Source organism: Photobacterium profundum (genome assembly GCF_003026285.1).
Lineage (GTDB): Bacteria > Pseudomonadota > Gammaproteobacteria > Enterobacterales > Vibrionaceae > Photobacterium > Photobacterium profundum.
This window is the reverse complement of record NZ_PYOD01000004.1, coordinates 115344-346029: the sequence shown is the minus strand read 5'-3', so window position 1 is coordinate 346029 and position 230686 is coordinate 115344. Positions and strand designations below refer to the sequence as shown.

The 230686-nt window shown below is 40.6% G+C and carries 200 protein-coding genes and 1 tRNA gene (2 of these 201 only partly in view); 113 read left to right on the top strand and 88 right to left on the bottom strand.

The features are described 5' to 3' along the window. Both C9J48_RS13620 and C9J48_RS13615 read right to left on the bottom strand, forming a co-directional pair. Positions 1-398, bottom strand: the 5' portion of a protein-coding gene (locus tag C9J48_RS13620; RefSeq protein WP_006230285.1) for a glycoside hydrolase family 38 N-terminal domain-containing protein. 2227 nt of this gene lie to the left of the window's left edge; the window shows 398 of its 2625 coding nt (coding positions 1-398); its start codon is at positions 396-398; its stop codon lies beyond the left edge, outside the window. Positions 399-463: 65 nt separating this feature from the next. Beyond that, positions 464-1870 (bottom strand): PTS fructose transporter subunit IIC, encoded by a 1407-nt coding sequence (locus C9J48_RS13615; protein WP_006230286.1) that lies wholly within the window; start codon positions 1868-1870, stop codon positions 464-466. Between the two features lie 172 nt (positions 1871-2042). Between C9J48_RS13615 and C9J48_RS13610 the strand changes: the two genes are divergently transcribed. Beyond that, positions 2043-2690, top strand: coding sequence for a MurR/RpiR family transcriptional regulator (locus C9J48_RS13610; protein WP_006230287.1), 648 nt, complete (start codon positions 2043-2045; stop codon positions 2688-2690). A 68-nt stretch (positions 2691-2758) separates the two neighbouring features. On the opposite strand, the gene C9J48_RS13605 is transcribed toward C9J48_RS13610, so the two are convergent. The 3 genes from C9J48_RS13605 to C9J48_RS13595 all read right to left on the bottom strand — a co-directional run bounded on the left by C9J48_RS13605 (position 2759) and on the right by C9J48_RS13595 (position 5422). Further along, the gene (locus tag C9J48_RS13605; RefSeq protein ID WP_006230288.1) at positions 2759-3502 is read right to left on the bottom strand and encodes an oligogalacturonate-specific porin KdgM family protein; all 744 of its coding nucleotides are present in this window, start codon (positions 3500-3502) and stop codon (positions 2759-2761) included. Between the two features lie 213 nt (positions 3503-3715). Further along, positions 3716-4474 carry a sulfite exporter TauE/SafE family protein gene (locus tag C9J48_RS13600; RefSeq protein WP_006230289.1) on the bottom strand — a complete coding sequence of 253 codons (759 nt, stop codon included), beginning with the start codon at positions 4472-4474 and terminating at the stop codon, positions 3716-3718. 57 nt (positions 4475-4531) lie between these two features. Continuing rightward, positions 4532-5422 (bottom strand): TIM barrel protein, encoded by an 891-nt coding sequence (locus C9J48_RS13595; protein WP_006230290.1) that lies wholly within the window; start codon positions 5420-5422, stop codon positions 4532-4534. Positions 5423-5596: 174 nt separating this feature from the next. On the opposite strand from C9J48_RS13595, the gene C9J48_RS13590 reads away from it, so the two are divergent. The 3 genes from C9J48_RS13590 to C9J48_RS13580 are packed head-to-tail and all read left to right on the top strand — an operon-like array spanning position 5597 to position 8165. Next, positions 5597-6808: an acetyl-CoA C-acetyltransferase gene (locus tag C9J48_RS13590; RefSeq protein WP_006230291.1), complete on the top strand. Its 1212-nt coding sequence runs from the start codon at positions 5597-5599 to the stop codon at positions 6806-6808. A gap of 27 nt (positions 6809-6835) precedes the next feature. Continuing rightward, positions 6836-7489 carry a CoA transferase subunit A gene (locus tag C9J48_RS13585; protein WP_006230292.1) on the top strand — a complete coding sequence of 218 codons (654 nt, stop codon included), beginning with the start codon at positions 6836-6838 and terminating at the stop codon, positions 7487-7489. Between the two features lies 1 nt (position 7490). After that, the gene (locus tag C9J48_RS13580; RefSeq protein WP_006230293.1) at positions 7491-8165 is read left to right on the top strand and encodes a 3-oxoacid CoA-transferase subunit B; all 675 of its coding nucleotides are present in this window, start codon (positions 7491-7493) and stop codon (positions 8163-8165) included. A 105-nt stretch (positions 8166-8270) separates the two neighbouring features. On the opposite strand, the gene C9J48_RS13575 is transcribed toward C9J48_RS13580, so the two are convergent. The 4 genes from C9J48_RS13575 to C9J48_RS13560 all read right to left on the bottom strand — a co-directional run bounded on the left by C9J48_RS13575 (position 8271) and on the right by C9J48_RS13560 (position 11794). Continuing rightward, positions 8271-8501: a hypothetical protein gene (locus C9J48_RS13575; protein WP_006230294.1), complete on the bottom strand. Its 231-nt coding sequence runs from the start codon at positions 8499-8501 to the stop codon at positions 8271-8273. A gap of 88 nt (positions 8502-8589) precedes the next feature. Continuing rightward, positions 8590-8832, bottom strand: coding sequence for a hypothetical protein (locus C9J48_RS13570; protein WP_006230295.1), 243 nt, complete (start codon positions 8830-8832; stop codon positions 8590-8592). A 192-nt stretch (positions 8833-9024) separates the two neighbouring features. Continuing rightward, positions 9025-9423: a hypothetical protein gene (locus C9J48_RS13565; RefSeq protein WP_006230296.1), complete on the bottom strand. Its 399-nt coding sequence runs from the start codon at positions 9421-9423 to the stop codon at positions 9025-9027. Between the two features lie 55 nt (positions 9424-9478). Then, positions 9479-11794, bottom strand: a complete 2316-nt coding sequence (locus C9J48_RS13560) for a hypothetical protein (RefSeq protein WP_006230297.1) — start codon at positions 11792-11794, stop codon at positions 9479-9481. Positions 11795-11923: 129 nt separating this feature from the next. On the opposite strand from C9J48_RS13560, the gene C9J48_RS13555 reads away from it, so the two are divergent. Then, positions 11924-12595: a NapC/NirT family cytochrome c gene (locus C9J48_RS13555; protein ID WP_006230298.1), complete on the top strand. Its 672-nt coding sequence runs from the start codon at positions 11924-11926 to the stop codon at positions 12593-12595. A gap of 70 nt (positions 12596-12665) precedes the next feature. Here C9J48_RS13555 and C9J48_RS13550 read toward each other — a convergent pair whose 3' ends face one another. The 7 genes from C9J48_RS13550 to C9J48_RS13520 all read right to left on the bottom strand — a co-directional run bounded on the left by C9J48_RS13550 (position 12666) and on the right by C9J48_RS13520 (position 19109). Then, complete coding sequence (locus C9J48_RS13550) at positions 12666-14573, bottom strand: bifunctional lysophospholipid acyltransferase family protein/GNAT family N-acetyltransferase (RefSeq protein WP_006230299.1); 1908 nt, start codon at positions 14571-14573, stop codon at positions 12666-12668. Then, positions 14570-15109, bottom strand: coding sequence for a hypothetical protein (locus C9J48_RS13545; RefSeq protein WP_242610813.1), 540 nt, complete (start codon positions 15107-15109; stop codon positions 14570-14572). The genes C9J48_RS13550 and C9J48_RS13545 overlap by 4 nt, the downstream gene beginning before the upstream one ends. Positions 15110-15244: 135 nt before the next feature. Then, positions 15245-15700 (bottom strand): YHS domain-containing (seleno)protein, encoded by a 456-nt coding sequence (locus C9J48_RS13540; RefSeq protein ID WP_006230301.1) that lies wholly within the window; start codon positions 15698-15700, stop codon positions 15245-15247. Positions 15701-15758: 58 nt separating this feature from the next. Continuing rightward, positions 15759-16580: an NRDE family protein gene (locus C9J48_RS13535; protein ID WP_006230302.1), complete on the bottom strand. Its 822-nt coding sequence runs from the start codon at positions 16578-16580 to the stop codon at positions 15759-15761. After that, on the bottom strand, positions 16580-17164 hold the full coding sequence (locus C9J48_RS13530; RefSeq protein WP_006230303.1) for a DinB family protein: 585 nt from the start codon (positions 17162-17164) through the stop codon (positions 16580-16582). Before C9J48_RS13530 ends, C9J48_RS13535 begins: the two co-directional genes overlap by 1 nt. 39 nt (positions 17165-17203) lie before the next feature. After that, complete coding sequence (locus tag C9J48_RS13525; RefSeq protein WP_036803141.1) at positions 17204-18337, bottom strand: ATP-grasp domain-containing protein; 1134 nt, start codon at positions 18335-18337, stop codon at positions 17204-17206. A gap of 166 nt (positions 18338-18503) precedes the next feature. Beyond that, the gene (locus C9J48_RS13520) at positions 18504-19109 is read right to left on the bottom strand and encodes a DedA family protein (RefSeq protein WP_006230305.1); all 606 of its coding nucleotides are present in this window, start codon (positions 19107-19109) and stop codon (positions 18504-18506) included. Positions 19110-19571: 462 nt separating this feature from the next. Here C9J48_RS13520 and C9J48_RS13515 point away from each other — a divergent pair, with 462 nt between their 5' ends. The 8 genes from C9J48_RS13515 to C9J48_RS13485 all read left to right on the top strand — a co-directional run bounded on the left by C9J48_RS13515 (position 19572) and on the right by C9J48_RS13485 (position 26883). Continuing rightward, a complete protein-coding gene (locus tag C9J48_RS13515; RefSeq protein WP_006230306.1) occupies positions 19572-21086 on the top strand; it encodes a lytic polysaccharide monooxygenase in 1515 nt (504 codons plus the stop codon). A gap of 357 nt (positions 21087-21443) precedes the next feature. Continuing rightward, a complete protein-coding gene (locus C9J48_RS13510; protein ID WP_006230307.1) occupies positions 21444-21914 on the top strand; it encodes an RDD family protein in 471 nt (156 codons plus the stop codon). A gap of 132 nt (positions 21915-22046) precedes the next feature. Continuing rightward, the gene (locus C9J48_RS13505) at positions 22047-22286 is read left to right on the top strand and encodes a hypothetical protein (protein ID WP_006230308.1); all 240 of its coding nucleotides are present in this window, start codon (positions 22047-22049) and stop codon (positions 22284-22286) included. Positions 22287-23801: 1515 nt separating this feature from the next. Beyond that, a complete protein-coding gene (locus C9J48_RS28100; RefSeq protein WP_308811173.1) occupies positions 23802-24155 on the top strand; it encodes a DUF6404 family protein in 354 nt (117 codons plus the stop codon). A gap of 44 nt (positions 24156-24199) precedes the next feature. Next, a complete protein-coding gene (locus tag C9J48_RS13500; protein ID WP_006230310.1) occupies positions 24200-24997 on the top strand; it encodes a class I SAM-dependent methyltransferase in 798 nt (265 codons plus the stop codon). 50 nt (positions 24998-25047) lie between these two features. Then, positions 25048-25584, top strand: a complete 537-nt coding sequence (locus C9J48_RS13495; RefSeq protein ID WP_242610814.1) for a GNAT family N-acetyltransferase — start codon at positions 25048-25050, stop codon at positions 25582-25584. A 228-nt stretch (positions 25585-25812) separates the two neighbouring features. Further along, entirely contained in the window at positions 25813-26253 is a 441-nt protein-coding gene (locus C9J48_RS13490) for a DUF2846 domain-containing protein (RefSeq protein ID WP_006230312.1), read from the top strand. Positions 26254-26433: 180 nt separating this feature from the next. Beyond that, positions 26434-26883 carry an SMI1/KNR4 family protein gene (locus C9J48_RS13485; protein WP_006230313.1) on the top strand — a complete coding sequence of 150 codons (450 nt, stop codon included), beginning with the start codon at positions 26434-26436 and terminating at the stop codon, positions 26881-26883. A 133-nt stretch (positions 26884-27016) separates the two neighbouring features. On the opposite strand, the gene C9J48_RS13480 is transcribed toward C9J48_RS13485, so the two are convergent. Next, positions 27017-27388 carry a c-type cytochrome gene (locus C9J48_RS13480; protein WP_036803149.1) on the bottom strand — a complete coding sequence of 124 codons (372 nt, stop codon included), beginning with the start codon at positions 27386-27388 and terminating at the stop codon, positions 27017-27019. 234 nt (positions 27389-27622) lie between these two features. On the opposite strand from C9J48_RS13480, the gene C9J48_RS13475 reads away from it, so the two are divergent. The 3 genes from C9J48_RS13475 to C9J48_RS13465 all read left to right on the top strand — a co-directional run bounded on the left by C9J48_RS13475 (position 27623) and on the right by C9J48_RS13465 (position 29292). After that, entirely contained in the window at positions 27623-28186 is a 564-nt protein-coding gene (locus tag C9J48_RS13475) for a hypothetical protein (RefSeq protein ID WP_006230315.1), read from the top strand. Positions 28187-28329: 143 nt separating this feature from the next. Then, a complete protein-coding gene (locus tag C9J48_RS13470) occupies positions 28330-28653 on the top strand; it encodes a GFA family protein (RefSeq protein WP_242610815.1) in 324 nt (107 codons plus the stop codon). 39 nt (positions 28654-28692) lie between these two features. Next, the gene (locus tag C9J48_RS13465) at positions 28693-29292 is read left to right on the top strand and encodes a DJ-1/PfpI family protein (protein WP_006230316.1); all 600 of its coding nucleotides are present in this window, start codon (positions 28693-28695) and stop codon (positions 29290-29292) included. A 98-nt stretch (positions 29293-29390) separates the two neighbouring features. Here the strand turns inward: C9J48_RS13465 and C9J48_RS13460 are convergent, their stop codons facing one another. Then, complete coding sequence (locus tag C9J48_RS13460; protein ID WP_006230317.1) at positions 29391-31259, bottom strand: sensor domain-containing diguanylate cyclase; 1869 nt, start codon at positions 31257-31259, stop codon at positions 29391-29393. 642 nt (positions 31260-31901) lie between these two features. Here C9J48_RS13460 and C9J48_RS13455 point away from each other — a divergent pair. From C9J48_RS13455 to C9J48_RS13435, 5 genes are all read left to right on the top strand, one after another. After that, positions 31902-32837, top strand: a complete 936-nt coding sequence (locus tag C9J48_RS13455; protein ID WP_006230318.1) for a S1 family peptidase — start codon at positions 31902-31904, stop codon at positions 32835-32837. Between the two features lie 104 nt (positions 32838-32941). After that, complete coding sequence (locus C9J48_RS13450; RefSeq protein ID WP_006230319.1) at positions 32942-33412, top strand: Sbal_3080 family lipoprotein; 471 nt, start codon at positions 32942-32944, stop codon at positions 33410-33412. Positions 33413-33518: 106 nt separating this feature from the next. Continuing rightward, entirely contained in the window at positions 33519-33884 is a 366-nt protein-coding gene (locus C9J48_RS13445) for an MmcQ/YjbR family DNA-binding protein (RefSeq protein ID WP_006230320.1), read from the top strand. A gap of 180 nt (positions 33885-34064) precedes the next feature. Then, on the top strand, positions 34065-34283 hold the full coding sequence (locus C9J48_RS13440) for a DUF3955 domain-containing protein (RefSeq protein ID WP_081450087.1): 219 nt from the start codon (positions 34065-34067) through the stop codon (positions 34281-34283). Between the two features lie 76 nt (positions 34284-34359). After that, the gene (locus tag C9J48_RS13435; protein ID WP_006230321.1) at positions 34360-34755 is read left to right on the top strand and encodes a DUF2391 family protein; all 396 of its coding nucleotides are present in this window, start codon (positions 34360-34362) and stop codon (positions 34753-34755) included. A gap of 222 nt (positions 34756-34977) precedes the next feature. Here the strand turns inward: C9J48_RS13435 and C9J48_RS13430 are convergent, their stop codons facing one another. Both C9J48_RS13430 and C9J48_RS13425 read right to left on the bottom strand, forming a co-directional pair. Continuing rightward, on the bottom strand, positions 34978-35721 hold the full coding sequence (locus tag C9J48_RS13430; protein WP_006230322.1) for a class I SAM-dependent DNA methyltransferase: 744 nt from the start codon (positions 35719-35721) through the stop codon (positions 34978-34980). A 346-nt stretch (positions 35722-36067) separates the two neighbouring features. After that, complete coding sequence (locus C9J48_RS13425; RefSeq protein WP_006230323.1) at positions 36068-36916, bottom strand: oligogalacturonate-specific porin KdgM family protein; 849 nt, start codon at positions 36914-36916, stop codon at positions 36068-36070. Positions 36917-37617: 701 nt separating this feature from the next. Here C9J48_RS13425 and C9J48_RS13420 point away from each other — a divergent pair. The 4 genes from C9J48_RS13420 to C9J48_RS13405 are packed head-to-tail and all read left to right on the top strand — an operon-like array spanning position 37618 to position 38978. After that, on the top strand, positions 37618-38028 hold the full coding sequence (locus C9J48_RS13420; protein WP_036802754.1) for a hypothetical protein: 411 nt from the start codon (positions 37618-37620) through the stop codon (positions 38026-38028). Positions 38029-38033: 5 nt separating this feature from the next. Beyond that, positions 38034-38279 carry a hypothetical protein gene (locus C9J48_RS13415; RefSeq protein WP_006230325.1) on the top strand — a complete coding sequence of 82 codons (246 nt, stop codon included), beginning with the start codon at positions 38034-38036 and terminating at the stop codon, positions 38277-38279. Further along, complete coding sequence (locus C9J48_RS13410; protein WP_006230326.1) at positions 38279-38722, top strand: DUF2511 domain-containing protein; 444 nt, start codon at positions 38279-38281, stop codon at positions 38720-38722. The genes C9J48_RS13415 and C9J48_RS13410 overlap by 1 nt, the downstream gene beginning before the upstream one ends. A gap of 43 nt (positions 38723-38765) precedes the next feature. Further along, positions 38766-38978, top strand: coding sequence for a hypothetical protein (locus C9J48_RS13405; RefSeq protein WP_006230327.1), 213 nt, complete (start codon positions 38766-38768; stop codon positions 38976-38978). Between the two features lie 138 nt (positions 38979-39116). Here the strand turns inward: C9J48_RS13405 and C9J48_RS13400 are convergent, their stop codons facing one another. Continuing rightward, positions 39117-43277, bottom strand: a complete 4161-nt coding sequence (locus tag C9J48_RS13400) for a DUF3859 domain-containing protein (RefSeq protein ID WP_006230328.1) — start codon at positions 43275-43277, stop codon at positions 39117-39119. 452 nt (positions 43278-43729) lie between these two features. Between C9J48_RS13400 and C9J48_RS13395 the strand changes: the two genes are divergently transcribed. Both C9J48_RS13395 and C9J48_RS13390 read left to right on the top strand, forming a co-directional pair. Next, positions 43730-44467 (top strand): hypothetical protein, encoded by a 738-nt coding sequence (locus C9J48_RS13395; protein ID WP_006230329.1) that lies wholly within the window; start codon positions 43730-43732, stop codon positions 44465-44467. Positions 44468-44568: 101 nt separating this feature from the next. After that, on the top strand, positions 44569-45225 hold the full coding sequence (locus C9J48_RS13390) for a serine hydrolase (RefSeq protein WP_006230330.1): 657 nt from the start codon (positions 44569-44571) through the stop codon (positions 45223-45225). A 63-nt stretch (positions 45226-45288) separates the two neighbouring features. Here C9J48_RS13390 and C9J48_RS13385 read toward each other — a convergent pair whose 3' ends face one another. After that, a complete protein-coding gene (locus C9J48_RS13385; protein WP_006230331.1) occupies positions 45289-45753 on the bottom strand; it encodes a MarR family winged helix-turn-helix transcriptional regulator in 465 nt (154 codons plus the stop codon). A 192-nt stretch (positions 45754-45945) separates the two neighbouring features. On the opposite strand from C9J48_RS13385, the gene C9J48_RS13380 reads away from it, so the two are divergent. The 3 genes from C9J48_RS13380 (at position 45946) to C9J48_RS13370 (ending at position 48060) form a co-directional block, all read left to right on the top strand. After that, a complete protein-coding gene (locus tag C9J48_RS13380; protein WP_006230332.1) occupies positions 45946-46488 on the top strand; it encodes a sugar O-acetyltransferase in 543 nt (180 codons plus the stop codon). Between the two features lie 191 nt (positions 46489-46679). Then, a complete protein-coding gene (locus C9J48_RS13375; protein WP_006230333.1) occupies positions 46680-47432 on the top strand; it encodes a hypothetical protein in 753 nt (250 codons plus the stop codon). A 184-nt stretch (positions 47433-47616) separates the two neighbouring features. Continuing rightward, complete coding sequence (locus C9J48_RS13370; RefSeq protein WP_006230334.1) at positions 47617-48060, top strand: PACE efflux transporter; 444 nt, start codon at positions 47617-47619, stop codon at positions 48058-48060. 97 nt (positions 48061-48157) lie between these two features. Here C9J48_RS13370 and C9J48_RS13365 read toward each other — a convergent pair whose 3' ends face one another. Genes C9J48_RS13365 through C9J48_RS13350 form a run of 4 tightly spaced genes read right to left on the bottom strand, consistent with a single transcriptional unit; the run spans position 48158 to position 54375 of the window. Next, on the bottom strand, positions 48158-49666 hold the full coding sequence (locus C9J48_RS13365; RefSeq protein ID WP_006230335.1) for a CoA-acylating methylmalonate-semialdehyde dehydrogenase: 1509 nt from the start codon (positions 49664-49666) through the stop codon (positions 48158-48160). A gap of 11 nt (positions 49667-49677) precedes the next feature. Beyond that, the gene (iolE, locus tag C9J48_RS13360; RefSeq protein ID WP_006230336.1) at positions 49678-50571 is read right to left on the bottom strand and encodes a myo-inosose-2 dehydratase; all 894 of its coding nucleotides are present in this window, start codon (positions 50569-50571) and stop codon (positions 49678-49680) included. 31 nt (positions 50572-50602) lie between these two features. Further along, positions 50603-52456 (bottom strand): 3D-(3,5/4)-trihydroxycyclohexane-1,2-dione acylhydrolase (decyclizing), encoded by a 1854-nt coding sequence (gene iolD, locus C9J48_RS13355; protein ID WP_006230337.1) that lies wholly within the window; start codon positions 52454-52456, stop codon positions 50603-50605. A gap of 11 nt (positions 52457-52467) precedes the next feature. After that, complete coding sequence (locus C9J48_RS13350) at positions 52468-54375, bottom strand: bifunctional 5-dehydro-2-deoxygluconokinase/5-dehydro-2-deoxyphosphogluconate aldolase (RefSeq protein ID WP_006230338.1); 1908 nt, start codon at positions 54373-54375, stop codon at positions 52468-52470. 901 nt (positions 54376-55276) lie between these two features. Between C9J48_RS13350 and C9J48_RS13345 the strand changes: the two genes are divergently transcribed. The 4 genes from C9J48_RS13345 (at position 55277) to C9J48_RS13330 (ending at position 59978) form a co-directional block, all read left to right on the top strand. Beyond that, complete coding sequence (locus C9J48_RS13345) at positions 55277-56290, top strand: sugar ABC transporter substrate-binding protein (protein ID WP_050764866.1); 1014 nt, start codon at positions 55277-55279, stop codon at positions 56288-56290. A 71-nt stretch (positions 56291-56361) separates the two neighbouring features. Next, positions 56362-57855: a sugar ABC transporter ATP-binding protein gene (locus C9J48_RS13340; protein WP_006230340.1), complete on the top strand. Its 1494-nt coding sequence runs from the start codon at positions 56362-56364 to the stop codon at positions 57853-57855. A gap of 44 nt (positions 57856-57899) precedes the next feature. Then, the gene (locus C9J48_RS13335; protein ID WP_006230341.1) at positions 57900-58916 is read left to right on the top strand and encodes an ABC transporter permease; all 1017 of its coding nucleotides are present in this window, start codon (positions 57900-57902) and stop codon (positions 58914-58916) included. Positions 58917-59144: 228 nt separating this feature from the next. Then, a complete protein-coding gene (locus C9J48_RS13330) occupies positions 59145-59978 on the top strand; it encodes a MurR/RpiR family transcriptional regulator (RefSeq protein ID WP_006230342.1) in 834 nt (277 codons plus the stop codon). A 95-nt stretch (positions 59979-60073) separates the two neighbouring features. Here C9J48_RS13330 and C9J48_RS13325 read toward each other — a convergent pair whose 3' ends face one another. After that, positions 60074-60433, bottom strand: coding sequence for a DoxX family protein (locus C9J48_RS13325; RefSeq protein WP_006230343.1), 360 nt, complete (start codon positions 60431-60433; stop codon positions 60074-60076). Positions 60434-60514: 81 nt separating this feature from the next. On the opposite strand from C9J48_RS13325, the gene C9J48_RS13320 reads away from it, so the two are divergent. Further along, positions 60515-61426: a LysR family transcriptional regulator gene (locus C9J48_RS13320; protein ID WP_006230344.1), complete on the top strand. Its 912-nt coding sequence runs from the start codon at positions 60515-60517 to the stop codon at positions 61424-61426. A gap of 123 nt (positions 61427-61549) precedes the next feature. Here C9J48_RS13320 and iolG read toward each other — a convergent pair whose 3' ends face one another. After that, positions 61550-62536: an inositol 2-dehydrogenase gene (iolG, locus tag C9J48_RS13315; protein ID WP_006230345.1), complete on the bottom strand. Its 987-nt coding sequence runs from the start codon at positions 62534-62536 to the stop codon at positions 61550-61552. A 124-nt stretch (positions 62537-62660) separates the two neighbouring features. Beyond that, entirely contained in the window at positions 62661-63491 is an 831-nt protein-coding gene (iolB, locus tag C9J48_RS13310; RefSeq protein WP_006230346.1) for a 5-deoxy-glucuronate isomerase, read from the bottom strand. 487 nt (positions 63492-63978) lie between these two features. Here iolB and C9J48_RS13305 point away from each other — a divergent pair, with 487 nt between their 5' ends. After that, the gene (locus C9J48_RS13305) at positions 63979-64824 is read left to right on the top strand and encodes a sugar phosphate isomerase/epimerase family protein (RefSeq protein ID WP_006230347.1); all 846 of its coding nucleotides are present in this window, start codon (positions 63979-63981) and stop codon (positions 64822-64824) included. Positions 64825-64877: 53 nt separating this feature from the next. On the opposite strand, the gene C9J48_RS13300 is transcribed toward C9J48_RS13305, so the two are convergent. The 7 genes from C9J48_RS13300 to iolE (C9J48_RS13270) all read right to left on the bottom strand — a co-directional run bounded on the left by C9J48_RS13300 (position 64878) and on the right by iolE (C9J48_RS13270) (position 72922). Further along, positions 64878-65720: a MurR/RpiR family transcriptional regulator gene (locus tag C9J48_RS13300; protein ID WP_006230348.1), complete on the bottom strand. Its 843-nt coding sequence runs from the start codon at positions 65718-65720 to the stop codon at positions 64878-64880. A gap of 79 nt (positions 65721-65799) precedes the next feature. Next, positions 65800-66627, bottom strand: a complete 828-nt coding sequence (locus C9J48_RS13295; protein ID WP_006230349.1) for a class II fructose-bisphosphate aldolase — start codon at positions 66625-66627, stop codon at positions 65800-65802. Positions 66628-66639: 12 nt separating this feature from the next. Continuing rightward, complete coding sequence (locus C9J48_RS13290) at positions 66640-67512, bottom strand: 5-deoxy-glucuronate isomerase (RefSeq protein ID WP_006230350.1); 873 nt, start codon at positions 67510-67512, stop codon at positions 66640-66642. Between the two features lie 208 nt (positions 67513-67720). After that, on the bottom strand, positions 67721-68716 hold the full coding sequence (iolC, locus tag C9J48_RS13285; RefSeq protein ID WP_006230351.1) for a 5-dehydro-2-deoxygluconokinase: 996 nt from the start codon (positions 68714-68716) through the stop codon (positions 67721-67723). A 12-nt stretch (positions 68717-68728) separates the two neighbouring features. Further along, positions 68729-69907 carry a Gfo/Idh/MocA family protein gene (locus tag C9J48_RS13280; protein ID WP_181320815.1) on the bottom strand — a complete coding sequence of 393 codons (1179 nt, stop codon included), beginning with the start codon at positions 69905-69907 and terminating at the stop codon, positions 68729-68731. A gap of 100 nt (positions 69908-70007) precedes the next feature. Beyond that, positions 70008-71879 carry a 3D-(3,5/4)-trihydroxycyclohexane-1,2-dione acylhydrolase (decyclizing) gene (gene iolD / locus C9J48_RS13275; protein WP_006230353.1) on the bottom strand — a complete coding sequence of 624 codons (1872 nt, stop codon included), beginning with the start codon at positions 71877-71879 and terminating at the stop codon, positions 70008-70010. A gap of 149 nt (positions 71880-72028) precedes the next feature. Beyond that, positions 72029-72922, bottom strand: a complete 894-nt coding sequence (iolE, locus tag C9J48_RS13270; RefSeq protein ID WP_006230354.1) for a myo-inosose-2 dehydratase — start codon at positions 72920-72922, stop codon at positions 72029-72031. A gap of 537 nt (positions 72923-73459) precedes the next feature. Here iolE (C9J48_RS13270) and C9J48_RS13265 point away from each other — a divergent pair. The 6 genes from C9J48_RS13265 to C9J48_RS13240 all read left to right on the top strand — a co-directional run bounded on the left by C9J48_RS13265 (position 73460) and on the right by C9J48_RS13240 (position 82561). Continuing rightward, positions 73460-74902, top strand: a complete 1443-nt coding sequence (locus tag C9J48_RS13265) for a sugar porter family MFS transporter (protein ID WP_006230355.1) — start codon at positions 73460-73462, stop codon at positions 74900-74902. 110 nt (positions 74903-75012) lie between these two features. Continuing rightward, positions 75013-75897, top strand: a complete 885-nt coding sequence (locus C9J48_RS13260) for a LysR family transcriptional regulator (RefSeq protein WP_006230356.1) — start codon at positions 75013-75015, stop codon at positions 75895-75897. A 467-nt stretch (positions 75898-76364) separates the two neighbouring features. After that, complete coding sequence (gene pgaA, locus C9J48_RS13255) at positions 76365-78776, top strand: poly-beta-1,6 N-acetyl-D-glucosamine export porin PgaA (protein WP_006230357.1); 2412 nt, start codon at positions 76365-76367, stop codon at positions 78774-78776. Continuing rightward, on the top strand, positions 78773-80740 hold the full coding sequence (gene pgaB, locus C9J48_RS13250) for a poly-beta-1,6-N-acetyl-D-glucosamine N-deacetylase PgaB (RefSeq protein WP_006230358.1): 1968 nt from the start codon (positions 78773-78775) through the stop codon (positions 80738-80740). The genes pgaA and pgaB overlap by 4 nt, the downstream gene beginning before the upstream one ends. Then, positions 80737-81999, top strand: a complete 1263-nt coding sequence (gene pgaC, locus C9J48_RS13245; RefSeq protein WP_006230359.1) for a poly-beta-1,6-N-acetyl-D-glucosamine synthase — start codon at positions 80737-80739, stop codon at positions 81997-81999. Before pgaB ends, pgaC begins: the two co-directional genes overlap by 4 nt. After that, on the top strand, positions 81989-82561 hold the full coding sequence (locus tag C9J48_RS13240) for a hypothetical protein (protein WP_006230360.1): 573 nt from the start codon (positions 81989-81991) through the stop codon (positions 82559-82561). Before pgaC ends, C9J48_RS13240 begins: the two co-directional genes overlap by 11 nt. A gap of 128 nt (positions 82562-82689) precedes the next feature. On the opposite strand, the gene C9J48_RS13235 is transcribed toward C9J48_RS13240, so the two are convergent. Then, positions 82690-83877, bottom strand: a complete 1188-nt coding sequence (locus C9J48_RS13235) for a cystathionine beta-lyase (protein ID WP_006230361.1) — start codon at positions 83875-83877, stop codon at positions 82690-82692. A 201-nt stretch (positions 83878-84078) separates the two neighbouring features. Here C9J48_RS13235 and C9J48_RS13230 point away from each other — a divergent pair, with 201 nt between their 5' ends. Next, on the top strand, positions 84079-84459 hold the full coding sequence (locus C9J48_RS13230) for a VOC family protein (RefSeq protein WP_006230362.1): 381 nt from the start codon (positions 84079-84081) through the stop codon (positions 84457-84459). A 243-nt stretch (positions 84460-84702) separates the two neighbouring features. Continuing rightward, on the top strand, positions 84703-84945 hold the full coding sequence (locus C9J48_RS13225) for an HP1242/YdcH family protein (RefSeq protein ID WP_006230363.1): 243 nt from the start codon (positions 84703-84705) through the stop codon (positions 84943-84945). Between the two features lie 406 nt (positions 84946-85351). Here the strand turns inward: C9J48_RS13225 and C9J48_RS13220 are convergent, their stop codons facing one another. Then, positions 85352-86512 carry a hypothetical protein gene (locus tag C9J48_RS13220; protein WP_006230365.1) on the bottom strand — a complete coding sequence of 387 codons (1161 nt, stop codon included), beginning with the start codon at positions 86510-86512 and terminating at the stop codon, positions 85352-85354. Positions 86513-87248: 736 nt separating this feature from the next. Further along, complete coding sequence (gene modF, locus C9J48_RS13215) at positions 87249-88700, bottom strand: molybdate ABC transporter ATP-binding protein ModF (protein ID WP_107281146.1); 1452 nt, start codon at positions 88698-88700, stop codon at positions 87249-87251. A gap of 257 nt (positions 88701-88957) precedes the next feature. On the opposite strand from modF, the gene C9J48_RS13210 reads away from it, so the two are divergent. Beyond that, positions 88958-89740, top strand: coding sequence for a glycine betaine ABC transporter substrate-binding protein (locus tag C9J48_RS13210; RefSeq protein ID WP_006230368.1), 783 nt, complete (start codon positions 88958-88960; stop codon positions 89738-89740). A gap of 83 nt (positions 89741-89823) precedes the next feature. On the opposite strand, the gene C9J48_RS13205 is transcribed toward C9J48_RS13210, so the two are convergent. Both C9J48_RS13205 and C9J48_RS13200 read right to left on the bottom strand, forming a co-directional pair. Continuing rightward, on the bottom strand, positions 89824-90441 hold the full coding sequence (locus C9J48_RS13205) for a DsbA family protein (RefSeq protein ID WP_006230369.1): 618 nt from the start codon (positions 90439-90441) through the stop codon (positions 89824-89826). Positions 90442-90527: 86 nt separating this feature from the next. Next, positions 90528-91094, bottom strand: coding sequence for a TetR/AcrR family transcriptional regulator (locus tag C9J48_RS13200; protein ID WP_006230370.1), 567 nt, complete (start codon positions 91092-91094; stop codon positions 90528-90530). 130 nt (positions 91095-91224) lie between these two features. On the opposite strand from C9J48_RS13200, the gene C9J48_RS13195 reads away from it, so the two are divergent. After that, complete coding sequence (locus tag C9J48_RS13195; RefSeq protein WP_006230371.1) at positions 91225-91758, top strand: dihydrofolate reductase family protein; 534 nt, start codon at positions 91225-91227, stop codon at positions 91756-91758. Between the two features lie 141 nt (positions 91759-91899). Here C9J48_RS13195 and C9J48_RS13190 read toward each other — a convergent pair whose 3' ends face one another. Next, entirely contained in the window at positions 91900-93192 is a 1293-nt protein-coding gene (locus C9J48_RS13190) for a serine/threonine transporter (RefSeq protein ID WP_006230372.1), read from the bottom strand. Positions 93193-94094: 902 nt separating this feature from the next. Here C9J48_RS13190 and C9J48_RS13185 point away from each other — a divergent pair. The 3 genes from C9J48_RS13185 to C9J48_RS13175 are packed head-to-tail and all read left to right on the top strand — an operon-like array spanning position 94095 to position 97799. After that, positions 94095-95447 carry a TackOD1 domain-containing metal-binding protein gene (locus C9J48_RS13185; protein ID WP_006230373.1) on the top strand — a complete coding sequence of 451 codons (1353 nt, stop codon included), beginning with the start codon at positions 94095-94097 and terminating at the stop codon, positions 95445-95447. Next, the gene (locus C9J48_RS13180; RefSeq protein ID WP_006230374.1) at positions 95434-96750 is read left to right on the top strand and encodes a glycosyltransferase family 2 protein; all 1317 of its coding nucleotides are present in this window, start codon (positions 95434-95436) and stop codon (positions 96748-96750) included. The genes C9J48_RS13185 and C9J48_RS13180 overlap by 14 nt, the downstream gene beginning before the upstream one ends. Positions 96751-96806: 56 nt before the next feature. Then, entirely contained in the window at positions 96807-97799 is a 993-nt protein-coding gene (locus C9J48_RS13175; RefSeq protein WP_181320814.1) for an HlyD family secretion protein, read from the top strand. Between the two features lie 35 nt (positions 97800-97834). On the opposite strand, the gene C9J48_RS13170 is transcribed toward C9J48_RS13175, so the two are convergent. Further along, positions 97835-99124 (bottom strand): 2-hydroxycarboxylate transporter family protein, encoded by a 1290-nt coding sequence (locus tag C9J48_RS13170; RefSeq protein WP_006230376.1) that lies wholly within the window; start codon positions 99122-99124, stop codon positions 97835-97837. Between the two features lie 247 nt (positions 99125-99371). Here C9J48_RS13170 and C9J48_RS13160 point away from each other — a divergent pair, with 247 nt between their 5' ends. Together C9J48_RS13160 and C9J48_RS13155 are read left to right on the top strand one after the other, a co-directional pair. Further along, entirely contained in the window at positions 99372-100976 is a 1605-nt protein-coding gene (locus tag C9J48_RS13160) for an ATP-binding protein (protein ID WP_006230377.1), read from the top strand. After that, complete coding sequence (locus C9J48_RS13155) at positions 100969-101649, top strand: response regulator (RefSeq protein WP_006230378.1); 681 nt, start codon at positions 100969-100971, stop codon at positions 101647-101649. Before C9J48_RS13160 ends, C9J48_RS13155 begins: the two co-directional genes overlap by 8 nt. Positions 101650-101703: 54 nt before the next feature. Here the strand turns inward: C9J48_RS13155 and C9J48_RS13150 are convergent. Then, positions 101704-101794, bottom strand: a tRNA-Ser gene (locus tag C9J48_RS13150). 289 nt (positions 101795-102083) lie between these two features. Here C9J48_RS13150 and C9J48_RS13145 point away from each other — a divergent pair. Together C9J48_RS13145 and C9J48_RS13140 are read left to right on the top strand one after the other, a co-directional pair. Further along, complete coding sequence (locus C9J48_RS13145; RefSeq protein WP_006230379.1) at positions 102084-102485, top strand: globin domain-containing protein; 402 nt, start codon at positions 102084-102086, stop codon at positions 102483-102485. Positions 102486-102493: 8 nt separating this feature from the next. Further along, a complete protein-coding gene (locus C9J48_RS13140) occupies positions 102494-103315 on the top strand; it encodes a ceramidase domain-containing protein (protein ID WP_006230380.1) in 822 nt (273 codons plus the stop codon). A 38-nt stretch (positions 103316-103353) separates the two neighbouring features. On the opposite strand, the gene C9J48_RS13135 is transcribed toward C9J48_RS13140, so the two are convergent. The 3 genes from C9J48_RS13135 to nrdD all read right to left on the bottom strand — a co-directional run bounded on the left by C9J48_RS13135 (position 103354) and on the right by nrdD (position 106653). Then, positions 103354-103617 (bottom strand): DUF2960 domain-containing protein, encoded by a 264-nt coding sequence (locus C9J48_RS13135; RefSeq protein ID WP_006230381.1) that lies wholly within the window; start codon positions 103615-103617, stop codon positions 103354-103356. Between the two features lie 325 nt (positions 103618-103942). Continuing rightward, on the bottom strand, positions 103943-104416 hold the full coding sequence (gene nrdG, locus C9J48_RS13130; protein WP_006230382.1) for an anaerobic ribonucleoside-triphosphate reductase-activating protein: 474 nt from the start codon (positions 104414-104416) through the stop codon (positions 103943-103945). A gap of 101 nt (positions 104417-104517) precedes the next feature. Further along, entirely contained in the window at positions 104518-106653 is a 2136-nt protein-coding gene (gene nrdD / locus C9J48_RS13125; protein ID WP_006230383.1) for an anaerobic ribonucleoside-triphosphate reductase, read from the bottom strand. 316 nt (positions 106654-106969) lie between these two features. Between nrdD and C9J48_RS13120 the strand changes: the two genes are divergently transcribed. The 3 genes from C9J48_RS13120 (at position 106970) to C9J48_RS28265 (ending at position 110010) form a co-directional block, all read left to right on the top strand. Next, the gene (locus tag C9J48_RS13120) at positions 106970-108076 is read left to right on the top strand and encodes a GGDEF domain-containing protein (protein WP_006230384.1); all 1107 of its coding nucleotides are present in this window, start codon (positions 106970-106972) and stop codon (positions 108074-108076) included. A 66-nt stretch (positions 108077-108142) separates the two neighbouring features. Then, positions 108143-109585, top strand: coding sequence for an MltF family protein (locus tag C9J48_RS13115; protein WP_006230385.1), 1443 nt, complete (start codon positions 108143-108145; stop codon positions 109583-109585). Positions 109586-109878: 293 nt separating this feature from the next. After that, positions 109879-110010, top strand: a complete 132-nt coding sequence (locus C9J48_RS28265; protein WP_006230386.1) for a hypothetical protein — start codon at positions 109879-109881, stop codon at positions 110008-110010. A 56-nt stretch (positions 110011-110066) separates the two neighbouring features. Here the strand turns inward: C9J48_RS28265 and C9J48_RS13110 are convergent, their stop codons facing one another. The 6 genes from C9J48_RS13110 to C9J48_RS13085 form a co-directional block, all read right to left on the bottom strand. Next, positions 110067-111416 carry a sigma-54-dependent transcriptional regulator gene (locus C9J48_RS13110; protein WP_036802763.1) on the bottom strand — a complete coding sequence of 450 codons (1350 nt, stop codon included), beginning with the start codon at positions 111414-111416 and terminating at the stop codon, positions 110067-110069. A 306-nt stretch (positions 111417-111722) separates the two neighbouring features. After that, the gene (locus C9J48_RS13105) at positions 111723-112223 is read right to left on the bottom strand and encodes a hypothetical protein (protein ID WP_006230388.1); all 501 of its coding nucleotides are present in this window, start codon (positions 112221-112223) and stop codon (positions 111723-111725) included. An 8-nt stretch (positions 112224-112231) separates the two neighbouring features. Next, the gene (locus C9J48_RS13100) at positions 112232-112906 is read right to left on the bottom strand and encodes a C39 family peptidase (RefSeq protein ID WP_006230389.1); all 675 of its coding nucleotides are present in this window, start codon (positions 112904-112906) and stop codon (positions 112232-112234) included. 167 nt (positions 112907-113073) lie between these two features. Beyond that, positions 113074-113712: a hypothetical protein gene (locus C9J48_RS13095; protein WP_006230390.1), complete on the bottom strand. Its 639-nt coding sequence runs from the start codon at positions 113710-113712 to the stop codon at positions 113074-113076. 200 nt (positions 113713-113912) lie between these two features. Then, positions 113913-114245 (bottom strand): hypothetical protein, encoded by a 333-nt coding sequence (locus C9J48_RS13090; RefSeq protein ID WP_006230391.1) that lies wholly within the window; start codon positions 114243-114245, stop codon positions 113913-113915. A 44-nt stretch (positions 114246-114289) separates the two neighbouring features. Next, positions 114290-115000: a hypothetical protein gene (locus C9J48_RS13085; protein WP_006230392.1), complete on the bottom strand. Its 711-nt coding sequence runs from the start codon at positions 114998-115000 to the stop codon at positions 114290-114292. Positions 115001-115375: 375 nt separating this feature from the next. On the opposite strand from C9J48_RS13085, the gene C9J48_RS13080 reads away from it, so the two are divergent. The 3 genes from C9J48_RS13080 to C9J48_RS13070 all read left to right on the top strand — a co-directional run bounded on the left by C9J48_RS13080 (position 115376) and on the right by C9J48_RS13070 (position 117482). Beyond that, the gene (locus C9J48_RS13080) at positions 115376-116377 is read left to right on the top strand and encodes a transporter (RefSeq protein ID WP_006230393.1); all 1002 of its coding nucleotides are present in this window, start codon (positions 115376-115378) and stop codon (positions 116375-116377) included. A 226-nt stretch (positions 116378-116603) separates the two neighbouring features. Then, entirely contained in the window at positions 116604-116996 is a 393-nt protein-coding gene (locus C9J48_RS13075) for a DUF2750 domain-containing protein (protein ID WP_006230394.1), read from the top strand. A 129-nt stretch (positions 116997-117125) separates the two neighbouring features. Then, the gene (locus tag C9J48_RS13070) at positions 117126-117482 is read left to right on the top strand and encodes a HopJ type III effector protein (RefSeq protein ID WP_006230395.1); all 357 of its coding nucleotides are present in this window, start codon (positions 117126-117128) and stop codon (positions 117480-117482) included. A 98-nt stretch (positions 117483-117580) separates the two neighbouring features. On the opposite strand, the gene C9J48_RS13065 is transcribed toward C9J48_RS13070, so the two are convergent. Beyond that, positions 117581-117910: a hypothetical protein gene (locus C9J48_RS13065; protein ID WP_006230396.1), complete on the bottom strand. Its 330-nt coding sequence runs from the start codon at positions 117908-117910 to the stop codon at positions 117581-117583. Between the two features lie 313 nt (positions 117911-118223). Between C9J48_RS13065 and C9J48_RS13060 the strand changes: the two genes are divergently transcribed. Continuing rightward, positions 118224-119006, top strand: coding sequence for a nucleotidyltransferase family protein (locus tag C9J48_RS13060; protein ID WP_006230397.1), 783 nt, complete (start codon positions 118224-118226; stop codon positions 119004-119006). Between the two features lie 252 nt (positions 119007-119258). Then, positions 119259-120041 (top strand): nucleotidyltransferase family protein, encoded by a 783-nt coding sequence (locus tag C9J48_RS13055; RefSeq protein WP_006230398.1) that lies wholly within the window; start codon positions 119259-119261, stop codon positions 120039-120041. A gap of 512 nt (positions 120042-120553) precedes the next feature. On the opposite strand, the gene C9J48_RS13050 is transcribed toward C9J48_RS13055, so the two are convergent. Then, positions 120554-122434, bottom strand: coding sequence for a DEAD/DEAH box helicase (locus C9J48_RS13050; RefSeq protein WP_006230399.1), 1881 nt, complete (start codon positions 122432-122434; stop codon positions 120554-120556). Positions 122435-123051: 617 nt separating this feature from the next. Between C9J48_RS13050 and C9J48_RS13045 the strand changes: the two genes are divergently transcribed. From C9J48_RS13045 to C9J48_RS13035, 3 genes are all read left to right on the top strand, one after another. Next, entirely contained in the window at positions 123052-125058 is a 2007-nt protein-coding gene (locus tag C9J48_RS13045) for an exoribonuclease II (RefSeq protein ID WP_006230400.1), read from the top strand. A 146-nt stretch (positions 125059-125204) separates the two neighbouring features. Beyond that, positions 125205-125747, top strand: coding sequence for a DUF1415 domain-containing protein (locus C9J48_RS13040; RefSeq protein ID WP_006230401.1), 543 nt, complete (start codon positions 125205-125207; stop codon positions 125745-125747). A 449-nt stretch (positions 125748-126196) separates the two neighbouring features. Then, positions 126197-127438: a GGDEF domain-containing protein gene (locus C9J48_RS13035; RefSeq protein WP_006230402.1), complete on the top strand. Its 1242-nt coding sequence runs from the start codon at positions 126197-126199 to the stop codon at positions 127436-127438. Between the two features lie 714 nt (positions 127439-128152). Here C9J48_RS13035 and malG read toward each other — a convergent pair. From malG to malE (C9J48_RS13020), 3 genes are all read right to left on the bottom strand, one after another. Continuing rightward, a complete protein-coding gene (gene malG / locus C9J48_RS13030; RefSeq protein ID WP_006230403.1) occupies positions 128153-129043 on the bottom strand; it encodes a maltose ABC transporter permease MalG in 891 nt (296 codons plus the stop codon). Positions 129044-129054: 11 nt separating this feature from the next. Continuing rightward, positions 129055-130629, bottom strand: coding sequence for a maltose ABC transporter permease MalF (gene malF, locus C9J48_RS13025; protein WP_006230404.1), 1575 nt, complete (start codon positions 130627-130629; stop codon positions 129055-129057). Between the two features lie 65 nt (positions 130630-130694). Beyond that, the gene (malE, locus tag C9J48_RS13020) at positions 130695-131876 is read right to left on the bottom strand and encodes a maltose/maltodextrin ABC transporter substrate-binding protein MalE (RefSeq protein ID WP_006230405.1); all 1182 of its coding nucleotides are present in this window, start codon (positions 131874-131876) and stop codon (positions 130695-130697) included. Between the two features lie 624 nt (positions 131877-132500). On the opposite strand from malE (C9J48_RS13020), the gene malK reads away from it, so the two are divergent. The 3 genes from malK to C9J48_RS13005 all read left to right on the top strand — a co-directional run bounded on the left by malK (position 132501) and on the right by C9J48_RS13005 (position 134852). Continuing rightward, positions 132501-133610 (top strand): maltose/maltodextrin ABC transporter ATP-binding protein MalK, encoded by a 1110-nt coding sequence (malK, locus tag C9J48_RS13015; RefSeq protein WP_006230407.1) that lies wholly within the window; start codon positions 132501-132503, stop codon positions 133608-133610. A 95-nt stretch (positions 133611-133705) separates the two neighbouring features. Beyond that, positions 133706-134566 carry an alpha/beta hydrolase gene (locus tag C9J48_RS13010; RefSeq protein ID WP_006230408.1) on the top strand — a complete coding sequence of 287 codons (861 nt, stop codon included), beginning with the start codon at positions 133706-133708 and terminating at the stop codon, positions 134564-134566. A 106-nt stretch (positions 134567-134672) separates the two neighbouring features. Beyond that, positions 134673-134852, top strand: coding sequence for a hypothetical protein (locus C9J48_RS13005; RefSeq protein WP_006230409.1), 180 nt, complete (start codon positions 134673-134675; stop codon positions 134850-134852). Positions 134853-134972: 120 nt separating this feature from the next. On the opposite strand, the gene C9J48_RS13000 is transcribed toward C9J48_RS13005, so the two are convergent. Then, positions 134973-137768, bottom strand: coding sequence for an amylo-alpha-1,6-glucosidase (locus tag C9J48_RS13000; RefSeq protein WP_006230410.1), 2796 nt, complete (start codon positions 137766-137768; stop codon positions 134973-134975). A gap of 138 nt (positions 137769-137906) precedes the next feature. Continuing rightward, positions 137907-139091: a maltose/maltodextrin ABC transporter substrate-binding protein MalE gene (gene malE, locus C9J48_RS12995; RefSeq protein WP_006230411.1), complete on the bottom strand. Its 1185-nt coding sequence runs from the start codon at positions 139089-139091 to the stop codon at positions 137907-137909. A 330-nt stretch (positions 139092-139421) separates the two neighbouring features. Between malE (C9J48_RS12995) and C9J48_RS27915 the strand changes: the two genes are divergently transcribed. Next, a complete protein-coding gene (locus C9J48_RS27915) occupies positions 139422-139568 on the top strand; it encodes a hypothetical protein (RefSeq protein ID WP_006230412.1) in 147 nt (48 codons plus the stop codon). Between the two features lie 76 nt (positions 139569-139644). Here the strand turns inward: C9J48_RS27915 and C9J48_RS12990 are convergent, their stop codons facing one another. The 3 genes from C9J48_RS12990 to C9J48_RS12980 form a co-directional block, all read right to left on the bottom strand. Next, a complete protein-coding gene (locus C9J48_RS12990) occupies positions 139645-141444 on the bottom strand; it encodes an alpha-amylase family protein (RefSeq protein ID WP_006230413.1) in 1800 nt (599 codons plus the stop codon). Positions 141445-141580: 136 nt separating this feature from the next. After that, a complete protein-coding gene (locus tag C9J48_RS12985; protein ID WP_006230414.1) occupies positions 141581-142456 on the bottom strand; it encodes a MalM family protein in 876 nt (291 codons plus the stop codon). 131 nt (positions 142457-142587) lie between these two features. After that, a complete protein-coding gene (locus C9J48_RS12980) occupies positions 142588-143913 on the bottom strand; it encodes a carbohydrate porin (RefSeq protein WP_006230415.1) in 1326 nt (441 codons plus the stop codon). Between the two features lie 526 nt (positions 143914-144439). Between C9J48_RS12980 and glgX the strand changes: the two genes are divergently transcribed. Then, entirely contained in the window at positions 144440-146389 is a 1950-nt protein-coding gene (glgX, locus tag C9J48_RS12975; RefSeq protein WP_006230416.1) for a glycogen debranching protein GlgX, read from the top strand. Between the two features lie 112 nt (positions 146390-146501). On the opposite strand, the gene C9J48_RS12970 is transcribed toward glgX, so the two are convergent. Together C9J48_RS12970 and C9J48_RS12965 are read right to left on the bottom strand one after the other, a co-directional pair. Beyond that, positions 146502-147590, bottom strand: coding sequence for a tyrosine-protein phosphatase (locus tag C9J48_RS12970; RefSeq protein WP_006230417.1), 1089 nt, complete (start codon positions 147588-147590; stop codon positions 146502-146504). 113 nt (positions 147591-147703) lie between these two features. Next, positions 147704-149335 carry an alpha-glucosidase gene (locus C9J48_RS12965; RefSeq protein WP_036803164.1) on the bottom strand — a complete coding sequence of 544 codons (1632 nt, stop codon included), beginning with the start codon at positions 149333-149335 and terminating at the stop codon, positions 147704-147706. 212 nt (positions 149336-149547) lie between these two features. On the opposite strand from C9J48_RS12965, the gene C9J48_RS12955 reads away from it, so the two are divergent. Continuing rightward, positions 149548-150504 (top strand): LysR family transcriptional regulator, encoded by a 957-nt coding sequence (locus C9J48_RS12955; RefSeq protein ID WP_006230419.1) that lies wholly within the window; start codon positions 149548-149550, stop codon positions 150502-150504. A 137-nt stretch (positions 150505-150641) separates the two neighbouring features. After that, positions 150642-151322: a hypothetical protein gene (locus tag C9J48_RS12950; RefSeq protein ID WP_006230420.1), complete on the top strand. Its 681-nt coding sequence runs from the start codon at positions 150642-150644 to the stop codon at positions 151320-151322. Positions 151323-151420: 98 nt separating this feature from the next. Here the strand turns inward: C9J48_RS12950 and C9J48_RS12945 are convergent, their stop codons facing one another. From C9J48_RS12945 to glgC, 3 genes are all read right to left on the bottom strand, one after another. Then, positions 151421-153307, bottom strand: coding sequence for a methyl-accepting chemotaxis protein (locus C9J48_RS12945; RefSeq protein WP_006230421.1), 1887 nt, complete (start codon positions 153305-153307; stop codon positions 151421-151423). Positions 153308-153601: 294 nt separating this feature from the next. After that, positions 153602-155128 carry a glycogen synthase GlgA gene (gene glgA / locus C9J48_RS12940; RefSeq protein WP_006230422.1) on the bottom strand — a complete coding sequence of 509 codons (1527 nt, stop codon included), beginning with the start codon at positions 155126-155128 and terminating at the stop codon, positions 153602-153604. Then, a complete protein-coding gene (gene glgC, locus C9J48_RS12935; protein ID WP_006230423.1) occupies positions 155118-156335 on the bottom strand; it encodes a glucose-1-phosphate adenylyltransferase in 1218 nt (405 codons plus the stop codon). The genes glgA and glgC overlap by 11 nt, the downstream gene beginning before the upstream one ends. 381 nt (positions 156336-156716) lie before the next feature. Between glgC and C9J48_RS12930 the strand changes: the two genes are divergently transcribed. Further along, complete coding sequence (locus tag C9J48_RS12930; RefSeq protein WP_006230424.1) at positions 156717-158141, top strand: alpha-amylase family protein; 1425 nt, start codon at positions 156717-156719, stop codon at positions 158139-158141. Between the two features lie 26 nt (positions 158142-158167). Here the strand turns inward: C9J48_RS12930 and C9J48_RS12925 are convergent, their stop codons facing one another. Further along, a complete protein-coding gene (locus C9J48_RS12925) occupies positions 158168-158449 on the bottom strand; it encodes a PepSY domain-containing protein (protein ID WP_006230425.1) in 282 nt (93 codons plus the stop codon). A gap of 153 nt (positions 158450-158602) precedes the next feature. Here C9J48_RS12925 and C9J48_RS12920 point away from each other — a divergent pair, with 153 nt between their 5' ends. The 7 genes from C9J48_RS12920 (at position 158603) to C9J48_RS12890 (ending at position 165032) form a co-directional block, all read left to right on the top strand. Beyond that, positions 158603-159742: an amidohydrolase gene (locus C9J48_RS12920; RefSeq protein WP_006230426.1), complete on the top strand. Its 1140-nt coding sequence runs from the start codon at positions 158603-158605 to the stop codon at positions 159740-159742. Between the two features lie 210 nt (positions 159743-159952). Beyond that, entirely contained in the window at positions 159953-160336 is a 384-nt protein-coding gene (locus C9J48_RS12915; RefSeq protein WP_006230427.1) for a hypothetical protein, read from the top strand. 11 nt (positions 160337-160347) lie between these two features. Next, positions 160348-161733, top strand: coding sequence for a class II fumarate hydratase (locus C9J48_RS12910; RefSeq protein ID WP_006230428.1), 1386 nt, complete (start codon positions 160348-160350; stop codon positions 161731-161733). Between the two features lie 148 nt (positions 161734-161881). Further along, positions 161882-162586: an HAD family hydrolase gene (locus C9J48_RS12905; RefSeq protein ID WP_006230429.1), complete on the top strand. Its 705-nt coding sequence runs from the start codon at positions 161882-161884 to the stop codon at positions 162584-162586. Positions 162587-162933: 347 nt separating this feature from the next. Further along, positions 162934-163476, top strand: coding sequence for a cytochrome b (locus C9J48_RS12900; RefSeq protein WP_006230430.1), 543 nt, complete (start codon positions 162934-162936; stop codon positions 163474-163476). Continuing rightward, positions 163473-164042: a YceI family protein gene (locus C9J48_RS12895; protein WP_006230431.1), complete on the top strand. Its 570-nt coding sequence runs from the start codon at positions 163473-163475 to the stop codon at positions 164040-164042. Before C9J48_RS12900 ends, C9J48_RS12895 begins: the two co-directional genes overlap by 4 nt. Positions 164043-164312: 270 nt before the next feature. Beyond that, a complete protein-coding gene (locus C9J48_RS12890; RefSeq protein ID WP_006230432.1) occupies positions 164313-165032 on the top strand; it encodes a DUF2076 domain-containing protein in 720 nt (239 codons plus the stop codon). Positions 165033-165128: 96 nt separating this feature from the next. Here C9J48_RS12890 and trpS read toward each other — a convergent pair whose 3' ends face one another. The 3 genes from trpS to C9J48_RS12875 form a co-directional block, all read right to left on the bottom strand. After that, a complete protein-coding gene (gene trpS / locus C9J48_RS12885; protein ID WP_006230433.1) occupies positions 165129-166148 on the bottom strand; it encodes a tryptophan--tRNA ligase in 1020 nt (339 codons plus the stop codon). Between the two features lie 350 nt (positions 166149-166498). After that, positions 166499-168214, bottom strand: a complete 1716-nt coding sequence (locus tag C9J48_RS12880) for an NAD-dependent malic enzyme (RefSeq protein ID WP_006230434.1) — start codon at positions 168212-168214, stop codon at positions 166499-166501. Between the two features lie 252 nt (positions 168215-168466). Further along, positions 168467-168892: a hypothetical protein gene (locus C9J48_RS12875; RefSeq protein WP_006230435.1), complete on the bottom strand. Its 426-nt coding sequence runs from the start codon at positions 168890-168892 to the stop codon at positions 168467-168469. 261 nt (positions 168893-169153) lie between these two features. Here C9J48_RS12875 and C9J48_RS12870 point away from each other — a divergent pair, with 261 nt between their 5' ends. After that, positions 169154-169921, top strand: coding sequence for a leucine-rich repeat domain-containing protein (locus C9J48_RS12870; RefSeq protein ID WP_006230436.1), 768 nt, complete (start codon positions 169154-169156; stop codon positions 169919-169921). A gap of 20 nt (positions 169922-169941) precedes the next feature. On the opposite strand, the gene C9J48_RS12865 is transcribed toward C9J48_RS12870, so the two are convergent. Next, on the bottom strand, positions 169942-170448 hold the full coding sequence (locus C9J48_RS12865) for a GNAT family N-acetyltransferase (protein ID WP_006230437.1): 507 nt from the start codon (positions 170446-170448) through the stop codon (positions 169942-169944). A gap of 129 nt (positions 170449-170577) precedes the next feature. On the opposite strand from C9J48_RS12865, the gene C9J48_RS28260 reads away from it, so the two are divergent. Further along, a complete protein-coding gene (locus C9J48_RS28260; protein WP_036802769.1) occupies positions 170578-171681 on the top strand; it encodes a DNA alkylation repair protein in 1104 nt (367 codons plus the stop codon). Between the two features lie 11 nt (positions 171682-171692). Here C9J48_RS28260 and C9J48_RS12855 read toward each other — a convergent pair whose 3' ends face one another. Then, positions 171693-172223, bottom strand: coding sequence for an HD-GYP domain-containing protein (locus tag C9J48_RS12855; protein ID WP_428433443.1), 531 nt, complete (start codon positions 172221-172223; stop codon positions 171693-171695). A gap of 642 nt (positions 172224-172865) precedes the next feature. On the opposite strand from C9J48_RS12855, the gene C9J48_RS12850 reads away from it, so the two are divergent. Beyond that, on the top strand, positions 172866-173420 hold the full coding sequence (locus tag C9J48_RS12850) for a hypothetical protein (RefSeq protein WP_006230441.1): 555 nt from the start codon (positions 172866-172868) through the stop codon (positions 173418-173420). Between the two features lie 69 nt (positions 173421-173489). On the opposite strand, the gene C9J48_RS12845 is transcribed toward C9J48_RS12850, so the two are convergent. The 5 genes from C9J48_RS12845 to C9J48_RS12825 are packed head-to-tail and all read right to left on the bottom strand — an operon-like array spanning position 173490 to position 178144. Continuing rightward, positions 173490-173813 (bottom strand): cytochrome C oxidase subunit IV family protein, encoded by a 324-nt coding sequence (locus C9J48_RS12845; RefSeq protein ID WP_006230442.1) that lies wholly within the window; start codon positions 173811-173813, stop codon positions 173490-173492. A gap of 10 nt (positions 173814-173823) precedes the next feature. Next, the gene (locus tag C9J48_RS12840; RefSeq protein ID WP_006230443.1) at positions 173824-174573 is read right to left on the bottom strand and encodes a heme-copper oxidase subunit III family protein; all 750 of its coding nucleotides are present in this window, start codon (positions 174571-174573) and stop codon (positions 173824-173826) included. A gap of 14 nt (positions 174574-174587) precedes the next feature. Further along, positions 174588-175214, bottom strand: coding sequence for a cytochrome c oxidase subunit 3 (locus C9J48_RS12835; RefSeq protein ID WP_006230444.1), 627 nt, complete (start codon positions 175212-175214; stop codon positions 174588-174590). Beyond that, positions 175207-177009: a cytochrome c oxidase subunit I gene (gene ctaD, locus C9J48_RS12830; RefSeq protein WP_006230445.1), complete on the bottom strand. Its 1803-nt coding sequence runs from the start codon at positions 177007-177009 to the stop codon at positions 175207-175209. Before ctaD ends, C9J48_RS12835 begins: the two co-directional genes overlap by 8 nt. 37 nt (positions 177010-177046) lie before the next feature. Further along, the gene (locus C9J48_RS12825; RefSeq protein WP_006230446.1) at positions 177047-178144 is read right to left on the bottom strand and encodes a cytochrome c oxidase subunit II; all 1098 of its coding nucleotides are present in this window, start codon (positions 178142-178144) and stop codon (positions 177047-177049) included. 272 nt (positions 178145-178416) lie between these two features. Between C9J48_RS12825 and rsgA the strand changes: the two genes are divergently transcribed. Together rsgA and C9J48_RS12815 are read left to right on the top strand one after the other, a co-directional pair. After that, entirely contained in the window at positions 178417-179457 is a 1041-nt protein-coding gene (gene rsgA / locus C9J48_RS12820) for a ribosome small subunit-dependent GTPase A (protein WP_006230447.1), read from the top strand. 115 nt (positions 179458-179572) lie between these two features. Then, positions 179573-181450 (top strand): hypothetical protein, encoded by a 1878-nt coding sequence (locus C9J48_RS12815; protein WP_006230448.1) that lies wholly within the window; start codon positions 179573-179575, stop codon positions 181448-181450. A 203-nt stretch (positions 181451-181653) separates the two neighbouring features. On the opposite strand, the gene C9J48_RS12810 is transcribed toward C9J48_RS12815, so the two are convergent. Continuing rightward, positions 181654-181851: a S1 domain-containing protein gene (locus tag C9J48_RS12810; protein ID WP_006230449.1), complete on the bottom strand. Its 198-nt coding sequence runs from the start codon at positions 181849-181851 to the stop codon at positions 181654-181656. A gap of 677 nt (positions 181852-182528) precedes the next feature. On the opposite strand from C9J48_RS12810, the gene C9J48_RS12805 reads away from it, so the two are divergent. Beyond that, on the top strand, positions 182529-182852 hold the full coding sequence (locus C9J48_RS12805) for a hypothetical protein (RefSeq protein ID WP_006230450.1): 324 nt from the start codon (positions 182529-182531) through the stop codon (positions 182850-182852). Between the two features lie 509 nt (positions 182853-183361). Further along, a complete protein-coding gene (locus tag C9J48_RS12800) occupies positions 183362-184762 on the top strand; it encodes a tryptophanase (RefSeq protein WP_006230451.1) in 1401 nt (466 codons plus the stop codon). Positions 184763-184871: 109 nt separating this feature from the next. Here C9J48_RS12800 and C9J48_RS12795 read toward each other — a convergent pair whose 3' ends face one another. Next, positions 184872-185636: an AraC family transcriptional regulator gene (locus C9J48_RS12795; RefSeq protein WP_006230452.1), complete on the bottom strand. Its 765-nt coding sequence runs from the start codon at positions 185634-185636 to the stop codon at positions 184872-184874. 96 nt (positions 185637-185732) lie between these two features. Here C9J48_RS12795 and C9J48_RS12790 point away from each other — a divergent pair, with 96 nt between their 5' ends. After that, on the top strand, positions 185733-186914 hold the full coding sequence (locus C9J48_RS12790) for an MFS transporter (RefSeq protein WP_006230453.1): 1182 nt from the start codon (positions 185733-185735) through the stop codon (positions 186912-186914). Positions 186915-187012: 98 nt separating this feature from the next. Here the strand turns inward: C9J48_RS12790 and C9J48_RS12785 are convergent, their stop codons facing one another. From C9J48_RS12785 to C9J48_RS12765, 5 genes are all read right to left on the bottom strand, one after another. Further along, complete coding sequence (locus tag C9J48_RS12785) at positions 187013-188926, bottom strand: methyl-accepting chemotaxis protein (protein WP_006230454.1); 1914 nt, start codon at positions 188924-188926, stop codon at positions 187013-187015. Between the two features lie 518 nt (positions 188927-189444). Then, positions 189445-190446, bottom strand: a complete 1002-nt coding sequence (locus C9J48_RS12780; RefSeq protein ID WP_006230455.1) for an XdhC family protein — start codon at positions 190444-190446, stop codon at positions 189445-189447. Further along, positions 190433-191710 carry a cytochrome c gene (locus tag C9J48_RS12775; RefSeq protein ID WP_036803169.1) on the bottom strand — a complete coding sequence of 426 codons (1278 nt, stop codon included), beginning with the start codon at positions 191708-191710 and terminating at the stop codon, positions 190433-190435. Before C9J48_RS12775 ends, C9J48_RS12780 begins: the two co-directional genes overlap by 14 nt. A 53-nt stretch (positions 191711-191763) precedes the next feature. Continuing rightward, positions 191764-192297: a (2Fe-2S)-binding protein gene (locus C9J48_RS12770; RefSeq protein ID WP_006230457.1), complete on the bottom strand. Its 534-nt coding sequence runs from the start codon at positions 192295-192297 to the stop codon at positions 191764-191766. Continuing rightward, the gene (locus tag C9J48_RS12765; RefSeq protein WP_006230458.1) at positions 192294-195146 is read right to left on the bottom strand and encodes a xanthine dehydrogenase family protein molybdopterin-binding subunit; all 2853 of its coding nucleotides are present in this window, start codon (positions 195144-195146) and stop codon (positions 192294-192296) included. Before C9J48_RS12765 ends, C9J48_RS12770 begins: the two co-directional genes overlap by 4 nt. A 450-nt stretch (positions 195147-195596) precedes the next feature. On the opposite strand from C9J48_RS12765, the gene C9J48_RS12760 reads away from it, so the two are divergent. The 17 genes from C9J48_RS12760 (at position 195597) to yddG (ending at position 217764) form a co-directional block, all read left to right on the top strand. Further along, positions 195597-195935 (top strand): c-type cytochrome, encoded by a 339-nt coding sequence (locus C9J48_RS12760; protein WP_006230459.1) that lies wholly within the window; start codon positions 195597-195599, stop codon positions 195933-195935. A 5-nt stretch (positions 195936-195940) separates the two neighbouring features. After that, the gene (gene ccoN, locus C9J48_RS12755; RefSeq protein WP_006230460.1) at positions 195941-197353 is read left to right on the top strand and encodes a cytochrome-c oxidase, cbb3-type subunit I; all 1413 of its coding nucleotides are present in this window, start codon (positions 195941-195943) and stop codon (positions 197351-197353) included. Between the two features lie 2 nt (positions 197354-197355). Beyond that, complete coding sequence (locus C9J48_RS12750; RefSeq protein ID WP_181320817.1) at positions 197356-197970, top strand: cbb3-type cytochrome c oxidase subunit II; 615 nt, start codon at positions 197356-197358, stop codon at positions 197968-197970. 2 nt (positions 197971-197972) lie between these two features. Beyond that, complete coding sequence (locus tag C9J48_RS12745; protein WP_006230462.1) at positions 197973-200120, top strand: c-type cytochrome; 2148 nt, start codon at positions 197973-197975, stop codon at positions 200118-200120. Between the two features lie 401 nt (positions 200121-200521). Next, complete coding sequence (locus C9J48_RS12740) at positions 200522-201754, top strand: ammonium transporter (protein WP_181320813.1); 1233 nt, start codon at positions 200522-200524, stop codon at positions 201752-201754. 203 nt (positions 201755-201957) lie between these two features. Continuing rightward, complete coding sequence (locus C9J48_RS12735) at positions 201958-202584, top strand: response regulator (RefSeq protein WP_006230465.1); 627 nt, start codon at positions 201958-201960, stop codon at positions 202582-202584. Then, on the top strand, positions 202581-204194 hold the full coding sequence (locus C9J48_RS12730) for an MASE1 domain-containing sensor histidine kinase (RefSeq protein ID WP_006230466.1): 1614 nt from the start codon (positions 202581-202583) through the stop codon (positions 204192-204194). The genes C9J48_RS12735 and C9J48_RS12730 overlap by 4 nt, the downstream gene beginning before the upstream one ends. A gap of 100 nt (positions 204195-204294) precedes the next feature. After that, a complete protein-coding gene (locus C9J48_RS12725) occupies positions 204295-205620 on the top strand; it encodes an MFS transporter (RefSeq protein WP_006230467.1) in 1326 nt (441 codons plus the stop codon). A 444-nt stretch (positions 205621-206064) separates the two neighbouring features. After that, entirely contained in the window at positions 206065-207099 is a 1035-nt protein-coding gene (locus C9J48_RS12720; protein ID WP_006230468.1) for an ABC transporter substrate-binding protein, read from the top strand. 137 nt (positions 207100-207236) lie between these two features. Beyond that, positions 207237-209333 (top strand): ABC transporter permease, encoded by a 2097-nt coding sequence (locus C9J48_RS12715; protein ID WP_006230469.1) that lies wholly within the window; start codon positions 207237-207239, stop codon positions 209331-209333. Between the two features lie 18 nt (positions 209334-209351). Further along, positions 209352-210407 carry a ferric ABC transporter ATP-binding protein gene (fbpC, locus tag C9J48_RS12710; RefSeq protein ID WP_006230470.1) on the top strand — a complete coding sequence of 352 codons (1056 nt, stop codon included), beginning with the start codon at positions 209352-209354 and terminating at the stop codon, positions 210405-210407. Between the two features lie 310 nt (positions 210408-210717). After that, a complete protein-coding gene (locus C9J48_RS12705) occupies positions 210718-211860 on the top strand; it encodes an efflux RND transporter periplasmic adaptor subunit (RefSeq protein ID WP_006230471.1) in 1143 nt (380 codons plus the stop codon). Positions 211861-211990: 130 nt separating this feature from the next. Next, positions 211991-213211: a TolC family protein gene (locus C9J48_RS12700; RefSeq protein ID WP_050764868.1), complete on the top strand. Its 1221-nt coding sequence runs from the start codon at positions 211991-211993 to the stop codon at positions 213209-213211. Then, positions 213208-214425 carry an ABC transporter permease gene (locus C9J48_RS12695; RefSeq protein WP_006230473.1) on the top strand — a complete coding sequence of 406 codons (1218 nt, stop codon included), beginning with the start codon at positions 213208-213210 and terminating at the stop codon, positions 214423-214425. The genes C9J48_RS12700 and C9J48_RS12695 overlap by 4 nt, the downstream gene beginning before the upstream one ends. Before the next feature lies 1 nt (position 214426). After that, on the top strand, positions 214427-215707 hold the full coding sequence (locus C9J48_RS12690; RefSeq protein WP_006230474.1) for an ABC transporter permease: 1281 nt from the start codon (positions 214427-214429) through the stop codon (positions 215705-215707). Between the two features lie 6 nt (positions 215708-215713). Beyond that, positions 215714-216421: an ABC transporter ATP-binding protein gene (locus C9J48_RS12685; protein WP_006230475.1), complete on the top strand. Its 708-nt coding sequence runs from the start codon at positions 215714-215716 to the stop codon at positions 216419-216421. A 449-nt stretch (positions 216422-216870) separates the two neighbouring features. After that, on the top strand, positions 216871-217764 hold the full coding sequence (gene yddG / locus C9J48_RS12680) for an aromatic amino acid DMT transporter YddG (RefSeq protein WP_036802772.1): 894 nt from the start codon (positions 216871-216873) through the stop codon (positions 217762-217764). A gap of 114 nt (positions 217765-217878) precedes the next feature. Here the strand turns inward: yddG and C9J48_RS12675 are convergent, their stop codons facing one another. Continuing rightward, positions 217879-220251, bottom strand: coding sequence for a Lon protease family protein (locus C9J48_RS12675; protein WP_006230477.1), 2373 nt, complete (start codon positions 220249-220251; stop codon positions 217879-217881). Between the two features lie 669 nt (positions 220252-220920). Between C9J48_RS12675 and C9J48_RS12670 the strand changes: the two genes are divergently transcribed. The 4 genes from C9J48_RS12670 (at position 220921) to nagB (ending at position 225834) form a co-directional block, all read left to right on the top strand. Beyond that, positions 220921-222873 carry a PTS mannitol transporter subunit IICBA gene (locus C9J48_RS12670; RefSeq protein ID WP_006230478.1) on the top strand — a complete coding sequence of 651 codons (1953 nt, stop codon included), beginning with the start codon at positions 220921-220923 and terminating at the stop codon, positions 222871-222873. 91 nt (positions 222874-222964) lie between these two features. Then, positions 222965-224110, top strand: coding sequence for a mannitol-1-phosphate 5-dehydrogenase (locus C9J48_RS12665; RefSeq protein WP_006230479.1), 1146 nt, complete (start codon positions 222965-222967; stop codon positions 224108-224110). Between the two features lie 104 nt (positions 224111-224214). Then, positions 224215-224745 (top strand): MltR family transcriptional regulator, encoded by a 531-nt coding sequence (locus C9J48_RS12660; protein WP_006230480.1) that lies wholly within the window; start codon positions 224215-224217, stop codon positions 224743-224745. A 288-nt stretch (positions 224746-225033) separates the two neighbouring features. Further along, entirely contained in the window at positions 225034-225834 is an 801-nt protein-coding gene (gene nagB / locus C9J48_RS12655) for a glucosamine-6-phosphate deaminase (protein WP_006230481.1), read from the top strand. Positions 225835-225876: 42 nt separating this feature from the next. Here the strand turns inward: nagB and C9J48_RS12650 are convergent, their stop codons facing one another. After that, on the bottom strand, positions 225877-226635 hold the full coding sequence (locus C9J48_RS12650; protein WP_006230482.1) for a DeoR/GlpR family DNA-binding transcription regulator: 759 nt from the start codon (positions 226633-226635) through the stop codon (positions 225877-225879). Positions 226636-226919: 284 nt separating this feature from the next. Here C9J48_RS12650 and ltnD point away from each other — a divergent pair, with 284 nt between their 5' ends. From ltnD to C9J48_RS12625, 5 genes are all read left to right on the top strand, one after another. Further along, positions 226920-227825: an L-threonate dehydrogenase gene (gene ltnD / locus C9J48_RS12645; RefSeq protein WP_006230483.1), complete on the top strand. Its 906-nt coding sequence runs from the start codon at positions 226920-226922 to the stop codon at positions 227823-227825. A 2-nt stretch (positions 227826-227827) separates the two neighbouring features. Then, positions 227828-229087, top strand: a complete 1260-nt coding sequence (otnK, locus tag C9J48_RS12640; protein WP_006230484.1) for a 3-oxo-tetronate kinase — start codon at positions 227828-227830, stop codon at positions 229085-229087. Further along, on the top strand, positions 229080-229712 hold the full coding sequence (otnC, locus tag C9J48_RS12635) for a 3-oxo-tetronate 4-phosphate decarboxylase (RefSeq protein WP_006230485.1): 633 nt from the start codon (positions 229080-229082) through the stop codon (positions 229710-229712). Before otnK ends, otnC begins: the two co-directional genes overlap by 8 nt. Beyond that, positions 229712-230488 carry a 2-oxo-tetronate isomerase gene (gene otnI / locus C9J48_RS12630; protein ID WP_006230486.1) on the top strand — a complete coding sequence of 259 codons (777 nt, stop codon included), beginning with the start codon at positions 229712-229714 and terminating at the stop codon, positions 230486-230488. Before otnC ends, otnI begins: the two co-directional genes overlap by 1 nt. A 156-nt stretch (positions 230489-230644) precedes the next feature. Continuing rightward, a protein-coding gene (locus C9J48_RS12625) for a GntP family permease (protein ID WP_006230487.1) crosses the window boundary here: on the top strand, positions 230645-230686 show its start. 1413 nt of this gene lie beyond the right edge of the window; only the first 42 of its 1455 coding nucleotides appear in the window; the start codon lies at positions 230645-230647; the stop codon falls past the right edge of the window.

Here is a 230686-nt window from a genome sequence, read left to right as displayed (position 1 = left end):
GTAGGCATTTGGGCGTTATGGCCGAAGGTATCGGGTAAATACCCCACTTTCATACTATGGCCAAGTTGTTCCGCGATATGCATACCGTATTTCAAATTACGGATAATGGATTCACCAGCCACATTGTAAGTATCGGTTTGCGTATACCAAGGACCGACAAACAACTTTTTATCAGCAATCAACTTAGCCATACGATCACGCATATGAGGAAGCACTTTAAGGTAGTCTTCAACGATTGCTGATTGACCGTCTAAATGGTAACAGGCATAACTTGGTTGGCACTCTAAGGTTTCAATAACTTTAGTAAAATTATAAGTCGCTAAAACGTCACTGTCTTGCTGCGTAAAATACCACTCTCGATCCCAGTGGGTGTGGGGAATAACATGAACTTTAGCCATGATGTCGTTCTCAAAATGATTTTATTGGGGAGAGAGGGCTAGAATACTTAACCCTCTCTTTCTCGTTATGCGTTGGCTGTTTGCGGCTTAGTACACAGTAATAAAGCTGCTGCAATAAAGCTTGACCCAGCGATAACTGAAATGGTGTAGCTCACAGGATCTGATGAGAGGAACCAACCCCATACAGCAGGTAGCGGCAAGCTTTGATAAACATCCATAACTACCGCTAATTGCGTACCGATGATTGCGCCTAAAATCATAATAGGTATCATTTTTGGATTCTTAAGAATGAACGGAATCGCACCTTCAGAGATACCAATTAAACCCAGCATTAATGATGTTTTACCAACTGCTTGTTCTTCATTAGAAAATACACGAGGGCGGAACCTACCATCAAAGAATGCCGCTAAACCAACACCAATCGGGGGAATAACAATACCCAGTTCACGCGCAATAAGATCGAAACCATCGCCCATGCCATTAAGGCCCAACGCTACAGAACCTGCCGCTTTATTAATCGGACCACCAAGGTCGAAAGCAGTACCAGCCGCAATGACCATCGAGTAAATTCCACGACCAGCATCACCTGCCTCTGTAAACAGATTGATCATGGAAACATTGACCGCACCGAAAAACGGATTTATCGCATACTCCATCGTCAGAACCATTACCACACCGGTAACCGCAGGTACTAACAGCATGGTTTTTAAGGTTGTCAGTTCCGTCTTTACTTTGATCGTATCGTTCAGATAGCGGACTAAGTAGCCAACAAGAAAACCAATTGCGATGGCACCAAAGAATCCCGATGGTGCCCAACCTTCCAGATCGAAGAAGCGCTTATACACCTCATCAGTCATAATACCGCCAATAAAAGCTGGCACCAACGCGGGTTTTCCCGCAATTGAATATGCAAGATAGGCCGCAAATATTGGATACATAAACTTCATTGTCATGAAGCCTAATTTATCTAAAGTTTCAATTGGCGTGCCTGAAATATCAACAAACTCACCCGTAATTTTAGCAACAGCCATCAATAGACCGCCCAAAACCACCACAGGTAGCATATAGCTAATACCTGTCATGATATGCCCTATAGCCACTTGATAAGCAGAACGTTTTTGTTCAAAAGGCAAATCACTCGCAGCATCAGACTTCTCTTTACCACGCGTAAATACTGTTGGTAACAAAGCATCTACATGCTTAATCAATTCTTGAGTGCGTACATTTAATGGATTGGCGTTATCAAAACGTTCCATATCCATAATTGGCACATCTATAGCAAGCACAACCCCATCAGCTGTTGCAATATCATGAGCCGTGAGCCTATTTTTCACACCATCACTACCTTGCGTTTCAACTTTTACTTCATAGCCCTGCTTTTCAGCCCAGCTTTGAATTTTTTTTGCAGCCATAAAGGTATGTGCAATCCCCGTAGGACAAGCAGTGACTGCAACCAGTTTTTTCTTAGTCATCATTTTTCTTCTTGTTCTTAACAATTGCCACCAGTATAAGAAGTATAAATATGCTCAGATATAGTTTCGTGGTACTACTCATGTATCACGATACTTCTGTGATACATGTCAAAGACTTTACGGCGTTTTTCAAGCGTAATATCAACAATTTCCTCAATAACAATAGAGTTCAATGAACACTTTCAGAGGCATAGAACGTAGCATTTACGAATACTTGATCAGTCATGCAAGTGAACTTCATGAAATATCAGCCAAAACTATCGCGAATAAGGCACTAACAACAACCACATCGGTTAACCGTGTCTGCAAAAAAATGGGGTATGCAAGCTATACTGAAATGCGTTATAAGCTTGCCAATGAGTTAAAAGAGCAAATATTAACACCTGTTGAAAGCGTTCAAGAACAACAGCAAATCAGTATTATTGCAGATGCACTAAAACACTCTCCAGTTGTTTACCTCTACTCTCGGGGCGCCTCAATTGTGAGTGTAAACTACTTATCTCGCTTTTTGTCTCTAGCAAACGTACCCCACCTTGTTATCACTGATATTCATCAGCTCACCCGGGCAGAACTGGGCACAGTGCTATTAATCAGTAAATCAGGCGAAACAAAAGCGGTTATTGAAATGGCATACAATGCCAAGAGGAAAGGTTTAAAAATATTGGGAATAAGCCACAAAGGCTCAAGTCTTGATCAGGCAAGTCATTCAAATGTACCATTGAAAGACCAAGTAGATGGTATATCACTTTATCGCAGAGAGTCACAAATTCATATATTGGAAATAGTCGATAAAATTGGAAAAGAGTTATTAGAATTTTAATCTTTTACTAAAGAGCTGCACATTAGCAGCTCTTAATCATTCGTTGTCTTAGTTTTAAATATTAAACACTATAAAGTCATAACAAACCCCAAACGAATAGCATAATCATTTTCTCGCTTACCATTTTCATCAACATAAGTTTCGTCGACAGAGACTAATTCCATGTAAGGCGTCCAAGTCTCATTTAACTTGTAATTAACCATTACCGTATGCTCCCAATAATCATCTCGCCCTGTGCCTTGATCGACACCATCTTGGAATCGGTAGCGAGGGTTATACATCAGCCCAACATCACCAAAGCTCTTCGATAACCAAAGATCGAACTGGTTTGATGCACCACGCGTCGTTCCACTACCATCAAGTTTGTTTTTACCGTTCGCATCATTCGACCAATTGTAGCGGTAACGACTGGTTACCGATAATCCATTATCAAATACTGTCCCAAGCTTTAAATAAGGGCGATATTCTGTCCAATTCGGGGCTGTGACCATAACTAAGCCTGGAGACCAAAACCAATCATCATTAATCTGGAATTTATACGTAGCTTCAAATTCTTGTGCGGCTGCTTTTAACCCATTAGTATCCGGATCATTTGAATCATTACCTGCAAAATAACCATCATTATGAATCTGTGCAGCCTCTGCACTGAAATAAAACCCTGAGTCAAAAGTGTGCATAAACTTTACACGGCTATCTTTAATATCAGAATTAGTATTGTTACCAAACCGAACATCAAGTTTCGTTTCACTCGCAACAGTAGAAGCAGAAGTAACAGCCAAGATAGCTGTAAATAGTAGGCTTTTCGCTTTCATATTTAACCTTTATAAAGTGTTTTATAAAAATAGAATTATTTAAGCGCTCATATAAAACCTAATTCTTCTGACTGTAAAAAGTATTATCGTACATTCGCTGTATGAAGATTCGAGTTGAATTTAAATCACACTTTTGAGGAGCAAAAATGGGATTCTGAGGAGAAATACTTTCGTACCACCCAACAACGTTGCGTCTGATTATGAAACTGTGCGTTACAACGCAAGTCCATCCCAAAATAATTTACTGCCAGATAAAAATAAAAAGAAGTAACACAATTTATATATCAAATCTTGGCTAACGCGGTGCAATATTTTAATACCTAATTTTACCCCAACAGGGGCTAGCGGCATTAATACGAGCGCGGTTAATAGATTGGTTTGATCAAACTCGCCGAGTAATGTGTAAGGTACTAATTTAAATAAATTGATAATGCCAAACAGCACAGCCATAGTCGCAACAAGCACGACTTTATCAAGCTTTAACGGTAACAAATAAATACTCGCGGGGCCGCCACCAGCATGAATGGCTGTACTCGAAAAACCGCTAAGCACACTCCAAAACCAAGCAGTTATTACACCCGATACCACTCCCAGTTTTTTCTTTACTTTGTTTCTAGAGGCAATGTACTGTAAACAAAACAAAAGTGATAAGCCACCTATTAACAATTTCAATCCCGCTTCCGGCGTAACACTCAAAAATAAACCAGCAAGTACAACCCCTACCACCGCGCCGGGTAGCATTAACTTGATCTGAGTATAATCTGCATGTCGGTAATGCTCTTTTATCGCAAAGACATCCATTAAACATAAGATGGGTAAAAGAATCGCGGCAGCTTGAGTGGGAGCAATTGTTAATGCCATTAATGGAACGGCAATAATACCTAATGCGCCGCCCAAACCACCTTTACCGATCCCATAGATCAATACTGCTGGAACTGCAGTAACATAAAACCAAGGATCGGAAACGATCATATAATTTATCCATCTACGATCATAAAGACAAAAGAGCTGTTTCTTAACAGTTCAATCCTAGCCAAAACCTCTTTTAGCTAAGTACTTACGACTGCGCTTTATATCAGGCAGCGTTGTGGATGAATTACGAGGATCGCGCTCTTGCTCTATGGTGATCCACCCGGTGTAACCAATTTCAGTCAACACTTGTTGAACAGCATCATAATCAACAGCACCTTCACCAATCGGACACATCACTCCATCAGCACATGCTTGCCAAAAACCAACCCGAGATTCAATAACACTGCGCAATACAGCATCATTTACATCTTTAAAGTGCACGTAATCTAACCGATTCGCATACTGCTTCAAACTCTTCGCGGGATCCATTCCTGCATAATATAAGTGACCCGTATCAAGGCATAGCCCTACTTCATCATGCGTCAATTCTGCCAACATACGGTCGACTTCATCTTCATATTCGATATAGCCACCAGCATGGGGGTGAACAACCGCACGAATATCAAATGCTTTAGCAATCGCACTGATCTGGCGAATAGTATTCATCATCACCGACCATTTACCATTTTCTAACCGTGGCGCTAAATCGCTTAGCCCTGCAAACTGACTACGAACATCATTCACACAATCGATAACAACCAACTTATCGGCACCGATTTTTTGTAATAAAGCACACAGCGTTTTTGTTTTATTGAGTATGTTAATTTGGCTATCAATATCAGATAACGGTTCGAAAATCGTTCCTGCACAAATCTCCAGTTGTTTCAAAAATAAAGCCGTACTCACTGAATCAGCATCTAGCGGCATAAAGCCATATGGGCCAAGTTCTAATCCCGCAAAGCCAGCCTCATTGGTTTCATGTAATACATGCATCCAATCTGGATTATGAGGGTTATCAGCCGACTCTACACCCCAGCAGCAAGGTGCACACGCAATCAAATAACTCATGTTCTACTCCTTTTATATACAGGAATTTTTGACCATTTCTACTATACGGACTTTTTCTCGCATAGCGGTTTGCATTTTTGCAAACCGGGTTTGAGCTTATGGCTATAACACCCAAATCAAACATCCTTTTACACTGAATCTGTATTCGATAATCCATGAAAACAGGATGAAGTTATGGAACCCATTTACATCGTAGCTGCAAAGCGTACTCCTATTGGCAGTTTTAACGGCTCTCTAGCCCCTGTACCTGCGCCAGAACTGGGTGCCATTGCCATTCGCGGGGCATTGAATCAGTGCCAACTTGACCCAACGCTTATCGACGAAGTGATTGTGGGTAATGTATTAAGTGCAGGTATCGGCATGGGGCCAGGCAGACAAGCTGCAATCGCCGCAGGTATTCCCGACACGGTGCCCGCTTATACCCTTAACATGATTTGCGGTAGCGGCATGAAAACAGTCATGGATGCTGCTAGCCATATTCGTTCAGGTGATGCTGAAATTATTGTGGCTTGTGGAATGGAAAATATGTCTCAAGCCCCTTTTTTACAGCCTTATCAAATGCGTGCTGGTGTTCGAATGGGTAACCAAACCATTGAAGACAGTATTATTAAAGACGGGCTAACCGATGTATTTAATCAATATCACATGGGTATTACTGCTGAAAATATCGCTGAAAAACTCAATATATCGCGAGAAGAACAAGATGCTTTTGCCCTCTCTAGCCAAAAAAACGCAGCAATAGCACTAGAAAGTCATGGCTTTAAAACTGAAATAGAGCCTGTAAATGTAACTCACCGTCGCCAACAAAATTGCATTGAAACCGATGAATACCCAAAAACGGATACCACAACAGAATCGCTCGCTAACTTACGTCCAGCCTTCAAGAAAGATGGAACAGTAACAGCAGGTAATGCATCAGGTATTAATGATGGTGCTGCGGCGATTATTCTGGCATCTAAATCAGCGGTTGAACGTTACCAATTAGAACCTATTGCTGAAATTGTGGGTTACGGCCAAGCTGGGGTTTCACCTGATGTTATGGGACTAGGGCCTGTACCTGCAATTGCGAATGTACTCGATAAAACCCAATTATCGCTAAGTAATATTGAATACTTTGAATTAAATGAAGCGTTTGCAGCGCAAGCACTCGGCGTGGTTAAACAATTAGCCGAACAACACGACATCGATCAACAGTGGATATTAGATCGCACTAATCATAACGGTGGTGCCATCGCACTTGGGCATCCGTTAGGTTCCTCAGGCAACCGTATTCTCGTTAGCCTTATCTATGAATTAGAACGTCAAAACAAAGAGTATGGATTGGCATCGCTATGTATAGGCGGTGGTATGGGCACAGCCGTTATCGTTCGTCGTTGCTCGAAATAAGCCTAAGAATGTAGAAAGGAACACAACATGAAAAAAATGATTTCAGCAGAAGCTATCGCCAACAAACTCCATGACGGCATGACAATCATGATCGGGGGGTTCATGGCAAATGGCGCCCCTGAAGGCTTAATTGATATTTTACTTGCACATAACATCAAAGATATCACCTTGATCACCACCGATACTGGCACCCCAATTACAGGTTCAGGTCGACTTATTTCAGAACGCCGAATCAAGAAGCTGTTCGCATCGCATGTTGGAACCAACCCAGAAACCGGCAACCAAATGAATGCCAGTGAACTCGATGTTGAGTTAGTACCACAAGGTACATTAGCCGAAAGAATTCGGGCGGGAGGCGCAGGTCTCGGTGGCATTCTAACACCAACAGGCTTAGGCACACTCGTTGCGGAAAACAAACAAGTTATCACAGTAGATGGTGAAGATTTCTTATTAGAGAAGCCCCTTCGTGCTGATTTAGCCTTTATTCGGGGTTCTATTGTCGATACCAAAGGCAATGTATTTTACAAAAAGACCACTCAAAATTTCAACCCGTTAATGGCAACCGCGGCTGACTTAGTCATAGTCGAAGCTGAAGCGCTCGTCGATGTAGGTCAGATAGAACCAGAATGCGTTCATACTCCAGGTTTGTTCGTTGATTATGTTTATCAGGGAGGAAAATAATATGGCACTAGATAAGCATCAAATTCGTCGCAATATCGCATGGCGTGTGGCACAAGAGCTGAACGATGGTGATGTGGTGAATTTAGGCATCGGAATGCCGTCTCTTGTTGCCAATGAAATTGATTGTGATATCGAACTGATTTTACAATCTGAAAACGGGCTACTCGGCATTGCAGGCTTAGCTGATATTACCAATACCGACCCTGATTTGGTTAACGCAGGCGGACAACCTATTACCGCAGCAGCAGGCGCGAGCTACTTCAATAGTGCCGACTCATTTGCGATTATTCGTGGTGGTCATGTTGATGTCACCGTTTTGGGTGCATTGCAGGTTGATGAACAAGGTAATCTAGCTAACTGGATTATACCGGGCAAGATGGTTCCCGGCATGGGTGGCGCGATGGATCTTGTGGTGGGTGCTAAGAAAGTGATTGTATCAATGGAGCACACAGCGAGAGGCAAACATAAGCTATTAAACCACTGCACATTGCCGCTAACAGCCACCCATCAAGTTAATATGATCATCACTGAAATGGGTGTTATTGAAATAACACCAGAAGGGATGCTATTAACAGAAATTGCCCCAGAATATACGGTCGAAGAGGTTCAACAGGCGACTGAAGCAACGTTAATCATTGCAGATAATTTAAAAATCATCGCCTTCCCCAAGCAATAGCTAAAATAACGGATGTCTAAAACACACCTAACTCTACTGATACTGATACTGATAAGAAAGTTAGTCTTCGCTGATAACTTTCTTTATTAACTTATTGTTCTATTCTCACTCAGTATCTTTAATCAGGTCGCCATCGTCTTGTGCTTTGTCTTTCTTATCGTTACAGCCCATCATTTTCATCATCATAAACATCATTGCACCGCAGAAAATCAACTGGATGGCTATTCCGCTGAGAGCGGCAAGCGTAAAGTTACCAAGAAAAAGAAAGTACGCTACCGGTATTCCTAAACACAGTGCACAGATTATTTTACATAGCTTTTTAGTGTTCATTTTCATGGTGATATTAACCTTCATCTTTTTGGTTTTTTAACTTACTTGTACTTTTATGTTCAATTTTTCTGCTATACGTTGTTAGTTGCCCACGCTAGCAGTCCATCATTTTCACGCCTGAGCTTTTAATGGTTGTCATTACCTTAGAGTGCATACCTTTACCAGCCAATTCCTGTGTAACGACAACATCCATAGCCGCTTGTGGTATATCATTTACCTCTACAACACCCCATACACCGCCTTTCTGCGGCATAACGTCGATGATGAGAAAATTTGCAAAAGCTAAACCTACTAATACCGAGACTCCTAAAAAGAACATTGTAATTGTCTGGTTCATAGCGTTACCTTCTTAGGCGTTTTAATCTAATGTCTCGATGGTATGGAAAGAGCTTAATCCTTACAGTTACGGGAAGGTCAAGGGTAAAAGATAAAATAAAAATCACGCTCTTATAACGTAAAAAAAAGCCACCTACTGGCAGCCTTTCTATGATTTACACATCAGTTCTTATGGTGAACAAATCAACGCTGTCTATTCAGACTGGTTGGTTCCACATCCATATTTTTCTTGGAAAAATGCCAACATACCACTCGCTAAAGAGTTCTGGTGCTTCGCTTTATTCTGATAATACCAATAGACGAAATCCCATCTAAGTTTGTCTAACCAATTGAGCTCTTGTGATATACAAATATTATCCGTTTTACTTTCAACAAGAGCCTGAGCATATCCTGCGAGATACAACTCACACCAGACCTCATATTCTGCACCATCTCTGGCATCAGCCTCGCCTTCAAGACAAATTTCAGCAAACTCTTGAAAGTTCAAATGACCATTTTTATGAATAGACTCTGCATTTAGCCCAGAACTCAGCGACAACAAAATAGTCAGACTCAATGCTTGAAACCACGAAAAAAATACTTTAACTTTCATAATTCCTACTCAGTTAGCAAACAATCACCCTTTGCTATACGTTATTGCACCCGTATTACTTAGCCTTCGCCTCAATTGCTTCTTGTACAGCCTTCTGGTGTTGCTCATTATTCAAGAACCCGGGCTGAGAAACTTTGTTCCAAAACTCTTCATCTTGCTGTTTGCTATGGCAGCCTAGGCAAGTACCGGAACGTTCCATTTTGTCACGCATCTCTTTGGGCAGCGGACCAGCCAATGGCCAGTGAGAACCGATACTAACGATCTGACCTTCTTCACGATCGACGATCTTCGAAAGATCATGCTCAAGTTCAGGGATGGGTTGAATCTGAACTTTGGCTTCTTTAGGAATAACCTTACCTTGAGCATCTTTGAGATCAGCATAGTATGGCTTATTAATATTACTCATATACTCGCCATCACTAATACCGTAACCCAATGTTTTAGGATCGCTATGGCAAGATTCACAATCTCTTGATTTCCGCCCAATGGTATGGGGCTGCACAGGAGAGTGATCTAACCCGTTGCCTTCAGGTGTACCCCAAAGTTTGTTGTGAACAACGGTATTTCCATCCTTATCGATAACGGTCGTTATCACCTGACACCCTGGCATTAATGGGGTTACCCTACCCTCGCCATTAATACCCAAAATTGGTGTTTCCCAACGTAAGTACGAACGCGTTTCAGAAACCTTACCAGCCGATTTTAATCCTTTCGAACCTAATACTGCATCTGGTGTTAGGCCATCTTTGCCCACCGAATTCACATTCGCAATCCAGTCTGCATCTTGTTTTCCTTCAGAGTAATCAACGGTTATATGGCAGCCATAACATTGAGGTGCCCAATTGGCATGACAGGCGTAACACTCCATTCCTTCCATATGCTTATCAATGGCCATTTTGGCTACTTTGGCTGAAGGGTCTTTCCAAGTATCGGTATCTGCAATTTGTTTTAATACCGGCACATTGAAGTCTAAACCAGTAGCAGAGTGCACGACCACCTTATCGCCATCTTTAACGACATTACCGAGTGGGTTCCCCCTTGCTGACAGCAAGTAACCATCACGTTTTTCATAAACTGTCGCCACCTTCATGAACTTCGGTAGTTTATGGGCTAAACCTCGTGCTTTATCATCGAGTTTACCGCCGAACTCTTCGCCATAACCTAACGGTAATTCCCAAGGAAATTTACTTGGCGTGCCGTGACAATCTGAGCACTCAATTTCAACCTGTGCCAGAGTTGTACCTGGAATATTGCCATCACCGTGCATATCAATAGAGGTATGACAATCCTGACATAGAAGCCCACCTGAAGGGTTACCTTCTCGGCTTGGGATCTGGTGATGCACATCAGCTTCAATTTCAGTGTAATATTTTCCATGCAGGCTTTCTTGCTTACCACCCGTTGGGGTATACGGACTTCCATAAGGAAACTCCATTATCCCATTAAAGCTTGGGCCAACCCGCTTTCCGCGATTATGACAACTACGGCATGTTTCAGACGGTATTCCCGACCATGTGAGCCCATTATGAGTGATCTTTGATTTACGCGTTGCCTGCATTTTGTGAACAAGTAATTTCCCTGGCACCGTTTTATCTATTGTGGGATCTTCCCCCTCATATAGACCTTCAACACCATAAGGAACATGACATGATGAACAGCCTGTACCACGGAAATCACCGCGTCGTTGTGAACCACTAACGCCAACATGGCAACGCTGACATTGCTGTCTAGAATATGTTATACCAGCAAGGTTGGGGTGGTCGGGAATATCATCAACATTTACATCTTGAACTTGTGATAATTCAATGGGAAATTGATCAGGGTGCTGTTCAGCAAGACGAGTCATATATTTTTTATATGCTGGAGTACCTATATTGGGGACAGGACCATCTTCATCTTTAATATCATAATTCCCCAAATTAGAATTATGATCATTAACTATTCCCCAGCTCCAAAGGTTACCTTGTAATTTACCGGCTTCAGTACCCATGAGCGATTTTTTCACTCGTTCTACATATCCAGCATGGCATAGACCACACGTTTTATCGGCTATCCAAATACTGCCGGGATCAGGGTAAAAATGCTGAGCACCCCCTAATTCAACCAGTAACTCTGGGGAGCCAGCGTGCGCCTTTTCTTTATCTTTAGCTGTTGGGTCTCCCCCATGACAGACTGTACACCCTTGCTTATCAAAGGTTTTTGACATTGCAGTAATAGCCAGAGTCATCGGTCCTTCAGAAAAATCAGCTATCCCTTCATGGCAGCTTAAACAGCCAGTGAATTGACCAGTATTACTTGCATTAACATAAGGTAAAGAGAGAATTAGAATAAATAAAAAGCAACGCATAGCCCTATCGATAAGCTGAAACATAGTCGCTCCCGAATACTTTCGATGACAAATAACAACTTCATTTAATACTATACTAGAATCAAAATATCGCCTGAATATTACTTATTTTCGATTATCCATTGAAAATTAATTTATGTTGTCGGGGCTCAAATGAAATTCAACTTATTACCCGCAAAGCTTTGGTCACTACCAAAAAAATGGTGGTTATTTGGAATTCCCATTGGTGGAATAATTACCTTTTTCGTCGGTATTATTTTCTGGGGTGGTTTTAATACCGCAATGGAAATGACCAATACAACAGCCTTTTGCGCCACTAGTTGCCATGAAATGCGACAAGCTGTTGTTCCTGAATGGCAAAGAAGTGTGCATTATACAAATCGAAGTGGTGTACAGGCTGGTTGTCCTGATTGCCACGTGCCAGAACCATGGGTGGATAAAATGATACGCAAGATGCAAGCCTCTATGGAGCTTTATCACAAGATGGTAGGCACAATCGATAATATGGAGAAATTTGAAGAACACCGTCTTACTATGGCACGTCGTGTATGGAAGGCGATGCAGAAAACCGATTCTCGCGAATGCCGAAATTGCCACCAATTACAGCATATGAACCCTGACGTACAACAAAAAATGAAGCACGAGTTCTTGTACGGTACGGCACGTACTTGTATAGATTGCCATCGAGGCATCGCACACCAGCTACCTCAAGGCTTGTTTCCCGATGAAGTGCCCATGGTCACCCCACCCGATCTCAACCTAGATCTACCACCGCTTGATAGTGATGACTTGCTAAAACACATCAAAGACATAAGTAATAATTAATCAATACCAAACGCCAAGGAAGGCTGACACCAACCAGCCATATTGTGGATTCTTCTGGGTGATGTAGCCCTTACGAAGGAGGTTGGTTGGCAATATTATGCGTAGCCAAATACGCTTTAGCTTGCTCACGCCCCATGTATTTACCCAAGGTTTTTTCGGGTACTTGCGCCAAGTTCACCACAATCAAACCATCTAAAGCATCATTAAATGCAGGATCGACATTGAAGCACACCAACTTACCTTTCAAACCAAGATACTGACGCAGTAATACTGGCAAACCCCGACCTTGTTCTAACCGGCTTAACACTTTTGATAACAGCTGCACATCACCTAACGCAGACAGCATATCGGTATGCCAGAAGGCCTGTCCATCGCCTTTCAATGGTGTAGTGGCATTCACTAACGCCGCTTTGTCGTTGTCATAATGATGAACGGTTAAGGTCGATGCCATAAGATGACGCGCCACCAAACTGTAGTCATTACTAATGCTGACAGGGCCAAACAAATGGGTGTACTGCGGGTGACGAGAAACAAACGTCGCGATGCCTTTCCATAACAGTAGTAAAGCACTTAAACTACGCTGATACGGCGCGGCGACCACAGAACGCCCCAACTCTATCGATGTACCTAACTGATTGATAAACGCTTCATCATAATTAAACAAGCTACGCGAATATAAACCGTCGATACCTTGTTTCTCGACCAACTCATCCACCAGCCCCATACGATAAGCACCCACCAACTCGTGACGGGTGTTATGCCATACAATAAGTTGGTGATAATGCGGATCATAGTCATCCACATCGCACGCAAACCCAGTGCCCTCACCCACCGCACGAAAGCTAATTTCACGTACACGTCCTATTTCTTGCATCATCATTGGAATCACAGCAGATCGCACGCAGTACACATCGAAAGCCCCTTGTGTTAACAGGTGACAACTCGGCTCAAGCAAATCCATTTCAGCTTGCAACACAGCAGGGGGAATTGCCGCAATCACGGGTTCACCAGCGATTTCAGTCTCTGACTCACAAGCGACGGATCCATGAGCCTTAGATTCGTAGGCTGTAGATTCATGGGTCGTGGATTCATGAGGCGTTGGGTTATTGATTAATGGCTGAGTATTGTCACTGCTTTGTAACGAATTATTCGCACTCAATAAATAGGTGTTGAGTCGCAGGTAGTTCACGACTTTCTGGTCGCGATCTAACACTTTCAATTCAGAAAAAGGAATTGCATCACCAATGGCGATCGACATAGTTTGATTGTGCTTATTCAGCAACTCACGCCCCAGCAACAAGGTACGCAGCATAGGATGAATAGTTCCAGCCCTGTAAAAGGTTTTACTATTGTGACCGTCAATAAAAATCGGCACTGTGGTCGCTTGGCTACGTTTAACCAATTTAGCCACCGAGCGACTCCATGCTTTGTCGATCAAGCGGTGTGGCATAGCCTGCACGTCTTCGGCAGAATCTGACGCAGCTTGATAGGTCGACACTTCGCCTGCTGGAAAAATCAGTAGTAATCCCCCTTCGGCCAAATGCTGATGAGCTTCTCGCATTGCTTTTATATTGGCTTTAATGGCCTCTTTGCCTTCAAACACATCTACTGCAATAAACAACTCACTGATTTCAGGTAAACGCTTTAAATAATGATTTGCCAGCACTTTAATGTCATTACGTACATGCCCCAGTAGTTCTGCCAGCATCACGCCTTCTATCGCGCCCAGAGGATGATTCGCCACCACAACCGTTGCGCCATTTTGCGGAACATTCTCTAAACTGCCTTTAGTAACTTGATACTCAATACCCAGCACATCGAGGGTATAACGCATGAAAGCATGAGCACTTAACCCTGCTGGTCGCTGCTGATATAGCGCATCAAGTTGGCTTAAACCTGTCGCCCATTCTGCAACAGATTCCCCTAAACCAAAGGGGGTTACGCGCGGTAAACGAAACGGACTGCTTTGCGGATTCATACGGCACCTCCATTTTCGGTATCAGTGCCACCAGAATGCCCCTGCGATAAACGTAGAAAGTGATGTATAACGTGATGCAACAAACCTTGAGGCTGACGGCTATCACGCACAACAAGCACAACTGCTGATAGCCAAATCAAACACGCCATACCAAACAGCAAACCACCGTCTGTGCCTATCATCTGCCCTGCTGCGTTAAATTCTGGCATCACAATACCCAGCGGCGTAAACAGGTGGAAAAATATCGCGCCAGCCATAATTCCTACCGCCATCACAGCGCCAACACCATGAAAACGAGTAAACAGCAGTACAGCCGCAATCAACTCTGCTGTACCAATCAAATAACCGCCATACGTACCAAACCATGAAAAACCAGACCACCCAGCTAAGGTGCCAAAAATAAATTGGGTTTCGTACGAGTTAGTGAATTTAAAAAACAGCGATTGCACAAAGATAAAAGCAATAAAAAGCGAGAGGGCACCCGCTAACGATAATAATGCTGGACGTGAGTTGGCTGTCGGTGTAGTTATATTCATAAAGTAGTCCTTCTCTTTTTTAGGCATATACGTATCCCTCGCCCGTGTCAGCACGGCGATTAATAAATGAGGGGTGTCACGTTTATTTCAGAGCATTTATTTCAATGCTTGTTTATAAGACGTTACTCATAGCCGTTAATTAGCTAATAGTGTCGGCCAGTTTTTATCACTCTTCACAATAAAGCCTGAAATATCTTGCTCCCAACGTTGTTTGATCTCTTTGTCATAGTTAAGGTAGAGTTTAGCCGTATTGTTAGCATCTTTTACGATAGTCCACTGCAGTGGATCACCCGGAGCACGGTCGTTCTTCGCCGCTACAGCCCAAGCGCAGAACCCACCGTATTGCGGGGTATATTTATCTGGGTTCTTCACAAACAGCTCACGATTTTGTTTAGATGAAAAATACCAATCTGCGCCTTTATATTCAGTAATGTAGACGCTGTTCCCTTTTACAGGTTTACCCTCGGTGAAATAGGCCACCGTGTCGTAACCATCTAAGGCTTTATTACTAAAGAATCCTGTATAAATAGCATCACCAGCAAATACAGTTCCACTCACGAATAATAAAAGTAATCCCATTAATGCTTTCATATATTCCCTTTTCTCACAAAGGCATAAACTTAACGTTTAATGCTTATTACGTAATATATTAAATAATGAGTTCTGCTGGTGCAGTAATCATCTTCCTGACTAATAAGAACGAGGAAGTCGGGTTTTTATTTCCATTTATTTTTCTTTTTTCACAACTTTCATCTGCACAAAGTGATCCGGCATGATAATTCATGGTTAATAACTGCGGGGTCACTTCAATGTGAGTGAAACTGACGGTATGCGCATCGTCGCGGTGCATACAGGCAGAAAGGTGGCTATGGCATGCATTGCGCTTAAATGCTAACGATTCGTCCCTCATTAAAACGTGGCTGGCATGAAACGCACGTAACGATTCAGCCGTCACTCCTTGTTCAATATAGCGCAGGTATTCCCCTTGGCGGTATGCCGTCACATTATGTAAATCGACCCCCGATGACACCATCGGTGCTTGCGGTGTGATAGTCGATAGTGAAATACCATTCCAGCACACACCCAGCACTTCACCATGAGATTGCGTTAACGCCGGGTCAAATAACATTAAACTGAAAGGTGCATAATGCAGTAATGGCACTGTATCTAACGTGGCTAATGCTTCATGTGCTGTCTGACAATTGGCAAGCTGCTTAATCAGTAAGCCACGACTGATTAGCGGTTTCTGCGGCATTTTCCCTTGATAGAAATTCAACAAACACAAGGATAAACCATGCTCGTTCATTGCTATCCAACTGCCGCCTCCCACCGGATCCACTGGCATCACAAACTCAGTGCCCGTGTTATCGAAGCGGGTTGGCGGCAAGGCTTCTGGTCGTCCTTTTTGCTCATCACGGTTAAAGTAAATTTGATAGCCCGAAGACGTTAGCATCCAAGTTGCCGTACACATTAGACTTGCCCTCGTAAGTAACTCGCGGTTGCAGGTGCGATACCAAAATCAGCACTAACCTCGGCATTACAATATAATGCCGACACGCGAATTAGCGCATAATGATGGATCGCATGTGCTGCCACAAAAATCAATTCACGCGCCATACTCGACGTTAACTGCTCTGAATACTGTTGATGTAGCGATACCTCGGTTTTCACTTCCACATGGCGGTAAATATCATTACTGCGCAAAGCCAGCAACCATTGCTTAATGTGTTCAAATTCGCGTAATGCTGTTTTACGACATGCTTCAACAGGCGCACCACGTCGACGAAAATCATAATCAATAATCCCTGTTTTTTGTTCATTCATCAGTGAGCAATACAAATCAAGACTATGGCGAAAATGCTCACCAATACTACTGTTTACATACGGGGTAGCCACATGTTGATAATCGTCGTCACTCAAGGTGTCTAATAACGCAATGCCTTGTTCAATCACATCTACATTGCCTGTTACACAAGAATCTAATACATGTACATCCGAGACCAAAGGCGAAATGCTGGGGTTACCGTGCGTTGCTGAGCTAACAGGTGTTGTCATAATTACCTCTTCTTCTTATTCATTAAATTACAACGAGATTTAATCTGTCGCGGGGTAATGCTCGACTAAAGCTTTCTCGGCACGCCATGCTTTATACAATGCCCATAGCGAGGGTGTTTTATGGCCCGCTTTTCGTTGTAAATCACCTATTTCATACAAGGTGCGATACTGAACCAGCAAGGTGCTAAAGATGTCTTTCAGGGGCGTATTCCGATCCCAAATATGGGCGGCTTCACTGCTGGCTCCGTTTATCTCAAGAATAGTCAGTTTTTCACCTTTCATCAGACTTTTAATGTCATGAAACTTCACATCTAACCGACCAAAATGAAATCCCGATAAGTCATTAAAAATATGATCCAGACGTTCTGCTAACTGTTCAGTAATGTATTCATTACCATTGCGGAAAATACAGCCTCGGCTGTGGCTGCCCGCAAATGCTAAACGGAACTGACTTCCTTCAGTTAGCACCCAGTCCAACTTGTCTTGATGGCGCGGTAAATACAAGTGACTAAGTTGCCCAGCTCGGGGATCATTTTCAATTAATTGCGCTAACGTGCTCATACCGTCGCCAACCACTAATGGAGAGTATTTCAACGTAATAGACGTTACACGACCTTTCTTTTCACCGGGATAACGAATGTAAAACACCCCTGCTTCGGCATCATACGGCGCTTTTTCTTGCAATAAGTAACGAGCACCAAGGGGGAAAGTACGAATGTATTCCAGTACCCCTTTTTCGCTATCAAGCAATTGCACGCCCACACCGCGGCACCCCATATCCGGCTTCGCTACAATAGGAAAATCGATACCTTCATCGCGCATTGCCAACAATGCATCGTTCAACTGTACCGTTTCTGGCATATCAGTACGCGTTAACGTGACAAATGGCGATATCCACTTTTTTGCCTCTGAACCCGCCAAAGACAAAATATCATGCTTTGATTCACCTACCATGCCACTAAGTGCAATACTCGGATTTGCAATTAACGGTAGCGCAAAATTACGGTATTTCACCCCATACCACAGACTTTGCATCACCACTGGCGTATAGAAAAACCATGCGGGCCAGAACTCATAACGCGACACACTCACTCCCGTGTCGGGTTCCATTTCTGGCATTCCAACATTCACAGGGCTAACCGATTCAATGACCAACAACTGTGGAGGATGCAAAACTTCTCGTTCTAAAATATGCTCAGACGTAAGAGGCGCAGATGAAATAGGTGGATGCTGTAATACTGACTTAACTGTCATGGCTTTTTGCCTCTTCCCTAAAATTGAATATGCTTATCGTTATAAACGTAATTACACTAACGTTTCTTGTGTAGCCAATTAACAACTATGAAAATGAAGGGCGCTTTAATGGCCGCTGTAGTCGGCGTTTAACCGTGCGGTTCGAGATTAGCAATATCAACCCTGCAATCGGAATCAACCACCATTTATATGCACTGGCTTGTACCCACGCTTGGCTACCCAGCTGATAAACAAGCGTAAATACCACACTTGTCCATACTGCGGTTGCAGCAAGTACCGCGGTTAAAAATCGCACCGGGTGCACTCTAAAAATACCGCACAAGGCATAGCCCAGCGTGCGTAGCCCAGGAATAAAGCGAATAATAAAAATATTGGTTGCAGTATTGCGCTGTAATCTACGGCGCACGCTGCGCATGCTCTGGTTGGTTAATATGGCGTAACGAAAACCTCGCCAATGTGACGACCACGCCCCAAGGTAATACAAGGCTAAATCGCCCGTCGCAATCCCAGCAAAAACAGCCAATACCGCAAGTGGTAACGATAGTGAACCATTCGCAGCGAGAACGGCAGCCGCGACAATCGCAACATCTTCCAGTAAGTACGACGTCAGAATAATGGCGAAAAATAAGGTAAACGGTGCATCCCCTGCCCCAATTTGATAAACCAAATTCACGATCGCCTGTTCTGCCATCTTACTGCTCCTGCTTATTCACTTTTCATCCGCAATTCCAACGGCCTTATCTACAAGACCTACGTGCCAAGTAAAAAATTTCGTTAAAATTAAAAAATTAATCAAAATAAAGGCGTTAAGGTGGTCATATTAAATATAGCGTTATTGATATAACAAGTATTACCTGAACACTTCAATCAGACAGTACTTAGCTCAAAACCTTTTAGTTTAACGTTCAGAAATGTTATTTTTCGCGGTTTTTCTCTACGATTTTTTTGGAAGGAATGTTCGAAAAAGCATTTCATAAGTCATTGTTTATATGAGCTTACTTCCACTTCACAAAACCGTTCAGGTTATTAAAATTATAGTTACTATTATTTACGTGCTCAAAGCCGTTTTACTCCTTATTCGCATTTTTTATGCGTAGGTTTAGTACGGCCATAAAAATAATTATCAGTAGGCTAAATAATAAGGAACAATCATATGTTATGGAGAACAACGTTAACCGTTGCTATTACATCGGTGTATTTGATGCTATTCAGCATACAAGTACAGGCACATGGGTGGTCAGAATACCCAGAGGCAAGACAACAAATTTGTTATAACCAAGGTGGAATTTGGAGTGGAACACCACCGAATGCTGCATGCGCACAAGCAAAATCAATTTCAGGTACCTACCAATTTGTGCAACGCAACGAATACTCAATTAACATCCCAGATTACAACAATATACAAACAGTAAAGAATGCCATTCCAGACGGAACATTGTGTTACGCCAATGACCCACAGAAAAAAGGGATGGGCGCTGCGCATGAAGGCTGGACACGTGTCGAAGTCAATGCCGGTACATTTGAATACGTGTTCAATGCAACTGCACCACACAACCCTTCTTTTTGGCAATTTTACTTAACCAAGCCAAATGCAGATCTCTCAAAATCATTGGCATGGGGCGATCTAGAGCTTATCCAGGAAGTGGGCAATGTGCCCGTTGTTGGCGGTAAGTATCGCATAGATGTAACGATTCCAACCGATCGTGTAGGTAATGCAATTTTGTTCGTGCGCTGGCAGCGTGCCGATCCAGTTGGTGAAGGTTTCTACAACTGTAGTGACATTGTAATTGTGAATGATGAAGTAACCCTGCCACCGGTTGATCCTGATCCAGAACCAACTGAACCGTACCTTGTGCAAGGTGATGCCTTTATTCCGCAAGACATCAATTTAAGCTCAGTATCTGTGGGCGATTCGGTTAACTACAAAGTATTCAATAAGTACGGTGAAGAGCATTCTTCATTCTCGCTAACAATCACTGCCGATAACAAAAACGACTGGGATCGACTACTCGCCTCACAAGTGAATGGTTGGTATGAATCAAATCACGAAGGTAACGTCTTTGTTGGTCGATGGCACGATGAAATGAGCCACTACATGTATTTCCAAAATGATTTACATGGCAACTATTTCAACTCGAAAGATTCACGTGCATCAAGTGAGTTTTCTATCACAACTAATGACAATAGCCTAGACGCGGTAATCTCGCCAAAGGTACTGAAAACACTGAACAACGCCAGTGTTGTACACGGTGATTATGTGGTACTTACCCAGTCTGAAAGCAAAGGGGATGCAACAAATATTCAGTGGCTACAAACAAGTGGTACGCTTGTGCAAACGTCTATTGGATCGAACAATGAGCTAATCATCAAAACTGCTGACTTGCCGAATGTACGTCATGAGTTAACGTTCAAGTTAGTGCTCAGCAGCGGTAACTCAAGCGATGAAGAAGTGTATTCATTCGTGGTTGAACCATCAGACACGACAGAGCCAGTAGACCCTGTCGATCCTCCGGTCAATCCCGATGAGCCTGATGGTATAGCATGGAGTGCAAGCAATACTTACGTAGCCAATGATATTGTTACCCACGGTGACAAAACATGGACGGCACAATGGTGGACTCGCGGTGAAGAGCCAGGCACTACAGGCCAATGGGGTGTTTGGCGTTAAGTTAGTACCTTTTTTACTCGTTAAGTCGTCAACGCAGCCGCTTACGATATTGTAAGCGGTTTTCTATAGTTTATGCGAATAGCTTGAACTGACAGCGAAGTGATTTTTATTGTGATTAACTTTCAACCAATAATGAGTAACAATCAATACCGAGATTTTCATCATAAAAATAAATGTTATCCGTGAGGTTTTGACCATGCTTTGTATAATTTATCATACATTACGGGCTAGAATGGCTTTCAGTGAACGTTAAGCTGCTAAATCATGGTTTAAGATGATGACTATTTTTTAAATCAACTTTAATGGTTATGACTGTCTTTAGCTTTATTTAGTGGGATTAAACGGAATTATATTGGTATGAACGTACAAAAAGAAAGCAAATTTGAATATGTCGGATTTTGGTCACGAGTCGGTGCAACACTAATCGATACCATCATTATCGTTATGATAAGTGCCCCTCTTATGTACATGTTTTATGGTGATTCATATCTGTATTCAGATGATTTTGTACTAGGGTTTGTAGATGTAATCATGAATTATATATTCCCTCTAGTAGCCGTTATTATTTTCTGGACTTATAAATCAGCAACACCAGGAAAAATGGCAATTAAAGCAATTATTGTCGACGCAGATACAGGGAAACGGCCAACAACGAAACAATATATTATTAGATATTTTGGCTATTTTATTTCAACTATTCCACTTTGCTTAGGGCTGATGTGGGTCGGTTGGGATAATAAGAAACAAGGCTGGCACGACAAGATCGCAAAAACAGTCGTTATTCGTCCGCAAAATCGCGGAGTAGAATGCGTTAAATTCAATGTATAGTTATAACTGACTATCACTTTTTCTGTCAATGCAACTCTTAGACAGTTCGCGTCAGTAAGCGAAAATCATTTTAAAGGTCATTTATTTTTTACTGATGAGCATTAATTTCAACCATTAAAATGAGATGAAGAAATGAAAGAACTGCAATTTTTTACAAATGATAAAACGTTCACTTATATTGATGTAAGTTCACCAACATTTGAAGAAGAGAAAAACCAACTCTTAATGCAAGATTTCGTGGTAAGTGGTGACAGAATTAGAGCCAATACAATTGATAGTGCGATTGATAAACATAAGAATAGTTCGGGTGACCGAATGAAAGAGTATGCCATATTCAGTTTAGTTGCAGGCTTATTTGGCGGAATTCAGTAAAATATTACAAGTAAACAGAGCGATGACTACACTCATCGATACATACACCAACAACCAACACCTGCTTACTGTTAAAGTGAGAACTACTGATTAACTGCCTCTCCGCACAAAGTAGAATGGTAATTAAGCCTCTCATTGACAGACTTTGTAAAGGGAATCGAATTTTGGAATAAAAAACCGCCCGTAGGCGGTTTATTTAAATCTTCTCAATCATCTAAGCTTTATTATCTTTTTACAACCAGTACATTTAAACACTGACTTATAACCTAATAGCTTTAATGCAATACTTCTTCTTACCTTGACATACTTAGTCGTTTCTTTACAACATTGACAAATCATTAACCTATCCTTTAGGAATTATAATTAATGATGCTGTGTTTGCTTTGCTGGCCTTACGTGACTTATAAGCACTTTGTTGAATCCATTCTTGTGTTTTCTAGTATTTAATCACTGGCAGGCGTTTTATAATCTCTTAATAAGATTAAGGCAATATAAATAAGCAAATAAATGCTCATATGCACAATCGCTGTTCTAGAAGATTAATAGACACTCAAATCTGGGAGCAACATCACAGTTAATGAGATGTGAACATATGCTTCTGAATTTCAATTCATCACTAAAAAACCATCCAAATCAATAGATTACCCAAATACCTCAGCAAGAAAGCATGCGCATAATGAAAGTAACATATATTTAATTTTTAAACGTAGAATAAAAACAGATTTTTACATCACCAGTCCAAAAAGCTCTATGTACGTCGCATGTATGGGTAAGAGCATTACTCATTCATTTAACAACAGCCAACGTATAGTGCTGACTGTTAGAAAAATAATAGCTGTTATTAACCGACTTGGCACTTCTTTGGTAGCTCTTTCAGCTACCTTGCTACTCTAATTATTTTCCATATGCCTTTCGCCTACTGCTAGCTGTTATCAACTGCTCTTTAGACATTTTTCATTGCCTCTAAAGCTATGATTTTTTATTGGTTAACCTTCAAATCATAATCCGTACGAATTAATAACATGATCAATATCATATGTATTGATATTAACGTTAACTTTCAGACACTGTTTGTATTATTTTCCGTACATAACGAGCTAAAATGGCAATCAGTAAGCGTTGAGAGACTTAGTTTGGTGTTTTACCCTACTAAACCGGCTGCTTAACGTAATAAGTATTTTGCGAAAAAATAACAAGACAAGACAGACAGGGTTATTGAGATTGTTGTTACTAGTTTTCTATTTTCAATAGACCCAGGGAGAATTTATGTATTGGATTACTCGATATTGGAATACTAATCAATAATGAACGATTAAGTTATATCTACTCATTATAAACCACTGCCAATATTAATCACGTGCATGAAAATATCAAGTGGATGGCACTCAGTTTCGATAACACTACTCCGCCTAGTAATTAGGGGAAAGGTTTGGCATACACTAGCAGCTAGCTACGTCGATTAAAGCGGTTATGTTTATGCTGTTATGAGATATACGATTTTAAAAGGAATTATTAATTATATCTTATGAAAGTAGACTTAGATCAGCGCATGACGAGTTGCGTAATGCAGGAATCTGGAAGTCTAATTATAATCCACCGTTACATCGCATATTTAGGTGGTTAGGTGCAAATTTTCGTCCTCCTTTTTATAGCAGTTTTATTGTTAATTTTCTTACTTCATCTACTTATTTTTGTTTGTCTTGGGGAGTAATCATGTGGTTTTCTGTATGGGAAACTGATGGTATGGAGCGATCTAGAGCTGTAATAACGGCATTAGCTGCTGGTGTTCTATTTGGATTAACGATGGCATTTTATTATGGGTTCACCTTCAGGAAGCATAATTTAACCAAATGGAATGATTTACGTTGAAAATCTAATAAAATATTAACTGGTCTCGAAAAAAGGAGGCATCATTGCAAGAATTAATAGATCAATATACAGGTGTAGACGAAGATGGACGTCTTACTAGGCAGTTCATTACTCAGATGGAATTTGATACGACAATGCATGTATTGAAGGAGTATCTTACACCAGAAATAAAGGTAATAGAGCAAGGTGCTGCAACGGGACGGTACTCTCTCAATTTTGCAAAAATGGGTTGTGAAACAACTGCGATCGAGCTCGTACCTGATCAAGTTAATATCTTAAAACGCAAAGCAACAGAACAAGGTTTAACACTTTCAATTTACGAAGGTAATGCTTGTTCAGTTCCGTTTGTTGAAAGCGATTCACATGACCTTTGCGTTATTCTTGGCCCATTGTACCACCTGCAAACACAAAAAGAGCGAGACCAAGCTATTTCAGAGGCACATCGAATTCTAAAACCAGGTGGTGTTTTAGCTGTTGCCTATATCTCGCGTTACTTTGTGGCAGGTATGTTTGCTCAGCGATTCCCAGAACTTGTTACTCCTGAGGTTCTATCCACACTCTTTGAATCTGGTTTGGTTCCAAATAAGCTAGCCGATAGCTTTTTTAACGTGGGTTACTTTGCATCTCCGTCTGAAATAGAACGCCTTGTAAGTGAACATGGTTTTACTAAATTGCGCCATGTAGCCACTGATGGCTTTGGACGTTACATCTCGTCAGGCGTAAATAAATTCACTCCAGAACAATATAAAACGTGGTTGAGCTACCATCTAAAAACGTGTGATGAACCATCTCTTTTAGGTTCAAGTAATCATGGTTTGGTGATCTCAAGAAAAGCCATTTAAAAACATTAAGTAACACGTTTTACTCCGCAGTTTTGGAATTATGGTATTTTGTGGTAACTCGTAAGTTGCAGGCGTTAACTGGCAGAGGAAATATGGACGTATCATTGGTTACAATCGATAAAGATGATCGCAATGTATTAGAAAATTTATTTCATTATTATATTTATGAGATGTCAGATTTTTTAGCTTTATCGCCCAATCAAGATGGTCACTTTGGCTATAATAAATCGCAGTTCGATATTTATTGGAAAAGTGAATGTCACCTCCCCTATTTTATTTATGTTGATCAGGAATTAGCTGGTTTTGTTTTGATCCGAAAGTATCCTTCAGATCCATCGATTAATGATATCGAACAATTTTTTGTGCTACGGAAATTCAATGGAAAAGGTGTTGGTAAAAGAGCGTTTAAGTTGGTAACACAACTAATATCGGGTAATTGGCAAATTCGGGTGCTAATAGAAAATTCTCGCGCATTACATTTTTGGGAATCTTCCGTCTCGAATATAGTAGGACAAAATTACACACAGTCTAAAAGTATTGATATTGACCTCTTAATGTTCTTCATACAATTTGAAGTAGCCAGTTAAAGGCCATCAACAGGACGCGTAACTCACACTGGCGTTCATTGTAATTTGTGAATTCATCGTGACGTAACTTATGTTAAGTACTAGCGGATCCCCACATAATTTTAAGCAGTTATTGTTGTTATCAACTATGACTCGCAAAACTTTAAGTCAATGAAAAACACTGGTATATCGATGATGTACAGTGTTGGTTAGATTTAATAATATAATTTTTGATGATAAGGATTTCATATGTTTAAACAATTACTAATGGCGGGGGGGCTGGCCCTTTTTATGACTGGCTGTGCAAGTGTACCAATGGCTGATTCATCTAAAGACGCTGAATTAAAAGGGTTTGAGGCTCCATCGGATGTCGCTGGAGTTTACATTTATCGAAATGAAACACTTGGTGCTGCTATTACAATGGATGTTGACGTTAACGATAAGCCATTAGGGAGCACCGCAGCGAATACATACCTTTATACAGAATTACCTGAAGGCAAGCATGTAATTAAATCAGAAGCTGAAAACACTTCAACACTAGAGGTTGATGTTGCTAATGGCCGTATATATTACATATGGCAAGAAGTAAAAATGGGGATTATGTCTGCTCGCAGTAAATTACAACAAGTTGATGAGGTCGCGGGGCAAAATGGCGTAAATGAATCAAAGCTTGCAGTTTCAAATTATTAACTGCCATTCAATAGCAAGTAGCGTGTACAAGTTGAGCGCTACTTGCCTTAACAAACAATAAAGTAGACACTATTACTTAGCAATTTAGGTAATTATTACGGTTATCAGGTTAAGTGTGGCGTATTGGGTATATAATAGTGCTACTTATTATAAGCGTTAAAAGTCATTGAGTATTCATAAATGAATAGTATTGATCTATTTGTAAAAAACTGGGGTAGTAAAAACTCCATGGTTCCAATAAATAATCATGACATTGAAGAGTTGGAATCAAAATTAAATGTTTTGTTACCTGACTCATACAGATATTTAATATCTACGTATGGCTTGGTTCACACTCCAAATGTGTTAACTAAAATTTGTGATTTAGGCTCCGATATTTCTGAAGTACAAGATTTTTTAAGCCTAGAAGATGTATTTTCACTATCTAAGTTATATGAAATGGGCGGTATGCCAAAGGGGCATATTTTGTTTGCATCTGATTGTAAGGGAAACATGTTTTGTTTTAAACTTGCCGATTGTGCAAGTAAGCAAATAGATGTGCCCGTATGGTTTTTTAACCATGGCCTTTGCACCGTTAAAAAAGTCTCTGATTCTTTCATCGACTGGCTAGATGAGTTCAATGAACTTTAAAACATAATGCGAACAGAGTATGTGATCAGTGCTTCGCCTGGAATTGGTATTATTAGATTGCTAGGCAATTATATGCCTAGCTAGTGCCCATACGTACCATCGACTACTTTTAGTTACAGATGTAAACTTTTGCTTAGTTAATAACTTTTATATACATAAAGATATCATTAACATCACTTTCAGATAGGGTATTTTTAAAAGCTGGCATTACACCACCTTGCCCATTATCACCATTCAGGACAGAGCTGATTAACTCACTTTTGAAGCCCAAAGGATTAGTTAATTCATCGTAGATGTCATCTGGGCTAATAGTCAGTGTATTGGCAGCAATACCATCCCCTCGCCCTTTTAAGCCGTGGCAAACAGCGCAATTAGTAATAAATTTTGATTTTCCATTCGTTAAATCTGGCGTACCAAACTGATTATCAGTAAAGTGTTTTACTCCAAAAAAACCAGTTATTCCAACGATGATCAAGACAACTGTACACCACATAATTTTTTTCATATTTGACACCATATAAGCCATTTTTTAAACACCTTATACAGTATGTCATGTCGAAAAAATGTCAGAGCATGATCCTGCAGATAGTTGCCACCTACGTCAGTTACCACACAAACCCATAAGCCTTGGCAATCAATACCACCCGCAACATTAAAATATGTTATTTGTCTCACTAAACGCGTGAATTAACATGTGTAGAGTAAATACTCTTTTTAGTTTTTAATCAGTGGCTTAATAATGAATCTATTAAAAATATCAACAATCATTCTTGCCGGATCACTTCTGTTTGGTTGTGCATCTCCGGCTAAAGTAGAAAACATGAAAGTTGACGAGTCTGTCAATATGTCTTTTGATGAAGGCTTAACCAGTTCAATTGAAGTTAATAAAGTTGGGGGCGGAGAAGACACGAATCCAATGTGGACATCAGAAATAGGCAATAAAGAATTCGAAGCTGCTTTAAAAAGTTCACTAAAATCACTCTACTTACTGTCGGATAATAGCCTGCCAACTTACGAACTATCAGCATCACTAATGGAAGTTGAACAACCTACATTTGGGTTAGATATGGAAGTTACTTCATCAATTAGATACGTTTTGGTTGAGAAGAGCAGTAATAAAATTATATTAGATGAAGTAATAAAAGCTCCTTACACTGCGACATTTGGTGATGCATTTAGTGGTGTCGAGCGTTTAAGAATGGCGAATGAAGGTTCTGCAAAAACCAATATAACTAATTTTCTTGATAAACTTTCAATGTTAAAAATAGACAAATCGAACATTGAACTCATCACTAAATTATAGAAAGTAAGTTATAGCAATTAAATCAAGGTGATACGCCACAGTAGGCAGCTTTAGTATGTAGTTCATCGCTATTTGCTAGCTTCGTCGGCGTACACCTTGGTTTGGGAATAATAGAGCAAGGAAAATGAAAGTTACTTGTCATTGTGGAAACATTCAAATTACCGCTTCTATACACGCCAAGTGAAGTGGCAAGTTGTAACGGTTCTATTTGTCGTCGATACTCTGCATCGTGGGCTTATTATGTTCCTAAAGACATAGAAGTTCTATTTACAAAAGAAAAGTCAGTTTTCTATATCTGGGGTGATAAGGAAGTTGAGTTTCATCGATGTAACCTATGTGGCTGCATAACCCATTACATCACAACACCTAAATGTGATAAAGAAATCACAGCAATAAACATGCACATGGCGGAGTACGATATTCTAGACAATATTCCAGTAAGAAAAATAGATGGTGCAATATACTAATTTGCCAATAAAGTGATAAGTACATTTAAGGAAGCTTCAGTGAAAAAGGTCATTCTCTTTCTATGTCAGGGTGTAGAAGAATACGAAGCAAGTGTATTTACTGATGCGCTTGGCTGGACAACAACATATGGTTTAGAACCTATTAAATTGGTGACTGTTGGTTTACGTTCAAAAGTAAAATGCGCATGGAATTTTACGATTGAACCTGAATGCCAGTTAAGTGAAATAGACATCAATCATTTCGATGCTCTGGTAATTCCTGGAGGTATGAGTCGTGCGGGATTTTATGAAGATGCATACGATGAAAGATTACTGTCGTTAATCCGTGATTTTGATTCGCAAGGCAAGCTAATCGCTTCTGTTTGTGTTGGTGCAATACCCATTGCTAAAAGTGGTGTGCTTAATGGCCGTAACGGCACAACTTACCATTTAAGTGAAAAGCGTCAAACTCAAATGAAAGAGATGGGGGTAAATATCATCCAACAGCCTGTCGTTATCGACAACAATATAATCACTTCTAGAAGCCCTTCAGCCGCAATGAATGTTGCTTTCGCTGTTGTAGAAAAGCTCACATCAACGGCTAACTTAAATCGCATTAAAGAAGGCATGGGATTCATCGAAAAATCATGTAATAAATAAAGCTCGACGCCAATAACCTGTATTAAACTTGGTTACTGACGTAATGCTTAGATATCAGGGCTGATTATTCAGAAGTGAAGTGAGAGCAGTTCTTGGTCTTATTTCGCTTTGATAACTTTATTTTTTCCCATTTTTTTTGCCTGATATAAAGCTAAGTCGGCTCTTGAAACTAATTCTGAGATTGTTTCTTTATTTATATACTGTGCAACACCACAACTGATCGTCATTTTACCAATAGAAGGGAAGTTATAGTTCTCTATTACTATTCTTAATTTTTCAGCAAAAATGAACGCCTCATGAAGATTGGTATTACAAGCAACAATGAGGAATTCTTCCCCTCCCCAGCGGCTAGCCACATCGGTTATTCTGGTGTTTTCTTTTAACAATTGTGCCAAGTGAATGAGTACATCATCACCCACTAAGTGACCGTAGGTATCATTAATTTTTTTGAAAAAATCAATATCAAAAATGATGACTGAAAAGTCACTTTGATATCGTTCACAGCGAGAAGATTCTGACGATAATACAGATTCTAATTTATAGCGATTATATAACCCGGTTAAACTATCAGTAATCGATAGTAGCTCTATATTTTTCTTATCTGTAATATTCTGAACTATCGTAGTGAAGCCATCAATCATACCATTTGCATTAATATCTGGTGTGATGAACTTATGCACCCATAAGTCATTCCCCTCTTTGTCTGTTTCTTTGAGCTCACCTTCCCATACTTTACCGGTAAGAATAAGTTCATGTATCTCATCATAAGCTTCTAAAGAGGTATCACGGTGTCGCAAATCACGTTGTTTCTTGCCAATCACTTCATCTGTAGCATACCCAGTTGTTTCGGAAAAACACATGTTTACTTGCTTGATAACCCCGTCTCTGTCTGTGCTTAGTATCATTACGTGTTTATCAATAACCGCAGCGTTCTTTTTAATTTTATCGTAAGCTTCAGACAGTTTTGACTGTAAACGTGAAGGTATAATACTTGCGAACCAAGAAAGAGGAAAAGATACTGCAAGTACGGTTAGTGCAATAAGTGACGCCGAGAGAACATTTTTATTTTGCATTTTCTTCATTACACCTGACTTAGGTGTAAATATAATTTTTAGATTATCTTTATTTCCAAACAAATCACCCAAGGAGTATGAATAAACTCCCGGGCCATAAAAAGTTTTAGATGTGAGTATGTTTGATGCTGAATTAGGGAAAATACCATTCAAGTCTTTCAAGGATGGGAAATATTCACTCCACGACTGACTATTATCTGGATGATGAACAATATCGCCATCACTATTAGCTAAGTAAATATTGAAATTTTCAGAGAAAGACAAAAAATTTATTGTTTCGCCAAACAATAAATTAACGACAACAACACCATGGAATTGATCATTAATAATCAACGGTGTTGCAACTCTAAACGTCGGCTTTAATGGTCGTTCTATTCTTCCATGTTCAACATTTAGATCAACATTCGAATACCAATATTGATTTTCTTTTAAGGTCGCAGCCTCTTTAAAGTAATATCTTTCTTTTTTATCTTGTAGGTTATCATCTGAAATAATATCCAACTCATCAGTGGAACTATCCCTTTCTATTCTTATCACTTCCTTTCCTGTACTATCGATATAACGCAGCTGCATTACATCTTTATCAGAAAGAGCCAAAGCATAGAAAAGGTTCGTTGCATTTATTTTATCATTAACATCATTCGATAGAACAAATTCTTTTGTCAGATCACTTTTAACTATCGACGACAGTAGTATTTCACTATTTTTAATGTAACCAGATAAGTAATCTCGTTTAAAAGAAACTTCAGATTTAGAAATTTCATGAAGCGCTTCATCAAGATCAACAAAGCTAATTTTATAATTTATAAATGATGTTACCAATGCGACAATCACACCAAAACCTAAAAAATACAAGGTTAACGTTAAACGATAAGGGTGTTTTAGATTAAACATTTTTCTCACTCATGGAGTAGCACTTATGCTTCCAGGCTACAAATCATCACAATGAACCGTTAAAAAGATGTGACTTTTCTGGATGTTATTGTAAATAATCAGAGCTAGCCAGTAATCAACTTAAAATTACGAGAAAATCTCTTCAACATTGAAGAGACGGATCTCTCCTACACCAGGGTTTTAGATTCATCATGACGAAATCAAGAACAAGTGCGTATACTAATGGCCAGCATTATACGCAACCATTCACAAGTGGTATATCAATCTGTATGGTTTAATTAATAACGACATGCTTTAAATCAATAGATTACTCAATAGTTAAATACATCATTTCAAATATAGGTTATCGCAAGCATCAATGAATCAACTCTTGTATACAGTAAGTGTACTCAGTCGCTAACCTTCAATTATAAAGGCTTTGAATTAATAACATGATCAGCATCATATGCAGTGATAAAGCAGGTAAAGTTTCACACACACCCTGTATCATTTTATAGGCATAAAGCGCTAAGATAACCTATTCCGCATGATATCTGGCTATAAACATCATTTTTATAATTTGAAGTTAGCCATTTAACATGACGAACATGCTAGAACCGTTAAGACACCCTTCGTAGGGGTAATTTATTTGGAAATAATAAGATGAAAGTGAACTTCACTAAAATTGGCATTTTTGTGTCAATCGTAATGGTTTCAGGCTGTCAAACAACAGGAAATAGTGCTGATAAGCTTTATAATCAATATCGAGGTAAAACCAATAATAAAGCATTTTCTATTGGTACTAATGGTGTTGCTGGCGCTGCTTGGGGCGCTGCTAGTAAATCAGAGGCGATGAAGTTAGCACAGAAAACCTGTGTAGATTCTGGCGGTTTTAATTGTAGTGTTACGGAAATAAATGGTCGGGCCATATCAAATCAATCAAATAATTCGACTGTTAATAATTATAATATTACTTCACAAGGTGTGAGTTATAAACCAAATCTTCTTGTACAGTCGTCAGGTTTCTTTGTAAACAGTGAGTATATATTAACCACTAGTAAGGTGGTTGATGCTTGTTCTAAAATCAATTATGAACGCTCTGGTCGTTTATTAGAAACAACTGTCGTTCGTGTCGATAGAGCAAATAATATTGCCGTTCTTAAAGCTCTGACTCCCAATAAATCTTATGCACATATAAGCTCACAGAAACAAACAACTCAAGGTGAAAGAACTTATACCTATGGATACGACCAATCAGATATGGTAAATGCAAAAACACCAACGTATCAGGGTAAAATTACAGATGGCATCATCAGCTCTGCATCTGGTCAGTACAATGATGTTAGATTTATGAGAACGACAAATGAAGTAAATGAAGGTAATGTTGGTGGTCCTGTAATTGCTGAAAATGGCGACGTGATTGGTATTGTCTCTAACGTTAATAAAGATTCGATTAAATCTTCAATGTTTACTATTTTCTTAAATGAGCTAAATATTGACTATAAAGTAACTAAAAAATCCAAGCCAATTTCACCAGCTAAAATTGCTGAAGCTAGCAAAAAATTCTCGGTGCCATTAGTTTGCTTGAACGAAGCGTAAGTTACCTCTAACTACCTAAACATCATATGAAGTGCATAAATACGATTTTGTGCACTTCTTACGCTATATAGATCAAATTGAAAATAACTAGCATTGGAAATTTAATGAAAATTTTTATACTTGCATCCATTTCTATCGCTGTTTTATCTGGTTGTGGATCACCTCGTTATACTGCGACGCCAATTGAAACAAATATAAATAACGTTGAGATCGTAATTGTTGACGACAAGGAAACTCGTGACGGTTTCCAAGAAACAATGGAAACATGGCTACAATCAAACAACTATCAATATACGGTTTCACCTGATGGTTCCAAACATGATTTAAATAAATTAACTCTTGAATATGAGGGACATTGGGGATGGGATCTTGCGCTCTATTTAAAAAATGCTGAGATTAATGCATTTCAACATGGTCAAAGAGTTGGAAAGGTTCAATTTAAAGTTCCATACACAGCAAACCCTAATAAATTTGGTGATGGTGCAACACGTATTCATTACATGATGGATACTCTTTTTGGCCAAATAACCGCTGACGAAGCGACAAAAAAAGTAAACTCGTCTAATCATCAATAAAGACCGTATGCCATCGACAGGCTCTGCTCAAGGTGATGCATTACATTTGGCGGTTATAGTGTAAAATTCGGTATGCTAGCCGTTAGAAGGAAAGAGGAACATTTGCATGACTTATGATGAATATAACGCGTTCTGTCGCTCATTACCGGCAACGACATACGTGGTTCAGTGGAACAACTCTCATGTATGGAAAGTGGGCGGAAAAGTGTTCGCTATTGGTGGTTTAGGAAAAAGCGACGATCCCGCTTTCACCTTTAAAACGTCAGATCTTAACTTCGTATTTTTAAGTGATCATACCGGTTATAGGCCCGCCCCCTACTTCGCTACTCGAGGAATGAAGTGGATACAACAATACGAGAGTTCAAAAGAAACAGATGAAGCATTGATGTATTACCTTAAAGAGTCTCACCGAATTGTGTCGTTAGGGCTAACAAAAACAAAGCTAAGAGAGCTTGGTTTAAACCCAAAATAGCAGTTATGGACACCGTCGAATAAGAAATAATTGAAGGTACATTACACCCAGCGGCTTTAGTGTAGATTAAAGTGCAACACTAGCTCGCGAGTAACACGGAGAAAACTTTGGTATGAACTTCTTCACTATTCTGACTGTCAGAAACAGGAAATAATTCGATTTAATGATTGAGAGCAATTAATGAAAGTACTAAAAAGATTTTGGTTATCCGCTCTATTTCTGGCTTTGAGCATGGTATGTTTACTCTGTTTTAACCTAATTGGCTCGTATGTCGATAAAGATGGGCTACTTGTTGAGCCTTTCGGGTTTATTCCATTATTCTGGCTGTTTATATTTCTCGCTCTGGTTTCTTTCTTAGTATCCTTGTTCAGAAATAGGATAAACAGAACTAACAGCTAATGTACGTTATGCCAAAACAAATAATACCTAGGTCTAATCATTTAACAACGCGTCACCAAGATGAAGAGGGAACTTCATGAAATTTAGCTTCAATATGGAAGATGCTAGCCAGGTGTTTGTTGGCGCTTTTGCGCTTGCAGTTCCCATCTCTTTTTCAGAAGAAGCGTGGCGGCTAGGTGACACATTACCCTACTCTAATTTGCTGATGCTTTTTACATTGTCAGTGCTTTTTCTTGGAATATTCACCTATCAAAGTGTATTTCAGAAAAACATTAAGAACCGCCTTTTTGTCTTCATTTTTCGTATTGTTATTGCTTACATTATGACGGCATTCGTCGTTTGCTTAGTGCTTTTGTGTTTAGATAAATTTCCATTACTTACCGATCCGGTAACGGCTATTAAACGAATGATTGTAATCACGATGCCAGCTTCTATGGGGGCAATAGTGGTAGATAGCTTTGATAAAGAATGAAAAGAGCCGTTTAACAAATGTTCGCTATTTTTATCAAACTCAAAGGGTAACTATCCTGACACAAGGGAACCTAGATACAGCTAACAAACCATGGCGTTGATGTTTAACATTGGCAGTTTTTGTAGGTATTTAGCGAGGGAGAATGTATAGCTGGTGTTTAAGTGCAATTCAGTGGCTGTATCATTCAAGGCGTACGACTGATTGAATGATACAACCCAGAATTTAGATTTTCACACAGACAAAAATGGCGTTTCCAGAGTTCTGATCCCAAGGGATGATCTTTTCGTAGTCATGCTCAAAAATATGGACTTCAAAGTAAGGTTTCAAGATCTCTTTCAATTCATTAAAGCTGAAAGCAACCATAGGGTGTTCGTCGTCCCAAATTTGAGTTTCTTCTGCGGTTGTTTTTTCAATTCGAAGTTTTAGTGCCTGTTTTTCCCCTTCACCACTGTAATTCCAACCTGACTGGAAAGAGAACAAGCTGTCTTCTTGTTTCGCAGTGTGTTTTACAAATAAAGCGTTGTTGATTTTGTTTTTATCGACCACGTTAAAACAAAAAACACCATCGCTTTTAAGCGCACTATGTACGCTTTTAAGGCATTCTTTCAATTTCTCGATGCCATCGTTGTAATGAATCGAGTACAAGAAACAAGTGATTAAATCTAATGGCTCTGCCATTTTAAATTCACTCATGTTTTGCAAATAAAATTGTGCTTCTGGGCAACGGGTAGTTGCTATATCTAGCATTGGTTGATTAATATCAAGTCCACTACTTTGATAGCCAAAATCAATGAAATGACGTACGTGCGGGCCTGTTCCGCAAGCTAAATCAAGATGTGTATTTCCGTCGTTACCGAAAATCTGGTGTAGTCTGCGAATGCTGTGGCTTTGGGCTTGGTAATCGATATCGACACACATTAAATCGTAATAACCAGAAAGGTCGGTATATAGGGCGTTGGCGGACATATTAGCCTAATCGTTTTAGCAGAAATATTTTCGGTGGCGCATAGTAAACGAATCTGTAGATTTTGCGAGATATATATAACGTCCAAAAATCAGACAAGTAAAACAAGCCGCTAAATTGACTACCAAATATAGAGAGTATTCAATGGTTAGCCCCGCTTTAAAGGCTGAAAATTTCGTTATTAGAGAGTAGCTACATCCATCAGCATTACGTTTCCCATTATTTATAACTGTCAACTTTATGATGATGCCTTTTAAAAACAACGTTTTATGTCGTGACTAATGATAACCGATTAATTAACAAGCAAAAAAGCCCAACCAAAAGGCTGGGCTAAATCTGGTGACTACATTAGAAAGAGTAATTAACACCTAGTTTAAATACGTTGTCTTTAGCGAAGTTCTTACCGCCTTTAACGTTAATGTCATTCTTCACTGTGTACTGAACGTAAGGCTTCAGGTTGTCTGCAGTTAGAAGAGTCGCTTTAAATTCGAATTCATCTGCTGATGCTTCAACTTTGTCTAAACGAGTAGACTTAGCTCGGCTCTTGTGCTTAGTGGCATTTTTTAAGTCAATCTTATCTTCGCCGTCTTTGTGAATCCAGTTCATAGACAGATCAACAACTTCCATTTTATAACCGAACGTTAAATCTGTGCGGTGAACATTTGCTGATCCTTCAATATCAACATTGTCAGTCTTAGCGCCTGATTCAGCGGAAATTTTTAGATTGTCTTCGCGCATGTCGTAACGATAACGACCCGCAACGTACATGCCATTGTCAAAGTCGTATCCACCTTTAAGACCAATCTTAAGTGTGTTGCCTTTATCACCAGAAGCACGGTATTCAGTAGATTCGAATGGGCTTGGCTCTGCACCGCTAGTTGCTGTCGCAGAAAAGTTGCCGCTTGGCATTGTATAACCAATCTGAGGCTGTACCCATACGTTATCAGTTAGTTCTACTTTCCATGCAGCACCAAGTGTTGTTTCTTTATAACCATTCGATTTTTTGTTGCCTAGAACATCGCTGAAGCCGTTGTTGCTGTATACGCCTTCGATGTCAAAAGAGATTCCATTCTCAAGACTATGACCTACCTTAACCGCAGTTTCGTTGTCAGTTGCCTGAGATACTTCAGCGAATGTGCCAGCGAAAGCTGTTGAAGATAGTAATGCTGCTACAGCAATTGATAATGTCTTTTTCATTGTCTTAAGCCTAATTGTTTATGAATGACCACATATGGTTCGACGTCGAATATATATAACCTCCAGTCATTACTCAAGAGTAACAAACCAATAGGTTCGAAGTGATACCATCCCATTCAGTATTCATTCAGCGAAAAATAACAAACAAAAAAAAGCCTGTATAAATACAGGCAATTTAAAGAAAAATATAAATAAAGGCAGAAATGACACCTTAAATGTTGTTTAAATAGGGAAGTTGGCAGTCCCTACGCAAGCAAAGTGAATAATGAAATTTACAAGAATTGTAACAGCCAACCAGTTCAAGGATTGACTAAGAACAGTCTATAATAACAATGGTTCGATATCCAACCATTTAACCCATTCCCTATAAACCTTTTAACGTGCAGCCCTCCATCCTAAATCAACGGGTTTAACCTAGAGCCTACTACCTCATTCAACCCAGCCTCTATCTTTCTCGCTTCTAAACTCCTCCCTACAACCCTTCCACCATTAGCAAATGATTTCATGGCGAACAATTACCAACAGCAAGAAAATTCTAATATAAACACCTGTATAATAGATGAAATAACTAATAATTCTTTACACCACCCACCTTATACTTGAAATGGTTCGACTACGAACGTATTATTCATAAAATGCAGACCAACAGGGAATGACTAGCGCTGCTACCCATAAATGTTCGATTTGGAACAATGTTAATTATGAATAATTCAAATGTTAAAAAAATAGTTGTAGCGACAGTGGCCTTGGTTGTGTCGGGTCTCGCTAATGCGTCTCCTATTAAAGATAACGATAGGAAAAAATATATAGAAAACCTACCTACTTACACTTGCGCGGCATTCAATGCTGCTTATGAAGCTGCCGAGGCTAGCGGTAATAGAAAACCTGTTTTTATGATGATGCTGAAATCTAGCACAAAGGCTGTAGGCGAGATTTACCTCAACGATGGCGAATCTGCCGTCGGAAAGGCAATTATCCTGATGGAAGATGAAGCGCAGATAAAGATGATGTACAACAGCGTATTTTTAAAGTGCAAAGCTATTCCAGAAAGAGTGTTCCATGAAGAAATGAAGCGAACGATTAAAGCTATGTCCAACATGTACAAGGGGTAACCACCATGAGCGACCTCTTACATCAAAAATTGGTGACGGTTAAAACCTCTACAGTCGCGAACAAGCTGCGAGTTGAAATCGTGAAAGATGATGTCTCTTTGTTTGGTTCTACCTCTAAGCCAGATAGTGAAACAAGGTTTGGGTACGATGTTGGTTTGAAGTATGCAGAAAGAGAACAACATTGGTATGGCGGCATAGGTTATAACTCTTCTGCTGAAGCGATGACCATGCTGGTAGGCTTTACACTCTAATGAAAAAAACACTTATCGCCTTATTACTGGTTGCCTCGTTACCAACGCAAGCGGCAAAGCAAGTATCTGCAGTTAATTCTAGGTCATCACCTTATCCCCTCCCCGTAACGAAGAAGGTTTGTAAAGCCGACTTTGGCGATAGATGGATGTTAACCGTAGATAGCGGGTATATGACCTGTGACTACCCAGCAGTCATGTTTACGACTGAAGACGGTGAATGCTACAGCCTAAACCTTGCAGCCGATAATCGTGGGCACAAAGAAATAGAATTAATATTGCAAGATGACCCCAAACGGGCAGATCTAATAGAGTACGCAATGTGGGGATTCCCAATGAAAACAAGAGAAGAAGCGGCTCAAGACGTCGGACCGTTTTATAAACGCATCGCACCACTAAGAGCTGCTGCACAGAAGCTTTGTAAGCCTATAAATCATGCAGATTAGATAGATTAATGAACCGGAATGAGGCCTTCAATAATGGCGCAGCATGTATAAAGGGTTTCAGTTGTTCGTTAGCATTACGGCTATGTGTGGATTTATCATTATTATGATGTGCCTTGGTGGTAACTCTGATGGTATTGCACAGAAGCAATATATTCAGAACTGCCGTATTGAACACACTGAAAAGGTCAAACCAAGCCAAGAAGAAGTAAGAGAGAGAATGGGTAAGGTTGATAACTACTTTAACGTGATTGAATAACCTTATCTCACCACGAATTGACCACATACCGTTAACTAAATGAAAAGAGGCCAAAAACGTGGCCTCTTTTTTTCAATTCAAACTACACCTTACCTTCTGAACGACTCAAATCACTCATAGACTCCGTGAAAGCAGTGCTTAAAGTGTCTTAGGTGCACCTTTATCTTCAATAGTCTTGCGTGCAACTTTGGCCATCATGCGTAGTAGCAGACGGCGTAATAATCCGACTTTTTGCGGGGCCACTAAGATACGGCAAAGTTCACCCTCATTGCTGTAACCAAATAATAGGCGAAAGCCTAATCGCTGTAAGTGTATGGCTGATACACTATCCGCTTGAGCTTGGTCTGGCTGGAATAATTTGATTGGCGACTTAGCCCCCAATTCACTTTGCCACTGGCTTAGGTTTGCTAACGCACAACTGATAGCGCTTGATGAACCGAGTAACAGCTGTTTACCCTTAACGCGCTTTTCAATAAACGGTCTTAACTGGTTTGGCGCAACGTACCAATATTTAGATGTTTTTTCGCTCAACCGTAACTCGCAGAATGCCAATTGATTGTTTTCGCTGTAGCTATAAATATTGACCAAATTGTTCGATAGTCGATGGCCTAGGTTTAACGTGTCGCAAGGGTCTTTAACATCAATAATGTTTAATGCATTATCGTGAATGTTAATGCTACCCATATGTTGCTGAGTGAGTGAATCATTTTGGTAACGCTCAACCAAATCATCGGTCAGAATAGGCCGCTTCTCAACCACGTGGAAAGTCTTACTTTCAATGATATTGTTTTCACCATCGACGATATCAATGCGGTAGATGCCAGGTACACACAAGCTCTTGTGCGAGAACGTCCAACCTACATAGCTTCTACAATCTAGACTTAGCTCAATATCCCACTCTGATAGATAACCGTCATGGGAATGAATGTATGGGTGATGAACGCGAACTTTTAGAACCATAGTCTCTGGGAATTCTTCCTCTGGACGGTCATCGCTGAAGTAACCGATCCTCATCCCAAACGTACGACCCACTTCCGCTTCGATCAGTAACGTTTCTTTGCGATGTTCTAGCGAGTGAATAGATACGAAATCCTCTTCCTCTTCGGTTTGCTCTTGCTTGGCTGCTTCTATCTGCTCTGGAGTACCACCTTCAGCAAAAATACCAAACTCAACAACCTCGATTGAATCCGAGTCTTTTTTGCTGTAACGCCCTGCATTAATCTCTACAATAAGGTCGCGAATACGGCGAGAACTATGGCTGGTGAAGGTTGCAATGAATGGTTCATAATTGCCTAATTTCGCCAGCTCAATCAGTAAGGCATGGAGGTCTTCAGTGCTTAATTCTTTAGTAAGAGGCGCAAGCTCAAGTTGGTCTGAAAATATATCTAAGCAGTCTGTCCAATTTTCTTCAACGATAAACTCAAACAGTTTAATCTTGCTCATTCCTAGGGCATAAGCGCGTTCACAGAGCCAACGTTGTTGCGTGGTGTCACGATCATCATGAAGATCCGAAATATCCATCTCTGAGTGATGAATATAGATTTGCAACAGGTTGTCTTTTAGAACATCTGCTGCGTACCAGAATAAGAAGCCGACTTCTGCTTCACCCCATGGTGTGCAGAAATCTTCGATGTATCGGCTTCCCATGATTTTGATTAATTGGTCAACTTGCTCTTTGGTGGCCGTTGTTTTGAGCAGCACATACTGACGAGCAACCTCAATATCGTGCTTCTCTTCATCACTCAACTCACGATCATCATGAATGGTATCTTCGATACGCTGTCTCACGCGAAGAGGAATAATGTTGATCAGTGTGTTTTCAAAGTACTCTGGCGCAAGTTCTGGGTTGAACTTATGCAGCTGCGCCATGAAGATCTGGGTGTAACGTTGCAAGATCACTTTCAATGCTTGATGCAACACACGCTGTTTTTCTGGCAAGGCCATTTCGTCTTGGTACTGCTTAAACAAGAGGGCAAATACCACTTGATAGTCAGCACCGCTTGGAACTTCGCTAATTAGGTTTTCAACCACATAGGCAGTGGCACCAACATCGGTAATGCCAACCATCTGATTGACTAGCTTTTGGTTTTGTTGGTGACATTCGTCTGCGTCTGCATTGCCAAAGCGAGAGATGTTGTAGAAATAAGCCAGCATTCGACAGGTTTTGGTCGGTGCAAGACGTAGCCAAAGCTCGACAAATCGTTCAGAAAATTTCTGAATTGGCGACTCAGCATGTTTTGATAATACCTGTGCCGCAAGTAGCAGCTTTTGCGCTTTGTTATCGTAATCGCGTAAGTAGCAGTAGCGCGGTTGAACGCGAAATAGCTCTGTGTCTTTATCACTACGTCGATGATGCTTCTCAAAATTCACCAGTGCAGCTTCAGTATCGTCATGTTCACCATTGAAGTATTGCTCGACCACCTGCCAATCTTGTTTGATTTGGTTAAGAACTGTTGCCTCTGGTTCTTCATATTGCCATTCTGGTACTTTTGGCGCACAGACAAATTCACTGGTTTGGGCGATTGCGTCATAAATCGCGGCTACTAGGTGTTCATTTAGAACACTCAATACGTATTGATTGAGTGTGTCTTTAGTGCCGTTTAGCTGGTCAAAGTGCGCAATGGAGGCACACAGGCCGAGAATGGTTTCTCGCGGTTGCTCTTGCGGGAATTCTGGGTACTTTTGAGGGAAGTCACCATTTTCAATGATTGTTTTTACTTCATCACGATGTTCAAGTGATATTTGGTATAACGTTGTCGCTTCGCTTTGCTCGACATTGCTGCTGTAACCCGAGAATGATTCTACGCAGTGGAAAAACAGCGCTTTCCAGTCGCCGTTATAGCGCGTCATGAACTCTTTATCGCTAAAGAATTCGTATTCGTTAACCATTTTGTCTATGAAGTTTGGATCAAAACCTTGTTTGTCGTTCCAGCAGTAGATGACATCCAACATGCGGAAAAGCTTAACGCGCTCTTCCGCTTCATTTGGCTCTTCATCATCGTCGCCATTAAATGTCCAGTCTGCGATTAAGTCATAAATAATACGTTCAAGTTCACTGTGGAAGGATTCATAGTGACCAACGAAATAGTCGATTTTTTCCGCCAGTTTGTAATTGCCAGCTTTCATCAGAGCGGAAGTATCACATGGATCAATTTGGTCGAGAATATCAGGGTTCTCACCGGTGATGACGTAATCCCAAACTTGTCGGCCGTTGTCGAACTCTTCCCATACGAATGCTTTCCACTGTTCAATGCCAGTGCCATAGATGTAATAAATATCGCTGTATTCGTCCTCTTCTTCCTCTTTATTTTCAACAATCGGACGACCTAAATAGCCTTCAATTTCGATTTTCAGATCAGCGGCTGCGTCATCGGCTAGGCCATCAATGAACATCGCTTTGCTCATTGCCTCACCCTTGTCATCTAAATCGTAGCACTCTGTACCGCTATCGGTTTCGACAAGAGATAAAACGATGCTGCGTATAGGATCTTCGTTGTAGTGACGCGGGTCATCGGTATATTGCAGATAACCTACCGCAGCAAAGCGCTCCTTGAGCACTTGCTTGAACGTGGCAAATTCTTCTGGTTGGTTACGGAAAATTTCAAGTAAAGACTGTGATTGCTTCTGCCCCATCGCACCGTTTTGTTCACCGTATGAGGTGGCTGCTAACGTGAACATCTTGGCGCGCGCCATATGGTTGTCGCAGTAGCAGAATGCTTTAAGCATGTCGTGGCTGTAGCCGTGATGGCTGACCACGATAGCAAGAACCTCTTCACCGAATGGTGCATGTTCCGTATCCCAGTAAGGCACAATGTAGCTGGCTAAAAGATACGTGTATTGAGGGTACTTTAACGCCAACATAAACATTAGGTTTAAGCCCAATACTTCGGTATCAGAAATCCACATCTCTGATGAATTATTGACGCGGCGAGAAACGGTATTCAGCGTAATTGCTGTCTGTTCGAGTTCAGCTTCTAACTCTGGATGCAATAAAGCACGCATGAAGAATGCCGTTTCTGGATCCACACAGCGATCATTGAGCTTTTGTTCAGAAGAGAGCTTTTCAACATCTCTACCACAGAAGGTAAAAATGGTTTTAGCGACAGAGCCTTCAAGCAAGTCAGCAATGCTGTCATCACTATTCTCTTCTAGGGCAAAAGTGATGCGGCAATGAAAGTCGCAGAACGCATCTTCTTGCTGAATAAGCTTCCGATAATACTGCAAACCTTGGCGTAGTGATTCAACATTTTTAGGATTGTAAGAGATAGTTAGAGCTGAGGGGTTTTCTAATACAGACATAATTTAGACACAGTAATATAAACTTCGGCTAGAATAGGGTCACACAGTGTCTATGTCATTGTAAATATGTGTTAAATTTTAAAAATGTGATCGCTAGCTTAGGGTGAGAACGTGAACGTTTTTACGTCAAATTTACAATTGATTTGACGATCTCATTTAACGCTGATCATCAACTCCCTTTTTAGGGAGACCACCATTCCCCCTCTTAAACAGAACCATATAAACCAAGAGTTAAACGCAGATACAGGTGCTGTCGCAATAAGTGATTTCTGCATTGTGAGAGTCTTGACCTCGTAAGTTCGTTTAATCTTAAAAAACATCAAATATAATAAAGGTGTGATGACGAACCTTAATTATAAAACCAACACCCCCTTCATTATGGCTACATTCAGGTTAAAATGCTAACTTCACACCTAAAGGTTCGATTGCGAACCTTTATCTTGGAGTGACAAATGAAAGCTTTATTAGTACCTGTTCTAGCACTGACTTGCGGTAATGTTTTTGCTGAAGAAGATCTTACACCAGATCCATCTGACTTAACTCAAGTGAACAGCTTCGCAAACGTTGTTGCTGATAGTGAAGACACAATGAAGGTTATCGTTGGTGTGGCTGGTCAGTACAACGAAGGAAACTCGTTTATGGGTCTTATCGACCACGGTGTTAATACCAAGACGGGTGCACAGAACTCACGTGTTCGCTACTTCCAAGTGTTCGATGTAGAAACGTCTATCATGCCTCAAATCGGTGGCAGCATTGATTACATGAAAGGTTGGAAGCATAAGGGGATGGAAACAAATATCGTTGCTCTAGGTGGTATAGCAAAGATTACTACACCTTGGAGTAACGTTTCTATCTACCCTAACGCGGCTTTAGTTACTGGTGATATAACTCACAAGACTAGCGGCACTGGCATGAAGCAGAGCATTGATGGTTATCAGGCAAACATCTTTGGTTCTATCGCATTAAGCGAAGATGGTAACTACATCATGCTTCAACCTCAGTGGATGGATACAAACGTTGGCTCAAAGCTCGAAGTTAGAACATCTTATGGACATCCCCTAACTAGTGATGGCAAGACGTGGGTTGATTTCAATCACATCTACACGAAAGTAGAAGGTAGCGGACCTTTAAAAAATTTCGGTGCTGAAACTGACAACAAATTCGAAATCGGTCTTTCTTACTACTTCTAAGGCATCATTATGAAAAAGTTAATCATTGCGAGTCTAGTTACAATGTCACTTGGCGCTACAGCTACTGAGTTCCATGATCGTGACCGTATAAAAATCACAGCATGGTTGTACTGAAAAACGGTGTAATGGTCCATGAGCACTACTGGAACGGTACAAAAGAAGGTGATACTCACTTAATGATGTCTGTCACCAAATCATTCACTTCCATTCTTGCTGCTATCGCAGTTGATAATGGCTTGTTAGATATGAATAAACTGACTACTGAATACTTACCTGAATTGTTAGAGACTCAGATTTGGCAGAAAATCGGCGTAGAGAATGATGCTGAAATGATGGCTTCGGCTAACGGTGGCGTAATGGCGTCTGGTGGTCTGAATGCCTCAACGAAAGACCTAGCGCGTGTAGGTAAGGTTATCCTGAATGAAGGTAAGAACTACAAAGGCGAACAGGTTATACCAAAAGCTTTCATTGATAATATCTACGAAGGTAACGATAAGGTAAGAGCGGCATGGTCGCTAGGTAAAGAAGCCGCACTTGCTGATGGTTGGTACATGAACCAATTCCGAATTCTATATGTTGGTGATTATAAAGTTATGGCTATGGTTGGTATTCATGGACAGATAATGGTCGCTGATTTGGAATCAAACACTGTTATTGCGATGAACGGTGGCTACCCAATGACTGAAACGCCAAGAGTGGTTCAGGGTATTTTCCATAAGACTATCCCCGCGATCTTGGATGCAGTTAGAGCACAGTAACAAATAATTAAATCCACCAGCAGTCAGCCCTCAATGCTGGTGGGTTTCTTTCAATTTCTACGATTACCACTCGTCGTGAAGCCACTCAGGATTAATCTTCTCGATGATATGTTCCATTGCCTTTGCGACAATCGCTTGGTCTGCTTCGCTAATGCCATCTGTCGAATCAAGCAACTCCTTATCAACGATAGGCGCGATGTCTGCGTATACCCTATGACCTTTCATTGTTAGGTAAACCTTCTTCGCATTTTTGTGCTTTGGATCTGGTGATGAGGCAATAAGTTCACTGCGCTCTGCATGTCTAAGTAAGCTAGATATCGTGCTTTTGGTACGCTGCATACGATAGGCAAGCTCTGAAGGGCGAACACCATCATCGTGTTTAAGTTCAAGCAATAACTGAAACTGCTCAATATTCATGAACGGGTGCTTCTTCTGTATCACAGCTTGCATCTGGTTTTGCAATAACTTCATTGCCATCCAGCTTTTACCTATGATTGAGTCAAAGTGTTTTGGATCGTCTGCGTTCATGTTGCATATCCCTTTGTATTTTTGTTGTATTGTATGCGGTATGTGTTCGATATCAAACCTTTTATTATCCCACTTCCTACTGACACCCTGAGAATCTGTTATGTGGTCCTGGTAACAAATCAGACAAACAAATGTGCGCATCGATAAATAGAACGTAGAATATGATTTTTCGTTATTAAAGTTATTATGTATATGTCTGAATTAGAAAAAATGCTTAATGGTAGTGTCTATAATTGCCAGTGTAAGGCGTTAGAAAAGTTACGGGAAGAAGCTTCTATCTTGCTTCGCCATTTCAATAACGAGCCGAATTCAGATCTTAGGCATGAAATATTAGTTAACCTTGGTATTAAGGTTCCTCTTGATAGCTGCATTATTCCCCCTCTCGATATGAGTTATGGCAATCATTTATCTATTGGTAATCAAAGCTATATAAACAGCGGTGCGCTTATATTGGACAATGGCCTTGTGAACATTGGCTCTCACGTAATGATAGGGCCTAGAGTGCAAATATATACGGCTTCTCATGCTCTTGATGCCGATAGACGTATTGCGGGTGATGAAGTAGCAAAACCAGTGACAATTAATGATAAAGCTTGGATTGGCGGTGGCGCGATAATATTACCCGGTGTAACCATTGGTGAAGGTGCTGTTATTGGTGCTGGCTCTGTCGTGACAAAAGATGTTGCAAGCTATGACCGTGTTGCAGGAAACCCAGCTCGCTCCATCATCAAATAAAAGGTTGGTGATCCAACCTCATCAAGACAACCCTCAATCAAAATAAATTTTCATTCAGCATCTATACAGGTGTAAGTGAATGTGAAGCTACGTAAGAAAAGCAACAAAGTGTAACGCCATGACGCACACGCTACTTATAACCATTTATATGTTGCTAGTATGAATAAACAGTCACAGTAAATGGAATGAAAATGCAATTATCAAAAAAACTCATTAAAAATATTATTGGATTAAGCTTTATCAGTAGTTTAGCTATTTCAGCCCCATCAATTGCTAATACTCTGACAGATGCTGAATTACAAAAAGCAATTGAAGCCAAGCTAACAGTACAGCTTGAAAGTGCTGATGTAGCCGCATACACCGCAGAATTCCTAATGAATGAAATTCTTACCTGGAAAGGTGAAGAATTACCTCTGAATGAAGCTGATAGTATTTTGGCTTACGCATTTGGTAATCGTGTTATGTCGAACGGCAACCAAATACCGGGGCCGATGAATGAAGCATTAGCTGATACGGTTGTAGAAATTTATAAGCAAACAGGTAAGCCAGTTTATGCACAATGGGAAATTGCACAGTCTATTGGTGAGCGTATTCCTGCAGAGCACCTGTTCTCAATCGACCCAAAGATTGCGCCTGATGGTACGCTAACTTACCTAAGTACTAATGGCGTAGCTGAAGAAGCTGTGAAGCAATCTGGTGGAGATCTGGGGAAAACCGTTGTTGTCGGTTTCTACGAGCATAGCCTTCGTACAATTAATACATCTAAAAGTTTTGGTATCGACGCTTACGCGCCGGAAGGCATTCAGCTACCTCATGATTATGATGAACAATCTGGTCAAGGATGGACTCGTGACGCTAAAACATTCGTTATGCATGAAGTGAGAAATCGTGGGACTAATGAACGCGATCGCCTAATCAAGATTGCAACCTCTGAAGAAAAATAAAGGTATGACACTGATAAGCCTTTGTTGCCTTTAGTTCAAGGCTACATCAGAGATTACTATCAAATAATCTGCAACCCACAACATCAGGCCATCACACATCGTGATGGCTGCTAACTTTCCCTCTTCATATTAAACCGTAATAATCCCACTCCCATACAAAGCACAATGTAGAACAAGGTTTATTATGTCGACGTTTGAACGCATATTCCATGCGGTTTTATTTGAAGTATTAGCGGTAAGTTTATCCATTCTTGGCTTAATTATTTTTACCGAGCACAACCCTCAAACCCTTTCAGGAACTATGATAGTTGTTGCAAGTATTGCTATGGTATGGAATTTCATTTTTAACTATATCTTTGACCGATTTTTCCCTGGTAATCGTGAAGAACGCTCCATGAAGCTTAGGATATTCTTCGTGATTTTATTTGAAGCGGGTTTGCTCTTTTTTACCATTCCAGTAATGGCGTATATCTTAAATGTTTCTCTTATCGACGCATTCTGGCTAGACATTGGCGTGACCATTTTCATTACGATTTACGCGTTAGTCTTTAATTATGCCTACGATAATATTCGCGCATTTATCATTAAAAAGCGTCGTACCGAATTACATGTCGGTATTGAATACTAAATAAGAAACCCCTCATCAACGAACAGTCAGTCTTTGGTGAGGGGCTATCGTTTAACGGTTCTTCTAACCACTTTGCAAGATTACATTTTTTGTAACATTACATCGTCGGCATCGTGAACGCACTTGCGTGTTGCTCTAAACGAACACTGGCAGGCCAACGGCTAGTCACTGTTTTCATTCGAGTGTAGAAACGTACACCATCATTACCATGCACATTTAATGGGCCAAACACAGAACGCTTCCAGCCCCCAAAGCTATGGAACGCCATAGGAACAGGAATGGGTACATTAATGCCAACCATTCCCGCTAATACATCTTCACTAAACTGACGTGCTGTTTCACCATCACGCGTAAAGATAGCCGTACCGTTGCCGTATTCATGACGATTAATAAGATCAAGACCGGTTTGATAATCAGGTACACGTACTATCGCCAGTACTGGGCCAAAGATCTCTTCTTTATAAATTGTCATTTCTGGTAATACGTTATCGAACAACGTAGGACCAACAAAATACCCTTCTTCATGACCTTCAACGACTAAATCACGGCCATCAATTAACAAAGAAGCGCCCTGTTCAACCCCTGTTGTTATGTAGTCACAAACTTTCGCTTTATGTACCGCTGAAATAACCGGCCCCATGTCATTTTCTGTACCATCAACAATACCTGGGCCTATGTGCATTTTTGCAATTTGATCGCTTAAGTTAGCAATTAATTTATCGCCTGTTTCATCACCAACAACAACGGCAACAGATAGCGCCATGCATCGCTCGCCAGCGGCACCAAATGCCGCCCCCATAATGGCATTTGCTGCCATATCTAAATCAGCATCTGGCATCAAGATGCAATGGTTTTTCGCACCGCCCAAAGCCTGACAACGCTTGCCATGTGCCGATGCAGTCGAATAAATATATTCTGCAATCGGTGTCGAACCAACAAAACTCACCGCTTGCACGCGTGGTTCGGTTAATAGCACATCAACGGCTTCTTTATCACCGTTGACTACATTGAAAACACCATCAGGTAAACCGGCTTCTTTCAACAACTTCGCCAATTCTAACGCTAGAGAAGGATCTTTCTCTGATGGTTTCAATATAAAGGTATTACCCGTTGCCAGTGAAATTGGAAACATCCACATTGGCACCATGGCAGGAAAGTTAAACGGAGTAACACCCACACACACACCCAATGGCTGCATCAAAGAGTGGCTATCAACACCTGTACCTACATTGGCAGAATGCTCACCTTTTTGTAGGTGGGGAATGCCACAAGCAAATTCGACAACTTCTAGCCCGCGTGTTACTTCACCAACGGCATCTGAATAGACTTTGCCATGTTCGTTAGAAATAATACGCGCTAGCTTATCCATATTCTGTTCAAGCAAGGCTTTAAATTTGAACATCACACGGGCACGTTTTAGGGGTGATGTTTTCGCCCATGCGGGAAAAGCAGCATCTGCCACGGCAACAACTTGCTCGACTTCTGCGGCTGAACTTAGCACTACCTGACGCGTTTGTTCACCAGTTGCTGGATTATAAATAGGGGCAAAACGCTCGCTACGACTTTCAGTAATTTGTCCGTTAATAAAATTTTGAACCGTTTCCATGTAAATTACTCCTAATTAAATAAGCCAGCATCTTTCGCTAATTGAGATAAATTGTTGTAACCCAAGGTGGCATAAGTAAGCGGGTTGGCAACGGCAGGATCTTGCTCCGCTTCCACCACTAACCAACCTTGATATTCATTATTCTTTAACAAGGTAAACAGTGTCGAGTAATCAATACAGCCATCGCCAGGTACAGTAAATACACCGTTTAATACCGCATCCAGAAAGCTTGTTTTTCGATTTTTAACATCGGCTAATACATCACGGCGAATATCTTTACAGTGAACATGATTAATGCGATGCGCCCAACGTTCAGCAACAGCTATTGGGTCGGCACCTGCAAAGGTTAAGTGCCCAGTATCTAATAACAAACCAACATCTGGCCCTGTGTGCTTCATTAAGTTATCAATATCGGCTTCTGTCTCGATTACCGTGCCCATGTGATGGTGATAAGCAATTTGTACCCCTTGGCTTTGGGTATAACGCGCAAATTTTGTTAGCTTCTCGCCATATTCACGCCATTGTTCAGCCGGAAATTTAGGACGAAGGTAAACAGACTTATCTTGATCACCATGAATACAGTTGGTAACTTCAGCGAAAACCATTACTTTTGCACCTAACTCTCTTAATAAAGTTAAATGTGGTTGTACGGCTTCGATTTCTTCTTCTACAGAACGCGTTAATAATTCACCTGAATACCAGCCAGATACTAATTTAACGTCATGCTTGGCTAAAATTGGCCCTAATAGACTTGCATCACGCGGGAACTTATTGCCGAGTTCAAAACCCGTAAATCCTGCTTGTCGCCCTTCTGTTAAACAGGTTTCAAGTGATGTTTCTGCACCAAGTGAAGGAAGGTCGTCGTTGGTCCATGTGAGTGGATTAATTCCTAATTGTACTGTCATTGTTATACTCCATTAATATTTGGACTGCAGATCAGATAACTTGTTGTTGTTTGGCAAGTTCATATTGCTTTCTTGCAAGTCTGACTTGCTCACGTTCCGACACTTCAGGTACTGCGACTTCCCACCAAGAGCCACCAGATTCGGTAGTACTGAGCGGATCGGTATCAAGTGTGATGACATAGGTTTTGTCTGATTGTTTTGCGCGTATTAGGGCTTGTTCTAATTCAGGAATACAGCCTACTTTTTCAGAATTTGCGCCTAACGCTTTAGCATGAGCGGCAAAGTCTGTTTTCGGTGCGCCACCATCAATGGTCTTGCAGTCTTTAAGTAGGTTATTGAAGCCAGCACCGCCGCAAGCATGTTGTAAACGGCTAATACATCCGTAGCCTCGGTTATCTAACACCACTAATATCAGCTTTTGATCTAACATGACGGATGTAGCGATTTCAGAATTAAGCATGAGGTATGAACCATCGCCAATCATCACGATGACATCAGAATCAGGCTTCGCCATTTTCACGCCTAGCCCACCAGCTATCTCGTACCCCATGCATGAAAAGCCATATTCGAGGTGGTAACCTTTATCGTATTTGGTTCGCCACAGCTTATGTAATTCACCCGGTAAGCCACCAGCGGCACAAACCACAATGTCTTTCTCATCTGCGGCACGATTGACTGCACCAATAACTTCTGCATCTGTGGGCAAATCAGTTCCACGATCTGTCATGGCAATAGAGACGGTTTCATTCCACTGCTGGCGTAAAGATTCTGCTCTATCACACCAAGCGGCACTCGGTTGCCAATCTTCAAGTAAATCTGTAATTTGCGGAAGTGTGCGTTTCGCATCACCAACAACGGGTACACCATTATGTTTAATCGCATCAAAACCGTTGATGTTGATCGACACAATACGGGCATCACGGCTAAATAAAGATCGCGATCCAGACGTGAAATCTTGCAAGCGTGTACCTACAGCGAATACCACGTCGGCTTCACGGGCGAGTTCATTGATCGCCGCCGATCCTGTGACGCCTACAGATCCTAAATTTAAGGCGTGATCCCAAGGCAAAGCCCCTTTCCCTGCTTGTGTTTCACCAACAGGTAACTGGTACTTTTCAACCAATTGATGAAACTCGGGCAATGCTTCAGAGTAATGCAGGCCACCACCCGCGATAACCACCGGATTTTTAGCCGTTTTCAGTAACTCGATCGCTTGCTCAATTTCAACCACATCGGCACCTAAACGACGCATACGGTGAATACGCTCGGCGAAAAAGCTTTCTGGGTAATCGTATGCCATTGTTTGAACGTCTTGCGGTAACGACAAGGTCACTGGTCCACATTCAATCGCATCCGTTAAGATACGCATCGCTTGCGGCAAACTGTTTAGCAGTTGTTCAGGGCGCGTAATGCGATCAAAGAAACGGCTTACCGGTTTAAAGCAATCATTCGGGGTGATCGTTGGATCATTCCAATTTTCAATTTGTTGCAAGACAGGATCCGGTTCACGGGTAGCAAACGTATCGCCCGGTAATAATAAGACAGGCAAGCGATTCACATGCGCTAAAGCCGCTGCCGTAACCATATTCAGTGCACCTGGGCCGACAGAGGTCGTTGCTGCCATCATGCGGCGGCGATTATTCGCCTTGGCAAATGCAATAGCCGCATGTGCCATGCCTTGTTCATTATGGGCTCGAAATGTCGGTAGTTGGTCTTGAACTTGGTATAAGGCTTCCCCGACCCCCGCAACATTACCGTGCCCAAATATCGCAAATACACCTTCAAAGAGTGGTAATGTTTCACCATCTATCTCCACTTTTTGTGCAATAAGGTATTTCACTAATGCTTGTGCCATGGTGAGTCGAATCGTATTTTTAGCTGGCATAATAAAGGCTCCTATCCGCGCTGACGCCACAAAATAATTAAGTTGTGGTAGTTCACTTTAATCTTCTCTATTAAAGCGCGATCACCGATATTACCCGCTAACCATTCACGAGACGGTTGACCAAATATGGTGCGCCCAACAGCAAAGCCTTTCACTAACGGTTGATTGGCAGCCGCGGCAAAACCAGCTCTCAATTCTGCTTCGGGGGCATCTAACCCTAGAATCACCACACCTCGGCAGTATGTATCTCGTTCTGTAATCACGGCGCTAATATTGTTCCAACCTTCTACTGACTGTGGCGGCAACTTCCACCAATCAGGTTTTACCCCTAAGTTATAGAAACGCTGCACAGCACGAAGGTACAAATCATCTGACGATGGCATATCTGCAGGTAAAATCACTTCAAGCAATAGTTCATGACCTGATTGGCAGCAAGCGGCATACACTTCTTTAATCATGCTTTCTTGTTCTAAGCGCAGTGGGTGCTGATCATCGGGATGGAAAAAGGCTAAACATTTAACCACATGTTCAAGCGGCCAATTAACCAACTGAGAACCGATATTGCCATGCTCTAAACACAGCGGACGAGAACCCGGCAGTTCGATTGGTCGACCTATCCACCAGCCAGAGCCTGTGACTTCATTTAATACATCTTGCCCGAACGTACCATCACACAAGATACCCGCTTTACTTTGTAATCCCGCTTCTTCGGCAACTTCTTGGCTCGCTTGTAAAATGAGTTTTTTTAGCGGCTTTATGCTGTCGAAATCGGCTCCGGCCTCTCGCACCATATCAACAAATTGAATACGGTGGTCAAACGCGAGAACGCATAATTCTTCCCAATTAGGTTTACGGGTGGTAACACGGTGTAGGTGATTTAAGCGTGCATCTATATCAGGGCGTGGTACGTCGTTAGCACGGCTTAAGTAATCATCGAGCTCTACTTTCGTAGGCATAGATGGTGCACAACCATGACGAGAAACCACTAATGCCCCACAGGCATTGGCGTAAGCACACGCTTTTTCCCAGCCTTCGCCACTTAAATAACCACGTAATAGACCCGACATAAAAGCATCGCCTGCGCCTAGCACATTTAATACATCGACTCTGACACCTTGAATGGTAATACCATCATCCAGATCATTAGGAATGTCGTTACTGAATACAGAACAGCCTAACGCCCCTCTTTTACACACGAGTTCAGCTTGGCTTACCTGACGCACTGCACGGAGGGCATCGATACTGTTAGTTGAGCCGCCCGCAATGTGAAACTCTTCTTCTGTACCGACGATCAAATCAAACAGCCCTAATACTTCTTGTAGCTGGTCTGTTACTTTTCCTGATTCAATAAAACGATTTTCGCCATCACCCAACGACGTTAATCCCCATAGAACGGGGCGGTAATCAATGTCTAGCGCTGTTTTTACACCATGACGGCGGGCATATTTTAAAGCGGTAAGTACTGCATCACGCGTTTGAGGATTAGATAGATGCGTACCTGTAATGGCTAAACAACGTGCTGAAGCAATGTATTCTTCTGACACATCATCGGCTGTAATCGCCATATCAGCGCAATTATCACGGTAAAAAATGAGTGGGAAAGTTTCTTCATCTTTAATACCAAGAATAACAAGTGCCGTTAAACGCTCTTCATCGGTAATCAAATGACTCGTATCAACACCGACACTATTGAGCTCTTCGCGAAGAAATCGTCCCATGTGTTCATCGCCTACTCGTGCCAACATCGATGATTTCAAACCTTGTCGGGCAGTACCGTAAGCAACATTGCCCGACGACCCACCAAGGTATTTAGAAAAGGAGCCCATATCTTCCAAACGCGCACCAATTTGTTGACCATACAAGTCAACAGCCACCCGTCCCATACAAATAAGATCTAATGTTTTGCTGTCATGTTTCATTTTCGATTCCTTTCTCAAAGCACGTTATAAAACGACAATCAACGCGTCATCGTGGTTGGATTATTTCAATGACTCAGTTATACGAAATGAACGTTTCATTATCAACAAGAAACGAAATGAATATTTTTTTTTGTGATCTTAAGTCTGTTTGTTCTGTACTGATTCTTTGGGTAAGTCAATTTACTCTTCGGGATCAATATAAAAAGCGTTTTGATCTAATTCAAAAAAAGTAGCCTCAAATAATCACACAATTAATTAACGTTTTATTGTTTTATTAAAATAAGTAAATCCAAATGTCGGCTAATATTTTCAGGAAATAAAACCATTGAAGTTAATCCTACGGTAAGCATCTAAGGCCTTTAAAAATCACTATTACAGCGTAAGTTGTCTTGCCAGCAGCCTTATCAGATTGATACATCATGACTAATAGCCTTGTGTGTTCCGTACACTACATCCATCATAACTTCGGTCAATTTATAATCGAAGCATAATTTTTGAAAATATTTTTTCATTAACATATTTGCTAACAAATATGCCGTGAGCGCATTACAACTCAATCTCACCTTTCGTGATCAAGTTCAAAAAAATAACACATAGCAATTAAAATCAATAACTTATAATAAAAAATAAATTTGCATTTAAATTTTATATGAGATCGACGTAGCATTTTATACATTTAATTAACATCAGTGGTGGTTATAAAAGAAACGACAACCTATAGTAATCCTCACTGGGTTTAGAAAATATTTTTCATACTAATATGAATAAAAAACTCACGATTAAAATATGAGATGTGATTCTAGTCGGTAATTAAGTAGAAGCTCTAAATGGAGATTTAACTTAATGCATGAAATCGCATTTTAAATTTGCTGAAGAAGCATCTAATAACAAGGAGGCAGACATGCCAATTACGACAAGTGGATTGACTACGCTATTTCAACAAAGCACTAAATATATAAAGCAATTAATGAATAAGCCTAAAAAAGCAGTTCAAGGGGTGCTTTTTATTACGGGGTTAATGGCACTTGTAGCCTGTGGCGGAGAGAAAGCTGACAGTAATGTGACTCGAATTGGTGTCGCTATACCGAACTTTGATGACACATTCTTGGTAAATATGAAAGATTCGATGAGTGCTTATGCAGCAAAGCAAGACAACCTCGAACTCATTTTTGTTGATGCTAAAGAAGATACTGTAAAGCAGCTTGGTCAAATTCAAAATTTCATTATTCAACAAGTTGACGGCATTATTCTTGTACCAGTAAACACCGATGCAACACAACCTATGACCGATGACATTTTAAAAGCTGGCATTGAACTTGTTTACTTAAATCGTCGCCCTACCTACCTTCCTGATGGTGTCGCGTACGTGGGTTCTGAAGAACTTCGATTTGGTGAAGAACAAGCGAAATACGCAGCATCACACTCAGATGGCGGTAACATCGGTATTATCATGGGTATGATGACGGTTGAAGCAGCCATTTTACGTACTCAAGGTGTGGAAGATTTCTTCAAAGAAAAACCTGAATACAACATTATTCGTAAGCAAACCGCTTTATGGCAGCGTTCTCAAGGAATGGTTGTTATGGAGAATTGGATCAACTCTGGTGACAAGCTAGATATTATTATTTCGAACAATGATGATATGGCATTAGGTGCAATTCAGGCATTACGTGCTGCAGGTAAACTTGACGATACTATTGTCATTGGTGTTGATGCAACCCCTGATGGCTTAATGGCGATCAAAAATGGCGCACTAGACGCGACGGTATTCCAAGATGGTCGTAGCCAAGCTCGTGGCGCCATTGATGCAGCACTTAGTGGCATAAACAAAACCCCTCGCGACAAAATAACGTGGATTCCTGCTGAGCTCGTTACTAAGGATAACCTAGCTGAATTTGAAGCTAAACAGGGTTAATTATCCCTCGTACTGACTGTTCTGTGTGCCTGAACATTGGCACATAGAACAACCTAATTGGAGCAGAAAGCATGAACCAAGTTTTATTAGAAATGCGTGGTATTACCAAAACATTTCCCGGCGTAAAAGCACTCGATAATGTGCAATTAACGTTAAAAAAAGGTCGCGTAATGGCTTTAATGGGAGAAAACGGTGCAGGTAAATCTACCCTAATGAAGGTGCTGTTTGGTATTTATCAACGCGACTGCGGCACGATTCGTTATCAAGGAGAACAGGTTAATTATAATGGTGCGAAAGAAGCACTAGAAGCTGGGATTTCAATGATCCACCAAGAGCTATCTCCTATTCTTCACCGTAGTATTGCTGAAAATATTTGGCTAGGTCGTGAACCACTTAAAGGTCCATTACGCCTTATCGACCACGCAAAAATGTACCATGATACGACTGAACTCTTAAAAAAATTAGATTTGCACCTCGACCCACGTACGCCAATGAGCGAACTCACCGTTGCGACAATGCAAATGATCGAGATATCTAAAGCAATTTCCTACAATTCAAAAATTATTATTATGGATGAACCCACCTCTGCTTTAACTGGCAAAGAAGTTGATCATCTATTTGAAATTATCGAAAAGTTAAAGAAGCAAGGCGTATCCATTGTTTACATCAGCCATAAAATGGATGAAATCTTCCGTATTTGTGACGATATAACAGTATTCCGTGATGGGTGTTACATCGGCGAACGTGAAGCACAAAACACCAATCACGAAGAACTTGTTCAGATGATGGTTGGTCGTGATTTAGGCGATGTATTCCCACCTCCTACAGCGAAACCTGGAAAAGTACGTCTAGAAGTAAAAAATCTGAGCGTTGACGGTGTATTTGACAACATTAGCTTCAAACTGCATGAAGGTGAAATTTTAGGTATTGCAGGGCTTGTTGGCGCTGGACGCACCGAGCTTATCGAAACCTTGTTTGGGGTAAGAAAGCACGATGTAGGCGAAATTTGGATTAACGGCGAAAACGTCGAAATCAAAACCCCTCAAGATGCAATCAGTCATAAAATGGCATTTTTAACCGAAGATCGACGCCATTCGGGTCTTTATTTGATGCTTGATATCTTCGCAAATACCTCTATTGCTCATCTTGATGCTTACCGTAATAAAGTCGTAAACGTGCTTGATGTACGTTCGATGCAAAAAGATTGCGCTAGCCAGTGCACCAAATTAAAAGTCAAAACACCGGGTATGGAAGAAAAAATTGATAACCTCAGTGGTGGTAATCAACAGAAAGTACTACTTGCACGTTGGATGCTAACCAAACCAGACATCCTCTTTTTAGACGAACCAACACGCGGTATTGATATCGGCGCGAAGTCTGAAATTTATAAACTAATGCGATTACTTACAGGTATGGGCAAAAGCTTAGTCATGATCTCGTCTGAACTACCTGAAGTCATAGGAATGAGCGACCGAATACTAGTCATGCATGGAGGCAAGCTGAAGGGTGAACTTGACGGCAAAGAAGCCTCTCAGCAACAAGTAATGTCAATGGCTTTCAACTAACGCCACCACATTAGCTAAACCAAAACGAATCAAGGAATGTAGTTATGCTAGCTAAACTTCTTCAAGCGACCTCAGATCAACCGAAGGGCGCAAATACAAAACGCTTCATATCCAAATACGCTATCTATTTTGTCTTTATCGCAATGTGTATTGTGATGAGTATTTTGTCTCCTGTTTTCTTAACAGTGGCCAACCTACTTAACGTAATGACACAAATGGCAAGTATTGGTCTGCTGGCGCTTGGCGTTACCATTATTATTATTACACGAGGTATCGACCTTTCATCTGGTTCTGTTCTCGCTGTTGCGGCCGTTGTATCTGCAAGTACCGCCCAGTCACTTGATTGGGGCATGAGAATGTACCCTAACCTGCCAGAACTACCTATTATTGTGCCAATTTTAGTGGCACTCGCCGTCGGTGCATTATGTGGCTTGATAAACGGTGCTCTTATTGCTTATACGGGTATCCCTCCTTTCATTGCCACACTGGGTATGATGATTATCGCTCGTGGTGCAGCACTACTGTATTCAGATGGTCGCCCAGTCAGTAGCTTAATCGAGTCATACCAGTGGATTGGTCAAGGAACCATTGCCAATGTGCCCGTGCCTGTGGTGATATTTTTAGTAATGGCTTTCATTACCTATGTGCTTCTTAATTACACTCGATTTGGTAAATACGCCTACGCCATTGGTGGTAATGAAACTGCCGCATATGTATCTGGCATTAACGTGACCAAATACAAGATTCTTGTCTATGTATATGCCGGTTTACTTGCAGGTATTGCTGCACTGATTCTGACTGCACGTATTAACTCTGGTCAGCCAGGCCTTGGTGTGATGTATGAGCTTGATGCCATCGCATCTGCAACCGTTGGTGGTGTGAGTCATGCCGGTGGTATCGGTACAATTCAGGGCACTATTGTCGGCGTCATGATCATGGGTGTACTGCAAAATGGGCTTGATTTATTGAATGTCTCGGCCTATTGGCAGCAAGTCGTAAAAGGCTTAGTCATTGTTGTTGCTGTTATTTTCGATATGAAACGACAGAAAAAGAGTAAATAACCCCCGTAAACATTTACTCTTAAACAAAGTTGTAACTGTAGGAAACTTTGCCACGGATTCTTTAATCCGTGGCCTTTTTGAGTTTGAAGCACCTCGGTCCCCCTCCTACTGCAGATAAACTGAAACATATATTCCAACAAGACATAATTTAATCGTACATTTTGAAATTTTCATTTCATTATCATATAATTGCCAGACTTATAAAGCGTTAACGACAGGAAGTTTAAAATGTCTGCAGCTACCACGCTATCTGAATTAGAAGAGCAAATTCGTAATCGATATAACGAATTAAGCAAACGGCTGCAACAAGTCGCCGCGTATGTATTAGAGAGCCATAACAGTATCGCTTTTGACACGGTTGCAGTTATTGCTGAGCAAGCGCAAGTACCCCCTTCAACGCTGATCCGCTTCGCAAATGCTTTTGACTTCAAAGGCTTTAATGAAATGAAACAACTGTTTCGTCAAAACCTCGTTGAAGAAACAACCAGCTACACTGATCGCGCACGCTTATTTAAAGAGTTAGATGATGCGTCACCACCGCCTGAAAACCCTATTGATATATTGCAAGATTTTGCCCGAGCAAATAGCCAAGCCATGGAGCAATTAGCCACTCAAACATCGGCCGATAAACTGAATCAAGCGGTCGAGTTAATTGCTAACGCCAACAATATCTATCTAATTGGCCTACGTCGTTCATTTAGCATCGCATCGTATTTAACCTATGCATTACGCCATTTAGAGCGCCGCGCTTTTTTAATTGATGGATTAGGTGGGATGTTTCAAGAACAGCTCAGTATGGTGGGGCCCAAAGATATTGTTATCTCTATCAGCTTCTCACCTTACGCTGAGGAAACCGTTAAATTAAGCGAGATAGTCAGCAAAGCAGGGGCAAAGCAAGTGGTGATTACAGACAGCCAATTAAGCCCGCTAGCAGCCTTTAGCGACGTCTGTTTCGTGGTGAAAGAGGCTAAAGTAGATGCATTCCGATCGCAATCAGCATCGTTCTGTCTTGCACAAACATTAGCAGTATCGCTGGCGTTTAAAACCGGAAACGATCAATAAAAAACGCCCCACAACATATGAGGTAAAATACGGTATCAAGGTCTGAATTAGTCAGATCCTTGATAACCTCAATAATCATGTAATTAAGTTTCTGCCTAAAAAATGACATAGCCAAGGAAAACAACCACTCCCGAAAGGATCAGCGTCATCACCGCCGGAATACCATCTTTCCAAGTATCAAAACGTAAATGAAAATAGATAGCCCCTAAAGAAGTGCCAAGCAGAGCCATGGCTCCTAGCAATCCTAGTATGCTGCTCTGGAACCAAATGGTAATTGCCCCAAACAACTCAACGACACCTACCAGCGCCATTACCTGACGATTAAGCCCGTAAGAATGAAAGAACTCTATTTGTTTTTCAAAAATCATTTTTTGCCAACCCAGCAATTTTATTGAGCCAGCAAATAAGAAGAAAGCTGAAAGCAAAACAATAATGCCAGTAATTAAAATATTCATATTATTCTTTCCATTTTTCGGGTTGATTAGAGTTTAGTTCTGCATCATTATTAATTGAACTGATTACAATTAATAAACATTATGAATGAAAGTCATATAGCTAAAGTCGATCTAAATCTGCTTAAATCTTTACGTGCGTTGCTTGAAGAGCAGCATGTGGGACGTGCAGCGCAGAAAATGAATGTCACCCAATCAGCAATGAGCCACACTCTCTCTAGGCTGAGAACAGTTTTCGATGATCCTCTTTTTATACGAAATGCCAAAGGATTAGAACCTACAGCACGGGCATTGGAATTATCCGATAAACTTAGTTTTATCCTCGGTGAAATCGGCACCTTACTGACACCAAAAACTTTAGAACTCTCGCAAGTTCATGCCCACTTTCGTCTTCAGACTCATGACTTTATTGTTGCTTCTTACCTATCAAAGGCATTTCACACTATCAATAGTGAAGCACCTAACATCATCTTTGATGTGCAGATACTGGACAATAACGCTTATGAAAAACTCGATAGCGGAAAGCTAGATATGATCATTGGAGCGGGACTGAAGGCTAATCCGCGTTTTATGCAGAAACGCCTTATCAATGAAGCCTTAGTGTGCTTGCTAGATAAGCATAACCCCGCTCTGAATAACTGGAATACAGAAGCCATTTTTAGCTACCCTCATATCAAATCCAGCTTGCTCGATGATCACGACGATCCAGTAAGCCAATACGGAAAAAGCATGGGGCTGTCAGAACGAAAAATTGGACTCTATGCTGAATCCCTCAATTTACAGTTAGCACTATTACCCAATTCTAAATTGATTGCCTTCTTGCCGGAATCTATCGCGGAGCAAGGAAGTAAGTTATACGGATTAAAATTAAAAGCGTGCCCATTTAGTTTACCGACTCTTACTATTCGTGGAATGTGGCATGAAAGACACCAAAACGATCAGGTGCATAAGTGGGTTCGCGATAAAATTAGCGATGCTTTTCTTAGTATAATCTAGCGGGAGTAGAGGTGGATATGTGTCATGACTGAATGCATTAATTTTATTGACTACAAAAAAGGACCTCATGAAAAGAGATCCTTAATAATTTATCAGTCTTGCTAAAAAAAAGGGGTTAGATCGTTAAAGGATCACCGTTTTCCCTGATTTCATTGACTCTAAAGCCGCTTCAGCTAGCACCAAAGCAAACTCCCCATCAACACCACTACATTCAGGCTTGCAACGATTAGCTAAAACATCTGCAAAATGTTGCCATTCAGCGATATATGCATCTTGATAGCGCTCTAAAAAGAAAGGTTGCGGTTTAGCGCTGGTACAACCAACGTCCCCCCAATGCTGTACCAAGTTTTCTTTCATGTTGCCTGCTTGTAGTAAGCCTTTTTCACCGTGAAGCTCTAAACGTTGATCATAACCATAGCCTGATCGACGGCTGTTTACGATGGTCGCCATCACTCCTGATGGAAACTGTAATACTAATACTGCAGTATCAATATCGCCTGCTTCGCCAATCGCAGGATCAACCATGCAGCTGCCGTGCGCCGTGATCGACACAGGATCTTCACCAATAATGAAACGTGCCATATCCAGATCATGCACCGTCATATCACGAAACATTCCACCCGAAACTTGGCTGTACTCTGCTGGCGGTGGCGAAGGATCACGAGAGGTAATTAAAAGCGATTCTGCTTTGCCAATCGTGCCTGCACCTAACTGTTCTTTTAGCTGACGAAATTGTGGATCATAACGGCGGTTAAACCCAACTAACATTGGTACATTGTGTTTTTCAACAACAGCTAAGCAATCTCTTACTCGGCTCAACTCAAGATCAATCGGCTTTTCACAAAAAATCGCCTTACCGTTGATGGCAGCAAGTTCGATTAAATTAGCATGCGTATCTGTTGCTGAACCAATGCAAACACCGTGTACGTCTGGATCGGTCATTGCTTCTTCAACAGACTGAATTTTTGCCTGATAGCTATCAACTAACTTTTGTGCCCCTTCCAAATAAGGGTCAATCACTGAGTACAAGTTTGTTTCTGGGTGATTGTTAATATTGACAGCATGAACCTGTCCAATTCTACCGGCACCAAACAAAGCGATATTAAACATGCCTAACTCCTTAGCAACATTAAGTATTTATACCAATCTAAATAGGTATTTGTTCATATTGGTATTACGTTATAGAAAATCGTTATTTGTTCTCTGTTATTAATCATTCAAGCCAAAAGCGACATTAACGAGTAACGTGTTTTTTTGCGTAATCGTCTGAATTGATCCAATCGTGATCGGGTTCCCAGGTAAACAGCCATTTACGTGTTGGCCCTGCCATTACGTTGAGGTAATAACTATCATAACCTGCGATTGTCGCAACGGGGTGATAGCCTTTAGGTACTTGAACAACATCTTTGTTATATACCGCCATGCACTCATCTAATTCACGATCGTCGGTATAAACACGCTGCATACAAAACCCCTGTTCAGGATTAAGACGATGATAATACGTTTCTTCAAGGTAGGTTTCTGAGGGTGCTGCATCTTGATCGTGCTTATGGCTTGGGTATGAACTCGTGCACCCTTCATCGGTGTAAACTTCTACCACCAGTAAGCTGTCTGCCTCTTTATAATCAGGCAAAATATTGTGTACATAACGCTGATTATGGCCGTTACCACGGTGCTCGGCATCAATATCGTTCGGGGCAATCAGCCTTGTTGGTAAGCGGCCACTTCCTGGTGCTTGGCACACTGCCAACTCAAGTGCAGTATTGGCGACAACCTTAATCAATTCACCTGCCGTAACATAGACAGCGTAAGGCTTTTTACGCTCAAAAGGACTCATTCTATCGCCGATATTCTCAAAACATGCGCTTGGTGTTGTTACAGAGGCATGCCCAGCAATAAGTACTAAACACACTTCATTAGCGCTTGCTGGTAATTCCAAATGCTGACCTTTTTCTAGCTCATATGCTTCAAAACCAACATACCCCCACCCTGCACTTTCAGGTGTTATCGACTGCGTTCGACCTTGTCGATCCGCCTTTGCATATTTAGATAACAATCTAGACATAACGAAAATTCATCCCTTAAAGCAATTATTCATACAAGATCAAAAATGAAATTAATCATTCAATTAAGATATTTCAATGAAACAAACATTTCAATTAATTTTTAATTTGAAGTGAACGTTTTGTGGACAAGGTAACGTGCCGATAATTTAACGATATTTTTTATTAAAATTGGCATATTTATATATTTCTAAAAATACTTTTACCTAATGAATAATTAGTCCTGTTAAATGAGTAAAAATAAAACCATCCAAGTAAAATAAACATAACAACGAATAAAACGATAAATTTTTATCAAAAAAAATAGAGCAACAAACCAGAGAAAGCAAAGATACCAAGAGAAAAACAAAGAATAAACATGAAAATCCTCATTTAAAGACCAAGTTAACAGTAAATTTTTTTCATTGGTGTAATTATGCAAAAAGTTCAAATAATAGAACGTTAATAAATAACCTTCCGCCAATTTAAATATCTTTTCAAGGAGCTAATATGCGTTATGCATTGCATGGTATGTGTTCACTTCACAACAATATTGTAAGTGACATTCGTTTAGCAAAAGAAACGGGCTATCAGGGATTAGAGATACATACCGATAAATTATGGCGATATATTCACGCAGGGTTTACCAGCCAAGATCTTAAGGCTCGACTAGAAAAAGCAGATATTACCCCTACAGCCATTGATATTATTGGCTCAGTTGAGGCATCAGATAAAGCAACTCAGCAGAAAGTATTTAAAGAAGTCGAAATACTTTGTGCATTCGCACAAGACATTGGTGCCCCAACTATTCAGCTAAACGCTTTTGAAGCACTAAACGGCTTATCGGTTGAAGACAACATCAAAATCACCGCTCAAAATATTCAGCACATTGCCGATATCGGAAAAGAATATGGGATCCGCTTTCAGTATGAAGGTGCCGCATGGACACCGATTGCGAAACTCAGCGATTATTTCCGACTTTATGATGCAATAGGTCGTGATAATTTTGGCTTTGTTCTCGACACATGGCACTTTTGGGCAAGCCGTGGTGCTTCGCCTGAAGATATGGCAAAAATTGATAAGAGTTTCATTTATAACGTTCACCTTTCTGATGGCAAACGTCCTGCTCGTGGTCAACCTTGGGTCGATGAGAAAGAACTACGTGGATACATTCTTGGTGAAGGGGATATCCCACTGCAAGAATGGGTAGAGGCAATAAAAAGTACAGGTTACGACGGATTCTATTCGGGTGAATTTCTAAACGATCAACTATGGGAATCTGACCATTACGATATTGCAGAAGCGATGCTAAACGGTATGAAAAAGTTAGTTGAACCTCAATCTTCTTCTCGATAAGCCCTTATTATTTAGATACAAAAAAAGCTGACTCCTGTCAGCTTTCTCATTAACTATTTAGTTTCTCGGCACATTAAGCTCACCGCTAATGTTTGCGCTAGATACATTGAACTACTTAAAGAACGGAAGCCCATTACTTCCCCTTCTTGTACTTCAAAGCAAACATCCATTTTACTGCCCTGAGAATTCATTTGATCATCGGTTATTGCAACAATAGGGACGTTTTTTTCAAATGCTTGGGTAATCAACTCACTGGTTTCTGGCGCATAAGGTGTAAAAGTCACCGTCACTAATACATCATTTTCGCTCATACGACGTGTCATAGGGGTCAACATGCCACCATGGTCATCAAGCAACACCACATTGTTGTCTGACTTCATTAATGCATACCAAAGATAGAATGCAACAGGGTAAGCCCTTCTCATACCTTGGATATAAATCGTATCAGCTTTATCCATTAACGATACTGCTCGCTCAAGCTTCTGAGGCGAAACAGATACTTGAAGCTGTTCCATTGCTTCAATGTTAGCGACACCATAATCTTGAAAAATAGTTGTTGGTGATTCAGGTTCAAAGCAATCTTGATCACGCGCTTGACGTACTCGTTCTTTGTAGTCACGAGGGCGATTTAGGTACTGATCGCGAAATAACGCCTGCATCTGACTAAAGCCAGAGAACCCCATCGTATTGGCAAAACGACTCAGAGTAGATAACGGAACATTGGCCTGTTCTGCTATCGTCGCCATCGTTTCAACCGCAACAAGCATAGGTTGAGCCATTACATAATCAGCAACTTGTTGTAGTCGCTGGCTCAACTTATCATAACGCTTAACAATTAAATCGCGTAGTGTGTCGAGGTCGTTTGGCACTTCTAATAAAGTATTTTCAGCTTCCATACCTAACGCTTCTCCTCGGTCGAAAGTATCTAATTAATAACAATAATACCCTAAGATGGTATATCTTAGGGTATGTATTTTAAGACAATAATTTAAAGTTGCGAATTGCCTCTTCTTTTACAAAAGGCATCGCCTTTTTCATGAAGTAAATACGATCAAACTTGTCAGGTTCCTCATTCATGAAATCGCGTAAATTATGACCTAAAGCCTGGCGTAAACACGTACCGATATTGAATTTAGACACACGGCTTTTTTTCAGTTTTGCCATGTCTTCATTACGAATACCACTCGCACCGTGCACAACAAGAGGTTTGTCTACCCTGCTTGCAATCTGATCGAGTAGACCAAAATCAATCGTGCTTGTTGGTGTCGTTAAACGGTGAACGTTACCCACTGAAATAGCGACACAATCTACGTTACTTTCTTCTGCAAAGCGCGCTGCATCATCAGGAGATGTATCAATTGTTTTTATGTGATCACGGCCTTCTTCATAAGGCACAGAGCCAATTTCACCTTCAATCGATGCACCGCATGCATGAGCAACTTCAGCCACTTTTTTGGTGCGGGCGATATTTTCTTCCAGTGATAATTGAGATCCGTCAAACATGACAGAACTAAACCCAGCTTTTAAAGCACGATAAATAATCTCTTCATCGTAAGTATGATCTAAATGCAAGCAAACAGGTACTGAACTATCGTGCGCTAGCTGTAAAAATATCGCTGCAGCAATTTCAACACCATAGAAGTCGACGACGTCTTTGTTACAAGCCAAAATAACCGCTTTATTCACTTCTTCAGCAGCATCAACGACAGCGCGTGCATCTTCATAACCAAAAACATTGAAACAAGGCACAGAATAATCGGATGCTGCAGCCTGAGGTAATAAGTCATTTAAGTTAACTAACATAACGTTTCCTTGTTATTTGAATTTGGCGATCATGTCCTTGATGCCTGGAATCGTATTCACTTGATACTCATGGTGAGGGTCAAAGTGCTGAACAAGCGATTTAGACGTTTTACCTACAATAATTGTGAAGTAGTACATCTCGTAACCAGGCGCCGCGACACTTGGGTGGTATCCCTTATCAATCGCGATAACACTGCCAGTACGAACGTGATAAACCGGACCAAAATCATCTTCATGCTCATATAAAAATTGAGCACCAAAGCCAAAATCAGGGTTAAAACGGAACTGGTACACTTCTTCGTACAGAGTTTCTTCTGTACCGTTTTCGGTAACACGATCTTCATCATGCTTATGAGGAGGAAAGCCAGACCAGCCACCAGCGCCAACAGTAAACAGCTCACTCACTAATAAACGACCACGCTTGTCTGCATTGCTCTGACCCAGTACGTGCTTAATTTTTCGGTGTGTTTTGGTGTCATCAGAGCCGTACTGCACCATATCAACGCTATCTTGTAAGACAGCAAAAGGTTCTAGTGTTTCTTCATAACGGCCACCAGCGATCATAATGTCAGCGTTATCGCTCACACATTCGATAACAGCGGTATAACCTACAGGCACATACACAGATTCTGGGTTCCCTTCCCATACCGATGCACGTTGACCAATGTTGTCAAACACCATTTCTTCAGCGCTACCATTGGTAACTGTAATACAGCAAGTACCGCCCGCAAGCACGATGACAGATTCATAGCCATCAACAATATGAGTATGTGTTTCACCTTGCTTTAAACGTACTGGGTTGAAATAACACAATGGCGAAACATCATCATTAATATCAATTATTGGCTGGTTTTTATTGTCGAACGGTGGGATATGCTTACCCATATTACTTTCTCCTCAAATACCCATTTTTAGTTTTATCGTTTCGTTTGGGTAAGTTTTATGTAAAAGAGCCGAATCATGATGGTATGCATTCTTCATTAACACTATCTATTTAAATACGTCTTATAAATATGAATTAACTACCTTTATTCAAGATACAGTCTGCTGATCCGGCTGACCTAATTAACCTTTATTTACCATTATCAAATAATTAAAGGTCTTGTTCTCGGGTCTCAATAAAGTCGAATAGTACTTCTTTCGTTGGCATAGCTTCGGTACAGCTATTACCACTCACATTAATTGCTGCAGCCGCTGAACCGTGTTTAACACCGTCTTCCAACTCGCCGCCGTTCACTAATGTCCAAATCAAGCCGCCTGCGAATGAATCACCTGAGCCAAAGGGCTTCTTAACTTCAACACGGAAGATACCTTGTTGGAATTTGTGACCATCTTTGCAGTACACTTTTGAACCTAGCTCACCGGCTTTTACAATCACAACCTGCGTATTTGCACGTAAAAATCGGTCTGCCGTTGCATCATCATCTGTATTGCCAGGTGCTAATACGGTTTCCATCATGTCGAATTCTTCGCGATTACCAATCACGATGTCAGACAAGCCAGCTGCGATACCGTAGTAAATCGATGCGTCAACATCGGTGCGCCACGAGTATGGACGGTAATCAACATCAAGCACCACAACAGTATTACTGCGACGGGCATGTTCCATGGCGATTAACGTTGCTTCGCGGCTTGGGCTTTCAGATAACGCCGTACCTGTTACAACCAACATTTTGCTTTGTGCAATGTATGCCGGATCAACTTGTTCTGGCTTTAGTGTTAAATCTGATGCCTTGTTACGGTAAATAAGTACCGTACAATCGTTTGGCTTCATTTCAGTAAACGCAACAGAGGTACGTGAACCTGAATTGTCGGTCATCATGCCGTCAAGATTAATACCTTGATCTGTCATGTAACCACGTACATAACCACCAAACGCATCATCTGCCACACAACCAATGAAACCTGTTTTGCCGCCTAACTTGCTGATCGCGACGGCGATATTGGCAGCAGAGCCGCCTACAAATTTATTAAACCCTGAAATGTCTGCCATATCGGTGTTGGCTTCGCGGGCGTATAAATCTACTCCCGCGCGACCTAGTACGATGGCATCCAGCGGGCGATCTTGCTGAAGTGCAATCTTTGTCATAATTATCTTTTCCTAGTCGTTATAAGCGACCCAAGCGGCACCTTGGTCAGCAGATTCAACACATTTCTCACAAAGGCGAACGCCTTCAATACCAGCGTCAACACCTGGGAACCAAATGCTCTCTAATGTTGCTTGATCATCACGATCTGCAGCATCAAATGCTAGTGCAAAGCGGTGATACAAGTTTGCCCATGATTCAAAGAAGCCTTCTGCGTGACCGCCACCGATACGGTTAGCCGCTACACCTTCAACATCTTGGTATAGGTACCCCATACCACGGTCAAGAACGCGTGGGGCTTCACCTTGTACTTCGTAACGAAGCTGGTTTGGATGCTCATCCCACCATTCGATGGATGCTTTTGAACCCACAATACGAATGCGTTGTTCATGCATTGAACCCGCGTTAACAGCAGAAGCCCATAACGTGCCCACTGCACCGCCTTTGAATTCCATCATGACGTGTGCGTTATCTTCTAGTGGCTGACGTGACGCAATAAAGCTTTGACGCATACACGCTAGGCGATCAATTTCTAGCCCTGTCATGACTTCACATAAGTAATAAGCGTGCGTGCCGATATCACCCAATACATAAGTAGGACCTGATGCCGCAGGGCTTACACGCCACTTTAGGCCAGGATCATTTAATTCATATTCTTCGTTGTGAAAACCGTGGGCAAATTGCATGTTCACGACACGAATGTCACCCAAATCACCACGCTCAACCATTTCACGTGCTTGATGCACCATTGGGAAACCGCTGTAACCGTACATTACGCCGATCACACAGTTCTTTTCTGCTGCAATCGCTTTTAATTCTTCTGCTTCTTCACTGGTGAATGTGATAGGTTTTTCACATACAACATGTAAGCCCGCATTTAACGCTGCTTTACAAATTTCGTAGTGTGTAGAGTTCGGCGTAGCAACCGATACGGCTTGAATGCCATCAGCACGCTTAGATTCAGCCGCAAAGAAATCTTTATAATTGCTGTAACAACGATCGGCGTCTAGACCAAGATTGACACCAAATTCACGACAGCGATCTGCATCTAAATCAAATGCACCTGCAACTAATTTGAATAGACCATCGCGGTGTGCTGCACTGCGGTGTGCGTAGCCAATCTGGCTGCCACGTCCACCACCGACCATACCCCAGCGAATTGGTTGTTCAAAACGGCGTTCTTCATTAAACATAATCATAATCTCCATGGCGGTACTGCCGACAGTTTGTGTAAAGGCAGTACCAAAAATGTCATAAAATTGCGTTGAAAAATTCAGTTAAACGGCTAGTAAACTAAACGCCGCGACGCTGTAGGTTTTTACCTTCTTGCCAATCAGCCACTTTTTGCTCTGTGCTTTCATTGCGAGTAACTTCTGGTAAACCAACTTCCCACCAACAATCACACTTAGACCAAGCCGCTGGTGATACAGGGTCGATATCAACAACGATAACGTAAGTACGGTCTGCTTCTTTAGCGCGTACAAATGCGGCATCAAACTGGTCAATCGATGTTAGTTTTTCACTGATTGCACCCTGTGATTCAGCGTGCTTTGCAAAATCAACCCGTGCCAGCTCACCGTCAGGACGACGACAATCTTCTAGAAGGTTATTAAACGACTCATTACCAGTATTGTTTTGAAGTTTATTGATAACCGCGAAACCGCCGTTATCACACACAACCAGAATCATTTTCTGACCCGTTAATACTGATGAATAGATATCAGAATTCTGAATTAGATAAGAACCATCACCTACCAGAACAACAACATCATTATCAGGGTTAGCTATCTTGGCACCCCAGCCACCTGCAATCTCGTAACCCATGCAAGAGAAGCCAAAGTCGATATCGAACTTACCAATTTGGTAGTTCTGCCAGTTCATTGATAATTCAGCAGGTAAACCACCCGCAGCTGTCAGTACGGTGTCACCTTTTTCCATTTGTGTATTTAACTTGCCAATAACTTCAGCGTAAGAAGAAGTGCCCGGTAAAAGCTCACCTTTCTTAGGGTGAGTACGACGGTAAACTTCCGCCTTCCATTCATCTGCTTGTGCTTTTGCCGTATCTGCCCACGCTTGCGCTGACCGCCAATCACCCAACACACCTGAAAGTTTTGTCATACACGCTTTTGCATCACCCAACACTGGGTATGACATATGCTTAATAGCATCGAATTTAGCCACGTTAATGCTGACAAGCTTCATATCAGGGTTGCGGAATACCGACCATGAACCGGTGGTAAAATCTTGTAGACGTGTACCAATAGCCAACACAACATCAGCATGTGCTGCCATGTAATTAGCTGAATTTGAACCTGTTACACCGATTGGACCAGCATTTAACGGGTTGTCTTGCAGCATTGTGGCACGGCCAGCAATCGTTTCTACGACAGGAATATTATGCTTTGCGGCAAAATCGGCTAATTCATCGGTTGCGAGTGAATAGTGCACACCACCACCAGATATAATTAGCGGACGTTCTGCGTTTAATAGGATTTCTTTCGCTTCTTCAATCACCAACATTTCAGGCTCTGGACGACGAATGCGATGTACTTTGTCGGCGAAGAAAGCTTCAGGGAAATCGTAAGCCATGCCTTGAACATCTTGCGGTAAACCAATAAATACCGGGCCGCATGTTTCAGGGTCTAACATGGTGTTTAGTGCATGTGGTAAAGACTGGATAATTTGAGCCGGAGAAACAATGCGATCCCAATAACGCGTTAACGGTTTAAAGGCATCGTTACATGTAATAGAAGGATTATGGAAATTCTCTGGCTGCTGTAATACAGGATCAGGTAGACGGCTAATGTACGCATCACCCGAAATTAACAATAGAGGTAAACGGTTTGTATGGGCAATACCTGCAGCCGTTATCATGTTCGTTGCACCAGGACCGATAGAACTGGTTGCAATACCAATGCGGCGACGTTGGTTTGCTTTAGCATAAGCAATAGCAGCGGTTGCCATTGATTGTTCATTTTGGCCACGCCACGTCGGAATTTTATCTTCAATATTTTTTAGTTGCTGACCAAAGCACGTTACATTGCCATGACCAAAGATGGCAAACGCAGCACCAAATAGCTGCTCAACTTTGCCATCAATTTCAATTTTTTGTGCCGCTAAATAATTAGCAAATGCTTCAGCAACAGTTAGGCGTACAGTTTTCATCTTCTTCCTCGAACATCATCACACTAAAAATTGGCATCCCTGCCCTGCCTACACGGTGTTATCCATTATTTGTGTAGTCAGTTCTTTAATCGGGGAACATCCATCCCCCGATGGCGGCTTTGAATATTACAAAGCGACAAACGTCGTTATTACAAGCCGTACTTAGTTGCGTAGCCAGTAATGTTTGTGTAAGCCGTTTTAGCAAACTCTAGTGGGTTCGCTTTTGCAGGATCTTGCTCTGCTTCAACTAATAACCAACCTTCGTAATTACGTTCTTTCAGTGCAGCGAAAACATCGTCATAGTCAACGTCGCCAGTACCAGGAACGGTGAATACACCATCAAGAACTGCATTAAGGAATGATTTGTCTGCATCACGCGCCGTCTTCATAACACCTAAACGAAGGTCTTTAAAATGCATATGACCAATGCGATGGCCCCAGCGCTTAATCATTGTTACAGGGTTACCGCCACCGTATGTGATATGACCGGTATCAAGCGTTAAGTGAACAGAATCGCCGGTCAATTCCATCAGAAGGTTAATGTCGTCTTCTGTTTCACAAATTGTGCCTACATGGTGGTGGAAAGACAGTTTGATACCGTGTTCATTTAATAAGTAATCAGCAACAACACTCAGCTTCTCTGCGTATACTTTCCACTCATCCATTGTCAAAATGACACGCTGTGAAAGTGGTGTATTAATGTCGCCATGAACAGAGTTGCTCACTTCGCCATATACCATTGCCTTACAGCCAGCAGCTTTCAGTAGCTTGATGTGCACTTGCATTGCTGCAATTTCTTCTTCTGCTGTAAGTGTCATCAAATTACCGCTAAACCAGCCTGAAGCCAGAACAAGATTGTGTTGTTCTAGTAGAGGAATAAGCACTTCAGGTTCACGAGGGTATTTCGTTCCTAATTCAGTACCAGTGAAGCCAGCTTCTGACATTTCACTCAAACACGTTTCTAAAGCAATCTCGCCGCCAAGTTCTGGCATGTCGTCATTAGTCCAAGTCAAAGGGCTGATTCCGTATTGAACTTTGCTCATGTTCGTTCTCCAGCATTTAATTTGTAGGATTAAGGTAGTGTGATTAATTATTTTTCAATCGCCACTTGTTTCGTTTCACTGGCAATCAATATAATGAAAAAAATTATAAATGGAAAATATTTTTCAAACGAAAAATACTTTTTCCACAAGTTTGTATTTTATGAAAAAAACCCCGTAAACACAGGGCTAGAGGCGATATAAGACCAAGATCACAAAAACACTTAATAGAGTAAAAACAATAACTTAAATCAAGAAAGCAAAATGAAAAATATTTACCATTGTATGACACAGGTATCATTTTAAGAGAAAAATCATTTCAAGCTATAGCAAGAATGCAGTGGAATACATATGATGATTCAAAACGCCAAAATGAAAAAAATTTATCAACACATACTTTCAAAATATAACTATTAGAAACAATTAAAGGCGTATTAAGTAATCCTTAGCCCTTTCCCTACAGTTAGAAGGCGGGATTAAACCCTGAAACATGTGTATAGATGGTTATACATGCTGATGGAAAATTTAATGGAGTAAATAATGTCATCAAGTATCGAGACATCATCACGAAAACATAACCTTAGTTACATCATTAGAATTTGTTGTATCGCGGCTCTTGGAGGGATTTTATTAGGATATGACACCGCCGTTATTTCTGGTGCTATCGGACCGATAAGAGAGTATTTCAACTTAACACCAGCACAAACGGGATGGGCTGTTTCCAGTGTTGTATTAGGCAGTATTATTGGTGCAGTCAGTGCAGGTTGGTGTGCCCTTAAATATGGTCGTAGAAAAGCATTATTCTTAGCGGCTCTTCTATTCATCATTTCAGCAATAGGCTCAGCTCTTGCCTCTACCTTTACCATCTATGTGTTATTTAGAATTGTAGGTGGCATTGCAGTTGGTTTAGCGTGTGTTGTCTCGCCTATGTATATGTCTGAAGTCGCCCCTAAAGATTTCAGAGGACGTGCTGTTAGTATGTTCCAACAATCTGCCGTTATTGGTCAAACGGGGGTATTCTATGTTAACTACTTGATTGCAAAGGGTATGTCTGAAGCATGGCTGGTTGATATTGGCTGGCGCTGGATGCTGGCGTCAGAAGTTCTGCCTGCCTTATTATTTGGTTGTCTCTTATTGATTATCCCTGAATCACCACGCTGGTTAGTATTAAAAGGTCACCTTGCTCAAGCAAAAGAAACCCTTTCTCGCATTTCTAACCCTGAACATGCCGACCGCGTTATTCTTGAAATACAAAAATCATTAGTCCCTGCTAATGCATCAAAAAATAATAAAGTCAGCTTACGTTCTCCATTATTATTTTCCATTCTAGTTATTGGTACTTTTGTTGCAGCAGCACAGCAGTTAACCGGTATTAATGTGATCATGTATTACACACCAGAAATACTAAAACCTATTGCTGGTGGTACTGAAAACGCATTATTCCAAACCACTTTCGTGGGTGTTGTATTTATTTTTGGTAATGCTTTAGGTATGTATCTGATTGATAAAGTTGGTCGTTTACCACTAATGAAGTACGGTACATTCGGCTGTGCGCTAGGTATGACGATTGTCGGTTATGTACTTTATACCGGTACTGAAGGCTATGCAGCTTTATTTGCACTCTGTCTGTATGTTGTCGCGTATGCAACATCTTGGGGTTGTGCATGTTGGACAATGATTTCAGAGATTTTCCCGAATAGTATCCGTTCTCGTGCGATGGCAATTGCTGTTGGCGCACAATGGTTTACGGGCTTCATTGTTACTCAGTCTTTCCCTATGTTAAATGAAAATGCCTACCTAAAAGAGCACTTTAATGGTGCATTCAGCTTCTGGGTATTCGCGGTTCTTTCTATCATATGTATGTATGTTGTTGTTAAGTACGTACCTGAAACGAAAGGCGTTAGCTTGGAAGACATGGAAAAAGTCATGGCTGAAAAGCTGGGTAAGAATAAGAAACGTCAGGTTGCAGACGCAAGCGCTTAATCAAATAAATACGTACAATATTTATTACTGATTAACTTTCAAGAAATAGGCTTTTCATATGAGAAGCCTATTTTCATATTCAATGGACGTTGATTAAAAGGGAATACATCATGCTGGATAAAATGGCTTTCTTTGTATATGTCGTAAGAACAGGCTCTATTTCTGCAGCTGCACGTAAATTCAATATTTCAGTCTCGGCAGGCAGCCGCTGGCTACAAGATCTAGAACAAAAATTTGGCATGCCGCTACATCGTCGTAGCAACCGCTTATTAACCCCTACCCCTGCAGGTCAAAAGTTGTTCGATGATTTTTCACCCATGGTCGATAATTCCGAACATTTATGCCGTCAAATGCAAGAATTTCAGCAACACGACAAAGGGCATATTGATATTGTTTGTACACCCGTTTATGCCAATCATTATTTAATGGACATGATCAGTGAGTACCTTATAACGAACCCAGATGTCACTTTTAACCTTAACATTACTCCTTGGGCACTAGACCATGCGGCAGAAAGCGACTTAACAATCAGCGCCAATGCCTCTTATCAAGGCTATCGTGAACATGATTTACACCTTGTTCGCCGTGAAATAATGCAAAGCCCATTTCGCGTCGTTGCCTCACAACACTATCTAGATCGTCAACCCGCCCCACAAAAACCCTCTGATTTAACCCTGCATCAATGCTTATTTGCCACGACGTTAACGGGCAGTAATGATTGGATTTTTACTCAAAATGGTGAAAGTCAGATTATAAAAGTACCTAAGTCTTTAGAAGTTAACGACAGCGACCTACTACTTCAAGGTGTAAAAAAAGGCGCTGGCATCGCTTATTTACCCGCATTTCTCGTTGAGCCAGAGATAGAAAGCGGCCAGCTTATTTCACTGTTAGATGATTTCGATACCAGCGTATGGAGCCTCAACCTCTACTATCAACCACCCGCCACCGCTTCTGCCGTCGCCATTCACTTTAAAGAGTTCTTATTGAAGCAATAGCAAATATACCAAAGTTACCTCAAGATGCTCGTTTCAGCGAGAATCTCGAGGTAGCTTGGGTATAGTATGAGAATGATATAATTGTCGACATATAGGGTGACTTTATGGATGTATAGCTTACACTAATGAAACCTTATTACTTAAACCTCTTAAAGGTGAGTGTTTAATATAAAGACACCCAATCAATAATAAGAATAAAAATAAAAAACAAGACAACTTTAACAATATAAGACATTATCAAAAACAAATAACAACGCCTTAAACAAAAACATAAAAAACATAAAATAACAAAAAGTTAAACTCAAAACCCATCATAAAAATGAAGAAAATAATTTATTCACCTTCAAATTCTCATTTAAGAGCCGAGAATAAGATTCGAATTACATCACTTTAAACTAAAATATAGAAATCAACATTGCATAAAAACAATATAAAAACCTAATATAAAAATAATTAAGGTTTAAATAATGAAGACGGCAGCCTTTGTGGTATACACATTAGCCCTTCTTTTATCATCTGCTGTGTGTGCTAAGAACAGTATTGATGAGCAAAGAGAAGCTTTCGTAGTGCAAGCAAAAAATGGGAATATATCGTCTGCTGCACGAGGGTTAACAATACTTTATGATCAGACAAAAGATCCTCTAGTGCTTAACGACTTGATTGCTATTTTATCTTGGCAAGAGAATTCAAAAGCGATTGTTAAAGCTTGCCAGTCGTGCCAGCCTCGTGGGCTCAACCCTGAGTCTGTTGAAATTGTCGCAAAAGCACTTAGAAATGAAGGAAAGTACCAAACTTCAGCAGAGTATTATCGCTACCTTACCCAACGTTCGCCCAATAACCGCGATGCATGGTTAGGGTTAGCTTTATCAAGTGCCGAAGCTAACGATTTAGCAAGTGCGAAAGAAGGATTACGAGAATATCGTCAACGATTTCCATTAGATGCACACTTTTATCAAAATTGGATCTATGTATCACAGGCACTTGACGATCAAGTTGGTGAAATGTTTGCTTGGCAAAGCTGGCTAACCGCCGAACCCAATAATAAAACAGCAGGTGTTGGGCTATATACAAGTGCAGTTCAATTGGGCGCATCACCTGCGGTAAAATCCTTATTAACTCAGCACCCTGAATGGTTTACATCTGCCGATAACTTATGGTTTGACTATTATGAGGCAAGCACTTTACTGCGTGATGGTATCAAGGCCAAAAGTGCACCGACTATCAAACGAAGTTCTACTTTATTGCAACAAGTTATTGATAAAGCGCCTAAAGACCACCCTCTTTATAAAAGAGCGTCATTAGATTACTTTTATGCCCTCGTGACATTAAAAGACTATAAAACAGCGAGCCCTCTCGCTGAGCAACTAGAAAAAGAGCAGCCATTACCACGCTATGCTCAAGAGGCACTTGGCGATTATTATTTAGGAACGATGCAACCCAGCAAAGCTGAGTCCATTTTTGACACTATTCATCAAAAAGAACCTAATAATCTTCCGCTTACCATCAAGTTATATTACGCATATATGGACACTGAGCAGTATGACAAAGCCAAAGCGCTTATTGATTCTGAAAAACCAAACATCCCTAAAAACCGCTGGGACTTTACCGGAAGTACACAGAAAGTAAACGATGATTATCAAACTCTTATGCAATTAGAAGCGTTGCATTACGCATGGCGAGGTGACTTCCCCCAAGCAACTGAAACAATTGATAAATTGCTTAGCAATGCACCGGGGAATCCTTATCTGTTGGCCATTAAAGGGGACATTGAACGCTGGAAAGGCAATACCTTTGCTTCTGAACGTTATTTTGAACAGGCCAGTCAACTGCTTTCACCTCAAGATAGAGGTATAACGGACAGAGGTAAGTTGATGGCAAAACTTGAACGTAAAGATTGGCGAGGGCTTCAAAAGAATCTCGATAATTTAAATATTCAGTACCCCGCTAGCGATCAATACATCATTAACGATAACGTTAAAAAGGCAGCAGCACCAACATGGACAGGTGAGTATCGCCGAGGAGAAACAGACAGCAATGGCAACGTTTTAGTACAAGCATCAAAAGATTGGACTTACGATACACATCTATACACTGGGCGAGTTTTGGATGGGTATAATTTCTTTTTCCGCGACCAGATGAGTTTTGGTGAGTTTGAAGAAAACAACCTTTACGCTCGTTATAGTGGCATAGGAGCAGAAATTCCTTTATCACCCGTCACTTTGCTAGTTGAAACAGGCGTAGGCGGGCATTTAAATGATAAAGCCTATTTCTGGACCACCGCTGATTATCTAATTAATGATCAGTGGTTTATTTCAGGTAGCTATAAGTACAATTCCGATAATACTCCACTTCGCGCCTTGTTTGATGGTGCAAATGTGGATGATTTTGACACCTACTTTATCTATCGCATTAAGTCTGAGATCAATCTAGGATTATCTGGCAAGTACTCTGACTTTACTGATGGTAATGAACGCTTTACCTATCTAACTTGGATCGAAGGCCTGCTATATAGAACAGATAGCTATACTGTTCGCGGATCTGCCTCTTACGGTGCTTCATTTAATGAAGAAATTGAAACAGCGAGTTACTTCAATCCCAAATCAGACCACTCTGGCTCACTCATTCTCACGCAAGATTATCATTACCGTATTAACGATAGCTGGGGCTTTGACCAAAACCTGAAAACAGGCATTGGCAGTTACTGGCAAGAGGACTTTGGATCTGACTACAACTGGGACGTGAGTTACGCCCAAAAATGGATATGGCAAAAACAAGTCGATTTTAGCTATGGTATTGGTCGAAGCAAAGGGGTTTATGACGGAGAAGGAGAATATAGCACTTACCTCTTCGCCAACTTTAATGTGAGGTTCCCACAATGAAGATATTATTTTGGCTAACCCTAACATTATTCATTTGCTTCCCATTGTCGGCGGCAACATCAACCAAGACTGAACGTGCAAACAACACCTATGTCGTACTGTGTTATCACGATTTTATTGATGTGGGGTTAACCCCAAACTTGCGTATATTTCCCGATACCCTTACACGCGATCGTTTAATTGAACATTTCAATTGGTTCAAACAAGAAGGTTATAACCCTGTTAGTTATCAGCAAATTGTTGATGCAAAAGCAGGCCGTAGCTCATTGCCCTCTAATGCAATCTTACTCACTTTCGATGACGGTTATGAAAGCTTCTACAGTACGGTTTATCCATTATTAAAGCTTTATAACTACCCTGCTATTTTTGCCTTGGTAGGAAAATGGTTAGTGCCAGATGCCAATAAAAAAATCGAATACGGTAAAGCCATGATATCTCGGAAACGATTCTTATCGTGGGAACAGATTAGTGAAATGGAACGTTCAGGTATTGTAGAGTTTGCCTCTCATTCTTTTGATTCACACTATGGTATTAATGCGAACCCATATGGTAATGAGCAGCCCGCAGCAACTACACCTGCGTATAATTCCATCAAGAAACAATACGAAACATTAAACCAGTATAATAAGCGTATTTACTCAGACTTAACGCAAAGTCGTGACCAATTTGTTTCTAACTCAATTAAAGCCCCCCGAATTCTAGTATGGCCATACGGTGCATATAGCCAAGAGTCGATTAATACTGCGGCAAAGGTGGGTATGCCATATACCTTTTCACTCGATGAAGGCGTTAATCTTGTTAGTGATTCCGGTCGTAATGTAAAGCGTTATTTGATTGAGCAAGAAATGACACTTGAAAGGCTCGATGAAATTTTGCGGGGTCAGCCTGAATACGAAGGACCTAAACGGGTTGTGCATGTCGATCTTGATTATGTTTATGATCCTAACCCTGCCGTAATGAACCGTAATATGGATACGTTAATTTCTCGTATTTATAACTTTGGTATCGATACCGTTTACCTTCAAGCTTTTGCCGATCCCGATGGCAATGGCATAGCAGATGCCTTGTATTTCCAAAACCGACATTTACCCGTACGTGCCGATATTTTCAATCGTGTTTCATGGCAACTTAGCACCCGTGCAGGGGTAACCGTGTATGCGTGGATGCCAGTACTTGGCTTTAATTTAGGGAGTAAATATGACTATGTAACAGATAGTCGGTTTAATGCCCCAGCCGCTAAGCGATACCTTCGTCTTTCTCCGTTTTCGACAAAAAATCGGAAGGTGATTAATGAGATCTATACCGATTTGGGTGCGTATGGAAAGTTCTCTGGGCTTTTATTCCACGACGACGCACTATTAACGGATTTTGAAGATGCGACACCAGCAGCATTAAAACAATATCAGAAATGGGGACTGGGGAAATCTGTCGCTAATATTCGTAATAATCCTCAAAAAATGACCTCATGGTCTAAATATAAAACCCAATATTTAATTGATTTCACCTTAGAGTTGGCAAACAGTACACGCCAATATTTATCGGGTGATGGTATTGAGTTAAAGCTAGCCCGAAACATCTATGCACAACCTGTTATAAACCCTAAAAGTGAAGAATGGTTTTCACAAAGCTTGAGTGCTTTTTCAAACGCTTATGACTATACCGCTGTGATGGCGATGCCTTATATGGAATCGGCAAAATCACCTGATGAATGGCTAGAAAAAATTGCAAAAATAGCACTTAAAACAGTGCCAAGTAATAAGTTAATTTTCGAGCTGCAAGCTAAAAACTGGAAGAATGGTAAAGATATTCCAGCCTCTGAACTCTCACGACAAATGGAGATAATTAGCAAAGCAGGTATTCAGAATTACGGCTATTACCCTGATGATTTTATTCGTGGAATGCCAGATCAAAAGACCTTGCGCCCTGTATTTTCAAACCGTAATACCATTGGAGAAAGCGAGTGAATTGGCTAGAGACATTCTATATATTCATTTTCATTTACCCAGCAGTAATGGCTCTGGTGTGGATCGCTGGTGGTATTTATTACTATTTCCATTGGGAGCGGACGCAGCTAAAAATTGCGCAACAAGGTCCCTTACAACTCGATGAATATCCGAAGGTTTCTATTATGGTGCCTTGTTATAACGAAGGCGCTAACGTCAATGAAACGATCAATTACTTACTTAAACAGAATTACCCTAATTTTGAAATTATTGCCATTAATGATGGCAGCACAGATGACACAGCAATACGATTAAATAACATCGCGGAACATGAGCCTCGCCTCATTGTTGTTCATCAAAAGAACCAAGGAAAAGCTGCAGCATTAAATAATGGTACTCAGTATTCGACCAGTGACATTTTGGTGTGTATCGATGGTGATGCCCTACTCGATTTGAATGCATTACGATGGATGGTGAAGCACTTTCAAGATTGCCCTAAAGTGGGTGCTGTAACAGGTAACCCAAGGGTCCGTACCCGTACAACCATTATTGGAAAAATCCAAACCGGTGAGTTTTCATCAATTATCGGCCTCATAAAACGAGCACAACGTATATACGGCACAATATATACCGTATCAGGCGTGATTTGTGCGTTCCGTAAATCAGCCATTATGGATATTGGTGGCTGGAGCACAGACATGATCACTGAAGATATTGATGTCAGCTGGAAGTTGCAAATAAACGACTGGCAAATTCGCTATGAACCACAAGCGCGTTGTTGGGTATTAATGCCTGAAACATTACGGGGCTTATACATGCAACGGCTACGCTGGGCACAAGGTGGCGCAGAGGTTTTCTTTAAACAGGGCATGAACGTTATCGTAAAGGGAAAAACGAAACTTTGGCCATTAATATTCGAATACTTAATGAGTGTTTTCTGGTGTTATAGCCTTGCATACCTCATGATTTCTTACTTTATTCAGTTTTTTACGCTCAGCGGACAGCCTACAACTTATCAACTGGTCACATTTGAATGGTCGGGTTTTGTACTGGTATTAATTTGTTTAATGCAATTTACAGTAAGCCTGATGATAGACCGTCACTATGACGTTATGTTACGTCGAAATTTTTTATGGTGTATTTGGTACCCTATGTTCTATTGGTTTCTGAATGTTATCACCGTCACTATCGCTGTTCCCAAGGCTCTAATACGTAAAAAAGGGGAAAAAGCTGTATGGGAAAGCCCTGATCGCGGAGAGGTATTCAGAGATGATGATTAACCCAAAAACGAAGATAAAATCAAGATACATTCATTCACATCAGCAGAAAAATCATGATGATATTAGAGGGCTTATTATCTGCAAAGCCTGTAAAAAAACATGGCAACATCATCTAAGAGATGCAGCTATCGCTATCGTTACTTGGGGAGGATGGTTCTTCTTAATATTTCAGCCCTTTATAAAAACGAACTATGATCCCGCAAGCAGTTTAGGTTTTATCCACTCAATAAGCTTAGAAGATTGTGCAATTATATTTGTGACTCTTTTTTGTGCCATTATGATCACGTATCACCTTTGGGTTAGATATCATGTACTTATTTGGCAATGGGAAAAATTATGGGAACACAATAAACAACTCACCATAAATGCTAAATCTATTATTGCTAAAAAATATATGCGGAGTATAAGCCTTAATTTAGAAAAGGTTAAAAGCCCAGAGCCTGTTTCTATTTTATCTCAAGAAGACGAAGAAAAAACGTATGATCTTACTCATAATGTTCACAGTCACATCGTAGAAAAAAGAACCCAGAGTATGAAGAAAGATCGTCTTAATGAGTTATAACTAAGAATATAGGTGAAGTCATTGCATATATACCTGAAAATGAAGACATAGTGACATTCGTTACTATGCCTCCACTATTGAGTTTAGGTTAGCTTACTTACTTACTTACTTAAAAGTATAAACAGCTGTTATTGCTCAAGCACGGCATTAAAACGGTCAAAACCTTTTTCAAGATCTCGAATCAAATCATCAACATCTTCTAAGCCCACGTGTAAACGCAGCATTGGCCCAACAAATTCTTTCTTCTTCGCTGTACGTATAGAGTTAACATTTTCATTCGCTAATATTAGGCTTTCAAAACCGCCCCATGAATAGCCCATGCTGAAGTGTTCCATACCGTCTAATAACGCCGTTAGCGCTGCAGTATTACCGCGCTTCAATACCAAAGAGAATAAGCCGTTACACCCTTTGAAATCACGCTTGTAAATTTCATGACCTTCACAGCTTTCAAAAGCAGGATGGCGAACATGATCCACTTCTTCGCGCTCAGATAACCATTGAGCGACTTTGATGCTGTTTTTTTCGTGCTGTCTTAAGCGAACACCTAATGTACGTAGCCCGCGCATAGCAAGATAAACATCATCTGGCGAGGTGCACTGCCCCATCAAATAGCTACCTTCACGTAATTGATCCCAGCAGCGTTCATTCGCTGTTGCTGTGCCTAACATTACATCAGAATGACCCACAATATATTTTGTTGCCGCTTGGATCGAGATATCAACGCCATGATCGAATGGTTGGAAATTGATCGGTGATGCCCACGTATTATCCAACATCACGACGATGTCATGCTCATGTGCAATACTCGCGAGTAACGGCACATCTTGCACTTCCATCGTGATAGAACATGGAGACTCTAAGAATAGAACCGTTGTATTCGGGCGAATAAGATCGCGAATATTTTCGCCAATCATCGGATCATAATAGGTTGTTTCAACGCCCATTTTATCTAAAATTTTGTCACAAAAATCACGCGTTGGCTCGTAAGTGCCATCAACCATTAAGATATGATCGCCTGTTTTCACAAACGATAAAATGGCATTTGAAATAGCAGCCGTACCACAAGGATATAGTGCACAACCAACACCGCCTTCCAGCTCAACCATTGCGTCTTGAAAAGCAAAATGCGTATTCGTACCACGGCGTCCATAAAAGAGCTCTTTATTCGCACGGTTGGCTGTGGCATGTTTCATTTCAGCAACGGTATCAAATACAATTGTTGATGCACGGCTTACAGGTGGATTAACTAGATGTTGGGTCCACTTTTTCGAGCGGCCCGCTGTTATGATAGTTGTATCTAATGCTTTTTTTTCCATGATAAACTCAAAGATCCTTTTAAATGACAATGCTTATATTTACTATGAGCCCAAGTTATCATAATTAAATAGCTATTGGGGACTTTATACCTAAGTCAGCTCAAGATGCAGAGTTTAGAGTTTTTACTTAAACAAGTGACTTAGGTATAGGTAGCACAAGCAACATCTCTTTTATTAAAATTTCAAACAAGGAAAGTATTAATGTTTAGTCATATCATGGTTGGCGCAAACGACATTCAACAATCAAAGACATTTTACGATGCAATCTTAGGTGCAATGGGCTACGAGCCTGGTGTTCTTGACGAAAAAGGACGTTGTTTTTACTTCACAAAAAGTGGTATTTTCGCATTAAGTAAGCCAATTGATGGCGAACCAGCATGCCATGGTAATGGTAGCACTATCGGTTTTTCAGCAGAAAGTACTGAAATAGCAGATGCTTGGCATGCAGCAGGGGTCGCCAATGGTGGTACTACATGTGAAGAGCCACCAGCAATACGAGAAGGTGCTATCGGTCAGCTATATCTAGCATATTTACGTGACCCGTCAGGTAATAAAGTTTGCGCGGTTCATCGCGTAAGCTAAATACAAAGAAAAAATACAGTTTGCAAAAAAGGCCATCACAGTAATTTCTCGCTAAACGCTATACAAACGTTGAATCTAATTATGCCCAATAAATCACAACACGATTTATTGGGTTTTTTTGTAACCTATCTTGATATTTCAACAGCGCTTTAACTTCTTGCTTGCCTATGATTAGATAGAAGATAAGTTGTTACCAAAAACTCATCCATCCATTTGTTAACCACTGACCAACGCGAGGCATTTATGTTAGGTGAAGATCACTCTCTTCTTAAAGAATTTCCCGAGTATAAAGATACAATCGCAAAACTGATTAACGTAGACGACGCATTTGCAAAAGACACGAAACATTACAATGCGCTTGATAAAGAGATCCGTGGGCTGGAGTTACAAGACTCCCCCATCGGTGACGAATCAATGCACCAACTGAAACACGATAGAGCTGAATTGAAAGATGCACTGCATCACCGCTTAATTGCAGGCAATTAGCCGAACCCATTAAGCTGTATCTTAATTGATAAGCAAACAAAAAAGTCGATCGCTAATACAGCCATCGCCTTTTGTTTATCTTAGTTTTATTTTTTTTAACTATTAGCTATATTCTAACACACTTTTTCGATAGCCTCTCACTCAATTAGCTAGGGCAATAACAACGTCTAAATAAAACTCAGAACAGTTACAAAATATAAATTCAAATGAAAAACACAACTCAGGATATGCTGGATATCACCATGAACAAAGATAATAGACTGGCTGCGAAATATAATTAAATCACAGCCAGTAATGAGTAAAGTTATTTATATTTACTCTTTGTTAAAACAACTTAATTTAAGCCACTCGCCCTACAAGTAAAGAGAGTAAAAATATTGAAGCCACGGCTGCTAAAATTTTAATTTCACGCTTTTTCATAGCTTACTCCTTCCTCTTTACCGATAATTAGACTGCGGACCATCATAATGAAGAATCCAGTTAAAATTAAGTTAAGCGCAAGTGACAGCATGCTAATTGTGACCAGTGGGCCACCAAAGCCATACCCAATACTAATCATCAATACGCCAGCACCAACTTCGCCTCGTGGCCACATACCAATAGAAAGTGCGAGACGTTCTTTAAGCGTTGCCTCTTTGCGATAACAGAATACTGGGAACATTTTGCCAAGGTTACAGATAATCGAAATCATAAAGACATGGAACAAGATTTCTTTCATCGTCATCGCAGGCATCGACATTGACACACTACTACTATCAATCACCTCTGGAGCACCAAAGATTTGTGGCAAACTTAAGCCAACAAGCACCATAAATGCACTCGCGACTATAGTCGATACTTTCTGATCATCTGCAGTTTCATGCTGAGATTTCATCACACAGCCCAACACAAACGCTGGTAATAATACTTCGAAATGAATATTTGTTTGTAAATAAAATAACTCACATATAACGGCGATAAACACAGAATATGCCACAATTGCAGGTGCTGATGATGGAATATTCCATTTATGCAAATATTTATAACCGATAACAAGTATTGCTAACATTAGCAATAAAGTTAGACCTAACGCAGGCCTCCAACCTACCACTAAAATAGTCAACGGAACCATTAAAAGTACAGTATCTAGATCATCAAAAATAGCTAAAATACGTGCTTTCGCAAACATCCACGTTGCACCCAGCCCTGCCGCGGCCAGCATTGCAAATAGAACACCTGCAGATGTAGGCGCTGCAAAACGTCCAATGACTAACGTTTCTTTCCATGCATCACCAGTGAACCAAAGTTCGGGTGGAAGCAGTACAAAAATAAAGTAGAGAACAACAGCAATCCATGGGAATGTTGCCGTCGTCATTGCGACAACATAATCCCAGCCGTATTGCTTAAGATTATTTTTATCAATTTCAAACTCACGGCCTACATTAATCATTATGTAAGCTAAAGCCGACATAGTAATTACCATAAGATAAGGCTGAACTGATTCATAACCACTGATAATTTGAGGGAAGAGCTGCGAGAAAATTAAACCTATAAGGAGTAATGCAGAGTAAAGAATAATCTTATTCATTTCACACCATTAATATATTCATTCATTTTTAATACCTTCATTGAACTACACTGACTTTGATTTATATTAAAATTATTATTTTCAATTACATCAAATTTATATTTACGTTTCGAACAATGATATTAATGAATTAACTTATATTTGTATTTTATTAATTGTTATAATTTGTATAATTATGTTATAGAAGATTTATTGGTTATCACAAGGTATATAATGGTTATCCTTTATGTCTACTGAAACAAATCGGAATATGTGTTAATTAAAACAAGGAAGCGTTAACAAACATAACTAATGACGTGGAGCTAAAGCTTTAAGAATAGGCATCAATTATAGCAATACATCGGATATAGTTACAATAGCTATCTGTCATTCCGAGCCATGATTGATTTTTCAGCACATTCTCAATTTTTGATTCAGATCAAGGTAAAATTATTCGATGTAAGTAATAGCGACAGATTGCTTTTAAACACCTTAGTGTTCATTTATTCGCCGCAAAGCATTACGGTGTTAACATTGGATTAACATTGGATTTTTAAAACCTATTTCCTCTTTTCCTTATACAAAGACCTCCCCCTAAGGTTACGAGCTCTGCTTGTATATAAGCCATAATTCACTGCCTGCTCGTGAATTATGACAAAGACAAATGGGTAATCAACAAAGGCTACATGACGATCACTGATGGTGTACTAAAAAACATCGATCACCCCATATTAATACGTTACCTACCATGCGGCATTTACAATGCTTGGGTTTCCACTCTATAGCAATTGGCTTGCTCATCGAAAACAAACGTAAGTGTATTACGAATACTATCTAAGCTATCGCTTTGATAATGCGAAACGTACAGTAACTGACTCAAGTTTTCACGTGCTACCAATTCAAGCGCATTCCTAATCAATCGTCGCCCTAAATAATCAAGACCTTGATAAGGTTCATCTAAAATCAATAAGGTGGGCTGTTTCACAATGGCACGCGCAATCAGCAATAAACGCTGCTGACCATATTCCAACTGTCTGAACGGTGTTTTGGCGTACTCCGCCATATGCAGGATGTCTAACCACTCTCTGGCAACCTCTTGCTCTTTACGGCTTGGTTTGGTGTACAAACCAATGGAGTCATAAAAGCCAGAAACAATCACTTCGAGTGCTGAGCAATTGACTCGGTACTGTAGGTGCAACGCCGAAGACACCATGCCGATGTGCTTCTTAATTTCCCAGATGGTTTCACCCGAGCCACGCTGCTTACCAAATATCTGAATGTCGTTGCTATAACATTGTGGGTGATCACCAAAGATCAAACCAAGCAATGTACTTTTACCGCAACCGTTCGGCCCTTTCACTTGCCAATGTTGGCCTTTATCAATTCGCCAATTCACTCCAGTGAAAATCGTTTTATCCGTATAAGCGACTTCACCATCATTTAGTGCAAATATAGGGTTTTCGAACGATGAGCTATGTTGATGACGGCGTATCAATGCCATCATTTGCTCACTTTGTACTTTTGATTGCGCTTTAATTTGGGTGATTACAGGATGACTGTCCCACGTTGTTTTATCCATTAAACTGTCTAACTTGCCATGATTAAACAACGCAATATGGTCTATCCATTCAGGCATGTCTTCTTCTCGTGAAAAAGTCACCAGCATTTGCATCGATAGAGATAATGCAGTCAAATAATCAGAAAGAGACTGTCGGTGCACCACATCAAGACCAGTAAAAGGATTATCCAATACTAAAAAATCTGGCTGAGAAGCCAAAGCACGCGCCAACATAACGCGTCGTGTTTCTCCTGTCGACAACACGCGGAAACCACTCTCTTGCAAATGCACCAAATCGAGTTCATTAATCAGACGCTGAGTCAGAGACTCATCTTCACATTGCTGGTAGATCAAAGCATAAATCGTACTGCCGTTATCAATACGATCCAGAAAATCGGTATCATTTTTTGCCAGTTCTTCTTCCAGTAAACGCTGTTGTTCCACCAGCGACACCTGTGCAATTTTGCCTACACCTTTCTCTAGACTCCCCTCATACGCTAATTCATCACATAATAGTTCCCCAAGAAGCGAGCCAATATCCCCTTCTGTGCTAAAAATAGCCCAAGGTTGTTGATCCTCAATAATCCAATTTTCGATATCCAGTATCGACGTCGCACCGTGTGCGCTGAGATGTGCAAAGCTAATTTCCATGCTATTTGGGCATCCTGTTTTTGAATCACTCTGTCGGTTATACCAAGTTAACGTTATGCCAAGAAAGCTTTTTCTATTGATACAAACAAATCATATCTTACCAATGATTTTACCGCTTTCAATGCGATGCTGCGTACCTTCCATTATCAAAAATCATTAGAAAATGCTTCAAACATTACCCTATTTTTAACTCACTATTATAAAGGTATGCTTTTCCCGTCTCCAAACAACGAATTCAGCCCAAGAAGGTGAAAATCATGTCGCAGAAATTAACACTAGGCGTAACCGACCTCTCTTTCCATCGCATTACAGCATCATTAATTTCGCATGTATTACAAAACATGGGTTTTGAAGTAAGGTGTGTGTTCTCACCTCATCAAGAGAACTTCAAAAAACTGAAAGACGGTGATATTGATCTACTGACATCAGCATGGCTGCCATCCAGTCATGGTATGTACAAATCAGATGTGGAAGAGGTTGAGCAACTAATTGAACTAGGCTTACATTACGAACCGTATGCATTATGGGGCGTACCTGATTATGTGCCAACTGAGGATGTAGCAGAAGTGGGTGACCTATTAAAACCTGATGTCGTGAAGAAAATGAAAAATGACATTCAAGGTATTAACCCCGGTGCAGGTATTACCCGCTTTTCGATTAAGATGATGGAAGAATATGGTCTTAATGATGCGGGGTATGCATTCCATACTGGTACTGAAGAAGACTGTTTTAGTACTTTCGAACAAGCAGTTGAAAACAAAGAGTGGTTCATTGTGCCACTTTGGAAGCCGCAATTCTTACACTTCCGTTATAATATTCGTGAAATCAAAGAACCAAAAGGCTTGCTGGGTATTGTCGATCGGGCGGTGTTGTTACTCAGAGAAAGCAAAAAAGAATTGTTCACCAAAGAACAGCTAGAAACGCTAGATACACTGCGTTTCTCGAATGAGATCATTGCCGAATTAGATTATAAAGTATCACGTGAAAACCAGCCTATTGAGACTGTTACCGCCAACTGGTTAGCTACCCAATCACAATAATCAACTAATATCACAACACTCTCTGATTTATTTAAAGTGACGCCAGTAATCGCGTCACTTCCATAACTGATAGTAACAGGCCGTTAAATCACACTTCTTATCTGCGCAATCGTCATTTTTGCATCTTCATAATTGATCATCAATTCCCCTACACCTTTTTCTGTTTGCACAAATAGAGACGGGAAACTGTTGCCTCCTATCGAGCGCGCAAAAGCAATTTCACGTAGCAAGGCATCATGGGTCGTAGGCGATAAAAAATCCGCTTCAAATTTATCGCAATCTAAGCCAATGCTTTTTGCTAAACCAATCAAAATGTCATTGTCACTCGGGTTCTTTGCATCAAGGTAATACGCATGTTGAATAGCATCTAACATAGCAGGCTCAGCCCGTTGCTCACGAGCAGCAAGAATGGCACGACAGGCTGGATAGGTAGAACGACGTGGTGTGTTTTGGTACCAGAAATCATAATTGAACTGAGTACCGAGGTCATTTTCTATCTTCTTCCAATACGTTGCAATTTGTTGTTGCATCGCTTCTGACATAGGTACATCCGAATCTGGGGCTAATCCACCCAATACATACACAACCTCGACGTCATCTATAACCGCTTCTTTAATCTGTAACCAAGCAGGCTTGTATCCCCAGCACCACGAACACATAGGATCATAGACATAATACAAGGTAGGTTTTGTTGCCAACATAATGTGAGTCCTTTCTAGTCTGACATTTCACAGTAGCAAACTCGTCCGAATACATTCAAGTTAAGTTGCCATTATCAAACACTGTCTCAATCACTGTGCTGTTCGAGCGCCCGAATATAAAAATGTAATGGCCCTTCAACTTGTTCTATTGTCAAACCACTCGCCGCCCCACCACACTCTAAAGAGAAAGCAAAACCATGCAAGTAGTCCACCAGTAGATCCAATGCATCTTTCATTTGTTCAGGCGTAAGATTCAATGATGAAATTGCCATATAAAAACGATCCACAAACACATTGGCAGGCCCTGTTGACGTCATCCCTAAGAAGGTTTGTAGCAAACCAGGATGCTCTTGTAACAGCGACAAATAGCTATTACACAATGCCATCAATTCTATTTGCCAAGCCTCATTGTCTTTTGGTTCATAAATGGCTTCAATAAGCGAGACAGTTACCGCTTCTAACAACGCATTTTTATTCGCAAAGTAGTGATAAATAGCCATTGCATCTACATCTAAGCTACCTGCTAATTGACGGATACTGGGTATTTTCCCATTATCTACCATTAAAGACTTAGCAGCAGCAATAATTTTATCGGCACTTAATTGTCTCGATATTCCACTTGGACGACCTCGTTTCTTTTCCTTGACAGACATTCACACTCCTCGGTAAACCCACCCTAATTTCTACAGTGTAGAATATTGTAGAGCAACGTAATTCAAATGCAAGCCATACACGGTAAGTGTTGAATATAATTGCATGAGTACTATTTAGCGGGAGTTCACCATGTCAAACATTGTGTATATTGCAACCAGTCTTGATGGCTATATTGCAGATAAGAATGGATCTATCGATTGGTTACATGCCACACCTAACCCTGCTGGTTCAGATCTCGGCTATAAAGCTTTCATTGAGCGTATTGATGCATTAGTGATGGGACGAAACACTCTGGATATGGTACTGAGTTTTGATTGCGACTGGCCTTATACTCGACCAGTGTTCGTATTAAGTAATACGATGACACACGTGCCTGAAGGCTATAAGGATAAGATATTTCTTGTGAAGGGCTCACTCGCTACGGTCGTGGCTTCGCTTAATGAACAAGGTTACAACAACCTATATATTGATGGTGGTATCACTATTCAGAACTTCCTAAAAGAAGAGCTGATTGATGAAATGATCATCACAACCATTCCTGTATTGTTAGGCGGAGGATCACCATTGTTCGGCGAATTGGTTACTCCACAATCGTTCGAGCTAACGAGTAGTGAAACTCTTATTAATCAGCTAGTGCAAAGTCATTTCACACGCGTGCGATAAGAACGCTATTCGAGCTACGTCAAAAAGAAGCTTAGATATTCAACACAAGCGATAAATAACAGGCAATAAAAATGCCGTTCACCTTAAGTGAACGGCATTAATCGTTATCATGATCTTTTTTCTTTTACTTACGGTCTGTAATTACTGTGCAAGTGAGTAGAAAATCGCAGAAATTGAAACTAAACCAATCACAGTAACAAACACATTGCTCAATGCGCCTGAGTACTTACGCATCGCGGGTACTTTCTTAATCGCGTACATCGGCATGATGAACAGCAACATCGCAATAATCGGTCCGCCAAGGCTTTCAATCATACCTAAAATGCTTGGGTTAATCGTTGCTACAGCCCAAGTGGTTAGCAACATAAATAACGCTGTAAAGGTATTCAGAGTTTTAGGCGCGATAGTTTTACCACGGCCTCGTACAACTTTTACGACCAAACCATTTAAACCTTCGCTAGCGCCTAAATAGTGGCCTAAGAAAGATTTAGTGATCGCGATAATTGCGACGACTGGTGCTGCATAAGCAATGACTGGTGTGTCAAAGTGATTTGCCAAGTACGTTAGAATAGAAACATTCTGTGCTTTTGCTTCAGCCAAGTTTGCTGGTGATAAGCTAAGCACACAGCTGAATACAAAAAACATCACAGTGGCAACCATCATAATGTGGCTACGCGCTAAAATGCGCGAACATTGTATTTCTGCATCGGCACCGTACTCTTTCTGTTTTGCCACTGCGAATGATGAAATCACTGGTGAGTGGTTAAAAGAGAAAACCATCACAGGTAAAATCAACCATACCGCCATCATGATAGTGCTGTAACCACCGTCAGTCGGCATAACGTTTTCGAAAATTGAACCGTTCCAGTAAGGAACCAAGTACATCGCTAGCATTAAAAGCACTGCAACAAACGGAAACACTAATATACTCATGGCTTTGATAATCAATTGCTCGCCTAAACGTACAATAGCCATTAAAGCAATGATCAAACCTAAAGCAAGTAAAGCACGTGCTGGAGGCACAACCCCTAACTGGTTTACCATAAAGCTTTCAACGGTATTAGTTAAAGCAACACTGTATACCAATAGAATTGGATAGATAGCGAAGAAATATAGCAAAGTAATGACTTTACCCATGCCAACACCAAAATGTTCTTCAACTACCTCAGTGATATCTGCACCCGGGTTGGCACTTGATAAAACGAAGCGTGTCATAGCTCGGTGAGCAAAGAAAGTCATAGGAAGTGCAAGCACTGTCATCATGAGAAGGGGAAGTAGACCACCTACACCAGCATTGATTGGAAGAAACAGTGTACCAGCACCTACGGCTGTACCGTATAAACCAAGTACCCATACGGTGTCACTTTTACTCCACCCCAATTTTTTTACGCTGCTTGACGAAGTATTCGCTGTATTGTTTTTAACAGAGTCCATAGTGGACATCTCCTTTATAGGTATAGTGTTATAGCCTTCAAAGGGTCTGAGTGTCATATCTTCCATGTACCGGTAAACCGATGAGAGAGAACGCGCAACAAGCGAACTACATACGTGACGCAGCAAAAAAAGATAATTGCGAAACGATACGATGTAGAGAGTGATAATGGTGAGTTCGACAAACAACTGTGTATGTGATGTTTGTGATTGACAGTTCCGTGGTCATATCAAGTGTATCCATGCTGGCATTAAGCAACAATGTCTGCTGGCTATCTCTATAATAACCTTATTAAAACTAATGAAACCCTCAATGAAGGCCGAGCAGTATAGGGGATTAGTTGTGGTACAGCTAATAATTTAGGAGTAATTCAAGGTGTTTGAGTAAATATCAAACACATGTAGAACTAATCCTAAAGTATAGTTATGAAAAGATATGGTAGATGTTTACAACTTAATGCTTTTTGTTTTTATTTATAAAATAATATTTACGTTATGGTGATTGTACATTTTATTATAATGCCTCTTCGGCTCGACAACTTTCTCCCCTTCTAATACCAATTCCATCAATTATCTGACCATTCAGAATACCACTGGGAGTCGAGTTCAAGGATAGTGTTTGATAGAAGAGTGGTTCTCTTTTGAAATCGCTAGACACAGAAGTTGGCTTCCAGTGGCGTTCCCTTTGGGCGAGTTTAAAATACTTTTATACTGCGTTAATAAATTTAATTTAGAGCCACTAGATCCTCAATTTATCTCCTTGCCTAAAAGCATTTTAACTCTCGCTGAACTGATCAGATAATTAATGGGCTTGGTAATAGTCATTTAAAAATAAACGAACATTCGTGCATTATAATAAATACCATGCAAACGATAAATGTGAGTATTCAGCTCTAAGAGGAAGAATGAAAAGCCAACCTGATATTTATGTGTTTGGCGCATATAATGAAGTAGTAACACCTGAGCAATGTGCCGTAATCCCTGCTCGCTGCATTGATGACCTCCCTTCCAATACATCAGGGGTGGTTATTATCGGGCTGAATAACGATGCACAAGATGCACTCTTGATGCAGCTCCATAGCTCTAAGCAATTTGGGTTGTGGCAAATATTTGTTCAGCAACCCACCGTGTTATCATCTCACCTGTCCGATGGTCTCTGGTCAGCAGTGCACGAACTCGAACAGTGGCATTATCATCAACAACGTCTTGCAATGATCACCGGAACAGCCTTCGACCCGATGATCGCTTGGCTTTGGCTCAACCCAGAACGCCGTCTACTGGCAAAACCGCAAAGTGATCTGTCTCTTCTTTACCGCTATCCTTTGCTTGAATGCTACTACAGTAATAGCGAAGCCCCTTATGGCTACTTGCAATCTCAGGTCAGTAAAGGCTATCTACAGCCCGATAAACTTATAGACAAAATTCGTCAATGCCCCGCTTGTCATAGCGGGCACCTCAATTACTTGGAAACCTGCCCTGCATGTTTCAGCCCAGATATCGAAGAGCGAATATCATTACACTGCTTTACCTGTGGACATGTAAGCGCACAGGATAATTTTATTAGACGCGGACAACTGGAATGCCCCAATTGTCTGACCCAGATTCGCCATATTGGTGTCGACTATGACCGCCCATTAGAGACTTTTCATTGCAATGGTTGTAAGCATGCCTTTGTCGAAGCCACCACCAAAGTTCGCTGCTTAGATTGCCTCACTCTGAACGATATCAACATACTTATTCCTCGGAAAATCTATACTTACCAACTAGGGATACAAGCCACTCATACCATTCGTTATGGTCAAGCTCTTGCTGTACCAGAATTAACATTAAATGGAAAAGTCGATGTCGGTTATTTTCACAGCTTGCTGGTATGGATAAACAAGCTAGCCCAACGTCATCAACAATCACATCTGATACTTGGTATGCACCTGCCAGGTTTGAAAGACTATGCCTACCGATACGGTGAAGTTCAGATGTTCTCTTTAACAGAACAGATTTCTGAACGTTTAAATGGCCTAATGCGTGACACTGATATTTGTTGTCAGTACCGCCCTGATCTAATGTTGCTGTTGATGCCAATGACATCAAATTCTTCATTACCCGTTCTACAAAATAAAATAGTTCAGTTAGCTGACGTCATTGAGGAAAGCGAGTTTTCACTAGAGATATATGCCTGGTCTCTACCAGATTCATCACTTAATGATGACGCGCCGTTCTGGCTTCAACAGTGTCTGCAAGAGCTCAATGATAATGGATAGTTTCCAGCTCACCTCTATCACGCTCACGTTGCTCAAAGAGCACTCTATTTTATGGCTGCAGTTAATTCCGATGCTCATTGTCGTTGAGTTGCCGTTATCCCTATTGGTTTTAACCGGAATTTTTCGCTGGGCTTATCATCAACCGACTCCCTTACCCACGCATTACCCATCGCTGTCTTTCATGATTGTGTGCTACGGCGAGGGGGACGCTATTACCGTTTCAATAGATACGCTTGTTGAGCAAATCTACCCAGGCAATATCGAAATCCTTGTCATTGTTGATGGCGCAAGCCAAAACCAACACACTTACCACGCAGCGATCCGGGCAAAAAAAAAGCATAAGAAGCGTAGGCTGAGAACCATTCGTGTCCTCCCTAAGTGGCAACGAGGAGGGCGTGTCTCCAGTTGCAATGCAGGGTTATCTCAAGCAAAGAATGACATTGTTTTCGCAATTGATGGCGACACTTCATTTGATAACAATATGGCTATCGAAATGGTGAACAACTTTACCGATCCTAACATTATCGGCAGTGGTGGCACCTTAAGGGTACGTAACTGGCGCACTAATTTCATTACTCGCATGCAGGCGCTGGAATATATGATGTCAATTCAAGCAGGTAAAACAGGGATGGCCGCTTGGGGGGTTCTGAACAATATATCAGGTGCTTTTGGAGCATTTAGAAAAGATGCCTTACGCCAGGTTGGTGGCTGGGATACTCATACCGCAGAAGATCTAGACTTAACCATGCGGCTAAAGCAATACAAAAAACGTTATCCCAAATCTGATGTCGCTTTCTCTCCTTTAGCAGTCGGTCATACCGATGTCCCTGACACCCTAAAAGGGATTGTGATGCAGCGGCTTCGCTGGGACGGTGATTTACTATTTATATTCTTCCGAAAGCACCGCCAAGGGTTAACACCTCGTCTACTGGGATGGGGCAATTTCTTGTTTATACTGGTATACGGGATACTGCAAAACATCTTAATGCCCCTGTTAATATTTGGCTATACCCTGTTTTTATTTGCTCAGTACCCACTTACATTCGTGTTCGCTATCTTACTTACTCTCTATTTCGTCTACATGGTCATGATTATCATCCACTTCGTGGTATTCATTGGTCTTGTATCCGAACGTAAATATGCCGATACCACATTAATAGGATGGTTACCTTTCTATCCATTTTTCGCCTTTTTTATGCGGCTAGTGACGGCTTTCTCAATGATTAATGAACTTGTGCGGCGGAGTCACGAAGAGTCAGGAATGGCTCCTTGGTGGGTACTTAAACGAGGTAAAAAATTTTAGTTATGAAAGTTGAATTTCATCTTGATAAACAAAGGAACCCAGAATCCGAAAAAGGAATGAAAATTGTCTATGGTGCAGCCAAACGTGGCGGCTACCGAATTCGCTGGTACTTTATCCTAGCGCTTGTTCTCAGCCCGATATTGATCATGATAGGATTCTTTATTAAAGACTATGTTTTGATCACAGCACCTGGCATCATCACCACAAACCCTGTCACTCTCTCGGCCCCTCACAACGGTACGATATTAAATATCAATGTGGATAAAGGTCAACAAGTTGAAGAACATCAACATCTGATCAAATTAGTCAACTCAGTGTTAGATAGTGATATCACCTTCCTCAAAAATGAGCTAAAACAAATACGAAAACAAGAAGAACATGCTGTAAATATTAACTTCAGCACATACCGTACCGCCATCAATGACGCAAAAAACAATCTGAAAGCTATCGCTAAAATAAAGGCTGAGTATGATAAATACCTACAACAAGGTCAGGTTTCTCAAGTCGACTATGCGGCAATAATCAACCTTGAAAATGGTGCTAGACAAGGTTTTAACCGTGCAACCATCGAATACAGCCAAGCCTATGCCACAGAATTCCAGACAACAATAGCTGGCCCTGTAGCTCAGGTAAAACGACGTTTAAAACAAGAGTTAGCGAATAAGGTAAGTCAAAAAGAAGCACTAAATATCGTCAGCCCCTACAATGGTAGCATTGTCGAAATTTTAGTCACTAATGGCCAAAGGGTGGAATACGGAACTGCCATTGCTACTATTTCACCGATGATTCCTCCTAAAGTCATTGCCTACCTCGCTCCCAAGTATGTTAATAACGCAATCCTTGGAAACCGAGCCAGTGTCCGCTTTCCAGATGGTTCGCGCTACCAAGCAGAAATCACCGAGCCGACAGAAATAGCCAGCAAGCTCCCCCCTCAGTTAGCTAGGCCGTTCGAAGGACAGCCCGCCCTATTAAAAGTTACGCTAACATTCACCGGAATACTGGAAAAAAACCAATGGGTAGAGGGGATGCCTGTCGAAGTTCATTTTTGAACTCATTTACCGACTAACTATAGCTTTGAAAACATTTATTTCAGCATTTCAAGAATAAGTGTGGCGAGAATCAGCATGAAAGCACCACCGATTCGTGATGATATTTGAGCAAAAGGCATAAGCTCCATACGCTTACTTGCAGCAAGCACTGCAACATCACCAGTACCTCCCATGTTGGCCATGCACAAACCAGCAGTAAGCGCCGCTTCAATGGGGTGGAAGCCCATCAAACGTCCAACGATTGCTGTACCAATAATTGCACCCAATACGGTCGCGAACACCATCAGGAAATAAACAAGGTTTAAAGAAGCGATGATTTGATTCAAATCGGTATAAGCGACACCAATACCAACAAGCAGTGCAGGAGTTAGGTTATCAACAACAAACTGGTACCAACCATGCGCAGCTTTTTCTAACTCGCGGGGAATAAAACCCATAACTTTCACTAACGCAACAAAGATGATCATTAATGCATAGGTGTGCATGTTAATAACACTGCTTAACATCGTGCCGACGAAATACATTGTTATAGCAAGCAGCGCACCAATACCTAGAATGTTTATTGATATTGGTTGTTCTTGCTTTTCTTCATCTTCACTCTGTACCTCACCAGTACTACGCATAAGCTGACCGTTACCGGTAAGAGAAGGATAGAACTTACCAAGCTTGTCTAATAGGCCTGCCATTACAATGGCAATCGCATTACCGATAGCCAACGCAGGTACCATTTTCGACATCAACATTTCAGCTGACATACTAGAGTTACCCGACATAATTTCAACCAAAGGCACTGCACCAGCTCCCATGCCGCCACCCATGATAGGTAGAGCAATTAGCATGACAGATTCAAAGAAGCCCTCCCCCAAGAGGCTACCGACAAGACCTGCAAACAAAAATGCACATATTACACCGCCAAGGATAACCGGAATGTACTTCAATGCAGCTTTCTTCAGCACATTCGTATCCATACCCAGAATCGAACCTGTCACCAAACTCGCGATAAAGAAAGACAAGAAACCACCATCTTTTACAAACGTAGTGATCGTACCAGCTGTTTCATGAGGAATGATGCCACTGTGGAAAATGTATGAGGAACCGAAAATGATAACAATGGCACCACCCCCAAAAAATTGACTAACAATAGGAGTCTTGTTGCCAAGCACATTTAATATATAGCCGACAACGGTCATCACACCGATGGCACCAATAATTCCCGGTGGCATTTTATTTTGAATGGTAGCAAATAATATAACAGCAGCAGATAGCGCAAAAATAATATTAATCGTACGCTTATCTTTTATTGTAATTACGTCGTTGGTAAACATGTCTCACCTGTTCGTGTAGGGTTATTATTATTTCTTCTGTAGTCTAACAACACTTACAGGCTGGAATATTGAGTGCCCCATTAATGTAACTATCTTTACCTTTTGTAACTTTTGTACACGCCACTGTGATGGCAATATGTTGTAAAAGAGCAGCCCAAACATCATTAATTCTGACTCCGCATCTATTAATACCCGCAGAGAGCCCGTTATACTGTCTCGTCATGAACGTTGCTATCCTAAGACCTATATGAAACTTAAGAGCTATTTGGCCTTAACTACAGTTGCTACCACCTCTTCTATTGTTATCGTCGTAACCACTGCAATCTTTTTTTTACTGCAAAATTTACATCAGGAAGGTATTGAAGCAAGGGGGTTAGAACTTGCTCGCGTGATCGCCCATGACCCAAAGGTCATTCATGCCGTTGATACTCAAAATAAGCAGCAAAATTACAACCTTCAAAGCTATATGGAAGATATCAAGACACGTACAGATGCTTCCTTTATCGTGGTCGTCGACAAAAATGCGATTCGATTAAACCACCCAGATCCAGGAAAAGTCGGCAAGCACTTCATTGGTAATGACATTTACCCTGCACTGGAGCAAGGTTCCGAATACAGTAGTACGGCATCAGGCTCACTAGGCAAAGCTATCCGTAATTTTTCTCCTATTTATTTAGATGGAAAAGTCATCGGTGCAATCTGCATCGGATATTTATCTGAGAAAACAACGGATCTTTTGTTACAGCAATATGGTCATATTGGTGTGCTTATCAGCGTCGTCTACCTACTTGGTATTAGCACGATAATTGCCTTTGTCTTTAAAATGAAACGTACCTTTCTAGACTATGAGCCGGAATTTATCGTAAATAAATTCAACGAACATGAAATGGTGCTTGATAGTATTCGTGACGCTATTATTGCAGTAGATAGCGACATGAATATATCGACGATTAATAACAGCGCAATTAAGATGCTTTCCATGGGGATACTGGGGCGATACGACTATGTAAATCAGCCGTTGTCACGCTATTCCATGCCGTTAAGTCATCTGGTTCTCGCTAATCATGGGGTATTCCATCAAGGGGATTTCAATATTGGTAAATTGAAATACCGCGCTAATGTCTATCCAATAAACACCCAGAAAGGTTTGCTTGGTCACGCAATTGTATTCTTCGCAAACCTTGACCAAAGCGAGCTTGAACACGAAGTCAACTACCTGAAAAATTACACTGAGTTACTTCGCAGTAAAACACACGAGTACTCCAATAAGCTCAATGTGCTTTCAGGCATGTTACAAATAGGAAAATACGATGAAGCCGTTGATTTCATCCAACAAGAAACTGATAACTATCAATCAATTATTCATAAAATTGTATTGTCAGTGACAGATAGTTCTGTAGCAGGCTTATTGCTCGCAAAATTCAATAAAGCATCAAAAATTGGAGTGAAATACACGATTGATGTGGATACAAATCTATCAAGTTATGAAAAAAACATATCAGAAAAACTCGTCACTATGATAGGCAACCTTATAGATAATGCCCTGCTCGCGGCATGGCAAAATAGGAACAACGCAGAACCTGAAATACATGTGTACCTGAGCGATCGCAGTAATCACATCATTTTAGAGATTCAAGACAGCGGCGCAGGGGTACCCGAAAACATATCAGAAAACATTTTGGAGTTCGGTGTAAGCTCGAAATACAGCGATGAACAAAGTGGTATAGGCTTGTACTTGGTCAAACAACTGGTCAATTACTTTCACGGAAGTATTGATTGGGAACGTACAGAGCAACATACTACGCTGTTCAGCATTTACTTAGATAAAAATGAAATCGCCAATTATGACTAAAACGACTGTAATGCTTCTTGAAGATGATATTCGCGCAAGCTACACACTCGAATCCACTATCAATCAACACCCTGATTTTACTGTTGTTGCTGTTAGTGAAAGCTGCTCAGAAGCCTTTACTCAATTCGAGGCATATAAACCAACACTAATCTTTGTCGATATAACGCTGCCTGATGGTAATGGCATTGATGTTATTCGTCACCTACGTGAACAAAACGCAGATTGTGATTTCATTATGACTACCGCTGAACGTGAAACAACCACGGTCGAAAAAGCGGTTCAGCTGGGTGTGATTGATTATTTAGTCAAGCCGATTCGCATGTCTCGCGTTAACCAAGCATTGAACGATTATAAACAATACAAACAGCAGTTTTCTCGTAGAGCCACTGTTGACCAAGGTGACATCGATCAGATCTTACGTAAAGCCCCAGCAAAACCATTACGCCAAACACCAAAAGGCATTGATGCCACGACCCTCGCATCATTGAAGGCAATTTTGAATAAAGAGAAGTTGCATGATTTCTCTGCCGATGAAATTGGTGAACGCATGAACGTCAGCCGTGTTACAGCCAGGCGTTATCTAGAGTTTCTAGAGTCAGAAGGCACTATTAACTTAGTTTTAAACTACAATACGGGCGGTAGACCTCGCCGTTTATATCAAATGATTAAGTAGCAGCTTGAATAGATGCAAAAAGGGCGCTGATAAATCAGCGCCCTTTTCTAAATGTGGCGGAGAGATAGGGATTTGAACCCTAGAAGGGCTATAAACCCTTGCCGGTTTTCAAGACCGGTGCTTTCGACCACTCAGCCATCTCTCCAACGCGATGAATATTACGGCTCTAATGCATGGCTGTAAACCCTTTATGAATCAAGCGCTCACCATTCGAACATAAAGTAAAAAAATCAAACTTATAGAAGAAAAATAAACCAAGATAACGACTATAATTCAATCAAAAGATGCAATATAACATTCATTATATGGTGTTAAATCAACATCTAAGCTATTGCTCAACGATTAATAAATATGCCTGATATACTAATTAAGCTGATAGCTTTCAATACTAGAGTTCAATTCAATAATGTATCAATTAATGGAAAAGGATGGATATGGATATTCATGAAATTTTTAATGACAGTTATGCAAGGTGTAATCGAAATCCTTATTTCATGTCTCTTTTTTATGAACGTTTTCTTGAAAATGATGAAAAATTTCGTTCAATGTTTACTAATGTTGATATGGAAAAGCAGATGAAAATGATTAAGGCATCATTGCTAATCATTATGCTAGCTACAACATCAGAACAAGCACGAGAAACAGTAAAAATGTTTGGTAAACGCCATGGACCCGATGGATTAGGGATAAAACCTTTAGATCTTGACCTTTGGTTTGAATGCTTAATCGATACAATTAAAGAATGCGACCCTGCTTATAATCAGTCAGTAGAACAAGCATGGCGACAATGTTTTAACGAAGGTCTTACTATTATGAAAGCTGAGTGCAAATCATGAGGTGAATAATGGCGAAGCTATCTTCTTATCATAGGAAAGTTACAGGGCTTATTGTTATTGCTGCAGTTCTTGCTCTTTCCGCTATTATCTTCTCCCCTATAAAACAAAGCGGTAACTTTTATAACTACGCCGATCAACGCATGTTTTTTTCAATTCCAAACTTTTGGAATGTCATCTCTAACCTCCCCTTTTTATATGTTGGGCTTAAAGGGTTACAATTATTTAGACAACGTTCAGTGGCCGTTGAGCCAAATATCACCCTGCAATATCCCTTCTTTTTCTTCGCTCTCATGCTCGCTTTCTTTGCGTCAAGTTATTACCACTTAACCCCTAATGATTTCACATTAATGTTCGACAGAGTACCTATCACCCTCGCATTTATCACTCTCTATTGCATTATTCTAACGGAGTTTGTATCGCGAGATGCTGGTCGTTGGTTATTTTTTCCCATGATTGTGTATGGCTTTTTATCTATTGTTTATTGGTATATAACGACGCTACAAAATGGACGCGGGGATATGTCTGCTTATGTATTAATTCAAATTATACCCATTATACACATCCCTATTATTCTTTATTTCTTTTGCTCTCGATTTACTCACAGGCAGTATTATTTATACGCACTCATTGCCTATGTACTATCAAAATGGGCAGAATCTAACGACGATGAAATATATACATTGTTGGGGGGACTAAGTGGACACTCTATCAAACACGTTATTGCAGCGTTGGGGGCTTATTTTATTTATATAGGATTCAGGGAGCGAAAGAAAGATGGCAGTAATACACACGAAAAGAAAGTAGCAACAAAAAAAAAGGATACTCAGTGAGTATCCGTTTTACGCGTTGTAAAAGCTTTATACGCTAGTTATTTTTTGCCTACACCACGGTTTTCTTTTTGAGCTAGGGTAATACGACCAAAACCTAGCTTTCTGAAATGGTTATCACGGTAGTCTCTTACTGCTTTTTTGTCGCGAGTCACAGCTTCAATTTGCTGTTCCATTTTTAAGTACGCAGTAATATCAATTCCTTCAGCAGCGGCAACGGCTTCTTGAATTGAATGGTATTCTTCGTATGAAAAAGTAAGCTCTTTTTCTTCATCTTTATAAGTATAAAGGATTGTACGTGCCATGACGGGCTCCTACGGATCAGGAAAGATGGGAATGTACCTTAGATGAGCAAAAGATGAAAGAAAAGTAGTATGAATACCCACAAAAAGCGCTTCCATCGCTGTTTTGAGCATAATAAAAGCGCTTCAATATTGTGCAATATTCCCACCCAAAAGGTGCAAGCCAATTTCATACACCTTCTTCTCCCACAGTTATACACAGAAACAGTGGATAACTCAGTATACCAGCATGAAACATTCACAAAAAATTAACGTTGGAGTGATTTTCACACAACGCAATGCTTTACAAACAAACACTTTACTCAATAACGCTCATTATGAGCTTAATTTATTCAATCTCATTAAAATAGTGGATAACTTGGTTCTCGCTACCCTTCCACACAAGGGATGGGTCTCGCTTATCTTGCTCAAACTTACCATCGACCAGCACATCAATTAAGTCAACAATTTGCTGTTGTTGCTCATTCAATTCAGCCAAAACATAACCAGACCACAACCAAATATCTTTTCCGACACATTCTGTTTTAACTCTCATTACAAGCTTTAATACAGAAGCAAGATTAGCAGGATGAAGAGGGTCTCCACCAGATAATGACAATCCACGCCGCTTGATGCGCGTATCATTTAAATCATTAATGATGTTATCTTCCATTTCTTGAGTAAACGCATGCCCGCTATCTAGTCGCCAAGTGCTTTTGTTATAACACCCACGGCATTGATGCTCACATCCCGATACGAATAGCGTACAACGAGTACCTGGACCATTAACCACATCAACTGGATAGTAATTGTTGTAGTGCATGTTTTGTTTCCTCAGCCTTGGAACGAATAAACAAAACGCAAGAAGTGCCAAACAGGCACTTCTCAAACGTTCTTTTTAATAAAGCTATATCAATATTTACATTACATGTGCTTAACGCGACGTTTCACTTCTTCTTGCTTGCCGAAGTTAAACGGACGGGCATCAGGGCTGCCTAAATAACCACATACACGACGTGTTACAGACACTTTCGACGGTTCATGGTTACCACATTTCGGGCATGTGAAACCCTTACTCGTACAATCAAATTCACCCATAAAGCCACATTCGTAGCATTCATCAATCGGCGTATTGGTTCCGTAATATGGTACACGCGTGTAGCTGTAATCCCATACGTTCTCTAATGCTTCAACGTTATGTTGAATATTTGGGTATTCGCCATAACAAATGAAACCGCCACTCGTCACTTCTGGGTATGGCATTTCAAAATCAATTTTATCGTATGGGTTTACTTGTTTTTCTACATCAAGGTGAAAACTGTTCGTATAATAACCTTTGTCGGTTACACCTTTTACGACACCAAACTCTTTTGCATCAATTGCACAAAAACGGCTACATAGATTTTCACTCGGTGTACTGTATAAACTAAAGCCGTAACCTGTTTCTGCTTGCCACTTATCTGTCGCAGATTTTAGATACTTAACGATATCAACGGCTTTTTGACGTAGTGTTTCATCATCGTAGACATGTGCTTCAGTGCCGAAAATAGCATTGATTGTTTCGTGAATACCAATATAACCAAGCGAAATAGATGCACGGCCATTTTTAAATATTTCAGACACATCATCATCAGCATTCAAACGAACACCACACGCCCCTTCCATATAAAGAATAGGTGCAACTCGTGCCTTAACACCGTCAAGACGTGCAATGCGTGTTTCAAGAGCACGACGAGCTAGTTTTAAGCGGTCGTCTAATAATGCGTAGAAGCGTGCTTCACTACCTTCAGCTTGTAAGGCAATTCGCGGTAAGTTAAGACTAACAACACCAATGTTATTACGACCTTCATGAATCAACTTACCATTTTCTTCATAAGTGCCTAAGAAACTACGACAACCCATTGGGGTTTTAAATGAGCCAGTGATCTCAACGACTTTGTCGTAATTAAGAATGTCAGGGTACATACGCTTCGATGCACACTCTAGTGCAAGCGTTTTAATATCGTAGTTTGGATCATCTTGCTTATGGTTTAAACCATCTTTAATGGCAAATACAAGCTTAGGGAATACCGCTGTTTTACGATTCTTACCTAATCCTGCAATACGATTACTTAGGATAGATTGTTGGATTAAACGTGATTCCCAAGACGTACCTAAACCAAAGCCAAATGTCACAAACGGCGTTTGTCCGTTCGCGGTATGCAGCGTATTGACTTCGTATTCTAGAGATTGGAATGCGTCATAACATTCTTTGTCGGTACGAGAACGTGCAAACGCTTCTGGATCAGCAATGCCCCATTCTTTCGCAACACTCAAATGCTTTTCGTAGCTTACGGTTACATAAGGTGCTAGCACTTCATCGATACGGTTTATTGTTGTACCGCCATAAATATGGCTAGCAACTTGAGCAATAATTTGTGCGGTAACCGCTGTAGCCGTTGAAATTGATTTAGGAGTATCAATTTCAGCGTTACCCATTTTAAAACCATGCGTCAACATGCCATCAAGATCGATCAACATACAGTTGAACATAGGGAAAAATGGTGAATAATCTAGATCATGATAGTGAATATCGCCCTGCTCGTGTGCCATAACAATGTCACGAGGCAACAAATGTTGCTTAGCGTAATGCTTTGCCACAATACCCGCGAGCAAATCACGCTGAGTAGGAATCACTTTACTGTCTTTGTTTGCGTTCTCATTTAATAACGATGCATTGCTCTGTTCGATCAACCCTCGAATTTCATTATTGAGTAGGCTTTTCTTATCACGTGCAATATCACGATCGTGTCGATATTCAATATAAGCACGCGCAACCGCTTTGTGTGGGCCAACCATCAAATGGTTTTCAACTGCATCTTGAATAGCGTGAATTTCAACTTCTTCAACTGACATAAATTGAGACAATACACCATCAGCAACAGAAGCTGCGTAAGCTTCACTCATTGCTTCTACGTCTACTTCATCAACTGATTGGGCTGCACCTAATATAGCCTCTTTAATACGTTGAGTATTGAACGGTACACGGCATCCATCACGCTTAATCACTACAGGTTTCACACAAAGCTCCTACTAACATGACACTGTCACTTAAAACACAAAATATAGGCTTTAGTGAGAGAGCAAATACAATATGTGGTGTATTAGGCGAGATTTCAGAGAAACAAACATTGATCTAAATCAGTTTATTTTGATCGTAGTACAGTGAACAAGCAATGAATTTGAACAGTGCCAAATTTTTGCATGTAACGTTTTTTACAATCATTTTTGTCAACAATTTTATTGTGTAATCTCCTACCATTTATGAAAATAAATTCCTTGCCTTTTCCTTTATAAAGTACACTCAACTTGATAATAAATGATAGAAGAATGTGCCATGGATGAGCAAACATTAGCTAAACAGTTAGACGACGTAACTTATAGAAACATACGGATTGGTTTTCGTTGGGCTACTACTATCTCTCTTATTTTTTTAATTATGATTATTAGTCCTATTTGGCTTAGTGGTATAAAAGAAAGCGATTTATATTTAGATCGTTCTTGGACTCAATACTCATTTCAAGCAATTGTATATTTGATAGGGATTGCTCTCTACCACCCACAATCCCCGCCTCAAGAATGGCGAAAAATAGCGATACTGTACGCGTTACTCTTTGGAACTAGCTGGGCATTAGCCATTTACCACATTGCTTTCATTGGGCAAATGTGGACCAGTGCTGAAATAGCGTCAGATTTGATCATGATGACTTCTTTATTAGGGTTCTATGCCCTCCGCCAAGCCGTTTACGCTGCAATATTTCCCGTCTTATTGGTAAGTAGTTGGGCAAACTACGTTGAAGCTGGGCATCTGCTGTTATTACCATCAGAAAAAATGCTGGCTAGCTGTATCATTGTAGAAACAGGCCGTAAAACGTTATACCGTTGGTTTTATAACAGTGTTGAAAAGGATCATGAAAATCAAAGGTTGGTAAAAAAGCTTTCTGACCTAGCAACCAAAGATCAGTTAACGAACCTTTATAACAGACGATTCTTCGAATACGAAATAGATAAGCATTACCATTTAGCAAAGCGTAACAATTTACCATTATCTATAATTTTAATAGATGTTGATCATTTTAAGTATTACAACGATAGCCTTGGTCACCCTGCTGGTGATTTATGCTTAAAACGTGTTGCCCGTATCTTACAAAAAAGTCTATTGCGTACATCAGACTCTGTTTCTCGCTATGGTGGTGAGGAGTTTATTATTATACTACCCAACACCCATTTAGAGGGTGCCAAGAAAGTCGCTGAACGTATTAATAACAGCCTACAACAAGAAGCCATACCCCACCCATCTTCTAACGTCAGTAATTTCGTAACACTAAGCCAAGGCATAACAATATGGAAAACTCAAAAAGGACCAGAGCAACTAGTGCAAGAAGCTGACGACCAACTCTACAAAGCGAAAGAAGCAGGACGCAATCAATACAAAGCAGCATAGACACTAAATCACTTAAAAAGATGAATTGACTATACTCAATAACATTACCTTATTGAGTTATCGTTCATGCTAAAAAGATTTGTTATTGCATTACTATGCTTTAATGCTCTCATTTCGACATCGTTAGCACTCGAAGTCTTTCCCATTACCAATACTAAATTTACTGGTGATCTGACTGAAATAAGTGAGCATGGTGTAATCAGAATACTTGTATCTGCCGACCTTGGTTTTTACTACCTAGATAAAGGTCATCCAAAAGGTATAACCTCTGAAATGCTATTGTTGTTTGAACAACATGTACTAAACAGCACAAAACAAAAGCTGCATTTACAAATTATTCCCATCAACCGAGATCAATTACTTCCTGCACTTCAAGCTGGAGTCGGTGACATCGTTGCGGCAAATATCACCATAACACCTCAACGAAAAAAAATAGCTGATTTCAGCTCTCCTATACTTAAGGATATTAATGAAATATTCATTACCCATATCGATGAAAACCCTATCACTCAATTAAAAGATTTATCTAAAAAAAATGTCTGGATCAGGGCTAGCTCTAGCTATTATCAAAGTGTAAACCGCATAAATAAAAAACTTGCAAAGCAAGGCCTTGAAACAATGTACGTACACTTCATCGAAGAAACGCTTCAAGACTATGAGTTATTACAAATGATCCAACAAAAAATTATCCCAATGACGGTATTAGATAACCATAAAGCAGAATTTTGGGATTTAGTGACTGATGATTTAAAAATGCATACTGATTTCCCCATCAGAAAAGGAGGAGCAATTGGCTGGGCTTTTAGGAAAGAGAGTCCAGAATTAGCAGAATTAGTTAACAATTTCATTGAGGAAAATCGATACGGAACCCTGAATGGCAATATTATTTTTAATCGTTATTTAAATAGTAAAGCATGGTTTCAAAAAGTAGTAAGTGCTACAAATATAGCTAAATTCAAAAAGCTTGAAAAACGATTTGTTCGTTACAGCAATATGTATGATATGAATTGGTTATTAATTGCAGCACAAGCTTTTCAAGAGTCTCAATTTGATCAAACTAAGCGTTCCCATGCTGGAGCTGTAGGTATTATGCAAGTTCTGCCTCAAACAGCAAAAGAGCCTTATATCAATATTTCAAATATCTATAACATTAATAATAACATTCATGCTGGAGTGAAATATATGGACTTCATATTGAATAGATATTACGACACCGATGACATTGACGACATGAATAAAATGTTTTTTGCTTTAGCAAGCTATAACGCAGGACCAGGACGTATAAATAGAATGCGTAGACTTGCAAAAGAGCAAGGCTATGACAGTACAAAATGGTTTAACAATGTTGAAGTCATAACACGTAAGCATGTCGGACTTGAGCCCATTACTTACGTGGGTAACATCAACCGTTATTATACTGTTTACAAACAAATATTTTCGCTACAAAATGCGACAAGTCAACAAGCTGCGTTAAGACATAAGGACTACTTATTTATACCCAGCCATTAGCTTTTATAAACGCCCTCAAGATTCAGAACATGCCATAACAATTGATTAAACACCCTGCTACACCACTTACAGCCACATCATATCAATACAAAAATGAAAACGTAAAAATAGAGTAATAATCATAATATGTTTATAAAACAATCAAATTCAAACCGATTGTGAGATCACAATCAACCTTTCACATTGCTGTTATTTTCAATCATGACTATTAAGCATATAGATATTGAATCAACATTTTTAATGATGAAAGCATGTAGTTAATGGAATAAAGCACAAAGATAAGGGAGATGATTATGGATGCTTTGCACAAAAAAACGTTGGTAGTGCCGACTGAAGATGAACTCTTAGTTATTCAGCCAAATGATTTATATTTGATGCATGATGAATACAACGAAGATGATGACGATATTATCATTTTAAATTAATAGTCATAAAAAAGCTCGATTAATCGAGCTTTTTTTATGACTGATTTGGAATGAAACTATTCCCCCATTTGCCCATTATTATAATATCGAACATCAGGAACTATATTGTGTTTATTTAATAGACGATACATAGTAGCGCGAGATACACCCAGATCTTTGGCCGCTGAAGCGACTTGACCACGGTGTGTTTCAAGTACAGCGACTAATACATCTTTTTCTGCTTCATCTTTAATATTGCGTAAGCTTTGCTTAAGATTGGATTTACTTGGCAAATCAAAATGCTCAGCTTTTACTTCACTACCTTCAGCAAGCAATGCTGCACGCTTTACTTGATTCATTAACTCTCTAACATTACCAGGCCAACTATAGCGTAAAAGTAACTGCTTAGAGTCTTCAGAGAAACTCGATGCTAATGTATTATATTCATTGGAAAATTGACCTAAAAACTTTTCTGCTAAAAGATAAATATCTGAACCACGCTCTCTAAGAGTCGGAACTTTAATATGGAACACATTCAAGCGATAGTAGAGCTCTTTACTAAATTCACCATTAGCAACTGCAATTTCAAGATCTGCACTTGATGAAACGACAATACGTATATCGCAATTTGCGTCTTCATTTATTGACTCCCCTGCAGGAGCCTGTAAATATCTTAACAATTCATCTTGTAGTTCTTTTGACAATTCTTCGACATTATCGAGTAAAATAGTACCATTAAATTTGGGCTTTTCATCATCATGAAGTTTTGTTGCCGAATTTAAAAAAGCGATTTTCTCTTCATCTGATGTTAATGAACCGCAATTAACATTAATAAAAGGGGCATTTTTACGCTTAGACAAATTGTGAATTGATTTCGCAATAAGTTCTTTCCCTGTACCATTTTCACCAGTAAGAAAAACATTCACTTCTGTTGATGCTACACGTCTAACCATATCACGAAGTTGTTTTACCGATTTAGAGTCACCATACAGCCCCATATCGTGCTGTGATGTTACCTCGACCCAAGATTTTGCTTCTATTTCAAGCATACCAAGTTGATGTCCAACAGTGTCTAAGAGTAAGGTGCTTGGGATCGGCATTGAAAAGTAATCGACACAATAATTATTAATAAACTGACAGATAGCATCCGTTTCTAGCTGCTCTTTTTTAATTAGTGCAATCCAACGTACTTGCTTAGTTTTATTTGCCCTCAAAGAAATACTATTTAAGCTAAAATCGTTATTGCTTAAATCAACAATGCATATGCATGGGCTGTACTCTTCTAGTATTGCATCTGCTGTCCTAAGATCATAACAACAATGCGTTTTCCATCCTGATTGTTCAAGAAGCGCAATCCAAGGTTCATAATTACAACCAATTGCAACAAGACGACCATTTATTGATTTATTTTTAGATTGAGTCACCATCGAAATCACCACGCTATCAATGTACATATTATTTTTAATGTATTAAGAATATAGGCAATAAATGACACATATGTAGGGTATCAGAAGTAAGATAATGACGATAAAGCAGCCTATTTATGTGACATTCAAATCAACTCTAAAAATAGGCTTACTAAATCAGAGACTTATTCAATTTAAAAAGTTCCTCTAATTTATAATAAATTATAAAAATTTTTGTCAACACTAACACCAAAGCAATAGAAACAACAAAAAAGGCACAGTAATAAATTACCATGCCTTATTTCAAGTGTACAAATAACAATCATATCAATAAGCGGAATACAAAATAGAATTCTCCACCCTATTAATAATAACTTGCCTTTCAAGAAAACTATTCACATCAGCCTGTATATCTAACTGCGTTTCTACTCGTATCGTTGTATCGTCATTTGTATTTTGAATAATACTCGCAATACTACCAGTATCAATATTTATCGTTGTAGGTGCTGTATTACCTTCACCATTTTGGACTACACTTATAGGTTCGACTGGTGATGAGGTGGATGTTAATACCCCGTTATCTATCGTTAAATCTGCAATATAGGAGGTAAATACCTTTTCGCCATTTAGCGCTGTCGAGATAGATAACCCAATATTAATTATTGTGTCATTAATAGATACAAAACCACCTCTTATCGATGACATTTCAGTTTCACTCATTGTAAGTAAACCAAAATCATCTATAGTTTCGTGATTTATCGATGCGCTAGCCCAAAAGGCTGCCCCCCCGATTACAGATGCAAAAAACCATTTTGATGTTTTTTTCATACTAGCCTCTAATAATCATTTGCACCAGGTAGAGTAATACTAAAGGTTGCAAGTGATTCTCTAGTTACAGCCTCTGAAATAGGAGAGGGTGTGTAAATACTATAATTCTCTTGTTTTATGAAACTTTCTTTGCCAACTTTAACGTTATTTTTAACTAATAAAACTAGTCCTTTGTAACCAGCTTCGAAATCATCGATGTCCATTGTTAATGTGCCCCGAGAGGGGTCTCCGAGTATAACTTGACTGCTATTCATACCTTTTATTACAACAAAATGCATATAGCCATCAAAGTTTACAATTGTAATTCCTGGAACGCCTAATTTCTTTAACTTCATTAACGGTAACTTATATCCATTTGCCGTTAAACCTTGAGATTCAAGATATTTTTTCATATCTAGCATGGAAAAACCCTGCTGCTCTATTTTTTCTTTATCTCCGTATTTAAACATATATTCAAATACGGAATTTTCAGATGTTTCTAAACCATAATGATAAGTTAATAACGATGCAACAGCAGCTGAACCGCAACTAAAGTCATATTGTTGCCTTTGTACATCACCAAAAATTTTCTCTTGGTAGCTCTTAACTTTGACATTATATGCACCTCTACTCGGAAAATAATCGAGAGCAAAAACAGATGAACTAAGAAAAAAACCAGCAATAATAATCAGAGACGTTTTCATAAACATACCATTATGTTATATGCTCAAACAAATCGCACATAACATACAATTTATTTAATGTATTTATATTTTAAGTATTAACTAATTGACTAAAAAATTTGTCTCATATATAACAATTATAAGAAATTAATAAGGGCCCTAAGGCCCTTAACAAATAACTATATTGACTAAGGGGAAACCAAAGCCGCATTTGTACTTGTAGTTTGCTGTACCAACGCATTATTACCTACGTTCTGACCCGCAATACTGATACCAGAAGCATCACCAAACGAGTTAGACATAGAGTTTGTTTGATTTACTGTAAAGTCTCCCCCCGAGCCACCCTTGCCACTATCGCAACATGCACCACCATATGTCACATTTGAGCCCATAACTGCACCATCTAACTCAGCAGCCGACATATACGTATCGATCTCGACGTTGACATCCCAAGTTTCAGAGTAATCCATCGTAGTATCATAAGTCGAATTCATCGAGTTATCACTGTTATCCTGTTTCCAAACACTTCTATCATTACCAATATTTTTCAAGGTTAATGTATCATCATCACTCTTCATAGAGTAATCGATTTCAGTATTAGTTTCGTCTGTATAATCAACCGTATCATTGTATTCAGTATTACCAACATTAGTCACATAAATGTCTTTATCGTGGCTATCTACCTTATCAACATCAACATCTGTATTATAAGAATCTTCTATTACCTTATCGGTATTATAACTGTCTTGTATAACAGGTGGATTAGCTAATGCTAGTGGTGATGCGAATACAACTGCTACTAATAGTGCGATATTTGATTTACGCATGATATTACTCCGAATATGTCATTTATTATTGTAATAACTTAAACATAGGGTTTATTATTTATATTAGACATAATGCTAATTATAAAAAGCAATTATGTATTAAGTAATGATGTTAGTCCCTATAAAACAACCCCTAATTAATGGTCTGTAGAGTCGTCGCTGACATATTGTTTATATGTCAGCTTAGATACACTAACAGCTTACTTCAACGTCAAGTTAACTACAGTTGCATTTTGAATAAGAACATTATTACCGGTATTTTGAACTACATTAAAAATACCAGATGACTCACCAAATGCACCCTCAGTTATCATATTGGCACCTGTCGTATTATTGTAGGCACCATTTCCTTGAACATCACCGTACATATCTGATTCAGCATGCATTACATCTAAATTCAACTCATATTGACCGCCACGAGATTGATTCATTGATGTATCACTTAGCATTTCAGAACTTGCTAGAATATCCAACTCGTCTGCAGCAGCACTACAAGTAATTAATACTGCAACTATCAGTGTTAAATATTTCATAACATCCTCCTGAGAATTACACTTAGCAATCCCCAGTAATTATCTTAATAGCCAACAAGAACAGCATTTGTGCTAGCACTTTGCTGAAGCATTGAGTTATTACCCGCATTTTGACCAGCCATGCTGATACCGGAAGAACCGTTAAATGAGTCCATCATAGAGTTTGACTGATCAACAAAGAAGTCACCACTCATGCCATCATCATCATCATTATAACCACCACGATGACCATAACCGCCACCATGACCACCATCGTCACAACATGCACCACCATATGTCACTTCGTTGTCAGTAACATAACCGCTTAAATAAGAAGTCGATACATAATGATTCTCTTCTAAATTAACATCCCAGCTAATATCTTCAGTTACATTAAGGCTTTCATTCCAAACTTTACTGTTATCGCTATTATCTTGGTTATAGTAACTCTCATCATTATTGACATTATTCATTCTTAATGTGTCATCATCAGAGCTGTAGCTGACATTTTTGGTATAATTTGTCTCAGTGTCTGTTGTAGTCTCGTAATTAGCCTCATGATTAAATGAATCATCTACATCGAGTTTTAAGTCATGGCTATCTTCTGAAGTATATACAATATCCTTATTACCGACGTTATCTTTATACGTGTCAGTATTATTATTTCCTGAGCTTACTGGATCTGCTGGTGGGTTATATCCTCCACCACCGTAAGCGAAGACAGCTGGTGAACTAACAACAATTGCCACAAGAAGTGCGAGATTAGTTTTACGCATAGTGTTACTCCAAATATGTTTGTTGTTTTTTTATTGTTACCCGCAATGTGCTGCGAGATAACTTAATAGTAGTGTTGTAAAACCACCTCCTTGTATTATTTTTAATAACTTCAAAGTTTTTTAAATATAAAAAAGCAATTTTAATTCCGATATTTTATATATTGAAATTTCCAAACAAAAAAACAACAACTCATAAATGTTACATTTATTATTTATAAGACCGTTTCTTTTTCATCTCAAATATAAGACATTATTCTGAGACAAATAATTAACAGCTTAACTTATCATCTACTACGCTCTTTATATTGCTTGGTATTATTTTGCTACCAACTTACATTTTTTTATGGACTACCTTTGTACCAAAGTGAGGAAATCGTGAAAGAATTCAAATATAAAAGCCTGATTGCGCTTCTTGCTTTATGTTCTAACACAGCCGTTATTGCAGCAGAGGAAACAGAACCTAGTAAAAACGCTGAAGAAGAAAAACCTAAACGCGTTCAAACTGTTGCAGACATTTTTGAGCAGCCAGGTGTCTTAACACCAAGGGGGTCATTTGTTATTGATTCCTCACTGTCTTATACGCAAAATTCATCTAATACGATCTCTGTTGTTGGTTACTCGGTACTGCCCTCTTTAATTGTGGGGTTAATACAAGCGAGTGATATTGATAGAACAACAATAACATTTGGTCTATCTGGTCGTTACGGCATAACAAACCGATTAGAAGTAGAGGTGCGAATCCCTTGGGTATATAGAAGCGATTCAATTTCTGAGCGTTCGGCTGGTATAGGACAAGAAGAAGATAAATTAATTGATTTAGATGGAAATGGTTTAGGTGATATTGAGGCGGGGTTTAAATATCAATTCAATATGAATACCGCCCCTTATTGGATAGGTAGTTTACGCTTCAAAAGTACAACTGGCGACTCACCTTATGAAGGTTCGCCTGATGATTTGCCTACGGGTTCAGGCTTTCCAAGCATAGAGCCAGGCTTAACGATGATAATGCCAATCGATCCTGCGGTTATTTACATGAACACGAGCTATATCTGGAATATCGAAGATGATGTGGATTTATCAGGAACAAAAACATCTATTGATCTAGGAGATACCATTTCTTTTGGTGCAGGTATGGGTTTTGCTGTTAACCCTAAGTTCTCATTCAGCCTTGGCTTGAGTCACAAGACAATCTTTAAATCTAAGGTCAGTGGTGTTGAAAACTTTAACGCAAAAGTTTTACAGCTAGACTCCCTTTCTGTAGGTGCTAACTATGCCGTTAGTCGTGATACCACAATCAATGTTGGTGCATCTGCAGGATTAACAGCAGATGCACCCGACTTCCAACTAACCGTTCGGGTTCCTTACACCTTAAAATAGTTCATAACTAAGTCAATAAAACCGCCTAAATGGCGGTTTTATTTTTTATAATCGAAAATAAAACTTATCCTATACCCAAGTTACCTCAAAATGCAGGATTCAGAGTGACATCAGCGCGCACCTTGAGGTAACTTGGGTATTAAAGTTTTAAGATGCAATATAAGACTAAAGTGCAATTTTGATTTATCATATTAGCCTTATACTCAGATGCAACAGGAACAAAATCATGTCTACTCCTTTAGAGCCAACGATGGTCAAAACGATACAAGGTTATGATGCAGAAAAACGTTTCAAATACCTAGTTAAAGAAGTTGTCACTAATCGTGAAATTTGGATTCTGATAGATGAACATGGCTGCGTTATGCTGAATACAGATGACGAAGATTGTGTTCCAGTATGGCCAAACAAAGAATTCGCAGAAGCTTGGGCAACAGGCGAATGGGAAACATGTAAAGCGGAAGCCATCTCAGTAAATAAATGGCACAGTCGCTGGACAAATGGCTTAGAAGACGATGGTCTTGCTATTGTTATTTTCCCTAATGAAAATGAAGATGGCTTAGTCATATTCCCAGATGAGCTTGATTTTGAGCTAAAGCAACAAGCAAAAAAAAGTAGATAAGCCACTAAGCAATACTTAGTAGTATCATAACAAATATGTTTGAGGGCTTTTATAGCCCTTTTTTACTCTTTAATAAACTAATCGCTATGGTTAAAAACCAAGCACAATAAATTTTGGAGCGATAAAGCCATGGAAGCGCTTATTCATAGATTAAAAACTAACCCTGAATCGATCGCATTTGAAACAGTCATTGAGACCATTAATAAGCATTATGATTTTTCACCTGCAGCTTTTACAAATGGTTTAGGCAATGAAACACTCACTAATGCGATAGGCACTAATGAAGGCTCTTGTCGTATCTTCTCTTTTGCTAAAAAGCATGAATTATCTGAAGCAGAAACCCTAGCGTGTTTTGGTAACTATTATCGTATTGATGTATTACAAAATCCCGACAACGTCGATCACATGAATATTCGCAATTTCATGAAGTATGGTTGGGTGGGTATCAATTTTAGTGCAGATCCACTAATTACAAAAAGTGCATAATTGGACGGTAAACTTGGTTTCAGCTACAAACCTAAACCAAGTTTACTTTCGAAACCAACAACATTCACTTCATAAACAAATGTTGTCGTTATCTAATGTTACAGAGGCTTTTGACAATGGCTGCATTTAGTTGCTGGCTTTAAGAAAAATGGCGTTCGTGTAACTTGACCGCATGCATCGCAAAATTTAGTGGAACGAATAGTTAAGAAAGTCACCGGAATAAGTAAAGCCAACAAACTTAGCATTAGAACAATCGGCGGTTGCATATAAACAATGAACCCACCAATCACAGTGTTAGTGAAAATAGTATAAATTGGCCATAGCTTACGCTTACGCTTTACATCTGAGCCACGTTGAAACAGCATTATACTGCCAGCGGTTAATCCCAACCAAATAACTACAAATACAATCGCTAGATCCTGCTGCACAATTCATCCATTTATTAAAATAAGAAACAGAGCTAGTTTACCACTAAGTAATAGCAACAGCGAAGTTAGCACATTACTGATTTCTACATATTCAGCTACACCTTAATAGGAGTTTTAGCTGATATGAGTCATTCAAAATGAACACAATGGGAAGCACATCACAACCTTAATACGACCACCTCTCATTTTATCTACTCACCCATTGAAACAAGATAATGAAGACAGATATCTTATGTACACGGATATGTTGTTCATCCGAACCAGCACACTTTGGCAGTTTTAATTTCTAAATTATGTGCATATAGGAGCTTTAATGGGTACCAAATCTATACTTCGCACCTGCTTTGTTCTTTTATTTGTATTAGGTCGTAGCCCTATCGCTGCAGCCAGTTTGCCCAATTACACCGATTCTGAATCCGAACTTCTCTCATCATCACAGGAGTCCAAGAAATCTTTCCAAGGATCGTTAAGTGGTCTCTATGCAATTCCAACCTGGAGGCAGCCACACATTACACAACCTCAGAATGATTTCGACTCTCTTTATCTACAAGCCCAGATTGCTCAAAATGAATTAGAGCAACTTATTCAACAAACTTCGATGATTACTGGTACAAGTGCTTCATCTCCGGGCATTAAATCACGAGACAGAGCTGAATATAAAATAGCGACGGAATTAAATGGAAGTGTACATAAATTAACAGACCTCGCCCGAGGGTCTTTAGTTGCCGATGACATAAGTAGTTTAGTACAAGCCTTTGAGCTTCTGAGTAAAGAAGTCACGATTGTAGAAGTAAAAAACCGTTTCAAGCAACCCGCAAAATCAGGCTATCGAGATTTGAAAATGTTGGTCTGTCTTCCAAACAGCCAGCATATTGCAGAGATACAGCTTCATTTAGAGGGTATTTCTGATATTAAAAATGGTAAAGAGCACCAATTATATGAACAAATTCAAAAGATTGAACGTACTGCTAAAGCCAATAATCGTTTGTTGAATGATATAGAATCAGCAAAAGTAAGACATTTACGTAATCAGTCACTGCATCTCTATCGCTCTGTATGGCAAGAGTATTTACAGCCTAAATTGGCAGTAAGTTAATTTCTACCGCCTATATACGTACCTTCGAGGCCGAATAAATGTGATTTTCATCACAAATGAACATCACATTTTTCAACGCACACTTAAATTCATCTTATGTTCAGGTCTACTCGCTATTATAGGTGTTCATTCAAAACATATAAGGAAGATTATTTAAACAAGTCAGCAGATCACATACACACTTTTTACGTCACCGTTTATATGTATGTTTTTGATGGAAAGCCCTATTAGGGGTTTCGCAGGAGTTGTTTTATGCACATGAAATCTGTACTTCGTACTTTCTTCGTTCTCCTTTGTGTCTTTGGTCGTACTTCGATCGCTGCACCACTGCCTCAGTATTCAGATTCTGACTATGAAGTTTCACCTTACCAGACACAAGAAGGTAAAAAGTCTTTTCAACGTAGCCTTAGTGGTCTTTATAGCGTCAATAGTTGGACAGAGCAGAATATTACCCAGCCTTACAGTAATTTTGATCAACTATACCATGCTGCAACACATGCCCAGCAAGAATTAGACCTTCTGGCTCGTGAGATAGCATTGCATTCAAATACTCAAGCTTTAGTGCCAGCAGTTAAATCAGAAAAACGCGCTAAAGAAAAAATCAAGACAGAGTTACAAGGTGAAACTCATCGTATTACCGATTTAGCACGATGCTCATTAGTAGCAAGTGATATTCCGAGCTTGATGCAGTCATTAGAACTGCTGAATAAAGAAGTTTCTGTTGTTGCGGTCAAAAATCGTTTTAAAAGCCCGGCAGCTTCTGGCTACCGTGATTTCAAATTATTAGTACGCTTACCCAAAAGCCAAGTGATTGCAGAAGTTCAGCTTCACTTAGAAGCCATATCTATGGTAAAAAATGGTGCAGAACACAAAATTTACGAAGAAATTCAGCGTATCGAACGCACAAGTATGACGGAAGAACGTAATATCTCTGAGTTTGAATTAGCACAGATAACTAAACTTAGAGCTAAGTCATTAAATCTATACCAAACTGCATGGCAGATGTATTTACAGCCTGAAACTATGGCTGTGTAATCCCCTCATACAATGGAAGCTAGACAGATCGTGTAGCTTCCATATCTAGAATGCTTTTCATCTAACTCATCTATAGCCAAGCTACCTCAAAGCGTTGATTTCAAAGTATTTTCAGCGTAGAACCACTTGTTACTTCAGTCTATGCCTTGCTCTTATCAATTCTGTCTACGCAAATCTATGGCCACTTACTTATACCAATTCCATTAATTATCAGAACACGACTAGGAGTCGAGTTCAAGGATAACGATTACGTAGAAGAGTGATTCCCTTTAGGCAAGTTTAAAATACTTTTATACTACGTTAATAAATTTCACTTTAGAGCCACTAAATTCTCAATTTATCTCCTTGCTTAAAAGCATTTTAACTCTCGCAGAATGGATCAGATAATTAATGGATTAGGTATTATTCATACTGACATTCAAATAGATTACAAAAATCAGACACAAAAAAACCGCTAATATATAGCGGCTTTTTTATTTATCAACGTATTTTAGTACGTGACTTATAGCAGATTAAGCGTTGTTACTACGCTCGCCGCTTGAACGACGTGGACGGTCGCTGTTTGCGCTACCACGGTTTCCACCACGGTTGTCGCTACCACGGTTGCGATCGAAACGACGCTCGCCACCATTGCCACCGTTGCTGTCACGGTTACCACGGTATCCACCACGGCCGCCATCACGGTTACCACTGTTACGTGGACGGTGTTCGCGAAGAACTTCACCTTCAACAACAACAGCTTTTACATCGTTTTGACGAATGCGTAGCTTCTTAAGTTGTGCTGAAACTTCTGCAGACATCTTCTTAGGAAGCTGAACAAAAGTATGTGAAGGAGCTAGTTTAATAGCACCAATGAACTCTTTGCTTAGGCCAAGCTCGTTTGCAATTGCGCCAACGATATCTTTAACCTGAATGCCTTGCTCACGGCCAACTTGTAACTGGTAAGTATCCCAATCAGCGCTGTTGTTTGAACGACGCTCACCGCCACGTTCGTTGCGAGAACCACGATCATCGTTACCACGACGCTCACGACGCTGCTGTTCACGCTCAATCGCTGCAATCATTGGATCCGGACCTTTATAGAATAAAGGACGGTTACCTTGTTGACGTTGAAGAAGCATCGCAGCAAGCGTTGGTGCATCAACATTGATTGTTTCTTGTAATTTACCCACTAGTTCAACAAAAGCTTCAAGCGTTGCTTGTTCTTTCTGTGATTCTAGTTCTTGACCTAAACGAGTCAAGCGAGCAGCGGCAACTGCATCACGGTTAGGAAGTTGAATTTCTTCCATACGAGATTTAGTAACACGCTCGATAGTGCGTAGCATACGAATTTGGTTTGTACGAACCAATAGGATCGCTTTACCAGAACGGCCAGCACGACCAGTACGACCGATACGGTGGATGTAAGATTCTACATCGAACGGAATGTCGTAGTTAAATACGTGTGTGATACGCTGAACATCAAGACCACGAGCAACAACATCAGTTGCAACAAGAACGTCGATAACACCACGTTTAATATGGTCAACAGTACGCTCACGTAAAGACTGAGGAATATCACCGTGTAGAGCTGCAGCTTTACAACCACGTGAAGATAACCAATCAGCTAGACGCTCAGTATCTTGACGAGTACGAACGAATACGATTGATGCATCGATGTTCTCTTCAGTCTCAAGCATACGAATCATTGCTTCGTCTTTTTCTACGCCTTTAACGATCCAGAACTGCTGTGAAACTTGAGATACAGTACGGTTTTCGCCAGCTACGTCAATGCGCTCTGGGCTACGTAGGAAACGGTCAACAATTTGCTTAACGATTGGAGGCATAGTAGCCGAGAACAATACGCGTTGTGCCGATGCTGGAGCTTGTTCCATGATCCAAGTAACGTCATCAACAAAACCCATTTTCAACATTTCGTCAGCTTCATCTAGTACAAACGTACTAACTTCATCAAGGTGCAGACGATCACGTGAAATAAGGTCTTTAACACGACCTGGAGTACCAACAACAATGTGAGCACCATTTTTAAGTGCACGCATTTGATCAACGATAGAAGCACCACCGTAAATCTCTAAAACTTTAAGACCTTTAATGTTCTGACCAAGGACTTTGATTTCTGCAGCAACCTGAATCGCAAGCTCACGTGTAGGAGCCATTACGATAGCCTGAGGCTTATGCTGAGAAAGGTCTACTTTATTTAGAACAGGTAGTGAAAACGCAGCCGTTTTACCAGTACCAGTCTGTGCCTTACCAAGTGCATCAACACCAGTAAGAAGTAGAGGAATTGACGCCGCCTGAATAGGAGTTGGCGAAACGAAGCCCATTGAGTCAAGAGCAGATAAAAGTGTGTCAGCCAAATCTAATTGGCGAAATTCTGTAACAGATTCTAGCATTGGGATCCCAATAAATAATCTAACGTAAACGGGGCCCCTTATGCTTTAAAAAGTTCTGCAATAGCAACCACAAGCATGGGCCTCGACGATATGAGGCGCGTATTCTGCGCCATTACTCGATAAAATGCCAGAAAAAATTGAAGGCTGTCACAAAATAACTTTCAAACACTTACTATTTAAACAAAAAGTATGTGTCTTGGGCGTCACAACTATGTGAATGACTTCTTATTGGCACTATCCGATTGAATAAATGCACATCTTCATCTCGTTCTCTTATAAGAACACACACTATAAATATGGGAATGGCATTTTATTTCTCACTTTATTGCCAGAGAAAATACAGCGACTCGAAAAATACCGTATATAGAAGAGAACAATCACCATATTGTATAAGGATAGCGTTATTGCACAGTATTGCTGAAATCATTCCATTTTGCGTGCCATTTATAATCGACTCTGACCCTATATTTATTATCTACTCTTGATCTTATATATAGATAAAAAGCTACCGTTTAGCGACAATGACACAAATCTTCGCAAAATATACATTCCACAATCTTGGTTTTAGCGCCCCAAATACGTATAGTGTCTGGGTTAATATTCTGAGACCGAGCATAATGTTTCAAGATAATCCGCTGCTAGCCCAGCTTAAAAAACAAATTCAAGAAACCCTTCCTAAAAAAGAAGGTAACGTAAAAGCGACTGACCGTGGCTTTGGCTTTCTAGAAACTGATAATAAAGAAAGCTTTTTTATTCCGCCTAATTATATGAAAAACGTAATGCACGGTGACCGCGTGATTGCTGTGATTCGTACAGAAAAAGAGCGTGAAGTAGCCGAACCTCAGGAGCTGATAGAACAGAACCTGACACGCTTTATTGGTCGCGTGAAGATGATCCACAACCGATTAAACGTTGTGCCTGATCACCCACAGCTAAAAGACGCAATAAAAGCACGCGCTATTAAAGGGTTAAACCCAGAAGAGCTGAGAGAAGGCGACTGGGTTGTAGCAAACCTAAATAGCCACCCGCTAACCAATGCAAACAAACCGTTTACCTGTGTGATTAATGAAAAAATCACTGACAGTAACGATAAAATTGCACCATGGTGGGTAACACTTGCCCGCTATGAACTGCCTAACGCAGAGCCTGCACCGCAAGATAGCTGGAATATGCTAGACGAAGGTTTAGAGCGCCAAGATTTAACCGATATTCCGTTTATTACTATCGATGGTGAATCAACCAAAGATATGGATGATGCGATTCATACGGTTAAGAAAGATGATGGTAACTTCGAAATCACGATTGCGATTGCCGATCCTACATCTTACATCTCTGTTGGCGATAAAATGGATGATGAAGCACGTAAGCGCGGATTCACCGTTTATCTACCTGGTCGTAATATCCCAATGCTTCCTCGTGAGTTAAGCGATGAACTATGTTCATTGATTGAAAACGAGAAACGCCCTGTTATTTGTTGCCGAGTAACAGTTGATAGCGAAGGTGTTATTCAAGACGACATCACGTTCTTTGCAGCATGGATTAAATCTCAGGCTCGTTTAGCGTATGACAATGTATCTGATCTGATTGAAAAAGGTCAGTCAGAAAAATTAATGGCTAACAACGTTATTGCAGAACAAATCGATGCGCTTCACCAATTTGCTAACGTACGTAGCAAGTGGCGTTCAAACAACGCAGTAGTATTTCCTGATCGTCCAGATTACCGTTTCGAACTTAGTGAAGACAACGATGTTGTTGCCATTCACACAGATCCTCGCCGTACCTCAAATCGCATGATCGAAGAAGCAATGATTACAGCGAACATTTGTGCGGGTCGAGTATTACGAGATAAATTCGGTACGGGTGTTTTCAATATTCATAATGGTTTCAATCCTGAAAAGCTTGATACCGCTATGGAATTCTTGCAAAAAGTTGAAGCACCGTTTGAAAAAGAAGAGCTGAAGACCCTTGAAGGTTTCAGTGCGCTTCGCCGTTGGTTAAATACGCTTGATTCAACGTATTTAGATAACCGCCTACGTAAATTCCAAGCTTACAGTGAGGTTGGTAATCAACCAGCTCCGCATTACGCTATGGGATTAGATGCTTACGCGACATGGACATCTCCTATTCGTAAGTATGGCGATATGATTAACCACCGCCTACTTAAAGCCGTCATCACAGGTAACGAGCCCTCTCAGAAGCCTGACGATACTGTCGGTGAAGAGATTGCATTACACCGTCGTACACATCGTATGGCAGAGCGTGGCGTTGCTGATTGGCTTTACATTCGCTTGCTAAAAAATGCAGTGAAGGACGAAGCTATCTTTACTGCTGAAATCTTCGATATTAATCGTGCAGGTATTCGAATTCGTTTACTTGAGATTGGTGCTTCGGCATTTATTCCGGGCTCGTTAATTGTTGATAATAAGCAACGTATTATTTGTAACGGCGATTTAGGTACAGTTTCTATTGATACAGTACAAGAATATCAACTAGGTGATACTTTTGAAGTGAAGCTAGCGGAAATTCGAACAGCAACACGTCAACTTGTTGCTAAACCTGTACAACAGTTTCCAGCACCTGAAGTTGATTCAGATGCAACAGAAAAAGAAGAAGAGAAAGCATAATCATTTTCTCTTTTTAAAATGAAAGGTCAGCCATAAGAAGCTGGCCTTTTTATTTTCAATACAGATGAATTGGGCAAATAAAACAAAAATTATATCTCTCGATTGATACAATTCATTTCATAATTACAATAAATACCGAGTCAGCTATGTCACAAGTAGAAAAAGATGTTCAGCAATGGTTAGAAGATGTCGTTATTGGCCTGAATTTATGTCCTTTTGCCGCAAAACCTAATCGTAATAAACAAATAAAAATACACGTTTGCGAAGACGCTTCAGAAGATATTTTATTGGAAACTATCTATCAAGAATTGCAAACGTTGGATCAAGCACCAGTAGAAGAATTAGAAACAACATTGGTGGTTGCACCCAACTTATTTAAAGAGTTCGATGACTATAATCAGTTTCTTGATTTGGTTGAAGGGCTTGTCATTCAAATGAACAAAAGTGGCATTTATCAAATTGCTAGCTTCCACCCTGACTACTGTTTTTATGGTGCCGAGCCAGAAGATGCAGAAAACCTCACGAATCGTTCACCCTACCCTATCTTTCACCTGATTAGAGAAGAAAGCATGGAAAAAGTGTTAAAACACTACCCTGATCCTGAAGGTATTCCTGAGCGCAATGTTGAATGTGTAGAGAATCTAACAGACGCACAGAAAAGAAAGCTATTTCCTTACCTTATTAAGTAAATACCCTGCACCGTCATCAGTTAGGAGTCTTAAGGCTCCTTCTGTATTGCCAATAAAAGCCTCAACTATCTATAGAAGATAATACAATACATTAAGACAACTGAACGAACATCTAAATGTCGTCTATTGTATATGTATGTGACTTGAACTTCATACATACCCAAGCCACCTTAAGGTGCAGGATTCAGAGTAATATCAGCGTGTTTAATTCAAGGAAAATGTGTGTAGGAATGGCATTCCCTTTCAAGTACATTTGACGCAGAAGTAGATACGCTGAATCACTCCCGAAGGGCGAGTTTTGTTGGGCTCTATGCCGTGTTACTTATTTTCAACGTAGAACGACTAGACCTATAAATAAGTGCCTTGCCTAGAGCCCAACAAATTCTCGCTGAAACGTGCACCTTGAGGTAACTTGGGTATAGACTTAACGACAAAGGGATTGCTTTTAAGTGCAGCTACTATCATTTTCCATTTTCAGAAACCCTGGGTTTCGCTTTGGAATACCATCATTACTCTCTTTCTTAATGCTTATCTCATTAAAAGAAGGTCGTGAAACGTTGCTTGTTTATCAGAATTTACTGATAATACTGCCTTATATCCTTTTTGCTCTTATCATTATTCTTAGCCAACCATTTAATCAAGGACGTACGAGCCTTGTCGCATTATTGATGATAATTGCGTATTACATTGTACAAAACCACTTACAAGCCCCACTGACCAATAATACGACAAAACTCATTTATTATTTACTGGCGACTCTTTTACCGCTCAATTTATTACTCGTGCATAAACTGCCAGATAAACGGCTATGGTCTTTATTTGGAGGCTACTTTTGTTTATTTATTGCAATACAAATCATTTGGTCAACTATCCTCATTCAATATATTGAAAAATCGGACCTTTCATCGATATGGAATTCAGGGTTGCTAACACAATTACACTTCTCTCCTCTTCCTCTTTTATTCATTTTCTGGGGAATAGTAATCGCTGGTACTAGCACGTTTATGATTTTATTTCGTAATTATGGTTCAGACCAAGCAGTATTTATAGGGGTACTATTCTCCAGCTTAACCTTCATCTTTTTTCAATATGGCTTAGTCTCTTGTTCAGCCTTTACGTTAGCTGCCCTACTGCACATGTTTAACCTCATTATTTGTAGCCACGAACAAGCCTTTATCGATCAACTCACCAATATCCCAGGACGACGAGCACTAGAAACAGAATTAAGGAATCTCGGAAAAACCTATACTTTAGCCATGCTAGATATAGATCATTTCAAAAAATTCAATGATTTATATGGTCATAAAACGGGTGACAACGTTTTAACGTTAGTGGCTCAGCTAATAACAAAGGTAGGAGGAGGTGCACAAATGTTCCGATATGGTGGCGAAGAATTTACCATTTTATTTAAAGGTAAGAAAAGTGAACAATGTGAAGAACATTTAGAAAAATTACGTATCGCTATTGCAGAATATAATTTAGTACTTCGAAATTATGCTGAACGTCCAGACAATGATAAACAAGGCTGTATGACGCGAAAAAATAACGTTATACATAGCTATATTCATGTGACAGTAAGTATTGGGATTGCAGATAGCAAACCAACCTCTAATCCAGACATGGTATTAAAAGCGGCTGATGACGCATTATATAGAGCCAAAGAATCTGGCCGTAATCGTCTTTCCCATTAACCCCACCTAAGCATCTCACCAAGGATACTCATAGAAATATCAAATAGCCAGGATCACTCCCAAAAAGCATCCTGATAGACAATGATTGTATATGTAAGGGTTAGTGTTCGAGTGGTAAACTAAACGGGCTAGAGCGGTGTTACGTGGATTTAACTGCAATTAAAACTAATACCAATTCCACTAATTATCTGACCATTCAGAATACCAGATACAAAAAACCCGGTGAAAGCACCGGGTTCTGGTTACTAATAAAACTTATCTAACAAAAGCTAAGTCCAGCTATGCAGCAACGCCAATATTAAGTTAAGCATAGAATTCTTAACAGATCGGCGACCAAACCATTAGTTAAGCTCTACACTTAGGAGTGACTCATTCCTAAGTGAAAAGGAATGAGCCTTATTGTTATTGTTATCCTTTAACCAAGAAGCTCTTTTAATGTAGGCTTCTTGTTATATCTGACTGAAGAAAAACAAATTTGACCATTAAGTCTTCACTCAAGAGATAATTCCCTACAAGTATGATATTAGCAGTCATAGCGTCGCTTTAAAACCCTAACGTTCATCCTTAAGATGAATATTTCATTTCCTTTAATACCTAGTACGATACCGTTTAAAGATCATTCAATCACGTGTGTTTCTGGACCATTTTCAGCGCCAAATATAAGCAAAAAAAGCCTGCCATTTAGGCAAGCTTTCTATTTTTTACTGGTTATTATTAACCTTTCACACCACCCGCAGTTAAACCACCAACTAGGAATCTTTGAGCAAGTAAAAACACAATAGTAATAGGTATTGCTGATAGTACTGCTGCTGCAGCGAAGTCACCCCATAGATAATTCTGAGGGTATAAGTATTGCTGCATACCTACTGCTAACGTGTAATTATTCACATCAGTTAATAGCAAAGACGCCACAGGTACTTCTCCAACCAAGCCGATGAACGACAGGATGAAAACAACCGCTAGAATTGGCACTGATAATGGGAGCAGAACATAGCGGAATGCTTGCCACGGCGTAGCACCATCAAGTGCTGCTGCTTCTTCCAGTGAAACATCAATCGTTTCAAAGTAACCTTTAATAGTCCATACGTGAAGTGCGATCCCTCCTAAGTAAGCAAAGATCAAACCACCATGCGTATTCAGTCCCATGAATGGAATATACTGGCCTAAACGGTCAAACAATGCATATAGAGCAACCAATGCAAGTACTGCAGGGAACATTTGGAAAATCATCATCCCTTTAAGGATTGTGTTCTTACCTTTAAAACGCATACGAGCAAATGCATAAGCACTGGTTGTTGATAATGCAACAATGATAACTGATGTAATACCTGCAACTTTTATCGTATTCCATAACCATAGTAAAACAGGGAATGGTGGTGGCGTTATACTGCCATCATTATTAGTCACTGCAAATCCGAGAGCTAAGCGCCAGTGATCCAATGTTGGGTTAGTTGGGATTATCTCGCCACCTGCAAAGTTACCTTCACGAAATGAAATTGCAATTATCATTAACAACGGAAAGATAATCATTGATAAGAAAAGACACAAGCCTATATGTGTAGCCCAAACTCTATATTTCAATGACCTCGATGGAACCATAGCCATAACGTCTCTCCTTAGTCTTGTGAAAGCTTAGTAAATCGAAGATTAAGTAGTGCCATACCACCCACCAGTAAGAAAATAATTGTTGCGATTGCGCCAGCAAGACCAAAGTCTTGACCACCGCCACCTTCAAAGGCAATACGGTAGGTATAGCTTACTAGCAAGTCAGTGTAACCAGCAGGCTCTGAAGTACCCACCATATTAGGGCCACCAGCAGTCAATAGCTGAATCATTACAAAGTTATTGAAGTTGAATGCAAAGCTAGCAATAAGCAGTGGTGTCAAAGGCTTAATCATCATCGGAAGTGTGATTGTGAAAAAGTTCTGAATAGGACCCGCACCATCAATAGCAGATGCTTCATATAGGTCATCAGGAATCGACTTCAACAGACCCATACATAAAATCATCATATACGGGAAGCCAAGCCAAGTGTTCACTAACACAACCATCAATCGAGCCATAATTGGATCAGAGAACCAAGATGGTTTAATCCCAAATATGGCTTCAAGAAATAAGTTTATCTCACCAAAGCTCTGGTTAAATAATCCCTTGAATATCAAGATAGAAATGAACGCTGGTACCGCATAAGGGAGAATAAGAAGTACGCGATAAATACTGCTACCTTGTAATGGCTCCCACTGAACGAGACACGCTAGTACCATACCTAAAGCCAGTGTTAATGCGACCGCTAAAAAAGCAAAAACCACAGTCCAGATAAAGATATCAATAAAAGGTTCTTTGATACCATCATCCGTCATCACTCGCTCGAAATTGGCCCCACCCACCGTTACAACAAATCCAGGAGAGATAGGCTTATCTACAAATTTACCGTCTGCGTCAATAGGCTGATAAAAGCCAATTTCCATATTTGGCTGATACATTTGCTGAGTTTGATTATTCAGCATGCTCAGACCATCTTCCTGAAGTGTAAACAGATCTGTATCGGCAGCAAACTTACGTAAGCCACTCATGCGAATTTCATGGCCATCAGGCATCACTAGCTCAACTTTTGTTAAGTTAGCGCGGTTTTTAACGATTGATTTGATCTTCTCTTTTTCACCCTGGACACTATCAACTTGACGAAGAGTCATCGCTTCAGAGGTTGTATTGGCGAGTTCGAAGACATCAGAAGCCAATAACTCACCTTCTGCTTTAATAATCAGCTGATGACCATTTTCTACTTTGTAGAGATCAAAACCGTAACTTTCACCCGACTGGAAACTACGTTGCTCCAAAACTGATTGTGTTCTTTCCAATGTTAACTGGTTTGATGCACTGTAGTTGGTAAACGCCAGCCCTATGGTGTAAACCAATGGGAAAATAATAAAAACAAGCATCCCTGCAACACCAGGGAAGATGTAGCGATGGGCGTATGTTTTGTTGCTTCCAAAAATATAAAGAGCAAGTGCGGTTAGAACAACGGTAAGAAGAGCAAAAGGTATTTCACCTTGAGCATACATCAATACGGTAGCATAACCATTAACAACACCGATCATGCCTAGTAGCGACCATTTAAGCCACTTACGATAATTTAATTTAGGGCGTTCTTGTTTTGAATCCAAAAGCCCTGCACCTTGAACCGACTGCATCTCAGCTCCTTGCTAGCAAAAAATGACAATAAAATGGGGAAAGTTACCCCTCCCCGCAAAAAGAATTACTTAAGCATGTGACCAGCGGCTTCATCTAGCGCACCATTAATGTCTTGACGACCATCAACAATATTCTTGATTGCATTGCCTTGGGCATACCAGAATGCAGCCATTTGTGGAACGTTAGGCATGATTTCACCGTTCATTGCGTTATCCATAGTGGCAGCAATACGGGTATCTTTATTTAGCGTCTTCTGGAATGATTTCAGCGCAACAGCACCTAGTGGCTTATCATCGTTAACTTTACCTAAACCTTCATCAGTCAGTAGGTAGTTTTCGATGAACTCAACAGCTAAGTCTTGGTTTGGTGACGCAGAGCTAATACCCGCAGTCAGGATACCGACGAATGGCTTAGATGGACTACCATTTAGCTTAGGAAGCAGAGCAACACCGTAGTTGATGCCCGACTTATCTGCGTTACCCCATGCCCATGGGCCGTTAATAGTCATTGCTACGTTACCTTTGTTGAACTCAGCATCTGAGATGCTGTAGTCCATATCGGCAGAGATAACTTTTTTGTCAATAAGATCCTTGATGAATGTCATGCCACGCTTAGCGCCAGCATTGTTAACACCCACATCTTTCACATCGTAGCCTTCAGCAGTAAACTTGAACGCGTAGCCACCATCAGCAGACAGTAGTGGCCATGTGAAGTACGGTTCTTTTAGGTTCCACATGATAGCTTTCTTGCCATCTTTCTGAAGCTTCTTGTCTAGTGCTTCAACGTCTTCCCAGTTCTTAGGTGGGTTTGGAACAAGATCTTTGTTATAAATTAAAGAAAGTGCTTCAACTGCAACTGGGTAGCCGATGTACTTACCTTCGTACTGCACAGCATCCCAAGTAAAATCGATGATTTTATCTTTTAGTTCTTTAGATGGCTTAACTTCAGCTAACAAACCAGATTTGGCGTAGCCCCCAAAGCGATCGTGCGCCCAGAATACGATATCTGGACCATCACCAGCAGCCGCTACCTGAGGAAATTTCTCAGATAGACCATCAGGAAAAGCAACAGTCACTTTTACGCCTGTGTCTTCTTCAAACTGTTTACCTACTTCTGCCAAGCCGTTGTAACCTTTGTCACCATTAATCCAAATGGTCAATTGGCCTTCTTCAATCGCTGCATGTGCAGAGACTGAACCTAAAGCTGCAAGGGTACAAAATGCAACTGTACTGAGGACTTTCTTCATTGCTAACATCCTTCATGATTGTTATATGTTGTACTCCAGAAAATCCTCTGCAGCACAATTTGCAGTCTGTATCATCTACCAGTAATGGCCCCTCGGCATCATCCTGAGCCCTACGCCCCCATACCTAAGATTTAAAAGCGTGATCTCCGTCATTTCAATTTGTGACGCAGTTCTAAAAACGAGGCGTGATTGTGATGCAACGCACATAGTACTTGGATTAAAAGGGCACATCAGTAACCGGTATATCAAAGTGTGATCCAAACACTCCTCCCCCCTTTATCCCCCTTTTAAATTCTTTTCAAGGATGATGTTTCATAATGATAGTTGCGTAAGATGACAAACATACCCTATGGGGTAGATGAAGAAGCTCTAACTGTTCTGCTTTATGCAGATTTTAATTTTTAATAACACTTTATTGAAAACGACAGCATCCTATTACTTCTTGGGGAAGTAAGTAGTAGGAATTTGGTCAGGGTAGCCATTCTTCCACTGCCTGGATGATACTTACGCTACCCATTTTTTTCTTCACTACACCAAAAAATTCTTTACCCGCAAGACTCGGCATGAATACTATGTCTTATTAATAAGGTCTTGCAGGCAACACAACTTAGAGGAAAAGGCTCGATGACGAGTGTCACTTTACGAAATGTATGTAAAGCATATGGAGATAACCTGATTTCCAAAAATGTTGATCTCGAGATCGCTGAAGGGGAATTTGTAGTATTTGTTGGTCCATCAGGCTGTGGTAAATCAACTCTTCTTCGTTGCATCGCTGGTTTGGAAGATATCACGTCGGGCGATTTATACTTCGGCAAAGAACGCATGAATGACGTTCCGCCTTCTGATCGCGGGGTTGGTATGGTATTCCAATCATATGCTCTTTATCCGCACTTAAATCTCTTCGACAATATGTCTTTCGGTATGAAATTAGCCAAAGCAGATAAGAGCGAGATCAAAAAACGCGTTAATAACGCAGCTGATATTCTTCAGCTTGGTCACTTGCTGGACCGTCAGCCTAAATCGCTTTCTGGTGGTCAACGCCAACGTGTTGCAATCGGTCGTACCATTGTGTCTCAGCCCGATGTATTCCTGCTTGATGAACCACTATCGAATCTAGATGCCGCGCTTCGTGTTCAAATGCGCATCGAAATTGCCAAACTGCACAAACAACTCGGCTGTACCATGATCTACGTAACGCATGATCAAATAGAAGCAATGACCATGGCTGAAAAAATCGTGGTTCTTGATGGTGGTTATGTTTCTCAGGTCGGTAAACCACTAGAGTTATACCATTACCCACAGAATCGCTTTGTTGCTGGCTTCATCGGCTCACCAAAGATGAACTTCATGAGTGTGTTTATCGAGCAAGTTGAAGATGAGCGCGTAATGGTACAAACGGCTGATGGAAAAGCATTCTGGATCCCTGTTGACGGCACAACAGTCACGAAAGGCGATCGTATGTCACTGGGTATTCGCCCAGAACACCTTTTATCAGCTGAAGAAGGTGATGCAAGCATCGAGGGTACAATACAGGTTGTCGAGAAACTAGGCTACGAAACTCAAGCCTATATCCACCTAGATCACGTGGATGCAGATTTCATCTATCGTCGTCCGGATACACTACAAGTAGAAGCTGGTGATAGCTTTAAAGTGGGCATACCTGCACACCGTTGTCATTTATTCCATAGCGATGGTCGTGCCTGCCGTCGTCTATACCAAGAAACCGGCATATAGCCCTTCTATTTTGCTCTATAACAAAAAGCGCTGCTCATTCATACGACAGCGCTTTTTTTGTATCTGAATTTTACAGTACTAAGACGGAGCTTTACATGATCTTTGACGCTCGAGTTAAAACCTATGATCCAGATAGAATGGTTCTATTACCAACCTTTGATATGCCCCAGCTAAAACGTCAGCGCTGTATTCGAGTTTATCTTCCAGCGGACTATTACAGTAGTACAAAGCGCTATCCGGTTATCTATATGCATGATGGGCAAAATGTCTTTGAACCAAGTCTCTGTATTGCAGGTATGAGTTGGCAAGCTGGCGAACACCTCGATCACATGCAACAGCAAGGGAAAACTGATGGCATTATTCTCGTTGCTATTGATAATAGCCCACTGAAAAATGGCTTGGGGCGTTCGGATGAGTACTCTCCTTGGCCATTTAATCCTATCGCAGAGCTCCATTGCTGGGGCGATACCAGACAGACTCTAGGTGGCGAAGGTGAAGCTTATAGTGCTTTTATCGTCGAAACCCTAAAACCCTATATCGACCAGCATTATCGTACTCTTCATCAACGCGAATACAATACGATAGCAGGTAGTTCAATGGGCGGGCTGATCAGTTTATACATCGCATTGCGATACCAAACCGTATTCGGCTGCATCGGAGTATTTTCACCCGCATTTTGGTTTGCTGAAGCGGACATGAGCAACTGTATTCAAGAGACCCCAATTACAGCACCTATCAATATCTATATGGATATAGGGACAAACGAAACCAGCGACCACACATTGAGCTACTTTCCAAATCTTTACCTTAATAGTGCAAAACGCTTCCACCACCAGCTGCAAGAAAAAGATAAGAAAATAAGCTGCAAACTGCTTATTGAAGAAGATGCGGTTCACAGTGAAAGTGCATGGGCAAGACGCTTCCCGGTCATGGTTGAACAACTTTATTGCCGTTAAACGGCCACACACCTAAACTTATACTGGTAAGGGATTAGCGACACCATCAATGGTGTAACTAAACAGATAGAGATAATCAGCAGTCTCTTTGATAGAGGATCATGACATGAGCAGCCACGACAGAATCGAAGATATCGAACAGCTAATCTATATGGCTTATCAAGAAGGTAACTATCAGGAAGCAAAAGCGCTTGAAACCCAAATGAAGCAGCTTAGAGGTAAAGACAACCTTTATGATGAAAATGAACCCTACTCGATAGAAGAGAAAATCTTTATCGATGAATAATACCGATAACAACCTAGTAGCAGTAAGCAGCTATGGTCATTAATACAGAAACGCTGCCCATTGGGCAGCATTTCTTTCTTTATACAATTCTGTCTTTATAAAAGCACCGCGTTAATTCACTTAATCTGTTGCCTTAGCAAAACCTTTCGATTCAACCTGTCGCTGTAAAACATGTTGATTTTTTAGCACTCTGAAATCAAGTTCCAAATCCGGTTGCGCAAATTGCAACTCACCAATTTGTGCCTGATAACTCGGTTGCACACAAATAAGACCCACACGTTTACCGTTCACCTCTGCAACAGCTTTTATTGGATCAAAGCTGACCGTCACAACCTGCTTTCCAAGTTCAAGATTGAGTTGATATTTGGCTTTATCATCCGCAAACAATACTAATTCAAGCTGCTCTCCAGATACATGTCGGTAACTCAGTTGATAGTTTTCTGCGCCGTTTACTGCTCGTTCAAAACTAACATTCAAAGCATTATTGTTACCAAAACACAATACCGCCTGTGCAGACAGCCACGATGAAGGTAGACAAGGAGCCAATGTTACCTTATCGGCCAAGAGGTTCGGCGAAAAGCCCATATAATCCTGATAGCCGTTACGAGTAAATTCTGACACAGACCATGCTTGTGCATAGGTTCCCGTCGTCGTCAATCCTCCTTCTGTGCTCAGGAAAGCATCTAGGTTTTCGCTCATTGCCCCGCGATGACCAATAGATAAAATCTGTTGGGATAGGTTTTTTGTTAGCTCATAAGCAAAATCAGCATAACCATACTTCACCAAACTTGAGACAGTAAAGCCAGCATTCCAGCCCCAAATCGTTCCGTTATGGTAAGCCGCATCTTTATGGTATTCATCTCGATTGGCATGAAACGGGTGGAAATCAGGATCATACTGCGATAGTGACGTGATTCCCCATGGGTACAATAATTCACTCACTGCATTTTTCACTACCTTCGCACCAATCAACTTATCAACCAAGCCACCATCAAAAGGTACCGTTAAGGTCATTAGCTGATTTGGGCGTACCTGCAAATCACGGCTGTCATCTTCCTTCAAGCGATCGGCCAGCATTTCAGTCTGCTCATCCCAGAACATCTTTTGGAAACTGAATTGCACCTTATCTGCCATTGCACGATAGCGCAAAGCAGACGCCTGATCCTGATTCAGCCGAGCCAATTCAATCGCTACCTTCAGGCTGGTATACCACAACGCCTGAATATCATTGGCGCGGTTACCCCTTGCCGACCAAGGTACTTTGCCTTCTAACTTGGCGTCCATCCAAGTATCAGGATCACGGTGAGTCATCAAGCCGTATTGATCCAGATAATTCTTCTCAATCCCATCAATGTATGTCTGCACGATCGGGTAGATCGTTTTCGCATAATCAAGATCACCGCTATAACGCAAGTAATCCCATACTTCCCGCACCATCCACGGTGTACCATCCGTCGTGTTATAGATAATGTTGGTCAAGCTGGTAACACGGTTCGGGATCCGACCATAATTTAAGCTTTGATCATCGGTTAGCTGCATAGAGGCGAAGTTATCAATGATGGTCTTAGCATCATCGAAGTCACCATTAACCAATGTAATGCCCGGCAAAGCTATGAAAGAGTCACGTCCCCAACAATCTTTGAACCAAGGTAAGCCCGCCCAAATCCCTTTACCAAATTCATTAGAGACAAAAACTTTACCCGATGCCTTTGCCCACATTAATGCTCGGTTGTATTCAAGATCTGAGGTCCATAGGTAAGACTGTGTCAACATGTCATAGGTTTGCTGCTGATGCAGTGTATAGCCATCTTGCTCCAGCAGCGCATTAGCCTGCTTAATGGCCTGCTCTTCTGTCTCAGCAAAGGCCAGATAAACGGTGAAGCTGGTTTCTTTTTGGCTGGTTTCAATCACAGGTTTAACATGACTGCCACTTAGGTGCATCACCTCTTTCAGCGCAGGCACCTCGGTGAACGTTTCTTCCCTAAATCGGAAAGACTTATTCGCACAAATAGCGATAAAAGATGGTGTATTTTCCTGACGCAAAGATGAATCAAGTGCATACACCATTCCGTTATCGAAAACTTTTACCGACGAAGCATTAATCGCAAGGTTAAGCTGGGGAGCAATAGCCAAGGTTGCTGCATTTTCCGAAGAAACGGTTAATGCTGATGCGCGTTGCTGCGAAAATAGCATCATCGTATCTAACGCTTGGTTTGGATAATAATGTGTCACACCGTAAGGTAGAATCTCTGCGCTCTGAGCATCATTTTTATTATTAATAGCACCATCAACAAACGATGCAAACGTCCCTAGATACCAACCCTGCTTATGGCGGTATTTACCGGCGGCAACAAAACCATGGGTTGCACCTTCATAATAACCATCGACATTGTCGCCAAACACAAACGGCGTACTTTCACTCGCCTGAATAGCCAATTGCTCAAATAGATCTTTTGGTTTTAGAACTGGCTTTATTTTAGCGAGTAGCGTGCCAGTTTTTGATTGGATAACAAACTCAGCTTGAATAAGTTCACGATCAGGTTCGGCATCGTTATTCTCACCACCGAATGAAATCAGTAGTGACGGCTGCGTATCTATCACTGTCAAAGTAACCGTATACAATCCAGTGCTAGGTGCTAGAAACGTCAGATCATTGCCAATCCCCTTCGCTGTCATTAAAGACTGAACCTGATCGACAGCGCACGCTACTGCTTTGTATTTATCAGCAGAAAAAGTCAGCAACTCACTACCCTGCTGATCGGTAATTTTGAAACTATGCTGATCCGCCGAAAGGCAAATTACAGCCTGATAACAGCCTTCACCAAGGTAAGACATCGGAGTGTCATCACCCCAGCCATTAAATGTACCTTTAACGTACAGCTGCTCGTTATATGGTGCTTGTGCTAACCTGTTCACTTGTATTCCTTATCAGTAATAGATGCCGCTATCTGCTTTATATTCATTGTCGAAATAGGTCATTCAGAAAGCAAAATGCGCAGACTAGGCCTGCGCATTGAATTGATGATTACAGCCTGCTACAGGCTAAGAATCGACTTATTTTTTGATTTGAGAAGCCGCTGTATCAAGCGCTTCTTTCACGGTTTGACGGCCTAGCAATGCGTTTTCAATCGCGGCACCTTCAGCAAACCAATATGCCGTCATTTCCGGAATATTAGGCATAATTTCACCATTTTCAGCATTGGTCATCGTTGCTGCAATTCGGCTGTCTTTAGACAAAATGTGTTGGTATGACTTCAACGTAACGGCACCTAATGGTTTGTCGTCATTGACAGTCTTAAGGCCTTCATTAGTCAGTAGATAATTCTCAAGGAATTCAACTGACAAATCTTGGTTCGGGCTCGCAGCATTAATACCTGCACTTAATACACCAACGAATGGGTTTGATTTACCGCCATTCAACGTTGGCAGAACAGCGACACCGTAGTTGATTTTAGATTTTTCAAGGTTACCCCACGACCATGGACCATTGATGGTCATCGCCACGTTGCCTTTGTTAAATTCAGATTCTGCAACGGCGTAATCCATATCAGGAGAGACGACACCTTTCTTCGCTAAATCAACCAAGAAGCTTAAACCAGCAATACCTGCTTCGCTGTTAACACCTATTTGTTTGCCATCAAAACCATTTTCAGTTTTCTTGAAAGCGTAACCGCCATTTGCCGAAATCATTGGCCATGTGAAATAAGCATTCTTCACATCCCACATGATGGCTTTCTTGCCTTTCGCATTCATTTCTTTTTCGATGGCAATCAACTCTTCCCAAGTTGCAGGAGCCTCAGCCAATAGATCTTTGTTATAAATAAGCGATGGCGATTCAACAGCAACAGGGTAACCCACTAACTTACCGTCATAAGTCACAGCATCCCAACTGAAATCAACTAACTTGCCCTTGAATTCTGCAGATGGTTTAACTTCTGCGAGTAGACCTGATTTTGCGTAACCACCAAAACGGTCATGCGCCCAGAAAATAATATCCGGACCACCACCCGTCGCAGCAACCTGCTGGAATTTTGATTCTAGCGAATCAGGGTACTGAACGTTTACTTTAACACCAGTATCTTCTTCAAACAGACGGCCAACTTCAGCGAGACCGTCATAACCTTTATCGCCATTAATCCAAATAAGAATTTCGCCTTCCTGCATCGCCGAAGCGGCCATAGGAAAAGCCAGTGCAGTTGTTATAGAACAAAGAGTCAGAGTTTTAAGAACACGTTTCATAATTGATTTCCGTTGTTATTCTTATTGATGAATGCATTCTGCCCCCCCTCAGTATAATGAGCATCATCCCCCTCCCTACGCCCCCGCTAGTTTTGTTCAACTCTGTGAAACTGAACACATTATGTTGGATAGAGGCTCTCTATTACGAAGTGAAATCCTTTCAATATCAGTCGTGACACTCACTTTTAAAATAAATAAATTATCCAAATCAACGTCAGAGCATATTTTTTATGACTAAAATTAAATCCTATGAAAAAACTTTTGTGCAATAAATCACAAAAGGATCTGTTCTATATGTATGCAATGACCACTTCCATAAGGAGAGTAATTATGAAGTTAAAAGCTTTACTCATTGCCATTAGCCTATTCTTTGCTAACGTAGCGATGGCGTCTGGACACTGCACTTGGTATATAGAAGACCGTGGCTGGTGCACCCCCTATTTTCCAACTAGCGATACCACTCCTACAAAAAAATAGCCTTATGAAAATAGAAAAGCCGCTGATATTCAGCGGCTCTACATATTTTCGTCACGGGAGTGCTACGCAAGCTAAATTAATTCAATTGCAAAATCATTGAAGACAGCGAAGCAATAAAGAGCTGCAGTTCACCAATCCCATTAGCAACAGACAACACTACAGTGTGATTATCATCTAGTTGCTCGGTGAGCGAGTATTCTCCATTATCAAGTTGCCAAGCATCGATCAGTGATGACGGTAACTTAATCTGAACCATTCCCTGATCATGATCAGCAAAGTTCGCAACCACTAACAGCTTCTGTTGTTGATCATAACGGCTAAAACAGAATAGCTGTTCGTTGTAAGTATCACTGTGCTCTCTGTTATGTCGGTGAATTTCATGATATTCGCCAAGCATAGCGGTACTGGTAAGTGAGAAGTTCAATAAACGTTGATAGAAATCACGCAGTTCGTGTTCTTCATCCGTCAGTAGAGCACCATCAAACGCGCCATTGTTCATCCAACGCTGATGACTTGGCACACCGAAATAATCAAAGATAGTTGTTCTTGAATGCAAGCCAAATCCAGCATTTTTAGCACCCGCTTCACCAACTTCCTGACCACTGTAAATCATGGTCGGTGAAGTACTGAGCGTTGTTGACACTAACATTGCAGGCTTACCCTTATTGGCATCGCCAGCAAACTCTGGACTCGCTACCCGCTGTTCATCATGATTATCAAGGAAGTGCAGCATATGATGTTCAATATCCATCAACTGCTGCTGGATCTCAACAATGGTATCGGTTGACCCACGACCTTGCATAACAAGCTTTAGTGCATCATACAAATCAACTTTATCGTAGAGGTAATCCATTTTACCTAAATGAATATAATCACGATACAAGTCAGGCTGGTACACTTCAGCCATCAAAAATGCCTCTGGATTCACCTGTTTAATTGAGGAGTTCATATAGCTCCAAAACTCAACCGGCACCATTTCTGCCATATCATAGCGGAACCCATCAACACCCAATGCCAACCAGTACAAAGCAATATCACGGAACTTCATCCAAGAATCAGGCACCGATTTACCTTGCCAAAATTCAAAATGCTCGGTGTGACCTTTCTTATTAAAGCCTTGTGGCAGTTCATCAAAGTCTTTACTACCATCGGGCTTAACACCATAGTTCACTTTGACAGTTTCATACCAATCATCAAATTGTGGCTTTGCTAGGCGAGAACCGTTCCCCGTCCATTTGGCCGGAAATTCTTCATACGGCGTATCGAGATCAGGATGCGCTTCACCACCCAATGGCAGATAACCATTTTCAGCGTCAGGAACAGTGAACGCTTCATCAGGAATATAGTAGAAATTGTTATCTCGATGATAGACCAACGTCGTATCATCTGATGCGCCAAAATCTTCCACCCCTGCAGGATTAGTTATCCCTTGATAACGGCGTGCAACGTGATTTGGCACAATATCGATGATCACTTTTAAACCATGACGATGGCTACGCTTAATCAACGCTTTGAATTCTTCGAGGCGGTTAGCCGGATCAACCGCCAAATCAGGATTGACATTATAGTAATCTTTAACAGCATAAGGGGATCCTGCTCGCCCCTTCACAACACTGGGGTGATCTGAATTAATCCCGTATTCACTGTAGTCACGTACGACAGCATGATGCGGCACGCCGGTATACCAAATATGGCTAACACCTAGCTGCTTTATTTCGCTTAATGCTCTATCAGTAAAATCATTAAATTTACCGATGCCATTTTCTTCAAGAGTACCCCACGGCTTATTCGTTGTATTCGTATTACCAAACAAGCGAGTAAAAACCTGATAAACAACATGTTTTGTAGGTACATTCGGTTTAATTGTTTCTGTCATGAATTAGAACTCAAAAGGCTTAAAACGGAAAGAGAAGGCAGATAGAACAGGCTGATGAATACCAGCTCGTATTCCAAACTACATCAAGGTGCAGGATTCGGCATTTCTGCACCTTGATGAATTTGAATGTTTAGGTTTACTTTTTGATTAGTTCAACAAAAGTAGTTTCAGCTGAGCTTGATCCAGCTCGTTTGGCCTCTTCGACTAATTGAAGGGCTTTGTGCATCTCATTTTTCTCAACAGCCGCTTTAATTTGGCCGTTATAGAATGCCTCTGTTTCTGGCAACATAGTTATGTTGCTGGTTTTAACAGCAGGAGTCGCTGTTGATACCGCAGCAACGGGTGTAGTCGCAACAACAGCCGTAGCAGCCGTCACTTCATTCGCACGGTATGAACGCAAGTTAATTGGCTTTAGATCAATCTCTAACGAGCCAAACTTCTGATGTTGGATCACAGGATCGGTAACAATAGGGCGAGCTAAACCAAGATCTTCTGCTCGAACACGCTCAGGGTGCGGAATCTGGATACTACCTTCACGATATTCAAGTGGTGAATAAACCACCATATATGGCGTTGTCTCTTGATCCATTTCAAAACGCTTGTGATAGTTAGACAGACTAAACATATCCGATAATCTTACATCAAAGTCATCAAGTTCAATCGTTTTCACTGGTTGAAACTGCGGGTTCAATAAAAGAACTTTAGGTGCAAGTACCCCAGTACTTCGCATCCAGCTTTTTAAGTCGACGCGCATGCGTTCAACATTTTTGGGTAACACAAAACCTGTAAAGTAACTTTTTCCCTCTGCAAAATTACCAATCTGAGAATATTCATCAATAGCAAAATCAACACTATCGCCCTGCATTGGGATCCAGGAAAACTCACTGTAAGTCGAACAGCAAGCTGCAGCTGTTACTGTTACATCTTTGACCATCTCTTGTGTCGGTGCAGCCGCACAGCCCATCAGGCTTGCTGCAAGCAGTGCAGCTAATGTTGTTTTAATCACTTTCATCTTTGAACTCCCGTACCCTTATTAGATTATTATGGGTATATAGCTATTCGTATCTCATTAAATCTACAGCAGAATCTAATAGATATATACTCAAAAAGGCAGCCCAAGGGCTGCCCTTAACACTAATTGGCTTAGAACCAAATTTCAGCGTGAACACCGAATACAATTTGATCTTTTTCACCAGATTCTGTGATGCCGATAGCACTAGCTGCTTTCTCGTCATCAGTACCAACCCATGTTACGTATGGCTTGATTTGTGGACGACCAAAGTAATCTGCATTCACAGTAAAGACTGTTGCTGCTTCAAGTGTGTAAAAGTCTGTAGAATCACTTGAACGACCCCAGTTGTTATCCCCTTCAAGTTTTTCAGTAGCAAAAGAGCCTGTGAACTCTAAACGCATGTTGTCATTTACTTTGTAAGTAGGACGAGCAGCTAAGATATAACGAGTTACCTTATCTTCAGCATTTGAATCAGCCCAGCCCATGTTTTCTGGAGCCCAGTATGTTGCTTCTGTACCTAGCTGCCAGTTATCAGAAATATTCAATACACCGTAAGACGTTACAAATAGTGACTTAGAATCTTCTTTCCAATCACCACTCCAACCACCGAAGTTCACGCCACGGTTAGAACCGATCCCCTCGCCGTAAGCAATAGCAGTTTGTGTCCAACCGTCTAGACCGTAGTAATCACGGTTATACGTTACAGAAGCACCAAAACCATCATCTGCAGAATCAGCTGTAAGTGCTTCGTCAGCACGAGTCATAAACTTAGCATCGAAGTCAAAGCTACCGCCTAGTGCCTTCACACCGTAGTAGTAAAGATCTAGAGAAGTAACAGTAGTACGCTCACCATCACTTGGACGATCATCAGCAGTGAGACCAGCTTCAGGGTCAGCAGATACAAGAGCAACACCTGTTTTGTGGCCTGAATCTAAAGTAGTTTCAAAACCTGCCCCCATACCAGAAGACTGCTTCCAGAATTCACCAGAAAGAATACCCGCAGCACGGTTTAGGAAACGACGACCAGCCCAAATTTCAGAACCGTCACCTAGGTAAGGTAGGTTACCTAAAGCAACATATGATTCTTTAACTTCAAGCTGAGCAACTGTGTTATTTTTTTCGGCACCAGAAGAGGTGTAGTAGAAAGAGTCGCCGTTGCCGTATTCTGTACGAACAACGAAATCACTGTAAACGCCGTTAGCAAACTCAGTGTGCTTCTTGATTACGAATTCAACTTGGTTAGCACTCTTACCTGAAGTACCAGCAGTACGGTAATCTGGCTTACCTAGCTCTGAGTCAAAAGACTGAAAGTCTTCGTTGAAGCGGTAATTCATAGAACCGTAACCGTGTACTTCCCAACCATCAGTCAGAACATCAGTGGCAGATTCAGCTGCTACGTTATAAGAAGTTAATGCTGCAAAGATCGCCGCTGCTACGGGTACTAACTTGTGTTTCATAGGAATGTCCCTTTTAATTTTTATGTCGGTTGCTATCTAGCAACCTTTCGGGGCTAATATTCAGCTTTCATTCAGCTATACACATCATCCTAATAACAGGATGAGAGGGAGGAGTAGAGGGGCGTAGTAATTAGGAGGTTAGTGTGTTTCGTGACATGCCTCACGAAGGTTAGGCGTACACCCGTAATAAAAATACGGAATGCAAAAGAAAAGTAAGACATCAGTCACTTATTTATAATAAAAAACGAATGTTAAGTTACTTAATTAATTTTCAATTTAATTCAAAAAAATCGATCAACTGATTGAGTAAATATTGTTCAATAGCACTAAAAAAATAAGTAAAGAGATCAGCTTAGTGTTTGTAAGAAAAATATCAAATAAAAATAAATCATTCGTAACTTGTATTTAATAAGGATAGAGCAACCTGTAACTTAATTAATCTTTCTCAAAAACATTTCTTGACTGAGATGATTTTCACTATTTAATAGCATGTATAAATATGTAAATAAGAAAAGAGAACGACTCAATGTTTACGAAATTAGCTCAAGCTTATCCTTTAGGGGCTACATTATGTGATCAAGGTTGTAATTTTTCAATTCACAGTGCTGATAACCAAGAAATTAAATTAGTTCTATTCGACATTGAAAATAAAAAAACAATTATTGACTTTGACCATACACACTTAGATATCCACTATACCTTCGTTCCTAATATTAAAGCAGGACAGGTTTATGGTTTTCAAATTAAAGACAAGCACGATGAAAGATTAATTCTCGACCCATATGCGCAGGCCCTAAATCAAACGCCTTTTTATGTAGAACCATTCACGGCAGAAGAAAGCTGGAAATTCACTAAATCTGTTGTTATCGACCATCAATTTGATTGGCAAAACACTGCCTTTCCACAGGTACCGTACGAAGAAACCATCCTGTGTGAAACACACGTTAAGGGGTTTACTCAGCTTCAAGAGCATATTAAAGAGCAATACAGAGGCACTTACCTTGGCCTCTGCCAGCCTGCTGCAATCGAGTTCTATAAAGAACAAGGCATTACCAGCCTACAATTGCTCCCTGTCACTTCATGCATGTCTGAGCCCCATTTGCTTAAGATGGATAAAGTGAATTTCTGGGGCTATAACAGCCTGTGCTTTATGGCACCAGAGCCGCGCTATGCGATGAGTGATGCCGTCACAGAAATGAAGACCATGGTAAGGGAGTTACACAAAGAAGGTATTGAAGTCATCATGGATATTGTGTTTAACCACACTGCCGAAGGCGGTGAAGGTGGACCAACATTCCATTTAAAGAGCTTGGATAAACATTATTACCTTCTTGATAGTCATAAAAATCATCACAACTACACAGGCTGTGGTAATACCGTTGATCTTACTTATCAGCCGAGCCTAACCCTTGTAATCGATACTCTGCGACACTGGGTAACCCATTACCAAATTGATGGTTTCCGATTTGATTTGGCTGCAACACTAGGACGTAACGGGCATCGTTTTGACACCCAAAGTGCCTTCTTTAAAGCCATTGAACAAGATCCAATTTTACAAAAGGTAAAATTGATTGCTGAACCTTGGGATATAGGCCCTGACGGCTATCAGCTTGGTAATTTTCCGCGAGGCTGGAACGAGTGCAATGATAAATTTCGCGATACTGTCAAAAGTCATTGGCTAGGAGATAAGAACAATATCAAAGAATTTGCAACTCGACTAATGGGATCTCGCGATTTCTTCAGTGCAGGAGGTTGGCCAGACAAATTACCCGTCAATTTCATTTCCTATCATGATGGTTTTACGCTTCAAGATCTTGTGTCTTACAACCACAAGCACAATGAGGCAAATGGTGAAAGAAACCTTGATGGGCATGGTGATAATCGTTCATTTAACCACGGGGTTGAAGGGAAAACAGATAACCTGTCGGTTCTGTATAAGCGCGAACGTCAAAAACGCAATCTTATGACAACGCTACTATTTAGCTTTGGGATTCCTCATCTACTTGCAGTAGATAGCCTATCTCATACTCAAGGTGGCAATAACAATGCTTACTGCCAAGATAATGAGATAAGCTGGGCCAACTGGATATTATCACCTGATAATATCAGCTTCAAAAACTGGCTAGCAGGAGTGGTAAAAGCCAGAAAAGAAGTGATGAGTCCGTTTATTCGGGCATTCAGTGGCCGTGAACGTGGACACCACCGCATTCGCTGGAACCATTCGAATGGTAAACTAATGAACACTGATGATTGGCAAAACCTTGAAGCCTTTGCTCTCTATCTTGGCCTATATAAAAATGGTAAAGAGTTGTTATTCCTAATAAACAGCTCAACAATTCCAACACGATACCGTTTACCCGCTGGCGGAAAATGGCGTATTATATGTGACACTTCAGAGTCTGTTCTTGGTAACCGTCAAACGCAAACCACCTACATGCAAAGTACACAATCGATCACAATACTCTCTCGAGATTAGCAACGTATCGGTACATTTCATTGAATAAACCCAGTAGAGCAATAAAACGCTTTCTAATAAGAAATCACTTGCGGTACTGGGTTTATCTTTTATGTAATACCAAATCCATTAATTATGCTGCTAAGTTTTTATACGCTAACTCAATGACATTACTCGCTAGCCCTAAAGACAATAGATAATCACGCGTTATCGAGTGACCATTATCAAAACACTCCTCCCCCAAGGCTTGCTCTAGCGCATGTTCCAGCAATCGAATACTTCGATATTCCCCGATTGCCATCTGATTGGTTTTCAAATAACTATCCGCTATCTGTACCTTATCTGCACCCATGAATAACTGTAAAAAAGCAATGACAACGCCTGTTCGGTCAGAGCCTAATCGACAATGAACATGATAAGGAGGCTGATGATCAGCAATCTCCTGAATCACTGCTTGAATTCCAGTCTGGAATCCCAATTCATCTGGATTAAAACTCTCATCCCGATCAGACATGAAATACACAGTCTCATAAGCAACAGGTACACTTATCACGCTTTCACCGAGCCACAGTGTTTTGTAGTAACTCGGTTCGGCTACCTGAAGATATTCATCAAGTTCTTGCGCCGTTTCTGACAGATTGATGACAGTCCGTATATTGTTCGTTTCAAGTAAACGCATGGCTATTTGTTGACGCTGGGCTTCGATTTCTCTTAATTGGGGGTGCCCAACTCTTGAAGGAATAACTGGATGGTAAGAACGAAAGAGTGTCTGTTTTGCCAAATTCCCACCGTTTACTTCTCTAAAATTGGCTAACACCCAATCAGACCTAAATTCACATGCCATCGTTTTAATTCGAAATGACTGCTCACAATCCTTGATAATTGTCTCTAAATCATCAGTCGCGATATCTTCAGGCAGTAATAAATAATTATAGCTACCATTGAATTGGTTATTAAAACAGTATCCAGCTGGGTGATTATCGTTATATGGCAAAGGTTGTTTTTTTTCATCATCCCAGAAATAATATTCGACATATCCAGAATTTCCGATTTTATTCACTGCCTGACGACTTACTTTCAGTGAGAGTTTATTATTTATTTCAAGGAATTTGTATCCCTCTTTTTTTTGCCAGTTAGTAAAACTGCCAATCAAGTAGATGTGTTTTCCCTTCTGAGGAATATCAAAAACCACATCAGTGCCTTTATATATATAATGCATCATATTGACTTATCCCAAATAAAAAAGGCTCTGTTCAAAAGCAATTGAACAGAGCCAAGACAATGAAGAGTATTAACCGTTATTCATGTCACACAAAGCAACTCGGCTAATTACTATTAAATCAATACAGCAAAAGACTCGAAAGGCTTCAAGGTTAAGGTTGAGCTTAACTGCTGATGTGATTCATAGTTGCAAATAATGCATTCGACATGTTCAGTTTGAAGCGACTCTGGCATCGCAACAGTGACTTCTTCGCCCGTAAAGTTATTAAGCACAAACAAACGATGTTGGGAGTCAGAACGAAGGTAACCGAATACCTGTTCATGGTCTTCAAATACTGGTTCAAAAGCACCATGTACAATCACTGGTAATGACTTACGCAGTTGAATCAATTTTTGATAGTGGTAGAAGATCGAGTTCTGATCTTCTAGCGCAGCATCTACGTTAATTTCAGGATAGTTAGGATTAACCTGCAACCACGGTTGCTGCTCTGAGAAACCCGCATTTTTATTGTTGTTCCACTGCATTGGTGTACGGCCATTATCACGGCTGTTTTCATGTACCGCTGCCAACATGGTTTCAGGCGCGACACCATTTTCTGTACGTTCTTTGTAGAAATTCAAGGTTTCGATATCACGGTAGTCATCAATGCTGTCAAACGCAACATTCGTCATACCGATCTCTTCACCTTGATAGACATACGGCGTACCTTTCATCATATGCAATGTTGTGGCGAGCATTTTAGCGGATTCGACACGATACTGACCGTCATCGCCAAACTTTGACACTGCACGAGGAAGGTCATGGTTGTTCCAGAACAGTGAGTTCCACCCCTCATCAGCCAGCTCAATCTGCCACTTAGTTAACGCATGCTTGAATTTAGGTAGATCCAGCGCAATCGGATTCCATTTGTCACCATACTTCCAAGTCAGAGAAATATGTTCAAACTGGAAAACCATTGAAAACTCATTACGAGCAGGATTACTGTACAACTTTGCCGTTTCAGGAGTCGCATCCCATGTTTCCCCTACGGTAAGCAGATCTTTATCACCAAACGTTGCTTTGTTCATTTCCTGCAGCAACGGGTGAAGACGAGGCCCATTACCCGTAATTTTCTTATCGATTTCTTTACCAATAAGATCGATAACGTCAAGACGGAAACCACCAATACCCTGATCGATCCACCAGTTCATCATCTTATGCACTTCTTCTTGAACTTTGGGGTTCTCCCAGTTCAAGTCAGGTTGTCTCTTAGAGAAGATGTGGTAGTAATATTCACCCGTAGTGTCATCAAATTCCCAAGCACCACCGCCAAAGACAGATCCTTGATCATCAGGCACTGAACCATCTTCATTAGGCTGACGCCAAATATAGTAATCACGATATGGGTTATCTTTCGATTTACGTGATTCGACAAACCATGGGTGCTCATCAGATGTATGGTTAACAACTAAATCCATAATGATGCGAATATCGCGCTGTTTAGCCTCTGCAAGTAATTGCTGCATATCTTCCATCGAACCGAACTCTGCGGCGATATCTTGATAGTCAGAAATATCGTAACCATTATCATCCATTGGTGAACGATAAACAGGTGACAACCAAACAACATTTACACCTAATTTTTTGATGTAATCAAGCTTGCTGATGATGCCTTGCAGATCACCCATGCCATCGTTATTTGAATCGCAAAAACTGCGTGGATAAACCTGATAAACAACAGCATCATGCCACCATTTTGGGGTCATTTTCATGGACAAAGGCTCCCTTAAACAAGCTTCAGTTAAACAGTGATACCTTTAATATTGGTATCTTTAATATTGATATCATAATCGTTTGTTTGACTGTTTTAAAATACCCTACCCAGCTCATGATATAGGTTTTTCCTATATCACCAATAATTAAGGAGATCGAGATCGCAATTTCAAACCAATAAGGATGCCAAGCAAATTCAATAAATGTGAGACTTGTCATCAAACTCTTTATTGACCGTATTGCTCGCCTTATGGATAAAAGTTACAAACAATTTCTGGTCGTCGCTGAACTAAGTAATATTAGCCTTGCAGCTAATCATCTTGGCCTTAGCCAACCAACCCTAACGAATAATATGAAGAAACTGGAGGCAAGCTTTGGCGTACCTCTTTTTATCCGAAAATCAAAAGGGGTTGAACTCACTGAATATGGCGTGCTCCTTCAAGAACAAACACTTGAGCTACAGCGACGACATGACTCATTACTGCATAAGATGGCTGATCTTATTGAGAGAAAAACTGAAAAAATCAAAATGGGTACTGGTGATGCATGGTGGGAAGTTTTTGTAAAACAAGCATTGCAGCAATATAGTGTAAGCAACCCTTCAATCTCTATTCAGCTTGAATTTGGTAACCACCTTAAGCTGATGGATATGCTGATCCATGGCCAAATCGATCTTTTTGTTGGTCATGAAATTGTTGGTTTATCTCGTCGGTGTAATGTCACATTCATCCCCCTTCTACAAGATAAAGAAGCAATGTTCGTACATCAAAATCATCCACTACTGGTGAACCATCGGGAAGAAGAGGATATGGCACTTTATCCTCTATTGCAGGTAACACCAGATTCAGAAGCTTACCTGCATCTAATAGAAAACCCACAACCCAAGCAGCTAGAAAGAGATAGACAAAAGGTATCAGAACGCATCGTTTACGAAATCAACTCACTGACTGCCAGTGTCGATATGCTAACCTCGACAACCGCAATCATGCCGTATCCAATGAGCATGACTGACTACTTCTCGCAGGTAAATATTGTCCCGCTCCCATTAAAAAAAGAAGGACAAAAAGGCACGGTTGGGATCTACCATCTAAATGAATTATTGGTCGACCATGTTGCGGATATCAAGCAGAAGCTCATTTTGAATGGCCACTATCAAGCATAAACCCAAAGAGCATCTTAAGGGAACTTAGTTATAAGTCTTTGGTTTTATCTTTTATAACCAGAGATATAGTTGTTATATAATGATATAGGATAAGCTGGTATGGCTTATTTATTTTTGTTTATCAATAAGGTTGAACTGTGCTGAAACAATTCGTATTCATAGCCGTTGGCATATTCAGCACGACTGTAAATGCAACATCATATTTACCGCTGTTTAATGACATTAGTTTTACCGACGATATCGAGCAAATTTCGTCACGTCCGAATGCGTATGAGTGTTCCGATTTATACAATGCCGAAGCGTATTGCTTAGATAGCCCGTCTTATTATGGAATAGACGATCTAACATTAGTGATTTATAGCCAATTGACTTCTACTGCTATCGAAATAGGGGAAGCCAAGCCATTATCCACAATAAAAAATGTTGAATTGAAGGTGCCACTCACCTTAATTAACTACAATTCACTTCTTGCTAGTTTACGTCGTGATGGTTATGTTTTTAGCTATCTGGAGGTGAATGGACAACATTTAGATGTCTTGGCTGGATTACAAACCTTAGATCGCCAATCTCTTGATGATCAGATGTTTATACTTGCCAATAGCGCCAGCTATAATGCACAGCGTAAGTATTTAATGATGGATAAGGCTACCTTCTCGCGAGCTTATCAAAAGGGTTACCGTAATATAAAACAATGGCGCAACATAGGTGAGAAGGGAAATCCAGAAAGTGAGGAAGATAAGCTTGCTACGTTCACGGTTGTTGATGACACTATCACTGTATTATTTGAATATCCGTTTATGATGCCAGGAAAACAATAGAATTTAAATGGCACCTCATATAGAAAACAGCATCACTCATGAACGAATAAGCCCTCATAGAGGGCTTTCTTATATAGTAAATACAATCACTATGTTATTTAAACAACAAAAGTAGACACCTTGTCATTCAGTTTTGTTGCTTGATTACTTAACGCTTCTGCTTGATGACGAGCAGCAACGGCATCTTCTACAAGCTGATCTGTTACGTCTTTAATTGTGGTTGTGTTTAATGTTATTTCACTTGTTACATGCGTTTGTTCTTCTGCAGCAGTGGCTATTTGTGTCGCCATATCACTGATTAGAGCCACTGAATCATTAATTTGCTCTAACGCTGCTGTAGCTTGGTCTGCATCTCCTACCGAACACTGTGCAAGCTGTGAACTTGTTTTCATCAAATCAACTGCTTTTGATGTTGTCTGTTGTAATGTCGCAATCATACTCTGAATTTCTTCCGTCGATGTATGAGTACGTTGAGATAACACACGTACCTCATCAGCTACAACGGCAAAGCCTCGACCTTGTTCACCCGCTCGTGCAGCTTCAATCGCAGCATTCAATGCCAATAAATTCGTTTGCTCAGCAATACCTTGAATAGTTGATAAGATACTGTTGATGTTCTGAGCATGATCATTCAACTCACTGATCACTGCCGTTGCCTCATTCACTTCTTCTGCAAGGTTATTGATAGACACTCGGCTTTGCACAACTAACTCACGACCACTATTTGTATGCTCTGTCGAATCTTGCGCAGCACGCGCTGTTTGCTCAGCATGAGACGCAATTTCTTGCGTGGCAGAAGCCATTTCCGTTACCGCAGTGGCAACCATGCTGATTTCATCTTGCTGACGATTTAACTTATCAGCCGACTTATTTGCTCGGAATTCACTTTCTGTCGAAGCTTGACTCAGCTCAACACCCTGACTACGAATATGACCAATAAGTACCTGTAAGCTAGCTGTAAACTGGTTAAAGTTACGGGCTAAGTCACCCACTTCATCGTTAGAATCGATATTAATACGCTGAGTTAAATCTCCCCCACCTTGGGCAATCACAGCCAGCGCCTTTGATACTTGCTGTAACGGTTTAAATAAATACACGCAGAAAAGGTTAAATAGAAATGCACAAATAACCACAACCAATAGAGTCATGAAAATCTGCTCATATAAAGAGCTGTAAAGCGGCGCGGCAACAGAATTATAATCAATAACGATAACCGTACTTAGATTCGTGCCCTGAATTGGCTTAACAAACACATAACTCTCATTGCCAGTGATATTTTCTTTTTCAACTAACCCTTCTCGCGATAAGCGTTTTAGCATTGAGTCGGTTAAGTCACGGTCTTTAGCATTAACAGGCTTATTCAATAAAGACGTATCTGCGTGCGCAAAAATATTCCCCTTATCATTCGCAATAAACATGTAGCCTTCACCTGGCAATACCACGTCATCAAGCTGCTTAATAATATCTGACATTTCAACATCAGCGCCTAACACCGCCTGCTGCCCAAAAATAGAAACGGCTTTACCCATAGAAACAACGCTTGCCCCTGTGGCAGCTGCAACTGTCGGATTTTCTACCGTGACTTTACCATTGAGGTTAATAGCGTTCTGATACCAATGCCATTGACGAGGATCATTATTACCAGGCGGTAAAATAACGTTATTCGCATTCGCTTGTGTCCCATCAGAAAAAGCTAAAAAGACATTATCAAAGCCTGCTGAATCGCGAACCTGCTGAAGATGTTGCTCAAGGGTACCTTGTGAAATATTCACAGGCATAGCCGAAAGTACTGTTCCTTTCGAGTCTAACCAATTAGACACATAATTATTATACGAAGAGGCTGTGCCATTAAGTTGCTTATTAATGTCACTATCTAAACGACCGAGCGATGATAAAAAAGAAAAAGCAGTTACAAGTAAACCGCCGATAATGATTGCAATACTTGCAGAGAGTGCCAGCTTTTGCCTGAGTGTCATATTGAACATGTATAACCTAATGATTTATAAAAAGGCAGTCAATTGCCTAAAAATTTGCAATAGCAAACAAAATTGAAAACGTGCGTATTATCACACTTCAAGTACCTATTATGAACAATTAGTTAATTTTTGAGTGAAATAAACGTGCAATATAAGAATAAAATCAATGTTCTATCACTTAAAAAAGAATAATGCTTAATAGAAGATTGTGAATATGGGATAGGTGTAAATAACACTTCCACAAAAAAGCCCTCACGAATGAGGGCTTAACGATTTTTGCAGAATGAAAACATTCTAAGTAAACTAAGCGTCTACCTTGTCATTGCAGATTTCATTAACCAAACTTTGCTCACCACCTAAATACATATCTAGATATTGTTCAGCCGATTCATCCCAATTAAATTTACACGCCATCGCATTTTGCTGTAGACGTTTAAATTCTTGAGGACGTTGGCAATAAAGTAGCAAGCTTCGTTGTAACTTTATTAATAACGCCTCTGGAGTTGGCGCATCATAAATAAAACCTGTGGCTACCTGCGGTGTTTGATCGTAATCGATAACAGTATCTTTTAGACCACCAACGCTGCGCACAATCGGTAATGTACCATACGCTAAACTGTACATCTGATTCAAACCACACGGCTCAAATTCAGAAGGCATCATAAAGAAATCAACACCCGCTTCTACACAGTGTGCAAGTGGATTGCTGTATGTTTCAACAAAAGCAAATTTATCACTATGCTGTTCGCTAATATCACGAAGTGCACTGGCTAACGTTGGATCACCCGTTCCGACAATTACCACTTGTACGTCATTCAATAAGAAATCTTCAAGCACAGGGATTAAGTAATGCAGACCTTTTTGCTCGGTCAAGCGACATACCATTCCATAAACAGGTACATCTATTTCAGGTAAGTTAACTTGTTTTTGCAGATCACGTCGACACGCTTTTTTCCCGCGAGCTAAGCTCACTTTATTGGCTTTAAATTTTTGCTTTATGTACGAGTCAGTTTCAGGGTTCCAATCATCATAATCGCACCCATTAACGATGCCATACAAATCTTTAGCACGATTTTGGAAATCAGCTTCCATACCATGCGAACCTAAATGTGTTAAAAGCTCTGATGCATAATTAGGACTAACCGCGTTCACTTTATCTGCATACGCAACACCCGCTTTAAGCATGCTGATATGCGATGGATCCATTTCAGCATTAATATAGCGACGTTGAATCAATTCAGGTATTAAGCTGTATTGATCGTAGTTAAATACACCTTTAAAAACAGCATTATGAATCGTTATAACACTTTTCGATTTAGCAAAGAAATTACTCTCTGCGTAACGCGTTTTTAATAAGAATGGAATTAACCCAGTATGCCAATCGTTACAGTGAATCACATCAGGTTGAAAACCCAGTTTTTCACACAAATCTAACGAGGCAGCACTTAAAAATGTAAAACGCTCACCATTATCAGCATATGCTTGATTATTTTCCGCATACAATTCTGGTCGATCATAATATTGTGGTGCATCTAACGCATAGACAGGCACATTACTTTCATCGAGTTGCATCACTTGATAATTCACAGCAAATGGCTGTGGCTCAACAAACAGCTCGGTAGACAAAATAGCAACAGCGTTATCTTTACCGTTAATTGTCTGATAGAAAGGCATTACAATTCGAACATCGTGCCCCATCTTCTTCAAGGCAGCAGGCAGAGACTTAGCAACATCGGCTAATCCTCCTGTTTTTGCAAACCCTTCTACTTCAGATGAAACAAATAGAATTTTCAATGGATGCTTTGTTAACGACGTTTTCTTAGTAGCCAATTTTCGCTCCTTTCGGGATTACGACAATGCCTTCATCAGAAACGTGGTAGTTTTTCTTATCCTCTTCAGGATTTTCACCGATTATCGTTCCTGGGGCAATGTGTACATTTTTATCAATAATCGCTTTACGTATTGAGCAATTTGCACCGATTTTCACATCGCCCAAAATCACAGATTCTGAAATCATTGTGTCATGGTCAACATTTGTACGGAAGCCTAAAATTGATTTATGTATTTTAGCACCACGAATATAGCTACCAGCTGAAATCATACAGTTGTTAATATCAACTTTACTGTTTTCGCTGTCTAAAATTGTTGCAGGTGGAAGCGGCGGGTAATGAGTGTGTAGCTGCCACTGACGGTTATATAAAGAGAACGGCGCATCTTCAGAAAGTAAATCCATGTGTGCTTGCCAGTACGCTTCAATCGTACCTACATCGCGCCAGTAACCGGTATTCTTCTCGCCAGGGATAATATTGGTTGTAAAATCATAAACATAGACTTTACCTAGTGGAAATAGCTTAGGGATGATGTCTTTACCAAAGTCGTGGCTTGAATCTTCTTTTGCTGCATCTTCTTCAAGTTCAGTACATAACGTATCTTTATTGAAAATATAGTTACCCATAGAAACAAGTGCATTCTCTGGATCGCCAGGAATAGACTTAGGGTTAGTTGGCTTTTCTTCAAAACCAACCATGCAGCCGTTTTCATCAACCTCGATAACACCAAAAGCACTCGCTTCTGATAAAGGCATACGCAATGCAGAAACAGTTAGTTCAGCTTCTTTTTCTTTATGAAAATTAAGCATCTGCTTAATGTCCATCTTGTAAATATGATCACTACCAAATATACAAACATGTTCAGGATCAGCAAGTTCAATAAAGCTTAAATTTTGGTAAATCGCATCAGCAGTACCATCGTACCAACGCTTGCCCATTCGCATTTGTGCTGGAATTGGATCAATAAAACGATCCGTAATGCCGGTGATATTCCAGCCTTTTTTCATATGCACATATAAAGACTGAGATTTAAATTGTGTTAGAACATAAATCTTTAAAAAATCAGCATTTACAAAGTTATTCAATGCAAAATCAATTAAGCGGTAGCTACCACCAAATGGAACTGCGGGTTTTGTACGTGAATCTGTTAATGGACGCAAACGAGAGCCTTCTCCGCCTGCTAAAATCATACCTAAAACGCCACCCATGGTGTACCTCCTTGTTGAAATTAAGCAATCTAATGTATATATACCACACGATATGCTACATGAGAATTAGTACGCACTGAAACGTGATGTATAATTACAAAAAAAATAATTTATTACAAACTGTAGGTAAATGTAATTTCATACCGAATTTCACATTAGTGTGATCAGCAATGTATATTCCATCAATGGCGCATAAATACCATTTATCAAAACTTTATAAATAGTTCATATATACAATATGATGAGAAATAATCAGCTAAGCAAAGCTACTCCCCCTATTCTAATACCACTAAATGTGTGTATATGATGATTACAAATAGAATAATTACCCATAGTATTTATTCAGTTTAAAAATTTGTCTTAAAACGTGGCTATTAAATTATGACCTCTCTATTTAATACTGAATACGCATCAACTTTGTCAGCACCATCTGTTGCAACTAATGTAATATTGCACGCCTTCGATTGGCCTTACAGTAAAGTGACTGAAAATGCCAAAGCCATTGCTGACAATGGATATAAAGCTATTCTTGTTTCTCCACCACTGAAATCTTTTCATTCAAAAGATGGCACTCAATGGTGGCAACGCTATCAACCTCAAGATTATCGAGTCATCGACAACCAACTCGGTAATACAAATGATTTCAGAACGATGGTAGAAATATTAAGTCTTCATGACATAGATATTTATGCAGATATTGTGTTCAATCATATGGCTAATGAGTCACATGAAAGGAGTGACTTAAACTATCCTAATAGCAATATCATTAGCCAATATAAAGACAAAAGAGAATATTTTGATTCAATCAAATTATTTGGTGATTTATCTCAACCGTTATTTAGCAAAGATGATTTTTTATCGGCATTTCCAATAAAAGATTGGAAAGATCCTTGGCAAGTTCAGCATGGTAGAATTAGTAGCGGAGGCTCAGATCCGGGTTTGCCGACCTTAAAAAACAACGAAAATGTAGTAAAAAAACAAAAACTGTACCTAAAAGCACTAAAAAAAATCGGCGTGAAGGGATTTCGAATAGATGCAGCCAAACACATGACACTTGATCATATTCAAGAGCTGTGTGATGAAGATATCACTGACGGCATACATATTTTTGGCGAAATAATTACCGACGGTGGCGCGACCAAAGAAGAGTACGAACTGTTTCTTCAGCCTTATCTTGAAAAAACGACCTTAGGTGCTTACGACTTTCCACTTTTTCACACCGTACTTGATGTTTTTAATAAAAATGCCTCGATGGCAAGCCTAATCAACCCTTACTCTCTGGGTTCGGCATTAGAAAACCAGCGAGCAATCACATTTGCGATTACTCATGACATTCCCAATAACGATGTTTTTTTAGATCAGGTAATGTCAGAAAAAAATGAACAATTAGCCTATTGCTACATTCTAGGAAGGGATGGTGGTGTCCCACTCATTTATACCGATTTAGATACTAGCGGCATTAAAAATAGCCGTGGTAAACCCCGTTGGTGTGAAGCTTGGAATGATCCAATTATGGCTAAGATGATTCACTTTCATAACATTATGCATTGCCAACCGATGGTAATCATTGAACAAACTCTAGATTTATTGGTTTTTTCTCGTGGACATAGTGGGATAGTAGCCATTAACAAAGGTAAAACAGCCGTCTGTTATAAGCTACCAGCAAAATACAGTGAACAAGACCATACTGAAATTAAAGAAGTTATAAATATGGAGGGAGTGAAACTATCACCACCTTCACTCAGCACTGAAGCTGGGGTTATATTGCAACTTCCAGCTCAGTCATGTGCAATGCTGATGGTATAATCTTTTTAATAAAAAAAGCGCGATAATCAATCGCGCTCTACATCAATAATTCTTCCTGTATATAGATCTACTTCAAGTTCAACTTGCTGACCGCCCTGATTACGCGCTTCTACTTCGATCTCACTCTCATCGTGTTCTATCTTAATTTTACGGAAATCATGATACCCCTGAGCCTGCAATAATCTCATCACTTTTGGTGCGCTAAGGGCTGTCAATTCGCTAGAACCATTAGGATCAGCCAGTACTGGCGTGGCGACTATCAAACCCATCGTCAACAACAATGATTTGTTCGCTATTAACATTTTCATAGTACTTCCTAACTCTATCAACTCTATTTAGGCATCATACCAGAGCAATATATTGTTCTGGCAGCTTAGATTAAGTATCACCGTGAAACCGATCACATAATAATCTCTAATCGCCAAGTACAGTGAGGCATCTTGTGACGATTAAAGAATAATATGACCGTTAATAATGATATCAACTTCAACCCTGTGCGCTTTAGGCATCATCTTCACCGCTACCCAGAGCTTTCACTCAATGAACATAAAACAGCATCAGAAATTACCGATCAGCTCCTAAAATTTGGTTTTGAGCCTAAAACTAATATAGGCGGTTATGGGATTATTGTTGAAATCAAAAGTGGGAATCCAGGCCCAATAACTCTGCTCCGTGCTGATTTCGACGCATTACCGATCACTGAAAAATCACAACATGATCATGTTTCACGCAATCATGGTTGTATGCATGCATGTGGTCATGATGGACATGTTGCCAGCCTTTTAGCCGTTGCTAATCAGCTGAGCCAAACGCCTCCTCATTCGGGCACTGTTTTTTTGCTATTCCAACCCGCAGAAGAGATCGGCGTCGGTGCAAAAAAAATGCTGCAAGATCCACGCCTGAAAGGCATTCAACCCGATGCGGTCTATGCTTATCATAATTTACCAGGCTACCCGCTAGGTACAGTGGTGGTTAAAGACGGTGTATTTGCCTGCGCATCAACTGGTGTTAAGATCACGCTGATAGGAAAAACATCTCACGCTGCAAAACCAGAGAAAGGTCATAGCCCGGCCCCTGCTGTTGCACGTTTAATGGACTACCTGCATCACATGCCAGAAGCCTTCAAAGAAGCATTTAGTTTAGTCACACTTGTTCATGTGAATGTAGGCAATAAAGGGTTTGGTACATCCCCAGGGCGCGCCGAAGTAATGGCAACTATTCGTAGCAGTGATAATTACATTCTCAATTACATGAAACGAAATTTGTTGGATTTTGCTCAAAAACAAGCAGATTGTTATCAACTTGAGATGCAAATTGAATGGATTGAGCCTTTTAGCGCAACCATGAATAACCCCAAAACAACTAAAAACGTTATTACTGCTGCACAATCACTTAACTATGATGTTGTTGTACCCACAGAACCAATGCGTTGGTCTGAAGATATGGGAGAATTTCTGCAACAATGGCCAGGATCTTTATTTTGCATCGGTAGCGGTACTGACCACCCAGAACTGCACAACCCTGACTATGATTTCCCCGATGCACTGATCGAGCAATCATCTCGATTATTTCTTCAGCTTATCGCGCAATCACACAACTAAACGCAGCAGGGTATAAATCATTCGATCCTAACTAGCTACACCGCTAGTTAGGTCGCTATATATTTAATAGATTGAGTATGTACGATATGCGGAAATACATAACGAATTGGGGTCTATGGTATAAACTTTAATAGATGTCTTCCTTGAACATCAATGCATTAAATGATAATAATTATCACTACGATTTATTGATTGCTTTATAGGATCCCTATGGACTGTACTTCAACCCTGTATCATCATTACTTTAAAGCAGAAGATCGGTTTTTAAACCGTCGGATTACGCCCGGTTATGAGCCTGATGTCATCATCGATTTTGTTCAATCAGGTCTTAACTTAGCATCTCTATACTGCCTTAATACCCCTACTTTTAACCCGATTCTGCGAGAGCTGTTTCTACGACGCGTTTTTTTTCATCTAGTAGAAGCAATCAATCAGCCGAATAACTCCCGTATTTTTCGTCGCATTTGCTTAGATCATATCCATTGCCCACTTTTAGCGTTGAAAAAATTTTACGGCAATTCAGAAACGGGCCGTCAGCAACTTCTATCTCTACAACAGCACTTACAACAAACACATCTAACTTCAGGTCTGTAAGGAATAATATTATGTCTTCACACTATCGAATTGAAACTGACAGTATGGGTGACGTGCACGTTCCTAAAAATGCACTTTATCAAGCTCAAACACAACGTGCCGTTAATAATTTTCCGATCAGTGGTATTCAAATGCCCCACGAATTTATTAAAGCACTGGCATACATAAAACAAGCAGCAGCCCGAAGTAACCTTGAATTAGAGCTGCTTGATGACAAGGTTGCTCATGCCATCATTGATAGCTGCCAAGAAATAATTAATGGTGAACACTTTGAACAATTTCCCATTGATGTATTCCAAACAGGTTCAGGCACTAGCTCTAATATGAATGCCAATGAAGTTATCGCGACACTTTCATCACAAAAAGCAGAACAAAACATAAGCCCTAACGACCACGTAAATATGGGCCAGAGCAGTAACGATGTTATTCCTACCGCCATTCAAATAAGTGCTGCAATTACCTGCCATTTTCAATTATTCCCTGCATTAGAATACTTAACTCAGGCATTAGATAAAAAAACAGCAGAAATTGGTCATATAGTAAAAACAGGGCGTACTCACCTAATGGATGCTATGCCTGTAACCCTTGGTCAAGAGTTGCAAGGTTGGAAAATACAACTCGAACGTGCACAACTAGGTATTCAACATGCGCTGGATAATGCTTCATCACTTGCACAAGGTGGAACAGCGGTAGGTACCGGAATCAATGCTGAACCCGAATTTTCTGCAATCTTTGCAAATAATATTTCAATCTCAACTGAAATCCCTTTTACATCTAGCGATAACTTCTTTTATAACCTCAGTAGCCAAGATGCAATTGTTGCACTTTCAGGGCAACTTAAAACCTTAGCGGTTGCGATTTTAAAAATATCAAATGATCTACGTTGGATGAATTCAGGTCCACTAGCTGGACTAGGTGAAATTGAACTTGAAGCCCTTCAACCTGGCTCTTCAATTATGCCCGGAAAAGTTAACCCTGTTATTCCAGAAGCAGCAGCAATGGTTGCAGCACAAGTCATCGGTAATGACGCGACCATTACCGTCGGAGGTCAATCTGGTAATTTTCAGTTGAACGTTATGTTACCTGTTATTGCACATAACCTGATTCAAAGTATCGAATTAATGGCGAATACCTCTACCTTGCTAGCTGACAAAGCCATTAGTACATTCATTGTTAGGGAAGAAAACCTGCAAGTGGCACTCGCTAAAAACCCTATATTGGTTACTGCTCTTAACCCTGTAATTGGATATTTAAAAGCAGCAGAAATAGCAAAAAAAGCCTACAAAGAACAAAGAGCGATTATTGAGGTAGCAGAAGAAGAAACTAATATTAGTCGCGAAGAATTAGAAAAACTGCTGAACCCAAAAAAACTGACACAAGGTGGCGTTGCACATTGAGATTGGTCTGCACATGCGAACTCAGTCACGAACCCAGTATCCATGACTCTAAAATTACACACATTTGAAAAGAAACTGTCACATTAACAACTTAATCTAACGGCAACTAAAAGACAGAATATATTTAATTTCGTGAAGGATACGCAGTTTGTTATTTGATAATCACAAGAAGACCATTAAACCATACTTGGCTATTTTCGATTTAGACGAGACCTTGATCGCCGCTGATTCTGCTAGCTTGTGGAATGCCTTTCTTGTTCAAAAAGGTCTCGCACCGCAAACGCTTCTTGAAGAAGAGCAACGTCTAATGCAAGCGTATGCAGAAGGCACGTTAGACATGAATACCTATATGGAAGCCACACTTCAACCAATCAAAGGGTGCGATATTACAAAAATTTCAGCACTTGTCGAAGAGTTTTTGGAAGAGAAAATTAAACCTGCACTCTATCCTGATGCGCTAGCACGTATTGAGTGGCATAAAAAACGGGGTGATCAAGTGCTTATTATCTCGGCAACAAGTGAGCACCTTGTTAAGCCCATAGCCACAATGCTCAACGTTGAAGATGTCATCGCGATTGAACTAGAAACAATCAACGGCATTTTTACAGGCAATACCAAAGGCACATTAAGTTATCAACAAGGAAAGGTGATACGAATGAAAGCATGGTTAGATAATCAAGACACTGAATTCAAAGGCAGCTACGGTTACAGCGATTCTATCAATGATCTACCAATGCTTGATGCCGTCGATCGTCCTTTTGCTGTAAACCCTGATCCAGCATTGTCTCTGCATGCTCAAGTAAATGATTGGACCATCATGGATTGGCGTCACGATAACAATATATTACGCTAGTCTTTATCGGTATTACCACGCTGTTCTGATTATACACCAACGCAATAAGCCCTTTTACGTTACCCCTAAGTTACTAAGCTACAGCACAAAAAGGGCTTCTATCCACAATATCCCCATACATTACCCCTTTACTCCCGACGAAACTCAAATCTGATTCATATTTCTTTTAACAAATAACTATCGCTTTTATCCTTTAGAAACAAACAGGTAGAGATAAGCAGCGCTCCTTACGATAGATTAGATAGTTCCTTCAAAAAAATCGAATAACTTGTTCGGCTGAGAACGGTTATAACTTTTCAATAACAAACTAGAATGAATGTTATTGAAGGTTAATAAGACACGTTTACATGAAAAATCATCCAAACCAATATGATTGGGTATCAATTACGTTACATTGGGTAACTGCAATTGCCGTTATCGGCCTGTTTGCCGTTGGGTTATGGATGGTTGACTTGAACTATTACTCACAATGGTACAAGCCTGTTCCACATTGGCATAAATCGGTTGGTTTACTGCTCGCTTTTGCCACTATTTTCAGATTGTTATGGCGCTCATTTAAAGGGCACCCAGAGATAAAAGGGGCTGCATGGGAAATTATTTCAGCCAAGCTGGCACACAGTGCTCTGTACCTTCTTATGTTTAGTTTATTTATATCGGGTTACCTAATTTCGACCGCCGACGGTCGATCAATTGACGTATTTAATTGGTTCTCTGTACCTGCACTAGGAGAGCTCTTTGAAAACCAAGCTGATATTGCAGGGGAAGTACATTACTACCTCTCCCTCAGCTTAATTGCACTCGTTGTCATTCACGCTATTGCAGCGTTAAAGCATCACTTTATTAATAAAGACAATACATTAACCAAAATGTTGGGAGTTAAAGAAAAATGAAAAAACAGCTATTAGCCTTAGGCTTATTTACCGCAATGACAATGCCAAGTATTGCGTCAGCAGCAGATTACGTGATCGATACTCAGGGTGCACACGCATCAATTAACATAAAGATTAAACACCTTGGTTATAGCTATATTAAAGGTCGTTTTAATACGTTTGACGGTACTTTTAGCTATGATCCTAAAGATATCGCGGCATCAAAAGTATCAGTAAATGTTGATACAACCAGTTTTGATACTAACCATGCAGAACGCGACAAGCACGTTCGTAGCGGTGACTTTTTAGATGTTAAAAAATACGCGACAGCCTCTTTTACTAGCACAAAAGTGACAGACAAAGGTAATGGTGAACTAGCAATTACAGGTGATTTAACCTTACACGGTGAAACGAAGCCAATCACTATCGATGCACAGTTCATTGGTGAAGGTGAAGACCCATGGGGTGGTTACCGTGCTGGATTTGCAGGCACAACCCGCATAGAGCTTGAAGACTTTGGCGTACCTGTTATGGGTGAGTCAAGCTATGCCGATTTAGAGCTGCATGTTGAAGGCGTTCGCCAGTAAAACGTATTTACAAAAAGATATATGAAGATTATTTAACCCCCACAAAATCCGACGCTATGTCGGATTTTTTATACTTCTTACCTTACCGACCTTAACCCTGTTCCTTATTTAGCCTTGATGGTCATCAATCAGCCACCAGCAACATAATGTTACATAAGTCAGTAAGTAGAAATATGAACCATAAGATAGGATGTGAGTCATAATAATGATCGATAATATTACCTCGGGCTCAACATCGAAATACCAGAGGTAATTAAGAAGGTAAATGTAATGACTCCACAAGAAAAAGAACTGATTCAGAACGTTGCTAATAAGCTAAAACAAAGCCCTTCGAAAACAAAAGACACAGATGCAGACCAACTGATCGGTAACGAAATCGGTTCGCAACAAGATGCTGTTTACAAATTGACCCAAGCAGTTTTGGTTCAAGAAATGGCATTAAAAGAAATGAAGCAAAAAAATGATTATCTAGAGAAAAGCGTTGAACACCATAAATCAGAATCTAATCGCGGTGCGTTTAGCAAAATGATGGGAGGCAACCGCCCTGCTCCGCAACCACCACAGCCAATGAACCAACCAAGTGCCTTTGGTAGCTTCATGCAAACAGCTGCAAGTGTAGCTGTCGGTATGGTTGCAGGTAACATGATTAGCAACATGTTGTTCAATAATGATGAACAACCCGCTGATACTGCAACAGATGCAGCCGCGGATCCGACAGCAGATACAGGCGCAGAAGAACTGGCGTCAACCGATGAGAGTTCAGGTGGCTTTTTAGACGACTCATCAAGCAGCTTTGCTTCTGGCGGTTTCGGTGATTCAGGCTTCAGTGATTCAACGAGCGGATTCGGTGATGCTGGTTTTGGCGATTCAGGCTTCGGTGACTCTGGATTTGGTGAAGATACACTTGCCAATAATTCGTTCGGTGGCGGTGACGACAGCTTCTTTGGCGGCGGTGGTGATGACTTCGGTGACTTTGGCGACGATGTTTAAGCAATAAAGCATTCTTCTATATTTTTAAAAGCCGAAGATTACGATTAGTCAGTTCGCACTTCTAATCAGTAAGTACTTCGGCTTTTTTGCATTTGTTTAGAAAAAATTCAACCCAAACGCCCTTTTAACATCCTCTAATACAGCTTCAGATTCGCCGCGGGCTTTATCTGTCCCCTGCTTCAAAATGGCAATTAATTCTGCTTTATCAGACAAATAATGTTCTCTGCGTTCACGTATCGGCCTTAGCATTTCTTGTAGGCATTCCTCCAAAATTTTCTTTGTTGTTCCATCGCCTAAACCACCCCGTTGATAATGTTCTTTTAGTGATTGTACATACTCGGCATCAGGGTGAAATGCATCTAGATAGGTAAAGACAATATTCCCTTCAACCTGACCAGAATCGTTCACAGATAAATGATTCGGATCGGTATACATAGATTTAACAGAACGCGAAATATCTTTTGCCGATGAGCCAAGCATAATGGTATTACCCATTGATTTAGACATCTTACTTTTGCCATCAGCACTTGGTAAGCGTGACACTTTGCTCAATAAGGCTTTGCATTCCACCAACACTTCTCTTTGTGCTATGTGGTTAAGCCTTCTTACTATTTCATTGGTTTGCTCTAGCATTGGTAATTGATCTTCACCTACCGGAATTAATGTTGCTTTGAAGGCTGTAACGTCCGCCGCTTGGCTTATAGGGTAAGTAAGAAAGCCCGCTGGAATTGAACGGCCGAACTCTTTACTTTTAATCTCATTTTTAACAGTAGGGTTCCGCTCTAATCGAGAGATAGACACTAGGTTTGAATAATACATTGTAAGTTCAGATAACGCAGGAATCGCGGATTGCAAACAGATCGTTGTTTTAGAGGGGTTAATGCCTACGGCTAAGTAGTCAGCAACTACATTTAAAATATTGGAAGACACTTTCTGAGGGTTATGCCCGTTATCTGTTAGGCCTTGCAGGTCTGCCACCAGCACAGTTTGATCATACTGCTCTTGCAGCAGTACACGCTGCTGTAGCGAACCCACTAAGTGCCCTAAATGTAAAGGCCCTGTTGCTCTATCACCAGTGAGGATTTTTTCTTTCTTTAAATGTATATTGTTTTGCATCGTTATATCTCTGAAATAGTGCGCCGGAAATATAACTTGAGTGTGTTCTTAAGCTACCTTCCGGCGGCTTTTGAACATAAGAATTCAGCGCCGCTCTAAAAAGAACGCCACCAAGAATTTGAAATGAAAGTGCGAAGAGAATATGTTTTCATGCTTAATAAGCTATCAAGACTTTTCCCGTTATACAAGAGAATATTCAAACAAAACAGCAGTAACCATAACAATATCTGCATTCAATAAAAATCCACTTTTCTATCTATCTCTCGTTATAGTGAGTAGTGAAAAGTGGATTTTCAGTTAGCTTATATGCTTTATATTAATGGGGGTAATCGCACTTTAACTTGATATAGCTACACTCTGCGATAAGGTAAGTACGCAGGTTCCCACATATGCATTGCCAGTTCTTGTTGAATGTTTTTACCTCGAAGTGGACTATTCGGTTCTGTTGTCTGCATATTTTCAAGAATACGCGTAGCAACCACCATCGATACTTCTTTGAGTTTACTGATACGCGGGAATACACACCCTGCTGCTAGATCATCATCAGAGACACAATCGGCTAGCGCGTAAGATGCCATTGTGAACATGTCTAAGGTGATTTTTGGCGTACCCGATACAATGGAAGCTAAACCGACACCAGGGAAAATAAACACATTATTACCCTGACCAATTCGGTATTCCCGTCCATTATAATTCACATCACTAAACGGGCTCCCTGTTGCCACAATCGCTTGCCCATCGCTCCATTGGTAAACATCTTCCGGTAAGGCTTCACAGTTTGCCGTAGGGTTAGAAAGAGGGAATACCATTGGGCGCTTGGTGTACTCCATCATTTTTTGAACGTGTTCTGCTTTAAATGCCCCACCAATACCACTAGTACCCAGCAAAACCGTTACAGGGTGGTTATTAATAAGTTCAGTTAGGCTTACTTTACCTAGCTCTTTCGTTTGCCAATTATTGGCTAATTCTCTTGGCTTCGCATAACGTTTTTTATATTCATCGAGCCCTTCACGATCATCAAAAACTAAACCTTGAGAATCAAGAACGAATATTTTTTCTCTCGCGATGCTATGCGAGCAACCTTCTTTTAATAAGCCTGCATATATCTGGTCAGCGACTCCCACACCGCCAGCACCTGCGCCATAAACAACGTAAGTTTGATCCGCTAATTTCTCTTCTTTAATTTTTACGGCACCAAGAATACCCGCTAAAACAACAGAACCCGTTCCTTGAATATCATCATTAAATGAAGGTAAATAATCTTCATAATCGCTCAGATTATCAAAAGCATTTGATTTACTAAAATCTTCCCATTGAAGAACGGCTTTTGGAAAGTGCTGCTGTATTTGCTTCACGAACTTACGAATAAATATTTTGTATTCTTCACCACGCATACGTTTACGGGGCATACCCAAATACATAGGATCATCAAGCAAATCTTGATTGTCTGTACCTACATCTAATGCAATTGGCAAACAGTGAGCCGGATGAATACCCGCACCTAAGGTATATAAAGACAGCTTGCCAATAGGAATACCCATGCCGCCAACCCCCTGATCACCTAGCCCAAGAATACCTTGGCTATCTGTGACCACGATGATTTTAATGTCTTTTCCGGTGAAGTGACGCGCCATGTCACCCATCTGATCAACACTGTCTTCTGTGATATATAAACCACGGGCTTTTTGATAACGGTGGCTAAACTCCTGACATGCCTTTCCCACTGTCGGGGTATAAATAATCGGTGTCATTTCTTCTACATGGCGAGATAACAGTGCGTAGAATAATGTTTCATTTCTATCTTGTAAGGCGCGCAAAAAAAGGTATTTTTCGATGTCTGTAGAGGCATTACGAAAGCCGTCATATACCCGATTAAGCTGATCATCAAACGTTTGTACTTTAGGGGGTAATAAGCCAACCAAGTCGAATGCTTCACGCTCTTCGTAGCTAAATGCGGTACTTTTATTTAAATTACGATCGTTTAGTAACTCTGTGCCTGTTAATGCTACAGGTCTGAAATCATTACCACGCTCATCTTTCCACCTTAGGTATTTTCCTACGGTCATGATATCCCTCCACTTAATGAACAAATGAATATCAGTCCTCAAATGTCATCCATCAAAACGCCATGTTTTTTTGATAAGAGGGCTGATATGCCCAAGTTACCTCAAGTAGCTTGGGTATAAATATATTCCGAAGCATGTGCATTGCAGAATATATTAAAATACTCTACGCGCTTTTTTCCATTAAAAATGTGAAGTAAAAGAGTCTGTAGCAATTTTCTTATTACAAAGATAAACGAATAAAAATGAACCAAATTAGAAATAGATTGTTCGGCAGGTTGGTGTTAATAATACAGTTTTAATCACGTTTTCATCAATCATTAATATATCGCCCCCACGCGTGAAATCATCCTCATGGGCATTGCACACAAGTACCAGGTCATATGTACCTAACGGTAAATAATTGACTTCAAATGTCCCTTCATTGATCGATGTATCAACATCTATTGCAGTAAAAGTATAAGGCGAATAATCTGATCCTAAATCGCCATATTCTGGCGTTTCTGTACCATAAAGATAAACAGCTGCATCATTTATATTCCCTTCGCATGCCATATCATGAACATTACCGTTAAGCGTCGCATACTCAGTGAACTGCATCGTTTTATCATCATAAGTCTCTGTTGCACTACACACTGTACTGAACAGTGTAAATAAACCTATGATTACTTTCTTTTTCATTATGACATATTCCCTTTACAGACAATATTGAGCATAACGTGCTTTTACCTTCCTATGTAGCAAGCACAACTAAACCAAAGCAGTTTTGACAAGAATTTTACATTAGGAATGGAACTTAAATAGTTTGATGAAAAATCAACCTGCTTTACGAGTGTTAGGAAATAGTGCTGGCAACAGTTGCCTTCTTTCTTTAATCATAATTATTTTTAGTAAATAGAAGGTTTAGGTATAAAATTAAGTTTACTTATTCACAAACAGGTCATGAATTTGTTAGCTAAACGCACCGTAACATTGTCTAAAACGAGCATACAAAGTACTTTACTGTCTTTGTTATTTTTGATGGCACTGTTACTTTCTGGCTGCAGTACAAAGCAATACAATGTTGTAAGCGATATTCCTTTTAAAGACGATCACTTTAAGGAATGTGTGCTTTCTTATGGAGAGCAACAACTCAATAAAATTCATGAACTAGAATGTTCAAACAGCCATATTACATCTGCCGATGAGATACGCTTTTTCCCTGCAATTGAATCATTAGATTTATCAAATAATCAGCTGACGACGTTAGACGTTACCAACAATACCTTGCTTAAGACTTTATATTTACCTAACAATAACCTGAAAAATCTCGATGTATCTGCCAACCCTTTACTAGAGTTTCTGTATGCCTATAACAATCAACTCAGTGACATTGACCTTACACACTCACCGCTAATAAAAGAGCTTATTCTGGTAGGGAACCAATTACACGACTTAAATATCACAGCCAATACAGTACTGGTTGATCTTCTTGTGTATGCCAATGCACTCACTGAGCTAGACATATCAAAGAATACTCAGCTGGAATATTTACAAGCAGAAAAAAACCAAATCGATACGCTAAACATCAGTCATAATCCTAATCTGAGCGTTTTACGGGTTGATCCTTCTACTACAATTATCGGCATTCTACCGATGAATGATCCATCTGCAATTGACGCATCTACGCCTTCTAGTCGAACAAAAATTCGCATAAAGCCGCACTTTTAGTGAACGTATTTACAGTGACATTACAATTGTTTATAGAAGTACACTGTTGCCTCAAATTCCCCTGATGAGCTTTTAGCAAAGTTAGGAATTTGACCCGCCTCTATATAGTCGAGCTTTCGATAGAGATTGGAGGCTATATCGCCTAAACGTGTGTCCAACACTAAAAGATGGCGTCCAATCTGTTTAGCGGTTGACTCCATAGATAACATTAACTGCTTACTGATCCCTTGCCCTCTAAACTCAGAATGAACAATTAGCTTTTCAATTTCGCCTCGATGTAAACCATTAGGTTTATGTGTTATTGAAAGCTGTACAGCTCCAACAACCCGCTCTTCAGTAATGGCAACAAACAGCTTCCTTGAGCTATCTTGAATATCAAGGTTAACAGCCTGCCAATATTCAAGCGCTTCCCTCTCGCCTAACGGCGCAATAAACCCGATAGAAGCCCCTTTTTCGACCCCATCAGTGAGTAATTCAATCAGGCTTTTTTCAATGCAATTCGTCGTTTTAACATCAATAATGTCCATATAACTTCCTTGTTATTTTATAATTCCATACCAACACTGCTGGTCGTGTTACATAATTCGTCACGTATACCATTATACTATGCAATGATTACCGAGAATATTAAACATTAGGAATGGACTTCAGACATTATGAGCAATTTATTTAAAGACATATACTCACAAGAGTTCTACGACCAGCTGTCGGAAATAATACTCGTAACCATTCCTTCATTTGAAAAAGAAACCTTTACTCAGTTAATTTTCAATGACAATTTTATTCATTACGAATTGAAGGAAAGAATGACGCATACTGCAAAAGTGCTTCATCACTTCCTGTCTGATGATTTTGGCGAAGCCACAGAAACAATAAAGCAACTGATTGATAATTTACGTCTTGCTGGCATCAAGGAAGAAAGCATTGAGTTTATGTTTTTTCCTGAGTATATTTCTGTATATGGTATTGATAAGTATGAAGAGTCTATTTCAGCCTTTGAATTTATAACACAGTTCACCAGCTGTGAATTTGCAGTAAGACCTTACATATTGAAGTATGAAGAAAAAATGTTAACTCAAATGGTTCAGTGGTCAAAACACCCCAATAATAAGGTTCGCCGTTTAGCGAGTGAGGGTTCAAGGCCACGGCTTCCTTGGGCAATGGCTTTACCAAGCTTAAAAAAGAATCCTATGCCTATCTTCCCTATTTTAGACACCTTGAAGAATGACAGTTGTGAAGTAGTAAGACGCAGTGTTGCGAATAACTTAAATGATATATCAAAAGATAACCCTAATTTTGTTATAGAGACAGCACAAAAATGGCTGGGATACACAAAAGAAACTGATGCACTGATCAAACACGCAAGTAGAACACTACTGAAACAAGGAGAACCAAAAACACTTCAATTATTTGGTTTTGATAGTAAAAATATCATGTTATCAAACTTTGATATCCTGACGCCAAATGTAAAAATCGGCGATGCCTTAGAGTTTTCATTCTCCATCACCAACGTAAATAAAACATGTAAAACGCTAAGGCTAGAATATGGTCTGTATTATAAAAAAAATAATGGTGACCTTTCTCGTAAAGTTTTTAAAATAAGTGAGCGTGAAATAGAACCGAATAAAGTATATAAGATTAATAGAAAGCAAAGCTTTAAACTTATAACAACACGGAAATTTCATACTGGTACTCATCAGCTTTCTATCATTATTAATGGTCAAGAAAGCCAAATCAAAGACTTTGAATTAGTCAGTTAATATTTTGCTCTTTAAGCACCTTTTCGATGCCTAGATAGCGACTGACTTTGTAGCGTTTTTGTCAGTTGTTCAAACTTGGCTTCTTGTTTAAGAAAAGCGGCGACAATAGCCGGATCAAAGTGATATCCACTACTTTCACATATGATCTTCTTCGCTTTTTCAAAAGAAAATGGTTCTTTATACGAACGTACACTGATCAAGGCTTCGAACACATCGGCAAGTGCAATAATACGCGCAGAAAGCGGGATATCGAGCCCTGCTTTTTGATGCGGGTAACCAGTACCATCCCAATGCTCATGATGATATAAAATCACATCTTTTATAATCTGATTTAGAGGTGTATCTACATTCATGCTTAATGTACAAAAATGCTCATAACCAAGTGTTGTATGTGTTTTTACGACGTCATACTCAGACACAGTCAAAGTGCCTGTTTTAAAAATAATAGATTCAGGAATAAAGCTTTTTCCCAGATCATGCATGATTGCGGCAGTATTCATGCTTGCTATAAATGATGTATTAATTTCCGTATAGTCATTCATTAATACATCAAGTAGTAACTGGGTGAACAATTTAGTTTGTTCAACATGGTATTGATATTCACCATCGATGAAAATGTTATTTGAATAACCGACACTATTAATTATGTTGTTCATGTTTAGTTGCAATACCAATATTTACTATATTAATAATTATTTAGATTTCAATCATTACATTAAGTCGATGTTCTAAATACATATCCCAAGCATAACCAAGTCATCTAATTTGTCTTCCATACAGTACGCGGTTATATATCCAAACAACATCAAGGTACACGTTTCAGTGAGCCCCCTATATCTTGAAGTCATTTAGGTATAGGCATATTAAAAGATACGCTAATAAAAACTTTGATTTCACTACTAAAAAGCACGATAAAATAGACATTGAATCGAAAAGATATCAATTTGTTTAGCATTTAATGATACTTGTAGTTCTTTCATAAGCATCCATTCACTTTGCTTAAAATACATGCTGTATAGATAAGAAAGGCTATACTCTATAGTAGATATTTTCGCTATTTAATGAGCTAAAAATAAACTTAACATACTGAATTAAAATGATTTATTGTTAGTACTAATACCATTCGAAGTCGGTTGATGGTCAGGTACTTGTTTAGATTGATATAAAACCCTACCGGAGGCCATATGAAAAGGGTCTTTTATATTAGTGATGATCTAGATGATCTTGAATTAGTCGAATATGAACTTGAATTAAGTGGCATTAGTACACCACAAATTCATGTACTTAGTGATAATGATGCAGAGGTCTCTTCTCACCACCTTCACCCAGTAAGATCGGTAATGCGTAATGATGTCATTCATTCAACTGAAATTGGTGCTGTCATTGGTGTATGTGCAGCTGCTTTAGTTATCTTTATTGCTTATATCTCCGGCGTAACTGAAACAACAGGCTGGATACCCTTTATTATGCTTGCCATAGTGATACTCGGTTTTATTACTTGGGAAGGCGGTCTATTTGGCTTTCAGGAATTGCATTATCAATTCCGTCGGTTTAAGCGCGTATTAAAGTCCGGTAAACATGTTTTAATGGTCGATATAGAGCCGTCGCAAGAAATTATGTTAGCAAATATCATTATTGCACATGATCACTTAGAGCCTGCTGGTACCGGAAAATCACCCCCTAAATGGCTAATAAGTGCCCATAACCAATGGCATACCATGATGCATAAGATGCCTTAATTTTTATTGATAGAATATTACTGATTTAAAAAAGCTAATTATTTATAGTGATTAGCTTTATATTCTATTTTAGGTTGATGTAAATAACAGTATTCTAAGGCTATATATATATTCTGCTTCTGTTGCCATTAATGTAAGCAGTACAAGTAATGCCAGAGGCGGTAAAAATATGGAGCAGACGAGCGCCAACTTCTCCCATAGCATATGCATAAAAATACTCGCAATTAGCCCTGCTTTTAACAGCATGAAAATAATGATCAGCGACCAACGTAATATGCCTTGTACATGAAGGTAATCAACCATATACGACAAGGTACTGAGTAAAAATAATAATCCCCACACCTTCAAATAAAGGCTTATGGGGTGTTGCTGATGTGTTTGTGTTGTATGCATAACAACCTCCTTACCACAAATAGAAAAAGGCAAAGATAAATACCCACACTAAATCGACAAAGTGCCAATAAAGCCCTGCTATTTCGACGATTTCATAACGATTAGTGGAATTATCTGATTGCGTTTTTTCATATCGTCCACACCACACTCGCCACGCGATTGTCAGCAGATAAATAACACCAATACTGACATGTAATCCATGAAATCCTGTGATCATAAAGAAACTGGCACCAAACTGTGCAGCACCTAGATCATTCCCCCATGGGCGAATGCCTTCTTCCACGATCAATTTGGTCCATTCGAATGCTTGCATACCGACAAAAGCGAGTCCAAATAATGCCGTAATAAAGATTAATGCTGCAGTTAACTGACGTCGACCTTGATAGCCAAAATTAACCGCCATAGCCATAGTGCCGCTGCTGGTAATCAGAATAAAGGTCATGATTGCGATTAAAACTAATGGGATATCTTGACCGCCAAGGTTTAAAGCAAAAACGTCACTGGTGAGTGGCCAAGATTCGGTAGTGGTCATTCTGACTGACATATAGGCAACTAAAAAACTGCCAAAAATAAAAATATCACTGAGTAAAAAAAGCCACATCATGGTTTTATTTGACGAGATGTTAAAGACAGCTCTATCAGCCGAAAAATCGTCAATTACTGACAGCCAACCGCTAGAGCTACTATCGTCAGATTGAAGGGATGACGATTCAGGGGGCTTTTTTCTTGATTCTTGTGGTGTTGATAACAGCTGTGCCATATGCGTTTACCTCATTATGTAAATCGCAATAGCCCTAATAAAAACAACCAAATAAGTAATAAAAAATGCCAGTACCGAGTACATAAATGTAATGACTGATACAGTGAATTTGCATGCCCTTTTCTAGCGTTATAAATCACTAAAAATAAAGCAGCAAGGCCACCCAGTACATGCAATCCATGCAGGCCAGTTAAAAGGTAAAAGAAGCTGTTGGCTGGATTATTGTCGACTGTAATATTTTGGTCTACTAAGTATTGCCACGCCCAAAGCTGAGTAAAAACAAATCCTAAGGTAAGCAACACCGCCACGATTAATATAGAACGACAAGCCATTACCGATGGTAATAATGCGGCTCTACGATGACAATTAGCCATCGCAACACAGCTCATAAAAAGCATAGCAGTGCTTAAGCTGAGCTGCCAAGGTTCATTTAATGACTGCCAATCGTTTAACGACATACGTATTTTGTACGCTACTGTAAACAAGAAAAACAGCATAGTGATAACAGCCATAAAAACCCATAACCCTATAATGGCAGGTGACGAGGTATCAGCAGGTAAGTAATTCTCGTCAGCATCTGGCGTTAATGTGCTTTTAGATTCAGGCTCCGATTTATTGTTTGAATGATGTTGCTTATTCATCATCATCCCCTTTGTCTACGGGTATCTTAATACCATCTTCAGGTATTGAACTATCTACATGCTCCATTAACACCCGCTCTGGCGGTATGTTTTGTGGAATAAAATCTTCTTTAACATTCGGTACACTGTAATCATACGCCCAGCGATAAACGATCGGACAATGTAAGCCCCAATTGCCATGCTTAGGTGGCGTGTCTGGTGTTTGCCATTCTAAAGATGTTGCAGACCAAGGGTTCGCTGCAGCTTTTTCCCCTTTAAATACACTCCAGAATAAATTAAACAGAAACACTAACTGTGCGGCCCCCACAATCAATGCCATAACAGTGATAAATGCGTTCAAACTTTGTGCTGATTCAGGAATAAAGTCGTAGTTTTCGTACGCATAATAACGACGGGGAACACCCAATATTCCCAAGTAATGCATTGGGAAATAAATGGCATAGGTGCCCAAGAAGGTTATCCAGAAATGAAAATGCCCCATTGCCGTATTAAGCATCCGCCCTGTCACTTTCGGGTACCAGTGATAAATACCACCGAATATGACTAATACTGGGGAAACCCCCATCACCATGTGGAAGTGAGCAACAACAAAATATGTATCAGATAACGGAATATCAACGATAACATTGCCAAGAAATAACCCCGTTAAACCACCAATTAAAAAGGTACTCATGAAGGCAATAGAAAACAGCATCGGCAAGGTTAAATGAATATTACCTCGCCATAATGTGAGCAACCAGTTATACACTTTTATCGCAGTAGGAACGGCAATAACGAGGGTGGTAGTGGCAAAAAAGAACCCGAAATACGGATTCATACCACTAACATACATATGGTGGGCCCATACCACAAAGCTAAGAACACCGATGGCTAAAATAGCCCACACCATCATTTTATAACCAAAGATATTTTTACGTGCGTGAATACTAATAAGATCAGACACTATCCCAAAGGCTGGCAAAGCAACGATATACACTTCGGGGTGACCAAAAAACCAAAAAAGGTGCTGAAATAAAATAGGGCTGCCACCGTCGTATTCCGTTAATTGCCCCATAGAAACAATGGCTGGCATAAAGAAACTGGATCCCAATAACTTATCAAATAACATCATAACGGCACTAACAAATAACGCAGGAAAAGCCAATAATGCCATAATTGAAGCTATAAAAATCCCCCATACTGTTAGGGGCATGCGCAGTAATGTCATACCTTCCGTGCGAGCTTGTAATACTGTGGTAACGTAATTTAGCCCACCTAACGTCGCTGCTACTATGAACACTGCAAGCGAGATCAACATCAGTACAATGCCCCACTCAACACCCGGCGTGCCAGGCATAATCGCTTGAGGGGGATATAACGTCCAACCAGCACCTGTTGGCCCACCTGTCACAAAGAAGCTCGCAATTAAGATCAGAGAAGCCAGAAGATAAAACCAATAACTCAACATATTTAATAGCGGAAACACCATATCCCGTGCGCCGACCATTAATGGAATTAAGTAATTACCAAAGCCCCCCAAGAAAAGTGCTGTCAGTAAATACACCACCATAATCATGCCGTGCAATGTCATAGACTGGTAGTAAGTATTTACATCAATAAAGTCAAATTGCCCTGGAAAGCCAAGCTGTAAACGCATTATCCATGATAAAACGAGTGCAATCAGCCCCATAGCAATAGCCGTTAGCGTATACTGAATGGCAATAACTTTATGGTCTTGGCTCCACACATATTTGCGCCAAAAGCTGTGAGCATAAGCGTCTGAATCTGCTGAATTCGAAGAATGATGTTCAGTCATAACAAGCTTGTCTCATTCAAAAAAATCGTGATATAAATTACTTAGATACTGATTTGATATAAGCAATAATGGCGTCAACTTCCTGATCATCAAACTGATAAACAGGCATGATGGCGGGATAACCTTTTACTATTTCAGCTTTAGGGTTAAGTATCGATGTACGTAAATATGCCTCGTCTACTACCACTCTTGCATCATCAGACATAATTTCCGTTTTTCCGTATAAACCTAACCACGTAGGTCCAACACCGGGATTGCCGTTTAGACTATGGCAGCCAATACAACCATTCACTTCAGAGAGTGTTTTGCCTAATTCAATGGGGTTAGTCTGTGTTTGGCGGGTAGGGTCTTGAGTTTGAGCAAATGTAGGTTGAGTTGCTAGCCAGCTTCCGAATTGTGCATCATCTTCAACGATCACTCTTCCTCGCATATTAAAATGCCCTACGCCACACAGTTCAGCACAGAGAATCTCATAGCTCCCTCGCTTCGTTGGAGTAAACCAAATGTATGGGACAGTACCGGGTACTAAATCCATCTTGGCTCGAAACTGAGGTACATTAAAATTGTGCAAAACGTCTTTTGAACGCAGTAAAACTTTATAAGGCGAAAAAATCGGAAGATGTAATTCAGGGCTAAGAATAATTTTATCGTCTTGAGAGGCGGGATCATTAGGATCAATACCCAAGGGGTTTTTACTACTTACCCACTGAGTACTACTTTTCCCTAACTGTTCATCTTCACCGGGAAAACGAAAGCTCCACTTCCACTGCTCACCAACAACCTCTACCAGTTTTGCGTCATCTGGCACGCTAACATACTCACCATATACCGCTAAACCGGGAGCGAGTAATCCCACAATTCCGACAGTGGTTAAGCCAATTAGCCACGCTTCCAGTTTTTTATTTTCAGGTTGATAGGCAGATTTCCTACCCGGCTTATAGCGGAATTTTATGACACAAAAAGCAATCAGTAGGTTGATTACTATAAAAAAAGCACCCGTAATAATAAGAGTTAGTGTTAACTGGTTGTCGATTTGTGACCAATTTGACGCAGCAGAGGTTAGCCACCATGGGCTAAGAAAATGAAAAGCAACAGATGCAATTACAATAACGATTAATGCAATGGCAATAACCATAGAAAACACTCTAATTATTCTTGATCATATCCCTGATTTTATGAATAAAAAATACCCCTTAAAAAGAAGTCACTACATATTTCGGCAATGATCTTGCCACTAATCTTAGTGGGGTTCATTTAAATTCGCGACCCAAAAAACTGCAATCTAATCTGTTTACGCAATTGTGAGACAAGGATATTTCACATTCTGTCGTTTTTATTCAATTAAACAAAACTGAACTCAATTACAATATTATGTATGTTTAAAAAGAAAAAATTGCACGGATTATCATGAATTCAATATTGTCATTGCCACAGCTTGGTTGGCAGACTTATTTTCAACAGCAGTTATCATTAGAAGAACTCGAAAATTACCAGATTGGTCGAGTGCTTGCGCACCATCGTAGTCTCTATGTTATTCAAACTGAAGCGGGGAGTTTTTCGCTTGAGATCAGACCGAATATGCCAGCATTAACGGTTGGGGATTGGATATTACTTGATAGTGAACAACAACTAATAAGATTACTCGACCGCCTAACCTTACTCTCGCGCAAAGCCGCGGGCAGTAAAGTATCGGAACAGTTAATTGCAGCCAATGTCGACACACTTTTTATCGTCAACTCACTCAACCAAGATTTTAATTTAAGTCGTATCGAACGCTATCTTGCTATTGCACACGACAGCGGATGTGAACCAGTGATTATTTTAACAAAAGCAGACTGTTGTGATGCACCAGAATCGTTTAAGCAACAAGTGCAAGCGCTTGATCCATTCTTAATGGTCGAGGCTGTTAACAGCCTTGATACAGACAGTGTCGCAACACTAAAACCATGGTGCAAGCTGGGTAAAACAGTCGCATTTGTTGGTTCATCTGGTGTTGGGAAATCCACATTGGTTAACACCTTAATGCAGAGTCAAGATCAAGAAACAGGCGGCGTAAGAGAAGACGACAGTAAAGGCCGTCATACAACCACGAGTCGGTCGATGCACATTATGCCAACAGGAGCATTACTTCTTGATACTCCTGGTATTCGAGAGTTGCAAATTGCAGACTGCGAACAAGGCGTTGAAGAAACATTTAGTGATATTGCTAAGTTATCTCAGCAATGCCGCTTTGCTGATTGCCAGCATCAAGCAGAACCCAAATGCGCCGTACAAAAAGCTCTTTCTACAGGGCAGTTAGATGAACGACGATTAAATAATTACTTCAAATTGCGAAGAGAACAAGAACGTAACGGAAGTTCAATTGCAGAAATGCGCAGTAAAAATAAAAACCTAAGTAAAATGTACAAATCGGTTCAAACAAGCGCACGAGAGAACAAAGGAAAGTAATTTATGCTCTCCTAACTTTATTCATTGTCAGGTTTCTAATTCCAACATTATAGACAATAAGACTGCGAGCTCTATCTATGCTCAACACTTATAAATATTCTGTGGGATATAGACAATGAAAAGTCATAAAATATCGCGATTAAATAAAACAATAAAAAGCGCCGTATTCGTTAGCTGTTGCTTCTCTGCGACAGCTATTGCCTCAGGGATATCGCTCTTGCCTTATCCTCTTACATCCAATCTTTATGCATTGGAAAACAACTGCGACTGTGTACTAAAAATAAGTCCAGAGAAAGACATCACCATTACCATCACCAAACAACAAATTCTATATGCTCTCTTTCAAATTGGTGGTTACTACGACAATGTGGATTTTGAAGACGCGGGGATTGTTGCTTTATCTGACGGTACTGTCATTTTCGCTCTAACTGCAGAAGGCGACTATGGTACGGGCGCATACTTAATGAAAAAAAACAAATACGGTATGCTAACCGTCTTATTGCATAACGACGATATTACATCACTCACAGGGGGCGGTGACCCTGATTTAGATGGTCTAGTCGCAGGTTTTGATGGGTTCTTATACGTCGGTGAAGACGAAGAAGACATGATATTGAAAGTGAACCCACATACTGGCTACGCTGAAATATTTATAGAAAAAGAAGATCTTGAACAACTTGGTGATGGTTTCGACTTTGATGTTCAAGCCGCCCTTTCGGCTGATTACCGCTATATTTACACGGCCAGCGATGATACTCCCAATATTGTCTACCGCATTCCTTATAAGTATGGAAAACCCGAGGTTTTTGCGGCAGGACCAAATGTTGACCCTCATGATCTCTCACGCGACAATTATGTTTTCATTGTCAATGACAACTATGATCCACCGGTGGGTTACACGCGCTACCAAAACGAGTCCGGTTATTTTTCACCGCTAAAACCCACCAATATAACTGGAACATTTACGCTAACCTTTGACCATGAATATGGTGCTAACGTAACAACTGACCCGATTAACTGGGATGCAACCTCACATGAGGTTGCATATGCCATACAACAAGCCTTATACCTTCCTATTGATGTACGCGGTATTGGCACGATTGGTAGCCCTTGGACTTTTAACAACCTTGAGCATTACACATTAGACGACATCAATGATGACTACCTCTATAACGCTGATGCAAGAAGAGAAGATGAAAGCAGTGATAGTAAAGAAGCTGTAGAAGCCAATAATCATATTGAGGCTCTAGGTACCGATGCCTACTCTGGCACAATTACCATACAATTTGATGCGCGTATTACAAGTGGTTCTAGTAGTGAAGAGAAAGATCTCGGTACTATTAGCTGGCAAGTGGGTGATAGCGCCTACTCCATTCAGAATAAATTAATCGAAGAGACCCATTTAAGTAAAGAAGATATCGCTGTTAGTGGTAAAGGGACGCTGTACAATCCGTGGGTATTCAAATTCTTCGGTGGTTTTGAGAAAACGCAGATCGACTTTGATCTTATAAACGATGACTATTATGCATTAAGCAGCGAAGATATCTTAGCCGGTACAATCCAAGATGCTCGCGCCTTTGATGACCCTGACGGATACATGACCCGAAGCCGTACAGGTATAATGACGTTGGCTGATGACTCAGGTGCGCATTTCATCTATAACATCGACCCAGCAGGTAAAGTTAGAACCTTAGTCACAGAGTGGGATCTTATTAAAACCAATGGGGGTTCAGTCGATATGGAAGGTGGGCTGGCTTACGACAGGTACGGCAATCTTTTTGCCAGCAATCCTAATGATAACGATGATGTAGGAGAAGACAACGGCGCCAATATCTTCAAAATAACCCCACATAAGAACATTTCTATTTGGGTAGATGCTGAAGATATAATAGCCATTACCTACGGTGATAAAGGCGGTGTGGATGTTCAGGGTATCGCCTTTGAATACGGCTACTCTGCCCCTTCACGCTACTCACCATATCGTCGTTATTAAACCATTCACATTTAACGTTGAGGTATATCAAAGCCTCAGCGTTACTGTGGTATCAGTAAAAAGAGAATTATTCGTTTAATATAAAAATAGCGATAGAAAATTAAGGAAACCAGTAAATACTCAGTGAATGGTACTTTTCATTACTGGTTACTTGAATACGGTTATACCGTATGAATAAACTCTTAAGTGAGTTAACTATTCGCTTAGATTAAACGAATTTTAATCGCCTGAAGCTTATTTGAAGAGTCATCCATGATGAACTCAACAAGGCTGCCTGATACAGGTAAACCGCCATTTACACTTGAGGCATCAAAGCGGATATCACCACCAAGATCACATGTAATTAGGCCATTGTTGTCAGCAGAATTGAAGCTACGGATAATACCAGTTTGTGAAGTCATAATTATTTCCTTTTTACCCAAACAATGCTTTAGAGCGTTATGTTTGAGGTATATCAAATTGAGTAGATAGTTAGTTAGTTCCGCTCACATCTTTGTGGCGGTAAATATCTTTTAACTCATTGACCTTTATTCCTTTACAGCTAAGAGTTCACCCTACTCAATAGCTCATCACCGCATAATCGTTCGCAACATTAACGATAGCAGTGGAAAGAAATCATTCATTTGATCTTCTTTAATTTTCTTCTTTACAGCAGGCTTTGGCGAGAAGCAGGAAGTGCGAAGTGTTCTTTGAAAAAATCATTGATTAGGTCTGAGTTGCAGACGAGATAAACATTAAACGTAATATATCTGTCTGTAAACATTTTTATTGCAATAAAACGTGATAAAAATCACACCAGACACCAGGCGAATCATAACCAATTGATCTCAAAAGCCTAAACTGCAATTTTCTTTCCCAACTCCCCTTCCCTATCTTTGTAATAAAATGTCTATTTCTCGTTTATGCACACTCCCCTCAACACCATGACCGGATTAACACTCAAATTATTGCTCAATTATTTCGAACAACTTGAACTAAAAAACACCATAGAAAGAGATCTAAATCACACCTATTATGAATATCAACACGCAGACAAGCAGCGTTAAACAAATTAAAACAACTCATATAAGGGAAACTCATGAACAAAACAATCGCAAGCCTCATCGTTGCAACAACTCTTTTTTCAGGTTCAGCACTTGCAAGTGTTAACCAAGGTCTAAACCTAATTGTCACACCGCAGAAAGGTGGAGCCTGGGTAACAGTAGAAAAAGATGGAGCACCTCAAGCAGGTTTAGACGTTACTGTTAAAGGCGGCCAAAAACAGCATTACACTACATCTGAATCTGGTCGAGTATTTGTATATAGCTCGTTTGAAGCGGCTCGTTCAATGACATTCGAAGTTTCTGATGAAGACGGTACAACAGTTTCAACTCAGCGTTTTATTTCATCTAACCGTTCATAACAATAATAAATAATATGGATATATGCATACTTTAAAACCGCGCTTAAAAGCTTAAATGGTCGCGATAAAAGGAATTTACTCGCGACTATCTCACGCCATAAACATGAATAACTTCACAACATTAATTCATTACGTCTACACTAGAAAGCATGTTTCATTCGCCTTTTACATAAGCTTATTACTTCTGTTTAAGGTCAAATAGATATCTCCAACAGTCAAAGGAAGGATGACGACATGCATCAAATTCCCTCTACGTTGCCAGACAGCAGACTGATGTTGTCTTGCTGGTACAACCAAGATTTTCGCCTAAGCCACGACTTCCCTTCCGCATAAGCCTTCTTGTTATTCAGCGCGCTTGTACGCTAACAAGCCAATTCAAAAGTACCAACAGCACTATGCTTTAGATAAGCATTACTGTTGATCATTTATTGAATCCGTTATTGCCATTTTTATCATTAATAATGTAGAAGAAACACAATCGGCATACGGCTGCTACTGAGGCTATATCAATGAAACGTATACCAGAACCGTTCCGCATTAAAATGGTTGAATCTATCCGCATGCCAAACGAAAAGGATCGACGTGAAGCCTTAATTGAAGCGGGTTATAACCCTTTCATGTTGAGAAGCGAAGATGTTTATATCGATCTACTGACAGATTCAGGCACAGGCGCAATGAGTGATGTGCAATGGGCTGGCTTAATGATGGGAGACGAATCTTATGCAGGAAGCCGAAACTACTTTAATTTATGCGATGCTGTAGAACATTTTTTTGATTACAAACTGACGGTTCCAGCTCACCAAGGGCGGGGGGCAGAGCAAATATTATTTCCGTGCTTAATAGAGCGAATGAAAACAGTACGTGGTGGTGATAAAGCCGTATTTATATCGAATTACCACTTCGATACAACCGCTGGTCATATCGAGCTTAATGGAGGAAAAGCCATTAATGTACTGACTGAAAAAGCGTTTGATACAGAAACGTATGACGACTGGAAAGGAAACTTCGACCTCGCTAAATTGCAATCAACCATTGAAACCTATGGTTCACACAATATTGCTGCCATTATTACCACTATCACATGTAACAGCTCGGGCGGACAACCCGTTTCAATGGCTAACATGCGTGCGGTATATGAGATTGCGAAAGAAAATGATATTCCAGTTGTGATCGATTCAGCACGTTATTGTGAAAATGCGTACTTTATAAAGCAACGCGAACCTGAATACGCCGATGCATCCATTCTCGAAATTATCCGTGAAATGTACCTTTATGGCGACATGTTAACGATGTCTGCTAAAAAAGACCCGATGGTCAACATTGGGGGCTTATGCTGTATTCGTGATCATGAAGATCTTTTCCAAGCAGTACGAACACGTTGTGTGCCAATGGAAGGGTTTGTCACTTATGGTGGAATGGCAGGGCGTGACATGGAAGCCCTCGCCCGTGGTTTATATGAAGGTGCTGATGAAGATTTCCTTCACTACCGTATTAGCCAAGTAGAATACTTAGGTGAACGTTTACGAGAAGCTGGAGTACCCATTCAATACCCAACCGGTGGACATGCTGTCTTTGTCGACGCGACCAAAATTTTGCCTCATATCCCCAATGAACAATTCCCTGCGCACGCATTATGTAATGAACTCTATTTAGAATCTGGTGTGCGAGCTGTAGAAATTGGTTCGCTATTACTGGGCAGAGATCCTGAAACAGGCAAACAAAAAGAATCACAATTAGAATTAATGCGCCTCACTATTCCACGTCGTGTATATACCAACGATCACATGGATTACGTTGCCGATGCATTAATCGCAGTCACAAAACGAGCCAGTGACATTCGAGGTCTAACCTTTGAATATGAACCACCAGTTTTACGCCACTTTACCGCTAAATTGAAACCCGTTAAGTAAGTTTCATTTGTAACCTAAATGCCAGAACCATAATGAGCTATTTCATATAGAAATGGCTCATTACAACATGAAAGAGTCATTCAATTTCACTCAAAGATTATGCAAAATATTAAATAACCATAAAGAAATGCCCAGGTGTAGTGCCAAAGTTTCTTTTAAACAAACGATTGAATGCACTTAAACTTGAAAAACCTACCTCCATTGCAACTGTCGTTACAGGTTTGCCTTTTGCGAGCTGTTTTAAAGCCTCTAGCAGTCTAACTTGATGACGGTATTCAACAAATGATAGTCCGAGTTCATTACGATATAAGCGACTTAATGAACGGCTACTTATATTAATTATTGCTGCCCATTCGCTAAGTGAACGACTATTCGCAGGATCGTTTAATAAAGCGTTACAAACGCTTGCAAGCCTTGGGTCTGTTGCAATTGGTATATAGAAGGTCACTTGATGGGCTGATTTCAATTGATCTAAAGTCACCTTTATTAATCTTTCTATTTCCTCTCTGCAGCTTTCACTAAATTCGACTGAAGCTAAATGTAAAAGTAATTCTCGCATTAAGGTGGAAACATTTAGCACGCAACTTTGTTCAGGCAACTGCCTATCACAATTGGGACGCACATAAAAATTTCTCATTTTAGCCTGACCGTGCATTGATACCTTGTGCAAAACGCCTGCTGGTATCCATACCGCCCTTTGAGGAGGAATAACCCAAAGATTTTCATATGTTTCTACGATCATTACACCGCTATATGCAAAAACTAATTGAGAAAAGTCGTGATGGTGCCAGTCAATAATATGACCATCTGGATAAGACTTAGGAATTACAATAGCTGACATTGCTAATTCATCGTTCAACACAGTATCAATCATAATGGCTCATTTGGGCAAAAAGTTGTCTTTATAGAGACTATGTGACAAGTCATGACTCTGTAAACTACTTTCATCATGATTTAAACAGGAACAATGATGAATATACCTCGACGCCATTTTCAGATAATGAACCTAGGGCATGCTCTTAATCATTACTTTATTTTAATTTTTCCAACAGCAGTATTAGGGCTACAAGAGCACTGGAATCTTGATTATGCAGAGTTACTAAGACTCGGTAGTTTTGGCATACTCGCCTATGGATTGGGCTCATTTCCAGCAGGATGGTTAGGAGACCATTGGAGTAAAAAAGCGATGATAAATGTTTTTTTCTATGGCATGGGGTTATCTGGCATTCTCACCGCTTTTACTCAAACACCCGAACAGCTCGTATTAGGGGTTGTTGCCATAGGGCTATTTGCTTCAATTTATCACCCAGTAGGGTTAGCAATTATATTTAGCACAGCAGAAAAAACAGGCCGTGCTATCGCGATTAATGGGCTTGCAGGTAATATCGGCCTTGCTTGTGCTGCGGTCGCCACTGCTTATTTAACACAGGTAATCAATTGGCAGGTCGCATTCTTAATTCCTGGTATAATTTGCATTATATCTGGTGTTCTCTACACATGGGTTTCAAAAGATATTCTGTATATTCAAAAACCTAATGCAAATAAAAAATCAGAGGTAATGGATAATATAAGTATGCGAAAACTGTTTATCGCCATTGCGGTTATCGCTACTTTTGGTGGCTTAGTATTTCAAACTTTAACCACCGTATTGCCTAAGGTTTTACAAATCACATTCGATACATCACTAGGCAACATCGGACTTTTAGCAACAAGCATATTTATTGTTGCGGCTATAACGCAATTAATCGTCGGAGAGCTTTTAGAGCGCTTATCAGCTCGAGCCTTATTACTTAATATAGTAATGGCTCAGACTGGTTTCCTTTTACTTGCCTCTATCGCTTCTGGCTGGATGTTGGTTCTTTGCCTAACAGGTTTGATATTCAGTACGTACGCACAAATCCCAATTAATGACTGGTTAATCGGGAAATACGCTGCTGACCAATGGCGGTCGAGGCTTTATGCTGTCAAATATATGCTAAGTTTTAGCACTGGGCCAATAGCATATTGGTTAATTGCAAATATCTATGATCAAACTGGAGAATTTACCCTCTTATACTGGTTGTTAGCAGCCGTTATGATCCTATCGGTTCTTGCCGTTTGGGTAATGCCGAACAATAAACATAATAAAAGGTATTTTTTAAATCGGCATTAGCATTAATCACAATCACCAAACGAGCTATTTCATATAGAAATAGCTCGTTACTGATAACACCAGAATAACAGGAGTTAATAAGCGTCTTATTTGTTAAATTACTTTAACTTAAATTGATTTACGATCGCCGCCAGCTGCTCGTTGCTGCTTGCAAGGTTTCGCGTACTATCCATAGTTTGTGCACCATTGTCAGTAAGCCGACCAACCATGTCCTGAATTGCCGTCATATTACGGTTTATCTCTTCACTTACCACACTTTGCTGCTCTGCAGCTGTGGCAATCTGGATCCCAAGATCATTAATTTGAACCACAGATGTCGCCATTGAATCTAAGCTATCATTTACGTTGGAAGTCGTATCTGCGGTTTCTTGACAGCGACGTTTAGTGTCGTCCATCGCTGTAACGACTGAGCTTGTTCCCTTGTGCAACTTACTCAACATTTCATTAATTTCGGATGTACTCTGCTGGGTTCTTGCAGCTAAAGCGCGCACCTCATCAGCTACGACCGCAAAACCACGTCCTTGATCTCCAGCACGAGCCGCTTCGATAGCTGCATTCAAAGCTAATAAATTAGTTTGATCGGCAATCTCACCAATAACACTAAGAACTGAGCCAATCTTTTGCGCATCGTCGCTCATGGTTTGAATATTGAGTGCCATGGCGTCAACTTCATCAACCAAGGCAGCTACACTGCTTACAGCACCATCAACCACACGTTTAGATTGTTCAGCTTCATCACTGGCATTTTTCGTAAACGCCGCTGATTGAGAAGCGCTTTGCGATACACTGTCTGCCGTTGAACTCATTTCATTTACAGCAGTTACCACCTGATCTGTTTCTACAGAGTGAGAGGCTAAGACGGTATCGTTAAGCTCGGTCTGTGCCTTAAGTTGTTCGATACCTTCTGAAATATGCTCGGTAGATTGAGAGACTTCTAGCATCATCGCTTGTAAATTACCGATAAAGATATTTACCGCCTCTGCGATTTGGCCCAGATCATCCTTGGTATACACATCAAGGCGTCGGGTAAGATCACCATTACCTTGTGATAACTCGACTATTGTGCTTTTTAACGAAAGCATTGGCCGATAAAGTCGATTCAGCACAGCTAAAATAATTGCGGAAGCAAAGAGAATCAATAACCCTGCAGTGAATAAAGATGTTTTTAATGCCTCGTCAACCTCTGCGTAAGCCGTTGATTTATCAATACCCACTAACAGATGCCAATGAGTATCTTTATCAAGTTCGATATCTTGAAAGTAAGCTATTTTGTCAACGCCACCTAAGCTGTAGTTGAAAATACCACTATTGCTAGTAAGCACTTTATTCTCTAGTTCAGCTAATTCGGGGAAGTCAGACAGTTTAGTTTTACCGGGAACATCAACTTCACCAGTTGAAGCGATGGTTGTACCCTGGCTATCATATAAACCAGTCATTGCTCCAGGGAAGGGAGACTGATTTACAACATCAGTAAGAAGACTCAACTCGATATCAGCAAGTAAAACGCCACGAAACTTGTCTCCGTCGAAAAAGGGTTCTGCAATGCTAACCATTAGGTTACCCGATGATGCCCCTGTATAGATTCCGGTGATTACTGTGCTGCGTTTCTGCTTAGCTGATTTATACCAATCCCGTGTTCGCGGATCATAAATAAAAACGCTGCGCATACCACTTTGAGCCCCATAAGAGCGACCGTCCTCAAAGCCCACAACGATATCTGATGATTGGGTAGCGTTCGCGATTTGCTTTACCATTAGAGCAAGTTGCATATCTCCGCGGTCAGTCGCGAAGTCTGGCGCTGTGGCAATAACACCTTCTTTAATGGTATGAAACCAGTCAGTAATCTTATCTGACGAGCTATCAATTTTAAGCATTGAGTATTCATCAATGTTGCTCAAGATTGAAGTTGAAAGTTGGCGATAGGAAAGAGAGGTCGAAATTGCTAAAGAAACCGTTAATAATAAAACGGCAACCGCGATAATACGGCCCTTAAAACTAGATAATATATTCACGTAATCCTCATGATCTTAAATACGTTTTGTTATAATTATTAATAATTTTTTCATCGCGTGATAGTTATGAGCTTACATTCATACCCAGCAGCGTTATTGTAAAGAATCCAGCCTTTGCCTAGATTTTAAATTTAATTATTTTTATTAATTATATAATATGGTAAATCGTCAATAGACGAAGAGAACCTCAGTGAAAGACTATAAATTGAACTCGATTTTTCATTGTGGAAAAAGCCATGATCGACTAAAAAAGCAGTACCAACGGCCAATTTTACATAGTTATTTACAATCAAAGCATAGAAACCCGTCCATACGGTCGATTATAAGAACTAATGCTTATAAAAAAAGTGATGATTCTCACGCATGGGAGCGTTTTCAATGAAAAACTAAAAATACATGCATCCGAGATGTATATTTATTGTGCCAGAAGAGTAAATATCATTTATGTCAAATTTTCAGTAATAACTACAGATTAAACGTAACATTAATTAATAGAACGTGAATATTATTTATTATTCTTAAATGTATACTTTATTTTTATGCGAAATAATATCTGCCATGATAGCGATGGCAATTTCCATTGGCGTTTTGCTGCCAATATCTAATCCAATAGGCGCATGTAAACGAACCAAAGTATCGTAGTCATATTCTCCTATACGGTGTAAACGCTCAACGCGCTTTTCACTGGTGCGTAATGAACCCATTGCTCCAATATAAAATGCTGATGATTCTAAAGCCCCCATTAAGCCGAGGTCATCAATTCTAGGGTCATGAGCTAACGCTAAAACAGCAGTTTGTTTGTCACAATATTGATCGACAAATAAGTCTGGCGATAACCAAGTTATATCCACACCGCCTTGTTTCGCGGCAAAATGCCAAGCATCTTTCAGCTCTTCACGCATATCGCAGATTTTCACCTCATACCCCGCCATAAGACCCAACTGAGCCACGTGATAGCTAACCTGACTGATCCCCAAAATTAATAGCTGCCATACATGAGAGTAATATAGCGTCACCGAGACGTCTGACACACTCGCCCCTGTACCCATTTTCGATGGCTGTAATGACAAAAAATCAATATCAGTTTGCAAGGTTACTTGCCCTGTACGTAAACAGACCTGACGCTGAAACGGCTTTTTATATTCCGCCAACTCTACCCATTGTGCGTACTGGTGCAATGTTACTTGGTCAGGCTGTAAACGCTCAATCAGTAACGTAATCGTACCGCCACAAGGTAATTCCAATACTGAACCTTGGTCGGTAATATGATTTCCATAACTAAACAAACTAGCAGCTTCGTTAAATACAGATCCCTCCTCTTTTAGCATTGCGACAAAAGATTCTTCTAAACAGCCCCCCGAGATAGAGCCAATACGATCATGGCCATTAGTCGCAAACAGTGAACCAATAGGACGTGGCGCAGAACCATATGTAGCGACAATGGTACATAACCAAACAGGTTGATTATCTTTCAACCATGCAAATACTTGTTGTAGTACGTAATGATCAGTGAGCTGCATCTGGCAAACTATCCTCCACTTTAGAAATGATCATATTGATCTTTTCTTGAGTTAATTCACCTTTCTGGGTCGTCCACGTTTTTTGCAAATAATTGATTAAGTCTGTCAGTTGCTGTTTATCCATCTCATTACGGTAGCCTGGCATGGCATAAAAACTCTGCGTTTGGCTGTATCGCTGATCGCCTACGCCATTTAGTAAGACAGCAACAGTATTAATGGGTTCGGCTTGATCCAGAGTAGAATTACCCGCCATCGCTGGTGAAATATTCGGTTTTCCTTCTCCATCAACACCATGACATCCTGCACAGTAGGCATTGTATAAACCATATCCTGGAGCTGCTTCATCGTGCCCATTAAAGGTTAATGCTGCTGGTTCGACAACCTCGTTTACTGCCGAATCGGTATCTAGTAAATAGGTAGTAACCGCCGCCATATCCTCTGCCGTTAAATGACTCAAACTGTGATATACCACTGGGTACATACCACCAAAAACAGTACCTTTTCGAGAATATCCTGTCCGTAACAATTGCTCTAGATCCATGGCTGTCCAGGCTTGTCGGTTCAACTCTGTTGGCGTAATATTCGAGGCTTCATAACCTTCTATCATTGCTCCCTCAAATTGCTTAGACTCATCCATCGCGAATAAAGTACCCCGCGGCGTGTGGCATTCTCCACAATGACCCAAGGCATTCACAATATAGTTTCCCTTGTTCCACGCCTCACTTTTGTCTGGTACAGGTTGGAATATTCCACTTTCAAGATTAAGCAGGTTCCATCCCTTTAATCCCATACGAATATTAAATGGGAAACCCACATCATTGTCTTTATTCTTTTGTTGTACAGGTTTGGTATTCATGAAAAAGGCATACAACGCACGGGTATCATCATCGGTTAATAAGCGATAAGAAGTGTAAGGCATCGCCGGATACAGGTTTCCTTTTGGTGCGATACCATCATGCAATGCTGCATAAAAATCTTCGTAACTGTAATGACCAATTCCATGATCTTTATCTGAACTAATATTCGTGGAATACATTGTGCCAAATGGTGTGATAAACGCGAGCCCACCACCAAACTCTTGTCCATCAGAAATAGTATGACAAGCTACACAGTCTCCCATTTTGGCTAGATATGCGCCCTTCTCTATCATATCTTTGTCGGCTTTCTGGGTCGTTGACGATGTGTTCTCTTCAGACGCTATCACGCGTTCGATAACAATCATATTCATCACAACTGCAGCTATTAATACCGTTAGCCTACCCATGTTATTAAGCTTGATAAATACCGAAGAAAGTCTCGAGGATGAACATAACATTTTCATGATAGGGTCAATCCTTCTGTGGTCAGAATAAGATCTTTAACTGCTTGGTAATACTTTACATAACCAGTACAACGACAAATATGATCGCCCAAGGCTTTCGCTATTACGTTATCAACTTCATCTACCGAAACTGGCTGCTTTTTTAACTTTTCTAACAAAACAGTCGTTTCATTTACAAAGCCCGGCGTGCACCAACCACATTGAAATGAAAAATGTTCAATAAAGGCTTCTTGCACATTACTGAGAGCCTCAATTTGTCCTTGTTGATTCTTGGTTGCATGCCCTTCAACAGTACGAATCGCTTTTCCATTGAAACGCTCAACACCATTAATGCAACTTCGCACAACTTCACTGGTACCATCCTCTTTATCTACAATCACTGTGCACGCATGACACACCCCAGCACCACAGCCAAATTTCGTTCCTGTTAGATTCAGATGCTCATGAAGAAATTCAATCATCATTAGCTCGGGTGAGACATCAACCGGACCGACAGACTGATTGTTTACCGTCATTTTAATCGTCGTCATACTAATGCCTTCTTAATCTCTTTTGCAGTAATTGGAAGATGGTAGAAACGAGCACCTGATGCTTGATATATCGCTTCAACTAACGCAGGAACAATTGGAATCATCACGACTTCAGCAATGCCTTTACTGGGATCTGTATCTGATAACGGAGGGAGAATTGTATGAGTAAGGTTCCATACACCAACATGTTTAGCTAAAGGTACTTGGTAGCGGTTGAGGTTCCACGTACCGTTACCTGCCCCTTCAGCATCAGACGGTAAATATTCATGCAGAGCATGACCAAGCCCCATCACTAAGCCACCTTCAATCTGCCCTTCCACCAACTTTTCGACGAGCACTCGTCCACACTCTAACCACGTGTGCGTACGCAGTACTTCCACTTCACCACTGCCTTCATGAATGGCAATTTCAGCCAAGGTGCCACAGGGCGCATAATAGGTCACCATCGCGTTATTGAGCGATGTGAGTGGGTAATTCACAGACACCCGATCTAACAAATGAAACCCATCACCAGCCATTAAAGCTTGTTTCTCTAACGACGCCCCTTCTCCGTATTGCAAAGCCATTGCATCTATTGCAAGTTTTTGGCGCAGCCCTTCTACATCAAATTCAGCTTCTGTCCATGCCCACCGATTAAAGCCATGCACCATTACACCCGTTACTAAGCCCATCATGTGCGCTTGCTTCGCCACGATTTCTAGCGGTAATGGGGGGTAGCCACTGGCAGTCAATTTACCGTCAACCCAACGAGCATTGCCGATATCACCAAAATCAGCCACGGCATACTCGCCATTAAAATAATGCTTTTTCCAGATCGCAACCGCGGCAGGCCATAAGCCATGTTCAAAAATTACTCGCGCTGCATTTTCTGTTGCATGACTTTGATAATACGCCGATTGTGACGCTGATGAAGCCATGCCCGCAACAGGCGTCCAACGCGGGTCTTTCGCCATTGCATTTTGCCGCTCTTGCGAGATCAAGTACGGTGAATCTGTTTCTTTCAGTTGCATTGCATCCCACAACTGAATTTCTGCCAACGACACATCATCGGCCATATTGCCGAGATATCGACTTATCAGCATGCCTTGTGCAGTTTGAGTGCCTGTTCCCATTTCCATAGAAGAAACACGTACAACAATACTTCCATCATTCGCCACCGATACATACGCTGAAGGCGCTTGCGCACCGTTACCGTAATCCTTGGTCGCAATACCATAGCCAACCCCATATCGACGACCTGGGTTGTCAGTTTCAAATTTGGCTTTATTTGTCACTCGGTTTACCCAAATATCATGCTGCTGAGCAAGTTCTAACATTTCACGATATCGCGCTGTACCATTTGGAATTGCACCTTGAGTGTTGCGGTAGCCAGGTTCCATTAAATTGGTAAGCCGCAACTGAAATGGATCAACGTCTAGCAATTCAGCCGATTCATTCACCATCATTTCCATCGCGGCCATCGACTGCAAAGTACCGTACCCACGCATCGAGCCACAATCAGGAGTCTGTGAAGGGTAAGCAACGGCGGTAATATCGTTTTGAGGAAGGTAATAAATACTTTGGAGCGCACTGGCACCAACCATAGTGACAGAATCTGTGAAGTTTTTACGGCCACCACCGTCTAACGTCATATCAGATACGACAGCCTTAAATTTGAGGGTTTCTTTATCGATAGCTAAACGGTTATGCATAGTGAAAGGATGGCGTTTCAATCCTGCTTGGAATTGCTCAAACCGATCATTCGCCAACCGTACTGGTTTGTCCGAATACATCGCTGCGAGCAAACCGTAATACGGGAAGACTGAGTGATCTTTCGCGCCGAAACCACCACCAATGAAAGGGGAATGTACAACCAGATTTTCTATTTTTCCTGCTAACGGGCTATGCGCTAACATTTCACCAGCTTGAGAATAAAAATCTTGTGGCGACTGACATGTAATCACAACATGCAATGTATTATTCGTGCTATCAAACCAGCCATTAAAACATTCTGGCTCCATCATCATGGGTTCAACAGACTGAGTTTGATAGGTTTTATCCAGCATAAACCAGGTTTTATCTTCTTGCTGCTTATCCAGTAGCGTCGACATCTGCTGGGCATAAAACATGCCACGTGCCCCAGCATCACCGGTTTCATCAGGGTGCGTCGGCCAAACAGGTTTATGGTTATCATAATTCGCAAAGAACAGGCCATCTTGTAACGTACTGTATTTGTCTTTTCCCGTCGCACCATCTTCACCTTCGGTACGAATAATACGCCATGCCGAGTAAGGATCTTTGCTAAGTGATGTAAGAGGTACTATCTCACCGTATTTTATTGCTTTTTCACTAAACTGTAATCGAACTTTAGCGCGTTTGAATGACGTAAAATCATCAAATAACAAAAGTGCAACAGGGTGACCAAGGTAATCTGGTGTGTCTCCTTCTGCTAACAACATCTTGTCGCCATAAAATGCAGGTAATTCAACGCTGTCTGCCGCTAGCATGTTGGCTGTAATTACGTTATTCGGCTGCATATTTTCAGGCAGCCAGGTTAAATCAATCCCCGTGAATACACGATCCGCTTTATTTACACGCAACACATACGCGTGTGTTTGTGCATCTGGCCAATCAGGGATATCAATGGCACGGTAATCTCGTCCGTAAATTTTCTCTCCCGTTACTTTCGCGATCCCATCTAAACGAAAATTCGGCTTATTATTTCCTTTCCATTGCTTTAACAATTCAGGAGAGATCGCTGCGGCTTGTGCGTTATTCATATTCATCAATAACGGTGCGCTGTAAACAGCGACACCTCCAATAACACACTGCTTAATAAAAGATCGGCGAGAAAGTGTAGACCCTGTCATATTTCTTCCTTAACAATTAAAGAAAGGCCAACTAATGAGAACTATTATCAACTGGAAAGGCATTTATTTAATTTAAAGCATATAACAGTTTTCAATATTTTCACTTTTGGTTAAGTGATTATTTTTATTTTTACAATCAACAATTAAATAGTACTGAGCGTAACAGAAAGTAAATACGTAACGTTCATAACAACCATAAAAAATAAAATCAAACAAGTAATTGTTTACAATGAAATAATAACAAAAAACCAAAATTATTTTATTTAACCAGCACTAAATAGCCATACTTTAATTAAGTGTTAATTACCAAAGATATAGGCACACTACCCTTCTTTCATTTACTTCCCTGACAAGGAATAAAAATATCGATTAATTAACATGCCGATTTTTACTATCAAAAAAACATTTATAGGCTAATTTTATTAAAGTAATTCTATTTAGGTTATAACGATGAAGAAATGGTTAATCTCCAGCTGCATCCTCTTATTTAGCAATGCTCTCTTTGCTGAAGAATTCAACCAGTTCGAAATAGGGAAACAGAAAGCAAAAGTCTGTATGACGTGTCATGGTGTCGATGGCATTGCCACAATCGACCCATATCCAAATTTACGCGGACAGCGTGCGTCTTACCTCATATCGGCACTTAAAGATTATAAATCTCGTGAACGAACTAGCGGACTAGCGATTTTAATGCAACAACAAGCCGATGCTCTCACCGATCAAGACATGAAAGACATCGCACATTACTACTCAACGCTTGGGTCAGAATCGCACAGTAAAACGGAGTAAGTTTGATGGACATCGCTAGGGATTACGATATAAAAGTCGTTCGCTATTTTGTCGTTGCTGCCGTCATATGGGCAATCGCAGGAATGACAATCGGTGTTATTTTGGCGGCGCAGCTTTATTGGCCTCAACTTAATTTCGACTCTCAGTATTTTCAATTTGGTCGTTTACGTCCCCTTCATACTTCTGGCGTAATATTTGGTTTTGTTGTAAATATATTAATGGGTACATCGCTTTATATTGTTCAGCGTACCAGTCAAGTCCCTTTATTCAATAAAAGCCTCTCTTGGATGGTATTCTGGGGCTGGCAATTAATATTAATACTCGCTTTAATTACTTTACCGTTAGGCTATACCACCAGCAAAGAATACGCAGAGCTCGAATGGCCTATCGATATTATGATTGTGCTTGTTTGGGTGCTGTACGCAGTATTATTTTTTGGCACTATTGCCATTAGAAAAGTCAGTCATATATTTGTAGCTAATTGGTTCTTCGGGGCATTTATCATCGTGATCGCGATGATCTTTATCATCAACAATTTGGCTCTTCCTATCTCAATGTGGAAATCCTATTCCATCTATGCAGGCGCACAAGATGCTATCGTGCAATGGTGGTGGGGACACAACGCAGTTGGCTTTTTGCTAACAGCAGGCGTGATCGGAATGAACTACTATTTCATTCCTAAAGTATCTGAACGCCCTATCTACTCATACCGTTTATCTGTCATTCACTTTTGGGGATTAGTCGGCTTCTACACTTGGGCGGGCACACACCATCTTATTTATTCGTCCGTACCTGTTTGGGTGCAAAATATTGGCATCGTCATGTCGCTGATCTTGTGGATCCCGTCATGGGGTGGCGCTTTTAATAGCGCGATGACCTTGCTTTCTAACAAAGAAAAGTTGAAAAAAGACTACATTATGCTGTTCTTCTTTTCAGCTATTCTTTACTACTGCTTAGCAACATTTGAAGGGCCATTACTCGCCATTCGCTGGTTTAATATGGTGGCTCACAACACAGAGTGGATCATCGGACACGTGCATTCCGGTGCACTTGGCTGGGTTGGTATGTCCGCCATTGCGGTGTTCTACTACTTTATTCCGCGTTTGTGGGGCAAAGAAGAACTCTGGTCAAATCGTTTATTGAAATGGCATTTCTGGTTTGCCCACATTGGCGTCGCACTCTATGCCGTTGCTCTATGGGTTGCAGGTATTGGCGAAGGTTATATGTGGCTTACCCAATTAGAAAACGGATCGCTGGCTTACAGCTTTGTCGAAGCCATGGATTTCAAAGCACCATGGTTGTTCGTTCGCTTCTTAGGCGGCGTATTCTTTGTTTTAGGCTTACTGATGATGGTATTCAATCTCTATAAAACCGTGTCATCCAAGGCGACGTCTACTGTGGCTATGGAGGGTAAATAATGGTGTTCAGTAAAGATTTTACTCAATCCGTCTTCATCCTGATCCTATCAACCACTATGGTTGCAGCCTTTTCAGTACTGGTATGGGTAGTGCCCAATATTTTCATGGCACCAGAGCTCGTTAAAATGTCGAAGGCTAAACCATTCACGGCCATTGAACTGGCTGGACGAGATATCTATATCAGTGAAGGTTGTCATGTCTGTCACACTCAAATGGTGCGACCGCTCGAAGCAGAAATATTACGCAATGGCCGTGCCAACAAAGAGGCCGATGACATCTACGAATTTCCAAACCTTTGGGGTTCAAAACGCACAGGGCCAGATCTGACTAACATCGGACGGAAATATTCTGATCAATGGCACCAAATTCACCTTATCAATCCGCGTAATGTTATACCAACATCACTCATGCCCTCTTACCCTTGGTTGTTTGAACAGGTGCTCGATGGTGATGATATCACTAGCAAAATGCAGGCACTGCGAACACTAGGAGTGCCTTACAGCGACGGTGATATTGACGGTGCGCGCCTTCAGGTCGTGGGCAAAACTCAGGGTGAAGCATTAATTCGTTACCTGCAGAGTTTGGGTATTGATACCATGCACGATCAGGAGCAATAATCATGACTGGATTCTGGAATGTATGGGTAATAACCCTTACCGTTATTTTCTTAGTATTTATGATATTGGTCGTGGTTAAGTATTGGAAAACTAACCACCTTGCCGATGAAAATAAAACGGTCGACTCTTTCGATAATATTGATGAAAATGACGGTCCACCACCTCGCATTATGTTCATTGCTTATCTTGTTGCTTTTTCTTGCTCAATCCTGTTTTTAATCTTGTATCCAGGGTTGGGTAATTGGCAAGGTCTACTCGGCTGGCAGCAGAGTGATGACACACCACGAGAGCATAACGTATCTCTCGATGAGCAAATTGCTAGTATAACCTCACCAACATTAAACGCTTTAGCGGCAGAACCAGCCATTACAGCATCAGGCAAAGCACTGTTTCAAACTCACTGTGCAGCGTGTCACCGTGCCAATGGACAAGGTCAGAAACATTTCCCTAATGTCGTGGATGATGTCTGGTTATATGGTGGTACTGACGAGGCCATTTTACATTCAATTAAGCAAGGCAGAAACGGGGCAATGGCGGGTTGGAAAGCGATCTTACCGAAAGAAGATATTCAAAATATGTCTTACTATCTCGCATCGCTGCAACAACGTCCGCTTAATGCGCCATCGGTGAAGATCGATCTGGGTAAGAACGCATTTTTGAAAAATTGTTCAGCGTGTCATGGTGCCGATGCAAAAGGAAACCAAGTGATTGGCGCACCTAACTTATCTGATAGCACTTGGGTTCACGGTGGTAGCATTGAGGAAATTCAGCACACAATTAATAATGGCTTAAATAACGTAATGCCAGCGTTTGAAGGGCAGCTCAGTAACAACGAAATTTTGGCATTAGGGGCGTACATTACAGAGCAACGTATTGCACATAATGCCAAGATCGCAGCCATCCCTGTAGATACCATCACGAAAGGTGAATACCTCGCTTATGCCGGTGACTGCGTTGCCTGTCACAGTGCTGAAGGGGGTGAATCATTTGCTGGCGGCCTACCATTCGTAACACCGTTCGGTACTGTATATTCCACGAATATAACTCCGCATGTTACAGAAGGAATTGGCGATTACAGTTATGAGGATTTCAAAGCAGCCCTCTATGACGGAAAAGGCAAACACGGTTACCTCTACCCTGCGATGCCTTATACATCTTACCAATACGTCACCGAAGATGATGTATTGGCGATGTGGGACTACCTGCAATCCATTACCGCAGTCTCACGCCGTAACGACGATAACAGCATGATCTTTCCATCAAACATTCGCCTAGGATTATTAGGCTGGAATATCGCCTTTATGGATACTTCCCCACTCGATTTGACCAGCGATGCCCCCACGGTAGAAGAAACCGAAATCTGGTCTCGCGGTAAATACTTGGTGATGGGGCTTGGGCACTGTTCAGAATGTCACACACCACGTAATATTGCCCAAGCACTAGAAGCCGACAAAATCTTTCAAGGTAACTTAATTGATGGCTGGAATGCCCCCAATATTTCATCACAAGAACTATATCAGGATCGTTGGGACGTCAAATCGCTGACCGACTTTTTGCACACGGGCCACTCCGACAAAGGATCTGCATTTGGGGGCATGGCTGACGTAGTAAAAAATAGTACCAGCTTCATGACTCGTAACGATGTAGAAGCCATGGCAACCTATTTATTGACCGGTGACGACAACAACCGTATTCCACCTGACACTCAGCAATTGCAGCCAACCGGGTTCACAGACCTAGCCAAGCAATCAGACATGTACACGCTCTTTAAAACCACCTGTGGTGTATGTCATGGCGAAGACGGAAAAGGACGCGATCCTATTGCGCCAACGTTGCTTAACAACGGTATTATTATGCACAGTGATCCGTATAACACGATTGCAGTAACCATTCGTGGTTTGGAACCGAGTTACCTCAGCGAAGAGAGAAACTTCATGCCTATGGTAAGCTTTCAGAATATATTAACTGACGCTCAGTTATCTGATTTGATCTCCTTTATTCGTCAATATTTGGGCGATCGCACAGTACCTATTACAGGTAATAATGTGAAAGATGTGCGTGAGAAGCTCCAAAAAGCGGGTTATGCAGGTAACTTCCACACAACACCTGATATGTACGATAAACGTGATCGGAATATCGATGTAGATTAATGAACAATTTGAATATTACGTCCCATTGGTTGATTACTTACAATAAATCGCCCTTGCATCACTGCAAGGGCTTTTAAATCCATAATAAGTAAATCAACTCTCTCTAAGCATCTGCACTAATTAAGTGCATACTCATTATTCACCGCACCAATATGGAACGAAAAGCAGTGTTGCATATTAAGCGGTATATTTTAAAAACACCCTTCTCTTTATTTCTAATGCACGAATTACGTGCGCTATAAACAATCACAGTCTTTTCAAAAACAAACAGTTACCACTATCAATATGTGTATGCACCAATATGACACCCCATTATGGTTCATACTGGCATAAAATATGCTTAATACGCAATTAGCATATTTCATGCATATAACAAATAGAAATACCCAAACACAATATTAATGTACAAGGATGTGGTGACGTTTGTGGACAATATTAGTCATGCTGTAGAAACACTGGTTCAAAGTTCTGACACTTTGTTTATTCTATTAGGTGCGATCATGGTACTTGCCATGCACGCAGGGTTTGCCTTTCTTGAAGTCGGCACTGTTAGACAAAAAAACCAAGTGAATGCTTTAGTCAAAATCATTGCTGATTTTGGATTTTCTGCGATTGCTTATTTCTTTATTGGTTACTGGGTCGCATACGACGTCACTTTCTTCTCAAGTGCTGAGCAGTTAAGTGCGATTAATGGCTACGAATTAGTGAAGTTTTTCTTCTTAATGACGTTTGCAGCAGCCATTCCCGCCATCATTTCTGGTGGGGTAGCAGAACGGGCGCGCTTCTACCCTATGCTGGTTGCATCCTTTTTTATCGTGGCTTTTGTCTACCCATTTTTCGAAGGCATCATGTGGAATGGTAATTATGGCGTCCAAAATTGGTTAACCGAAACATTTGGTTTTGGGTTCCATGACTTTGCGGGATCAGTCGTTGTTCACGCTGTTGGTGGTTGGATAGCCCTGATTGCCGTTGCCATGTTGGGCATTCGAAATGGTCGCTACCGTGGTGGACGTTTAATTGCCTTTGCCCCATCTAATATTCCGTTTCTTGCCTTAGGGGCTTGGATTTTAACCATTGGTTGGTTCGGTTTTAATGTTATGTCGGCACAAACAATGGGCAGTATTAGTGGCCTTGTTGCAGTAAATACGTTGATGGCGATGGTTGGCGGTATTCTTACATCCCTTTTTGTTGGAAAAAATGACCCAGGTTTCATTCACAATGGTCCTTTAGCTGGTCTGGTTGCTGTATGTGCGGGTTCTGATCTCATGCACCCCATTGGCGCCTTAGTGACAGGGGCTATTGCCGGTGCACTTTTCGTATGGCTATTTACCTATATTCAAAACCGTCTTCATCTTGATGATGTACTAGGTGTATGGCCACTTCATGGTGTGTGTGGTGCATGGGGCGGTATTGCTGCAGGTATTTTTGGTAGTGAAGCATTCGGTGGTTTAGGTGGTGTGAGTTTAGCAAGCCAAGTTATTGGTACCCTAGCTGGTATTGCTGTTGCGGTTATCGGCGCTTTCATTGTTTACGGTATCATCAAGAAAACGGTTGGCTTACGCTTAACTGACGAAGATGAATACAAAGGTGCTGATTTAGCGATTCACAAAATCGGTTCTGTTAGCGACGATTAAAACCCTGAACAACGGCTAAAAGCCATATAAACAGAAAATATAAACAGAAAATATAAATCACCCATAAGCCACATGCAGCGTGTGGCTTTATTTATTGTACGCTGTAGCACTATTTCGCGACTACCATCACATCTAACCCTACTCCAAATTGTATGCCTGTTTCACTTTTGCGACGATGTATTCTATATAATTAGGATGCCATAATGATTACAGTAGCCTTAGTTGATGACCACCTCATGGTGCGTTCCGGTTTTGCTCAGTTGCTTAATGTCGAATCTGATATTGAAGTAAGGGGTGAATATGGTCGTGCAAGTGAAGCCTATACCGCATTATCAGTATCTGATATTGATGTTGCGGTTATTGATATCTCAATGCCCGATGAAAGTGGCTTAATCCTTTTAGAAAAACTGCGCGCGAAACATCCTAACTTTAGAGCCATCATTCTTAGCATTTATGATTCAGCATCTTTTGTAAGTAAGGCAATTGAAGCAGGTGCATGTGGGTATTTATCTAAACGGTGTGGTCCCGTAGAATTAGTGACGGCCATACGTACTGTCGCCAATGGTGATCGTTATCTCTGTGCCGATGCCTTGTTTAACCTAAGCAATGCACCTACCGCACCCAAGGCCTTAGATGCATTAACCAAACGTGAATACGAGGTCTTTACTCATCTCATTCAGGGTAAAGATGTTAAAGAGGCCGGTATCATACTTTCTATTAGCTATAAAACCATTCATGTTCATCGCGCTAATATTCTCAGTAAACTGGGGCTGTCTAATAACGTCGATCTTATTCGTTTTGCACTTCAACATAAATTACTCGCCGAATGAATCAAGCAGAGCACCTTAGTCATCGTTATTTTTCGTATTCCTTTAGCTTTATTATCTATAGCATCAGTTGGTTTTGCTTGTGGAGTATCAGCAGCTACCTCTCTGCTGATTTATTACTTGCAGGGTTATTTCTTCCCACCGGATTAAGGCTCGCGGTATTCGTATTAACCGCTCGCCCCTATTGGCGATTATTTGTCATCAGTGAATGTCTTATTTCTGCATGGCTACTGTCTATCTTCAACCACCACCCTCAAGACATATTATTATTATTGTGTCCATTCTTTAGTTATTTCCTTGCGATTCTGTTTACTCATCATTGGCGAAAACTAACAACTTATTGGCAAAAATTACTCGCCTTGGTGTTATTGGTCTTAGTACATGGCGTAATCATGGGCACCATGATCCTATTGTTAATGAAACCATTAGATTTATCTCTTCAATATGCCTTTTCGTGCATGATCGCCTCTATTACTGGCGGTGTATTACTGACTCCGTTCTTGTATCTACTTTATGATTACCTCCATCATAAAATCTGGATTCCATTAAGCCCAACATTAGTACATAAAGAAATCACCCTTCGTCCTTCGGCGTTACTCTGGAGTATTGCTTTTTTCTGTATTGGGCTAGTTGCTGAACTCACACTATTAGATCAAATGAAACCTCTCGGGTTATTGATCATTCTGCTACCCAATATTTTTATGGCTTATCACTATGGCTGGCAAGGTGGCGTTCTTGCCACAGTAATGAACAGCATCTTGCTCACGACTGCTCGTCAAGTTTCAGGCTCATTTACTACCGACCAAGAATTACAAATTTTTATCACAACGCAAGCTTTAGTCGGGCTTGGATTAGGAATTGCGATAAGCCGCCAATATCTGTTAGCCCAAAAATTACAACAAGCGAACAAAGATCTGGCTGATGAACTTGCAAGCAAACAATATCTCGCTTGCCAATTAGTACAAGTTGAAGAAAACATTAGGAAGTCAGTGGCACGAGAACTACACGACGAAATTGGTCAGAATATTACGGCTATTCAGATCCAAGCCATGCTTGTCGACCGAACAACTCAAGAACTGAATACAAAAAATACCGCAGAAACAATCAATACCTTAGCCATGCGTATACACAGCACAACCAAACAGCTGTTAACCCAATTACGCCCCCATATTCTCGATGAGCTAGGACTAGAAAGCGCATTACGCCAGCTTGCGCACGAAATGAAATTTGCTGAGCGTCAGATCGACTTCAAAATCAATATTGGTATTGCCACCAACAAGCTCGATGACATTACGGCAGTCACCCTGTACCGCATTGTGCAAGAACTATTAAATAACGTCACCAAGCACTCACACGCCACAGAGGTACAGTTAAGCTTAGTACCCGGCGATATTTTCAGTCTTGAATTACGAGATAATGGCTGCGGCTTACCAACTAATTGGCGTAGCAAAGGGCTAGGTTTAAAAGGAATAGAAGAACGGGTTAGTGCTCTCGGCGGTGACCTCTACATTGGGCAAAATAAAAGCCACACTAATCAAGCTAACAATATATTCGACACCAATAATGGCACTCGAATTATTGTTAACTTGCCCACAAAAATTACCTCAAGTTAAATAATCTAGGAATTTTTCCTAGTCATTTACAAACCTGTCTCATTCTTTATCGTAATTCTTTCCGTACTATTCATTCAGGCAATAGGGAGATAGCGCCGCCATGATAGGTTTCCTAACATCAGAGCAACCTACAAGAATAATAACCGATAAACAACAAATCGACGCCACGTACAAATACTGGCGATTGCATTTAATGTTTTCAATGTATATCGGTTACGGCATGTTTTATTTCACCCGAAAAAGCCTCAACTTTGCCATGCCAGCTATGTTAGCTGATCTTGGCTTAGAGCATTCAGACATAGGGTTTCTCGGCACCCTATTCTATATCACGTATGGCATATCAAAGTTTGTTTCTGGCATGGTCAGCGACCAGTCTAAACCAAGCTATTTCATGGGATTAGGCTTAATCGCCACCGGAATCATCAATATTGCATTTGGTTTAAGTTCATCTCTGGCAATGTTTGCCATTTTGTGGACATTGAATGCTTTTTTTCAAGGCTGGGGTTGGCCCCCCTGTGCCAAATTGCTCACTACATGGTATTCCCGTACAGAGCGTGGTTTTTGGTGGTCAATTTGGAATACTTGCCACAATTTAGGGGGAGCTTTAGTCCCGCTGGGTATTGGTTTTACCGCCATGACTTGGGGTTGGCGATATGGCTTTATTATTCCCGGTATTCTGGCAATTTTAGTGGGTATTGTGCTGTGTTTTCGCATGCGAGATAAGCCTACAACCATGGGGTTACCAACCGTAGGGCAATGGCGAAACGATGAATTAGAGTTATTACAAGAACAAGAAGGCCGCGGGCTATCTTTCCGCCAAATATTGAAGACCTATGTCATTGGCAACAAATATATCTGGTTATTGTGTAGCTCGTATTTTTTAGTATATGTGGTACGCATTGCAATTAATGATTGGGGAAATCTCTACTTAATTGAACGTCATGGTTTTGATTTATTTTCAGCCAATGCCGCCGTTTCAATGTTCGAAATCGGAGGATTTTTAGGTTCATTGTTTGGCGGCTGGGGTTCAGATCGATTCTTTCATGGTAATCGTGCCCCTATGAACTTAATTTTCGCATTGGGCATTTTCATTTCTGTGGCCGCATTATGGCTTACACCTATGAATAACTTTTCAGTCTTGGCTTGTTGTTTTTTCTCCATTGGGTTCTTTATTTTTGGTCCACAAATGATGATTGGAATGGCTGCTGCCGAATGCTCACACAAAAGTGTTGCTGGAACAGCAACTGGATTTGTCGGCTTGTTTGGATATTTAGGAGCCGCACTTGCAAGCTACCCAATATCATTGGTTATCGAGCAATTTAGTTGGGATGGTTTCTTCAGCATAATTACATTTTCAGCCGCCTCTATTGGCCTGCTGATATTGCCCTTTGTTAAAGCACAGCAGCCTTCAATTACTGCTACTTAGTATGATCAACCGCCTTATGTTTGCAAACTAAACTAGCGTTATCTAGCTTCTGAATAAAGTTACCTAATAGCCTATAGGCTGTTGGATGATATACCCAAGTTACCTCAAGATGCTCGTTTCAGCGAGAATTTGTTGGACTCAAGGCAAGGCACTTATTTATAGACCTAGTCGTTCTACGTTGAAAATAAGTAACACCGCATAGAGCCCAACAAAACTCGCCCTTCGGGAGTGATTCAGCGTATCTACTTCTGTGTCAAATGTGTTTGAAAGGGAATGCCATTCCTACACACATTTTCCTTGAATTAAACACGCTGAGATCACTCTGAATCCTGCATCTTGAGGTAGCTTGGGTATAAAGATTTATCGCGGGATGCGATAAGAACACAGTGTCACCTACCATCGCTCTATGACACTGCATTTATAATAAAAACAGAGGACATAATAATGAAAGCTAGAACCCAATATAGTCTGTTAGCGGCCTGTATCATTGGCTCAGCATTTGCCGTACCAACGGCAATGGCAGAAGGCCGGTTAGTTGTATATTGCAGCGCTACTAATGCCATGTGTGAAGCTGAAACCAAGGCGTTTTCTGAAAAATATGACGTGAAAACATCTTTTATTCGCAATGGTTCAGGCAGTACATTAGCGAAAATTGAAGCAGAAAAGAAAAACCCTCGTGCCGATGTATGGTACGGCGGCACATTAGATCCACAATCTCAAGCGGGTGAAATGGACTTACTACAGGCCTATAAATCACCACAACTTGAATTCATCATGGATAACTTTAAAGATCCGGCCAAACGTAAAGGCAATTACTCATCTGCCGTTTACATGGGTATTTTAGGCTTTGGCGTAAACACTAAACGCTTAGAAGAAAAAGGCTTAGATGTGCCACTTTGCTGGAGTGATTTAACCAAGCCAGAATACAGAGATGAAATCCAAATCGCCGATCCACAAAGCTCAGGTACTGCCTACACAGCACTGGCAACCTTCATTCAATTATGGGATGAAGATAAAGCATTTAAATACTTTAAAGATCTTGATAACAATATCTCCCAGTACACCAAATCTGGCGTTACTCCATCTCGCAACGCTGCGCGAGGTGAAATCGCAATTGGTATCGGTTTCTTACACGATTACTCATTAGAGCAATCGAAAGGTGCACCATTAGAACTTATCTCTCCTTGTGAAGGCACTGGTTACGAAATCGGCGGGATCAGCATACTAAAAGGTGCTCGCAATATTGATAACGCTAAGTTATTTGTTGACTGGGCACTGTCTAAAGATGGCCAACAACTAGCATGGCAAAAAGGCAAGTCATTCCAAATTTTGACCAATACTCAAGCAACTCAATCACCCAATGCGCTCGATCTAAAAGCTTTGTCTCTTATTGACTACGACATGGAAACCTATGGTTCGTCTACCGAACGTAAACGCCTGATCAACAAGTGGGTAAACATCGTTAAAATGGGCGAATAATTCCCCCGTAACATTTGAGCAGTACTGAGTGCTGCTCACTTTTCCAAGATTCAATATAACGAGATTTTTCTTGGGGCTTTTTACACCTCAATGTTAATGAACACATTAATTAAACAACTCGATTTTGGTAATTAACAATGAATAACTTAGCAGCTGAATCAGACTTAAGGCAGCTTCAAAGTTCAGAGCAACGCGATCCCATTTTTTATTGGATCATCGCTTTGATCGGAGCCTTTGTGTTATTGCCCTCTTTTTCCCTCGATTACGGTGTATTCGAATCGACGTCTCAAGAATTTAAAGAGGCGATGGGTTGGAGTGGAATGAACATTTCATGGCTATGGTTTGCCATGCCTTTAGTACTGTTGGTCCGCCCTTTTCAGGCACAAGACAAATACGCAAAAAAACGCCACCAATTTGATATCAGCTATGCTGGTTTCTGTGTGTTATTTACGTTGTTGTCATCTTGGTACACCGAACAAGGCTTAGGCTATGCCACTATCGTCTTATTCATCAGCCTAGGTTGTGTAATAACACTGGCTTTAGCTCGACTGGAATATCTCGGCGGTGATATTTTTGTTATAGGTGCATTGGTTAGCATTGTTTCACTAATCAGTATCTTTATTATATATCCAAGTATCGCCATCTTTGTACCTATGTTTCAAGATGACATGGGTAACTTCGTGATGTGGCAATTTGTTGAGATTTTAGGTCGCTCACAAATTATTCAGATCGTTTTAAATTCCATCATGTTGGGTACCTCAGTAGGCGTTGTCGCGACTATTTTTGGTCTTGTATTCGCCATTTATACCACCAGAATCGCTAAGCGTTCTGCCTTTATCGCACGTGTTTTCTCAATATTACCCATTGTTACGCCACCTTTTGTTGTCGGCCTTGGTGTTACGTTAATGCTAGGACGCTCTGGGTATATTACTGAGCTCATGGTTGATTGGTTTGGCTTACAACACACGAACTGGTTATATGGCTTCACTGGGATTTGGATGGCACAAGTTTTAGCCTTTTCACCAATGTCTTTCATGATCCTTGATGGTGCAATGAAATCGCTTTCTCCGTCCTTAGAAGAGGCTTCATACACTCTTCGTGCAAACCGATATCAAACATTCTTTCAAATTGTAATGCCATTACTTAAACCTGCGCTGGCTAACTCATTTCTCATTATTTTTGTGCAATCGCTAGCTGATTTCAGTAACCCGCTCGTACTCGGAGGAAGCTTCGATGTATTAGCCACTCAGATATATTTTTACATTGCTGGTGCGCAGCTTGATTATGCATCTGCCAGTACTTTGGGTGCGGTACTATTAATATTCTCTCTCGCTATTTTCGTTATCCAGTATATTTGGATTGGTAAACGTTCTTACGTAACCATTTCCGGAAAATCTTACCGTGGTGATGTACAACCCTTGCCAACGGGGCTTAAATATGGCGTTTCTGGTTTACTGTATTTTTGGATGGCATTCAATATCTTACTGTACGGCAGCATTGTCTTCGGCAGTTTTACCGTTAACTGGGGAGTTGATTACAGCTTAACGCTAGACAACTACATCAACCTATTTGGTATGGGGTTTAGCGAAGGAGCATGGCCATCATTGCTTACCACCATGACCTATGCAGGTGTTGCAGCTCCATTGACCGCCCTATTCGGCTTATTAATTGCTTACATCGTAGTGCGCCAGCAATTTCATGGCAAAAAAGTGATTGAGTTCGCCACTATGCTTTGTTTCGCGGTACCGGGTACGGTAGCTGGTGTTTCTTACATTCTAGCGTTTAACGATGCGCCAATTTATTTAACAGGAACCGCTGTCATCGTCGTAATTTCGATGGTGATGCGCAACATTCCAGTAGGCATTCGTGCGGGTATTGCAGGTTTAGGGCAATTAGATAAATCACTTGACGAAGCATCACTGAGCTTGCGTGCTAATTCATTTAAAACGATTACCCATATTTTAATTCCACTATTGCGTCCGGCTATTTTATCAACATTGATCTACAGCTTTGTGCGCGCAATGACCACGGTAAGTGCCATCATATTCTTGGTTACACCAGAAACCCGCGTAGCAACATCGTATATCTTAAACCGCGTTGAAGATGGTGAATACGGCATTGCCATCGCTTATGGTTCAGTACTGATTTTCGTCATGCTAGCCATTATATTAATCTTTGACTCCCTTGTGGGTGAAGCCCGCGTATCCCGTTCAAAAGCCAACAACCAAGACTAACGATTGGAGATAATAATTATGGAAAACGACAACTTTGTAGTTCTAAAAAATGTCTGCAAACGCTTTGGTGACAATACTGTTATTGGCAACCTTGATCTTAAGATTAAAAAAGGCAGCTTAGTCACACTACTTGGTCCATCTGGTTGTGGCAAAACCACGGTTTTACGCTTAGTTGCAGGGTTAGAGAAACCCACCAGCGGGCAAATATTCATTGATGGTGAAGACGTAACAAATACCTCAATTCAGCAACGTGACATTTGTATGGTATTCCAATCTTATGCCTTATTTCCTCATTTATCATTACATGACAATGTGGGCTACGGCTTAAAAATGCTTAAATTACCAGCAGAAGAAATTAAACAACGTGTTGATGATGCGTTAAAATTGGTCGATTTATCAGGTATGGGAGATCGATTTGTCGACCAAATTTCTGGTGGTCAGCAACAGCGTATTGCGCTGGCGCGCGCTTTGGTTCTAAAACCTAAGGTACTGTTATTTGATGAACCGTTAAGTAACCTTGACGCAAATTTACGCCGTAGTATGCGCGAGACAATCCGCGAGCTTCAGCAACGTTTCAATATTACCTCTTTATACGTAACGCATGATCAAACAGAAGCTTTCGCTGTATCTGATACCGTTATCGTAATGAAAGACGGCGAGATCATGCAACAAGGCTCTCCGGATGATTTATATAGAACACCTTCATCAATGTTCATGGCGAATTTCATGGGTGATGCGAACATTTTTACAGGCCGTTTTGATGGTGACCAATTAAACATTAACGGTTACTGCATTCCAGCCGATCCAGACGTTGTTCAAGGAAAATCTGAAGGTGATTATCAAATAGGAATAAGGCCAGAAGCTATTTTATTAACCAGCGAAGGCAAACCTAGCCAACAATGCATCGTTAACAATGTGGTGTACATGGGTTCAATGTACGAAGTTGCCGTAACATGGCATGAACAAGAATTATTGCTGCAACTAAACTCGTCACAATTTGATGCCAGTTTATCTGATCATGCTTATTTGACAGTTAACCCCACAGGAATCTTCTTATTGCCTTCTGATGCATAAATTCTCTTTAACACCATAAAAGGCAACATTATTCTACGCCCCTATCTGGGGCGTAATTCATATTAGCACTCCATCAATACCAATCGAGACAAATATCTGCTCACCCTTACGGTAAAATTTCTGACCATTAACTTAGCAAGAATGCTATTACATCACTTTTTTCACATTCATACATGACATCTATTTTTGTATGGAACATTATTGTACACTTCAATATTGCACGATGTATTATTGCTATGAACTTTAATCAGGCGCTAAGGTCTGATATCCCAATAACCATATGAATACTCGCCTTTAAACGGATAATATTATGAAAAAACGCTGGATTGCGGCTGCTATTACAACAGCGATCACGGTAGGTGCTGGCTATTACTTCAGCACTAAAGATAGCAACACACTATCATTGCCTCTGATTACTGCTGAAATAGGTACAATCGAAAAACAAGCAATCGCAGTTGGGCAAATCGTACCTGCACACTCCGTTCAAATTAAATCTCAAATTGAAGGTATTGTTGGCGAGATTTTCCATCATGTGGGTGAAGAAGTAAAAGCAGGCACACCGCTAATTAAAATACGTCCAAACCCGACCCCACAACGATTAACGCAAGCCATTACAGAATTAATGTCGAGTCAGGCGCAATTAGAATCATCTAAACAAAAGCTCGCTAACCTTGAACGCCTAGTCAAAAACCAAGTGATTCCTAAAAATTACGGTGACTATATTCAAGCCAAAGCTGATGTACGCCAAAACAACGCCAACCTACAGCAAAAACAGCAGAACTTAGATTTGATCCGCAGTGGTGAATCATCGGTGGGAGAATCAAAGCTCACTTCAACCATTGTTGCACCGATTACAGGCACAGTATTGAGTCTAAACGTTGAAGTTGGCGAACCCATTATCTCAACAGAATCTAGTCAATCTGCCACGCAAATGATGTCGCTAGCCAACATGAACGACATGATATTTAAAGGTAGCGTGAGCGAACATGACGCAGCGCAATTGCACGTTGGTATGCCCGTTACCATGACATTAGCCCCTTACCCAGAAATAGAAATTACCGGCGTGTTAAGTAAAGTAGCGGTGCAATCTGAAAAATTGAATTCAGCACAAGAAACCACAACAACTGCACAGCGCAGTTTTGATAACGGCTTCCAAGTTGAAGTAAATAAGATTCAGTTTCCAGAAGGTCTAACTATCCGTTCTGGTTTTTCTGCGACGGCACAAATCACCTTAAAAAAAGCTGACAAAATCACGACAATTCCAGAACGCGCTTTACAATTTACAGACAATAACCCTGAAGTATTGATCCCTGATGAATCAGAACAGGGCTTCCATACCGCTCCAGTAAAATTAGGCTTGTCTGATGGTATCAATGTAGAAGTACTTTCTGGTCTAGAACAGGGCGAGGAAATTGTTGATTTCAGCATGATGGGAGCAGCACCCAATGCCTAAGCTGATACAAGTCTCTGTTGGTACGACACCGAGAAATAAACGGTTACAGCACGTAGCTATATTCTTACAACGTGTCGCCATACTCTTGCAAAAGTCTTATCGAATTGTAGGAGGTGTGTTTCTTATTGGCATGGCAACTCCCACGTATGCCATTACAATTGAACAAGCATGGGAAGCCTCTAAAGCCTTCGACCCTAGTTACCAAAAAGCACAAATTGATACTCAAATTAGTGAAACGAATATTCGTTCAAGCCGAAGCGATTTACTGCCCAGCCTGAACGCGAGTGCAACTTCAAGTTGGAATGATGATGGCAAAAACACCAATGGTTACTCGGTGGGGTTAAGCCAAACCATTTGGGACAGTGCTAAGTGGTCGAGCTTAAATGCCTCAGAAGCTTTTTATGTGTCTTCGCAACTGCAAGAACGCCAAGCTCACAACGACCTTGCCGAAAAGTTGATCACCGCTTACCTCAATTTAGCGAAAGCGAACGGGGATTTACGCTTAGCACAGCAGAAACTGGATGAAGGGCAGAAAATGCTCACTATCACCGAGCAACGCTATGCTGCCGGTAGTATCATGATTACCGAAGTAGAAGATATGCGAGCGAATCATGTTGATGAACAAGCGTTAATACTGCAAACCCAATCTGACATCGATACATTACAGTCTGCATTAACCGCTTTAATCAATCAAGTACCCGACTCTGTCAATGAAATAAGTACAACATCGCTGAAACAACCTGTAATGCAAGTGAATAGCGAGAATGAATGGTTAGCGCTTGCACGCGATAATAGCCCTGAGTTACTGGCTGCCCAACAAACATTGAAAGCTAACCAATTCCAATATGATCAAGCAAAATCCGGATACTACCCAACCGTTGCAGGTTCTATCAATTACAGCGATAACGACCGCCGTAAAAGTGATGATTTAAGTGCTGGCATTACATTAAATATTCCTATTGATTTAAATGGTTCAACACGTGCCAGTGTCGATCGTTCAAGCTTAACATTGAACCAAGCAAAACAAGATATACGCATTGTAGAAATCAATATAAAGCAAACTATCCAGAGTCGTTTTAATCAGGTGCAGCTCGACTGGCAACGCGTCGAAATAGCCCAACAGCAAGTCGCATCACGTGAAAGAGCCTTAAAGAGTAAGCAAACTGTTTATGACGCAGGTTTAGTAGATGCAACCGATATTATAACGGCGCATAACAACCTATTCAGCAGTAAAAACAGCCTACAGTCATTGCTTTATCAATACTGGCAGCACCGTGTTTCGTTATTGAAATCAGTAGGGAAACTGGATGATGAAACAATCAAACAAATATCAAGAGCGCTTGCAGCATGATGCCAATGTTACAGCAAATCGTGCAAATGCTATTTGCCCACCGGCTTCGCAGTCTACTTGCCATTATTGCTATTGTGTGGGGAATAGTTTCTGTCTTAGTACTAATGGCATTAGGTGAAGGTTTTTATCAGGTAAACGCCAAATCATTTTCATTATTAATGAGTGACACACAGCTAGCTGTGCCAGAAATGACCAGTAAGCCTTGGCAAGGATTGCCTGCACGGCGCCAAATCACACTTACTGAACCTGAATTTCGGTTATTAGAAAAACAATCAGCGATAAAAACTGTATCAGTGTTATACCGAAAATGGGATGCCAGCGTCACAGACATCACAGGGCACACCCTACCCGGTTATGTGCGTGGTGTAGACAATCATTATGTTGATATGCGTAAAGTAAAACTCGTACTAGGCTCGCGTAACATCAGTAAAAGTGACCTTAACAACCATAGCCGCATTGCCATCATCGGTTGGCAGTTAGCAAAACAAGGCAGTTTAACGCTAGGTGATAAGTTAAAGGTGAATGGCATTCCTTTTTTAGTCTCGGGCATTACTCAGCAAAGTGAAGGCGGAGTATCAATGGGGCGGGAAGATAATCAAGTAATCATTCCCAATACGACCTTCACCGATCTGTGGAGCGATAAACCCAGTCAAATTATGGTGACGCCAGCGGAAGGTATTTCAGGCGTTATTCTTCGCCAAAACCTATTGTCATTCTTTGCTAACCAAAAACATTTTGACCCAACAGATAAACGAGCTATTTGGTTACCCGACTTTAGCCAAGACGCGAAGTTTTTTACCGCTTTGCTACGTGGTATTCAAATGTTTCTTGGGGCAAGTGGGGCAATGACCTTAGCGGTTGGTGCCTTAGGCGTTGCGAATATCATGTTTTTATCCGTTACCGAGCGTACACGTGAAATCGGCGTAAGGCTGGCCATTGGTGCTACACCCAATAATATTCTGGTGCAATTTCTACTTGAAGGCGCCATCTTAGTGGCAATGGGCACCGTACTCGGCGTTAGCATCTCTTATGGGGTAGTTGCACTCATGAATCAGATAGGATTACCAGAATGGCTTGGCAGCCCGACAATGACCCTAGATGCTATCATGATGGCATTGTTTGTTACCGCTATTTTAGCGCTATTAGCCTCTTTCTTTCCGGCACGCCGTGCATCGAACCTTACGCCTGTTATCGCGTTAAGTGCGAGGGCATAGCATGCTGCCATTACGACAAATAATACATGAAATGACCGCAGAGAAAATGCGCCTAGGGCTAACGATTCTAGCCATTGTGTGGGCAACCGTTTCTATCGCATCTATGCTCGCCATTGGTGAAGGTTTGCGCCAAGGGCTTATTCGCACCACCAGCAATGGTAACGGTAATCTGATCATGTTAACGGGTGGTTTTGCGACGAAAGATTATGGTCAATTTTCAAAAGGGAAACAGCTCAACCTTAAACCGGATGATGTAGATGTATTACGCGCATTACCTTCGATTGAATACGCAGAGCCAAGTGCCACATGGGCAGAAGATGTTAGGTATAACGATAACGGTACATGGCAGCAACCCTTAGCCGTTTATCCTCAATACCAAGCATTGACGGGTTTAGAAATCGCCTCTGGCGGTCGTTGGTTCAACCCTTTGGACATGAAAGAGCAACGTAAAGTCATTGTTATCGGTCACAATGCAGCAGTCAGTCTATTCAATGAAGATGATGACTTCAATTGGGATAACATCCCCGATTTATCAGCCTCCCCTGTCGGAAAACAGGTGAAGGTCGGCGAAGAAAACTTCATGGTGATTGGGGTGCTAAAACCTAACACTTCCAATATAGAAAATGGTACACCGATTGATTTTGCTATTTTCGTCCCTTTTACAACATGGTCGCGCTTTAATGCTAATTCACCTATTGGTGCAATCAATATTAAGCCAGTTCAAGGCGTAGATCGTGAAAAAGTCGCCACCATGGCAAAACAAGTTATTGCCCGAAAATATGGCGCTAGCATGGATGATGAGCAGCTTGTTCAGACACAAGACATGTTATTAAGGCAAAAAACCATGCGCCAATTTTTAATCGGGTTGCAAAGCTTTTTGGGCATTATTGGGCTCGTTACATTAGCGGTTGCTGGTATTGGCATAGCCAACGTGATGTACGCCACCGTAAAACGAGCAACCCGTGATATCGGGGTAAGAATGGCGGTTGGGGCAACACCTAACGACATCAAGCTACATTATTTGGCTCAAGCCTTTATCACGATCGCTGTCGGTGGTCTGATTGGGCTAGGACTGACATACGGCTTGGTCAACCTACTGCAAAATATCCCCATTCAAGGTAATGGACTCTATGATTACCTCGGGCAACCAACCCCTGAATTATCATTCACCATCGTTAGTCTCGTAATTTTAGCATTAAGTATTGTCGGTATCGCAGCAGCATGGTTTCCCACTCGTCACGCCGCCAGTATTACGCCATTAGAAGCATTGCAAAGTGAGTAAGCATTCATGAACCCTATTTCGACACACACCAAGCCGCTTGTTCAGCTGAATAGCATTAGCAAGCACTATAAAAATGGGGATGAAGAGGTTTACGCACTCGATGGTGTCGACCTCACCATTCATAAAGGTGAATTCTTATCAATTCTCGGCCCATCAGGGTCGGGGAAGTCGACCCTGATGAATGTACTCGGATGTTTAGATAAACCGACTTCGGGTAATTATCAATTAGACAACAACGATGTATCGGCTCTAAGCAGCACGCAGCTTTCTGCTATTCGTAACAGTAAGATTGGTTTCGTATTCCAAAGCTTTAATTTACTAGAATACGCAACAGCATTAGAAAATGTAGCGCTACCCCTGGTCTATGCTGGCGTAAATTCGAAAACACGCCGAGCGAAAGCAGCAGAACTGTTAAAACGCGTAGGATTGGGCGACCGTATGAACCACAAGCCTAACCAGCTTTCTGGTGGTCAAAAACAACGGGTTGCTATCGCTCGTGCCCTCGTAAATGATCCGCAAATTATACTCGCAGATGAACCAACAGGGGCTTTGGATTCAAAATCAGGCGCCGAGATTGAAATGCTATTTAATGAACTACACCAAGATGGCTGTACCTTAATTATTGTGACTCACGATAACGCCTTAGCACGACGTACTAAGCGTATTCTTAGCATTAAAGATGGAAAAGTAGTAAATGATGAAAAGCTTAACTAAGCAGGATTTACACACAATCTAACCGTATAAAAACGAAAAGCACCTTGTATACCCAAGTCACCTCAAGATGCTCGTTTCAGCGAGAATTTGTTGGGCTCTAGGCAAGGCACTTATTTATAGACCTAGTCGTTCTACGTTGAAAATAAGTAACACCGCATAGAGCCCAACAAAACTCGCCCTTCGGGAATGATTCAGCGTATCTACTTCTGTGTCAAATGTGTTTGAAAGGGAATGCCATTCCTACACACATATTCCTTGAATTAAATACGCTGATATCACTCTGAATCCTGCATCTTGAGGTAACTTGGGTATATCCTGTCATTATAATCAGATCAGGCTTACAAGGTACTTTGTTGTATTTAGTTAAAATACAATATTTATCCCCTTGCCCTACCTTCTACATCATGATCTAATCACCCTCTATCTTGCTGTATTACTAGAGGTTATATTTGACCAATTCCTACAAATTCACCCTCGCCGGATGTGCAGCCATTGTGCTATGGAGCTTAACGGTGGGCTTGCTCCGAAATGTAGCAGAGCAACTTGGCCCGATTGGTGGCGCTGCGATGATTTACACCGTGAGTTCGCTGTTTTTGATTGTGACATTAGGGGCGCCACGCTTGCCTTCGTTCTCTACTCGTTATCTATTGATTGGCGGTGGTTTATTTGTAAGTTATGAGATTTGCTTATCTTTAGCTTTGGGAATGGCCAATAATCGTCTTCAAGCGATTGAAGTCAGTATTGTGAATTATTTATGGCCCTCTTTAACGGTGCTGTTAGCCGTTCTTGCCAGCAAAAAGAAAGTCAATATTGTTATCTACCCATCCATTTTACTGTCATTCTTTGGCGTAGCATGGACAATGAGCAGTGATCAGGGCCTTTCACTTGAACGCTTAGTTGGCAATGTAGCAAGCAACCCTGCTAGTTATTCAATGGCGTTAATTGGTGCATTTTTATGGGCAATATACTGTAATGTCACCAAGCACCTTTCGAATGGGAAAAATGCCATTACATGGTTCTTTATCGCGACGGCCATCGCGTTATGGATCAAGTACTTCTTCAGTGATGAAGGGGCATTGGTATTTACAACACAATCTGTGATTGATTTATTATTGGCAGGCATTGTAATGGGCAGTGGTTACGCCTTGTGGAATATCGGCATCATTGGGGGAAACATGATGCTATTAGCTACGCTATCATACTTTACGCCAATATTTTCGACGTTCTTATCCGCATGGATTCTAGATATCTCATTAACAACGCGTTTTTGGCAAGGTGTGGCAATGGTAACGATCTCTTCACTTCTGTGTTGGTGGTTCAGTAAAGATAAAAAGAAAACATAATGTCGAATGCTAGCAGCAGCTCATATTACGATTTTCAGCAATGTAATAAAAAGCTGCATGGTATGTCACTACCATGCAGCCCAGTTAATTCACATCATTCGTGTTATATGCTAATTACTTTCTTAGCGCATTCAACTTGATCTGCGCAATGCCAAAGATAGAATCAAGATCATAATTACCGTGCTCTGTTAATGCACCCGCTTGCATCCCCGTAAGAATTTCGATTGCTTCTTTAACATGGCTAATTGCCCATATTTGGAAGCTTCCTTTTTCTACCGCCTCAACAATATCTTTACGCAACATCAAATTGTGCGCGTTCGATGCTGGAATTATCACCCCTTGAGTGGGTTTTCGCCCTTTAATTACACACACATCAAAAAACCCTTCAATTTTCTCGTTCACGCCCCCAATTGGCTGCGCATCACCAAACTGGTTCATTGAGCCTGTAATCGCCACATCCTGGCGAATCGGTTGCTGAGAAAAAGCAGAAACAATGGCACACAATTCAGCCATTGAAGCGCTATCACCATCAACGCCGCCATAAGACTGCTCAAAGGTTAAATGCGTGGTTAATGGAATTTTAGATGTTTTGCCAAATACTGACGCTAAGTACGCAGATAAGATCATCACCCCTTTCGAGTGAATGCTCCCTCCTAATTCAACTTTGCGTTCAATGTCGAAAACATCGCCGTCGCCAAATGCAGTGGTCGCCGTAATTCGGTTAGGTGAGCCAAACTGATAGTCTGACGTCGCTATAACAGCCAATGCATTAACTTGCCCAACAGACGCACCTTCAGTATCAAGCAATGTCGTACCCGTAACGAAACTGTGCATAACGTGATCTTTTAAACGACTCACGCGCTTTTCTTGATTCTGTAGTGCTTGTTCAACGTGATGTGTCCGGATCATCGTGGCATTCGACGAACGCGCACAATAATTAGTTTCACGGAGTAAGTTCGCAATATCGGCGGAATGCAGAGATAATTTATTCTGATCATCAGCCCTACGAGAACTATATTCAATCACGCGTGCAATCGCTTTACGGTCGCAATGCAACATATTGTTATCGTGAACAATGCTAGAAATAAAGCGCGCATAGTGTTCTTCCGATTCATCGGTACGCACCATCTCATCTTCAAAATCAGCCGTCACACGAAACAGTTCACTAAACTCTGGATCATAATGCTGTAGCAACTGATATGTCTGGTAATCACCAAACAAGATGATCTTTACGTCTAACGGTATCGGTTCGGGATCCAGAGAAATTGTGCCAGAAAGTGTTACTTCACGTTCTAGTGAACTCAAATTCAATTTGCGAGAACGAAGTGCACGTTTCAAACCATCCCATACATACGGACGCTCAAGCACTTTCACCGCATCCATCATTAACACGCCACCATTTGCACGATGCAAACTACCAGGGCGGATCAATGAGAAATCAGTAAACACGGTGCCTTTAAAAGTCGCATTTTCAACATAACCAAAAATAGCGTGATAATTTGGATTTTCTTCAACCACGATCGGAAATTTATTGTCATCTTGACTGACGAGCACATTCACTTGATAGCGGCGTGGCATTTTCTTATCTAATGCAGCGTAGGCTAATGCTACCTGCTCTTCGTTTTCCTCTAAAAAGATATCCAAGTTCTCAAGAATATCTTTTTCCAATGCCACTAAATGTTGCTTAACCTCTAAGTGACGCTGGTACTTGTCTTTTAATTCTTTGATCGAATGCACGATAACTTCAGAAGCTATTTCTTCATTGAGCTTCTGCTGTTTATCTGTATAACTTTCTTCCCACTCAGTTAGCTGACGAACAATGCCACGCAATTTCGCTTCAAACTGATTGATATTTTCGTCGAACTGGTTTCTTTCTTCTTCAGTTAATTGATCAAACGTTTCTTCGGTATGTAACTCTTCACCATTCATCGCAACTAATTGATAATCACCCTGCGTGGTTAGCGATAGGCTGATGCCTTTTTCTTTAGCCTGCTTCGTTAAATTAGCGAGGGCACCCTCTTGCTTTTCAGCTAGCTGATTTTTTAGCGTTTCAGCTCGGGAGTAATACATTTCATTATCAAAAGCGAGCGGCATTCCTTTGACTAAACGCTGCATTAGTTTTTCAATGTCTTTTTTAAATTGAGTACCTGTACCTGCAGGTAACTTCAATACCTTCGGGCTACGGGTTTCTTCAAAATTAACCACATAACACCAATCGTATAAGCTGCTTTCTTTATCATTCGGCTCATGACGGTTTAAATAACGCATAACCATTGTACGTTTACCTAGGCCATTTCGACCTATCGCATAGATATTATAGCCTTTCTCTTTAATCGACATAGCAAACTCAACCGCCTGCTGCGCCCTTTCTTGTCCCACAATTTCATCTAATGGTGTTAAGTGCTTCGTTGATTTGCAATCAGCATCTAACCCGTTTAATTCAGATACTCGATACAGCTTGTCACTGCTTAGGGCTTTAATTGGCATATGCGTCCCTCTTATATGACAGTTATCACTCTAGTGTAGTCAGGAAATTATTATATTTTAGTGACTTAACTAACGTTTAATTACTTGAATTTACGTGTTTTCACGCTTATCGCTTACTTAATAAGCAATATACTTAGCAATAAAAGGGAGATGGTACTTAACAATGACTATGTAGATTAAACAGAATGAGTAAAAGTTGAAGTCAAAGAGGAGGATTACTATCGTTTTTACATGTGATTGCATATGTAATTTTGCAACAAAATATTAAAACCACAATTCGTCGAATAATTTCACGATATGAATTAAATATGAAGAGCGATCTGCATCACTAAACACTTCTACTATTTAAAAGGGAAATAACACAAGTGTGACGAACATCACCAACCATTAGAAATATAAATACCCGAAAATGAGATATTGAGATTGATTTTTTTATTGACACCTTAAAATCGCAAGCATTGTAACTTACTTACAAGGAAGTAGTGCGACACCGCTCACACTATAAATTGGTAGAGCCCAGAGTTAATTTGACGTACCTCACAAAAAACCCGTTATCAGTTCTAATTTCAATATCTATGGTAAATTAATTGGGTACTAAGCAATCGACGGTTTTGGCGAACCGTTACTTACAACAGAATATAAAAATAGAACATCAAACGGGGAATCCTAATGATATCACCAGATGCAAAGATCAAGGTACAAAATTTTGGTCGCTTCTTATCTAATATGGTAATGCCTAATATCGGTGCGTTCATCGCATGGGGCTTTATCACTGCTTTATTTATTCCAACAGGCTGGTTTCCAAACGAGGAATTAGCAAAACTTGTTGGCCCTATGATTACGTACTTATTGCCACTTCTAATCGGTTATACCGGTGGTAAATTAGTGGGCGGAGACCGTGGTGCGGTTGTCGGTGCAATAACAACAATTGGTGTTATTGTCGGTACAGATATCCCAATGTTTATGGGCGCAATGATGGTCGGCCCTATGGGTGGTTGGGCAATCAAGAAGTTCGATAACTGGGTAGACGGTAAAGTAAAAAGCGGTTTCGAGATGTTAGTAAACAACTTCTCTGCCGGTATTGTGGGTATGATCTGCGCAATCATCGCGTTCTATATGATTGGTCCATTTGTAAAAATCTTATCTGGTGGTTTAGCGGGCGGTGTTAACTTCCTTGTAGAAGCAGGTTTGTTACCTTTAACGTCAATCTTTGTTGAACCAGCAAAAATTCTATTCCTAAATAACGCGATTAACCACGGTATCTTCTCACCGTTAGGTATCCAACAGGCTAACGAAACCGGTCAATCAATCTTCTTCTTGATTGAAGCAAATCCAGGTCCTGGCCTTGGTGTTTTGCTTGCTTACACTGTCTTCGGTCGCGGTACTGCGAAGCAAACTGCTGGTGGCGCATCGATCATCCACTTCTTTGGTGGTATCCACGAAATTTACTTCCCGTACATCCTAATGAATCCACGTTTGATTCTAGCGGTAATTGCTGGCGGTATGACGGGGGTATTCACACTTACATTATTCAACGCAGGCATTGTTTCACCAGCCTCTCCTGGTTCAATCTTTGCCATCTTATTGATGACTCCGAAAGCCTCATTTGTTGGTGTTATTCTTTCTGTAATCGCTTCAACAGCTGTTTCATTCTCTGTTGCTGCACTGCTAATGAAAACACAACGTACAACTGATGAAGACGACGATACAACTCTTGCTTCTGCAACTTCAAAAATGAAGGGCATGAAAGCAGGCTCTAAAGGCAACTCAGCTGAAGTTACAGCTGAAGATAAAAGCAACATCAACATGGCTGACGTACGCAACATCATTGTTGCTTGTGATGCCGGCATGGGTTCGAGTGCAATGGGTGCAAGCCTTCTGCGTAAGAAAGTTCAAGATGCTGGACTCAACATTAGCGTAACTAACTGTGCCATTAATAGCTTGCCGCAAGAGGTAGATATCGTGATTACTCATAAAGATCTAACAGACCGTGCTCGTAAACATGCAGCGAATGCAAAACACATTTCACTTACAAACTTCCTAGACAGCCAAATCTACAACGATTTAGTAACAAGCATTGTGGCAGCAAACAGCCCTGACGCAGCAAACGACTCTTCAATGGTAAAAGTATCACCTGTTGCTGCAAACGAAGATAGTTTTGAACCACAAGAGAAACAAGTATTCCACATTCAAGCTGAAAACATTCACCTTGGAATGAAAGCAACCACAAAAGAACAGGCGATCAAACACGCTGGCGAGCAACTTGTTAAAATGGGTTATGCAGAACCAGACTACGTAGATGCAATGTTCGACCGTGAAAAACTCGTATCAACATACCTAGGCGAGTCTATCGCAGTACCACACGGTACTGTTGAAGCAAAAGACCGTGTTATCAAAACCGGTATCGTAATTTGTCAGTACCCTGCAGGTGTTCTATTCAGCGATGATGAAGACGACCTAGCGAAGCTGGTAATTGGTATTGCAGCAAAGAACGATGAACACATTCAAGTTATCACTACCATCACGAATGCACTCGACGATCCAGATGCTATCGAGCGTCTAACTAGCACAACAGATGTCAACGAAGTGCTAAGTATTCTTGCTGGCCAAAAAGCCGCTTAATACGCTGAGTGACCCCGAGGTTAGACTCCCAGTCTAGCCTCACCCCATTCTTAAATTACTTTTTAAAATTAATTATTGGTAGGTATAGACTATGAAAGCAGTTCATTTTGGCGCAGGTAATATCGGTCGTGGTTTTATTGGTAAATTACTTTCAGATGCAAATGTCGCGGTTACATTTGCTGACGTTGATAAACCACTTGTTGATCAATTAAGTCATGATCAATCTTATAAAGTAAAAGTGGTTGGCAGCCAATGCCAAGTTGATACTGTCACCCACGTAACAGCTGTTAACTCAGCAAGCCAAGACGTTATCGACCGCATAGTGTACACAGATTTAGTGACTACGGCTGTTGGACCTAACGTACTTGATATCATTGCGAAAACAATCGCAACAGGTCTTACACAGCGTTTTGAGGCAAACAATGAGAAATCATTAAACATCATTGCTTGTGAGAATATGGTACGTGGTACGACACACCTAAAGAATGAAGTATATAAACACCTTGATGAGCAATACCACGCTCGTGCAGACGCGTTAGTTGGCTTCGTTGATTCTGCGGTAGACCGTATCGTTCCGCCTTCAGAAGCAGCGAATGACCCATTAGAGGTTACCGTTGAAAGCTTCAGCGAGTGGATCGTTGATAAACAGCAATTCAAAGGCGATATCCCAGCGATTGAAGGGATGGAAATGACTGACAATTTGATGGCATTCGTTGAGCGTAAATTGTTTACGCTAAATACTGGTCACATCATGACAGCCTACCTAGGCGCATTAAAAGGTCATGAAACCATACGTGATGCCATTAAAGACAGTGAGATTCGTGAGCAAGTAAAAGCGGCAATGCAAGAAAGTGGCGAAGTATTAATCAAACGTTATGGTTTTAAGCGTGAAGTGCACGATGCCTACATTGAAAAAATTCTAGGTCGCTTCGCAAACCCTTATTTACGTGACGAAATTGACCGTGTTGGCCGTCAACCAATCCGTAAGCTAGGAGAAAATGATAGATTAATCAAACCATTACTAGGTACAATTGAATACGGAACAGAAAACAAAACCTTACTTAAAGGTATTGCTGCTGCATTTATGTACACCAACGAATCAGATCCACAGGCCGTCGAGCTACAAGCCTCGTTAAAAGAGAAAGGCCTTCGCCCGACATTGGCGCATTACACAGGTATCGACGCTGACAGCAAGGAAGCGAAGACTATTGAAACTATTTTTCTACAATTGAGCTGATTACTCATCGTGATTAAGTGAATAAATTCACTCAAATCCGAATGTGGAAATACTTGGAAGGGCAATAACTGCCCTTCCCTGTTACGAAAGAGAATACACAGGTTATGGCACAAAGTGACCAAGAGTCAGACATCCTTGAACGATTAAGTGATACATCTAATGTACGAGGTTTCATTATCACTTCTGTCGAAGTGTTTGAAGAAGCTGTCGATAGCTTAATCCAACGAGTATTTCGTAAAGACGATTTCGCCGTTAAGTCTGTGGTCGGTCCTTTACTGGATAACTCTGGACCGTTAGGTGAAATAACGGTTCGCCTTAAGCTATTGCTGGGGTTAGGCGTTGTTTCACACAATATTTACCAAGATATCGATGCTTTTCTTAAGCTACGTGATTTTCTTAATAGCGATGGTAACGATTACTGTTTTACTGATCCCAAAATATTACAACCCATCAAAAAAATGCATGCGGTACAAAATATGGGCGTGGTGCAACTTGAAATTGCCTCACCAGGTGACGATGTTGACCTTATTTTTTATCAAATGCAGTTAGCTCGCCAAGAGCAGATCATTAAATCAGCGCTTGCCTTAGCAATTGCAGGCATCTGCAATGAACTTGGTCGTGATAGCCCATTTTGATTCTGAACTCCATGGATGGTTTTTGAATCACACCTTCTCAACTCGAATAATATCCTCATTAACTCGCATAACGCCCCTTCTTCATGCTCCTCAAGCAACACTTCCCAACAGATTAAGCCTTAAGTACATATAATTAAGCGTAAACCGTTACTGTTTATGGGCATAAAATGTGGAAATTTCACAATAAGATCGCTTTTTTGTTTTAAATCATTGGCGCTAATTCAAAACTTATTTTACAATGCAAATAATGATTTGAAATTTAATAATTCTGTTTATAGAGGTATCAAAGTGAGATTAATTCCATTAAGCAATGCTACTCAAGTTGGCGCATGGGCTGCACGTCATATCGTTAAGCGTATCAATGATTTTAATCCAACAGCAGATCGCCCTTTTGTGCTGGGTTTACCAACAGGCAGCACGCCTCTATCGACTTATAAAGTATTAATCGAACTGTACAAAGCAGGCGAAGTTAGCTTTGAAAACGTTGTAACATTCAACATGGATGAGTACGTGGGCATTGATCCAAATCACTCAGAATCTTACCGTACATTCATGCACACTAATTTCTTCAATCATGTTGATATTAAAGCAGAAAACATCAATCTTCTTGATGGTCAAACTGACGACATCGATGGTCACTGCAAAGCATACGAAGATAAGATTAAGTCTTACGGTAAAATCAACTTATTCATGGGTGGCGTAGGCAACGATGGTCACATCGCATTTAACGAGCCAGCATCATCTCTATCTTCTCGTACACGTATTAAAACACTGACTGAAGATACTCGTATTGCGAACTCTCGCTTCTTCGGTGGCGATATCACACAAGTGCCTAAGTACGCACTGACTATTGGTGTTGCAACACTATTAGATGCTGAAGAAGTGATGATCCTAATTCAAGGTCATAATAAAGCACTTGCTCTTCAAGCAGCAATTGAAGGTAGCGTAAACCACATGTGGACGGTATCTGCACTTCAGCTTCACACTAAAGCGGTTATGGTTGCTGACGAAGCGGCACAACAAGAGCTTAAAGTGAAAACAGTGAAGTACTTTAAAGAGCTAGAAGCAGAGAATATCAAAGGCTTATAAGCTTTATTTTCTACAATAAAAAAGCCGCTAATGCGGCTTTTTTTATACCGTTACAACCTCAAGTCCCCGCTCAGAAAGATCTTGAGTACTGCTGGTAGGAAAACGTCTATCGGTAATTACTTTATCGAAACAGTCGATATCAACAGCGTGGAATGTGGCAATTTTTCCGTATTTTGATGAGTCACTTACCAAATAATTAAGTTGAGATGAAGCCACTATCGCTTGTTTCACTAGCACTTTATCTTCACTTGGTGTTGATATACCCCGTTGATTCCAAGACGATGTAGAAACAAAAGCAATATCAATGTTCAACCCTCGCAACATTTTCGCGGCTTTATCACCAATGCATGATTGATTTTTCCGATCGACTTTGCCACCAGTGTGGTACAAGTTACATTCAGAGTTGTTCATCAAAAAATCTGCAATCGCAAAATCATTCGTCACCACCATCACATCATCACGTAATGTTAATTGGTGTGCAATTTCCAACGTAGTTGTGCCTGCATCTAAATACACCGTCATGTTCTGCTTAATTAAGCTAGAAGCATAAATACCAATTTCGGCCTTCTCGTTACGATATTGAGTGATCTTTGCTTCGTGAGATAATTCAGAGTGAATGGTTTCAGTTAACTGCACCCCACCAGACACCGACATTACCCGCCCATCTGATTCTAGTTTGCCTATATCACGGCGAATCGTCATATGAGAAACATCCAGCTGACGAGTTAACTCGCTAATACTGATCACTTCCTGATTACTGAGTAAAGCTAAGATGGCTCGCTGGCGTTCTGCTGGGATCATAATGGACTACATACATTTTTTAATTTGCACATATATTAACATTCAAAACTCAACAGTGTGAATAAATGTTAGGTGTGAAGTCACAAAAAATAACAGTTTATTACCAGTAATCATTCAGTTAACCCTTTAAACACGCCATTTCAAGACGCATTCACACATGTTATCAATCAAATAATAACTAACGCATGTTAAAAAATGTGAAGTTGCGACTGGAAAAAGTCACCATATTCATCCTAAAATAACAAACAAGAACAGATATTCACAAAAATTAACAGGAACGATGTATGAAAACTCAGCAGTTACAGTCAGTTGCAGTAATCGGTTTAGGTTCGATGGGAATGGGTGCCGCTAAATCATGTATCAAAGCGGGATTAGATGTATACGGCATCGATCTTAATACTGATGCGCTGACAGAGTTGCAGCAAGCAGGAGCAAAAGGTATTTCCCATAACTGTGCTGACTTCGCTCACGAGTTAGACAGCATCTTGTTACTTGTTGTGAACGCCCGCCAAGCTAAAGCTATCTTGTTTGATAACCAACTTGCAGAGACGTTAAAACCAGGTACTGCAGTAATGGTTTCAGCCACTATCTCGGCAGACGATGCCAAATTAATTGAAGCAGAACTGATTAAATACAACCTTATTATGCTTGATGCCCCCGTTTCTGGTGGTGCAGCTAAAGCCAATATCGGTGAGATGACCATTATGGCATCAGGTTCTGACGAGGCTTTTGAAAAACTACAGCCAGTGCTCGATGCGACAGCTGGCAAAGTCTACAAAATCGGTAACGAAATCGGCATGGGCGCCACCGTTAAAATTATCCACCAGCTACTTGCAGGCGTGCATATCGCAGCAGGGGCAGAAGCAATGGCATTAGCTGCACGCGCCAATATTCCACTGGATCTGATGTACGACGTTGTCACCAATGCTGCCGGTAATTCTTGGATGTTTGAAAACCGCATGAAGCATGTCGTTGACGGTGATTACACGCCAACCTCAATGGTTGATATTTTCGTGAAAGATCTTGGTCTAGTAGCAGATACCGCGCAAGGATTGAAATTCCCATTACCGTTAGCAAGCGCCGCTTTGAATATGTTTACCAGTGCAAGTAACGCAGGTTACGGACAAGAAGACGACAGTGCTGTTATCAAGATTTTCAATGGTATCGAATTACCAAAGAAGGAGAAATAATCATGCTATTAGGTGTTATCGCCGATGATTTTACAGGTGCAACGGATATTGCAGGCTTTCTGGTTGAAAATGGCATGCGTACTATCCAGCTGAATGGTGTACCCACTCGCAACACCCACATTGACGCCGATGCGATTGTTATTAGCCTTAAATCGCGTTCTTGCCCTGTTGACGAAGCTATTAGTACCTCGCTAGACGCATTAGCATGGCTAAAAGCACAAGGCTGTAAACAATATTATTTCAAATACTGCTCGACGTTCGACAGTACAGCAGAAGGAAATATTGGACCTGTTACCGACGCTTTACTAGATGCGCTTGATGAAAAATTCACAATCGTTTGCCCAGCCCTACCAGTAAATGGTCGTACCGTATTTAATGGTCACTTGTTTGTAATGGGTGAACTATTAAGTGATTCAGGTATGAAGAGTCACCCTGTAACACCCATGACAGATTCTAGCTTAGTGCGTTTAATGAATGCACAATCAGCAGGTGAAACAGGACTTGTTAACTACCAAGCTATTGAGCAAGGCGTTAACAACGTTCTAGCTGAGTTTTCAGCCCTTAAAAACAACGGTAAACGCTATGCAGTCGTCGATGCTTTCAGTAGTGCACACCTGAACACATTAGGTGAAGCAGCGCGCGATCTTACTTTGATTACTGGTGGTTCAGGTTTAGCTGCTGGCATCGCAAAGAATTGGGCAGAAAACCTATCAGACCAATCATCCGCTAAAAAATCTGGCTATCCTAACGCAGCTAAAACAGTCGTGCTATCAGGTTCATGCTCAGTCATGACCAATCAACAAGTGGCGAACTATATCCTTAAAGCGCCACATTTCGCGTTGGATGTTAAAGCATGCTTAGAGAATGAAAACTACAGTGACACTGTTTGCCAATGGGTGCTTACACAACTGGATTCTCCTTTAGCACCCATTATTTATGCTACAGCCGCAACAGAAGAACTTAAAGCAATTCAACAACAATACGGTGCTCAAGCATCAAGCCATGCTGTTGAACAATTCTTCAGTTGCCTAGCCCACCAATTAAAAGAATCTGGCGTTAAAAATTTCATCGTTGCAGGTGGCGAAACCTCTGGTGTTGTTACTCAAAGCTTAGCGGTTGAAGGTTTTCATATTGGTCCACAAATTGCCCCTGGTGTGCCTTGGGTAAAAGCAATCGATAGCGACCTTTCGTTAGCACTGAAATCTGGCAACTTTGGTGATGAACACTTCTTCGAAACGGCACAAGGATTCTGCCATGACTGAACATCAACTTAGGGCGCAGATGGTCACGCTTGCCCGCTCCATGTTTGAACGTGGTTATGCAACTGGCGGGGCGGGTAATTTATCACTGAAGCTGCCTAATGGTTATTTTCTTGCAACACCAACAGGCTCATCATTTGGTCGTTTAGACGCCGAACGCCTTTCGGTCGTAGATATTGAAGGTAATCATATTTCAGGTGATCGCCCTTCTAAAGAAGTCGCCTTCCACTTAGCCATTTACCGAAACAATGCAGACTGTAAGGCGATTGTTCACCTGCATTCAACATACTTAACCGCGCTGTCATGTTTAGAAGGGCTAGACCCAGACAATGCCATTGCACCGTTTACACCTTATTACGTAATGCGTGTTGGTCAGTTACCGGTGATCCCTTATTTACGTCCTGGTGATCCTCGTATTGCTGAAGAACTTGCAAAACGCGCTGCAGATTACCGCGCATTTCTTCTCGCCAATCATGGACCTGTTGTTACTGGTAGCAGCTTAATTGATGCCGTTGATAACGCAGAAGAATTAGAAGAAACAGCAAAGCTTGCACTCATACTCGAAGGTAAAGCAATTAGATACTTAACAAACACAGAAATCGATGATCTAAAAGGGAGAGGAAAATAATGGCTAAATTTGCAGCAAATCTAACCATGTTATTCACAGAAGTACCTTTCATTGAACGTTTTGCACATGCGCACGATGCTGGCTTTAAAGCTGTTGAGTACCTTTTCCCTTATGCTTTTGATGCTAAAGAATTAGCAGGTGAACTTAAACGCTTCGATATGGAACAAGCACTGTTCAATATGCCTCCTGGTAATTGGGATGCGGGTGAACGCGGGTTTGCAGCTATTCCTGGCCGTGAAGACGAGTTCAAAGCTAGCGTTGAAACCGCAGTGGAATACGCATTAACACTTAATTGTAAGAAAGTGCATGCGATGTCAGGCATCGTAAATGTTGATTTCAGCTACGAGCAGCACGTTGCAACATTTATTTCAAATATTCGATACGCGGCAGATGCCTTTGCTAAACACGGTATTGAACTATTAATTGAACCGTTAAATACCCGAGATGTACCAGGTTACTTTATCGCCCATCAACGTGATGCGGTTGAATTAATTAAGCAAGTTGATCGCCCTAACGTGAAACTTCAACTCGACCTTTATCATGCACAAATCATGGATGGCGACCTCACTACGTTAATTCGCGATCTAGCTGATTATACCGGTCATATCCAAATTGCTTCTGTACCTGATCGCCATGAACCTTTTGATGGTGAGCAAAACTACCCTCACCTATTCAATGTACTTGATGAGTCGGGATACCAAGGTTGGATTGGTTGTGAATACAACCCACGTGGAACCACTATTGAAGGGTTGGAATGGGTTAAGCCATATCTTTAAGCTAAATATCTACATTAAAAATCTAGCTGTATAGCAATAAACCGTAAAGCAACATTAGCAAAACATCAGGCATTCGTGCATCACTTATGCTGAAAAACGACGTGAAACATAAAATCATAGAACCTGTTCAGCAGGTCAAATCAAGGAAAAGATAAAATGGACGGAGCAATTTTTGGCATTATTCTCGGTATCACCGTA

Excerpts from the sequence above, each read along its gene's own strand:
- ctaD (WP_006230445.1), bottom strand. The coding sequence starts at position 177,009 with ATGACTGAACATCATTCTTCGAATTCAGCAGATTCAGACGCTTATGCT.
- C9J48_RS12660 (WP_006230480.1), top strand. The coding sequence starts at position 224,215 with ATGGCACAAAGTGACCAAGAGTCAGACATCCTTGAACGATTAAGTGAT.
- C9J48_RS13345 (WP_050764866.1), top strand. The coding sequence starts at position 55,277 with ATGCCAATTACGACAAGTGGATTGACTACGCTATTTCAACAAAGCACT.
- C9J48_RS13605 (WP_006230288.1), bottom strand. The coding sequence starts at position 3,502 with ATGAAAGCGAAAAGCCTACTATTTACAGCTATCTTGGCTGTTACTTCT.
- C9J48_RS12865 (WP_006230437.1), bottom strand. The coding sequence starts at position 170,448 with ATGGACATTATTGATGTTAAAACGACGAATTGCATTGAAAAAAGCCTG.
- C9J48_RS13135 (WP_006230381.1), bottom strand. The coding sequence starts at position 103,617 with ATGGCACGTACAATCCTTTATACTTATAAAGATGAAGAAAAAGAGCTT.
- malK (WP_006230407.1), top strand. The coding sequence starts at position 132,501 with ATGACGAGTGTCACTTTACGAAATGTATGTAAAGCATATGGAGATAAC.
- C9J48_RS13210 (WP_006230368.1), top strand. The coding sequence starts at position 88,958 with ATGTCGCAGAAATTAACACTAGGCGTAACCGACCTCTCTTTCCATCGC.
- C9J48_RS12770 (WP_006230457.1), bottom strand. The coding sequence starts at position 192,297 with ATGACGACGATTAAAATGACGGTAAACAATCAGTCTGTCGGTCCGGTT.
- C9J48_RS13060 (WP_006230397.1), top strand. The coding sequence starts at position 118,224 with ATGGGTACCAAATCTATACTTCGCACCTGCTTTGTTCTTTTATTTGTA.
- C9J48_RS13055 (WP_006230398.1), top strand. The coding sequence starts at position 119,259 with ATGCACATGAAATCTGTACTTCGTACTTTCTTCGTTCTCCTTTGTGTC.
- C9J48_RS13185 (WP_006230373.1), top strand. The coding sequence starts at position 94,095 with ATGAAAAGCCAACCTGATATTTATGTGTTTGGCGCATATAATGAAGTA.
- C9J48_RS13075 (WP_006230394.1), top strand. The coding sequence starts at position 116,604 with ATGTCTACTCCTTTAGAGCCAACGATGGTCAAAACGATACAAGGTTAT.
- C9J48_RS12835 (WP_006230444.1), bottom strand. The coding sequence starts at position 175,214 with ATGAATAAGCAACATCATTCAAACAATAAATCGGAGCCTGAATCTAAA.
- C9J48_RS13180 (WP_006230374.1), top strand. The coding sequence starts at position 95,434 with ATGATAATGGATAGTTTCCAGCTCACCTCTATCACGCTCACGTTGCTC.
- C9J48_RS13400 (WP_006230328.1), bottom strand. The coding sequence starts at position 43,277 with ATGTCTGTATTAGAAAACCCCTCAGCTCTAACTATCTCTTACAATCCT.
- C9J48_RS12880 (WP_006230434.1), bottom strand. The coding sequence starts at position 168,214 with ATGACCGTAGGAAAATACCTAAGGTGGAAAGATGAGCGTGGTAATGAT.
- malF (WP_006230404.1), bottom strand. The coding sequence starts at position 130,629 with ATGCAGTCGGTTCAAGGTGCAGGGCTTTTGGATTCAAAACAAGAACGC.
- C9J48_RS13490 (WP_006230312.1), top strand. The coding sequence starts at position 25,813 with ATGTTTAAACAATTACTAATGGCGGGGGGGCTGGCCCTTTTTATGACT.
- C9J48_RS12900 (WP_006230430.1), top strand. The coding sequence starts at position 162,934 with ATGAAAAATCATCCAAACCAATATGATTGGGTATCAATTACGTTACAT.
- C9J48_RS13175 (WP_181320814.1), top strand. The coding sequence starts at position 96,807 with ATGAAAATTGTCTATGGTGCAGCCAAACGTGGCGGCTACCGAATTCGC.
- C9J48_RS12990 (WP_006230413.1), bottom strand. The coding sequence starts at position 141,444 with ATGACAGAAACAATTAAACCGAATGTACCTACAAAACATGTTGTTTAT.
- C9J48_RS13110 (WP_036802763.1), bottom strand. The coding sequence starts at position 111,416 with ATGGTGACTCAATCTAAAAATAAATCAATAAATGGTCGTCTTGTTGCA.
- C9J48_RS13145 (WP_006230379.1), top strand. The coding sequence starts at position 102,084 with ATGGATATTCATGAAATTTTTAATGACAGTTATGCAAGGTGTAATCGA.
- C9J48_RS12765 (WP_006230458.1), bottom strand. The coding sequence starts at position 195,146 with ATGACAGGGTCTACACTTTCTCGCCGATCTTTTATTAAGCAGTGTGTT.
- malE (WP_006230411.1), bottom strand. The coding sequence starts at position 139,091 with ATGAAACGTGTTCTTAAAACTCTGACTCTTTGTTCTATAACAACTGCA.
- C9J48_RS13335 (WP_006230341.1), top strand. The coding sequence starts at position 57,900 with ATGCTAGCTAAACTTCTTCAAGCGACCTCAGATCAACCGAAGGGCGCA.
- C9J48_RS13380 (WP_006230332.1), top strand. The coding sequence starts at position 45,946 with ATGTCTGAATTAGAAAAAATGCTTAATGGTAGTGTCTATAATTGCCAG.
- C9J48_RS13430 (WP_006230322.1), bottom strand. The coding sequence starts at position 35,721 with ATGTCCGCCAACGCCCTATATACCGACCTTTCTGGTTATTACGATTTA.
- C9J48_RS13235 (WP_006230361.1), bottom strand. The coding sequence starts at position 83,877 with ATGGAAAAAAAAGCATTAGATACAACTATCATAACAGCGGGCCGCTCG.
- C9J48_RS13545 (WP_242610813.1), bottom strand. The coding sequence starts at position 15,109 with ATGAATATAACTACACCGACAGCCAACTCACGTCCAGCATTATTATCG.
- modF (WP_107281146.1), bottom strand. The coding sequence starts at position 88,700 with ATGGAAATTAGCTTTGCACATCTCAGCGCACACGGTGCGACGTCGATA.
- C9J48_RS12895 (WP_006230431.1), top strand. The coding sequence starts at position 163,473 with ATGAAAAAACAGCTATTAGCCTTAGGCTTATTTACCGCAATGACAATG.
- C9J48_RS13515 (WP_006230306.1), top strand. The coding sequence starts at position 19,572 with ATGTTATGGAGAACAACGTTAACCGTTGCTATTACATCGGTGTATTTG.
- C9J48_RS12775 (WP_036803169.1), bottom strand. The coding sequence starts at position 191,710 with ATGGGTAGGCTAACGGTATTAATAGCTGCAGTTGTGATGAATATGATT.
- C9J48_RS13105 (WP_006230388.1), bottom strand. The coding sequence starts at position 112,223 with ATGAAAAAAACATCAAAATGGTTTTTTGCATCTGTAATCGGGGGGGCA.
- C9J48_RS12675 (WP_006230477.1), bottom strand. The coding sequence starts at position 220,251 with ATGCCAATTAAAGCCCTAAGCAGTGACAAGCTGTATCGAGTATCTGAA.
- C9J48_RS13560 (WP_006230297.1), bottom strand. The coding sequence starts at position 11,794 with ATGTTTCAGCTTATCGATAGGGCTATGCGTTGCTTTTTATTTATTCTA.
- iolD (WP_006230337.1), bottom strand. The coding sequence starts at position 52,456 with ATGCCAGCTAAAAATACGATTCGACTCACCATGGCACAAGCATTAGTG.
- C9J48_RS27915 (WP_006230412.1), top strand. The coding sequence starts at position 139,422 with ATGAAGTTAAAAGCTTTACTCATTGCCATTAGCCTATTCTTTGCTAAC.
- C9J48_RS13575 (WP_006230294.1), bottom strand. The coding sequence starts at position 8,501 with ATGAAAATGAACACTAAAAAGCTATGTAAAATAATCTGTGCACTGTGT.
- C9J48_RS13095 (WP_006230390.1), bottom strand. The coding sequence starts at position 113,712 with ATGCGTAAATCAAATATCGCACTATTAGTAGCAGTTGTATTCGCATCA.
- C9J48_RS13090 (WP_006230391.1), bottom strand. The coding sequence starts at position 114,245 with ATGAAATATTTAACACTGATAGTTGCAGTATTAATTACTTGTAGTGCT.
- C9J48_RS13540 (WP_006230301.1), bottom strand. The coding sequence starts at position 15,700 with ATGAAAGCATTAATGGGATTACTTTTATTATTCGTGAGTGGAACTGTA.
- C9J48_RS13440 (WP_081450087.1), top strand. The coding sequence starts at position 34,065 with ATGAAAGTACTAAAAAGATTTTGGTTATCCGCTCTATTTCTGGCTTTG.
- C9J48_RS13320 (WP_006230344.1), top strand. The coding sequence starts at position 60,515 with ATGAATGAAAGTCATATAGCTAAAGTCGATCTAAATCTGCTTAAATCT.
- C9J48_RS13190 (WP_006230372.1), bottom strand. The coding sequence starts at position 93,192 with ATGGACTCTGTTAAAAACAATACAGCGAATACTTCGTCAAGCAGCGTA.
- C9J48_RS13260 (WP_006230356.1), top strand. The coding sequence starts at position 75,013 with ATGCTGGATAAAATGGCTTTCTTTGTATATGTCGTAAGAACAGGCTCT.
- fbpC (WP_006230470.1), top strand. The coding sequence starts at position 209,352 with ATGGAAAACGACAACTTTGTAGTTCTAAAAAATGTCTGCAAACGCTTT.
- C9J48_RS13160 (WP_006230377.1), top strand. The coding sequence starts at position 99,372 with ATGAAACTTAAGAGCTATTTGGCCTTAACTACAGTTGCTACCACCTCT.
- C9J48_RS12670 (WP_006230478.1), top strand. The coding sequence starts at position 220,921 with ATGATATCACCAGATGCAAAGATCAAGGTACAAAATTTTGGTCGCTTC.
- C9J48_RS12800 (WP_006230451.1), top strand. The coding sequence starts at position 183,362 with ATGAAACGTATACCAGAACCGTTCCGCATTAAAATGGTTGAATCTATC.
- C9J48_RS12825 (WP_006230446.1), bottom strand. The coding sequence starts at position 178,144 with ATGGTTATTGCCATTGCATTAATCGTTATTGTAATTGCATCTGTTGCT.
- C9J48_RS13505 (WP_006230308.1), top strand. The coding sequence starts at position 22,047 with ATGAAAGAACTGCAATTTTTTACAAATGATAAAACGTTCACTTATATT.
- C9J48_RS12915 (WP_006230427.1), top strand. The coding sequence starts at position 159,953 with ATGGACTGTACTTCAACCCTGTATCATCATTACTTTAAAGCAGAAGAT.
- C9J48_RS13240 (WP_006230360.1), top strand. The coding sequence starts at position 81,989 with ATGATGATTAACCCAAAAACGAAGATAAAATCAAGATACATTCATTCA.
- C9J48_RS13280 (WP_181320815.1), bottom strand. The coding sequence starts at position 69,907 with ATGTTTAATGAAGAACGCCGTTTTGAACAACCAATTCGCTGGGGTATG.
- C9J48_RS12855 (WP_428433443.1), bottom strand. The coding sequence starts at position 172,223 with ATGAATGACTATACGGAAATTAATACATCATTTATAGCAAGCATGAAT.
- pgaB (WP_006230358.1), top strand. The coding sequence starts at position 78,773 with ATGAAGATATTATTTTGGCTAACCCTAACATTATTCATTTGCTTCCCA.
- C9J48_RS28260 (WP_036802769.1), top strand. The coding sequence starts at position 170,578 with ATGAGCAATTTATTTAAAGACATATACTCACAAGAGTTCTACGACCAG.
- C9J48_RS12980 (WP_006230415.1), bottom strand. The coding sequence starts at position 143,913 with ATGAAACACAAGTTAGTACCCGTAGCAGCGGCGATCTTTGCAGCATTA.
- C9J48_RS13070 (WP_006230395.1), top strand. The coding sequence starts at position 117,126 with ATGGAAGCGCTTATTCATAGATTAAAAACTAACCCTGAATCGATCGCA.
- C9J48_RS12910 (WP_006230428.1), top strand. The coding sequence starts at position 160,348 with ATGTCTTCACACTATCGAATTGAAACTGACAGTATGGGTGACGTGCAC.
- C9J48_RS13230 (WP_006230362.1), top strand. The coding sequence starts at position 84,079 with ATGTTTAGTCATATCATGGTTGGCGCAAACGACATTCAACAATCAAAG.
- C9J48_RS13595 (WP_006230290.1), bottom strand. The coding sequence starts at position 5,422 with ATGAGTTATTTGATTGCGTGTGCACCTTGCTGCTGGGGTGTAGAGTCG.
- C9J48_RS13550 (WP_006230299.1), bottom strand. The coding sequence starts at position 14,573 with ATGAATCCGCAAAGCAGTCCGTTTCGTTTACCGCGCGTAACCCCCTTT.
- C9J48_RS12870 (WP_006230436.1), top strand. The coding sequence starts at position 169,154 with ATGAATTTGTTAGCTAAACGCACCGTAACATTGTCTAAAACGAGCATA.
- pgaA (WP_006230357.1), top strand. The coding sequence starts at position 76,365 with ATGAAGACGGCAGCCTTTGTGGTATACACATTAGCCCTTCTTTTATCA.
- C9J48_RS13415 (WP_006230325.1), top strand. The coding sequence starts at position 38,034 with ATGAGCGACCTCTTACATCAAAAATTGGTGACGGTTAAAACCTCTACA.
- C9J48_RS13305 (WP_006230347.1), top strand. The coding sequence starts at position 63,979 with ATGCGTTATGCATTGCATGGTATGTGTTCACTTCACAACAATATTGTA.
- C9J48_RS13565 (WP_006230296.1), bottom strand. The coding sequence starts at position 9,423 with ATGAAAGTTAAAGTATTTTTTTCGTGGTTTCAAGCATTGAGTCTGACT.
- C9J48_RS12810 (WP_006230449.1), bottom strand. The coding sequence starts at position 181,851 with ATGACTTCACAAACTGGTATTATCCGTAGCTTCAATTCTGCTGACAAC.
- C9J48_RS12815 (WP_006230448.1), top strand. The coding sequence starts at position 179,573 with ATGAAAAGTCATAAAATATCGCGATTAAATAAAACAATAAAAAGCGCC.
- C9J48_RS12695 (WP_006230473.1), top strand. The coding sequence starts at position 213,208 with ATGATGCCAATGTTACAGCAAATCGTGCAAATGCTATTTGCCCACCGG.
- C9J48_RS13300 (WP_006230348.1), bottom strand. The coding sequence starts at position 65,720 with ATGGAAGCTGAAAATACTTTATTAGAAGTGCCAAACGACCTCGACACA.
- C9J48_RS13220 (WP_006230365.1), bottom strand. The coding sequence starts at position 86,512 with ATGAATAAGATTATTCTTTACTCTGCATTACTCCTTATAGGTTTAATT.
- C9J48_RS13390 (WP_006230330.1), top strand. The coding sequence starts at position 44,569 with ATGGTTGTACTGAAAAACGGTGTAATGGTCCATGAGCACTACTGGAAC.
- C9J48_RS13555 (WP_006230298.1), top strand. The coding sequence starts at position 11,924 with ATGAAATTCAACTTATTACCCGCAAAGCTTTGGTCACTACCAAAAAAA.
- C9J48_RS12790 (WP_006230453.1), top strand. The coding sequence starts at position 185,733 with ATGAATATACCTCGACGCCATTTTCAGATAATGAACCTAGGGCATGCT.
- C9J48_RS13325 (WP_006230343.1), bottom strand. The coding sequence starts at position 60,433 with ATGAATATTTTAATTACTGGCATTATTGTTTTGCTTTCAGCTTTCTTC.
- otnK (WP_006230484.1), top strand. The coding sequence starts at position 227,828 with ATGCTATTAGGTGTTATCGCCGATGATTTTACAGGTGCAACGGATATT.
- ltnD (WP_006230483.1), top strand. The coding sequence starts at position 226,920 with ATGAAAACTCAGCAGTTACAGTCAGTTGCAGTAATCGGTTTAGGTTCG.
- ccoN (WP_006230460.1), top strand. The coding sequence starts at position 195,941 with ATGGACATCGCTAGGGATTACGATATAAAAGTCGTTCGCTATTTTGTC.
- C9J48_RS12925 (WP_006230425.1), bottom strand. The coding sequence starts at position 158,449 with ATGAAAATGTTAATAGCGAACAAATCATTGTTGTTGACGATGGGTTTG.
- C9J48_RS12850 (WP_006230441.1), top strand. The coding sequence starts at position 172,866 with ATGAAAAGGGTCTTTTATATTAGTGATGATCTAGATGATCTTGAATTA.
- C9J48_RS12720 (WP_006230468.1), top strand. The coding sequence starts at position 206,065 with ATGAAAGCTAGAACCCAATATAGTCTGTTAGCGGCCTGTATCATTGGC.
- C9J48_RS13475 (WP_006230315.1), top strand. The coding sequence starts at position 27,623 with ATGAATCTATTAAAAATATCAACAATCATTCTTGCCGGATCACTTCTG.
- trpS (WP_006230433.1), bottom strand. The coding sequence starts at position 166,148 with ATGCAAAACAATATACATTTAAAGAAAGAAAAAATCCTCACTGGTGAT.
- C9J48_RS12740 (WP_181320813.1), top strand. The coding sequence starts at position 200,522 with ATGTACAAGGATGTGGTGACGTTTGTGGACAATATTAGTCATGCTGTA.
- C9J48_RS13410 (WP_006230326.1), top strand. The coding sequence starts at position 38,279 with ATGAAAAAAACACTTATCGCCTTATTACTGGTTGCCTCGTTACCAACG.
- C9J48_RS13100 (WP_006230389.1), bottom strand. The coding sequence starts at position 112,906 with ATGAAAACGTCTCTGATTATTATTGCTGGTTTTTTTCTTAGTTCATCT.
- C9J48_RS13115 (WP_006230385.1), top strand. The coding sequence starts at position 108,143 with ATGCTAAAAAGATTTGTTATTGCATTACTATGCTTTAATGCTCTCATT.
- C9J48_RS12805 (WP_006230450.1), top strand. The coding sequence starts at position 182,529 with ATGAACAAAACAATCGCAAGCCTCATCGTTGCAACAACTCTTTTTTCA.
- C9J48_RS12685 (WP_006230475.1), top strand. The coding sequence starts at position 215,714 with ATGAACCCTATTTCGACACACACCAAGCCGCTTGTTCAGCTGAATAGC.
- C9J48_RS13265 (WP_006230355.1), top strand. The coding sequence starts at position 73,460 with ATGTCATCAAGTATCGAGACATCATCACGAAAACATAACCTTAGTTAC.
- C9J48_RS12665 (WP_006230479.1), top strand. The coding sequence starts at position 222,965 with ATGAAAGCAGTTCATTTTGGCGCAGGTAATATCGGTCGTGGTTTTATT.
- C9J48_RS13445 (WP_006230320.1), top strand. The coding sequence starts at position 33,519 with ATGACTTATGATGAATATAACGCGTTCTGTCGCTCATTACCGGCAACG.
- C9J48_RS12840 (WP_006230443.1), bottom strand. The coding sequence starts at position 174,573 with ATGGCACAGCTGTTATCAACACCACAAGAATCAAGAAAAAAGCCCCCT.
- C9J48_RS13530 (WP_006230303.1), bottom strand. The coding sequence starts at position 17,164 with ATGACAACACCTGTTAGCTCAGCAACGCACGGTAACCCCAGCATTTCG.
- rsgA (WP_006230447.1), top strand. The coding sequence starts at position 178,417 with ATGAATTCAATATTGTCATTGCCACAGCTTGGTTGGCAGACTTATTTT.
- C9J48_RS12930 (WP_006230424.1), top strand. The coding sequence starts at position 156,717 with ATGACCTCTCTATTTAATACTGAATACGCATCAACTTTGTCAGCACCA.
- C9J48_RS13085 (WP_006230392.1), bottom strand. The coding sequence starts at position 115,000 with ATGCGTAAAACTAATCTCGCACTTCTTGTGGCAATTGTTGTTAGTTCA.
- C9J48_RS13610 (WP_006230287.1), top strand. The coding sequence starts at position 2,043 with ATGAACACTTTCAGAGGCATAGAACGTAGCATTTACGAATACTTGATC.
- C9J48_RS13045 (WP_006230400.1), top strand. The coding sequence starts at position 123,052 with ATGTTTCAAGATAATCCGCTGCTAGCCCAGCTTAAAAAACAAATTCAA.
- C9J48_RS12920 (WP_006230426.1), top strand. The coding sequence starts at position 158,603 with ATGACCGTTAATAATGATATCAACTTCAACCCTGTGCGCTTTAGGCAT.
- C9J48_RS13010 (WP_006230408.1), top strand. The coding sequence starts at position 133,706 with ATGATCTTTGACGCTCGAGTTAAAACCTATGATCCAGATAGAATGGTT.
- C9J48_RS13590 (WP_006230291.1), top strand. The coding sequence starts at position 5,597 with ATGGAACCCATTTACATCGTAGCTGCAAAGCGTACTCCTATTGGCAGT.
- C9J48_RS12970 (WP_006230417.1), bottom strand. The coding sequence starts at position 147,590 with ATGATGCATTATATATATAAAGGCACTGATGTGGTTTTTGATATTCCT.
- C9J48_RS12705 (WP_006230471.1), top strand. The coding sequence starts at position 210,718 with ATGAAAAAACGCTGGATTGCGGCTGCTATTACAACAGCGATCACGGTA.
- C9J48_RS13615 (WP_006230286.1), bottom strand. The coding sequence starts at position 1,870 with ATGACTAAGAAAAAACTGGTTGCAGTCACTGCTTGTCCTACGGGGATT.
- C9J48_RS12985 (WP_006230414.1), bottom strand. The coding sequence starts at position 142,456 with ATGAAAGTGATTAAAACAACATTAGCTGCACTGCTTGCAGCAAGCCTG.
- C9J48_RS13510 (WP_006230307.1), top strand. The coding sequence starts at position 21,444 with ATGAACGTACAAAAAGAAAGCAAATTTGAATATGTCGGATTTTGGTCA.
- C9J48_RS13420 (WP_036802754.1), top strand. The coding sequence starts at position 37,618 with ATGAATAATTCAAATGTTAAAAAAATAGTTGTAGCGACAGTGGCCTTG.
- C9J48_RS13170 (WP_006230376.1), bottom strand. The coding sequence starts at position 99,124 with ATGTTTACCAACGACGTAATTACAATAAAAGATAAGCGTACGATTAAT.
- C9J48_RS12780 (WP_006230455.1), bottom strand. The coding sequence starts at position 190,446 with ATGCAGCTCACTGATCATTACGTACTACAACAAGTATTTGCATGGTTG.
- C9J48_RS12650 (WP_006230482.1), bottom strand. The coding sequence starts at position 226,635 with ATGATCCCAGCAGAACGCCAGCGAGCCATCTTAGCTTTACTCAGTAAT.
- C9J48_RS13385 (WP_006230331.1), bottom strand. The coding sequence starts at position 45,753 with ATGAACGCAGACGATCCAAAACACTTTGACTCAATCATAGGTAAAAGC.
- C9J48_RS12965 (WP_036803164.1), bottom strand. The coding sequence starts at position 149,335 with ATGACCCCAAAATGGTGGCATGATGCTGTTGTTTATCAGGTTTATCCA.
- otnC (WP_006230485.1), top strand. The coding sequence starts at position 229,080 with ATGACTGAACATCAACTTAGGGCGCAGATGGTCACGCTTGCCCGCTCC.
- iolG (WP_006230345.1), bottom strand. The coding sequence starts at position 62,536 with ATGTTTAATATCGCTTTGTTTGGTGCCGGTAGAATTGGACAGGTTCAT.
- malE (WP_006230405.1), bottom strand. The coding sequence starts at position 131,876 with ATGAAGAAAGTCCTCAGTACAGTTGCATTTTGTACCCTTGCAGCTTTA.
- C9J48_RS13340 (WP_006230340.1), top strand. The coding sequence starts at position 56,362 with ATGAACCAAGTTTTATTAGAAATGCGTGGTATTACCAAAACATTTCCC.
- C9J48_RS13140 (WP_006230380.1), top strand. The coding sequence starts at position 102,494 with ATGGCGAAGCTATCTTCTTATCATAGGAAAGTTACAGGGCTTATTGTT.
- C9J48_RS13295 (WP_006230349.1), bottom strand. The coding sequence starts at position 66,627 with ATGTTAGTTAACTTAAATGACTTATTACCTCAGGCTGCAGCATCCGAT.
- C9J48_RS12730 (WP_006230466.1), top strand. The coding sequence starts at position 202,581 with ATGAATCAAGCAGAGCACCTTAGTCATCGTTATTTTTCGTATTCCTTT.
- C9J48_RS12760 (WP_006230459.1), top strand. The coding sequence starts at position 195,597 with ATGAAGAAATGGTTAATCTCCAGCTGCATCCTCTTATTTAGCAATGCT.
- C9J48_RS13120 (WP_006230384.1), top strand. The coding sequence starts at position 106,970 with ATGGATGAGCAAACATTAGCTAAACAGTTAGACGACGTAACTTATAGA.
- C9J48_RS13375 (WP_006230333.1), top strand. The coding sequence starts at position 46,680 with ATGCAATTATCAAAAAAACTCATTAAAAATATTATTGGATTAAGCTTT.
- iolB (WP_006230346.1), bottom strand. The coding sequence starts at position 63,491 with ATGTCTAGATTGTTATCTAAATATGCAAAGGCGGATCGACAAGGTCGA.
- iolE (WP_006230354.1), bottom strand. The coding sequence starts at position 72,922 with ATGAGCAAAGTTCAATACGGAATCAGCCCTTTGACTTGGACTAATGAC.
- C9J48_RS13435 (WP_006230321.1), top strand. The coding sequence starts at position 34,360 with ATGAAATTTAGCTTCAATATGGAAGATGCTAGCCAGGTGTTTGTTGGC.
- C9J48_RS13050 (WP_006230399.1), bottom strand. The coding sequence starts at position 122,434 with ATGCTAGAATCTGTTACAGAATTTCGCCAATTAGATTTGGCTGACACA.
- C9J48_RS12715 (WP_006230469.1), top strand. The coding sequence starts at position 207,237 with ATGAATAACTTAGCAGCTGAATCAGACTTAAGGCAGCTTCAAAGTTCA.
- iolC (WP_006230351.1), bottom strand. The coding sequence starts at position 68,716 with ATGACAAAGATTGCACTTCAGCAAGATCGCCCGCTGGATGCCATCGTA.
- C9J48_RS13225 (WP_006230363.1), top strand. The coding sequence starts at position 84,703 with ATGTTAGGTGAAGATCACTCTCTTCTTAAAGAATTTCCCGAGTATAAA.
- C9J48_RS13040 (WP_006230401.1), top strand. The coding sequence starts at position 125,205 with ATGTCACAAGTAGAAAAAGATGTTCAGCAATGGTTAGAAGATGTCGTT.
- C9J48_RS12845 (WP_006230442.1), bottom strand. The coding sequence starts at position 173,813 with ATGCATACAACACAAACACATCAGCAACACCCCATAAGCCTTTATTTG.
- iolE (WP_006230336.1), bottom strand. The coding sequence starts at position 50,571 with ATGACAGTACAATTAGGAATTAATCCACTCACATGGACCAACGACGAC.
- C9J48_RS13455 (WP_006230318.1), top strand. The coding sequence starts at position 31,902 with ATGAAAGTGAACTTCACTAAAATTGGCATTTTTGTGTCAATCGTAATG.
- C9J48_RS13425 (WP_006230323.1), bottom strand. The coding sequence starts at position 36,916 with ATGAAAAAGACATTATCAATTGCTGTAGCAGCATTACTATCTTCAACA.
- glgX (WP_006230416.1), top strand. The coding sequence starts at position 144,440 with ATGTTTACGAAATTAGCTCAAGCTTATCCTTTAGGGGCTACATTATGT.
- C9J48_RS13535 (WP_006230302.1), bottom strand. The coding sequence starts at position 16,580 with ATGTGTACGGCAACTTGGATGCTAACGTCTTCGGGCTATCAAATTTAC.
- C9J48_RS12700 (WP_050764868.1), top strand. The coding sequence starts at position 211,991 with ATGGCAACTCCCACGTATGCCATTACAATTGAACAAGCATGGGAAGCC.
- C9J48_RS12945 (WP_006230421.1), bottom strand. The coding sequence starts at position 153,307 with ATGTTCAATATGACACTCAGGCAAAAGCTGGCACTCTCTGCAAGTATT.
- iolD (WP_006230353.1), bottom strand. The coding sequence starts at position 71,879 with ATGAAAACTGTACGCCTAACTGTTGCTGAAGCATTTGCTAATTATTTA.
- C9J48_RS13395 (WP_006230329.1), top strand. The coding sequence starts at position 43,730 with ATGAAAGCTTTATTAGTACCTGTTCTAGCACTGACTTGCGGTAATGTT.
- C9J48_RS12725 (WP_006230467.1), top strand. The coding sequence starts at position 204,295 with ATGATAGGTTTCCTAACATCAGAGCAACCTACAAGAATAATAACCGAT.
- C9J48_RS13450 (WP_006230319.1), top strand. The coding sequence starts at position 32,942 with ATGAAAATTTTTATACTTGCATCCATTTCTATCGCTGTTTTATCTGGT.
- C9J48_RS28265 (WP_006230386.1), top strand. The coding sequence starts at position 109,879 with ATGGATGCTTTGCACAAAAAAACGTTGGTAGTGCCGACTGAAGATGAA.
- C9J48_RS12745 (WP_006230462.1), top strand. The coding sequence starts at position 197,973 with ATGACTGGATTCTGGAATGTATGGGTAATAACCCTTACCGTTATTTTC.
- C9J48_RS13290 (WP_006230350.1), bottom strand. The coding sequence starts at position 67,512 with ATGGGTAAGCATATCCCACCGTTCGACAATAAAAACCAGCCAATAATT.
- C9J48_RS13365 (WP_006230335.1), bottom strand. The coding sequence starts at position 49,666 with ATGGAAACGGTTCAAAATTTTATTAACGGACAAATTACTGAAAGTCGT.
- glgC (WP_006230423.1), bottom strand. The coding sequence starts at position 156,335 with ATGGGTGGCGTTTTAGGTATGATTTTAGCAGGCGGAGAAGGCTCTCGT.
- C9J48_RS12735 (WP_006230465.1), top strand. The coding sequence starts at position 201,958 with ATGATTACAGTAGCCTTAGTTGATGACCACCTCATGGTGCGTTCCGGT.
- otnI (WP_006230486.1), top strand. The coding sequence starts at position 229,712 with ATGGCTAAATTTGCAGCAAATCTAACCATGTTATTCACAGAAGTACCT.
- C9J48_RS12795 (WP_006230452.1), bottom strand. The coding sequence starts at position 185,636 with ATGATTGATACTGTGTTGAACGATGAATTAGCAATGTCAGCTATTGTA.
- C9J48_RS13205 (WP_006230369.1), bottom strand. The coding sequence starts at position 90,441 with ATGTTGGCAACAAAACCTACCTTGTATTATGTCTATGATCCTATGTGT.
- malG (WP_006230403.1), bottom strand. The coding sequence starts at position 129,043 with ATGGCTATGGTTCCATCGAGGTCATTGAAATATAGAGTTTGGGCTACA.
- C9J48_RS13600 (WP_006230289.1), bottom strand. The coding sequence starts at position 4,474 with ATGATCGTTTCCGATCCTTGGTTTTATGTTACTGCAGTTCCAGCAGTA.
- C9J48_RS13155 (WP_006230378.1), top strand. The coding sequence starts at position 100,969 with ATGACTAAAACGACTGTAATGCTTCTTGAAGATGATATTCGCGCAAGC.
- C9J48_RS12890 (WP_006230432.1), top strand. The coding sequence starts at position 164,313 with ATGACTCCACAAGAAAAAGAACTGATTCAGAACGTTGCTAATAAGCTA.
- C9J48_RS13350 (WP_006230338.1), bottom strand. The coding sequence starts at position 54,375 with ATGAAACATGACAGCAAAACATTAGATCTTATTTGTATGGGACGGGTG.
- C9J48_RS13585 (WP_006230292.1), top strand. The coding sequence starts at position 6,836 with ATGAAAAAAATGATTTCAGCAGAAGCTATCGCCAACAAACTCCATGAC.
- C9J48_RS13480 (WP_036803149.1), bottom strand. The coding sequence starts at position 27,388 with ATGAAAAAAATTATGTGGTGTACAGTTGTCTTGATCATCGTTGGAATA.
- C9J48_RS13580 (WP_006230293.1), top strand. The coding sequence starts at position 7,491 with ATGGCACTAGATAAGCATCAAATTCGTCGCAATATCGCATGGCGTGTG.
- nrdG (WP_006230382.1), bottom strand. The coding sequence starts at position 104,416 with ATGCACTACAACAATTACTATCCAGTTGATGTGGTTAATGGTCCAGGT.
- C9J48_RS13200 (WP_006230370.1), bottom strand. The coding sequence starts at position 91,094 with ATGTCTGTCAAGGAAAAGAAACGAGGTCGTCCAAGTGGAATATCGAGA.
- C9J48_RS13460 (WP_006230317.1), bottom strand. The coding sequence starts at position 31,259 with ATGTTTAATCTAAAACACCCTTATCGTTTAACGTTAACCTTGTATTTT.
- C9J48_RS12875 (WP_006230435.1), bottom strand. The coding sequence starts at position 168,892 with ATGAAAAAGAAAGTAATCATAGGTTTATTTACACTGTTCAGTACAGTG.
- C9J48_RS13405 (WP_006230327.1), top strand. The coding sequence starts at position 38,766 with ATGTATAAAGGGTTTCAGTTGTTCGTTAGCATTACGGCTATGTGTGGA.
- C9J48_RS13520 (WP_006230305.1), bottom strand. The coding sequence starts at position 19,109 with ATGGCAGAACAGGCGATCGTGAATTTGGTTTATCAAATTGGGGCAGGG.
- C9J48_RS13195 (WP_006230371.1), top strand. The coding sequence starts at position 91,225 with ATGTCAAACATTGTGTATATTGCAACCAGTCTTGATGGCTATATTGCA.
- C9J48_RS13570 (WP_006230295.1), bottom strand. The coding sequence starts at position 8,832 with ATGAACCAGACAATTACAATGTTCTTTTTAGGAGTCTCGGTATTAGTA.
- C9J48_RS13370 (WP_006230334.1), top strand. The coding sequence starts at position 47,617 with ATGTCGACGTTTGAACGCATATTCCATGCGGTTTTATTTGAAGTATTA.
- C9J48_RS13005 (WP_006230409.1), top strand. The coding sequence starts at position 134,673 with ATGAGCAGCCACGACAGAATCGAAGATATCGAACAGCTAATCTATATG.
- C9J48_RS13330 (WP_006230342.1), top strand. The coding sequence starts at position 59,145 with ATGTCTGCAGCTACCACGCTATCTGAATTAGAAGAGCAAATTCGTAAT.
- C9J48_RS13485 (WP_006230313.1), top strand. The coding sequence starts at position 26,434 with ATGAATAGTATTGATCTATTTGTAAAAAACTGGGGTAGTAAAAACTCC.
- C9J48_RS12690 (WP_006230474.1), top strand. The coding sequence starts at position 214,427 with ATGCTGCCATTACGACAAATAATACATGAAATGACCGCAGAGAAAATG.